Origin of the sequence: Paenibacillus mesophilus (genome assembly GCF_005938385.1) — a bacterium.
GTDB classification, from domain to species: Bacteria; Bacillota; Bacilli; order Paenibacillales; family NBRC-103111; genus Paenibacillus_AB; species Paenibacillus_AB mesophilus.
In genome coordinates, this window is record NZ_VCRA01000003.1 from 172,449 (window position 1) to 403,134 (window position 230,686).

General features: G+C 55.1%; 225 protein-coding genes, 2 riboswitches and 1 other annotated feature (2 of these 228 only partly in view). Of the genes, 62 read left to right on the top strand and 163 right to left on the bottom strand.

Annotated features, from left to right (window positions below):
- The 10 genes from ytfJ to ribD all read right to left on the bottom strand — a co-directional run.
- A protein-coding gene (ytfJ, locus tag FE783_RS06025; RefSeq protein WP_138878447.1) for a GerW family sporulation protein crosses the window boundary here: on the bottom strand, positions 1-431 show its 5' portion. The gene continues 115 nt to the left of window position 1, outside the view; the window shows 431 of its 546 coding nt (coding positions 1-431); the start codon lies at positions 429-431; its stop codon lies off the left edge, out of view.
- Between the two features lie 155 nt (positions 432-586).
- Positions 587-868: a hypothetical protein gene (locus tag FE783_RS06030; protein ID WP_138878448.1), complete on the bottom strand. Its 282-nt coding sequence runs from the start codon at positions 866-868 to the stop codon at positions 587-589.
- 114 nt (positions 869-982) lie between these two features.
- A complete protein-coding gene (locus FE783_RS06035; protein WP_158301643.1) occupies positions 983-1,651 on the bottom strand; it encodes a DUF2953 domain-containing protein in 669 nt (222 codons plus the stop codon).
- An 82-nt stretch (positions 1,652-1,733) separates the two neighbouring features.
- The gene (scpB, locus tag FE783_RS06040) at positions 1,734-2,351 is read right to left on the bottom strand and encodes an SMC-Scp complex subunit ScpB (RefSeq protein ID WP_138878450.1); all 618 of its coding nucleotides are present in this window, start codon (positions 2,349-2,351) and stop codon (positions 1,734-1,736) included.
- Positions 2,320-3,102 carry a segregation and condensation protein A gene (locus FE783_RS06045; protein WP_138878451.1) on the bottom strand — a complete coding sequence of 261 codons (783 nt, stop codon included), beginning with the start codon at positions 3,100-3,102 and terminating at the stop codon, positions 2,320-2,322. The genes scpB and FE783_RS06045 overlap by 32 nt, the downstream gene beginning before the upstream one ends.
- 14 nt (positions 3,103-3,116) lie before the next feature.
- Positions 3,117-3,764: a site-2 protease family protein gene (locus FE783_RS06050; protein WP_138878452.1), complete on the bottom strand. Its 648-nt coding sequence runs from the start codon at positions 3,762-3,764 to the stop codon at positions 3,117-3,119.
- A 7-nt stretch (positions 3,765-3,771) separates the two neighbouring features.
- Positions 3,772-4,245, bottom strand: a complete 474-nt coding sequence (gene ribH / locus FE783_RS06055) for a 6,7-dimethyl-8-ribityllumazine synthase (RefSeq protein ID WP_138878453.1) — start codon at positions 4,243-4,245, stop codon at positions 3,772-3,774.
- 51 nt (positions 4,246-4,296) lie between these two features.
- Complete coding sequence (locus tag FE783_RS06060; protein ID WP_138878454.1) at positions 4,297-5,529, bottom strand: bifunctional 3,4-dihydroxy-2-butanone-4-phosphate synthase/GTP cyclohydrolase II; 1,233 nt, start codon at positions 5,527-5,529, stop codon at positions 4,297-4,299.
- Positions 5,530-5,575: 46 nt separating this feature from the next.
- A complete protein-coding gene (gene ribE, locus FE783_RS06065; protein ID WP_138878455.1) occupies positions 5,576-6,244 on the bottom strand; it encodes a riboflavin synthase in 669 nt (222 codons plus the stop codon).
- On the bottom strand, positions 6,226-7,350 hold the full coding sequence (gene ribD, locus FE783_RS06070) for a bifunctional diaminohydroxyphosphoribosylaminopyrimidine deaminase/5-amino-6-(5-phosphoribosylamino)uracil reductase RibD (RefSeq protein ID WP_138878757.1): 1,125 nt from the start codon (positions 7,348-7,350) through the stop codon (positions 6,226-6,228). The genes ribE and ribD overlap by 19 nt, the downstream gene beginning before the upstream one ends.
- A 456-nt stretch (positions 7,351-7,806) precedes the next feature.
- Positions 7,807-7,988: riboswitch (FMN riboswitch) on the bottom strand.
- A 161-nt stretch (positions 7,989-8,149) separates the two neighbouring features.
- Here ribD and FE783_RS06075 point away from each other — a divergent pair.
- Positions 8,150-8,590, top strand: coding sequence for a peptidylprolyl isomerase (locus FE783_RS06075; RefSeq protein ID WP_138878456.1), 441 nt, complete (start codon positions 8,150-8,152; stop codon positions 8,588-8,590).
- 267 nt (positions 8,591-8,857) lie between these two features.
- Here the strand turns inward: FE783_RS06075 and FE783_RS06080 are convergent, their stop codons facing one another.
- The 19 genes from FE783_RS06080 to FE783_RS06170 form a co-directional block, all read right to left on the bottom strand.
- Positions 8,858-10,066, bottom strand: coding sequence for an MFS transporter (locus FE783_RS06080; protein ID WP_138878457.1), 1,209 nt, complete (start codon positions 10,064-10,066; stop codon positions 8,858-8,860).
- Between the two features lie 117 nt (positions 10,067-10,183).
- A complete protein-coding gene (lysA, locus tag FE783_RS06085; protein WP_138878458.1) occupies positions 10,184-11,518 on the bottom strand; it encodes a diaminopimelate decarboxylase in 1,335 nt (444 codons plus the stop codon).
- Between the two features lie 227 nt (positions 11,519-11,745).
- Positions 11,746-13,344 carry a spore germination protein gene (locus FE783_RS06090; RefSeq protein ID WP_138878459.1) on the bottom strand — a complete coding sequence of 533 codons (1,599 nt, stop codon included), beginning with the start codon at positions 13,342-13,344 and terminating at the stop codon, positions 11,746-11,748.
- Between the two features lie 32 nt (positions 13,345-13,376).
- Positions 13,377-13,802, bottom strand: coding sequence for a stage V sporulation protein AB (locus tag FE783_RS06095; RefSeq protein ID WP_138878460.1), 426 nt, complete (start codon positions 13,800-13,802; stop codon positions 13,377-13,379).
- Entirely contained in the window at positions 13,799-14,482 is a 684-nt protein-coding gene (locus FE783_RS06100) for a stage V sporulation protein AA (RefSeq protein ID WP_138878461.1), read from the bottom strand. Before FE783_RS06100 ends, FE783_RS06095 begins: the two co-directional genes overlap by 4 nt.
- Before the next feature lie 148 nt (positions 14,483-14,630).
- Positions 14,631-15,386, bottom strand: coding sequence for an RNA polymerase sporulation sigma factor SigF (gene sigF / locus FE783_RS06105; RefSeq protein ID WP_138878462.1), 756 nt, complete (start codon positions 15,384-15,386; stop codon positions 14,631-14,633).
- Between the two features lie 12 nt (positions 15,387-15,398).
- On the bottom strand, positions 15,399-15,845 hold the full coding sequence (spoIIAB, locus tag FE783_RS06110; protein ID WP_138878463.1) for an anti-sigma F factor: 447 nt from the start codon (positions 15,843-15,845) through the stop codon (positions 15,399-15,401).
- Positions 15,842-16,195: an anti-sigma F factor antagonist gene (gene spoIIAA / locus FE783_RS06115; protein WP_138878464.1), complete on the bottom strand. Its 354-nt coding sequence runs from the start codon at positions 16,193-16,195 to the stop codon at positions 15,842-15,844. The genes spoIIAB and spoIIAA overlap by 4 nt, the downstream gene beginning before the upstream one ends.
- A 216-nt stretch (positions 16,196-16,411) precedes the next feature.
- Entirely contained in the window at positions 16,412-17,605 is a 1,194-nt protein-coding gene (locus tag FE783_RS06120) for a D-alanyl-D-alanine carboxypeptidase family protein (RefSeq protein WP_138878465.1), read from the bottom strand.
- Positions 17,606-17,968: 363 nt separating this feature from the next.
- Positions 17,969-19,003, bottom strand: coding sequence for a type 2 isopentenyl-diphosphate Delta-isomerase (fni, locus tag FE783_RS06125; RefSeq protein ID WP_238402889.1), 1,035 nt, complete (start codon positions 19,001-19,003; stop codon positions 17,969-17,971).
- A gap of 172 nt (positions 19,004-19,175) precedes the next feature.
- On the bottom strand, positions 19,176-20,477 hold the full coding sequence (locus FE783_RS06130; RefSeq protein WP_138878467.1) for a pyrimidine-nucleoside phosphorylase: 1,302 nt from the start codon (positions 20,475-20,477) through the stop codon (positions 19,176-19,178).
- A gap of 42 nt (positions 20,478-20,519) precedes the next feature.
- Positions 20,520-21,371: a purine-nucleoside phosphorylase gene (locus FE783_RS06135; protein WP_138878468.1), complete on the bottom strand. Its 852-nt coding sequence runs from the start codon at positions 21,369-21,371 to the stop codon at positions 20,520-20,522.
- Positions 21,372-21,429: 58 nt separating this feature from the next.
- A complete protein-coding gene (locus tag FE783_RS06140; protein WP_138878469.1) occupies positions 21,430-22,257 on the bottom strand; it encodes a purine-nucleoside phosphorylase in 828 nt (275 codons plus the stop codon).
- Between the two features lie 16 nt (positions 22,258-22,273).
- A complete protein-coding gene (locus FE783_RS06145) occupies positions 22,274-23,449 on the bottom strand; it encodes a phosphopentomutase (protein WP_138878470.1) in 1,176 nt (391 codons plus the stop codon).
- A gap of 126 nt (positions 23,450-23,575) precedes the next feature.
- Positions 23,576-24,475: a site-specific tyrosine recombinase XerD gene (gene xerD / locus FE783_RS06150; RefSeq protein ID WP_138878471.1), complete on the bottom strand. Its 900-nt coding sequence runs from the start codon at positions 24,473-24,475 to the stop codon at positions 23,576-23,578.
- A 102-nt stretch (positions 24,476-24,577) separates the two neighbouring features.
- The gene (locus FE783_RS06155; protein WP_138878472.1) at positions 24,578-24,814 is read right to left on the bottom strand and encodes a DUF4227 family protein; all 237 of its coding nucleotides are present in this window, start codon (positions 24,812-24,814) and stop codon (positions 24,578-24,580) included.
- A gap of 42 nt (positions 24,815-24,856) precedes the next feature.
- Positions 24,857-26,014, bottom strand: coding sequence for an alanine dehydrogenase (gene ald / locus FE783_RS06160; RefSeq protein WP_138878473.1), 1,158 nt, complete (start codon positions 26,012-26,014; stop codon positions 24,857-24,859).
- Between the two features lie 157 nt (positions 26,015-26,171).
- Positions 26,172-26,633: a ferric iron uptake transcriptional regulator gene (gene fur, locus FE783_RS06165; protein WP_138878474.1), complete on the bottom strand. Its 462-nt coding sequence runs from the start codon at positions 26,631-26,633 to the stop codon at positions 26,172-26,174.
- Positions 26,634-26,830: 197 nt separating this feature from the next.
- Positions 26,831-28,171 (bottom strand): ABC transporter substrate-binding protein, encoded by a 1,341-nt coding sequence (locus tag FE783_RS06170; protein ID WP_138878475.1) that lies wholly within the window; start codon positions 28,169-28,171, stop codon positions 26,831-26,833.
- Positions 28,172-28,761: 590 nt separating this feature from the next.
- Between FE783_RS06170 and FE783_RS06175 the strand changes: the two genes are divergently transcribed.
- A complete protein-coding gene (locus FE783_RS06175; protein WP_138878476.1) occupies positions 28,762-29,751 on the top strand; it encodes a LacI family DNA-binding transcriptional regulator in 990 nt (329 codons plus the stop codon).
- 80 nt (positions 29,752-29,831) lie between these two features.
- Here FE783_RS06175 and spoIIM read toward each other — a convergent pair whose 3' ends face one another.
- The 3 genes from spoIIM to FE783_RS06190 form a co-directional block, all read right to left on the bottom strand.
- A complete protein-coding gene (gene spoIIM, locus FE783_RS06180) occupies positions 29,832-30,473 on the bottom strand; it encodes a stage II sporulation protein M (RefSeq protein ID WP_138878477.1) in 642 nt (213 codons plus the stop codon).
- 151 nt (positions 30,474-30,624) lie between these two features.
- Positions 30,625-31,806: an endonuclease Q family protein gene (locus FE783_RS06185; RefSeq protein WP_202916141.1), complete on the bottom strand. Its 1,182-nt coding sequence runs from the start codon at positions 31,804-31,806 to the stop codon at positions 30,625-30,627.
- Positions 31,803-32,360 carry an NUDIX hydrolase gene (locus FE783_RS06190; protein WP_138878479.1) on the bottom strand — a complete coding sequence of 186 codons (558 nt, stop codon included), beginning with the start codon at positions 32,358-32,360 and terminating at the stop codon, positions 31,803-31,805. Before FE783_RS06190 ends, FE783_RS06185 begins: the two co-directional genes overlap by 4 nt.
- Before the next feature lie 129 nt (positions 32,361-32,489).
- Here FE783_RS06190 and mciZ point away from each other — a divergent pair, with 129 nt between their 5' ends.
- The gene (gene mciZ / locus FE783_RS38910) at positions 32,490-32,720 is read left to right on the top strand and encodes a Z-ring formation inhibitor MciZ (RefSeq protein ID WP_138878480.1); all 231 of its coding nucleotides are present in this window, start codon (positions 32,490-32,492) and stop codon (positions 32,718-32,720) included.
- Here the strand turns inward: mciZ and FE783_RS06200 are convergent.
- The 9 genes from FE783_RS06200 to lpdA all read right to left on the bottom strand — a co-directional run bounded on the left by FE783_RS06200 (position 32,620) and on the right by lpdA (position 43,251).
- On the bottom strand, positions 32,620-33,747 hold the full coding sequence (locus FE783_RS06200) for a DUF3866 family protein (RefSeq protein WP_158301644.1): 1,128 nt from the start codon (positions 33,745-33,747) through the stop codon (positions 32,620-32,622). The genes mciZ and FE783_RS06200 overlap by 101 nt on opposite strands.
- Positions 33,748-33,895: 148 nt before the next feature.
- Positions 33,896-34,942 carry a phosphoribosylformylglycinamidine cyclo-ligase gene (purM, locus tag FE783_RS06205; protein ID WP_202916142.1) on the bottom strand — a complete coding sequence of 349 codons (1,047 nt, stop codon included), beginning with the start codon at positions 34,940-34,942 and terminating at the stop codon, positions 33,896-33,898.
- Complete coding sequence (locus FE783_RS37920) at positions 34,939-35,910, bottom strand: hypothetical protein (RefSeq protein WP_202916143.1); 972 nt, start codon at positions 35,908-35,910, stop codon at positions 34,939-34,941. The genes purM and FE783_RS37920 overlap by 4 nt, the downstream gene beginning before the upstream one ends.
- Complete coding sequence (locus tag FE783_RS06210) at positions 35,907-36,569, bottom strand: NUDIX hydrolase (protein ID WP_138878483.1); 663 nt, start codon at positions 36,567-36,569, stop codon at positions 35,907-35,909. Before FE783_RS06210 ends, FE783_RS37920 begins: the two co-directional genes overlap by 4 nt.
- A gap of 113 nt (positions 36,570-36,682) precedes the next feature.
- The gene (locus FE783_RS06215) at positions 36,683-37,822 is read right to left on the bottom strand and encodes a M20/M25/M40 family metallo-hydrolase (RefSeq protein ID WP_138878484.1); all 1,140 of its coding nucleotides are present in this window, start codon (positions 37,820-37,822) and stop codon (positions 36,683-36,685) included.
- 281 nt (positions 37,823-38,103) lie between these two features.
- Entirely contained in the window at positions 38,104-39,453 is a 1,350-nt protein-coding gene (locus FE783_RS06220) for a dihydrolipoamide acetyltransferase family protein (protein WP_138878485.1), read from the bottom strand.
- A gap of 117 nt (positions 39,454-39,570) precedes the next feature.
- On the bottom strand, positions 39,571-40,554 hold the full coding sequence (locus tag FE783_RS06225) for an alpha-ketoacid dehydrogenase subunit beta (protein ID WP_138878486.1): 984 nt from the start codon (positions 40,552-40,554) through the stop codon (positions 39,571-39,573).
- Positions 40,555-40,557: 3 nt separating this feature from the next.
- Entirely contained in the window at positions 40,558-41,568 is a 1,011-nt protein-coding gene (locus tag FE783_RS06230) for a thiamine pyrophosphate-dependent dehydrogenase E1 component subunit alpha (RefSeq protein ID WP_138878487.1), read from the bottom strand.
- Between the two features lie 261 nt (positions 41,569-41,829).
- Entirely contained in the window at positions 41,830-43,251 is a 1,422-nt protein-coding gene (gene lpdA, locus FE783_RS06235) for a dihydrolipoyl dehydrogenase (RefSeq protein ID WP_138878488.1), read from the bottom strand.
- 121 nt (positions 43,252-43,372) lie between these two features.
- On the opposite strand from lpdA, the gene FE783_RS06240 reads away from it, so the two are divergent.
- A complete protein-coding gene (locus tag FE783_RS06240) occupies positions 43,373-43,642 on the top strand; it encodes a DUF2627 domain-containing protein (RefSeq protein ID WP_138878489.1) in 270 nt (89 codons plus the stop codon).
- A gap of 80 nt (positions 43,643-43,722) precedes the next feature.
- Here the strand turns inward: FE783_RS06240 and FE783_RS06245 are convergent, their stop codons facing one another.
- The 4 genes from FE783_RS06245 to FE783_RS06260 all read right to left on the bottom strand — a co-directional run bounded on the left by FE783_RS06245 (position 43,723) and on the right by FE783_RS06260 (position 46,834).
- Positions 43,723-44,559 (bottom strand): hypothetical protein, encoded by an 837-nt coding sequence (locus tag FE783_RS06245; RefSeq protein WP_138878490.1) that lies wholly within the window; start codon positions 44,557-44,559, stop codon positions 43,723-43,725.
- Positions 44,556-45,254, bottom strand: a complete 699-nt coding sequence (locus tag FE783_RS06250) for a glycosyltransferase family 2 protein (RefSeq protein WP_138878491.1) — start codon at positions 45,252-45,254, stop codon at positions 44,556-44,558. The genes FE783_RS06245 and FE783_RS06250 overlap by 4 nt, the downstream gene beginning before the upstream one ends.
- 92 nt (positions 45,255-45,346) lie before the next feature.
- Positions 45,347-46,408, bottom strand: coding sequence for a putative cytokinetic ring protein SteA (gene steA / locus FE783_RS06255; protein WP_138878492.1), 1,062 nt, complete (start codon positions 46,406-46,408; stop codon positions 45,347-45,349).
- A 255-nt stretch (positions 46,409-46,663) separates the two neighbouring features.
- The gene (locus FE783_RS06260) at positions 46,664-46,834 is read right to left on the bottom strand and encodes an aspartyl-phosphate phosphatase Spo0E family protein (RefSeq protein WP_138878493.1); all 171 of its coding nucleotides are present in this window, start codon (positions 46,832-46,834) and stop codon (positions 46,664-46,666) included.
- A 340-nt stretch (positions 46,835-47,174) separates the two neighbouring features.
- On the opposite strand from FE783_RS06260, the gene FE783_RS06265 reads away from it, so the two are divergent.
- The gene (locus FE783_RS06265; protein ID WP_138878494.1) at positions 47,175-48,092 is read left to right on the top strand and encodes a foldase protein PrsA; all 918 of its coding nucleotides are present in this window, start codon (positions 47,175-47,177) and stop codon (positions 48,090-48,092) included.
- Between the two features lie 92 nt (positions 48,093-48,184).
- Here the strand turns inward: FE783_RS06265 and FE783_RS06270 are convergent, their stop codons facing one another.
- Together FE783_RS06270 and FE783_RS06275 are read right to left on the bottom strand one after the other, a co-directional pair.
- A complete protein-coding gene (locus tag FE783_RS06270) occupies positions 48,185-49,252 on the bottom strand; it encodes a Gfo/Idh/MocA family protein (protein ID WP_158301645.1) in 1,068 nt (355 codons plus the stop codon).
- Positions 49,253-49,277: 25 nt separating this feature from the next.
- Positions 49,278-50,294, bottom strand: coding sequence for a Gfo/Idh/MocA family protein (locus FE783_RS06275; protein WP_138878496.1), 1,017 nt, complete (start codon positions 50,292-50,294; stop codon positions 49,278-49,280).
- A gap of 209 nt (positions 50,295-50,503) precedes the next feature.
- Here FE783_RS06275 and FE783_RS06280 point away from each other — a divergent pair, with 209 nt between their 5' ends.
- Positions 50,504-53,443 (top strand): TIM-barrel domain-containing protein, encoded by a 2,940-nt coding sequence (locus FE783_RS06280; protein WP_138878497.1) that lies wholly within the window; start codon positions 50,504-50,506, stop codon positions 53,441-53,443.
- 19 nt (positions 53,444-53,462) lie between these two features.
- Here the strand turns inward: FE783_RS06280 and FE783_RS06285 are convergent, their stop codons facing one another.
- From FE783_RS06285 to FE783_RS06415, 27 genes are all read right to left on the bottom strand, one after another.
- Positions 53,463-53,846 (bottom strand): VOC family protein, encoded by a 384-nt coding sequence (locus FE783_RS06285; RefSeq protein WP_138878498.1) that lies wholly within the window; start codon positions 53,844-53,846, stop codon positions 53,463-53,465.
- Between the two features lie 168 nt (positions 53,847-54,014).
- Positions 54,015-54,809: a sporulation transcription factor Spo0A gene (gene spo0A / locus FE783_RS06290; protein WP_138878758.1), complete on the bottom strand. Its 795-nt coding sequence runs from the start codon at positions 54,807-54,809 to the stop codon at positions 54,015-54,017.
- Between the two features lie 189 nt (positions 54,810-54,998).
- Positions 54,999-56,327, bottom strand: coding sequence for a SpoIVB peptidase (spoIVB, locus tag FE783_RS06295; protein ID WP_420799714.1), 1,329 nt, complete (start codon positions 56,325-56,327; stop codon positions 54,999-55,001).
- A 123-nt stretch (positions 56,328-56,450) separates the two neighbouring features.
- On the bottom strand, positions 56,451-58,169 hold the full coding sequence (recN, locus tag FE783_RS06300) for a DNA repair protein RecN (protein WP_138878499.1): 1,719 nt from the start codon (positions 58,167-58,169) through the stop codon (positions 56,451-56,453).
- 29 nt (positions 58,170-58,198) lie between these two features.
- Positions 58,199-58,648, bottom strand: a complete 450-nt coding sequence (gene ahrC / locus FE783_RS06305) for a transcriptional regulator AhrC/ArgR (protein ID WP_138878500.1) — start codon at positions 58,646-58,648, stop codon at positions 58,199-58,201.
- Positions 58,649-58,661: 13 nt separating this feature from the next.
- Positions 58,662-59,117: a hypothetical protein gene (locus FE783_RS06310; RefSeq protein ID WP_138878501.1), complete on the bottom strand. Its 456-nt coding sequence runs from the start codon at positions 59,115-59,117 to the stop codon at positions 58,662-58,664.
- Positions 59,118-59,230: 113 nt separating this feature from the next.
- Entirely contained in the window at positions 59,231-60,055 is an 825-nt protein-coding gene (locus FE783_RS06315) for a TlyA family RNA methyltransferase (RefSeq protein ID WP_138878502.1), read from the bottom strand.
- A gap of 14 nt (positions 60,056-60,069) precedes the next feature.
- Positions 60,070-61,974, bottom strand: a complete 1,905-nt coding sequence (gene dxs, locus FE783_RS06320) for a 1-deoxy-D-xylulose-5-phosphate synthase (RefSeq protein ID WP_138878503.1) — start codon at positions 61,972-61,974, stop codon at positions 60,070-60,072.
- A 173-nt stretch (positions 61,975-62,147) separates the two neighbouring features.
- A complete protein-coding gene (locus FE783_RS06325; protein WP_138878504.1) occupies positions 62,148-63,050 on the bottom strand; it encodes a polyprenyl synthetase family protein in 903 nt (300 codons plus the stop codon).
- A gap of 15 nt (positions 63,051-63,065) precedes the next feature.
- Positions 63,066-63,311, bottom strand: a complete 246-nt coding sequence (gene xseB, locus FE783_RS06330; protein WP_138878505.1) for an exodeoxyribonuclease VII small subunit — start codon at positions 63,309-63,311, stop codon at positions 63,066-63,068.
- Positions 63,304-64,662 carry an exodeoxyribonuclease VII large subunit gene (xseA, locus tag FE783_RS06335; RefSeq protein ID WP_138878760.1) on the bottom strand — a complete coding sequence of 453 codons (1,359 nt, stop codon included), beginning with the start codon at positions 64,660-64,662 and terminating at the stop codon, positions 63,304-63,306. Before xseA ends, xseB begins: the two co-directional genes overlap by 8 nt.
- A gap of 27 nt (positions 64,663-64,689) precedes the next feature.
- Positions 64,690-65,541 carry a bifunctional methylenetetrahydrofolate dehydrogenase/methenyltetrahydrofolate cyclohydrolase FolD gene (gene folD, locus FE783_RS06340; RefSeq protein WP_138878506.1) on the bottom strand — a complete coding sequence of 284 codons (852 nt, stop codon included), beginning with the start codon at positions 65,539-65,541 and terminating at the stop codon, positions 64,690-64,692.
- Positions 65,542-65,573: 32 nt separating this feature from the next.
- Positions 65,574-66,035: a transcription antitermination factor NusB gene (nusB, locus tag FE783_RS06345; RefSeq protein WP_138878507.1), complete on the bottom strand. Its 462-nt coding sequence runs from the start codon at positions 66,033-66,035 to the stop codon at positions 65,574-65,576.
- 112 nt (positions 66,036-66,147) lie between these two features.
- Entirely contained in the window at positions 66,148-66,384 is a 237-nt protein-coding gene (locus tag FE783_RS06350; RefSeq protein WP_138878508.1) for a DUF2273 domain-containing protein, read from the bottom strand.
- Between the two features lie 14 nt (positions 66,385-66,398).
- Positions 66,399-66,956 carry an alkaline shock response membrane anchor protein AmaP gene (gene amaP, locus FE783_RS06355; protein ID WP_138878509.1) on the bottom strand — a complete coding sequence of 186 codons (558 nt, stop codon included), beginning with the start codon at positions 66,954-66,956 and terminating at the stop codon, positions 66,399-66,401.
- An 85-nt stretch (positions 66,957-67,041) separates the two neighbouring features.
- Complete coding sequence (locus FE783_RS06360; RefSeq protein ID WP_138878510.1) at positions 67,042-67,458, bottom strand: Asp23/Gls24 family envelope stress response protein; 417 nt, start codon at positions 67,456-67,458, stop codon at positions 67,042-67,044.
- A 94-nt stretch (positions 67,459-67,552) separates the two neighbouring features.
- Positions 67,553-68,911, bottom strand: coding sequence for an acetyl-CoA carboxylase biotin carboxylase subunit (gene accC, locus FE783_RS06365; protein WP_138878511.1), 1,359 nt, complete (start codon positions 68,909-68,911; stop codon positions 67,553-67,555).
- Positions 68,912-68,929: 18 nt separating this feature from the next.
- Positions 68,930-69,433, bottom strand: coding sequence for an acetyl-CoA carboxylase biotin carboxyl carrier protein (gene accB / locus FE783_RS06370; RefSeq protein WP_138878512.1), 504 nt, complete (start codon positions 69,431-69,433; stop codon positions 68,930-68,932).
- Between the two features lie 186 nt (positions 69,434-69,619).
- Positions 69,620-70,390: a SpoIIIAH-like family protein gene (locus FE783_RS06375; RefSeq protein ID WP_158301646.1), complete on the bottom strand. Its 771-nt coding sequence runs from the start codon at positions 70,388-70,390 to the stop codon at positions 69,620-69,622.
- 67 nt (positions 70,391-70,457) lie between these two features.
- A complete protein-coding gene (gene spoIIIAG, locus FE783_RS06380; RefSeq protein ID WP_138878761.1) occupies positions 70,458-71,090 on the bottom strand; it encodes a stage III sporulation protein AG in 633 nt (210 codons plus the stop codon).
- Between the two features lie 5 nt (positions 71,091-71,095).
- Complete coding sequence (gene spoIIIAF / locus FE783_RS06385) at positions 71,096-71,809, bottom strand: stage III sporulation protein AF (RefSeq protein ID WP_138878514.1); 714 nt, start codon at positions 71,807-71,809, stop codon at positions 71,096-71,098.
- 48 nt (positions 71,810-71,857) lie between these two features.
- Positions 71,858-73,045: a stage III sporulation protein AE gene (gene spoIIIAE / locus FE783_RS06390; RefSeq protein WP_138878515.1), complete on the bottom strand. Its 1,188-nt coding sequence runs from the start codon at positions 73,043-73,045 to the stop codon at positions 71,858-71,860.
- Positions 73,046-73,067: 22 nt separating this feature from the next.
- The gene (gene spoIIIAD / locus FE783_RS06395; protein WP_138878516.1) at positions 73,068-73,457 is read right to left on the bottom strand and encodes a stage III sporulation protein AD; all 390 of its coding nucleotides are present in this window, start codon (positions 73,455-73,457) and stop codon (positions 73,068-73,070) included.
- 15 nt (positions 73,458-73,472) lie between these two features.
- Complete coding sequence (gene spoIIIAC, locus FE783_RS06400; protein WP_110840056.1) at positions 73,473-73,676, bottom strand: stage III sporulation protein AC; 204 nt, start codon at positions 73,674-73,676, stop codon at positions 73,473-73,475.
- Between the two features lie 113 nt (positions 73,677-73,789).
- Positions 73,790-74,308, bottom strand: a complete 519-nt coding sequence (gene spoIIIAB / locus FE783_RS06405) for a stage III sporulation protein SpoIIIAB (protein WP_138878517.1) — start codon at positions 74,306-74,308, stop codon at positions 73,790-73,792.
- Positions 74,302-75,306, bottom strand: a complete 1,005-nt coding sequence (spoIIIAA, locus tag FE783_RS06410) for a stage III sporulation protein AA (protein WP_138878518.1) — start codon at positions 75,304-75,306, stop codon at positions 74,302-74,304. The genes spoIIIAB and spoIIIAA overlap by 7 nt, the downstream gene beginning before the upstream one ends.
- A gap of 65 nt (positions 75,307-75,371) precedes the next feature.
- Positions 75,372-75,638: a YqhV family protein gene (locus tag FE783_RS06415; RefSeq protein ID WP_138878519.1), complete on the bottom strand. Its 267-nt coding sequence runs from the start codon at positions 75,636-75,638 to the stop codon at positions 75,372-75,374.
- A 463-nt stretch (positions 75,639-76,101) separates the two neighbouring features.
- On the opposite strand from FE783_RS06415, the gene comA reads away from it, so the two are divergent.
- From comA to FE783_RS06435, 4 genes are all read left to right on the top strand, one after another.
- The gene (comA, locus tag FE783_RS06420) at positions 76,102-76,902 is read left to right on the top strand and encodes a phosphosulfolactate synthase (protein ID WP_138878520.1); all 801 of its coding nucleotides are present in this window, start codon (positions 76,102-76,104) and stop codon (positions 76,900-76,902) included.
- 104 nt (positions 76,903-77,006) lie between these two features.
- Positions 77,007-77,717: a 2-phosphosulfolactate phosphatase gene (locus tag FE783_RS06425; protein ID WP_138878521.1), complete on the top strand. Its 711-nt coding sequence runs from the start codon at positions 77,007-77,009 to the stop codon at positions 77,715-77,717.
- 198 nt (positions 77,718-77,915) lie between these two features.
- Entirely contained in the window at positions 77,916-78,380 is a 465-nt protein-coding gene (locus tag FE783_RS06430) for a DUF441 domain-containing protein (RefSeq protein WP_138878522.1), read from the top strand.
- Positions 78,381-78,456: 76 nt separating this feature from the next.
- Positions 78,457-79,818, top strand: coding sequence for an aspartate kinase (locus tag FE783_RS06435; protein ID WP_338015823.1), 1,362 nt, complete (start codon positions 78,457-78,459; stop codon positions 79,816-79,818).
- A gap of 271 nt (positions 79,819-80,089) precedes the next feature.
- Here the strand turns inward: FE783_RS06435 and FE783_RS06440 are convergent, their stop codons facing one another.
- From FE783_RS06440 to FE783_RS06460, 5 genes are all read right to left on the bottom strand, one after another.
- The gene (locus tag FE783_RS06440; RefSeq protein WP_138878523.1) at positions 80,090-80,755 is read right to left on the bottom strand and encodes a DNA-binding response regulator; all 666 of its coding nucleotides are present in this window, start codon (positions 80,753-80,755) and stop codon (positions 80,090-80,092) included.
- An 88-nt stretch (positions 80,756-80,843) separates the two neighbouring features.
- Entirely contained in the window at positions 80,844-81,401 is a 558-nt protein-coding gene (gene efp, locus FE783_RS06445; RefSeq protein WP_138878524.1) for an elongation factor P, read from the bottom strand.
- A 51-nt stretch (positions 81,402-81,452) separates the two neighbouring features.
- Positions 81,453-82,526 (bottom strand): M24 family metallopeptidase, encoded by a 1,074-nt coding sequence (locus FE783_RS06450; RefSeq protein ID WP_138878525.1) that lies wholly within the window; start codon positions 82,524-82,526, stop codon positions 81,453-81,455.
- On the bottom strand, positions 82,526-82,975 hold the full coding sequence (gene aroQ, locus FE783_RS06455) for a type II 3-dehydroquinate dehydratase (RefSeq protein ID WP_138878526.1): 450 nt from the start codon (positions 82,973-82,975) through the stop codon (positions 82,526-82,528). The genes FE783_RS06450 and aroQ overlap by 1 nt, the downstream gene beginning before the upstream one ends.
- A 93-nt stretch (positions 82,976-83,068) precedes the next feature.
- Entirely contained in the window at positions 83,069-83,557 is a 489-nt protein-coding gene (locus tag FE783_RS06460) for a YqhR family membrane protein (RefSeq protein ID WP_138878527.1), read from the bottom strand.
- A 203-nt stretch (positions 83,558-83,760) separates the two neighbouring features.
- Between FE783_RS06460 and FE783_RS06465 the strand changes: the two genes are divergently transcribed.
- Together FE783_RS06465 and FE783_RS06470 are read left to right on the top strand one after the other, a co-directional pair.
- Positions 83,761-84,690: a DUF1385 domain-containing protein gene (locus tag FE783_RS06465; RefSeq protein WP_138878763.1), complete on the top strand. Its 930-nt coding sequence runs from the start codon at positions 83,761-83,763 to the stop codon at positions 84,688-84,690.
- Between the two features lie 72 nt (positions 84,691-84,762).
- Positions 84,763-85,062, top strand: a complete 300-nt coding sequence (locus tag FE783_RS06470) for a hypothetical protein (RefSeq protein WP_138878528.1) — start codon at positions 84,763-84,765, stop codon at positions 85,060-85,062.
- Between the two features lie 46 nt (positions 85,063-85,108).
- Here the strand turns inward: FE783_RS06470 and FE783_RS06475 are convergent, their stop codons facing one another.
- The 3 genes from FE783_RS06475 to FE783_RS06485 all read right to left on the bottom strand — a co-directional run bounded on the left by FE783_RS06475 (position 85,109) and on the right by FE783_RS06485 (position 87,571).
- On the bottom strand, positions 85,109-86,101 hold the full coding sequence (locus tag FE783_RS06475; RefSeq protein WP_138878529.1) for a patatin-like phospholipase family protein: 993 nt from the start codon (positions 86,099-86,101) through the stop codon (positions 85,109-85,111).
- Between the two features lie 145 nt (positions 86,102-86,246).
- Complete coding sequence (mntR, locus tag FE783_RS06480; RefSeq protein WP_138878764.1) at positions 86,247-86,654, bottom strand: transcriptional regulator MntR; 408 nt, start codon at positions 86,652-86,654, stop codon at positions 86,247-86,249.
- 116 nt (positions 86,655-86,770) lie between these two features.
- Positions 86,771-87,571, bottom strand: a complete 801-nt coding sequence (locus tag FE783_RS06485; RefSeq protein WP_138878530.1) for a polysaccharide deacetylase family protein — start codon at positions 87,569-87,571, stop codon at positions 86,771-86,773.
- 177 nt (positions 87,572-87,748) lie between these two features.
- Here FE783_RS06485 and splB point away from each other — a divergent pair, with 177 nt between their 5' ends.
- Complete coding sequence (gene splB / locus FE783_RS06490; protein ID WP_138878531.1) at positions 87,749-88,816, top strand: spore photoproduct lyase; 1,068 nt, start codon at positions 87,749-87,751, stop codon at positions 88,814-88,816.
- 34 nt (positions 88,817-88,850) lie between these two features.
- Here splB and FE783_RS06495 read toward each other — a convergent pair whose 3' ends face one another.
- The 7 genes from FE783_RS06495 to FE783_RS06525 form a co-directional block, all read right to left on the bottom strand.
- The gene (locus FE783_RS06495; RefSeq protein ID WP_138878532.1) at positions 88,851-89,564 is read right to left on the bottom strand and encodes a cytochrome c biogenesis CcdA family protein; all 714 of its coding nucleotides are present in this window, start codon (positions 89,562-89,564) and stop codon (positions 88,851-88,853) included.
- A 27-nt stretch (positions 89,565-89,591) separates the two neighbouring features.
- The gene (locus tag FE783_RS06500) at positions 89,592-90,398 is read right to left on the bottom strand and encodes a metal ABC transporter permease (RefSeq protein WP_138878533.1); all 807 of its coding nucleotides are present in this window, start codon (positions 90,396-90,398) and stop codon (positions 89,592-89,594) included.
- Between the two features lie 14 nt (positions 90,399-90,412).
- Positions 90,413-91,216, bottom strand: coding sequence for a metal ABC transporter ATP-binding protein (locus FE783_RS06505; RefSeq protein ID WP_138878534.1), 804 nt, complete (start codon positions 91,214-91,216; stop codon positions 90,413-90,415).
- Positions 91,217-91,257: 41 nt separating this feature from the next.
- The gene (locus FE783_RS06510; RefSeq protein WP_138878535.1) at positions 91,258-92,250 is read right to left on the bottom strand and encodes a metal ABC transporter substrate-binding protein; all 993 of its coding nucleotides are present in this window, start codon (positions 92,248-92,250) and stop codon (positions 91,258-91,260) included.
- 174 nt (positions 92,251-92,424) lie between these two features.
- Complete coding sequence (gene metG, locus FE783_RS06515) at positions 92,425-94,431, bottom strand: methionine--tRNA ligase (RefSeq protein WP_138878536.1); 2,007 nt, start codon at positions 94,429-94,431, stop codon at positions 92,425-92,427.
- Between the two features lie 66 nt (positions 94,432-94,497).
- Positions 94,498-94,757 (bottom strand) — a binding site (T-box leader).
- Between the two features lie 41 nt (positions 94,758-94,798).
- Positions 94,799-95,047, bottom strand: a complete 249-nt coding sequence (yidD, locus tag FE783_RS06520) for a membrane protein insertion efficiency factor YidD (RefSeq protein ID WP_138878765.1) — start codon at positions 95,045-95,047, stop codon at positions 94,799-94,801.
- A gap of 148 nt (positions 95,048-95,195) precedes the next feature.
- Positions 95,196-96,173, bottom strand: a complete 978-nt coding sequence (locus tag FE783_RS06525) for an ABC transporter substrate-binding protein (RefSeq protein WP_138878537.1) — start codon at positions 96,171-96,173, stop codon at positions 95,196-95,198.
- A 244-nt stretch (positions 96,174-96,417) separates the two neighbouring features.
- Here FE783_RS06525 and FE783_RS06530 point away from each other — a divergent pair, with 244 nt between their 5' ends.
- From FE783_RS06530 to FE783_RS06540, 3 genes are read left to right on the top strand one after another with little or no spacing between them, the layout of a single operon-like run.
- Positions 96,418-97,428, top strand: coding sequence for a FecCD family ABC transporter permease (locus tag FE783_RS06530; protein ID WP_138878538.1), 1,011 nt, complete (start codon positions 96,418-96,420; stop codon positions 97,426-97,428).
- Entirely contained in the window at positions 97,425-98,462 is a 1,038-nt protein-coding gene (locus FE783_RS06535; protein WP_238402891.1) for a FecCD family ABC transporter permease, read from the top strand. The genes FE783_RS06530 and FE783_RS06535 overlap by 4 nt, the downstream gene beginning before the upstream one ends.
- Before the next feature lie 34 nt (positions 98,463-98,496).
- Positions 98,497-99,315, top strand: a complete 819-nt coding sequence (locus FE783_RS06540) for an ABC transporter ATP-binding protein (RefSeq protein ID WP_138878539.1) — start codon at positions 98,497-98,499, stop codon at positions 99,313-99,315.
- Positions 99,316-99,456: 141 nt separating this feature from the next.
- Here the strand turns inward: FE783_RS06540 and FE783_RS06545 are convergent, their stop codons facing one another.
- Together FE783_RS06545 and FE783_RS06550 are read right to left on the bottom strand one after the other, a co-directional pair.
- A complete protein-coding gene (locus FE783_RS06545; RefSeq protein WP_138878540.1) occupies positions 99,457-100,809 on the bottom strand; it encodes a sensor histidine kinase in 1,353 nt (450 codons plus the stop codon).
- Positions 100,806-101,492: a response regulator gene (locus FE783_RS06550; RefSeq protein WP_138878541.1), complete on the bottom strand. Its 687-nt coding sequence runs from the start codon at positions 101,490-101,492 to the stop codon at positions 100,806-100,808. The genes FE783_RS06545 and FE783_RS06550 overlap by 4 nt, the downstream gene beginning before the upstream one ends.
- 231 nt (positions 101,493-101,723) lie before the next feature.
- Between FE783_RS06550 and FE783_RS06555 the strand changes: the two genes are divergently transcribed.
- From FE783_RS06555 to FE783_RS06570, 4 genes are read left to right on the top strand one after another with little or no spacing between them, the layout of a single operon-like run.
- Positions 101,724-101,924 (top strand): DUF5957 family protein, encoded by a 201-nt coding sequence (locus tag FE783_RS06555; protein ID WP_138878542.1) that lies wholly within the window; start codon positions 101,724-101,726, stop codon positions 101,922-101,924.
- Positions 101,925-101,930: 6 nt separating this feature from the next.
- Entirely contained in the window at positions 101,931-102,341 is a 411-nt protein-coding gene (locus tag FE783_RS06560; protein WP_238402892.1) for a DUF6220 domain-containing protein, read from the top strand.
- Positions 102,338-103,786: a multicopper oxidase family protein gene (locus tag FE783_RS06565; RefSeq protein ID WP_138878543.1), complete on the top strand. Its 1,449-nt coding sequence runs from the start codon at positions 102,338-102,340 to the stop codon at positions 103,784-103,786. Before FE783_RS06560 ends, FE783_RS06565 begins: the two co-directional genes overlap by 4 nt.
- 36 nt (positions 103,787-103,822) lie before the next feature.
- The gene (locus tag FE783_RS06570) at positions 103,823-104,023 is read left to right on the top strand and encodes a DUF5957 family protein (protein ID WP_138878544.1); all 201 of its coding nucleotides are present in this window, start codon (positions 103,823-103,825) and stop codon (positions 104,021-104,023) included.
- A gap of 72 nt (positions 104,024-104,095) precedes the next feature.
- On the opposite strand, the gene FE783_RS06575 is transcribed toward FE783_RS06570, so the two are convergent.
- The 5 genes from FE783_RS06575 to FE783_RS06595 all read right to left on the bottom strand — a co-directional run bounded on the left by FE783_RS06575 (position 104,096) and on the right by FE783_RS06595 (position 109,810).
- Entirely contained in the window at positions 104,096-105,154 is a 1,059-nt protein-coding gene (locus FE783_RS06575) for a Gfo/Idh/MocA family protein (protein ID WP_138878545.1), read from the bottom strand.
- A gap of 82 nt (positions 105,155-105,236) precedes the next feature.
- Positions 105,237-106,040 carry a pyruvate, water dikinase regulatory protein gene (locus tag FE783_RS06580; protein WP_138878546.1) on the bottom strand — a complete coding sequence of 268 codons (804 nt, stop codon included), beginning with the start codon at positions 106,038-106,040 and terminating at the stop codon, positions 105,237-105,239.
- 17 nt (positions 106,041-106,057) lie between these two features.
- Positions 106,058-106,699 (bottom strand): helix-turn-helix transcriptional regulator, encoded by a 642-nt coding sequence (locus FE783_RS06585; protein WP_138878547.1) that lies wholly within the window; start codon positions 106,697-106,699, stop codon positions 106,058-106,060.
- A 176-nt stretch (positions 106,700-106,875) separates the two neighbouring features.
- Complete coding sequence (gene ppdK / locus FE783_RS06590) at positions 106,876-109,653, bottom strand: pyruvate, phosphate dikinase (RefSeq protein WP_138878548.1); 2,778 nt, start codon at positions 109,651-109,653, stop codon at positions 106,876-106,878.
- Entirely contained in the window at positions 109,646-109,810 is a 165-nt protein-coding gene (locus tag FE783_RS06595) for a GapA-binding peptide SR1P (protein WP_238402893.1), read from the bottom strand. Before FE783_RS06595 ends, ppdK begins: the two co-directional genes overlap by 8 nt.
- 460 nt (positions 109,811-110,270) lie before the next feature.
- Between FE783_RS06595 and FE783_RS06600 the strand changes: the two genes are divergently transcribed.
- A complete protein-coding gene (locus FE783_RS06600) occupies positions 110,271-110,768 on the top strand; it encodes a hypothetical protein (RefSeq protein WP_138878549.1) in 498 nt (165 codons plus the stop codon).
- Positions 110,769-110,771: 3 nt separating this feature from the next.
- On the opposite strand, the gene FE783_RS06605 is transcribed toward FE783_RS06600, so the two are convergent.
- The 10 genes from FE783_RS06605 to FE783_RS06650 form a co-directional block, all read right to left on the bottom strand.
- Positions 110,772-111,275 carry a DUF1572 family protein gene (locus FE783_RS06605; protein ID WP_138878550.1) on the bottom strand — a complete coding sequence of 168 codons (504 nt, stop codon included), beginning with the start codon at positions 111,273-111,275 and terminating at the stop codon, positions 110,772-110,774.
- A 105-nt stretch (positions 111,276-111,380) separates the two neighbouring features.
- Positions 111,381-112,211 (bottom strand): alpha/beta hydrolase family protein, encoded by an 831-nt coding sequence (locus FE783_RS06610; RefSeq protein ID WP_138878551.1) that lies wholly within the window; start codon positions 112,209-112,211, stop codon positions 111,381-111,383.
- A 93-nt stretch (positions 112,212-112,304) separates the two neighbouring features.
- Positions 112,305-113,297 (bottom strand): Gfo/Idh/MocA family protein, encoded by a 993-nt coding sequence (locus FE783_RS06615; RefSeq protein ID WP_138878552.1) that lies wholly within the window; start codon positions 113,295-113,297, stop codon positions 112,305-112,307.
- On the bottom strand, positions 113,294-114,319 hold the full coding sequence (locus FE783_RS06620) for a Gfo/Idh/MocA family protein (RefSeq protein ID WP_138878553.1): 1,026 nt from the start codon (positions 114,317-114,319) through the stop codon (positions 113,294-113,296). The genes FE783_RS06615 and FE783_RS06620 overlap by 4 nt, the downstream gene beginning before the upstream one ends.
- Positions 114,320-114,335: 16 nt before the next feature.
- The gene (locus FE783_RS06625; protein ID WP_138878554.1) at positions 114,336-115,622 is read right to left on the bottom strand and encodes a neutral/alkaline non-lysosomal ceramidase N-terminal domain-containing protein; all 1,287 of its coding nucleotides are present in this window, start codon (positions 115,620-115,622) and stop codon (positions 114,336-114,338) included.
- 244 nt (positions 115,623-115,866) lie between these two features.
- Positions 115,867-117,501, bottom strand: a complete 1,635-nt coding sequence (locus FE783_RS06630; protein ID WP_138878555.1) for a type 2 periplasmic-binding domain-containing protein — start codon at positions 117,499-117,501, stop codon at positions 115,867-115,869.
- A gap of 664 nt (positions 117,502-118,165) precedes the next feature.
- Positions 118,166-119,254 (bottom strand): GDSL-type esterase/lipase family protein, encoded by a 1,089-nt coding sequence (locus FE783_RS06635; protein ID WP_138878556.1) that lies wholly within the window; start codon positions 119,252-119,254, stop codon positions 118,166-118,168.
- Between the two features lie 100 nt (positions 119,255-119,354).
- Entirely contained in the window at positions 119,355-120,389 is a 1,035-nt protein-coding gene (gene gap / locus FE783_RS06640) for a type I glyceraldehyde-3-phosphate dehydrogenase (protein WP_138878557.1), read from the bottom strand.
- A gap of 861 nt (positions 120,390-121,250) precedes the next feature.
- Complete coding sequence (locus tag FE783_RS06645) at positions 121,251-121,592, bottom strand: metal-sensitive transcriptional regulator (RefSeq protein WP_138878558.1); 342 nt, start codon at positions 121,590-121,592, stop codon at positions 121,251-121,253.
- Positions 121,593-121,730: 138 nt separating this feature from the next.
- A complete protein-coding gene (locus FE783_RS06650; protein WP_138878559.1) occupies positions 121,731-122,156 on the bottom strand; it encodes a hypothetical protein in 426 nt (141 codons plus the stop codon).
- Between the two features lie 190 nt (positions 122,157-122,346).
- Positions 122,347-122,457, top strand: a riboswitch (TPP riboswitch).
- 98 nt (positions 122,458-122,555) lie between these two features.
- On the opposite strand from FE783_RS06650, the gene FE783_RS06655 reads away from it, so the two are divergent.
- The 6 genes from FE783_RS06655 to thiD are packed head-to-tail and all read left to right on the top strand — an operon-like array spanning position 122,556 to position 127,266.
- Positions 122,556-123,584, top strand: coding sequence for a ThiF family adenylyltransferase (locus tag FE783_RS06655; RefSeq protein ID WP_138878560.1), 1,029 nt, complete (start codon positions 122,556-122,558; stop codon positions 123,582-123,584).
- Positions 123,585-123,596: 12 nt separating this feature from the next.
- Positions 123,597-124,247 (top strand): thiamine phosphate synthase, encoded by a 651-nt coding sequence (thiE, locus tag FE783_RS06660; RefSeq protein ID WP_138878561.1) that lies wholly within the window; start codon positions 123,597-123,599, stop codon positions 124,245-124,247.
- Positions 124,248-124,270: 23 nt separating this feature from the next.
- Positions 124,271-124,468 carry a sulfur carrier protein ThiS gene (gene thiS / locus FE783_RS06665; RefSeq protein WP_138878562.1) on the top strand — a complete coding sequence of 66 codons (198 nt, stop codon included), beginning with the start codon at positions 124,271-124,273 and terminating at the stop codon, positions 124,466-124,468.
- Positions 124,469-124,475: 7 nt separating this feature from the next.
- Positions 124,476-125,270 (top strand): thiazole synthase, encoded by a 795-nt coding sequence (locus tag FE783_RS06670; RefSeq protein WP_138878563.1) that lies wholly within the window; start codon positions 124,476-124,478, stop codon positions 125,268-125,270.
- 16 nt (positions 125,271-125,286) lie between these two features.
- The gene (gene thiO / locus FE783_RS06675; protein ID WP_138878564.1) at positions 125,287-126,405 is read left to right on the top strand and encodes a glycine oxidase ThiO; all 1,119 of its coding nucleotides are present in this window, start codon (positions 125,287-125,289) and stop codon (positions 126,403-126,405) included.
- A gap of 39 nt (positions 126,406-126,444) precedes the next feature.
- Positions 126,445-127,266, top strand: coding sequence for a bifunctional hydroxymethylpyrimidine kinase/phosphomethylpyrimidine kinase (gene thiD, locus FE783_RS06680; RefSeq protein WP_138878565.1), 822 nt, complete (start codon positions 126,445-126,447; stop codon positions 127,264-127,266).
- 126 nt (positions 127,267-127,392) lie between these two features.
- On the opposite strand, the gene FE783_RS06685 is transcribed toward thiD, so the two are convergent.
- The 3 genes from FE783_RS06685 to msrA all read right to left on the bottom strand — a co-directional run bounded on the left by FE783_RS06685 (position 127,393) and on the right by msrA (position 132,663).
- Positions 127,393-128,988 (bottom strand): copper amine oxidase N-terminal domain-containing protein, encoded by a 1,596-nt coding sequence (locus tag FE783_RS06685; RefSeq protein WP_158301647.1) that lies wholly within the window; start codon positions 128,986-128,988, stop codon positions 127,393-127,395.
- Between the two features lie 204 nt (positions 128,989-129,192).
- Positions 129,193-131,439: a heavy metal translocating P-type ATPase gene (locus FE783_RS06690; RefSeq protein ID WP_138878567.1), complete on the bottom strand. Its 2,247-nt coding sequence runs from the start codon at positions 131,437-131,439 to the stop codon at positions 129,193-129,195.
- A gap of 255 nt (positions 131,440-131,694) precedes the next feature.
- On the bottom strand, positions 131,695-132,663 hold the full coding sequence (msrA, locus tag FE783_RS06695; RefSeq protein ID WP_138878568.1) for a peptide-methionine (S)-S-oxide reductase MsrA: 969 nt from the start codon (positions 132,661-132,663) through the stop codon (positions 131,695-131,697).
- Between the two features lie 195 nt (positions 132,664-132,858).
- Here msrA and FE783_RS06700 point away from each other — a divergent pair, with 195 nt between their 5' ends.
- Positions 132,859-133,536 carry a uracil-DNA glycosylase gene (locus FE783_RS06700; protein WP_138878569.1) on the top strand — a complete coding sequence of 226 codons (678 nt, stop codon included), beginning with the start codon at positions 132,859-132,861 and terminating at the stop codon, positions 133,534-133,536.
- Positions 133,537-133,679: 143 nt separating this feature from the next.
- Here the strand turns inward: FE783_RS06700 and FE783_RS06705 are convergent, their stop codons facing one another.
- Entirely contained in the window at positions 133,680-136,454 is a 2,775-nt protein-coding gene (locus FE783_RS06705) for an FIMAH domain-containing protein (protein WP_138878570.1), read from the bottom strand.
- Positions 136,455-136,709: 255 nt separating this feature from the next.
- Positions 136,710-138,083 (bottom strand): extracellular solute-binding protein, encoded by a 1,374-nt coding sequence (locus tag FE783_RS06710; RefSeq protein WP_138878571.1) that lies wholly within the window; start codon positions 138,081-138,083, stop codon positions 136,710-136,712.
- Positions 138,084-138,257: 174 nt separating this feature from the next.
- Here FE783_RS06710 and FE783_RS06715 point away from each other — a divergent pair, with 174 nt between their 5' ends.
- The 5 genes from FE783_RS06715 (at position 138,258) to FE783_RS06735 (ending at position 140,636) form a co-directional block, all read left to right on the top strand.
- Positions 138,258-139,271 (top strand): alpha/beta hydrolase family protein, encoded by a 1,014-nt coding sequence (locus FE783_RS06715; RefSeq protein WP_138878572.1) that lies wholly within the window; start codon positions 138,258-138,260, stop codon positions 139,269-139,271.
- A gap of 90 nt (positions 139,272-139,361) precedes the next feature.
- Entirely contained in the window at positions 139,362-139,727 is a 366-nt protein-coding gene (locus FE783_RS06720) for an aminoacyl-tRNA hydrolase (RefSeq protein ID WP_138878573.1), read from the top strand.
- Between the two features lie 13 nt (positions 139,728-139,740).
- On the top strand, positions 139,741-140,199 hold the full coding sequence (locus FE783_RS06725) for an NUDIX domain-containing protein (RefSeq protein ID WP_138878574.1): 459 nt from the start codon (positions 139,741-139,743) through the stop codon (positions 140,197-140,199).
- A 13-nt stretch (positions 140,200-140,212) separates the two neighbouring features.
- Positions 140,213-140,413 (top strand): tautomerase family protein, encoded by a 201-nt coding sequence (locus FE783_RS06730; protein ID WP_238402894.1) that lies wholly within the window; start codon positions 140,213-140,215, stop codon positions 140,411-140,413.
- Positions 140,391-140,636 carry a P-loop NTPase family protein gene (locus FE783_RS06735; protein WP_138878575.1) on the top strand — a complete coding sequence of 82 codons (246 nt, stop codon included), beginning with the start codon at positions 140,391-140,393 and terminating at the stop codon, positions 140,634-140,636. Before FE783_RS06730 ends, FE783_RS06735 begins: the two co-directional genes overlap by 23 nt.
- A 349-nt stretch (positions 140,637-140,985) precedes the next feature.
- Here FE783_RS06735 and FE783_RS06740 read toward each other — a convergent pair whose 3' ends face one another.
- The 4 genes from FE783_RS06740 to FE783_RS06755 all read right to left on the bottom strand — a co-directional run bounded on the left by FE783_RS06740 (position 140,986) and on the right by FE783_RS06755 (position 145,156).
- The gene (locus FE783_RS06740; RefSeq protein ID WP_138878576.1) at positions 140,986-142,062 is read right to left on the bottom strand and encodes a Gfo/Idh/MocA family protein; all 1,077 of its coding nucleotides are present in this window, start codon (positions 142,060-142,062) and stop codon (positions 140,986-140,988) included.
- Between the two features lie 147 nt (positions 142,063-142,209).
- A complete protein-coding gene (locus tag FE783_RS06745; protein ID WP_138878577.1) occupies positions 142,210-143,103 on the bottom strand; it encodes an AraC family transcriptional regulator in 894 nt (297 codons plus the stop codon).
- 241 nt (positions 143,104-143,344) lie between these two features.
- The gene (locus FE783_RS06750) at positions 143,345-143,770 is read right to left on the bottom strand and encodes an NUDIX hydrolase (RefSeq protein ID WP_138878578.1); all 426 of its coding nucleotides are present in this window, start codon (positions 143,768-143,770) and stop codon (positions 143,345-143,347) included.
- 15 nt (positions 143,771-143,785) lie between these two features.
- Positions 143,786-145,156 carry an aldehyde dehydrogenase gene (locus FE783_RS06755; RefSeq protein WP_138878579.1) on the bottom strand — a complete coding sequence of 457 codons (1,371 nt, stop codon included), beginning with the start codon at positions 145,154-145,156 and terminating at the stop codon, positions 143,786-143,788.
- A 92-nt stretch (positions 145,157-145,248) separates the two neighbouring features.
- Here FE783_RS06755 and FE783_RS06760 point away from each other — a divergent pair, with 92 nt between their 5' ends.
- Together FE783_RS06760 and FE783_RS06765 are read left to right on the top strand one after the other, a co-directional pair.
- A complete protein-coding gene (locus FE783_RS06760; protein ID WP_138878580.1) occupies positions 145,249-146,265 on the top strand; it encodes a LacI family DNA-binding transcriptional regulator in 1,017 nt (338 codons plus the stop codon).
- Positions 146,266-146,293: 28 nt separating this feature from the next.
- A complete protein-coding gene (locus tag FE783_RS06765) occupies positions 146,294-146,494 on the top strand; it encodes a hypothetical protein (RefSeq protein ID WP_138878581.1) in 201 nt (66 codons plus the stop codon).
- Between the two features lie 7 nt (positions 146,495-146,501).
- On the opposite strand, the gene FE783_RS06770 is transcribed toward FE783_RS06765, so the two are convergent.
- On the bottom strand, positions 146,502-150,983 hold the full coding sequence (locus tag FE783_RS06770) for a DEAD/DEAH box helicase (RefSeq protein WP_138878582.1): 4,482 nt from the start codon (positions 150,981-150,983) through the stop codon (positions 146,502-146,504).
- A gap of 306 nt (positions 150,984-151,289) precedes the next feature.
- On the opposite strand from FE783_RS06770, the gene FE783_RS06775 reads away from it, so the two are divergent.
- Together FE783_RS06775 and FE783_RS06780 are read left to right on the top strand one after the other, a co-directional pair.
- Positions 151,290-152,924: a hypothetical protein gene (locus tag FE783_RS06775; RefSeq protein ID WP_138878583.1), complete on the top strand. Its 1,635-nt coding sequence runs from the start codon at positions 151,290-151,292 to the stop codon at positions 152,922-152,924.
- Between the two features lie 296 nt (positions 152,925-153,220).
- A complete protein-coding gene (locus FE783_RS06780) occupies positions 153,221-154,279 on the top strand; it encodes a hypothetical protein (protein WP_138878584.1) in 1,059 nt (352 codons plus the stop codon).
- A 332-nt stretch (positions 154,280-154,611) separates the two neighbouring features.
- On the opposite strand, the gene FE783_RS06785 is transcribed toward FE783_RS06780, so the two are convergent.
- From FE783_RS06785 to FE783_RS06810, 6 genes are all read right to left on the bottom strand, one after another.
- On the bottom strand, positions 154,612-155,436 hold the full coding sequence (locus FE783_RS06785; protein WP_138878585.1) for an aminoglycoside adenylyltransferase domain-containing protein: 825 nt from the start codon (positions 155,434-155,436) through the stop codon (positions 154,612-154,614).
- A 237-nt stretch (positions 155,437-155,673) separates the two neighbouring features.
- Positions 155,674-157,101, bottom strand: coding sequence for an ABC transporter substrate-binding protein (locus FE783_RS06790; RefSeq protein ID WP_158301648.1), 1,428 nt, complete (start codon positions 157,099-157,101; stop codon positions 155,674-155,676).
- Positions 157,082-158,518 (bottom strand): ABC transporter permease, encoded by a 1,437-nt coding sequence (locus tag FE783_RS06795; RefSeq protein WP_138878587.1) that lies wholly within the window; start codon positions 158,516-158,518, stop codon positions 157,082-157,084. Before FE783_RS06795 ends, FE783_RS06790 begins: the two co-directional genes overlap by 20 nt.
- Positions 158,519-158,532: 14 nt before the next feature.
- Entirely contained in the window at positions 158,533-159,675 is a 1,143-nt protein-coding gene (locus FE783_RS06800; protein ID WP_158301649.1) for an efflux RND transporter periplasmic adaptor subunit, read from the bottom strand.
- 47 nt (positions 159,676-159,722) lie between these two features.
- Positions 159,723-160,646: a carbohydrate ABC transporter permease gene (locus FE783_RS06805; protein WP_138878770.1), complete on the bottom strand. Its 924-nt coding sequence runs from the start codon at positions 160,644-160,646 to the stop codon at positions 159,723-159,725.
- A gap of 34 nt (positions 160,647-160,680) precedes the next feature.
- A complete protein-coding gene (locus tag FE783_RS06810) occupies positions 160,681-161,643 on the bottom strand; it encodes a carbohydrate ABC transporter permease (protein ID WP_138878589.1) in 963 nt (320 codons plus the stop codon).
- Positions 161,644-161,766: 123 nt separating this feature from the next.
- Between FE783_RS06810 and FE783_RS06815 the strand changes: the two genes are divergently transcribed.
- Both FE783_RS06815 and FE783_RS06820 read left to right on the top strand, forming a co-directional pair.
- The gene (locus tag FE783_RS06815) at positions 161,767-162,447 is read left to right on the top strand and encodes a response regulator transcription factor (RefSeq protein ID WP_138878590.1); all 681 of its coding nucleotides are present in this window, start codon (positions 161,767-161,769) and stop codon (positions 162,445-162,447) included.
- Complete coding sequence (locus FE783_RS06820) at positions 162,444-164,060, top strand: sensor histidine kinase (RefSeq protein ID WP_138878591.1); 1,617 nt, start codon at positions 162,444-162,446, stop codon at positions 164,058-164,060. The genes FE783_RS06815 and FE783_RS06820 overlap by 4 nt, the downstream gene beginning before the upstream one ends.
- Positions 164,061-164,064: 4 nt before the next feature.
- On the opposite strand, the gene FE783_RS06825 is transcribed toward FE783_RS06820, so the two are convergent.
- The gene (locus FE783_RS06825) at positions 164,065-164,943 is read right to left on the bottom strand and encodes an aldo/keto reductase (RefSeq protein WP_138878592.1); all 879 of its coding nucleotides are present in this window, start codon (positions 164,941-164,943) and stop codon (positions 164,065-164,067) included.
- A gap of 182 nt (positions 164,944-165,125) precedes the next feature.
- Here FE783_RS06825 and FE783_RS06830 point away from each other — a divergent pair, with 182 nt between their 5' ends.
- On the top strand, positions 165,126-166,478 hold the full coding sequence (locus tag FE783_RS06830; RefSeq protein WP_158301650.1) for an extracellular solute-binding protein: 1,353 nt from the start codon (positions 165,126-165,128) through the stop codon (positions 166,476-166,478).
- Between the two features lie 116 nt (positions 166,479-166,594).
- Here the strand turns inward: FE783_RS06830 and FE783_RS06835 are convergent, their stop codons facing one another.
- The 7 genes from FE783_RS06835 to FE783_RS06865 form a co-directional block, all read right to left on the bottom strand.
- On the bottom strand, positions 166,595-167,476 hold the full coding sequence (locus tag FE783_RS06835) for an amidohydrolase family protein (protein ID WP_138878594.1): 882 nt from the start codon (positions 167,474-167,476) through the stop codon (positions 166,595-166,597).
- A complete protein-coding gene (locus tag FE783_RS06840) occupies positions 167,466-168,731 on the bottom strand; it encodes an aspartate aminotransferase family protein (RefSeq protein WP_158301651.1) in 1,266 nt (421 codons plus the stop codon). The genes FE783_RS06835 and FE783_RS06840 overlap by 11 nt, the downstream gene beginning before the upstream one ends.
- A gap of 119 nt (positions 168,732-168,850) precedes the next feature.
- On the bottom strand, positions 168,851-169,891 hold the full coding sequence (locus FE783_RS06845) for an alpha/beta fold hydrolase (protein WP_138878596.1): 1,041 nt from the start codon (positions 169,889-169,891) through the stop codon (positions 168,851-168,853).
- 17 nt (positions 169,892-169,908) lie between these two features.
- Positions 169,909-171,549 (bottom strand): glycosyl hydrolase family 28-related protein, encoded by a 1,641-nt coding sequence (locus FE783_RS38645; protein WP_274381433.1) that lies wholly within the window; start codon positions 171,547-171,549, stop codon positions 169,909-169,911.
- On the bottom strand, positions 171,546-172,439 hold the full coding sequence (locus FE783_RS06855; protein WP_138878597.1) for a carbon-nitrogen hydrolase family protein: 894 nt from the start codon (positions 172,437-172,439) through the stop codon (positions 171,546-171,548). The genes FE783_RS38645 and FE783_RS06855 overlap by 4 nt, the downstream gene beginning before the upstream one ends.
- Before the next feature lie 13 nt (positions 172,440-172,452).
- Positions 172,453-173,793 carry an ABC transporter substrate-binding protein gene (locus FE783_RS06860; RefSeq protein ID WP_138878598.1) on the bottom strand — a complete coding sequence of 447 codons (1,341 nt, stop codon included), beginning with the start codon at positions 173,791-173,793 and terminating at the stop codon, positions 172,453-172,455.
- Between the two features lie 24 nt (positions 173,794-173,817).
- Positions 173,818-174,591 carry an amidohydrolase family protein gene (locus FE783_RS06865; protein WP_238402919.1) on the bottom strand — a complete coding sequence of 258 codons (774 nt, stop codon included), beginning with the start codon at positions 174,589-174,591 and terminating at the stop codon, positions 173,818-173,820.
- 495 nt (positions 174,592-175,086) lie between these two features.
- On the opposite strand from FE783_RS06865, the gene FE783_RS06870 reads away from it, so the two are divergent.
- Positions 175,087-175,317 carry a hypothetical protein gene (locus FE783_RS06870; RefSeq protein ID WP_138878772.1) on the top strand — a complete coding sequence of 77 codons (231 nt, stop codon included), beginning with the start codon at positions 175,087-175,089 and terminating at the stop codon, positions 175,315-175,317.
- A 244-nt stretch (positions 175,318-175,561) separates the two neighbouring features.
- Positions 175,562-178,471 (top strand): carbohydrate binding domain-containing protein, encoded by a 2,910-nt coding sequence (locus tag FE783_RS06875; protein ID WP_138878600.1) that lies wholly within the window; start codon positions 175,562-175,564, stop codon positions 178,469-178,471.
- 277 nt (positions 178,472-178,748) lie between these two features.
- Here the strand turns inward: FE783_RS06875 and FE783_RS06880 are convergent, their stop codons facing one another.
- The 5 genes from FE783_RS06880 to FE783_RS06900 form a co-directional block, all read right to left on the bottom strand.
- The gene (locus FE783_RS06880) at positions 178,749-179,630 is read right to left on the bottom strand and encodes a carbohydrate ABC transporter permease (protein WP_138878601.1); all 882 of its coding nucleotides are present in this window, start codon (positions 179,628-179,630) and stop codon (positions 178,749-178,751) included.
- A gap of 26 nt (positions 179,631-179,656) precedes the next feature.
- A complete protein-coding gene (locus FE783_RS06885; protein ID WP_138878602.1) occupies positions 179,657-180,535 on the bottom strand; it encodes a carbohydrate ABC transporter permease in 879 nt (292 codons plus the stop codon).
- 291 nt (positions 180,536-180,826) lie between these two features.
- Positions 180,827-182,158: an extracellular solute-binding protein gene (locus FE783_RS06890; RefSeq protein WP_138878603.1), complete on the bottom strand. Its 1,332-nt coding sequence runs from the start codon at positions 182,156-182,158 to the stop codon at positions 180,827-180,829.
- Positions 182,159-182,258: 100 nt separating this feature from the next.
- Positions 182,259-183,827 (bottom strand): response regulator, encoded by a 1,569-nt coding sequence (locus FE783_RS06895; protein ID WP_238402921.1) that lies wholly within the window; start codon positions 183,825-183,827, stop codon positions 182,259-182,261.
- A 5-nt stretch (positions 183,828-183,832) separates the two neighbouring features.
- A complete protein-coding gene (locus tag FE783_RS06900; protein WP_138878605.1) occupies positions 183,833-185,605 on the bottom strand; it encodes a cache domain-containing sensor histidine kinase in 1,773 nt (590 codons plus the stop codon).
- 164 nt (positions 185,606-185,769) lie between these two features.
- Here FE783_RS06900 and FE783_RS06905 point away from each other — a divergent pair, with 164 nt between their 5' ends.
- Genes FE783_RS06905 through FE783_RS06920 form a run of 4 tightly spaced genes read left to right on the top strand, consistent with a single transcriptional unit; the run spans position 185,770 to position 189,685 of the window.
- Positions 185,770-186,429 (top strand): helix-turn-helix transcriptional regulator, encoded by a 660-nt coding sequence (locus tag FE783_RS06905; RefSeq protein WP_138878606.1) that lies wholly within the window; start codon positions 185,770-185,772, stop codon positions 186,427-186,429.
- Positions 186,426-187,526 carry an alanine racemase gene (locus FE783_RS06910; protein WP_138878607.1) on the top strand — a complete coding sequence of 367 codons (1,101 nt, stop codon included), beginning with the start codon at positions 186,426-186,428 and terminating at the stop codon, positions 187,524-187,526. The genes FE783_RS06905 and FE783_RS06910 overlap by 4 nt, the downstream gene beginning before the upstream one ends.
- Positions 187,527-187,563: 37 nt before the next feature.
- Positions 187,564-189,168 (top strand): N-acyl-D-amino-acid deacylase family protein, encoded by a 1,605-nt coding sequence (locus tag FE783_RS06915; RefSeq protein WP_138878608.1) that lies wholly within the window; start codon positions 187,564-187,566, stop codon positions 189,166-189,168.
- A 49-nt stretch (positions 189,169-189,217) separates the two neighbouring features.
- Positions 189,218-189,685 carry a RidA family protein gene (locus tag FE783_RS06920; protein WP_138878609.1) on the top strand — a complete coding sequence of 156 codons (468 nt, stop codon included), beginning with the start codon at positions 189,218-189,220 and terminating at the stop codon, positions 189,683-189,685.
- Between the two features lie 486 nt (positions 189,686-190,171).
- On the opposite strand, the gene FE783_RS06925 is transcribed toward FE783_RS06920, so the two are convergent.
- Together FE783_RS06925 and FE783_RS06930 are read right to left on the bottom strand one after the other, a co-directional pair.
- The gene (locus FE783_RS06925; protein WP_158301652.1) at positions 190,172-190,669 is read right to left on the bottom strand and encodes a GyrI-like domain-containing protein; all 498 of its coding nucleotides are present in this window, start codon (positions 190,667-190,669) and stop codon (positions 190,172-190,174) included.
- 90 nt (positions 190,670-190,759) lie between these two features.
- Positions 190,760-191,422: an aspartate/glutamate racemase family protein gene (locus FE783_RS06930; RefSeq protein WP_138878611.1), complete on the bottom strand. Its 663-nt coding sequence runs from the start codon at positions 191,420-191,422 to the stop codon at positions 190,760-190,762.
- Positions 191,423-191,686: 264 nt separating this feature from the next.
- On the opposite strand from FE783_RS06930, the gene FE783_RS06935 reads away from it, so the two are divergent.
- The gene (locus FE783_RS06935; RefSeq protein ID WP_138878612.1) at positions 191,687-192,592 is read left to right on the top strand and encodes a serine hydrolase domain-containing protein; all 906 of its coding nucleotides are present in this window, start codon (positions 191,687-191,689) and stop codon (positions 192,590-192,592) included.
- Between the two features lie 128 nt (positions 192,593-192,720).
- On the opposite strand, the gene FE783_RS06940 is transcribed toward FE783_RS06935, so the two are convergent.
- The 6 genes from FE783_RS06940 to FE783_RS06965 form a co-directional block, all read right to left on the bottom strand.
- Entirely contained in the window at positions 192,721-193,083 is a 363-nt protein-coding gene (locus tag FE783_RS06940; RefSeq protein WP_138878613.1) for an aminoglycoside phosphotransferase/kinase family protein, read from the bottom strand.
- 124 nt (positions 193,084-193,207) lie between these two features.
- A complete protein-coding gene (locus tag FE783_RS06945) occupies positions 193,208-193,789 on the bottom strand; it encodes a GNAT family N-acetyltransferase (RefSeq protein WP_138878614.1) in 582 nt (193 codons plus the stop codon).
- Positions 193,790-193,942: 153 nt separating this feature from the next.
- The gene (locus FE783_RS06950; protein WP_138878615.1) at positions 193,943-194,452 is read right to left on the bottom strand and encodes a DUF1854 domain-containing protein; all 510 of its coding nucleotides are present in this window, start codon (positions 194,450-194,452) and stop codon (positions 193,943-193,945) included.
- A 2-nt stretch (positions 194,453-194,454) separates the two neighbouring features.
- Positions 194,455-196,641, bottom strand: a complete 2,187-nt coding sequence (locus FE783_RS06955) for an ABC transporter ATP-binding protein (protein ID WP_138878616.1) — start codon at positions 196,639-196,641, stop codon at positions 194,455-194,457.
- A gap of 207 nt (positions 196,642-196,848) precedes the next feature.
- On the bottom strand, positions 196,849-197,601 hold the full coding sequence (locus tag FE783_RS06960) for an ankyrin repeat domain-containing protein (protein ID WP_238402896.1): 753 nt from the start codon (positions 197,599-197,601) through the stop codon (positions 196,849-196,851).
- Positions 197,602-197,887: 286 nt separating this feature from the next.
- Entirely contained in the window at positions 197,888-198,184 is a 297-nt protein-coding gene (locus tag FE783_RS06965) for a hypothetical protein (protein ID WP_138878617.1), read from the bottom strand.
- Between the two features lie 109 nt (positions 198,185-198,293).
- Here FE783_RS06965 and FE783_RS06970 point away from each other — a divergent pair, with 109 nt between their 5' ends.
- Both FE783_RS06970 and FE783_RS06975 read left to right on the top strand, forming a co-directional pair.
- The gene (locus FE783_RS06970; RefSeq protein WP_138878618.1) at positions 198,294-199,271 is read left to right on the top strand and encodes a helix-turn-helix transcriptional regulator; all 978 of its coding nucleotides are present in this window, start codon (positions 198,294-198,296) and stop codon (positions 199,269-199,271) included.
- A complete protein-coding gene (locus FE783_RS06975; RefSeq protein ID WP_138878619.1) occupies positions 199,268-199,516 on the top strand; it encodes a TfoX/Sxy family DNA transformation protein in 249 nt (82 codons plus the stop codon). Before FE783_RS06970 ends, FE783_RS06975 begins: the two co-directional genes overlap by 4 nt.
- Positions 199,517-199,802: 286 nt before the next feature.
- Here the strand turns inward: FE783_RS06975 and FE783_RS06980 are convergent, their stop codons facing one another.
- On the bottom strand, positions 199,803-200,891 hold the full coding sequence (locus tag FE783_RS06980; RefSeq protein WP_138878620.1) for an RNA-guided endonuclease InsQ/TnpB family protein: 1,089 nt from the start codon (positions 200,889-200,891) through the stop codon (positions 199,803-199,805).
- Between the two features lie 213 nt (positions 200,892-201,104).
- Between FE783_RS06980 and FE783_RS38915 the strand changes: the two genes are divergently transcribed.
- The gene (locus FE783_RS38915) at positions 201,105-201,467 is read left to right on the top strand and encodes an ATP-binding cassette domain-containing protein (RefSeq protein WP_138878774.1); all 363 of its coding nucleotides are present in this window, start codon (positions 201,105-201,107) and stop codon (positions 201,465-201,467) included.
- A gap of 11 nt (positions 201,468-201,478) precedes the next feature.
- Here FE783_RS38915 and FE783_RS06990 read toward each other — a convergent pair whose 3' ends face one another.
- Positions 201,479-203,053: an AAA family ATPase gene (locus FE783_RS06990; RefSeq protein ID WP_138878621.1), complete on the bottom strand. Its 1,575-nt coding sequence runs from the start codon at positions 203,051-203,053 to the stop codon at positions 201,479-201,481.
- Positions 203,054-203,203: 150 nt separating this feature from the next.
- Between FE783_RS06990 and FE783_RS06995 the strand changes: the two genes are divergently transcribed.
- Both FE783_RS06995 and FE783_RS07000 read left to right on the top strand, forming a co-directional pair.
- The gene (locus tag FE783_RS06995; protein WP_158301653.1) at positions 203,204-203,893 is read left to right on the top strand and encodes a C40 family peptidase; all 690 of its coding nucleotides are present in this window, start codon (positions 203,204-203,206) and stop codon (positions 203,891-203,893) included.
- 222 nt (positions 203,894-204,115) lie between these two features.
- Positions 204,116-204,835, top strand: a complete 720-nt coding sequence (locus FE783_RS07000; protein WP_138878623.1) for a FadR/GntR family transcriptional regulator — start codon at positions 204,116-204,118, stop codon at positions 204,833-204,835.
- Positions 204,836-204,851: 16 nt separating this feature from the next.
- Here FE783_RS07000 and FE783_RS07005 read toward each other — a convergent pair whose 3' ends face one another.
- From FE783_RS07005 to FE783_RS07025, 5 genes are all read right to left on the bottom strand, one after another.
- On the bottom strand, positions 204,852-205,685 hold the full coding sequence (locus tag FE783_RS07005) for a carbohydrate ABC transporter permease (protein ID WP_202916145.1): 834 nt from the start codon (positions 205,683-205,685) through the stop codon (positions 204,852-204,854).
- A 17-nt stretch (positions 205,686-205,702) separates the two neighbouring features.
- Entirely contained in the window at positions 205,703-206,464 is a 762-nt protein-coding gene (locus FE783_RS07010) for a carbohydrate ABC transporter permease (protein ID WP_238402897.1), read from the bottom strand.
- A 178-nt stretch (positions 206,465-206,642) separates the two neighbouring features.
- Positions 206,643-207,965, bottom strand: a complete 1,323-nt coding sequence (locus tag FE783_RS07015; RefSeq protein WP_138878625.1) for an extracellular solute-binding protein — start codon at positions 207,963-207,965, stop codon at positions 206,643-206,645.
- Between the two features lie 173 nt (positions 207,966-208,138).
- Complete coding sequence (locus FE783_RS07020) at positions 208,139-209,731, bottom strand: response regulator (protein ID WP_138878626.1); 1,593 nt, start codon at positions 209,729-209,731, stop codon at positions 208,139-208,141.
- Complete coding sequence (locus FE783_RS07025; RefSeq protein ID WP_238402898.1) at positions 209,721-211,517, bottom strand: sensor histidine kinase; 1,797 nt, start codon at positions 211,515-211,517, stop codon at positions 209,721-209,723. Before FE783_RS07025 ends, FE783_RS07020 begins: the two co-directional genes overlap by 11 nt.
- Before the next feature lie 547 nt (positions 211,518-212,064).
- Between FE783_RS07025 and FE783_RS07030 the strand changes: the two genes are divergently transcribed.
- From FE783_RS07030 to FE783_RS07040, 3 genes are read left to right on the top strand one after another with little or no spacing between them, the layout of a single operon-like run.
- Positions 212,065-212,796: a (Fe-S)-binding protein gene (locus FE783_RS07030; RefSeq protein WP_138878627.1), complete on the top strand. Its 732-nt coding sequence runs from the start codon at positions 212,065-212,067 to the stop codon at positions 212,794-212,796.
- Positions 212,793-214,286, top strand: a complete 1,494-nt coding sequence (locus FE783_RS07035) for a LutB/LldF family L-lactate oxidation iron-sulfur protein (RefSeq protein ID WP_138878628.1) — start codon at positions 212,793-212,795, stop codon at positions 214,284-214,286. The genes FE783_RS07030 and FE783_RS07035 overlap by 4 nt, the downstream gene beginning before the upstream one ends.
- A 53-nt stretch (positions 214,287-214,339) precedes the next feature.
- A complete protein-coding gene (locus FE783_RS07040) occupies positions 214,340-215,074 on the top strand; it encodes a LutC/YkgG family protein (RefSeq protein WP_238402923.1) in 735 nt (244 codons plus the stop codon).
- A 186-nt stretch (positions 215,075-215,260) separates the two neighbouring features.
- On the opposite strand, the gene FE783_RS07045 is transcribed toward FE783_RS07040, so the two are convergent.
- The 8 genes from FE783_RS07045 to FE783_RS07080 all read right to left on the bottom strand — a co-directional run bounded on the left by FE783_RS07045 (position 215,261) and on the right by FE783_RS07080 (position 220,467).
- Entirely contained in the window at positions 215,261-215,908 is a 648-nt protein-coding gene (locus FE783_RS07045) for an SGNH/GDSL hydrolase family protein (protein ID WP_420799715.1), read from the bottom strand.
- Positions 215,909-216,021: 113 nt separating this feature from the next.
- Positions 216,022-216,795, bottom strand: a complete 774-nt coding sequence (locus FE783_RS07050) for an SDR family NAD(P)-dependent oxidoreductase (RefSeq protein ID WP_138878630.1) — start codon at positions 216,793-216,795, stop codon at positions 216,022-216,024.
- Between the two features lie 34 nt (positions 216,796-216,829).
- Positions 216,830-217,216, bottom strand: a complete 387-nt coding sequence (gene rbsD / locus FE783_RS07055; protein WP_138878631.1) for a D-ribose pyranase — start codon at positions 217,214-217,216, stop codon at positions 216,830-216,832.
- Complete coding sequence (locus FE783_RS07060) at positions 217,213-217,428, bottom strand: hypothetical protein (protein ID WP_138878632.1); 216 nt, start codon at positions 217,426-217,428, stop codon at positions 217,213-217,215. The genes rbsD and FE783_RS07060 overlap by 4 nt, the downstream gene beginning before the upstream one ends.
- A gap of 2 nt (positions 217,429-217,430) precedes the next feature.
- The gene (locus FE783_RS07065; RefSeq protein WP_138878633.1) at positions 217,431-218,093 is read right to left on the bottom strand and encodes a cyclase family protein; all 663 of its coding nucleotides are present in this window, start codon (positions 218,091-218,093) and stop codon (positions 217,431-217,433) included.
- Positions 218,094-218,109: 16 nt separating this feature from the next.
- Positions 218,110-218,904, bottom strand: a complete 795-nt coding sequence (locus FE783_RS07070; RefSeq protein ID WP_138878634.1) for an SDR family NAD(P)-dependent oxidoreductase — start codon at positions 218,902-218,904, stop codon at positions 218,110-218,112.
- Positions 218,905-218,980: 76 nt separating this feature from the next.
- Positions 218,981-220,144, bottom strand: a complete 1,164-nt coding sequence (locus FE783_RS07075; RefSeq protein WP_138878635.1) for a UxaA family hydrolase — start codon at positions 220,142-220,144, stop codon at positions 218,981-218,983.
- Positions 220,141-220,467: a UxaA family hydrolase gene (locus tag FE783_RS07080; RefSeq protein ID WP_138878636.1), complete on the bottom strand. Its 327-nt coding sequence runs from the start codon at positions 220,465-220,467 to the stop codon at positions 220,141-220,143. Before FE783_RS07080 ends, FE783_RS07075 begins: the two co-directional genes overlap by 4 nt.
- Before the next feature lie 263 nt (positions 220,468-220,730).
- On the opposite strand from FE783_RS07080, the gene FE783_RS07085 reads away from it, so the two are divergent.
- A complete protein-coding gene (locus tag FE783_RS07085; protein ID WP_138878637.1) occupies positions 220,731-221,741 on the top strand; it encodes a LacI family DNA-binding transcriptional regulator in 1,011 nt (336 codons plus the stop codon).
- Positions 221,742-221,844: 103 nt separating this feature from the next.
- Here FE783_RS07085 and FE783_RS07090 read toward each other — a convergent pair whose 3' ends face one another.
- The 3 genes from FE783_RS07090 to FE783_RS07100 form a co-directional block, all read right to left on the bottom strand.
- Positions 221,845-222,423 carry a histidine phosphatase family protein gene (locus FE783_RS07090; protein WP_138878638.1) on the bottom strand — a complete coding sequence of 193 codons (579 nt, stop codon included), beginning with the start codon at positions 222,421-222,423 and terminating at the stop codon, positions 221,845-221,847.
- A 16-nt stretch (positions 222,424-222,439) separates the two neighbouring features.
- On the bottom strand, positions 222,440-223,306 hold the full coding sequence (locus FE783_RS07095) for a DUF695 domain-containing protein (protein WP_138878639.1): 867 nt from the start codon (positions 223,304-223,306) through the stop codon (positions 222,440-222,442).
- A 229-nt stretch (positions 223,307-223,535) separates the two neighbouring features.
- Positions 223,536-224,609 carry a Gfo/Idh/MocA family protein gene (locus FE783_RS07100; RefSeq protein ID WP_138878640.1) on the bottom strand — a complete coding sequence of 358 codons (1,074 nt, stop codon included), beginning with the start codon at positions 224,607-224,609 and terminating at the stop codon, positions 223,536-223,538.
- 276 nt (positions 224,610-224,885) lie between these two features.
- Here FE783_RS07100 and FE783_RS07105 point away from each other — a divergent pair, with 276 nt between their 5' ends.
- The 6 genes from FE783_RS07105 (at position 224,886) to FE783_RS07130 (ending at position 230,258) form a co-directional block, all read left to right on the top strand.
- The gene (locus tag FE783_RS07105; RefSeq protein ID WP_138878641.1) at positions 224,886-225,857 is read left to right on the top strand and encodes a YpdA family putative bacillithiol disulfide reductase; all 972 of its coding nucleotides are present in this window, start codon (positions 224,886-224,888) and stop codon (positions 225,855-225,857) included.
- A 94-nt stretch (positions 225,858-225,951) separates the two neighbouring features.
- Complete coding sequence (locus tag FE783_RS07110; protein ID WP_138878642.1) at positions 225,952-226,380, top strand: NUDIX hydrolase; 429 nt, start codon at positions 225,952-225,954, stop codon at positions 226,378-226,380.
- A gap of 144 nt (positions 226,381-226,524) precedes the next feature.
- Entirely contained in the window at positions 226,525-227,148 is a 624-nt protein-coding gene (locus FE783_RS07115) for a YhbD family protein (protein ID WP_138878643.1), read from the top strand.
- Positions 227,149-227,166: 18 nt separating this feature from the next.
- Positions 227,167-227,904: a hypothetical protein gene (locus FE783_RS07120; protein WP_138878644.1), complete on the top strand. Its 738-nt coding sequence runs from the start codon at positions 227,167-227,169 to the stop codon at positions 227,902-227,904.
- Positions 227,905-227,924: 20 nt separating this feature from the next.
- Positions 227,925-228,659 carry a bactofilin family protein gene (locus FE783_RS07125; RefSeq protein WP_138878645.1) on the top strand — a complete coding sequence of 245 codons (735 nt, stop codon included), beginning with the start codon at positions 227,925-227,927 and terminating at the stop codon, positions 228,657-228,659.
- Between the two features lie 42 nt (positions 228,660-228,701).
- Positions 228,702-230,258 (top strand): MDR family MFS transporter, encoded by a 1,557-nt coding sequence (locus FE783_RS07130; RefSeq protein ID WP_138878646.1) that lies wholly within the window; start codon positions 228,702-228,704, stop codon positions 230,256-230,258.
- 20 nt (positions 230,259-230,278) lie between these two features.
- On the opposite strand, the gene FE783_RS07135 is transcribed toward FE783_RS07130, so the two are convergent.
- A complete protein-coding gene (locus FE783_RS07135; RefSeq protein ID WP_338015829.1) occupies positions 230,279-230,545 on the bottom strand; it encodes a DUF7667 family protein in 267 nt (88 codons plus the stop codon).
- A gap of 138 nt (positions 230,546-230,683) precedes the next feature.
- A protein-coding gene (locus tag FE783_RS38180) for an eCIS core domain-containing protein (RefSeq protein WP_138878647.1) crosses the window boundary here: on the bottom strand, positions 230,684-230,686 show its 3' end. 954 nt of this gene lie beyond the right edge of the window; 3 of the gene's 957 nt are visible here — the last part of the coding sequence; the start codon falls outside the window, past its right edge; its stop codon occupies positions 230,684-230,686.

Consider the following 230,686-nt stretch of genomic DNA (forward strand, 5'->3'; position numbering starts at 1 on the left):
TTTTGGTTTCGGTTCGACCTCAGCATGTTTTGAATTTTGTCCACGACTTGCGGAGCTTGATCGATCAACCGTTCGTACAAATGGGTTTGGTTGTCGAGCGGAACGACCTTCACGCCCTGCTTGCCTACGACGAGGAATGCGATCGGCGTAATGGAAACTCCGCCGCCGCTACCGCCGCCGAAAGGAAGAGCTACATGGGCGTTATGGGCGTCCGTACGTCCTTGTCCCTGCCCTTGACCTTGGTCTCCGTCCGATTCGACGGAAAATTCGCTGCCGCCTGCGGCAAAACCGAATCCGACTTTGGAAATCGGCATAATGACGCTTCCGTCCGGAGTTTCCACCGGGTCGCCGACGATCGTATTGACGTCGACCATTTCCTTGATATTTTCCATGGCTGTTTTCATAAGACCTTGTATCGGATGGTCTGCCACTGTTGATTCCTCCTTTATTTTTGCACAATAAGGCATGCTTGCATGCTGATTTTTAGATTACATTCGTTAGGGTTGCCCGAAAAGCCGGAATGTATGTGATGAAAAAGAATCGCATCATCCGGGACGCAGACCCGAGCGATGCGATTCTTTTGTTCTTAATATTCCATCAATGACATTGCACTGCCGAGAATCAAAACAAAGAAGATCAGGTAAAGCACGATACCGATCGCCGCCCAGACGAGGGCTGCTTTGGCGTAGTTCGCCTTGCTCGGGTTCGCCCCGCCTCCGAATGCCCAAACAAACAGCATAATAATATTGACGATTGGAAGCGCCAATAAAAGAATCGTGATCATCCATTCCTTGAAGGAGATCACACCCGCAGCCTGCTGCTGCGTCCCGGTTTGGTACTGCTGTGTTTGATTTGTTTGAGTTTGCATCCGGCAACTCCCTTACCAAAGTTATCAATTCTATTCAACACAAATTCATTTTAGGTTAAAATTCCCATAATATCAACAATTTTTTGAACTTTTTGTCGAACAATTTTTATCAGGTCAGGAAGGCCGGAACAGCAGCTTCCGCCATGTTCTCAATCCGCCTCTGACGCGCAAGATCCGGTTCAGCAGCAAGAAAACCGCATACAGGGCATACCCGGCTTTGATTTTCATGACGCACACGCCTTCGGTGGAAAATAACATCCGGTTGAATTGAGGCTGAACGCTAAGCGCCGGCTTCGCTTCCAAGCGGATATACCGGAACAAATAGCCGAGCAGCGACGTTTTCAAGCCCCATACGACTCCCGTCGTAATCGCCGTATCGGCGGCATCCCCCAAGCCGATCCGCGTGACCCAGCTCAATTCCGTACAGATAGTGTGCGCCATCACGCCTTTCGTCCATTCGATCAGCCGAGCCGTATAAGAGAGCAGCAGCTTCGTCCGATGGAAAAAATCTTCCACTTTGTCCCGCGTGATCGTTAACTTCTCGTCTCCTTGAAGGCCTTTGCGGTTTACTTTCTCGGTCTTGACTTTCAACCCTTCTTCGCTCCAGTAAATGATCGGCACGGCATACCGGAAACGGAATAAGCCGTAAAATCCTCTTATGTCCACGGTCAAGTGGTCGTCCCCTTCTGTGTGAGAGAAGCGGATCTTCAGCCGAATATCGCTGAAAGCAAACAAGAGCACTCCCGCTACGAGAATGCCCGCGATCAACCATAACCATATCATCGCGCCTGATCCTCCGTCATCCATAAGCTTCGGCAACAGCATCCGCCTGTGTCAAAGTTTAGTATGACCTCCCCGTCAAACGCTATACGCTTTCGTCCGTTCCCTCCGCATCATCGATCGTCAGCTGATGTCCTTCCAGCTTCTCGAACAGCATCCGCGTCTCTTCCTCGAGATCGTCGGGATTTTGGAACAACGCCGCTTCCGGCAGCTCATGCAGTCCGGCCAACCCGAAATAGTCGAGAAAAGGCTTCGTCGTACCGTATAGAATCGGCCGGCCGATCGCTTCCGCCCGCCCGACTTCCAGTATCAAATTTTTCGCTACGAGCGTCTGCAAAGCCCGGTCCGCCTTCACTCCGCGAATTTGTTCGATATCGATCCGGGTGATCGGCTGCTTGTACGCAACGATCGCGAGCGTCTCCAGCGCGGCTTGGGACAAACTCGATCGCGTCGGAGACTGGGCCAGCTTCTCGAAATAAGGGGCATGTGCAGGAAGAGTCGTCAATTGAAACGCACCGGCGATTTCGACGATTTGGATGCCCCGTTCTTCCCGCCTGAAGTCTTCCGTCATTTCCTTCAGCAGCCCGGTAACGGAATGCGGCTGCAGTTCGAGAATGTCGGCGATTTGCTTCGCATCGAGCCCTTCGTCTCCGGCCGCGAACAGCAATCCCTCAATAATCGATTTCATCTGACGGTATTTCAACCTGATTTCCCCCCTCTTTTCGCTGGATTACGATATCGTCGAACAGCTTCTGCTGGAAGCAGACGATCTGTTTCGTTTTCATCAACTCAAGTATAGCCATAAACGTAACAACGATTTCTTCCCGGGTCATTTCATAATCGAACAGCCTCGAGAACAAAAGCTTGCCCCCGCGCTTGCCGAGCAAAGCTACGACCTCGCGCATCCGTTCCTTGACGGATATTTCGTCCCGGCGTATCTTCGCGACCGTATTGCGGGATTTCGCTTTGCGCAGCGCCCGCTGGAACGCGATGACGAGGTCCGCGACGTCCAGACCTTCGACCGGGTTCACCTCGACCTCGCGGACGTAGGGGGTCAAATCTTCCGGCTCGCGCGTATAGATCAGACTCCGGGCGAGCTCCTTATCCCTCAGCTCTTCCGCAATCGCCTTGTACTTCCGATACTCCAGCAGCTTCTGGACGAGTTCGGCGCGCGGATCGAAGTCCTCGTCGTCATAATAAGTATCCTCCAGCTCGAGCGGCGGAGGCTTCGGCAGCAGCAGCTGGCTTTTGATCGCAAGCAAAGTCGCGGCCATGACGAGGAATTCGCTCGTTACCTCCAGCTCAAGCTCCTGCATCGTCGACAGTACTTCCATGTATTGCTCCGTTATTTCACTGATCGGAATGTTGTAAATATCGATTTCCGCCTTGTCGATCAGATGAAGCAGCAGATCGAGAGGACCTTCGAACGTTTCCAATTTGTAATGCGGTTTCATTCCCGGGTCCACCTCTACACAAGCGAATACAAATTCATAATAATGCCCGTCAACGATTCATAACAGCGGTTCAGCAGCAGCTGGCCGATGGGAGTGACCACAATTCCGATCAATACGACGGTTCCGAGCTTCTCGTATTTCGCCACGGCCGGCTCCCATTGCTTCGGCATAAACAGCCGCAGCCCTTTCCATACATCCGTCGGGTATACCGGCACGAGATGCAAAATGAAAAACATCAAATTGAAAATATACGTCCATTTCACGATGCCTCGTATAAGCTCGGATGCCCACAAGGGAACCGTCTGATCCATCGTCTGAAAAGGCACTGTGAAAAACACCCACCATAGAGCGATTCCGAGCGCCAGGTTGACCAATAGTCCGCTGGCGTATACGACGAGGGCGGATAGTTTCGGGCTGCCCTTCAGCCGGTCGGGACTTACCGGTACGGGCTTCGACCAGCCGAACGGGCCGAACAGGCTTGCCAATACCCCGAGCGTGCTCATGTGCGGTACGGGAGAAAGCGTCAGCCGGCCCGCTTCCTTGGCCGTCCGGTCCCCGAGAAGCAGAGCGACCGACGCTTGGACCGCATCATGCAGCAATACCGCTATCAGCAGTGCGACGACGCGGTACAGCAGCGAATCGAGGTGTATCCATTCCGACAACAACCGCTCAAACCTCCAGCTGCTTCGTCAAGTTGGCCATCTCGATCGCGGTCACGGCCGCTTCCCAGCCTTTGTTGCCCGCCTTCGTGCCGGCGCGCTCGATCGCTTGCTCGATCGAATCCGTTGTCAATACGCCGAATACGGTCGGAACGCCCGTTTTCAGTCCGATCGCGGCAACTCCTTTGGCCGCTTCGTTGCAGACGTAGTCGAAGTGCGGGGTCGATCCGCGGATAACGGCGCCCAGCGTCACAACCGCGTCGTATTTGCCGCTGGCGGCCATCTTCTGGGCGATCAGCGGAATTTCAAACGCTCCCGGCACCCAAGCGATGTCGACCTCTTCTTCTTTGGCTCCGTGACGTTTGAAAGCGTCCAGCGCCCCGCCCAGCAGCTTGGACGTAATGAATTCGTTGAACCGTCCTACGACGATCCCGTATCTATATCCTTCTGAAATTAAATGTCCCTCGAAATGCTTATGTGCCATCGTTCTCTCTCCTCTAGTATGGTTTTGATCCGAAAATAGGCGGGATCGCGGTCAAATGCCGGCCCCGTCGCCTTGTTCGAAGTTAAGCAGATGACCGAGCTTTTGCTGCTTGGTCCGCAAATAAAACCGATTGTCTTCGTTCTCTTCCATTTGGATCGGAACCCGTCCGACGATTTCCATGCCGTATCCTTCGAGTCCGCGTATTTTTCTCGGATTGTTCGTCAACAACCGGATTTTGCGCACACCCAAATCTTTCAAAATTTGTGCGCCGATCCCGTAATCGCGCAAATCGGGTGCGAATCCTAATTTAATATTCGCGTCAACCGTGTCGAATCCCTGCTCCTGCAGCACATAAGCTTTCAATTTGTTGATCAGCCCGATGCCCCGCCCTTCCTGACGCAGGTAGACGAGCACGCCCGACCCTTCCGCATTGATCCGCTCGAGCGCCGCGGCCAGCTGGGGTCCGCAATCGCATCTATGCGAATGGAATACGTCACCGGTCAAGCATTCCGAATGCATCCGGACGAGAACCGGCTGATCGGGATCGATTTTTCCTTTGACAAGCGCGACATGCTCCTGGTTGTTGACTTCATTCGAATAGGCTATGGCGGCGAACATGCCGAAATCGGTCGGAAGCTTGATCTCCACCTCGCGCTTGACGAGCTTCTCCTTCTCGTTGCGGTAATGGATCAAATCTTTGATCGTGATGATCTTCAAATCGTGCTTGACGGCAATTTCCGCAAGATCCGGAACGCGAGCCATCGTCCCGTCTTCTTTGATTACCTCGCATATGACCGCTGCCGGATAAGAGCCGCACATCCGCGCGAGATCGACAGCCGCCTCCGTATGTCCTGCCCTGCGCAGCACGCCGCCTTTTTTCGCGATCAGCGGGAACATATGGCCCGGTCTGCGGAAATCGTCGGGACGCGTATTCGGATCGATCAAGGCTTGCACCGTGCGCGCCCGTTCGTATGCGGATATTCCCGTCGTCGTTCCGTTATGGTCTACCGAAACGGTGAAGGCCGTTCCGTGGTAATCCGTATTTTTGGCGACCATGGGAGGCAGATCGAGCTCCTCGGCGCGCTCTTCCGTAATCGGCACGCATACGAGACCGCGGCCTTCCTTGATCATGAAATTGATCACTTCGGGTGTCGCCTTATCGGCCAATGCGATAAAATCGCCCTCATTCTCGCGGTCTTCGTCATCGACCACGATGATCACTTTCCCAAGCATCAGGTCGTATATCGCCTCTTCGATCGTGTGCATCTTCACAGACTGCTGCATCGTTCTCACCTCTCCTGATAAGCTTCTCTCTATAGCTCCGCTTCGTTCACATGAATCCGTGCTTGGACAGAAATTCCATCGTCAACCGTTCTCCGGACTGTCCGGCAGGCGCCTCTTCCCGTCTCCCGAACGATAGCAGTCTGTCGATATATTTGCCGAGCAAATCAAATTCGATATTGACCCGGTCACCGGGCATCTTCCCGTTTAGAACCGTTTGCGCCAAAGTATGAGGGATGATCGATACGGTAAATGCGTTCTCCTCGACGTTGACGACCGTCAGACTGATGCCGTCAAGCGTAATGGAGCCGTGAGGGATCACGTACTTCATCCGGCTCGAATCGTCGGGCTCCACGCGGAACACAACCGCGTTTTGTTCCGTATGCCGGGATACGATCCGCCCCGGCGTGTCGACATGTCCCTGTACGATGTGTCCGCCGAATCTGCCGTTCGCGGGCATCGCTCTTTCCAGGTTAACCCGGGTACCCGGCTGTAAATGTTGGAGCGTCGTTTTGCGGAACGTCTCCGGCATGACGTCGACGGTGAAGGAAGAACCGTCAAACGCAACTACGGTCAAGCAGACGCCGTTTACGGAGATGCTGTCGCCAAGTCTTACGTCCTCCAATATTTTGGACGCCTCGACGGTCAATATCATCGCTTGCCCCTGCTTGCCGACTCGCCTCATTGTTCCCATCTCTTCTATGATTCCGGTGAACATGCCTCCTGCCTCCTCTCCGATCGAGGGTATCCCGTTATGCAGCAATCGTCGCCGATACGCTCTATCGTCACCCGTTCGAGCGCAATCGCGTCCGCCATGCGTTCGAAGCCTGCGAGTGCGAACGCTCCCGGAGCATCAGCCCCTCCGACGATTTTGGGGGCCAAATATAAGACGATTTTGTCGACCAATCCGGCTTCGAGCATCGCGCCGTTCAATCTGCCGCCGCCCTCTAGCAGGATCGAGCCGATTTCACGCTCCGTCATCGTCGCCATCGCTTTCCGCAAATCCACACGGGGACCGTCCCCGCATTTGATCACTTCAACCCCTAGAGCGTTCAAGCGCATGATCTGCTCAATCGAGGCCTGATTCGTCGTAAGAACGATCGTTTTCGCCGATTGGTCTTTGACGACCTTGGCATCGAGCGGAATACGCAGCTTCGAGTCGACAACAAGCCGGACCGGCTGGATGGCCGCAACCTCGAGCCTTGCCGTCAGCAGCGGATCGTCGGCGATTACCGTCTCGACGCCGACCATAATGGCCTGGTGCCGATGCCGGAGCATATGGACTTGGGCGCGCGAAGCGTCCCCGCTGATCCATTTGCTGTCTCCGCTTCTGGACGCGATTTTCCCGTCCAGCGTAGTCGCCGATTTCAGCGTGACGAAAGGCAGCCGGGTGACGATGAATTTGTTGAACATTTCATTGAGCTGCCTCGCCTCCTGCTCCAGTACTCCTACATCGACTCGGACTCCGTGGCTGCGCAATTTCTCGATGCCGGTTCCGGCAACCTTCGGATTCGGGTCGGTACACGCCACTACGACGCGGCTGATCTTCTCCGCCACGAGACGGTCCGCGCAAGGCGGCGTCCGCCCGTAGAAGCTGCACGGCTCGAGCGTCACGTAGGCGGTGCCGCCTTCCGCCTCCTTGCCCGCCATCAGAAGCGCGTTCACCTCCGCATGGTGGCTGCCCCGCTGCAGATGGGAGCCGAGTCCGACGATTCGGCCTTCCTTGACGATAACGCAGCCGACGACCGGATTGATCCCCGTCTGCCCAAGCGCTTTTTCCGCCAACTGCAGCGCGAGCCGCATGTAGTACTCATCGTTCAGCATTTCCAACTTTTCTCACCGCCTATACGGAAGGTAGACCTATCGGAGCCGCCGCGTTACCGGAACGCGTTATTGCAAAGCAGCCCTTAGGAACTTTAACGGAATTACCGCCCTGACTGACGACCGCCTCTGGGCTTTGTGGACCGGCAAGCCCCAGTTATCAGAGAGCAGGTATGCTATTCCGTCAAAGTTCTTTAACGACAAAAACCCCTTTACGCATCGTAAAGGGGCGGGAAAGTCAGGACATTGCGACACTCGCGCGTAATTCAAGCATGCGCAAACAGACGTCCTGATCGGGCTTGGACGTAGTCCCGCTGCGCTCGTGCGCTTACAGTGACACCGGTCATGCACCGCGGAATCGATCCGCGGCCATGGCCGAATTGGCCGCACCAAAGACGGCGGTACGTTCATGTGAAAAAAAGCACATGTTCGGCGCGAAGTTGATGTGGTCATTCTGCCCGATTCCTTCTCCCATCCAGACTATACTGTCGGTCCCGGACTTGCACCAGGTCCACCGGGCGGAACTTGCGTCCCGTCACGGGTCACGGACTAATTCGACGCCGCGAGGACCATACTGCCGTCCTCGGCATGGAGCCGAAATCACCGCCGGTTGGGAATTTCACCCTGCCCCGAAGGAAAATCGTTTCTTGCACTAGTATTGTACAGCATATTACCATAGGAAAACAATGAAGTGCAAGGAGTTTTTCTCCAGCCCGAAATTTATTGGCCGATCCGCTTTGAAATCGGTCCGGTTTTCCAGTACAATGAATAGAGCTTTGGACAAGCAAGGGAGGAATTCACAATGGCAAAAAAAGGAAGCATCGAGCTGGAAAACGGCGAGAAAGTATTGATCGATTTTTATCCCGAAGAAGCGCCTAACACGGTCGCCAACTTCGAGAAGCTGGCCAATTCCGGCTTCTACAACGGCTTGACGTTCCACCGCGTCATCAAAGGCTTCGTCGCTCAAGGCGGTTGTCCTCACGGAACCGGAACCGGCGGCCCCGGGTATTCGATCGATTGCGAAACGTCCACGAACGTAAGCAAGCACGAGCGCGGCACGCTCTCGATGGCCCATGCCGGAAGAAATACCGGCGGCAGCCAGTTTTTCATCTGCTACCAGCCTCAGCCTCATCTCGACGGCGTACATACCGTTTTCGGCAAAGTGGTCAAAGGGATGGAATACGTCGATGCGACCCGTGCAGGCGACAAAATGAAAGAAGTTAAAGTTTGGGACGAGGCGTAATATTCCCCCACAAAGTGGAGTATGACTTCGAAGCTTATTCCAAGTACTTTGCGGGAACCCGAAATTAGGGAAAATCACCCCACATAGTGGAGTTCTTGCCTCGAAGCTGATTCCAAGTACTTTGCGGGGACCCGAAATTAGGGAAAATCACCCCACATAGTGGAGTTCTTGCTTCGAAGCTTATTCCAAGTACTTGCGGCAACCTCGAAATGTAAGACAAAAAACACAGCGACAAAATCGTCGTTGTGTTTTTTTGTTGTGCATAGCCTAAACCGTCTCGCCCTTGCCTCTTGCCTTCGCCAGCCTCATCGTCTGCAGCTTTACCGTAGCCGAAGCAATGATCAGCAAAATGCCGTTCAGCACGAACACGACCGGAATCGAGATCCAGCCGCCCAATGCGCCTCCGGCAATCGGTCCCGCCATGTTGCCCAGCTGGTTTGCCGACTGATTGAGACTGAACGCTCTGCCGCGGAATTCCGGAGCCGTCGACTTGACGATGAGCGCGTTCAAGGAAGGATAGACGGCGGCGAAGAACAGTCCGTACATGAACCTCAATATGCCGAATCCGAAAATATTATGGAAAAATACTTGCAACATGTTGCCGATTCCGCCGCCGATCAATCCGATCATTAACGTGTTGCGATACCCGATCCGCTCCCCGATTTTCCCCCATTGCGGCGCGGCCAATATGGTGGCGATCCCTACCGCCGAGAAGATGATCCCCGAGCTGAGCGAAGCGTCGTTGTGCGAGACGCCCATCTTCAGCACATAGATCGTCAAGAGCGGTTCAAGCACCATAACGGAGCTGGTTACGATCAAAGCGATGATCAGTTGATTCATCAAGGGCGGGTTGGCCGCCGCCGACTTTAAATCGTCCAGCACGTGCGAACGGGGACGATTCCGGTTGAAATTGTGTTCCTTTACCCCCAGCCAAGCTACCAACGCGGAGATAAGCACGACAGCCCCGGACAGCAGGAACGCTTCCCGGTACCCTACGAATGTGCTCATCATTCCTCCGACCATCGGCCCTAAGACGCTGCCTGCCGCGGATGCCGTAGACATAATGCCGAGCGCGTAACCGACTTTTTTCTCGGGAGTGTTCGTCCCGACGAGCGCAATCGCGGAAGGCACGTACCCCGCCAGCAAACCGGACAATATTCGCACGGCAATCAACTCGTACGGGTTCCTAACGAATGCGGTCAAAACATAGACAAGACATAACGAAAGTCCTGAGCGGATCAGCATCGGCTTGCGTCCGTACTTGTCCGACAAAGATCCCCAGAACGGGGCGATAAGCGCTCCCGCCAAAAAAGTGATGCCGAATGCGAACCCGGACCATAGCTCCAGATGCGATTCGACTCCAAGCTCGCTGCTAATGTAGAGCGACAGGAAAGGCACTACCATCGAAAACGCCATTCCGCAGAAAAAAACACCTACCCACAGCACATACAAATTCCGTTTCCAGTATTTTTCCACGGTTGTTCGCCTCTTCTCCCCAAACGGAATGAAAAAGAACAACGCTCGAGCGCCCTCGAAGAAGAAGCGATCTTCTCCGGAGGGGCCGGCGCCGTTCGATATAAGTATTGAATTGGGTCAGCTTCTAGCGACCGGCTGCTTGCGCATCCGTTCGGGCAGCGTATCCTTGCCTGCCACGTCCTCGAACGTCTCCCGGCGTACGACGAGATCCGCTTCGCCGTCTCGGACGAACACGACAGCCGGTCGACGGAGCCTGTTATAGTTGCTCGCCATCGAGTAGTTGTAAGCCCCTGTGCACGATACGGCCAAAAGGTCTCCGGACTGCGTCTTCGGCAGCTCCAAATCCCAAATGAGCATATCGCCCGTCTCGCAGCATTTGCCCGCAATCGAGACAGTCTCCTCGTTCGGATCTTTGGCGCGGTTCGCGAGAATCGCTTCATACTTCGCGTCGTACAGTGCGGGACGCGGATTGTCGGTCATGCCGCCGTCAACGGATACGTATTTGCGGACGCCCGGTATATTTTTCGACGAACCGACCGTATACAGCGTCGTACCGGCATCGCCCACGATGCTTCGGCCCGGTTCGATCCAAATTTCGGGAAGCGGATAGTGGTGCTTGGCAAAAAGCGACTTGATCGAATCGGTAATCGCAGCCACGTATTGCGAGAGCGGAAGCGGGCTATCTCCCTCCACATAGCGGATGCCAAAGCCCCCGCCCAAATTGATGACGGCGAACGTAACGCCGAGCTCTTCACGTACCGTTTGGGCGAATTCCGCTACCCGCTCCGCAGCCATGCGGAAGCCGTCCACCTCGAAAATTTGCGACCCGATATGGGAATGAACACCGAGAATGTTCACGTTTTTGAGAGTCATCGCTTCGCGAATCGCTTGAAAAGCCGATCCGTTGCCGATATCGAAGCCGAATTTCGTGTCCGTCTGCCCGGTGGAAATGAATTCATGCGTGTGCGCTTCGACGCCGGGCGTCACCCGGAACAAAATGTTCATGACGGCGCCCTTTTGCTTTGCGACTTCGTTCAGCAAGTGAAGCTCCGTGAAGTTGTCGACGACGACGCAGCCGATCTTGGCGTCAAGCGCCATCTCGATCTCCTCCGGCGTTTTGTTGTTGCCGTGAAAATGGATGCGGCTCGCCGGAAAGCCCGCGCGCAGAGCCGTATACAGCTCCCCGTCGGAGACGACGTCGAGCGACAGTCCTTCCTCCTCCGCGATTCTACACATAGCCATCACGCAAAATGCTTTGCTTGCATAGGCGACCTGGAATTGCAGCCCCGTCGCGCGGAACGCTTCCACAAATTCCCGGCAGCGACGGCGAATGAGCTCCTCGTCGAATACATAAAGCGGCGTACCGAATTTGGCGGCAAGCTCCGAGGTATCGCATCCCCCGATTTCAAGCCGCCCGGCCGCGTTGATTTTACTAGTTCCGTGCAAATACATGTCCGGTTCCTCTTTCCCTGGTTCGATATGATAGTCCACCGCTTGTCGTAAGCTTTCTTCTACGTTACCACAGCGCCGCTTCCTTGACAATACAACACCTAATCCCCCGAAAGTGAAGCGACTCTCCGCAGCTTATTCCAATTACTTTCGGGGGAGCCCCCTAAAGTAACCCCCAAATAATCCCCCCCTTCCTTCATTACCCGAACACGGAACAAGCCCGTGACGGGTCACGAGCTTGGCTCCGGCGAATCGTTTTCCGGCATGCGCCTTGAATCAGTCGCCTTCGTAATGCTTGGCCTGTGCTTGGATGCGAGTATCGGCCTGCGGAACAGAATCGACAGCATCGCCTTCGCATTAAACGGAATGAAAGGCCACATGTAAGGAGTGTTATACGAACGTGATACTCCCAGCCAAATGAGCCATACCGTCACGCCGATCACGAGTCCCGGGATTTTGAATGCCGCCACCAAGACGAGAAGCGCCAGACGGACAAGACGATTGGCGAGACCCAGCTCATAGCTCGGCGTGGCGAACATCCCGACCGCCGCGACCGCCATGTACATGATCACCTCGTTAATGAACAAGCCGGTTTTGACCGCGATATCGCCCACCAGGATGGCCGCGACCAGCCCCATCGCCACCGTCAGCGGAGAAGGCGTATGCACTGCGGCAAGCCGCATCATGTCAACCCCGACCTCGACCATCAGAAACTGGACGAGCATCGGCAGCTTCCCTGTCTTCTGGGGGCCGAGAAATTCAAGTCCGGCCGGCTTCAGCTCGGGATTCATAACGAGCAAAAACCAGAGCGGCAGCAAAAACAACGATGCGAATATGCCTATAAACCGGACCCAGCGCAAATAGCTGCCTACGAAGGGGGTCTGCCTGTATTCTTCGACATGCTGCACGAGGTGGAAAAACGTCGTAGGCAGGATCATGACGCTCGGCGACGTATCCGCGAATATGATGACGTGACCTTCGAGCATATGCGAGCTGACGACGTCCGGACGCTCCGAATATCGCACGGACGGATAAGGATTCCATCCTTTGCCGATGACCGCTTCCTCCAGCTGCTTGTCTCCAAGCGGTATGCCGTCTATTTTCACCTTGCCGATCTTGTCGCGCAGCGACTCGACGAGCTTCGGATCGGCGATATCGCTTATATAGCCGATGCACACGTCGGTTTTGGTCCGTTCGCCGACCGACATCAGCTCCAGCTTCAGTCTCGGGTCGCGGATACGCCGCCGAACCAACGTAACGTTCGTCATCAGCGTCTCGACGAATCCGTCGCGCGCACCGCGAACGACCCGTTCGAGATCGGGTTCTTCGATCGAGCGGCCCGGATAGTTTTTGGCGTCGATGACGAGAGCGGTCGATTCATTATCTATAAAAAATACGGTTGAGCCGCTCAACGCGAAGCTAATCGCTTTGTCGAACTGTTCGACCGGCACAACCTGGATGTGCGATACGTATTTCCTCAAAAAACTCGTCAGCGTATCCGGCACGACCTGATCGCGCTGCAAATGAGACAGCCTCATGATTATATCCGTCAAGACGGCGTCCTTCGCGAAGCCGTTGGCAAAGAAAAAAGCGGTTCTTTTCGTCCCGAACTCCATGACCCGGAAGACGAGATCGAAGCTGACGTTCAGGCCTGTCTTCTCCTCCAGCGCCTTTTCGATCTCTTCGATACTGCCGGGAATTTCGTCTTGTTCCTTCAAGCCGAGCTCTTCGTCGGTCAACAGCTCGCGGGCGTCGATCTTTTTGTCCTCGGCTCGCCTCCGTCCTATTTTGATCGTACCGGAAGCTCGTTTCTTCGTATCAGTTCCCATTTAGCGGTACCTCCTGTCGATAACGTACTCGTTCAGATACGGAATACGATCCATTCGAATAGCGAGCCTGCCACTTTGCCGAGCACCATCGCCATAAGCAGCCAGACGATATATCCCCCCAAGCCCAGACGCTTCGCCATGATCGGCAGCACATTAAGCACTTCGGTAAGCGCTCCGGCGAGCATACCGATAAAGCAGCCGGCGAGCAGACCGAATATCGATGCAAGGATCGGCGCGCCCCGTATCCCCCAATCGAAAAAATCGGCGAACGTCCAGAACAGCACTCCCGCTACCATGGCTGCTTCAAAAACGTGTACGCGATCGAAAGTCCGCGTCATCTGCGCGAGCCGGGGCACGATATCGAGTACGATCAGGAAGGAAACCATTCCGCCTCCGACCGCCAGTCCCCCCGATAATCCGATCAAAATAGCCGCAATATTTCCCCATACCAAGCTCATGCCGAACCTCCGGCGTTCCGGTCCGGGCGATCCGGTTCGCCTGCCGGCGGCTCGGCCGGAGCGGAGTGAAGCATCTTCTTGTATTCCTCGGTAATGACGTAATGGTTTAGGCTTTCCTGATAAGAAAACATTTCGACCTCGAGCGGACTCGGCTCCTCGCTGAACCGTTTTTTGAACAATTGGTTGAAGAAAATGACCATCCCCGCGCCGAGCCCGATCGAATACGGGATTTGCAGCCAGTAAGGATGTTCCGACCGTCTTCCCGTTATCATTTCATAAATGCGCTGATGCACCTCCATCATGCTGACGTCTTCGTGAAAATTCATAATGGCGAGTCCGGAGCCGACGAACAGCAGCACCCAGACGACAGCCAGAGCAATCCGGTTCGGCGGCTTCGGCTTCGTCTGCACGTCGACGAGCACATGCGGCTCCCCGAAATAATCCACTTTTAGCTGCGGGTACACCCGCCGAATCGTTTTGACGATGTGCATCATATCGATCAAGACGATATTGCCGTCCATTTCCGACGGTTTGAATAACGGCAAATCAAGCAGCGTGCGCTCCATCTCCGGTTCGGCGAGCAGTTGGGCGACACAGCCCAGCGTTATCGATTGCCCCGGTGCGATAGAAGCCCGCTTGCGAAGTCGGATATACAATGTCGGAGTGAAAGTGCGTTCCATCGAATCACTCCCTTTCCTTCATCATCTTTCCTTTAGTATGCGGAGCGTGGAAACGCGATAAACGATCTATTTTTTGGCAGCGGACGCAACGGCAAAAAACCGCCTCCGGCCTCTTAAGGCTGAAAGCGGTTTTGCGTTATTTTCGAACTCACTGCGCGATCTGCTCACGGATCGACTGCAAAATTTTCTTCTCCAGCCGGGATACCTGCACCTGCGAGATGCCGAGCCGGCTGGCCACCTCGGACTGCGTCTGGTCCCGGAAATAGCGAAGGTAGACGATCAGCCGCTCCCTCTCCGACAGCGTACCGATCGCTTCGTTCAGCGCAAGCTTGTCGAACCATTTCTCCTGTCCTTCGTCGGCGATTTGATCCATCAGGGTTATCGGGTCCCCGTCGTTCTCGAATACGGTTTCGTGGATCGAGGATGGCGGCTTGTTCGCTTCCTGCGCGAATACGACGTCCTCCGGCGTGATGCCCAAATCATCGGCGACTTCCTTGATCGTAGGCATTCTGCCGAGTCTTTTGGACAGCTCATCCTTCTTCTTCCTCACCTTGTTAGCCAGCTCCTTGAGCGAACGGCTTACCTTTACCGTACCGTCATCCCGCAGAAACCGCTGGATTTCGCCGATAATCATCGGTACCGCGTAGGTGGAGAACTTCACATCGTAGGATAAATCGAACTTGTCGACCGATTTCAGCAGTCCGATGCATCCGATCTGAAACAAATCTTCCGGCTCGTAGCCGCGGTTCAAAAAACGCTGAACGACCGACCATACGAGGCGGATGTTGCAATTCACGAGCGTTTCCCGCGCGACCGTATCCCCGGACTGGCTCAGGGCGATGAGCCGTTTCACTTCCGTATCGTCCAGGTACGTATGAGAGGCATGTTTCAAATCGACATCCATATCGCAAAACCCCTAGTTATACAGCGCTTTTTTTGATTCGATTTGCTTGACCATGACGACCTTCGTCCCATGCCCCGGCTGGGAAACGATGTCCACTTCGTCCATGAAATTCTCGATAATCGTGAAGCCCATGCCGGATCGCTCCAATTCCGGCTTCGATGTATACAGCGGCTGGCGGGCCAGCTCCAAATCCTCGATGCCTTTGCCTTTGTCTTCGACGGTTAGCGTAAAACGGTCGCCTTCGATGATCGCGGTAATCTCGATTTCTTCGTCCGGCGAATTGTCGTATCCATGAATGATGGCGTTCGTTACCGCTTCGGATACGACGGTTTTGATATCGGTCAGCTCCTCCATCGTAGGATCGAGCTGAGAGACGAACGCGGCGACGGTAACACGGGCGAACGATTCGTTCTCGGACAAGCTGGCGAAGCGCAGCTGCATGCGATTGGTCCGGCTCATGACACCACCTCCAGGCTCGATAAGGCAAGTCTTTCGTTTTCTTGAATCGTCAAAATTTTGAACAATCCGGACATCTCGAACAACCGGTATACCGCCGGATTGACGTCGCAAACGACCAATTTGCCGCCTCTGGCCGTAATCAGCTTGTAACGGCCCAGAATGACCCCGAGTCCCGAACTGTCCATGAAACTCAAATCTTTCATGCTGAGCACGACGTGATTGACATCGCCTCTCAAAATCGCCTCTTCCATCTTCACCTTCACCGTCTCGGCGGTATGATGGTCGAGTTCTCCCTTCAATCGGACGATCAACGTTCTGCGATGATGCTCCAATTCGATGTGCAAACTCAAGGCAGGCTCACTTCCTTTCGCGTTGTGACTATGATTTCTACGAAATGGACGGATATTCCTGCAAGGCGACAAAACTAGAAGAAAACTGCTATAAATAGTACGCAGACGATATAATTCAACAACTTATGCCCGGATTCGCGAGAATTCGCCATTTGCCTCCTCGATAAGGGTATTCCCGGACTCCAGTACGGTGTCCGGGAACGATGGCGCCAATCATCAGTCGGCCATGAACAGCTTCAGCGAAGTCCGTTTCAACAATTTCCACCAGCCCGCCTTCTTCACCTCGACCGGCGATTCGACCGGGAATTCGGAGATGACCTGATCGCCTTTGTACACGACCAGCTTTCCGAGAGGCTGTCCGTAGGCGATCGGCGCCTTCAGCTCGGGCAGCAGCTGGAGCTCGTGGCGGATGTCCGCTCCGGCGTCGCCTTTTTTCATCAGAACGCTGTATTGGTGCTTGGCGGTCAGCTCGATTTTGGGCTGCTCTCCCTTCTCTACCCGGACCGTCCCGATCACGTCGCCCGTTTTGAAGATCGGATGGCTTGTATATTGGGAGAACGCATAGTCGAACATTTTCGTTACTTCGGCATTGCGGGTTTTCGTGTTCGGTTCGCCCAAGACGACGGCCACGACACGGAAATTGTCGCGTTTGGCGGTAGCCGACAGGCAGAACTTCGCTTCGCTCGTATAGCCCGTCTTCAAGCCGTCCGCACCGGAATAAAACCGTACCAGCTTGTTCGTATTGACGAGCCAAAACGGCTTCTCCGAGTCTTTGCGCAAATAGTCTTGGTACAATCCGGTATATTTCGTAATCTCCTCATGCTTCAACAGCTCGCGGGACATGAGGGCGATATCGTAAGAGGAAGTATAATGGTTGTCGGCCGGCAGCCCGTTGACGTTGACGAAATGGGTGTTCGCCATGCCCAGCTGCTTCGCCTTCGCGTTCATCATTCCTACGAACGCTTCTTCCGTTCCGCCGATTTTCTCGGCCATTGCTACGGACGCGTCGTTGCCGGAAGCCATCGCGATCCCTTTCAGCATTTCTTCGACCGTCATTTCTTCGCCGGGTTCCAGAAAAATTTGCGACCCGCCCATCGAAGCGGCATACTCGCTTGTCCGAACCTTTTCATCCAGCTTGATTTTGCCTTGATCGAGAGCTTCCATGATCAACACCATCGTCATAATTTTCGTGATGCTGGCGGGAGGCAGCTTCTGATCCCGGTTTTTCTCGAACAAGACCGTGCCGGTATCGGCATCCAGCAATACCGCGGAGCTGGCATTCGGAGCCAGATCGACTTGCGGAGCGGCTTCCTTCGCTTTCTCCGTTTTGTCGTCCGCATAGGCCGCGGGCATAACAAGCGCCATAGCCAGCATCGCACACGCGAACCGCGCAAATCCTCGTTTGAACATTAGATTGAACCCCTCCTGATCCGTCGTTGAAACGTGTTCCATTCGATTTCGCTGCAAAGATGGAATCGCTTCTAACCAGTGTTGGCATAAACGGGCCAAAATAAACCGAGGATAGCCCGGTTTTTTGGCACAATGGAGCAAATTAAACCGGGAATAGCCCGGTTTTTGGCACAATGGAGCAAATTAAACCGGGGATAGCCCGGTTTTTTGCTCCTCGGGCCAAATTAAACCGAGGATAGTCCGGTTTTTTGGGGGGAGTTTACTAGATTGTCACAGCCGGCGATACCGTCTTTATACTTCCCAATCTATTATTCCATTCAACGAAAAAAAGCTTGATCGCTCAAGCTTTTTTACTAGGGTCCCCTACATATATTCAGCCACCCGGACCAAACGCGGCGTTCCGCGCAGCTCGCCCAGATCGGCGGCGCCGATGCCGAACATGGCCGCTCGCAGCTCGAACTCGATCCGCTCGAGCGCCTGCGATGCCGCCTCGGCGCTGTCGACGGCGGCACCGAGCAGCGAGCGGCCGAAGCCGGCGATGTCCGCGCCGAGCGCTAGCGCCTTGGCCGCGTCCACGCCGCTCGACAGTCCGCCGCTCGCGATGAGCGGACAGTCCGGTGCGGCCGCTTTGGCCTCGACAACGCACTGCGCCGTCGGAATTCCCCAATCGGCGAACGCTTCGGCCGCCAGCCGCCGGATCGGATCCGTCGTGCGGAATTTCTCCACTTGACTCCACGAGGTGCCTCCCGCACCGGCTACATCAACAAACGAAACGCCCGCCTCCACGAGCAGTCTCGCCGTCTCGCCGTCAATTCCCCAGCCGACTTCCTTCACGCCGATCGGGATCGGCAGCGCCGAGCACAACTGTTCGATTCGCCGGAGCAAGCCTTTGAAGTTGGTGTCGCCCTCCGGCTGAAACAGCTCCTGCATCCCGTTCACATGAAGCACGAGCCCGTCGGCTTCCGCCAGCTCGACCGCACGGCGGCATTCGTCCGCTCCATAACCGTAATTCAGCTGCACCGCACCAATATTCGCGATAATCGGTATTGTCGGAGCAGCCTCTCTGACGCGGAACGTCTGCGCCAGCTCCGGGCGCTCCAACGCCGCGCGAACCGATCCGACTCCCATCGCCCAGCCCCGCCGTTCGGCCGCTTCGGCCAAATTGCGATTAATTCGATGCGCTTCTTCCGTTCCTCCGGTCATCGAGCTGATTAATAGCGGGACCCGCATCTCTCTGCCCAGCCAATGCTCGGACGTATCGATTTCGGCGAAATCGATTTCGGGCAGCGCCCGATGCCGGAACCGGTATTGCCCAAAGCCGGCCCCTCCCGTCCTGCTGCCGACTTCCTCCTCCAAACAGATCCGGATATGCTCGGTCTTACGTCGTTCCGTACTCATAATGGCTCCCCCTTGTATTTCCGAATCCCTTTGTCCTTCTCTCACATGTTCGACAATGCCCATCGTGCACTCCTGCCGCTCCGCCTTTGTTTGTGACAATATTCGCAGGATGCTCAAGCTCCGAAAAAAAGAGACCGTCCCTGCGGCTCCAGGAACAGTCTTTTATCGAATATTACTCGATAACGGCATGAACGACGGGAACCGGCTCGGGCTTGTCCGACCCGATCGTGTAGGCGCCGAGCAGCCGCTCGGCAATATCCCGGTTGTTTTCCAGGTTGCTGTGAATAACGGCGATGACGTCTCCGAACTTGACCGGATCGCCTACTTTTTTGCAAAGCGATATTCCGACCGAATAATCTATTGCATCTTCTTTTCTCGCCCGCCCCGCCCCGAGAAGCATGGCCGTCACGCCTACCGTCTCCGCATCGATCGATTGCACGAAGCCTTCCCGTTCGGCCCGGACACTGACATGTACCGCTGCTTGCGGAAGCAGCCCCGGGTCGTCGACGATCGCCGGATCGCCGCCCTGCGCCTCTACGAACTTGCGAAACGTCGCGACGGCACGGCCCGACCGGAGCAGTTCGTCCAGCCCGATACGGGCGTCGTCATATGTAGAATAAGCCCCGCCCGCGACCGTCATATAAGCGGCCAGCGTCAAGCATATTTCCTTCAGCCGCGCATCGCCGCCGCCGCGCAGCACTTGAATCGCTTCCGCGACCTCGTTCGCATTGCCCACTTCCGTGCCCAGCGGCTCGCTCATGTCGGACAGCAAGGCGATCGTCCGGCGCTTGAGGCTTTTGCCGATCGATACCATTGTGGAAGCGAGCGTCTTCGCGTCCTCCAGCGACTTCATGAACGCGCCGGAGCCGACCTTGACGTCCAGCACGATGGCGTCGGCGCCGGAAGCGATCTTTTTGCTCATGATCGAGGAAGCGATCAGCGGGATCGAATTGACCGTCGCCGTCACGTCGCGCAGCGCGTACAGCTTCTTGTCCGCCGGGGCCAGATTGCCGCTTTGCCCGACAAGCGCCATCTTGTTTTCGTTGACGTTGCGCACGAACTGTTCGTTAGGCAGCTCGATGCGAAACCCCCGGATCGATTCCAGCTTATCGACGGTTCCGCCCGTATGTCCGAGCCCGCGGCCCGACATTTTGGCGACCGGTACGCCGGCGGCAGCAACAAGCGGTACGACGATCAGACTTGTTTTGTCCCCGACTCCGCCGGTCGAATGCTTGTCGACCTTGATGCCCGCAATGCCGGTCAAGCTTACGACGTCTCCGGAGCCGGCCATCGCCATCGTCAAATCGGCGATCTCCTCTTCATCCATACCGCGGAAATAGACGGCCATCGCAAAAGCGGACATTTGGTAGTCCGGAATATCTCCCCGCGTGAAGCCTTGTACGGCGTAATAAAGCTGTTCCCGGGTCAACCGGCCTCCGTCGCGCTTATGCTGTATAATATCTACCATTCTCATGTCCGCTTCCTCCTTTACACGGCTGTCCCGTTCCCGGACCGCTTATTCGCTCACTTCGCGAACGAACGTTTTGACGAGCGCGGCGAACTTCGGCTTCGTCCGGTTCGCCACCTCCATCACCTGCTCGTGGGACAGCGGCTCAAGCTCCTCACCGATAGCCATATCGGTAATGCACGATATACCGAGTACCTTCAATCCGCAGTGGCGTGCGGCTATCACCTCGGCGACGGTCGACATCCCGACCGCGTCTCCGCCTAGTCTGGCGAGCATAGTAAGCTCGGACGGCGTCATGTACGACGGGCCGCTTATGCCGCAATATACCCCTTCCTGCAGCTCCAGCGCGTTGCCGTCATCGCCTCGGATTTGGCTTGATATCCGGTGGGCGAGCTCCCTGTACGACTTGTCGTACGCTTCGGACATGTCCGGAAAACGAGGACCGAGCTCCGCATCGTTTTTGCCGATTAGCGGGTGATCCCCGGTCATATTCAAATGGTCGCAGATCAGCATCAGATCGCCCGGACGGAAAGCACGGTTCATCCCTCCCGCGGCGTTCGTCACGACTACGGTTTCCACGCCGAGCTTGCGCATCACATAGATCGGCGCAACTACCGTGCGCATCGGATAACCCTCATAATAATGGAATCGTCCCTGCATGACGATGACCGGCTTCCCTTCGAGCTTGCCGATCACGAATCTTCCCGCATGACCTTCCACCGTTGAAACCGGGAAGTAGGGGATATGGCCGAAATCGATCCTAACCGCATCTTCTACTTCATCCGCCAAATCGCCGAGACCCGAGCCGAGCACGAGCCCGATTGTAGGAAGGGGGCCGCCGATCCGGGAGCGGATGAACCCGGCCGCTTGATTGATTTGTTCCACATACGACAATTCCATGAAGTATAACCTCCTGCGCCTATAATCTTTCAATGAACCTGCTTCGCGCTACATCCGCTTACAGCTTCGGGATAATGGCGGAAACTAAGCCGAGGAAGCTTTCTTTCACCCGGTCGGCGGTTTCCATGACCTCCGCATGGGATAGATGCGCATCCAGAATACCTGCGGCCATGTTCGTGATACACGAGATGCCGAGCACGTCGATGCCGGCATGCCGCGCGGCGATTACTTCGGGTACGGTCGACATGCCGACCGCGTCGGCGCCGATCGTGCGCAGCATGCGAATTTCCGCCGGCGTCTCATAGCTGGGTCCGAGCAATCCGGCATATACCCCTTCCTGCAGCTCCAAGCCGAGCTCGGCCGCAGCCTCGCGTGCCGTCGACCGCAGCTTGGCGCTGTAAGCCTCGGACATGTCGGGAAAGCGGACTCCGAGCGCATTCTCGTTGCGTCCGATTAACGGATTACGGAACATGAAATTGATATGATCGCGAATGAGCATCAGCTGCCCGGGAGCAAAGGAAGTGTTAATGCCGCCGGCGGCATTCGTAACGAGCAGCGATTTGACGCCGAGAGCTTTCATGACGCGCACCGGAAAAGAGACGGTCGCCACGTCGTAGCCTTCATACAAATGAAACCGCCCCTTCATCAGAACGGCTTTTTTTCCGTTGATCAATCCGACGAGCAATTCGCCCGCATGTCCTTCCACGGTGGACAGCGGAAAATGCGGAATTTCTTCGTAATGAATAACCGTTACGTCTTCCATCGCGTCAGCCAGCACGCCTAGCCCCGAACCGAGAATAAGTCCGACCTCGGGGGAGTACGGTATTTCGTCCTCGATAAACCGCACGGCTTCCGATATACGTTGTTCCATCGTTAATTCGCTCATGCAGCGCCTCCCGTATTCATACAAGTTTAGGCAAGAAGCTCGTGCCGTGATCGGGTGCGGGCACACCGAAATTGTCGGCGACGGTAGCCCCCAAATCGGCAAACGTCGCGCGAATGCCGAGCGAACCCGGCGTCCGGAAGCGCGGACTCCAGACGAGCAGCGGCACATACTCCCGCGTATGATCCGTTCCCGAATGGACCGGGTCGTTACCATGATCGGCCGTCAAAATGAGCAGATCGTCGCTGCCGATATTGGCCATCATATCCGGCAGCCTTGCGTCGAATTCCATCAGCGCCCGGGCATAACCGATCGGGTCCCGTCTATGGCCGTACAACGAATCGAAATCGACCAGATTCGTAAACGCCAGTCCCCGGAACGGCTGCTCCAGCGCACGAATCGTCTCTTCGATTCCATGGGCGTTGCTTTTCGTCGGCATAGCCGAGGTAACGCCTTCACCGGAGAAAATGTCGTTTATTTTGCCGATGGCGATGCAGTCGAACCCCGCTTCCTTCAGCCGGTTCATAACGGTCGGCTCGGGAGGCTTGACGGCGTAATCGTGCCGGTTCGGCGTCCGTTTAAACTCGCCGGGCTTCCTGCCTACATACGGGCGTGCGATCACCCGGCCGACGGCGTATTCGCCCATAGTCAGCCTGCGGGCGACCCGGCATGCCTCGTACAGCTCTTCCAGCGGGATGACTTCCTCGTTAGCGGCGATTTGGAAGACGCTGTCCGCCGACGTATATACGATCCACGAGCCGGTCCGCAATTGCTCCTCGCCGAGCTCTTCGATAATTTCCGTTCCCGATGCGGGCTTGTTCCCGATGACGCTCCGGCCCGTCTCCCGCTCGAACATGCGGATGAGCGGCTCCGGAAATCCTTCCGGATAAGTCTGGAACGGGATCGTCACCCGCAAGCCCATAAGCTCCCAATGGCCGGTCATCGTATCTTTGCCGACCGATACCTCGGTCATCTTCCCGTAATAGGCCGACGGGCGGACGGCGGCATCAACAAGCCGCAAAGGAGCTATATTTCCAAGCCCCATCTTCTCCATATTCGGTAAAGAAAAAGAAGGAACCCGTTCGGAGATATGACCGAGCGTATGGGCGCCTTCGTCGCCAAATGCGGGGGCGTCGGGCTGCTCGCCGATGCCTACGCTGTCCAGTACGATTACCGCGATTCGCTGAAAAGTCAAATGTAGTTCCCTCCGCTTTAACGAATAGTTTGCCGGCTGGTTGCGGTTTTCCAATATTATCTCATGACGCCGAATCGAATGCAAAAGAACCCTTGGCAAACAAAAAAACGGGCCCGTCGGCCCGCTTTAGGTCATGTTCGCTCTCGGATGCGTACGATCATATATTTCTTTCATCCGCGATTTGGTTACATGGGTGTACACTTGCGTCGTGGAAATATCGGCATGGCCGAGCATTTCCTGAACCGCCCGCAAATCCGCGCCGTTTTCCAGCAGGTGGGTGGCGAACGAATGCCTCAGCGTATGAGGCGTAATCTCTTTGTCGATACCCGCTTCCCGGGCGTATCGTTTAATAATTTTCCAAAACCCTTGCCGTGTCAAACGGGTGCCGAGATGGTTAATAAACAGCGCTTCCTCCTGCTTCTCTTGACGAAGCAGCTGAGGGCGGACCGAGTCGATGTATCGTCCGAGCCATACCGCGGCGATTCGGCCGAGCGGAATGATCCGTTCCTTCGAGCCTTTGCCCGTGCAATGAATGAAGCCCATCCCGGTATTAACATGGCCGACGTTCAGCGATATGAGCTCCGACACCCGGATTCCCGTCGCATACAACAACTCCAGCATCGCTTTATCCCGCATGCCAGAAGGCGCCGTCGTTTCCTGGGCGTCCAGCAGACGTTCGACCTCTTCCACGGACAACACCTTGGGCAGCCTTTTCTCCAGCTTCGGCGTCTCCATCTGGGCCGACGGATCTTGTACGATCAGCCCGTCCTTCACGAGAAACTGGTAAAAGGCGCGAATCGAAACGATATTGCGCGATAAGGTGGCCGGAGCGCGTCCAAGCCGCTTCAGCTCCTGCAAATATTGAACGATGTGGAATTTGCCCGTTTCCGTAACGGAACGCACGCCTTGGGTATCGATATATTCCAAGTACTGGATCAGATCGCGCTCGTACGATTCAAGCGTATTATGAGCCAGCCCCCGCTCCACGGTGAGGTAATGTATAAAATGATGCAAATGTCTCTTCATCGCAACAAGTCGTTCCCCCAGTATGTCGTTCCTCTTGTAACAATCTATTCAACGCAAAGGAACGATTTCCTGCTGAAAACGAACAAAAGTTTGCATGATCCATCATTCGCCGTACTTGTAAAAAAACAACAGCCGCTCCATCGCGGTTCTCGGCTCCATGACCTGCTCTTCGTGACCGAACACCTTCAGCGCCTTGCCCATCGGTTCCCGGTACCGTCCCGCGGGCTCGATCCACCCGCCGACAATGCGGAACAGCTCATACAGAACAAAGGTCAGGATGACGAAAACCGCTATATATTTCGTCCGCACCCACCACTTTCGGAATCGGAAAATGATCATGGCCTGTCCCTCCGCTTGCCGTCAACGTATATGCTCCCACGGTTAGGTTATGAGGGGAAGCGGCGATTTATGATAGTCGGCGATCGATACATAAGGCAATCCTACGGCTTCCGCAACCGCTTGGTAAGTAATATTTCCCTGATGCGTATTGACCCCGAGCCTCAGCATCGCATTATCGCGAATCGCGATCTCGAAGCCTTTATCGGCGAGCTCCATCACATAAGGAAGCGTCGCATTCGTCAGCGCCAGCGTGGATGTCCGGGGAACCGCTCCCGGCATATTGGCGACGGCGTAATGGATGACTCCGTGCTTCTCGTAAATCGGGTCGCTGTGCGTCGTTACCCGGTCGATCGTCTCGATCGATCCGCCCTGGTCGATGGCGACGTCGACGATGACCGCCCCTTTCTTCATCCGCTTGACCATCTCCTCCGATACGAGCTTCGGAGCGCGCGCTCCCGGTATAAGGACCGCACCGATCAGCAAATCCGCGGTCTGCACGGCGCCGGCAATGTTGTACGGGCTCGACATGAGCGTTTTGACTCGCCCGCCGAACACATCGTCGATATAGCGCACCCGGTCGCCGCTCCGTTCTACGATGACGACATTCGCGCCAAGGCCGAGCGCCATCTTCGCCGCATTCGTCCCGACGATGCCGCCCCCCAAAATGATCACGTCCGCAGGCGGAACGCCCGGGACGCCTCCGAGCAATATACCGCGCCCGCCGTAGAACCGCTCGAGGTAGTGGGCTCCGATCTGCACCGACATGCGCCCGGCCACTTCGCTCATCGGAGTAAGCAAAGGCAAGCCTCCTCCGGGCTGCTGAATCGTCTCGTATGCGATGCCGGTCACTTTTTTTTGCACGAGCGCATGGGCCAGATCGGCAGCCGCGGCCAGATGCAAATAGGTGAACACGATTTGATTTTCACGGAAATAGCCGTATTCCGAAGGGAGAGGCTCCTTTACTTTGAGAATGAGCTCCGCCCGTTCCCACACCTCGGAGGCGCTCGGCAAGACGCGGGCGCCCTCCATCCGGTATTCCTCGTCCGTAAAGCCGCTGCCGAGCCCCGCACCCGCCTCGATCAGCACCTCATGCCCGGAATCGCTCAACATGCGGGCTCCACCCGGCGTAAGCGCTATCCGGAATTCATTGTTTTTGATTTCTTTCGGTACCCCTACTATGTAACGGTTCGCTGCCACCATCTCGTCACCTCGTGATTCAGCTAATTTTGAACAGAAATCCATTCATAGCATGCGTTGGAAGTCGGCAAACTATCCTTCGCGCGGGGAATCGCCCGTCGACGTTATTACATGCAAAAATCCCCGGACAACGGGGTCGCCGCTGCCGGGGATTCTGTAATTACTCCGCTTCGGGAGGTAATGCTTTGTCTTTGCACCTGTGGCATATGCCCTGGAAGTCCAGCCGGTGGTCCAATACTTTAAATTGGTATTCCCGCTCCAGCCGTTCCTCGAGAGGGGTCAACCAATCCTCCATAATTTCGTCGACCGCTCCGCACTGAACGCAGATGAGATGGTGATGATGGTGATGGTTGCTGTCGCTCCGCAAATCGTAACGGGCCACTCCGTCGCCGAAATTCATCTTCTCGACGACATGAAGCTCGCTGAGCAGCTCGAGCGTTCGGTATACGGTAGCAAGCCCGATTTCAGGCGCTTTATCCTTGACGAGCATGAAGACGTCTTCCGCGCTCAAATGGTCCTCTTCGTTTTCCAATAATACACGTACGGTCGCTTCGCGCTGGGGTGTCAGCTTGTAGCCTTTGGACTGCAGTTGCTGCTTGATTTTTTCGATACGCGCTTCCATGTTCCTCCCCCTTATGAGCGCATTCGCGTGATGCCCGGATACTTCGGATTCCCGCATTCAGCGGTAATCGCCGCCATTTTCATTATAGGGGGAGCGGCAAAACAAGTCAAACCTTTTAGAATCATTTTAAAATAACCCCGCAAAGTAACGTTTTCCTTTGACTGCTTATTCCGAATGCTTTGAGGGGCCCGTAATCTTTACTTGTTTTTGCTCTTGTATTCCTGGACCTTCTTGACCGCTGCCTCATCCGCGGAGCGCAATGCCGTGTTAATATCCATTTTATCCAGGGCGATATTGTTGCCGGCCGTTACATACTGGTTGACCATTTCCGCATCGTAAGGCGCCTTCGCCGGAATCGGAGCGAACTTGTTGTAAAATACCGCGTTCCAGTTTCTGTCTTTATACGGCGAATCTTTACCCAGCTCTTTTTTCACCGCGTCACTGCTCAATACCGGCATGATGCCTTTGCGAGCCATCTCCGACTGGAATTCATCGGAAATCATATATTTCAGCACTTCCATCGTCGCTTCTTTATTGCGTACCATATTCGTCATTCCGAAATAGGACGGATACGACTGCGAGCCGATTCCCTTATCAACGGTCGGGAAGGAAACGATATCCCAGTTAAGCGATTTCAATTCTTGTTCCCAAACGTAGATCAAGCTGGACAAATAGCCGTACATGCCGACATTTTGATCTTTAACGAACATGTTGATGTCGGGAATTTTGTTTATTTTTTTCATCCCGTCGAGATAACCCGGCACACGCATCGGCTCGAGGTAATACGTCTGGAAATATTTTTTCCAGCGGTCGTCCTTGTTAATCGTTGGCGTTTCACTCGCCAAATCGACGTTCGGTATCGACAGCGGATTCATCCGCATCGTATGGGCCGGCGAGTGGGTAAATCCGAAATATTGCATGCCGCTCTCGAGACGGGTCAGCCTCTTCGATGTTTCAACCATCTCGGTCCACGTAATTCCGTCTTTGATATACGGGACGCCGAACTTGTCGAACAGCGTTTTATTGTAATAAGTAACCAAATTGCTCGTAAAGATCGGAAGGCCGTACAGCTTTCCGCCGGATGCCTGCTTGACCGCATCGACGACCGATTGATCGAGCCGGCTCAAATCGACCTTCTGCGATTTGATGAGCTCCGTCATATCGTATTGAATGCCGGCGGGAAACGCTTGCGCTTCAAAGTTGCCGATCGATTGGAAGAAAATATCGAATTTGGTGCCGTTGGCCAGCAGTTCATCCAAATTCGTGCCGGTTCCCGCCCTTTGGATATACTTGATCGTCCAGTTCGGAAACTTTTTGCGCAGCGAATTGCCGAACCGGTAATCGAAGCTTTCCACCGGATCTCCATTGTTAGAATAAAAGACGACTTCCGCAGGGTCTTTCGTAATGTCTTTTGCAGTCGTGCCTTTGTCGCCCGAAGGCTCCCCGGCCTTTCCGTCTCCCCCGCCATTCGAGCAGGCCGCCAGCGATCCGGCCGTGACCATGCAAGCAAGCAACAACATCATCCGTTTTTTAAACAAGAGATTTCCCCCTCTATTCGTCGTGATTAGAAATCGATTTCCAAAAGTCGACCTTTGTTTTGCTTTGTGATCCGGCTTTCCTATCACTTTCCGTAACCGCTTTCAATACGATGGAATGAACACGCTTACATTTACAGGTCCGAAGCCTGACCGATGCTCACCTCCTTACGGAAAAGTCCTTCTGCCGGATCCACGGCTAAAACATTATCGATTCCGCTTTGCGGTCGCAAGCCATCTGCTTCTTGCCGATGAACGGTCCATCCTTGAGTGCTTCCATGTTAAGACAATTTTCGGCAATCGATTACTGCCATTTATACACTGATTATAGCAACCGCTTCCATCGTAAGGCAATCATTATTTTCAGCTTGAATTTGCTTTATTTTTGCTAAAATTCCGACCTCCTCTATCCATTTCCGTCTCTCCTCCATCATAAATCCGTTGCAATAAAATGTAAAGTTGTATTTGATGTAATTTATTAAATAATTTTTGTAATCATTACATTTTACGCAACTATTTTTTATTTCCTTCTCATGTTATGATGGATAGGAACAGATAAGTCGATTCGCGACTAAAAGGAAAGGAAGAAAACCTTGATTACATTAAAAGACATTGCCAAAGCGGCAGGTGTAACCGCTGCCACCGTTTCCAGAGCTCTCAATGACGAACCGGGCGTCAAAGAATCGACAAGACACAAAATTTTGGCGCTCGCCAAAGAAATGAATTATACCTCGGGCTTGGCAGCGAAACGGTTAACGCAATCAAAATCGAACAGTATCGGGCTAATATGGACCCCTCCGTCCGGCCTGTTCTTCAACCACTTCTGCAACGCCATCCAGCGTCACGCCGCGCAGCGCGGTCACTACACGCTCGTATCGTTCGCCCAACCCGACGAAGCGATGAATCACCTGAACGAACATCTCGTCGAGAAAATCGTTTTCTGGTGCGGACCCGGCTGGAAGCCGAGTCTCGAGTTTTTGCAGGCCAAGCAGCGGTTTCAAGGCAGTATGCTGGTTATCGGCGGCGGGAGCCTGGAAGGCGCCCATAGGCTGTCGATCGACCGCAAAGACGCCGTCATGAAGGCGGTCAAGCATTTGGCGGAGCTCGGACATAAGCGAATCGCTTTCGTCGGCGTGGCGACCGACAAGCTGATGGGATACACCCTCGGGCTGCTGGAAAACCGGCTCGAGTACGACCCCGACTTTTTCATCAACGTCCATAATTGGCAGCTTAAGGAAGAGCATATCGCCAATCTTCTGATCCATAACGACAAAAGCTCCCGACCGACAGCCATTATCGTCGACAGCCACGGCTATTTGTTCCCTTTCGTACAAATCATCCGCAAGCTTCGGCTGCGGGTTCCCGAGGACTTCTCCCTCGTCGCTTACGAAATCATTCCCGAAATGGAGAAGCTGCTCGAAGTCCCGATCACGGCTGTCGGCCCGAGCTTCGACCTGTTGGCGGAACAGTCGGTCCGGCTTCTTGTCGACGGCGTCTCTGAGGATACAGAGGACGAATGGTATGACCAAACGATTCCTTCGGAGATGGTCGTACGTCAATCGACCGCCAAAGTAACGGAATGAACACGGGGTATGGCAAAGAGGCACCACCGACGGCCGGTTACGAGAACCGCCGCGATCGTGCCTTGATTATCCTTATTTCGTTATCCCGCCTGCACGGCAAGCATCGGAGTGACCCATTTGATCATCACCGGCGACAAATAAGCTTCGAGCAGCGCTACTCCGAATAACAGCGCAGCCATCCCGAACGCCATCGACGTATACCGGATGAACATCGGGTACAGCGCTCCGCGTTTCTGAATGAACCTGTTCTTTACGATATATATCGAAAAAGCGCACGCGCCCACGCTGCATATGACGAGGGCCGGGATGACGATCAGATTTTGCGGCGCTATCGAGACGAAGGCGAACAGCATACCCTTCCACGACATTTGCCCGACCAAATACCCGACCGAAAATCCGATCAAGACGCCTTTCAAAAAGTCGAGAACGAAAATGAGCGGCAGTCCGACGACCGACAAGCCGAGAATCCAAATAAGCGCAATCCACTTCAAATGAAGCGAGAACGACTCCCAGAAGGTAGCCTGTCCGCCAAACTCGCTGCCTTGATTGACAATTTGAATGAAGCTGTTCATATGTCTCGCCATTTCCTCTTTCTGGCCGGGCGACAGCGCGTTCACCATAAGCGCACCGAAGATGACGCCCATGACGAACAGCACCGAGACGAACAAATAGAGCGGCAAATGGTCCTTCATATATTGTCGCATGTGGTAGTTCCGATTCATATCGGCTTCCTCCCCTTGTCCAACTGATTCCAGCATATGAACAAGCGAAGGAAACTATGACTTTTGGTCCCTCAAAAGTGAAGCGAATCTTCGAAGCTTATTCCTATTACTTCCGGGGGAGCCCCCTAGCTTCGAAGCAAATCCACGATTTTTAGGATCGCTTCATACTCACTTTGCCGTATCGCCCTCCTCCGCCCGCTTCGAGAACGAGCGTGCCTTCCCGCGCCCGCATGATCGCCGACGCGATATCTTCCCCCGCCGCCTCGCGGATCTCGTCCCTGGAAGCCCGATGCAAAATGTTCATCTCCGTACCGAACCGGTCGAGCATCGCCTGAAGCTTCTTTTTGCCCAAGCCGGGAATGTATTCGAGGGGCACTTGAAAATGATAAGGCGGATGATGGTCGGCGATTTGCGCTTCCTGACGGTCCGACATCGCCCGGATGCGATCCAGCACGCCCCTGACGATTTTCACGCTGCCGCAGTACAAGCACCGATCTACCGCTATCGCGGTTTCATCCAGAACGGATTCGCACGAATCGCAATACGTCCGGTGGTACTTGCCGAGCCGCGGATTCAATCCGTAGTTGGCAGTTACCCTGCGGCCTTCCGCGCGTGCGAGGGCAAGCTTCAACTCGTTGAAGCTCGGCGCCGCCATCTCCATCCGATTATACTCCCTGCCGATTTTCCCGAGCGAGTGGGCGTCCGAGTTCGTCACGAACGTATACCGGTCCAGCTCCGACAAGCAGCTTGCCATCTCCGTATCCGCCGACAAGCCGAGCTCCACGGCCGCCACCTTGTCGGGATCGAGCATCTGGGCAAGCTTCGTCGCGCCGCTGCCGAACACGCTTTTGTACGGTGTAAAAATATGAGCCGGGACAAGCAAGCCGCCCCGTCCGACCACTTCTTCCTGCAAGCTGCGCGCCGGTACGTAAATACGCTGCGAGCTGAGACCGACGTTCTTCATATGCGGCCGCATCCACTCGGTAAAATCACGCATATCCGCAATCGTCGGCAAGTATGCGAGCAGGTGGGCCGGACCCAGGCCCGGGTCTCTGACTTCGATTTCGCTTCCGAGCAGCACCGTCGTCCGGTTATACCGGATTCCCCCGCCTTCCTGCTCCACCATTTCCCCGATATCGAGATAATGCATGATTTCTTCTTGTACGGCGGGAGACTGGCAGTCGATGATGCCGATCACTTCGATCCCTTTCCGTTCGGACGCTTCCTTGGCGATATTGTAGAACGTCAAATCGCGGCTCCCGCTTATTTTGACCGGCGCCCCTTTCTCGGTCCGCCCGATATGGACGTGCAGGTCGACAAAATAGCTGTTCATAACGTATACGAGCCGGTCAGGCGGTGCAGCTGCCATGCGTACACGGCGGCGATCGTCTTGGCGTCGCTGATCCGGCCTTCCGCAATATACTGCTTGGCGGTCTCCAGTGTAATCGCTTCGCAATCGAGGAATTCGTCCTCGTCCGGCTTCGCCACGCCCGCCGTCAGCCGGTCGGCCACGTACAAGTGGAGAATCTCGTCCGCAAATCCCGGTGACGTATAGAAGGAGCTGATCGGCCGGACCTCGCTGCAGCTGTATCCGGTCTCCTCCTCCAGCTCCCGGATCGCCGCCTCCGCCTTATCTTCTCCGGGCTCCAGCTTGCCGGCCGGTATTTCCACCTGACTGCGTCCGAGCGCCTTCCGAAATTGCTCGACTACGATCATTTTATCCTTATGTAACGCCAATACCGCGACCGCTCCCGGATGCTTCACAATTTCCCGGGTAGCCGTTTCGCCGTTGGGAAGGCGCACATGATCGATTTGCAGGGAAATGACTTTGCCCTGGAATACCGGTTCCGTCTTCAGGGTAACTTCCTCATATTTGTTTCCGCTCATCTATCGCTCTCTCCCTCGCTCCGATTATTTGTTCGTTACTGGTTGCAGCTGCAGTCATAGCTTGTCCATTCCGCGCATACGTTGATAGTATAACAGACTTTCACTCGGAAGATGAGGATGGGATGATCGATGAAAAGCTATGTCACGGAAAAACAGATCCGCATGGTAGGCAAAGGCTGGGAAATCCGCGAGCAGCTGCGCAAAATGTCCGGGGTGGCAGGAAGCGGCCCGTCGGAGCTGGCCGCCCTGCTGCCTACGCTCATTCATACCCCCGAACGCGCGAAACCGCAGTCTGCGCCGCAGCGCATACCGCCATATAGAACGAAGGATCGTCGCGTAATCCCCTTCCCATCGTCGTAATCGGCACCGGGTACGAAGCCAGCCGTATTTCCGTTTCGCTAAGACTCACGTCCGGGACCCGGACGATGTCGTGACGGGCGGCGCAGCCAGACGATGCGAGCTGCCGCCCAACCGTCTCTTTTTCCCGATCGAGCAGTTCATCCGGAAACGGAATTGCCGCCCGTACCAAAGCAAGCTTGCCTAAAGTGTGGAGCAAATGTGCGCTTACCCCAAAGTGCCGCGCTCTCGGGTCGGCAAAGCTTACTCTCGGGATTACGATCGGCGTCCCGCCCAATGCATGCACCGCGTGGATGAGCTCCGCCAATTCCGTCGCCGTATGTCCGTAGGGCGTTCCGGTCCCTGCTATTCCCGGACCCATGACCGCAATCGCAATATCCGCTCCCTGCACATGACGAGCCGCCAGAAGCGCCGTATATTTATTGACCGCTTCCAATTCCCCACCGTATGCATGGCCGTACGTGATCGTGCCGCAAAGCCAGCCGCCGTCCCGTAAAGTCGCGACATGCCTGCTGAACGAGATTGGCAGCGCCCCTCCTTCGGTCATCACATACGATACACGCGGCGCTCGCTGCATGCTGCCGCGAATCCAGACCGAGGCGATCGGCAGCATACTGTGCAATTCGCCGATCAATACGGGCATCCCGCCCAGCGTTCGCGGTTCGGCGAAAACGGCGTGATGCGGGCTCGCCTGCTCCTCCACCGATAAGACGGCCCGCTGAGACGGGGTATAGCGAAGCTTCATAATGTGACCCGGATGACGCCGGTTTTCTTCGGACGCCGGGTTATCGTCGGATACCCAGTTTTCCTCGCACACCTCATACACGAAATGGTAACCGCCGCTTCCGAGATGAAGCGCTTCGGCCGTTGCGTTCAACTTTACCCGGTCGCCCACTCGAAGGGGCCTCATTACATCCGTATAATGGATTGCCTTCATCGTCTCACCGTCTGTCCCCGCGATATCGACCTCCTGCACGCAACCCCGTTCCGAAGCGATACGGGTAACCGTTCCCGACTGCCATACAATCATGCTTCCTCCCCCTTTTCTCCCAAGCTCTGCGCACTGCTTACGATTCATCCTATGGACCGGGCGGCAATCCTATGAACGCAACCGAGACGCGCAATAGCCCGTCTCTCGAAAAAGAGGACGGGCTCCGCCGTGCTTTACAGATACACCTTTAGTTCCAATTCAAACGATTGCGGTAAACGACCTGCTTGTCCCCGTCTGTTATTTCACCGATGACGGTTCCGTGCATGCCGAAATGCTTCAAATGCTGTTGGATATGACCGACAATGCCGGCATCGACTACAAGTACCATGCCGACACCCAGGTTAAACGTCCGCTGCATATCCCGCTCGTCCACGTTGCCCGCTTCCCGGATCAGCTTGAATACGGGTAAAATATCGATTGCGGACAAATCCACCGACGCGTTCAAGCCCGCGGGAATAACACGGTTCAAATTGCCTTCGATGCCGCCGCCTGTTATGTGGGCCATGCCGTGAAGCCCGTCCAGACCGAACAGCCCTTTCAACGCCTGGTAGTAGCATAAGTGCGGCTTCATGATGGCGTCGAGAAAGCTTTCTCCTTCTACCTGCTCCTGAAGGATTTCCGGTTTCCGGTCGATAATGGCGCGAACGAGCGTATACCCGTTCGTATGCACGCCGTTCGAGGCGATTCCGAGCACGACGTCGCCTTTGCGGATAGACGATCCGTCAATGATCTTCGACTTGTCCACGATGCCGACGATGCTCGAAGTAAGAATGAACGATCCGGGCTCGAGTACGCCCGGCTGGATGGACGTCTCGCCGCCGGTCAGGACGCAGTCCTGTTCTTTGCAGGCGGCCGCCACCGCATCCACGATTTCGGCGATCGTCTCCTTCTCCACCGACCCGCAAATGATCGCATCCTGAACGGCGAGAGGCTTCGCCCCCATGACGATAATATCGTTGATCAGATGGTTGATCATATCGTAACAGACCGAGCGGATCCGGTTGTGCTGAACGGCCAGCTTTTGCTTCGATCCCGGCTCCTCGGTTTTCATGACCAGCACCGGATGCTCGTACTCCGGAAATTTGAAGTCGAACAACGAAGCGAAGGCACCAAGCGAATTCAGCACTCTACCGTCGTTCGTCTCCAAGCTTTTGGCCATCTTTTGCTTCACTTCATCCGTATCGTCGATGTTGATGCCCGCTTGGGCATACGTCAATTTTTCCTGATCGCTCATCTGTACCCTCCTGAGACTTCTGTATCGGATTGCTCGTCCGTGCGGTAAAACCGGTATGTTCCCGTCCACTCCAACGTATCGCCTTGCCCGAAGCGCGGGCTCGGTCCGTGAACCAAATTGAAATAAGATTTGCCGTATGCTTTCGAGAAAGCGATCGGCAAGCTGTCGGCCACCCATTCCGTCCGGCCCAGTCCGCTGCTCCGGTCCAAAATGGCTTCAACCGTATGGACCCGGTCCCGGGAGCGGATGCGAATACGGTCCGTTCTCCTTTGACCGAGTCCCTCTCCCGAATCACTGTCGCCGTTCACCGGATAAGCTTCGCCGTATAACCGTTCGGCGCTTCCGTATTGCACGGTACCGTTCCAAGCGCGGTTTACGGTCTGAAGTCCATAGTACCGATGCATAATAACGTCTTCCAGCATCTCGATCCGGTTATCGATTCGGACCGCACCGGCATGGAACGAATAGGTTACCGTTTCCCGCATGACGGCCCGGCCCGACCCATCTTCTTCTTTCGTATTGAAGCCTTGCACCTCGTTAACGGTTCGCAGTATTACCGTCTCGCAAAGAACTGCCGTTCGCTCGGGAATGCCGGTTCCATCCGCGAGTACATCGCAATGTACGGTTTTCGCCGTTGCCGTCCCGCCGGTATTCCCGTCAAAAGCGTGATTGCCTCCGGTAAAAGTTTTTCGGCAATCGTCAGGACCCGATGCGGCCTCTGCGATGTAGGGTCCGATCCAATCCGATCCTTCACCCTGCATGAGCAATGTCGGCCTGCCGAAATCCGGATTCGGCGCAGGCTCCGTGTTCGGAGCCAATCTCCATTCGAGAAAGCTGATCAATCGATTGGAGCCGTAATGATCCATCACGATCCACAGATCGTTCGCGGAATCGTATTTACGGGAAACGATTAGCCGGGATCCGTCTTTGTAGGCGAGCAGTCCGAACCCGCTGGACATACCGGTCATAGACGCTGCTCCTCCCACAACGGCACAACGACCCGGAGCGATTCGTTGTCGGGCAGCCAAAGACGAGTATGCCTCGGAATCTCGCAGTCCTCCAGCAATTCCGCTCCCGCCTCCAGCATGTTTCCAAGCGTTACCGTCTCCTCCGACAGTAGAAGCGGCCATCGCTCCAACGGAACGAACAAGATACCCGCCACATCGTCGTCCGGATTGATTTTGGCCTCGTCGGTTTCTCCGAGATACAAGCAGAAATAGACGTAATTTCCGGTCGGAAGGCCGGGTTTATACGGCTTGTCCGGATGTTTGCTCGTCTTTCTCTGGAGCAAGTACGGCGCTGTCGCATCCGTACACTTCACTTGTACAATTTCGTCCGTGTCCATGTCGTGAAAATACGTCGTACTCGAAGAAAGCAGCCGGACCCGGTCATTCCCGAGCTCCTCCTTCGCCTCGCGCACTGCGCATTCCAGGATCGTCTCGCCCGGCTCCTGGCCTCCTCCGACACCGCCGAGCCGTAATACCGCATCTCCCTGCTGTTCCGGGATGCCGTCGGGATTCAAGGTTACGGCAATTTTCCCGTCGCGGACCCATATGATTCCGGCGCAAAAGGGCTGGTTGGCCGTCAAGTTCTCCACGTTTAGCGTATGTAGTTGTTCATCCTTCATCCCAGGGTTCCTCCTACCCGCTTTCTTTCCATCATTTACTATACCATACACGAGGTCATGATGAAGTGAACAAAAAGAAAACGCCCGTTACCGGGCGCTTTGGAATGACTAATTTACTCGTTCGCAGCTTTTTTCACAATCGCGACGACAAGCTCGGCCACCGCAACGAGCTCCGAGATTGCAATCTGCTCCGAGGTCGTATGTATATGCTCATAGCCGACCGCGAGATTGACCGTAGGAATCCCCATCCCGTTAAACATGTTGGCGTCGCTGCCGCCGCCCGTATGGAACGTCTTCGGCTGGCGTCCGATCGATTCGATCGCCGACATCGCAAGCTTCACGACCGGCGCGGTCTCGTCGTACTTATAGGCCGGGTAAATGACTTCGCTAATAAATTCGGTTTGGGCACCCATTTCCTGCGCGGCCGATTCGCACGCCTGCTTCATCGACTCCAGCTGGCGCTCCAGCTTCGATTGCTCGCGGCTTCTAGCTTCCGCTGCGATATCGACGCGCTCGCATACGATGTTCGTCGCGCCTCCGCCCGCAAAGCTGCCGATATTGGCCGTCGTCTCGAAGTCGATCCGGCCGAGCGACATGCGGGAGATCGCCTTGCTCGCCACTTGAATCGCGCTTACGCCGTCCTCCGGATTGACGCCTGCGTGCGCCGACCGGCCTTTGAACGTAATCTGAATGCGCGCCTGCGTCGGCGCGGCCACCGCGATTTCACCGACATGGCCGTTCGAATCCAAAGCAAATCCGTACTTGGCTTGCAGCTCCTTCGGCGGATTTTTGGCCATCGCCCGTGACCCGAACAATCCGGATTCTTCCCCGGCGGTAATGACGAACAGCAGCTTCCCGTGCGACACGCCTTGTTCCTTCAACACGCGGATCGACTCGATCATGGCCGCGATGCCCGCCTTGTCGTCGCTTCCCAGAATCGTAGTGCCGTCGCTGCGGATATAGCCGTCATCGTCTATCCGCGGTTTGATCCCTTTGCCCGGCGTTACCGTATCCATATGGCAAGTGAACAGAAGAGCCGGAGCGTTCGCCATGTCCGGAGTCGCTTCCAGCGTACAGATCAGGTTCCCCGATCCGTGGCCGGTTACTGCCGCCGTATCGTCCTCATATACGCCGAGTCCCAACTCGCCGAACAGCTTCTTCAACGCCTGCGCGATTTCCTGCTCGTGCTTCGTCTCGCTGTCGATGCGAACAAGCTGCAAAAACTGCTCGACCAACCGATTTTGTTGGATCATGTTACTTTCCTCCCTGCCATGGATTAAGGTACAATACAAATATGTCCCGTCAAAAGCCTAAGAACTTTAACGGAATTACCTTCCTGACTACCGACGGGGCAAGCACCGGCAAATCCCGGTCGTCAGAGAGCAGAAACGTTATTCCGTTATAGTTCCCTAGTATAACCTATTTCGAGGAGTTGAAAGCTTTTGTTCAGCAAAACGTTCGTCAAAGTCATGGTGTATCTCATGTTGTTCGCGATGATTTCGTCGGTTGTCGTGTCGGCTGTCTTTATGCTTCTTTAATACAATTTCGTATCGAGCGAGAAGCTTTCCAAATTTTCCTTCACCCGCTGCAGAAATCTTCCGCATATGACTCCGTCCAAAATACGGTGGTCGAGCGACAAACAAATGTTGGCCATCGAACGGACCGCAATCATCTCATTAATGACGACAGGTCGTTTTACGATCGTTTCGAACGTAAGGTTGACCGCTTGCGGGTAATTGATAATCGGGTAAGACAAGATGGACCCGAACGATCCGGTATTGTTGACCGTAATCGTTCCTCCCTGCACATCGTCCAGCTTCAGCTTGCCCGAACGCGCTTTGCGCGACAATTCGTCGATCTCGCGCGCGAGACCGGCGATATTTTTTTGGTCGGCCTTTTTGATCACCGGGGTAATAACGGAATCTTCCGTCCCTACGGAAAGCGAAATGTTAATATCCCGCTTGACGATGATTTTATCGACCGCCCATACCGAGTTCACAATCGGGTAATCTTTGATCGCATTGACGACCGCCTTCAGGACGAATGGCAAAAACGTCAGGTTGATGCCTTCCTTCTTCATGAACTCTTCCTTGATCTTACTGCGGAGCACGACCAGGTTCGTGACATCCACCTCGATCATCGTCCAGGCGTGCGGTATTTCAGCGACGCTTTGGCGCATCCGGGTAGCAATCGTGTTGCGGATCGGCGTCACGTCAATAATATATTCTCCCCGGCCGTCGTCCTTCCGGCTTTCGACTTCGATTTTCGGAATCGGCGGCTCCTCGGACAGATGCAGTCCTGTCGAACGGACCGGGATTTTTGGAACTTCGAGCGCAACCGGAGCCGGGGTTACGGGTACGGCAGCCGGAGCGGCGGACGCAGACGTCCTGGCTTTCTCCGCCCCGCCTTCTTCCACATAGGTCAATACGTCTTTGCGCGTAATACGGCCGCCGAGTCCGGTGCCGTTAACGTTCCGCAAGTCGATCCCGTGCTGGCCGGCCAGTTGTTGTACAGCCGGAGAATACCGGTTCCGCATACTCGTATCCGTGGCGGAAGGGATGCTCGCCGATGAACGCACAGTTGCTGTGTCTACGGCTGCTCCTTCGTGCTGTTCCGCTTCGCCTGTATTGCCCGGTTCGGCGATCAAGGCAACGACACCTCCGACCGGCACCGTCTCGCCTTCCTCCGCCAATATCTCGAGCAGCGTACCTTCTACCGTGGAAGGAAGCTCCGCATTCACTTTTTCCGTAATCAGCTCGCAAATCGGTTCATACTGCTCCACGTAATCGCCCGGCTTCTTCAACCATTTGCTGATCGTCGCGGAGACGAGCGATTCCGCAAGCTGGGGTATAACGATTTCGGTGCCTTGCGCCTTTCCTTTCATTGCGCTTAACCTCCCGGGAAAATAGCTCCGGGCACGATGGGCTTCGAACTGCCTAACCCTCTAGCCGGAGCAAATGTTGTACGCATTGTCGATTTTGTCGTATTAATCGTTCCGGTATTAATACAAGGCCAGATTGTGCATAGCTTCCTTCACTTTGTCCTTGTTCAGCATATAGTGCTTCTCCAGCACGGGACTGATGGGCATCGCGGGCACATCGGGACTGCACAGCCTCATGATCGGCGCGTCCAGCTCGAACAGGAGCTCTTCGGCGACGATGGCCGATACTTCCGCTCCGACTCCCCCCGTCTTGTTGTCCTCGTGAATGATCAGCACTTTCCCGGTTTTGGCGGCACATTCCAAAATCGCATCCTTGTCGAGCGGCTGGATCGTGCGCAAATCGAGCACGAGCGCGCTGATGCCTTCCTTGGCCAACTCGCCGGCCGCTTCCAGTGCGAAATGGACGGGCAATCCGTAGGTGATGACGGTGATATCCGTACCGTCGCGCTTCACGTCGGCTTTCCCGATCGGCACGATGTAGTCTTCGTCGGGCACTTCGCCTTCGGCAAGCTGGTAGCACTTCTTGTGCTCGAAATACAGCACCGGGTCGGCGTCGCGTACAGCCGCCTTCAACAGCCCTTTCGCATCGTACGGAGTCGAAGGAAAGACGATTTTCAACCCCGGCGTACCGAAAAAGATCGATTCAGTGCATTGGGAATGGTACAGCCCTCCGAAAATGCCGCCGCCGATCGGAGCCCGGATGACGACAGGACAATCCCAGTCGTTATTGGAACGGTAGCGGATTTTGGCCGCTTCGCTAATAATTTGGTTCGTGGCGGGCAGCATGAAATCGGAGTACTGCATTTCCGCGATCGGACGCATTCCGTACATGGCCGCACCGATGGCGACTCCCGCTATGGCCGATTCCGCCAGAGGAGTGTCGAGCACGCGCTCCTCGCCGAACTGCTCGATCAGCCCTTTCGTCGCGGTAAAGACGCCTCCCTTGTAGCCGACATCTTCTCCCAGTACGAATACGTTGTCGTCCCGGGCCATCTCTTCCCGCATCGCTTCTCTAATCGCTGTCAAATAGTTTACGACCGGCATCGGTTACACTCCCTCTTCTTCGGCATACACATGTGTGTACAAGTCCTGCGGATCCGGGAAAGGAGCTTTATCGCCGAACTCGGTAGCTTCCTTCAGCTCTGCAGTCAACTGCCCGTTCAGCTTCGCGTCTTCCTCTTCGCTCCATATTCCGGACTCGATCAAGTAGGCTTTGTAGCGCGGGATCGCATCCTTGCCGCGGTGCAGATCAACCTCTTCCTTCGTCCGGTAAGCCAGATCGTTATCGGAAGTGGAATGGGGGGACAGCCTGTACGTGACGGCTTCGATCAACGTCGGCCCTTCGCCGCGCATCGCCCGCTCGCGCGCTTCCTTGACGACGCGGAACACTTCCAGCACGTCGTTGCCGTCCACCTTGACGCCGGGGAAGCCGTAGCCGATCGCACGGTCCGCGATGGAACCCGCCACTTGGCGATGAATCGGGACCGATATCGCATATTGGTTGTTTTCACACATAAAGATGACGGGCAGCTTATGAACGCCTGCGAAATTGCAGCCTTCGTGGAAATCGCCCTGATTGCTCGACCCGTCGCCGAACGTGACGAAGGAGACGAATGACTCGCCTTTCATTTTCGCGGCGAGCGCGATACCGACGGCATGCGGCACCTGCGTAGTCACGGGGGAGGAGCCGGTGACGATCCGAAGCTTCTTATGCGAGAAATGACCGGGCATTTGCCGTCCGCCGCTGTTGGGGTCACCCGCTTTGGCGAACAGCGAAAGCATCAGCTCCTTGGGCGTCATGCCGACGCTGAGTACGAATGCATAGTCGCGGTAGTAGGGCAGAAAATAATCGCGATTCCGGTCGAGCGCGAATGCCGCGCCGACTTGGGCCGCCTCCTGTCCGATGCCGGAAACGTGAAAGTTGATTTTGCCCGCACGTTGAAGCAGCAGGGCGCGTTCGTCATACTTTCGGGCGAGCAGCATGAACCTGTACATGTCGAGCGCTTGCGTGTCGGAAAGGCCAAGTTGCTTATGCTTCGTCAATTGACCGATGGACATGGGGCTTCAGCCTCCTGATCGGCCGAACGGATATGGCGTCTGGAGCGCCTTCGCTCGCCGGAATAGTAAATACAAAAAAATCTGCTTGATCATGATCGATAAGTATCGGGGTTCCCGTAAAACATCTGGATTAGCGTCGAAGCAAAGACTCCACTTGACGGAGTGATTTTAGTATCAGGTCTTAAGAGTTGACACTATAAGTATATTATAATCGCTTTTGGCCGTGAATACAATTTAACGGAATTTGTCCGCCTTGGCGGTTTATCCTCCGATCGACAGCCCGTCCACCGACAGCATGGCCTCGCCAAGCGCTTCGGACAATGTAGGGTGCGGATGGATGACGCTGCCTACTTCCCAAGGCGTTGCATCGAGCAGTTTGGCAAGGGCCGCTTCCGAGATCAGATCGGTCGCATTCGGCCCGATAATATGTACGCCGAGCAGATCATTCGTCTTCGCGTCGGCTACCACTTTTACGAACCCGTCGTTCTCGCCGTAAACGAGCGCTTTGCCGAGCGGCTTAAACGAGAACTTGGCCGTCTTCAGCTCATAGCCCAGTTCGGCCGCCTGACGTTCGGTCCAGCCGACGGAAGCCACCTCAGGGCGGGTATACACGCATCGCGGCACCAGATGCGAGGCATGCCTATGCGTCGTTTTGCCGGAGGCATGCTCGGCTGCGGCGATTCCTTCATGTCCGGCCGCGTGTGCGAGCTGCACCCCGCCGTTCACATCGCCGACGGCATAAATATGCGGTTCGGTCGTTTGCAGAAATTCGTTCACTTTAATAACGCCTTTCTCGATGCGTACATCCGTATTCTCCAGCCCGATTCCATCGGCGTTGGCGACTCGTCCGACCGACACGAGCATCGTTTCCGCAGTCAGCGTTTCCTCGCCTTTGGCCGTTTCCACCGTCATCCGGACGCCGTCCTCGCCGCTAGCAACGGAATCGACGAGCAGCTTCGTACCGGTCATGATCCGGATGCCCCGTTTCTTGAACAATCGCTCCAGCTCCCGCGACACGTCCTCGTCTTCGGTAGGAAGCAGCCGGCGCTCCGCCTCGACGATCGTCACCTCGACGCCGAACTCCCGCAGCATCGTGGCCCACTCCACGCCGATGACGCCTCCGCCGACGATGACGATCGATGTGGGCAAGCTCTCCATCTCGAGCGCATGGTCGCTTGTCATAATCCGTCGGCCGTCCGCCTCCAAGCCCGGCAGCATGCCCGGCCTGGACCCGGTCGCAATGATGAGCTGGGCGGGCACGAGCGTCTCCATATCTCCGTCCTCCAGCTCAACGGCGACCGAGCCGCTTCTCGGCGAGAAGATCGAAGGCCCGATGATGCGCCCGTTCCCGCGGATGATTTCGATTTTATGTTTGGTCATCAAATATTGCAGACCTTTGTGCAGTTGCTCTACGATTGCCGCTTTTCGTGCTTGGGCTTTCGAAAAATCGAACGATACCGTACCCGCCATCACGCCGAATTCGTCGGCCCGCTTCATCGTGGCATATACTTCGGCACTTCTCAGCAGCGCCTTGCTCGGGATGCAGCCCTTGTGCAGACAAGTGCCCCCGAGCTTGTCCCGCTCGACGATCGCAACCGACTTCCCCAGCTGTGCCGCGCGGATAGCCGCGGAATAACCGCCGATGCCGCCTCCGAGCACGACCAGGTCGAATGTTTTGGACATAAATGTTCCTCCCGTCTTTCGAAACGATGCCTTTATTGTACCAAAAGCGAATTAGACATCAAATAGGATTCGAGATAAGATAGAAGAATGACTACTATGAGCTGAAGAGAGGTCCCGCTTCATGAAAGAAAAATTTCAGCGGTTCGTCGCCATCCTGCTGCTCATTATCCCCGGAGCCGCCGCGACCTACGGCTTTCTTGCGATGAAAGACGCCTTCTTCGCGCAATTCGGACCGGAAGACGAGAATCCGCATATATTATGGGGCAAAATGGCGATCGGCTTCGTTTTATTCGTAGCCGGCGTCGCCTTCATCGGCGGCTGGATTTTTTTCCGCGACCGCAAGCGTAACTATGTCGCTCCCCGTTTCCGGGCAAAAAAAAAGCGGTCCTAGACCGGAATTGACGTTATCTTTCTGTCAACATTCCGGTCCCTAGACCGGAATTGGCAGCTGTCAACGCCAACATTCCGGTCCTAGACGCGCCCGAACCGGTCCAGCCACCGGACCCACCTATGCCGCTCGATCCATGCCGTGATCGAGCTTTTTTCCGCTGTCCGGTGCATCGCCGCCAGCACGGCAAGCGCCGGTCCTTGCAGCCATATGGGAGCCGCGACCGCCAGCGAGCAGCCGAGCGCGAACCCGAGCAGATTGGAACCGCAATCACCGAGCATATGCTTCCCCCGCAAATCACCCGGCATCAGTGCGATCCCCCCGGCGGCACTGGGCAGAAGCCAGATGATGCTTGCCCCTTCAGGTTTCGCGGCCAGTAGGATGGCCGCTCCGAGATAGAAGCTCTTCCACGCCCGTCCGGGTCTAACATCCAACAAATTAACGGCGTTTGCCGCCAGAACGATCGTCACCCAGTCGAGAAGTCCTTCCGCCCAATTACTGCTGTAGCGGGTGACGATCCAGAATGCCGCAATTCCGATCACTCCGGCTTTGATTGCCCCCGTCGAAGGCGTTCGTGTTTCCCGCCATTGCCTCCAATGTCCGCCGAAGCCTTTTACGGCCCGGTCTCCGATGGAATCGTCAATCCAGCCTGCAGCGAATACGAGCAAAAACGCCGCTGTATTCCCGCGAATAACGGCAGCCGTATCCATCCAAAGCCCGCTCGCGGCCGTCAGTTCGGCGATCGTGTGTAACAGAGCGAACAATAGTGCAAGCACGGCTCCCGATCCGACGGGGATGTTGTCCCCGGCATAGTTCGCCGCCGTCAATCCGTGCTGCCTAAGAAAACGAAGCGTCGCGGGAAGAACCGCACTTCCCGCGCAAGCAAGAACAACTATCCATATGATGTAAACGATAATCATGGGACAGGCCTCATCCACCGATACAGCATCGTTTTTCCGACCGCGATCAATTGATTGCCCCGATGCATAAAGCCTAGAAGCGTTTTCCCCGTTTCCCTGTGCCGGAGCGGCAAAGGGACTTCGCAAATGCGAAAACCGAGGCGTGCCGCGTCTATCGTCAATCCGACTTCTATGCCGAATCCTTCGGGCAATCGGCCGATTTGCCGCAGCAGCTGGCTTCGAACGGCGCGTTGACCGGACAAAGGAGCTTCAAACCGAAGTCCCGTCAGCTTATAAATGCCTCTGCCGGCAAACCGTTTTACGATCCCGAAGCCTCCGTTTGCAGGGGCAGCGGAGAAACGGGCGATCGCCATATCGGCATCCCCGTTCTGTACCGGCTGCAGCAGACCGGCCAGATGAACGGCCGAACACTCCAAATCGGCGTCGACGAACATGACGATATCGCCGCTCGCACGCGTCCAGCCGGTACGGAGTGCCGCGCCTTTGCCGAGCCTTCGCGCATGCTCGACCACGACTGTCGCCCAGCGGGCGGCTACGTCCGCCGTCCGGTCGCTGCTTCCGTCATCGACTACAATCAGTTCGGTCCACATCGGCTTGCCGGAATCGCCCCGTATTTGGTGAAGAGCCTCCAAGGTTGCCCCTATGGATCGTTCCTCGTTCCAAGCCGGTACGACGATCGATACCGTTGCGCTCATCCGCGCGCCTCCTTCCGCATTGTCAACGGTTAGTTAGGAACTTTAACGGAATAACCACATATCCCCGGTCGTCAGTCAGGGCGGTAATTCCGTTAAGGTTCTTTATTGGATATGTGCAAGTCCGGCACGACATGGAGCAGCGGCTTTTTCGGCTGCATCCACAAGCTCGCCCCTTTGGCATCGACCAGTTTATGGCCGACCATCATCCGGACGAGCAGCGTGCTGGACATCCCCGCCCTGCCCTTTTCCAGAAAATCTACGGGATGACTGTGAGAGCCGACGATGACAATCTTCGCGGCTTCTTGCTCGAACGCGATCCGCATCGCGACGTCTTCGCTTGTTCCCGGAGCCGCGACGGTATCGCAGCTAAGCCCCAGACGCCGTATCCGCTCGAGCCCCGGAGCCCGGCCATCCACGTAAGCGTGTACGAGCAGTTGAGCAGCGATATGAAGCGTCTCATCCGATACGCTGTCCATGTCGCCGATAATGAAATCCGGCCGATAGCCTTGAGCGGTCAAGGCGTCGGCTCCTCCGTCGACCCCTACCATTACGGGCTTCACTTCGTTTATGTAAAATCTCAGGGCGGCCAAGTCTTCCTTATAGCCTTTGCCCCGGGAAACGATAAGAACGTGATTCATTTTGATCTTCCTACCGAGCGGCGGAAGGTCCAGCGGCTTGAGCAGCATATCCAGCTCTTTATTCGCATAATGAAGCGTATTTTCGGCGAAGCCGATCACCGTGCGCCCAAAGCTCCACTCGGCCAAACGGTTTGCCTCGATCATCTCTTCCCAGCCGAACGACCGGCAAGGGATCGCAATTGGCCCGACTGCGAGCATTCCTTCGCTGAGCGTCACCATTGACCCGTCGCGGACGGCTTCGAAACACTCATCTTCGATCTCGAATACGGGAACACCCGAACGCAGCAAACATAAGGGGCCTTCGTGCGGGAACTTGCCGGTCATCGTCCTGGCCGCATTTACTACCGCTTTTACACCGGCCAGCAGCAGCCCTTCCGCAGCAGGTTCGTCCAGATCGGCATGCCGGATCAAGGCGATCTCGCCCTTCCGGATGGAACGGAGCAGCCGCTTCGTATTGTTATCGGAACGTATGGTGCCCTCGATATCGGATATCGGCCTCGCGCTTTTTACTCCCATCCCGGTCCCTCCGCCACTGATGCGTTTTCGATTATGAATAGTTTGGTCAAAATGGCCGGTCGTCATGCGCACGGAAAAAAACCCTCCGCTTTCGTTAAGCGGAGGGATGGGCCGGGCCGTTACCCGGTAACTTACCTGTATGTAACGAGCACTTAGGAACTGTCACGCAATTACCTACCCTGTAACCGATACCCCTGACCCATTCATGAGATGAAAAGGGCATCTCCGTGCAATACTTTATTACGTGACGGTTCCTTATTTGCACTCCTGCTGCAGTTTAATGAATTGTACCAAAAATTCGTCGAGCTGCTGGCTCATCTCCAGCACGGTGTCGTCTGCAAAGGTGCCTTTCTGCATGGCAAGCGCCACCAAGTCTCCGCGAAGCTGCTCTATCGTCTCAGCTTCTTCCAACAATACCGCGTTCATGTTTTTTCCTTCCTCTTTCGTATTTGATCTTTTGTTAACGTTTGTATTTAGAATTCATTATAATACGATTCATCCGTCGGTGTTTGTCACTTCTTGTCAAGCACTTTTCAAAATTTTGTGAACATCGGACACGATCGTCCAACTTTCCACGTAATACGGCTAATAACCCGGGCATCTTTCGAGTCATACCCTTTCATCCCGACACCATCCCCGCTTTTTTCCAGATATCCCCCAACTTTTTTATCTGAAATTAAGGTTCCGCCCGGGTGGATTTGTTATAGTTGGAAAAACGGACTTTCATCTATTCATTCTGATCCGTCAGAGAGGGGTTCATACAAGCATGAAATCAAGAAGATCAAAGGATACGGGCAAACTGTGGATAGGGGTTTCCGTCATTCTGTTCGTCATACTCGTCGGAGTATCCGTATACGCCTTTACTCGGGGCGGGGAGGAGAAAGACACCGCAGTCGCCACCGTGAACGGTGTCGATATCGGGAAGAAGCAATTGTTCGACGAATTGATGAAGAACGGCGGCTCGCAAGTATTGAACAATTTGATTCAAGAAGAGCTTGTGAAGCAGGAAGCGGACAAAGCGGGGATCCAGGTAACGGATGCCGACCTGAATAAAGAGCTTGACTCGTTCAAGAAAGGGCTCTCCATTTCGTCGGACGAAGAGTTCGAAATGATGCTCATGCAGTACGGCATGACGAAAGACGATCTAAAGAAGCAAATGCCGATGCAAGTCCGGCTGCGCAAAATGCTGGAACCGAAAACGAACGTAACCGAAGAAGAAATGAAGAAATATTATGACGAAAATAAAGAGACGCTGTCTACTCCCGAGCAAGTGAAGGCGTCACACATTTTGGTTAAGACCAAAGAGGAGTCGGAAGCGATATTGACCCAGTTGAATACGGGGGCCGACTTCGCCCAACTGGCCAAAGAAAAATCAACCGATCCGGGCTCGAAAGATAAAGGAGGAGACTTGGACTTTTTTGCCAAAGGGACAATGGTCAAGGAATTCGAGGACGCGGCCTTCACTCTCCCCGTAGGGCAGCTGAGCGGCGTCGTACAAACGGAGCACGGCTTCCATATTATCAAAGTAACCGACAAGAAAGCGGCGGTCATCCCGGCTTACGAAGAGAAGAAAAACGATATTCGCGAAACGCTCATTACGAATGAAGTTCAAGAGCTTGCCAGCTCTTGGATACAGGAAATATCGGGGAAAGCGAACATTACGAACCATTTGCAGGAAGGGTAAAATAATCCCCCGCCGAAAGGCTTCACCCTCCTATCTCAAACCTCAAGCAAAAAAGCCGTTCCTCCATATTGGGGGAACGGCTTTTCTAATCATTATTTTTTCAAAGGCAGAAAAACTTCTTTCCCCGTACGGGCCGACTCGTAAATGGCAAGCACGACTTCCACCGCGTCGCGTCCTTCTCTGCCGGTAATCATCGGCTGACGGTTGTACCGTACGGCATCGATCATATCCTGAATTTGCACGGATGTCGTATCGGCCGGAGGCGCGGCTTTCGCTTCGCCCGTACCTTTGCCGTCGCCGAATCTTTTCAGCATGTCCGCCTCTTCGGCCGCCATGTTATCCCCGCGTATTTTCCAATCTGTAATGAGGTTGTCCTTCATGGCGATTCCGCCGTCCGAGCCGAATATTTCCAGAGACGTGCCGAAGCCCGGATATACGGCCGTCGTGCCGACGATCGTACCGAATGCGCCGTTCGCGAACTTGACCAGCGCCACTCCCATATCTTCCGTCTCGATCCGGTGGGCGCTTACCTGCGTATGGCCGACTACGGATTGAACCGGACCCATCATCCATTGAAGCAGGTCGATCGTATGGACGGCCTGATTCATCAGCGATCCGCCTCCGTCCCATGCCCATGTCCCTCTCCAGCCGCCGTTCTGATCATAATATTCCTGCGTCCGGAACCATTTGACATGCGCATTGGCCAATACGAGCTTGCCTAGACGTCCGGCGTCGATGGCCTGCTTCATCTCGCGGATGGCCGGCATAAGCCGGATTTGGAATATGCATCCGAGCTGCAGGTCGCGTCTTGCGAACGCGTCGATCGCGCTATCGATCCGCTCCAGCGTAATGTCGAGCGGTTTCTCCGTGATGGCATGCTTACCCGCTGCGGCGATTTGGAGCAGCATTTCGGTATGCAGTCCGCTCGGGGTACAGACGTGAACGAGATCGATATCGTCCCGCTTCAGCAGCTCGCCCAAATCCGTATAGGCGTCCACGCCGTGTTGGGCGGCGAACGCTTCGGCCGCTTCTTTATTTTTGTCGCACACCGCGATCAGCTCCGCGCCTTCGGCGCGAAGGAGCGCATTCACATGCGCACGGCCGCGCCCGAGTCCGATGACGGCGGCTCCTACGTTCGATTTATCCTTTTTCTTGTTCATATGCTTTTGTCCCCTCCCTGTAGGTTTAAGCGAAACGGTTTCGAATGATTGCCTGCTCGTCCGCCTCGATTGTCGCCCGGCTCGCGGCAATAATGTCCCGGTGCTTAAACTGTCCCGGCTTGCCTTCCACCCGATCCAGGAAATCGCTGACGGCCGATGCGATCGCCGCATCCGGTTTCAAGAGAGTGCCGTACTGATCCGGCCCGTCTCCGCGCGTGATACGGACGTACGTCTTGTCTTTCCCTTCATCGGCGTCGTAGACGACTCCATATTCGGCATATCCTTCCGTTCCTGTAATAACGATACGGCTAAATCGCCCGTCCTTGTTGTTTGCCGGGGTATGCCAGTCCGCATACAGCTGCGCCGACGTACCGTCTTCCATCACAACCTGCACGGAAGCGGCATCGTAAAAATCCGGGTACTCGGGCAAAATGCTTTTGGACATAACGCTCTGAGTCATTGCGATTTCTTTGCCGGTCAGCCAGCGCAGCAGATCCATATCGTGTATGAGCAGATCGATCAGCACGCCGCCGTTCCGCTCTTTGGAGAAATGCCAAGCATCCCGCGAAGTCGGCACCAGCTTGTGGGGACTGCTTACATAAATATGTACGAGCCCGCCGATAGCACCCGCTTCGATTTCCCGTTTCAGCGCAGTCAGCAAGCCCCAAAACCGCTTGGGCAGCATCAGACCGATCTGAATTTTCCCCCGCTCTGCGACTGCTTCCAGACGCCGGAGACCCGACCGGTCCGTAACGGCCGGTTTATCTAGCAAAATATGCTGACCTCCCCGCTCGCACGCTTCGATCAGGTCGATCTTCTCGTTATTGACCGCCGACGATCCGACGATATGCACCGATGGCGTCAGCAGCTCTTCCATGCGCTCAACCAGCGGGATCTGAAATCGCTCCGCATATTGCCGGGCCAGCTTCCAATCCTCGGCATCGTATATTCCGGCGCAAGTATGCCCCTTGTCCAGCATGTCTTTGATAAAGCTCTGAATGTGCCCGTGCCGGCATCCGATAATCGCAAACCGATAGGACATGTGCCTTTGTCTCCTCTCGCTCCCGTCGAACGGATTGATGCTTTCGTACTACAGATTATCAAAAAGGGGCGGTGCCGTATACGTAACCGGGATGACATTTTCATTGCTATCGACAACCAATTATTAATCGTTTCATGATGATTCATAACCTATTAACTATATCCACCTTAGTACTGGCGTGATATGATGATGTAAACGGGGGTGGATCGATGAACCGGCAAATGAGCGGATTTCAGTTCGAATTGGAGCAAGGCGGCTGGATGTGCGTCAGCCCGGTCGCCCCTCACACGTTCCGGATCAGGCTTAACGAAACCGGATTGTTTCCGGAACCGGCACTGATCCGTTACGGGGTAGTGCGACATCCCGACAAGCGGTGTCCCTATACGACGGAACATGACGGGATAACGATTGCGGTCCGAACCGATACCGCGGAGCTTCTTATCGATCGGCAGAGCGGGCATTTCCGGTGGAATGCCCACAATGGAAGAGAGTGCGTTCGCACCGAGATGCCGCCGCGTTCCATGGGCGCAGACGGCTTCAGCATCGGCTTCGCCATGCTTTCCGGGGAAGCGATATACGGTTTGGGCGACGTTGCGCCCGATGGGATCGAACGGACAGGTCAGAAGGTGGATATGTGGGTATCCGGAACCAACTTTCATTCGCCGATTCCGTTCGTCATGAGCAGCCGCGGGTGGGCGGTTCTGATGAATACTTCGTGGAAACATTCCATCGACATCGGCAGCGGCGATAGCGGGCGGATTTGCATCGACGGACCGGAAGGCGAGCTGGATTTTTATCTGTTTCACGGAAACGGTTATGCCGAGCTGATGAACCGGTATACCGATATAGCCGGCAAACCGCGCCTGCTGCCGATCTGGGCCTACGGCCTGCACTATTTTTGCAGTGTAGAGGCCGGCGGGCGGCAAATCGTGGAGGACGCGCTGAAGTTTCGTCAAGAAGGCATTCCGTGCGATCTGATCGGTTTGTCCGACGGTTGGATGGCCGCGGATCACGACGATTCCGGAAACAGAACATGGGACTTCCGGCGCTTCGTCATATCGTCCAACCGTCATGAATCGTCCGCCTTCATCGATACGCTGCATCGCCACGGCTTCAAGCTCAGCCTTATGATTGCATGCGACTATGATCTGTCCGCCTATGAGGAACGGCTCGCAGGCAGTGAATTGCCCGCTGTCGGCGATGAAACGGAACGAGCGTGGTTCGACCAATTGCGTACGTTCGTGGACGAAGGTGTCGACGCTTTCAAAATCCCGAGTGCCGCTCAAACCGTTCCGCATCCGGACCGGAGCTGGGCGAACGGCATGTCGGATAACGAGCTTCATAATTTGTACCCCATATTGCTCGGCAAGCAAATGCAGGAAGGCTACCGCAAACAGACCGGAAAAAGGCCGATGATTCATACGGTTGTCGGTTATACGGGCATGCAGCAATTTACCGCTACCGAATGCGGAAAGTACGGCTTACGGTCGACGGCTGTCATTTCCGCGCTGAATTCGGGCTTATCCGGCCACGCGCATACGGCGATTCATATGCATGTAGACGAGCCGGAAGGGATCCATGCCGGGTTTCTCATGCCTTGGTCGCAAAATAACTCCGGGAGACATTTCCGTCACCCCTGTTTTCTCGAAGAAAAACAGCGCGGCTTATTCCGCATGTACGCCCGTCTGCGCTACCGGCTGCTGCCTTATTTGTATTCCGCCGCACATACGGCGGCGCTTACGGGTATGCCGATCGCCCGGGCTATGCCGCTCTCGTTTCCCGATGACGAACAGTGCAGGGCTTTGTGCGATCAATATATGCTTGGCGATTATTTGCTCGTGGCCGTCTTTACCGATCGTGTCTACCTGCCGGCGGGCTGCTGGATCGATTATTGGACGGGCGAACGTCATGAAGGACCTGCTACAATCGCCTACCGGATTCCGGAGCATGCGGGAGGGCCACTGTTCGTCAAAGCCGGAGCGATCATTCCAATGAGACCGGATATGGACTACATCGATCCGACCGGCGCGGAACGAATTACGCTCCACGTTTACCCGAATGAATCCAGCGAAACTGTAATGTATGAAGATGACGGCGTATCGTTCCGATACGAAGAAGGATTCACCGCCCAAACACGCATGCATTGCGATGAGGCCGAAGATCGGATCATGGTACGCATATGGCGGCGGAGAGGAACATACGAAGGAATGCCGGAGCATCGCAGCTACGAAGTGATCGTGCATCTCGGAAACAAACCGGCGGCCATCCGTCTCAATGGGCAGCGGTGCCCGGAACAAACGCCTTCCTCCGTTAGAAGAAATCCTCAAGCCGGTTGGAAATACGATCGCCTGGCAAATACGGTCCGGGTGTATGCCGAAGAACCGGCGTCGGAGCTCGAGCCGGTGTTGATCGAACTTTCCCTGCGCTCCATGGAGCAGGAACAACAGGATGCTCATAGTATAGAGAACCCTGGACTGCCGTCACGAGCAAAGTCAGCGGCGGAACAATCGCGGGACGACTTTACGCAATGGCTCCACATCGCACTCGACACTTGTGTCCTTGCCGAAGTCGAAGCTGCTTTGAACGTTTGGTGGAGCCGTAAATTGGAAGCAGCCTCCTCGTCCGTCGACAATTGGCGTGTCCACCTGCTGGACGGCTGCCTGCTTCTCGTCCGCCACGCTGAACGGCGCGGGTGGAGCTTGGGCGACGGATTCGGCGCGGATCTGGCCAACCCGCTTTCCTATGCGGATACGCAAACTGCGGAACAAGGACTGGCGCTCTTGAGAAAATTGGCCGGGGAAGTCATAGCAGCGGCGAAAAGGACGGTCGAGTCCGTCCGGCACCCGATCATTCGCGAGACCGTCGCCCACGTGCAGCGGGAGCTGCACAAGAAGCTGTCGCTGCAGGAGCTCGCAGACCGGTCCGGCATTCATCCCGTCTATTTGAGCCGCTTGTTCAAGAAGGAGATCGGCCTCCCTTTCTCCGATTATGTGCTTCAGCAGCGAATGGAACGGTCCAAAGCGCTGCTCGAATCCGGCATGAAAGTATATGAGGCCGCCTCCTTGAGTGGGTTTCAGGATGCGAGCCATTTCTCGCGCGTATACAGCCAATATTGGGGACGGGCTCCGGTTAGTTTCCGGAGGAAATGAAAGTGTCTTTTATAGCAATCTATGAATCGTATGCGACATCAAATTCGATTATATTTTTGTCCAAATCAAGAATGTAGATCTGGGCAAACCCCGCAACGCTATGCGGTCTCGCTTCATAAGATACACCTGCTTTTTCAAGCCATTCAATCGTGGTTTTATAGCTTTTAACCCAGATTGCAAAATGTCCGTCTACGGAATCTATCTCACCGTTACGTAAAGTTTCGCCATTCGGATGTTCCAATAAATGAAGTTGATGATTCCCGACCGCATACCAGATTCCTTTGGACTTAAATGGCGGCCGTTCGATTTCTTGAAAGCGGAGTACTTCCGAGTAGAATCTTCTTGCTCGTTCCAAGTCTCTGACCGCTATGCTTACATGATGGAGGCGTTCAAACTCGATCATTTTTCATCTCTCCTTATTAGATTAATCATTAAATTTAAATAACTGCAAACATAAAAGCCCAATAAATCAATAAGATTTATCGGGCGAGATGAGAACCGTTAGTCGGCTACGAAGCAAGATTGTCAGCTTGGATTACTGATGAGAACGTAATCCTTACTCCTTACCCTTTCACGACACTTTATGCTCAATCCGCAGCTTGTCCGCCACCATCGCGATAAACTCGCTATTTGTCGGCTTCGATTTGCTAATATTAATCGTATAGCCGAACAAGTGGCTGATGCTGTCGATGTTGCCGCGCGTCCAGGCGACTTCGATCGCGTGGCGGATAGCGCGCTCGACACGGCTCGGGGTCGTTTTGTATTTATCGGCAATGGCCGGATAGAGCGTTTTCGTAATGGCTCCGAGTATTTCGATGTTGTTGTACACCATCGTGATCGCTTCGCGCAAATACTGGTATCCTTTAATGTGCGCGGGAACCCCGATCTCATGAATGATGCTCGTAATGTTCGCGTCGAGATTGCGGCCCTTCGTGATCGGAACGACGTTCGGCTTCGACGAGACGTGAGACGTCATCGGGCTCGTATTCGTCACGAGCTGCCGGATCCGGTTCGTCAAAATTTCCATATCGAAAGGTTTTAATATGTAATAGGAGGCGCCCAATTGAACCGCTTTCTGGGTGATGTTCTCTTGACCGAATGCAGTAAGCATAATGATCTTGGGCTGCGGATTCAAATTCATCTCACGGAGCTTCTCCAGAACGCCGAGTCCGTCGAGATGCGGCATGATGATATCGAGAATGAGTACGTCCGGCGCTTTATTGTTGTGCTCGATATATGACAGCACTTCGTTACCGTTGTATGCGACGCCGGCCACCACCATATCGTCTTGCTCGGAGATAAATTCGGAAAGCAGGTTAGTAAATTCCCGGTTGTCATCGGCCAATAACACTTCGATCTTTTGCAACATCATATCCTCCTTCAATTGTTGTAAAATGTGATGGTTTAGTTCCACTATTAAAATATTTTCGACAAGGCCGATCATTTTCCTTCTGTCGAAAAAGTTTTTTCTTTTATTTTTTTAGAAAATCATCTATAATAAAATTTTCCCTTATTTTCTCGTAAGAATCGACAAAAAATGAAAATCTTAAGGCCCTTATCCGGCCTTAAGATTTTTTTGCGCATTCGGGTTAATGACGACGCCCGCGTCCTGAAGCATCCACTCGATAAAGCAGCCGTACCCGGATGTCGGATCGTTTACGAAGACGTGTGTTACCGCGCCGATCATTTTACCGTTCTGGATAATCGGGCTTCCGCTCATCCCTTGAACGATGCCTCCCGTCTTTTCAAGCAGGCGGGGATCGGTAATTTTGATGACCATTCCTTTCGTTGCCGGGAACTCCTGCTTGGACACATGGGTAACCTCGATATCGAATTTCTCCACTTTTTGCCCCGAAACGACGGTGTATATTTGCGCCGGACCTTCTTTGACTTCCTCGGCGAAGGCGACTGGAATAGCTTCCTTGCTTAGGCTATGTTCGGGTGAAGCGAACATTTTGCCGAAAATGCCGAATGCCGTGTTTTTCTCGATATTGCCGAGCACTTTGCTTTCGTTGAAAAAGTTGGCCCGCTTTTCTCCCGGTTCGCCGTTCTGGCTTTTCGCGATCGAGGTTACGTTGGAGTGGACGATTTGACCTTCCCCGACAGATATCGGCGTTTGAGTATCCATGTCCGTAATGACGTGACCTAATGCTCCATATACGCCTTGATCGGGCGCATAAAACGTCAGCGTTCCTACGCCGGCGGCGGAATCGCGGATGTAAAGGCCGAGTCGGTACGCTTTATCGAACGTGTCGTAGGCCGGCTTGATTTCCGCACGGATGTCTTGATCGTTGCGGCGTATTTTGAGCGCGAGCGATTTGGATTGCTCTCCCGCTTTCTTGACGATATCCGCCACCTTCGACACGTCGTTAATATACGTTCCGTCGATTTCCTTGATCAAATCCCCTACTTGCAGCTTGGCTTCTTCGCCGGGAGACACTTTCTTGTTGTCGGCTATGGTTACGAGGTGGTGACCCACGATCATGATGCCGTCCGACTTGATTTTGACGCCGATCGTTTGTCCGCCGGGAATCACTTTCAGATCGGGCATTACGTTCACTTTGACCGTCTTTAACGGAATTTTGCCGAACAGCCGAAGCTGCAGCTCCGTTTCGCCGCTTTGCGCCGATTCCAATGAGATCGGCTTGTTCAGATCGACTTGAAACGAATGCCGGGAATTGCCATTCACCTTGACGACGTTCGGATCGACCGTCACTTGCGCATGCACGGGCATCGACAAATGAAGCTCCTTGCCTTGACCCGTAAATAATCTTAACTCGTTAGGAAATGATGCGAAGCTTTGAAAAGGAGTGGAAATACAACCTAAACAAACGAAGAAGACGAGAATAAGACCCATCAATCTTTTTCTTTTGCCGGTGGTCAACTCGGGTCACGCTCCTTTACGCTTAGCTGCCTGACTGGGCGGTTTCGCCGTTCGCGTACCTATAAGGTAACCGTGCCCCAACTGTTTTATAACTGAAAATGATGCCACCGTTTGCGGTTATATTCATGCATTGGTGTTCATTTTCTTTTCATCCGCCAGTGCGATCATCTCCCGGGCGTGATTCATCGTCGTTTCCGTCACTTCTACTCCGCCAAGCATCCGGGCCAGCTCCCGTACCCGGTCGACATCGCGCACATCCTCAACCGAGGTGAACGTCCGATCCCCTTGAACCGTCTTCTGGATCAAATAATGCGAGTCGGCCATACAAGCGACCTGCGGCAAATGCGTGATCGAGAACACTTGGCAATAACGCGACAGCTCGGACATTTTCTCGGCGATCGCCTGTGCCGCACGACCGCTTACGCCCGTGTCGACTTCGTCGAAAACGAGCACCGGTATCCGATCCACGCGGGCAAAAATCGATTTCATCGCCAGCATAATACGCGACATTTCACCACCCGAGGCGATTTTCGCCAAAGGCCGCAGCGGTTCGCCCGGATTGGGCGAAATGAGAAATTCGGCTTCGTCCAATCCGTTTCGCGACAAATAGACCGAATCCCCGGCATCCAAGTCGTCGTACCTGCGAAAACTGACGTCGAAACGGGTCCGTTCCATATGTAGAGCCTTCAGCTCGGCCTCAATGCCGCCGGCCAATTGTTTGGCCGCATCTTGCCGCAGCTTCGACAGCTTCGATCCGACGGTAAGCAATATTTCCTTCTCGCGTTCGGTATCCCGCTCGATCCGCTTGATCGTTTCATCTTTATTCTCGATTAGCAGAAGCTCCTGCTGAATCCGCTCGGCGTAAGCGATCATTTCCCCTACATCATCGCCGTATTTGCGCCGAAGCGTTGCGATTAGACTAAGCCGGTCTTCGATTTCCTCGAGCCTTGCCGGATTGAACTCGATTCCGTCACGGTAATCGCGCAGCTGGAATGCCGCATCCTCCAATTGGTAATAAGCCGACTGCATCTGCTCGAGCAGAGGATTCAGCACCGCCGAATCGACACCCGCCACATCGCCGACTTTCTGAACCGCCTTCGCAATCGCCGTTAACCCTTTGGAGCCGTATAAAACGTCGTATGAGTCCGCCACGTTCTGAAACAGCTTCTCCGCATTAGATAGTTTGCGCTTTTCTTCCAATAACGATTCATCTTCCCCGATTTTTAACTTAGCCGCCCCGATTTCCTCGATTTGGAACCGGTACAAGTCCGCCATCTGCAGCGCTTGCTTGCTCGATTCCTCCAGATGACGCAGTTCTTTTCTAAGCGCAGAATACCGGTCATACGACTGCTCGTACTGCGAACGCACGGGAACAATCCGCTCCGAATCGAACAAATCGAGCCAATGCAGATGGGCTTCGGTTTTCATCAGCGACTGGTGCTCATGCTGACCGTGGATGTTGACGAGCCATTCGCCCACTTCGCGGAGCATCGTCATATTGACAAGCTGGCCGTTGATCCGGCTCGTGCTTTTCCCTTGTGCGGTCACTTCCCGGCGAATGATCAGATGCTCATCGGCAGCCGTATCGATGCCGATCTTGGCCAGCACCTCGTATACCGGATGCCCTTGCTGGATATCGAACTGCGCTTCGATCTCCGCCTTCTCGCAGCCGTAACGAACCAGCTCCGCCGATCCGCGCCCTCCGGCGATCAGACTGAGCGCGTCGATGATAATCGATTTCCCCGCACCCGTTTCCCCGGTCAATACCGAAAAACCGTTCCGGAACGAAACGGTTATATGCTCAATAACAGCCAAGTTGCGAATCGTTAACTCCGTAATCATGATTTACCCCTCCCGCCGGTATGCGTGCTTTATCCGAGCATCTCCAGAAATCGCTTGACGACATCGGCACTTTGCTTCTTCGTACGGCAAATGATCAAGATCGTATCATCGCCGCATATCGTCCCCATAATTTCACTCCATTCCAGACTGTCGATCAACGATCCGAGCGTATTCGCCGTACCGGGCATGCATTTCATGACAACCAGATTATCCGTGTAATCGATATGCACGAAATGATCGGCTAACGCCCTCTTGAGTCTTGGCAGCGGATTCAACTTCTGCTCCGCCGGCATCGAATATTTGTACCGGCCGTCTTCGAGCGGCACTTTTATCAGATGCATTTCTTTAATGTCGCGGGAAATCGTGGCTTGTGTTACATGAAACCCGGCTCCCCGCATTTCTTCCACGAGTACGTCCTGCGTTTCGATTTCTTTTGTCGTAATAATTTCCCTGATCTTAAAGTGACGCTGGGCTTTCATGCAGAACCTCCCTTTATTCCCGTTCGATATCGAATGTAATTTTGCGTATGGTGCGGATCGTCAAATCGACATAAAGCACTCCGGCCGCTTCCGGATACAGCAAGCTGTAGACGAGCAACCGTTCGCGGATTGCGCTTGCGCTCATTTCAAGCGGCTGCCGCTCCTTGGCCAGCTTCACGATAAATAGCTCGTTGTCCTTGAGCACAAAGGCGTCGACGAACAAACGGCTCTCCATCTCCTGCTCGTCCAATGTGACCGTAACGGGGAGCTTCGTCTTGCCGGCGACGATTTCGTACCCTTGCGCATTCAACAAAAGGACCGCCTCTTCGGACGGTACGAATATTTCATCCTGCCGCGGAATCGCAAACGATGGTCTCGGTTTATGGTACCACAGCCGCCCCCGTGCGTAAAACCATACCAATGCGACTACGATCAGCAGCAGTACGACAAACGTGTCACCGGAACGCATCGCCATCCCTCCATGTTGAAACATTCTAGAGGCAGACGGAAAATCCTTTCGCCAACAAGCAAAAAACTCATCGGTTTCGATGAGTTTCGGATGCATGCGGTTCTTATGATTAGCTAAAACGCGCCGGATGCGGCAGCCACCGTATCTTGGATAAGTTGATGGCGTGCAGGCTCCGACAAAGCACCGGGGTCGCTCGGGTTCATCGCGAGCAAAACAAGAAATTCGATGTTACCTTCCCCGCCCGTAATCGGGGAATACGTTAGTCCTTTGATGCCGAAGCCGGTCTCCAAGGCGAAGTTCAATATGGTACGGAGTACGTCCAGATGAACCTCCGGGTCCCGGACGACACCGGATTTGCCGACCTTTTCCCTGCCCGCTTCGAACTGCGGCTTGATCAGCGCCACGACTTGCCCTTCGGCGTCAAGCAGCGAGCGGAGAGGCGGCAAGATTAGCTTTAGCGATATAAACGAGACGTCGATCGAGGCGAAAGTCGGTACCGGGCCTTGCAGGTCGCCGGGCTGCGTGTACCGAAAATTCGTCCGCTCCATCACGCATACGCGCGGGTCGTTGCGCAGGCTCCAATCCAGCTGATTGTAGCCGACGTCTACCGCATAGACGAAAGATGCCCCGTTCTGAAGCGCACAGTCGGTAAATCCGCCGGTCGAAGCTCCGATGTCGATCATGACGGCTCCGTTCAAATCGATTCCAAAGGTGCGGATCGCTTTCTCCAGCTTCAAGCCGCCACGGCTCACGTACGGATGAACGGCACCTTTGACACTTATTCGTGATTCGCGGGAAACCTTCGTCCCCGCTTTGTCGATCCGCTCTTCGTCAACAAATACGAGTCCGGCCATAATGGCGGCCTTCGCCTTCTCCCTGCTGTCATAATACGCTTGCTCGACCAATAGGAGGTCAAGCCTCTCTTTATTCGAAGACATGTTGGTTGACGCTCCTACCTCGACTTTAAGCCGGCCGCTTGCCGCTTGCGGGGCAGCATCGCTTTCAATTCCGTCACGATCCGCTCCGGCGTCAAGCCTACTTCCTGGCGCTGTTCCTTCGGACTGCCGTGCTCGACGAAATAGTCCGGAATGCCGATTGGCTTAATCTTCATCCCGTAAATGCCGCGCTCGGCGTAAAATTCCAGCACCGCACTTCCGAAGCCGCCCAATGCGGCGCCTTCTTCGAGGGTCACAATATGGTACCCGTCTTCGTAAAGGCTGACCAGCATGTTCTCGTCCAGCGGCTTCAGGAAGCGGGCGTTGACTATGCGAGGATTGATTCCTTCGCTCTTGAGAAGCTCGGCGGCGCTTGCCGCAAGCTCCAGCATCGGAGCGCCGGTCGCGAGTATCGCGAACTTCTCGCCTTCTCGCACCGTTTCCCACGTACCGATCGGGATCGGCTGCAATTGATCGTCCATCTTCACGCCGACACCGTTCAATCTCGGGTAACGGACCGCAATCGGACCGTTGTTGTAGTCGATCGCCGTCTTCATCATATGCCGCAATTCATTCTCGTCCTTCGGCATCATCAGCACCATGTTCGGGATGCTGCGCATGAAGGCGATGTCGTAAACGCCTTGGTGCGTCTCCCCGTCGGCGCCGACGAAGCCTGCCCGGTCGATCGCGAAGACGACATTCGTATTTTGCCGGCAAATATCGTGAATGATCTGGTCATAAGCGCGCTGCATGAACGTCGAATAGACGGCGAATACGGGCTTCATTCCTTCGAGAGACAGCGCTGCGCACAAAGTAGCCGCATGCTGCTCGGCGATGCCTACGTCAATCATCCGCCCGGGGAATTTGTCGGCGAATTTCTCGAGCCCCGATCCTTTCGGCATCGCGGGTGTAATCGCCATAATCCGATCGTCCTGTTCCGCAAGCTCGATCAGCGTGTTGCCGAATACGTCGGTATACATCGGCGGGCCGACGACCTTGACGAACTGCCCCGATTCGATCTTGTAGGGACCGCCGCCGTGCCAAGCATGGGAATCCGCTTCCGCGGGCGAATATCCTTTCCCCTTCACCGTAATGACGTGAATAAGGACCGGACCGTTCACCTTCTCGGCTTGCTTGAACGTCTCGAACAGCTGGGTCAAGTTATGTCCGTCGACCGGACCGAAATATTTGAAGCCGAGCTCCTCGAACCATACGCCGGAGACGACCAAATATTTGAGGCTGTCCTTCAGCCGCTCCGCCGTTTTGGCGAGCGTACCGCCTATCGCCGGTATTTTTTTGAGCAAATGCTCGAATTCCTCTTTCACTTTGGTGTAATGCTTGTCGGTGCGGATTTTGTTCAAATAGTTGTGCAAGGCGCCGACATTCGGCGCGATCGACATTTCGTTGTCGTTCAGGATGACGGTCATATTTTTGCGCTCGTGACCGATATGGTTCATCGCTTCAAGCGCCATGCCTCCCGTCAAAGCTCCGTCTCCGATCACCGCCACGATCTTGTTTTTCTCGCCTTTCAAATCCCGGGCGATCGCCATCCCCATCGCGGCGGACAACGATGTGCTGCTATGTCCGGCTTCCCAAACGTCGTGCTCGCTCTCGGACATTTTCACGAAGCCGCACAATCCTTTGTATTTGCGAAGCGTGTCGAACCGGTCTTTGCGGCCTGTCAAAATTTTGTGAACGTAAGATTGGTGACCGACGTCGAAGATGAACTTGTCCTTCGGGCTGTCGAATAGGTAATGTAACGCCAGCGTCAGCTCGACCACCCCGAGATTGGGGGCGAGATGACCGCCGGTTTTCGATAGTTTTTCAATGAGAAAGCCCCGTATTTCTTCGGCCAGCGTCTCCAACTGGGAAACGCTCAGCTTTTTCAGGTCGGCCGGGCTATTAATTTGATTTAGAAGCACATTAGTGCCCTCGCTTTCCGTTCGACTTAGGCGCGCCATGCGTATGGAATTGTGATTTCATATCCAATAGTATACCATATCCGCGAATTAACGCTCAATGGAGTTGTCGAAACCCGGCGGACGAGAACGCAAAGCGGGCGGAAACGCCGATGCGCACCGCCATTTTACGCCTATTAATGGTCACGCTTCATCAAATAGTCGGCTAGCTGGAGCAGCCTTTCCGGCTTGGGCAGCTCGGCCCGTACGATAGCGTCCTTGCCAATAGCGGTCAACTCCTCCACCTTCCGACGCGAGGCGTCCAATCCGATGAAGTACGGATAGGTGACCTTCTGCATTTTCTCGTCGCTGCGTACGGCTTTGCCCAGCTTGCCGGCGTCGCCCACGACATCCAGAATATCGTCCTGGATTTGGAAGGCAAGCCCGATATTCGTACCGAACGTCTCGAGCGCCTGCAGCTGATACTCCGTTGCGCCCCCGATCCGGCCTCCGGCTTTCAGCGAGAATACGATCAGATCGCTCGTTTTGTGCAGATGAATATATTCCAGCTCTTCAAGCCGGGTCATTCCTTGCTCGCCCTGCATGTCGGCCACTTGACCGCCGACCATTCCCCGAGGACCCGCATAGACGGACAAATCCTCGATCACGGCGAGCACCCTGTCGGAAGGAATCCCGTATTGGCGGGCTGTCCGGGCCGCGGCAAAAAAAGCGTGCGTCAGAAGGGCGTCTCCAGCCAAGATGGCGGTCGCTTCGCCGTACACTTTATGGTTCGTAAGACGTCCCCGGCGGTAATCGTCATTGTCGAGCGCCGGCAAGTCGTCATGGATCAGCGAATAAGTATGTACCATCTCGACCGCGCACGCGATCGGAAGCGCGGCTTCGACCGAGCCGTTGCAAGCTTCCGCGGCGGCGATTACCATGATGGGCCTCATTCGCTTCCCTCCGGCCATGAGCGAGTAGGCCATCGATTCGCGCAGCACGGACGGTACCTGCCAGTCGGCGGGCAAGCTGCCGGTAAGCTCCCGCTCGATTCGTTCCGCATAACCCTTTATATAGTCCGTAAAGGACGGATCAGACATGAATGCATTCTCCCTTTATTCCGAAGCCGGTTGGAACGGCTTTTTCACGAAATTTCCGTTTTCCTCCAGCAGCGTTTCGATTTTCCGCTCGACCTGCTCGAGCTTTTGGCCGCACAGATGCGACAGCGCCATTCCTTCCTGGAACAGCTCGATCGCTTTCTCGAGCGGGACATCGCCGTGCTCGAGCTTGGATACGATCTGCTCCAGCTTGTCCATCGCTTCCTCGAAGCCGACCTCGTTTTCTTTCCCCGCGTTACTCATTGCCGCTCTCCTCCATTCCCCATACATGACAATCGAGCTTCCCGTCCGCGAGCCGGATCCGGATCATATCGCCTGGCTGAACTTGACTGATCGACTTGATGATCCGCTTCTGCTGCTCGTCGTATGCCAGACTATATCCCCGCTGCATGACCTTAAGCGGGCTGAGCGCGTCAAGCTGGCGCAGCTGCACCGTCCAGCGGTGACGCGATTCTTTACTTATCGATTGCATCGACTGGATCAACTGGTGCCTGGCGACCTCGACACGTTTCTTAGCAAAGTCGAGCTGCTGCTTCGGATTATGGGCCGACAGCTTGCGCTCCAGCTTCATGGCCGTTTCCTTGGAAGCGGCGACGCGCTGCCGCAGACGGTACAAGAGCTGTTCCCGCAGACGGTCGAGCCGCTGCGCCGGCTCCTGCAGCTGTCTTTGAGGCTGAGTCAGTACCGGAGATCTGCGCAAGCGGCTAAGTCGCTCCTTCTTGACGGAAACTTGGGCCGACAATCCTTTGACCAGCCGCTGAGACAAGTGAACGAGATGCTGCTTCAGCTCCAAATGATGCGGGACGGCCAGCTCCGCCGCAGCCGTAGGCGTAGCCGCACGAAGGTCGGCCACGAAATCGGCGATCGTAAAGTCCGTCTCGTGCCCGACAGCCGAAATGACCGGGATGGCCGAACGGAACATGCTCCGGGCGACCATCTCCTCGTTGAACGCCCACAGCTCCTCCAGCGATCCTCCGCCGCGCCCGACGATCAGCACGTCCGCCTCGCCGTGCCTATTCATCGCCTCTATAGCCCGCGCGATACTAGGCGCCGCTTGAGCGCCTTGCACCAGTACGGGGAACAGCAGGATGGCGGCGGTCGGATAACGGCGCTGCAGCGTCGTTACGATATCCCGGACCGCTGCACCTGTAGGAGAAGTGACGACGCCTACCGTCCGCGGAAATTTCGGAATCGGCCTTTTCCTCTCGGGTGAGAACAGTCCTTCCTCGCCAAGCTTCTTCTTTAATTGCTCGAACGCGAGGTACAGATTGCCGATCCCGTCCTGCTGCATATGAGTGACGTACATTTGATACTGTCCGTCCCTCTCGAAGACGGATATATTGCCTCTCGCGATTACTTTGGAGCCGTCGCGCGGAATAAAGCTTAGCCGCTGGTTGTTGGAGGCGAACATGATGCATTTGACCCGGCTGTCCGCATCTTTAAGCGTAAAATACATATGCCCGCTCGAATGATGCGTGAAATTGGATAGTTCCCCTCTTACCCATACATCCTGAAGCACCGGATCCCCTTCGAGCTTCATTTTGATATATCGCGTCAAATCTTTGACGGACAGCACCTTTTCCGGATTATGCATCGCCATTGTCGTCACATCCCGCTTCGCTTACTTGCGCAGCGCGCTGGCGGCCTGCACCGTATTTTGCAGCAGCATCGTAATCGTCATCGGTCCTACGACGCCCGGTACCGGAGTGATCGGCCCGGCAATATCGACGACATCGTCGAAATCGACGTCGCCTGCAAGCTTGCCGTCCTCCAGACGGTTGATGCCGACATCGATTACGACCGCTCCCGGCTTGACGAACTCTCTGGTCACGAACTTCGGCTTGCCGATCGCGACTACGAGAATATCCGCTTCGCGGCACAGCTCCTTCATATTTTCCGTACGCGAATGACAGATCGTCACGGTCGCGTTTTCACGCAGTAGCAGCATCGACACCGGTTTGCCCACAATGTTGCTGCGTCCGATGACAACCGCTTTTTTGCCGGATATAACCTTGCCCGTCCGTTTGATGATCTCGATTACACCGGCCGGCGTGCAAGGAAGCAGGCTCGGCTTGCCGATGGACAGATTGCCCACATTAATCGGATGGAAGCCGTCCACGTCCTTCTCGACGGCGATCGCATCGATGACCGCGTCCTCGGAAATATGGTTCGGCAGCGGAAGCTGCACGAGAATGCCGTGAATGTCGGTCGAACGGTTGAGCTTGTCCACCAGCTCGAGCAGCTCCGATTGCGATGTTTCCGCAGGCAGACGATGCACCTCGGAATAAATGCCGACCTGTTCGCACGCCTTCGCTTTATTGCGCACGTATACGGCGGATGCCGGATCTTCTCCTACCAGTATGACCGCGAGGCCGGGGCGAAAGCCTTCAGCCGCCAGTACGTCGACCTGTTCCTTGATTTGGCCGCGAATGTCGCTCACCAATTGTTTCCCGTTAATAATATGCTCGGACACGATCGTTCCCCCTCCTGGTTCCTGTTCTAAACTCAAGTCGTTTCATAGCCGATCTTGATCGCATCCAGTTCCTTGATCAGCTTGCCGAGCACGCCGTTGACGAACTTGCCCGACTCGTCGGATCCGAACCGTTTCGCCAGCTCGATCGCTTCGTTAACGACGACTTTCGGCGGAACTTCGGTGCCGAACAGCATTTCATAAGCCGCGAGCCGCAAAATTTGCCGGTCCACTTTGGACAGTCTGTCCACTTTCCAGCCGGTCAAATAAACACTAAGCGTCTCATCGATCCGCTCTTTATGCTTGGTAGTCCCTTTCACCAGGTCCGCCAAATAAGGCGTACCCGCGACCTCCCCGTCGCCGACGGCCAACTCGGCTTCATTGTCGCTGCGGGCTTCCTCAAGAACGGTCTCGATCGCCACCTCCGGCGATACGTCGTTCATCTCGATATGGTACAAACTTTGCAACGCGATTTCCCTGGCCAATCTACGCTTCATCGCGCGAATCATCCTCCTGCCTTCAGTCCGAACGTCTCTTCGTTCAATATACCACAATTACCCTCATACAAAACAGAAGAAGGCCGTTTCCTGGTGGAACCGCCTTCCGCCGTTATCGAAACCATTTCCAACGATCCGCAAGCCGGCTCAGCTTGCCGAGCCACTCGTCCGCGTCGAACCGCATCCCGTCCGTGTCGAACTTGCCGCCTATATACGTGCAAACCGATATGATAAATGCGACGATCAGCATGTCCCAAAATCCGAAGATCAAATATATGATACCCAAAAATAAGCCAGAAGCGACGCCGATCAGGCGGCCCTTATGCCGTTCCCACAGCTCGTTCCACATCACGGAAGCCACCTCTATTCGACTCTGCTTTTAAACGTCTGGGATTGCATGACGTTCGCTACGAATACGGAAACGCCCGCAACGGGAATGCCGGTAATTTCTTCGATATGGCCTTTCACCGACCGCTGCATTTCTTCCGACAAATCCGGTATCGAGCTTTCCCCGTCCACGACGGCCCGGATTACGATATCGAGTCCGGCATCGGTTACCGACACTTTCGCCTTCATATCTTTTACGCCTCTGACCCGCCCGGCCGACTTCAACGCCAAATTCTCGACCGTTTCGAGCGAGATGCGGATATCCCCGAAGTCGGTCCGTTGATCGATCGAAGGCACTTGTCCGCGCCCGCGGCGAACGGAAACGTAGAAGAAACGCAATGAAACCAGCAGCACGAACAGGCCGATCGCGATCGCCGGATAGGCAGTGGAGACTTCATAATATAAGTTGCGTACAAAGTTGCCGGACGTTTCGATCGGTACCCATCCAAACGATGCAGTCAAAAAAAAGACTACGCTGATTCCGATAATCAGCGTATACAAAAAAAGCAGCAACCGGTCCAATACTTTGATCACGCTGGTCCGTCCCCTTCCGCGTATGCAAGGAAGACGAGGTTGTCCGCCCGGACAACCCCGGTTCCCTTGGGCGAGAGCGAGCCCGTTACTTGACTCGCTGCACCGCCGTATCTTCTTCTTGTGGTACTTGCTTATCCGCTGTCTTGAACTGAACGTCATGGATATGTACGTTGACCTCGACGACCGACAAGCCGGTCATCGATTCGATGGCTTGCTTGACGTTGCGCTGAATGGCGCCGGCCACTTCCGGGATGCGGTTGCCGAATTCTACGATAATCGATACATCGACAGCGGCTTCGCGCTGCCCGACTTCCACCTTGACGCCTTTGGACAAGTTTTTCCGGCCGAGCAGCTCGGCGATTCCCCCGCCGAAGCCTCCGCTCATACCCGCAACGCCATGAACTTCCACAGTCGCGAGCCCGGCGATCACCTCGATCACTTCCGGAGCGATTTGAATCGTTCCTATATCCGTCTTCTCGTATTCCGTAGCCAAAGTACTCATGTTCTATAACACCTCCCAGACGTCTTGTCTATACTATTACTATACCATTTTGCCATTTTTATGACAAACGATACGGGACGCCGCACACCGTCCGTCAAGAATCCGGATCGTTCACGTCGTGTTCCTCGAGGAACTTGATATCGAACGTTCCCGCCTGAAACTTCTTATGGTCCATAAGCTTCAGGTGGAACCCGATCGTCGTATGGATGCCCTCTACGGCGAACTCGCCGAGCGCCCTGCGCATTCTGTCGATGGCCTCGTCGCGTGTAGGCGCCCAGACGATCAGTTTGGCAATCATGGAATCGTAATGAGGGGAAATCGTATAGCCTTGGTAAGCTCCGCTGTCTACACGCACTCCCGGACCGCCCGGCGGCAAATAAAATTGAATTTGTCCAGGCGAAGGCATGAAGTTGCGCTCCGGATCTTCCGCATTAATCCGGCATTCGATCGACCAGCCGTTGATGCGGACGTCTTCCTGTTTGAACGAAAGAGGCTCGCCTTGCGCGACAAGAATCATTTCTTTAATAATATCGACGTTCGTGATCATCTCGGTTACGGGATGCTCGACTTGAATGCGCGTATTCATCTCCATGAAATAAAACTGTCCGTCCGCTCCGAGCAGGAATTCCAGCGTTCCCGCGCCGGAATAATCGACAGCCTGGGCCGCCCGAACGGCTGCTTGTCCCATCGCCTCCCGGATTTCCGGAGTAAGAACCGGACAAGGCGCTTCTTCCACGAGCTTTTGTCGGCGCCGCTGCACCGAACAATCCCGCTCGCCCAAATGAACGACATTGCCGTGCTTGTCGGCCAATATTTGAATTTCGACGTGCTTCATGCCCGTCAAATATTTTTCCAAGTAAACGCCTGCATTGCCGAACGCTTTCTGGGCTTCCTGCTGGGCGGTCGTAATTTGCTGGACGAGCGACTCCTCGTCGTCGGCGATCCGGATTCCTTTGCCCCCGCCGCCGGCCGTCGCCTTGATGATGACCGGATAGCCGATCTCCCGCGCGATCCGCACGGCTTCGTCCAAATCTTCGATCAAGCCGTCCGAGCCGGGAATAACCGGCACGTTCGCTTCCTTCATCGTCTGCTTCGCTACCGACTTGTCCCCCATCTTGCTGATCGCCTGCGGGGACGGTCCGATAAACGTAATGTTGCATTGCTCGCATATTTCCGCGAAATCGGCGTTCTCCGCCAAAAAGCCGTAGCCCGGATGAACGGCGTCCGATTCGGTCAGCGTCGCCACGCTCATCAGGTTCGTAAAGTTCAAATAGCTGTCCTTCGACAGCGTCGGACCGATGCAGTACGCTTCGTCGGCCAATCGGACGTGAAGCGACTCCCGGTCCGCCTCCGAGTAGACGGCCACCGTGTAGATGCCCAGCTCCCGGCAGGCGCGAATGATGCGGACCGCGATTTCGCCGCGGTTCGCCACCAATATTTTATGAAACGTCATGTCCGCCTAATCCTCCAATTATTCCGGCTTCACCAGGAACAAGGTTTGTCCATACTCGACGAGCTGGCCGTTCTCGACCAGAATGTCGACGATCTCGCCCTTCACTTCCGCTTCGATCGGGTTCATCAGCTTCATCGCCTCGACGATGCAGACGGTCGTTTTCTCGCTGACGCGGTCGCCGATGCTGACGTAAGGCGCAGCGCCCGGAGCCGATGCCGCATAGAAGGTGCCGACCATAGGGGAAGTGATTTTGTGCAATCCGGCAGTCGGATCGGCAGCCGCCGGCGCGCTCGGAGCCGCATCCTGGACGGCTGCGGTATGGACTTGAACCGGCGCGGAGACGGCCGGCGCCGTTATGTACGTATTGGGTTGTACCGCCGGAGCGTGCGTCACGACGACTGATTCGGTTTTATTCGGTTTACGGATCAAAAGGCGCGAGCCTTCGTTCTCGATTTCCAGCTCTTGTACGGTGGTCGTATCGACCAGTTTGATCAATTCTTTGATTTCGCTAAGTTTAAACATCGATTTCACTCCTTCAACGATTGTGAAGCGCTTGCTTAAAGACGGGCAATGTTTGTATTATAGCACAACCGCCATTCGCACATAAACAAGTTTATACCGAGCCGTCCGCATAACGCAAAGACCCCTGGTTCCCCAGAGGCCTTCGCGCCGGTCGAACAGCTTTCCTCCGAAGCGCTGCACGTCTCTTTACTGCATATATTGAACGGTCACTTTATCCGGCGTTACGCCCAGTTCCTTCATGACGAGATCGACGATGCTGACGCCTTGACTTTTCTCCAGCTTGGCCGTTTGCACGACTACTTTCCATTTGCCGCTCTCCTGGAGGACGATCGCATTTTTGAACTGCTTGGCGAGCACGTCTTCCAGGTTCATCACCTTCTCGTCTTGATCCTGAAGCTTTTGCAGCTCGGCGAGCGCCTTTTCCACTTCATCCGTCGACTTTTTGGAATCCAGGCTGATCGCCATCCATTTTTCCGTTTGTTTCGCCAGCTCTTCGTTGCGCTTCATTTGGGTAGCCGCGAAGTAGTCGCTTCCCGAGGTCGCCTTCGCCGATACTTGCTTCAGCACTTCCTCGTCGGTCTTTCCTTTCGTCGTCGCACTCGTTGCCGCGGCCTTATCCGTCGTCGCCGCTTTGTCGGTAGTCGTCGCTTTATCCGTTGTTACCGCTTTATCCGTCGTTGCCGATTTGTCCGTAGTCGCCGCTTTGTCTGTTGTAGCTGCTTTGTCAGTTGTGGCCGCTTTGTCCGTAGTGGCTGCTTTATCCGTGACCGGGTCCGTTTTCGTCGTCGTCGATGCGGCACCCGTCGTGATCGTGTCGACTTTGATCTCGTTGCCCGTCGCCTGCTGCTTCGTCAGATCAAGATCGTTCACGTCTTCGGTGAACAAGTAATAGGCGGAGAGCACCACCATCAAGCTAAGCATCGATACGAGCCAAACCGTTTGTCTTTTCGTGTTCATCGTCCGTTTCCTCCTCATACTTATCGTTTTGGTTGTTCGCTGCCCTTGCAACCTAGATCAAAGTTCCCTATTGCTTCCGGGGCAACACGGAGATCCGATGCGCGGGAACGTCAAGTCCCCGGCCGACCGCTTCCGCTATCATTTGCTTGACCGTCAAATTTTCGGCTCCTTTGGCGACAACGACAACCCCCCTTATGCGCGGTTTTATTTTTTTTAACACGATCGGAGTTTGACCGCCGGAAGCTTCATATAATACGACTTCTCCGCTTCGTGATATTTCGGTGATGTGCCGGGTCGATCCGTTCTGGTCTTTCTCGTTCGTAATTTGCTGGGTTTCCTTCGTGTTGGAATGAACGATTGTCTCTTCCGTCGATTCGATCGTGACCAGCACTTCCACGTCCCCGATCCCGACGACTTTTTGCAAAATTTCTCTGATGGCTCCAGCGTAAGCATCCTCGTAGTCGCGAAACCCCGACTTGTCGCCTCCGACTTTGGCGAATGCTTGCTGGGCGGGCGGCGAGGGCGCTCCCCCCGGATCTTCCTTCTGCTCGACCGTCTTGACATTCAGAAAAGAGTTGAGAATCATGATGGCGACTCCCAGCAGGCCGAGCAGCAGCAGCCAGCGGAACGTGCCGACTCGTTTGGGTCCGCCCGGCCCTCCTCCTACCCGCTGTTCCAGCCATTGCAGCCATTTTGCCAATGAGTTCACCTCTCTTTCCCCAGCTCCGTCTCATACAGCACAGTAATTTGGTCCCGGTTCAACTGCCACTGCTTGTTCAGCAGCTCGAATATCCGCTGCTTCGTACTTACTTGCTCATTCGTCAGCTTGCTCTCATCGGGCTTGGCCTCTGCCGCTCCCACCCGAATGTCGATATGGACCGGCTCGACGGCTCCGATCGGCCTGCGGCCGGCTGCGCCGCCTTGCGGCTTGGCTGCGGCCGGAGCCGCTTCTATATGATCAAGGATCACCTGCATATGCTTCATGCTTGGCGTTCCGTTATTGTCATAGCTCATCTGCAGCTTTACTTGCTTGATCCGCACGTTCGCTTCGGTTCCGACGCTTTGCGCAAGCTCCGCGGCCAGCTGCCGCTCCATGATTCTTTGCGCCTCCGCGCGATCGTTTTGCCGGATCCGCTCCGCATCCTGCATAATCGCCTGAAGAGGCCTCATCGAGCCGAACGACGCTCCGATATCCGTGCGGCTGCTCACTTGCTCGACCGATGCGAGCATCTTCTGGGCGTCCCATTTTTGCTGAAACAGCGATAGGATCGGCGACAGCAGCGTTAGTAGAATAAACAGTCCGAGCACCGTTCTCACATACCGCTGAAAAGCATTGTTCGGCAAAAGCAGATCGACGAAGGCGGCCAGCAGGACGATCAGAACGATCTCTTTCAGCCATCCGCTCATCCAGTGGATCATCGGCGCGACTCCTTTCCGCGGGTAAGATCGGATGCGGCGATTCTGCGCTTATCGCATCATGACGGATACGTTCCCGACCGTAATAATGATCGTGACGGCGAGGAAAAACATGAAGCCTACCGCGGCGAGAGACGCGAATACATAGATAAGGCTTTTGCCGATCGTCTGCAGGCAGCTGATGATCGGATTCGATCCGAGCGGCTGCATGACCGCCGCGGATACGTTATAGATGAGCGCCAGCGCCATAATTTTCATGGCGGGGAAGGCGCACAGAAATACGATGATGGCGACGCCGGATATCCCGACCGCATTTTTGACGAGAAGCGAAGCTCCGATGACCGTTTCCGAAGCGTCCGAGAACAATCTCCCGACGACCGGAACGAAATTGCCGGTAATGTATTTCGCGGTGCGGATCGTCACCCCGTCGGTGACAGCCCCGGTTCCCCCTTGCACGGAGATGACGCCCAGGAACACGGTCACCATAATGCCGAGCAGTGCGACGCTTATTCTTCGGAGCAGATTGGCCAGCTGCGTTACTTTGTACTTGTCGCTGATCGAGCTCACGATATGAAGAACGGCCGAGAAGAACAGCAGCGGAAACACGACCGAATAGATCAAGGTGCCGACCGCATGGATCATGAATACGATAAGCGGGTGCAGTACGGCGACGGTAGTCACATTGCCCATCGCCCCGAGCATCGTCAGCATGAGCGGAATCATCGCGATCATGAACTGGATCATGTTGGTGATGGCCGTTTTCGCGTACCCGATAGCGACGCTGAAGCTGTTGACGGCGATGAGCAGAAGAACCATATACGAGATCGCGTAGGCGATTTTACTGACATTGTTTCGTTCGAATGCGCTTTGCAGCGATTCCAGAATCATGCTGAACACGGTCAAGATGACGATCGATGCAAGCAGTTTGCCGCCGACGAGAATTTCGTGGAAAAAATATTTTCCGATCGCGAGCCCGATCGACTTCAGGCCGAACCCTCCGCCGCCTACGATTAATTCCATGAAGCTCGGCGTCTTGTTGTCGGGAAAGTAGCCGCCGTATTCCTTCATCAACTGATTCCAGTAGCCTTCCACTTTATCCGTAGGAAGCCGCTCCGCCTGTTCCCGAACGATCGTCTCCGCCGGGGAGTCCGCATGGACGGCTGCGCCGGAAAGCATGATCCATATAAGGAGCATCGCGGCAGCCGTTCTGCGCAATCGGTGCAGGATCAAACGATTCATCTCCCGTCTTTCGTTTCGTCTATCAGGCGGGCAGCAGCTTGACCACCGTTTCGATAATGACGGTTATAATCGGAATGGCCATCACCATAATGAGCACTTTGCCGGCAAGCTCGATTTTCGAAGCGACCGATTCTAGCCCGGAGTCGCGTACGATTTGCGCTCCGAATTCGGCGATATAGGCGATTCCGATAATTTTGAGTATCGTCTTCAGAAACATGACGTTGATGTTCGTCTGGGCGGCCAGCTGTTCCAATACGTTGATTACGGCCGATATTTTGCCGAGCAGAAACAAGAAGATGTAAATGCCGGTTACCGCGATCAGCAGAAAAGCGAACAGAGGCTTATGTTCCTTCAGAACGAGCGTCAAAATCGCTACTATAAAACCGAGACCAACGATCTGAATCATTTCCATCCGGGTCCACCCGCCCTACTGGAACAAAAAGATCGTTTTGATTTCCTTGAACAGATCGTCGAGCAGGCTCACCACCATGAACAGGACGACGACGAAGCCGATGACCGTCACCCAATGCGCCATGTCCTCTTTGCCCATTTGCTTCAAGACGGTATGGATCATCGCGATGATGATGCCGATGCCGGCGATCTGAAAAATCGCGTTTACATCCACATTCATTTCCCGCACCCCTTCTAGTACAAAGTCAGAGTTGTGTACGACCGATCGGCTCGTGGTTGCATCCTAAGCGAGATTCCAACTCTGCAGGCTACCATGCAAGGTCCGACTTTGTACTAGTACATCAGAATGACGACAAAAGCGCCGGCAAGCACCCCGAGGCTCCTCCACATTTTCTCGTAGCGCCGCTGATCGTCCCAAGCGGATTGTTCCTCGGCCGCAAGCAGACTGACGGCCAGCCGCAAATGCTTCGCCTGATCGTCGCGGTCGCTGATGCCCAAGGTATAGCTCATCTGGCTTAACACTTCCCGTTCATTCGATGAAAGAGCGGTTTGTTTCCAGCACGCGTTCACGGCATCTCTCCAGCTTTCGCCGGCCGTTTTGCCGGTCGCCTCGAGCAGCGGCTCCGCTGCCATCCGGAACAAGGAGGACAGCTGCGGCTCCAGCTGGTCCGCGATGCGCAGAAGCGCTTCGGGCAGCGGCGTATAGCCGTATGACATTTCCGTTTCGAGCCTCTGCAGGGCATGAATCAGCTGACGTATTTGTCTCGGTCGGCGGGCGTAGGCCGACGCTTTGGTGAAGCCGAACATCGTGCATGCAGCCAAAATAAGGATCGCACCAAACAGCTTCAGCATGGCGTCCTCCCGCTCTCACCGAGCTCGGCGGCGGCCAGCTCGGCCACCTTGCGCCCGGAAGCGTCCCACACGTTGTAACGGGAACCGGTTCTCCGGTTTCTCGTAAGCTCTACGAGTCTCGCGAACATCCGCTCCTCGAGAATACGTCTCATTACGGGTCGGTCGCGGACGTCCCCTACGCTCCGGCCGTGCGCGGTGGCGATTACGCGCACGCCGGCGTGCAGCGCTTCCTGAAGAGCGGCCGCATCTTCCTGACGGCCGATTTCATCGACGATCAGCACGTCGGGCGACATCGAGCGGATCATCATCATCATTCCTTCGGCTTTCGGGCATCCGTCGAGAACGTCGGTACGCGGGCCTACGTCGAATGACGGAACGCCTTTGACGCAAGCGGCGATTTCCGATCGTTCGTCCACGATTCCTACCCGCTGCCCGGATTGGACGAAGGGAGTACCGGTTGTTTCGCCAGCGCTGATCAATCGGGCCAAATCCCGGATAAGCGTCGTTTTGCCTTGACGCGGCGGCGAGATGACCAGCGTCTGATGGATCGTTCCGGCCGACTCGTCCCATATCGCGGAAAGCAGCGGCTTGCCTAGTCCGGGAACGGCCCGGGCAATGCGGATATTGAAGCTGGCCACATCCCGGATGTGCTTCACCTCGCCGCGCTCGAGAACCGTTTTGCCGGCGAGCCCGACCCGATGACCTCCCGCGATCGTAATGTAGCCGCGCCGCAGTTCCTCTTCGAACGTGTACAACGAATGGTTCGTCAGCAGGTCAAGCAGCCTCAGCCCGTCCTCTTTGGAAGGTCGGTAGCCTTTGCCGGCATCGGTGGTCAGCGTTCCATCCGGCGTCACATACTTCGATTCTCCGTCGATCACAAGCTCAAGCGGTCTTGCTTCCCGAATACGAATCTCTTCGAGGCGAACGCCTGCCATGCCGGGCAGCCTTTCTATCATTCCGCGAATACGCGCCGGCAAAAAAGCTAGAATCGCATGCATTGGGGCACCTCCCCGGTTTGTCCGGGTTTACTCTCATCTATATGCCCGGACAGGCGGTTTATTCCCTATTTTTTTAAAATGCCAATGAAGATGCACGTTACGCCGAGCCCGACCCACAGCATCTTCGTGAATGAAAGCTTCTCGGCCAATCCTACCAATCCGATCGTCGTCGTAATTAGAAGAGTCAAAGGACCGACGATGGCGAGGCCCGAATTGACAAGCAGCGCCTTGTCCACCTGGTTGAGCCTGAGCATGAGGAGCGCCGCGATAATTTCGAGGCTGCCGGACATGAGCCGCAGGCTGGCCATGCCGAGCACGATTTTGTTGATCATTTGATTTTCTACCCTCCTCTTTCGGCGGTTCGGGTTTCAACTGTTTCCTGATTCGAAGAAAAAGCGGACACAACATGTGAAACCAGTCAAGATCCTTGAGGTTCAAAAGGGAAGCGAATTATACGGCGGAAAGTTTACGGCCCGCATTTGAAACCGGGTTACAACCTACCATTTATTCAAAGGAACCCGGTTTCAACGGTCGGGAGCTTTGCGGAGCAAAGCTGGCTTCGTAAGCTTGGGCGGAGCGTATAATCGTTCCCTGTCACGGACACTTCATCTTGACGTTATGATTCACATAATCCGGCCTTTTTCAAGAATAAGGAAACGCCTCGTCCGAAACGCCCTTTTCCCCATCTTATGCGAGCAAGTCCCATTTTAGGCATGCGGGCACCACCCTCCGGGCGAATGCATATATTGCTCCCAGATATCATACAAATCCTTAAACAGTGAGGAGACTTGTTTTATGGACGTAACTTCACGGCTGGAGTGGCACCCGCTGCTGAAAGACCCGACCGCATGCCGTTCCGTCAAACCGCGTACCAGCGGCAAGACGATGGTGATGGACAAAGGGATGGGGCTCCATGCTTTCGAAGATTTGCTTCAAACGTCGGCGCCATACATCGACCTCCTGAAGATCGGCTTCGGAACGACGCCGCTCTACCCGACCGGCTTGTTGAAACGAAAGCTGGAACTTGCGCGCCAAAACCAGATCGCCATTATGCCGGGAGGCACCTTCCTGGAGGTCGCCGTCGCCCAAGGCGCGGTCCCGGATTTTTTCGATACGATTCGGCTGCTCGGGTTTTCCGCTGTTGAAGTATCCGACGGTACGATCGAGCTGGAGCGGAATTTACGCAACGAGCTTATACACCGCGGCCGGGATTCCGGATTGACGGTATTTACGGAGTATGGCAAGAAGCTGTGGGGATCGACGATCGACGTGGAACAGCTGCTGGAAACCGTTCTGATCGATGTTCAGCAAGGAGCAACGCTTGTGACGATCGAAGCCCGCGAATCTGGAACAGGGGTTGGCATTTTCGACGCGAACGGGTTATGCCGCGATGAGGAGCTTCATTGTATAGTCAGTCAGCTGCCCGATCCCGGACGGATTTTGTGGGAAGCTCCTCAGAAACAGCAGCAAATCTATTTGTTGAAAGCGCTAGGATCTTCCGTCAATTTGGGCAATATCGCGCCGCACGACATTTATTCGTTGGAATCGCTGCGGAGAGGGCTTCGCTCGGACACATTTCAGTTCCCCCAAAAGTGAAGTAACCCTTCGAAGCTCTTTTCCAATTACTTTCGGGGGAGCCCCCTTTACCCTCCAAAAGTGAAGTCCATTGAAACCGTAACTAACAAAGCGAGGGATCAGACATGCACGTGGATGTCATCGCGAACATTAATGAAGCTAGATCGGATGACTTCATACAGAAGACCGTTATCGCGATCGACGTGCTGAGGGCCACGAGCACGATCGTCACGGCTCTCGCGCATGGCTGCTCCGCGATCATGCCCGTCGAAACGGTCAACCAGGCGATACAGCTGCAACAAGAGGGCGATCTGCTCGGCGGGGAACGTTTTTGCAAAAAAATAGCCGGTTTTCATTATGGCAATTCTCCGGCCGAATACACATCACCCGCAGTGACCGGTAAACGGATCATCCTCACTACGACGAACGGTACGAGAGCGATCCAGAAAGCTCAGCGGGCCTGCAGGCTGCTCGCGGGTTCTTTGCTGAACGCCAGAGCGTGCGCGAAAGCCGCATTTGCCCAGAAGCGGGACGTTGTCATCGTGTGTGCCGGCACCCAGGATGAGTTTTGTTTGGAGGACGGCTTGTGCGCGGGACTGTTGATCCGCTACTTGCAGGAAATGAGCGAAGAGAAAACGGAAGCGAATGACCTCGGCGTCGCCATGAAGCATGCCTTCGAAGCCGTCCGGGATCGGGTCGAGGAAACTTTGCTGTCCTGTGCGAGCGGCCGCAGACTAAGCAAAATCGGCAACCGGGATGACGTTCGGTTTTGCTCGCAACTGGACCTATTTGATCTAGTGCCTACGTGGAAAGACCAATCGATGATTTTGTTCTAAACCCCTTGTCCGTTCATAGACTAAGTACGAAAAGGAAGCCGAATTTTCTTTCATTTCGTACCAAGTACGAAAAAGGCTGAGATGCTTTATTTCGTACCAGGTACGAAATAAGGCCGAGATGCGATGCTTTATTTCGTACCAAGTCTGCTTATGTGCCTTACTAAGGCACTCACTCCAGAAGGACAAGGGGTAATTCGTATGAACGGCGAACTGCTGCTCTTGCTGTTGATCATTGTCGGAATGATTGGGCGTTCTCCGATCATTACGACGGCAGCTTGCGTCCTGCTCGTAGTCAAGCTCATTCATTTGGAACGCTATTTGCCTGCCATTGAACGAAGAGGCCTCGAGCTGGGCCTCTTATTTTTGACGATGGGGGTATTGGTTCCATTCGCCAGCGAACGAATCTCGACCAAAGACATTATCGCCGTATTCACGTCGTGGCCGGGCCTCATCGCCTTGATGGGCGGCGCGATCGCCACCTACATGAACGGGAAAGGACTCGACTTGCTCAAGGTCGATCCTCAGCTGATCGTCGGTCTCGTCATCGGTTCGATCTTCGGCATCATTTTCATGCGCGGCATTCCCGTCGGACCGCTCATGGCGGCGGGTATTACAGCGCTGCTGCTGAAAATCGCCACCTTTTTGTTCGGAAAAATTCCGTAGGTCCGCATGAATTCTCGTTGAATCCACAACTCTCTTGTGGTAGTGTATCAGAAGAGTCCGTTTAGGAGGAGACGTCATGGCTTTGAAAGTGTGCAAGTTCGGCGGCACATCGCTAGCATCCGCCGAGCAGTTTCGCAAAGTGGCCACCATTGCGCTGGCCGACGATGATAGAAAAATCGTAGTTGTATCCGCTCCCGGTAAACGAAACAAGCCGGACACGAAGGTGACCGATTTGCTTATCGCCTACGCCGAAGCGAAGTTGAGCAGCAATGGCGTGGAAGCCGTACAGCAATCGATTTTGGACCGTTTTGCCGACATTATCTCGGGATTGGAACTGCCTGAGCAAGAATTCGAAACGATCGCAACGCTGCTCCAAACCCGGGGTGAAGGAGACCGCAGCCACCGCGCACGGTATATCGATTCGATCAAAGCTTTGGGTGAAGAATTCAGTGCCCGTCTGCTTGCCGCCTTCTTGCGCAAGGAAGGGCATGATTTCATATATGTAGATCCGAAGGATGCCGGCCTCGTACTGAGCGACGAGCCTGGCAATGCACAGGTGCTCCCGGAATCGTACGATCTGCTGCGGCCGCTAAGAGATAGCGCTCACCGCATCATTTTTCCCGGCTTTTACGGCTACGCGAAGAATGGCAATCTCGTAGCATTCCCCCGCGGAGGCTCGGACATAACCGGAGCCATTCTTGCCGCAGCCGTGCAGGCTGATGTGTATGAGAACTTTACGGACGTGGACAACGTGTTCGCCGCAGACCCGCGTATCGTCGAGAAGCCGGCGGCTATCCATGAGATGACCTATGCGGAAATGCGCGAATTGTCGTATGCGGGCTTCTCCGTTCTGCATGACGAAGCGCTGCAGCCGGCGTTCAACGCCAAAATTCCGGTTCATATCCGGAATACGAACAACCCCGAATCGCGGGGAACGTTAATTTCGCTCGAACGGACGAACCACGAGCTGCCTGTAGTCGGCGTGGCCGGATCTTCCGACTTCTGTGCCATCTTCTTAAGCAAATATTTGATGAACCGGGAAAAAGGCTTCGGCCGCCGCCTGCTGCAAATCATCGAAGACGCCGATCTGTCCTACGAGCATACCCCTTCCGGGATTGACCATATTTCGGTCATTATCAAAGAGTCGACGTTTACTCCGGAAGTGGAGAGCCGGGTGCTGGAGCGTATCCGCAACGAACTCCAACCCGACAAGCTGATTGTCCAACGGGGAATCGCGTTGATCATGATCGTCGGCGACGGCATGAGCAAGCAGATCGGCGTTGCCAAGCGCGCCACCGGCGCTCTCGCGGACAACAGTGTGAATCTCGAGATGATCAACCAAGGCGCCTCCGAGAGCAGCATCATGTTCGGCATCCAGAACGACGATATGAACAAAGCGATCGTCGCCCTGCACGACGCATTTTTCAATCAATCTTAATAACGAGGTTCTGTCGGGGTATCCCGCAGAACCTTTTTTCGTGTTACTCCTCCCCAACTCGCCTGATCGTTGAAATAACGCTAAAATGTACCTTATTTGCTCAGCCACACCGCTTTTTCAGCCAATAGTGTTCATTTGTACCTTATCCACCCCACTCCCCCTCGTACCACCTCACCATCCCATCCATATCAGCGAAATAACGCTCATATGTACCTTATTTGCTCAGCCACGTCGCTCTTTCGACCGAATAGCGTTCATTTGTACCTTATACTCAAAACGGAAGCCGTCTCTCCCCATTCAATCGGTACGTACGAATCCGCAGCGAGCCGGTAGCCGGAATAAGCCACTTTTTCTCGAGCAAGTTCTCTATTAACTGCATCCCTTTTCTTCGGCCCAAGCCCAGATGCCGGAATAGCTCCCCTGGAGTTATGACACCATTTTGCCGGAATACCAATCGAACCGCTTCTTTCTCCATCACGGTTAAGTCCGTCCCAGTCTTCCCCTGCATTCCGGCGAGCCTGCCCATTAATTGAAGCAGCAGTTGCTGACAATGACGAGGTTTTTCCTTCACGTCATCATACGAAAAACGGATGACGATCCAGCCGTCGATCACCAAATGATTTTGCCGGGTCAGCTCGTCGGAAAATTGTCTCCGGTCGATATCCCTTCTATGCGGACCGAATCCGTCAATTTCAATGCAAATCCTCGCTACGCCCTGTATATAGGCGAAGTCCAAAAATCTCGAGCCGTCTTTGAAGTCGAACACCTCATATTCCGGATGCAGCGAGTCAAAGTTTCCGAACGCCGGCCACCACACCGTCTCGGCAAACAGCTTCTCCGCATGCCCATGCCCTTCGTTCAATCGACGCAACCTCTCACCGCTGCGCTGACTTTGATGGTTGCCAATCCATACTGCATACGCCTTATCTCTAGCCATAAATGTTTCCCCCCGTCAATTTACAATGCAAAAAAGCACCCTTCCAATTGAAAGGATGCTTTCCTTGCCGTACGCTTGTACGAAACGCTTAGGCGCGCGAAATGTATTTGCCGTCGCTCGTGCCGATCAGAAGCACGTCGTTCTCGTTAATGAAGAGCGGAACTTGTACGTTCAGGCCGGTTTCGACCTTCGCGTTCTTCGTTGCGCCGGTCGCCGTATTGCCTTTGATGCCCGGCTCGGTTTCAACAACTTTCAGCTCGACGCTGTTCGGCAGGTTGATGCCGAGAATTTCCCCATGGTAGCTGACGATGTTGATCGTCATGTTTTCTTTCAAGAAGTTCAGCTCCCATTCGAGCTGGGAAGCGGGAAGCGTAATTTGATCGTAAGTCTCGTTATCCATGAACGTGTGCTCTTGACCGCTTGCATACAAATATTGCATCGCGCGGTTTTCCACGTGGGCACGGCCGACGTCTTCACCGGCGCGGAATGTTCTTTCCACGGTATTGCCGTTGCGCAAGTTTTTCAGCTTCGAACGGACGAAGGCCGCGCCTTTCCCGGGCTTTACGTGCTGGAAGTCAAGAACGGTAAAAATATCATTGTCCACCTCGATGGTCAAGCCAGTGCGAAAATCGTTGACAGAAATCACGGGTCGTTTCCTCCTAAATGTTCTGAATCGGTCCTATCTAAAAAAAGTTTCCTAATCGATGATAATAAAGTCTTTTGTCGATTGTGTCAATCTTTGGACTCCCGTATTCGTGACGACGACGTCGTCTTCGATCCTTACGCCGCCGAAGCCGGGCAAATAAATACCGGGTTCGACCGTGACGGTCATGCCCGGGACGAGCACCGTTTCGCTAAGCACTGATAAACGCGGCGCTTCATGCACTTCCATCCCGAGACCATGGCCGGTACTATGGCCGAAATAATCGCCGAAGCCGTACCGCTTAATAACGTCGCGCGTCAACGCGTCCGCTTCCTTGCCGGTCATGCCGGGCTTCATATGCTCGAGCGCGTTCAGCTGCGCTTCCAGCACGATATCGTAAATTTGACGATGCTTGTCGGTCGGTTTGCCCAATACGACGGTACGTGTAATATCGGAGCAATATCCTTTATAATAAGCGCCAAAATCGAATTTGACAAATTCGCCCGACTGCAGCACCCGATCGCTTGCCTTGCCGTGCGGCAGAGCCGAACGTTCTCCCGAAGCGACGATCGTTTCAAACGAAACCGAAGCCGCGCCGTTCTGGCGCATAAAAAATTCGATCGTCAAGGCGACGTCATTCTCCGTTATGCCCGGCTTGAGTGTCGTCAGCAAATGGGCGAACGTACGGTCGGCCAGCTCGGCCGCTTCCCGCATGACCGCGATCTCCGACTCGTCCTTCACCATGCGGAGCTGCTCCACCACGGCATCGGTTGGCACAAGCTTGATGTCAGCCAAATCGGCCGCATAGGACACATAAGAAGCATACGAAACATGCTGCTGCTCGAACCCGAGCTCCTTGATTCCCGACTGCTCCAGCAGCTCCTTGAGTGTAGCCGTTACTTTCGGCTGATGCTCGACGACTTCGAAATGCTTCGCCTGTGCGGGCGCCTGCGACATATACCGGAAGTCGGTCAGCAAGAAAGCTTTCTGTGCGGTAATCAGCAAATAGCCGGACGACCCGGTAAAGCCGGACAAATATTGCCGGTTATGCGCGCCGGTGACGAACAGCGCTTCAAGGTTCTTCTCGCGCATAAGCGCCCGCAAGCGGGACAGTCTGGCTTGTTCCATCAAGAGGCCCCCTTTTCTTCAAGGTGACGATGCAGCGCCATCAATCCGAGTTCATAGCTGGTCGCTCCGAATCCGGCGATTTGTCCGACGGCAACCGGCGCGATGACCGAAACGTGGCGAAACGGCTCTCTTTTATGAATATTCGACAAGTGAACTTCCACGACAGGCAGCATAACGGTCGAGATCGCATCGCGGATCGCGTAGCTGTAATGGGTGAAAGCGCCGGGATTGATCAAGATCCCGTCCTTCTTCCCGAGCGCATCGTGAATCCGGTCAATCAATACGCCTTCATGATTGGACTGGTGAAACTCCAATTGGACTCCGATCGTTCCGGCCAATGCGGCAAGCCGTTCCTCGATAGCGGCCAGCGTAACCGTCCCGTAAATGCCGGGTTCCCGAATACCGAGCATATTCAAATTGGGCCCGTGCAAAACCAAGATATTGTACAAAACAACCACCACCCGAACCGCAAGAATCGAACCGAAGCCATTTTACCATAAGTTTCCCCGCTTTGAGAACTTTTTTTTGGACGACGGGTTCGGCTAATTCGTGATGGAGGGCTCTCTTTCCCGTTCATCGGTAAATTCGAACGAGATCGAATACCCGATAAACAATCCCCATAGCAGAAACAAACATATGTCGGTCCATATCGTATTCCAATCATACCGGTATATCCATTTCACCATGCCGGTCGACGGTCCGACGAGCAAGTAAATCAAAGCCCACCATACCGCTCCGTAAGCAAGCCCCGCCCAATGCCCTACAACTTTGCGAAACAGAGCCGCATAAAGCAAAGCGGCGATAATCGAGAACACGATGAACATCAGCCAGCCCATCCAAAATCCGGCCGTCGTATTGATGAACGCCGGCGCCAAAAACGGCTTGGCCATAAAGCTGGCCGGTATTTTCGTGAATTTGAAATACATTTCCCCCGCCTTGACCGCTCCCCATATGAGTCCCGCGAAAAACCCGATTTGCAGCGCGAAAGACCACACGCCCGTCGGTTCGGAGACGTTCCTCCGTTCATCCATGGCTGTTCGTCCTTTCATCCCCAAAGTTACGCATAGTATGTGCAAATCGGGACGAACTAAACGAGTGGCGTTCCGGGCGATAATTCGTTACAATAGAAGAAAAACGACTACCGCAACTATTTCTTCCGAAATCCATTCTCACAAGAAGGAGGGTGACCTCATTGTCGCAGCATCCGCAAGCCGTATACGGCGGCCAAGCCGTCATGGAAGGCGTCATGATGGCCGGCAAAACCGTTAACGTAACGGCCGTACGGCGTAAAAACAAATCAATCGAATTTTTCGAGGTACCCCGCAAAGACATAGCCTGGGTAACGAATCTCAAAAAAATCCCGCTGCTTCGCGGTATAGTAGCCATTGTCGAGTCGAGCGCCAAGGGCGCCCAGCATCTGAACTTCTCGGCGGAGAAATACGCCGAGGACGAGGGAGGCGAAGAAGAAGCGCAATCGTCTTCCAAGAAAGGAGGCTTCGGCAATCTTTCGATGATTTTGGGCGTTGCCGTAGTCGGCGTATTATCGTTTCTGTTCGGCAAATTCGTATTCACGCTCGTACCGGCCTTTATCGAGCAGCTGTTGTTCCAGAACGTGTTCGACAACCAAATTTTGCACAACTTGCTGGAAGGCGTTATCAAAATCATTTTATTGCTCGGGTACATTTACTTCATCTCGCTGACCCCCCTCATCAAACGGCTGTTCCAATATCACGGAGCGGAGCATAAGGTGATCAGCGCCTACGAGGCGGGCAAAGAGCTGACCGTCTCCAACGTCCAGAAATTCAACACACTTCATTACCGGTGCGGCAGCAGCTTTATCGTATTTACCGTCATCGTCGGAGTGATCGTATATTCTTTCTTTGAATACGATAACTTATGGGAGCGTTTGTTGCTGCGGATTATATTGCTGCCGGTCGTAATCGGCTTGTCGTATGAGGTTCTCCGGCTGACGAACTCCGTAAGGGAAACGCCGGTGCTCCGTTATCTCGGTTATCCCGGATTGTGGCTGCAGAAGCTGACTACGAAGGAGCCGGACGATTCGCAGGTCGAGGTGTCGATCGCTTCGTTCCAGCGCATGCTGGAAATCGAGGCGGAGCTGCTGCAAAGCAGGGGTACGGCCAAGTCGGGACAGGCGGTTTCTTAATCCGGATATCGCCCGCTGACAGCTGAATGAGCAGGATAAAGGGATCATCACGACGAAAGGAGGAAGCTGCCTATGAAACGGCGTATTCATCCGGTGTTCATCGTCATATTGGTACTGATGGCTATCGGCATCGTGGTCAGAATGATGGCGAATCCGTTCGAGCTAATCGTGGCGATCGTCATCTTCGGAGGCATCTTCATTTTGTGGAAATACCCTCCCGCCCGATGGCGGAAAACAAAAATGCGCAAACCGACGCCCCCTTCCTCCGGTAAACGAGCGAAAGAAAGACGGAAAAACATCCCGTTCCGCGTCATTCAAGGAAATAAGCGGGATGACGATGAACCGCCGGAGAAGCCGTACACGTATCATTGATTGCAAACAACCCGGGACGATGGTCCCGGGTTTATTTTTTGCCCGCTTAGGCAGGACGATTGGTGTTGCCGCCGCCGTTCCGGATATGCTGATTAAACGATTGGATATATTTTTGATGCGACCATTTCTGGAAGTACGACTTGGCGGCGGCGTATCCGGCATTGAATAGCTCGAGACTTTTCTCCGGCTTGATATCGAAATCGGTCAGCCTTACGCCGAGCGTCGGGATTTTGATCGTACGAAACCGGTTTTTCTCTTCGATATACCGCTCGTCGTGTGCTTCCATCATCGTCGCGAACAGCGCCTGGAACATGGACAAAGGCCCTATAATGCGACGGGGTGCGTTCGATTGTTTGCCGACAAGGTGGAAGCCGAGCGTCGGGATTTGATCTTTCTCCGGTATTTTGCTGTTCTCCTCGTCATAGATCCATAGCGGAAAATTGCTGAGCAGTCCGCCATCGACGATATAGATGAACTGATCGGCGAACGAGTCGCCTTTTTTGCGCTGCTTCGCCGTTTTCCTCAAAACGACGGGGTCGAAAAAATAAGGAATGCTGGTGCTCATCCGGACCGCCTTGGCAACCAGGAGCTGCTTCGGATCGATCCCGTACTGGGCGATGTCGTCCGGAAGGACGAGCAGCTTGCCTTGCGAAATGTCCGAAGCGATAATTTTCAGCTTTCCCTTGGGCAGATCGGCGAAGGTGCGGACTCCTTTCGCCGCAAGCTTGTCGGCCATCCACTGCTCCAGCCGCTGTCCGGAATAAAGTCCTTTCTTGATAAGAATGCGGGCGGCCGGACCGATGACCGGCAGCTGATGCAGCCACGATTGTACCAAAAAATCCGAAAACGGCGTCTCCATAATAATTTTCTTCAGCTCATCCGCCGTATACCCGGCCGCCAGTAACGAGGCGACAATCGCTCCGGAAGAAGTGCCCGCCACTTGGCGGAACTTGACTCCGTGCTCCTCCGCCGCCTTGATCGCTCCTGCGAGCGCTATCGCTTTAACGCCCCCTCCTTCAAACACTCCGTTCACGTACATGTCCGTCACCCTTCCGGCCGTCTTTAGGGAACTGTACCTAAAGCACTGTATGCGGAAACGGTTTGTTCGTATGTCTATGCAAGATTCCGGCTTGCTCTGAAATGCGAAAACGCTTCGGCCATCCGACTGCGGACGACCAAAGCGTTTATTCCGATTCCAGCTCGTTGCGAATATTCATCAATTCCGTTACGCGTTCCGGGTTGCGCTGGAAAAACTCCACCAGCACTTCAATGCAAGTGATCGAATCCCAGCTCAAATGATGCTCGATACCTTCGACATCCTTATAAATGTTCTCTTCCTGGACGCCGATCAGGTGAAGGAAGCTTTCCAGCAAATGATGCCGGTCGACAAGCCGTTTCCCCATCTTCTTCCCTTTGGAAGTAAGGACAAGTCCACGATACCGTTCATAGATCAGGTAGTTATCTTTATCCAGCTTCTGAATCATCTTCGTAACGGACGAGGGATGAACTTCTAGCCCTTCGGCAATATCAGACACTCTGGCATAGCCTTTTTCGTCGATCAGCTTGTAAATCTTCTCCAGATAGTCCTCCATGCTCGGTGTCGCTGCCAAAAAGACCCCTCCTCTGATCCGGATTGCCAAACCTTATTAATGATACACCTATTACCCGGACAAAGCAAGTTTGCCCAGGCAAGCGGGAGTTAGACCCTTTAACTCAATTGGACCTGGCTTCCTCCTCCGATCTCCACGATTTTGCCGTTCGCTTGAATCCATACTGGACTTGCCGACGGATTGTACACGAAGGAGCGCGATGCGGAGAACTGAAGCCGGTGGAACGATTTGATATAATCCACAATTTCAATGTTGGTCGCGTACCATATATCGTCCCTGCCGCCCGCACGGGCACAAAACGTCTCGATCAGCGCCCAACTGTTATCGTTGTCGAACTCGTAGCTATGACCCCATACATACATCATATACAAATTTTGGCTTTTATTTATGTTCAGGAAGTTTTCCGTTAAGTTCAGAAGATTTCGGTTATGGTGGCAGGTAGGCTTCCACTCGTGCCAATCGTCGGGCATTCCGAATCCGCCTGTACTTTCCGTTACTCTCGAGTATTCGATCCCTAGCATAGGGAGCATTTCTTTGATCGCTTTGTTGAAGGAGCCGTTCGGATAAGACATCCCTCTTACCGTATATCCGGCTATGCTTTCGAGCTCCTTCCTGTCTTCCATAATCTCCTGAACGATCTGCTCCTTCGGGCATCTGGCAATAGTCGGATGGTTTACGGTATGTGCGGAAATCTCATGCCCGCGGAACAGCTCGGCGATGTCCTCCCTGGGCACTCGATCGTGAGCACCGAGCAAGCCGGAATTCAAGTGAAACGTTCCTTTGATCCCGTAGCGGTTCATTACCTCCACCAATCTCCGATCGGCATTTCTGCCGTCATCGTAGCTCAGTGTCAGCACTTTGAATTTACCCTGCGGAAAAGTCATTAGCACCTTCGTCATATCCAAAACTCCTCTATTCGAATATCCGCGCTTCGACCGCGATGTACAACGCTATCATTTTATCATAGCCGTCAACCATATTGTTACAATTTTCGAACCGGATCCCACAGATTCAAAGCTTGATTCGGGGGAAGCCTACTGAAGAAGCCGAACCCTTTCTGTAAAGGAGATGAATCTTTGGCAACCGATCTTCTCGCTCCTCCCGGCAAATCGAAGAACACGCTGCAATTCGTCCCCGAGCTCGTTTATTTCGAACCGGATTCGCTGAATTACCCAAAAGGCGAGCGTATACACGAATGGGCTACAGCGCAAGGCTTGCCGATTAAAATGACAAGCTCGCACAACCGGATAACCGGATTTCCCGGAGACTCCGAGCTGGAAAAGTATAAAATCGCCAAACGTACGCTCGTAGTGGGCGTCCGCAAAACACTCAAATTCGATACGTCCAAGCCTTCGGCGGAATATGCCATTCCGATCGCCACTGGTTGTATGGGTCATTGCCACTATTGTTACTTGCAAACGACGCTTGGGGCAAAACCGTACATCCGCGTTTACGTCAATATGGACGATATTTTGAACGCGGCTCGCCAATATATTGATGAGCGGGAGCCGGACATAACGCGTTTCGAGGCGGCTTGCACGTCAGACCCGGTCGGGCTGGAGCACATTACCGGATCGCTTAAGGAAGTGATCGAATTTATGGGACGGCAGCCGCTCGGCCGGCTCAGGTTCGTCACGAAATTCCATCATGTCGACTCTCTGCTGGATGCGAAGCATAACGGCAACACCCGCTTCCGCTTCAGCGTGAACGCCGATTACGTGATCCGCCATTTCGAGCCGGGAACGTCGACGTTCGCCGAACGGATCGAAGCAGCCGGCAAAGTGGCGAAAGCGGGTTACCCGCTCGGCTTTATTATTGCACCTATCATTTGGCACGACGGTTGGGAGCAAGGTTACGCCGGTCTTCTCGAGAAGCTTCGCGCAGCGGTTCCGGAGGAAGCGTCGGACGGGCTGACCTTTGAGCTGATCCAGCACCGCTTTACGAAGACGGCCAAGACGGTTATTCGGCAAAGATATCCGAAGACGAAGCTGGAGATGGACGAAGCGAAGCGGAAATACAAGTGGGGACGCTGGGGACAAGGCAAATACGTGTACCCCGACGAGCAGGCGCAGGCGCTGCGTGAGTTTATTACGGAGCGTATTTTTGAACAGTTTCCGAAGGCGAAAATCGAATATTTTACGTAAAAAGGAAAAACCGCTCGAAATCGAGCGGTTCCCTTTAAAATTTAAGCCAATCGGGCGTCCGTTCCTGAAGCCAGATCGTAATGAGAATCATTTTATCGAAATAGAGCAGCGCTGCCATGACGATCATCAATCCGCCGCCGACCTTCATCAGCACCGACGAATAACGTACGATCCATTTCGTCGAGCCGATAAAGAAGGCGAGGATAAAGAAAGGAATGGCGAATCCGACCGAATAAGCGGTAGTAAGCTGGAACCAGGTTCCCGGCTCCGTAGCCGCGAGCAGCAGGATCGACGACAAAATCGGACCGACGCAAGGCGACCACCCGGCTGCGAAGCCCATACCGACCACCAATGAACCGAGAAAGCCAGCCGGCTTCGACTTCACCTGCATCTTCCGCTCCCGCATCAGCCATTGCGGCTGAAACACGCCGAGCAGAAACAAGCCCATAACGAAAATAAGGATAGCCGATAGCTGGCGGATAATGTCGCGGTAATCGTTGAACCAATCGGCGACAAGCCCTACTCCGAACCCGAGCGAATAAAAGATGATCGAAAACCCGAGAATGAAAAACAGCGTGTGTACGGTTGTCGCAATACGCACTTCCTTCTTCGACCGGTCTTCCTTCAGCCGTTGAACCGATATGCCGGTTATGTAGGACAAATAAGAAGGATACAACGGCAGGCAGCAAGGTGAAATAAACGAAGCGAAACCGGCCCACAGCGCGATCCAAATGTTGACTTGAGACAAGCCGTTCCCTCCTCTCGAAGATGCAGGTTATCCTTTGGCGATACGTCCCCGTACGGCCAGCGTTATGATCAGCAGAGCGATCAGCATCAGAACGACGGTTGCGCCCGGCGCCCAGTTCCATACGCCGGCCGAGACCAGACCGCCCACAACGGCGATCTCCGAATACAATAAGGCGATCCAGACCGAGTGCCGGAAGCTTTTGGCTACGGCCAAGCTGCAGGCGACCGGTACGGTCAACAAAGCCGATACGAGCAGCGCGCCGACGATTTTGATCGCAACGCCGATGACGAGCGCTGTCAACACGGTCGTAAGCAGGTTCAAGGCGCGAAGCGGAATCCCGCTTACGGCTGCAGCGTCCTCATCGAACATGATCAGAAACATTTCCTTGAAAAACACGAACAGCATGCACAGCACGACTAGCGTAACGCCGAGCACGAGCCACAGGTCGGTCCAGCTGAGCGTGTAGATGCTTCCGAACAAATAGCTGGTCACGTCCATGTTGAAGCCTTTGCCGAGCGTAAATAAAAACGTTGCGAGCGCCACTCCCCCGGACATGATGATCGCGATCGACAGCTCCGCATACGTCTTGTACGCTCTGCGAAGCCGTTCGATCGCAAACGATGCGAGAATGGAGAAGCACAGTCCTACGGCGAGCGGATATACCCCGATCAGGAAACCTAACGCCACACCCGCAATCGAGACGTGGGCCAGCGTATCCCCGATCATCGACAACCGCCTGAGAACCAGAAAAACGCCCAGAAGCGGCGCCATTCCCCCGATCAGAATACCTCCAATCAATGCCCGTTGAAAAAAGTATTCCGAAAAAATATCCAATAGTTTATACTCCCTTATCGCAAGGTTACCGGTTCGGGCTCGTCGGCCAGCCGAAGGTCGCGGAGACTATGCGCCAAGTTCGTTTCCGCGCAATTGTCCAGCTCGTGCGAATGCTTGACGTAAAATTTCAGCTTGCCGCTCGTGTGGGCCGGTTCATAGCCGAGATAAGCATGCATCATATCGATGTCGTGCGATACCATCAGAAACGTGATGTTATGGCGCTGATGCATGTGGCGGATCATATGGAAGAAGTTCTCCTGCGTCTCCGAGTCGATGCCGACCGTCGGCTCGTCGAGTATGAGCAGCTCCGGGTTGTTGACGAGCGCCCGGGCGAGAAATACGCGCTGCTGCTGCCCGCCGGACAGACGGCCGATGCGGCGGTCCGCCAACTCTTCGATGCGCAGCGCGTGAAGCGCGTCCTCGCACTTCTTCCAATCTTCGCGGTTCATCCTACGGAACAGCTTCTTGCGCCCGTACAAGCCGGACAGCACGACTTCCCTGACCGTCGCCGGAAAAAGCGGATTGAACGCGTTCTTCTGCGGGACGTAGCCGATTCGCTCCCAATCGCGGAATTGCGATTGCGGAGTCCCGAACAAGCGGACCTCTCCCTGATCGGGCCTCAGCAGTCCTACGATCATGCGGAGCAGCGTCGTTTTGCCCGCGCCGTTCGACCCGATCAAGCCGACGAAATCTCGCTGTAAAATTTGAAAATTCAACCGCTCGATGACGCTGCGCTGCTCGTATTGAAACGAAACGTTGTCCATAGAAACGACCGGCAGGTGACAATGTTCTCCCGCCGGTCGGGTCGATTGCTGCATGGATGGCTCTCCATTCGCCCTTGAAATGGTCATATACACCTTTATTGTAATGCTTTCAATAAATTTTGCAAATTGTTCTCCATAACCGTCACGTAATTGTCACCGGCTTTCACCTGCTCCTGGGTGAGCCCTTCGAGCGGATTCAGCACGAGCGTTTCGACACCCGCATCTTTCGCAAGCGTCTTGACCATTTTGTCCGATACGAGCTCTTCGAAGAAAATGTATTTGACTTGATTGTCTCTTACAAACTTGTTGATTTCTTTCAAGTCCTGCGCCGTAGGCTCCGAATCGGGAGACAGTCCCATAATCGGCTTCTGGGTCAAACCGTAGTCGCGGCACAAATATCCGAACGATTGATGGGATACGACGATTTGTTTTTGGGTCGTTTTCGAGAGCGACTGCGTAAACTTGGCGTCCAAATCGGATAGTTGTTTCTTAAGCGTCTCGTAATTCGACTCGTAGTACGATTTGTTCGCCGGATCGGCTTGAACGATTCCGTTCTTGATGTTCTCGGCCATCTTGAGCGCAGATTTCGGGCTTACCCATACGTGCGGATCGACATCCGAATCTTCATCCCCGTGCCCGTGTTTGTCATTGTCTTTCGTTTTTTTGTCGTCGTGCCCATGGTCATCCTCGTGAGCTTCGCTATGGATCAATTCGATCCCATTGCTTGCTTCGATGACCGATAAGCCGGAATCTTTGTTCAGGCTGTCGAGAAAATCGTGAACCCAGCCTTCAAAGCCTGCGCCGTTATAGACGAACAGCTGCGCCTTGCTCATATTGGTCAAATCCCGGCTTTTCGGGGACCAGTCGTGCGGCTCGACCCCGGCCGGAACGAGATTGATCACGTTCACCTTATCGCCGCCGATGCGGCCGGCAAAATCGTACAGCGCGTAAAACGTAGTAACGACATTGACTTTTCCTTCGGATAGCGTTACATTCGATTTGCTGCCGCAGCCTGTCATAACGGCGGCCAGCACGAGCATAACTATCAGTAAAACCGTAAAGCGACTCTTGCTTCGGACTCTATTCATCTTCTGGTTACTCCCTCCATGCAATCCGGTCAATCGAGCAAATTTGTAAATCGTAAGTATTTCTATTTACAAGACAGATTATAAAATTCCGTTCAACGGATTGTCAACCAAAATCTTTTAAGTAATGAAGAAACGCCTCCGTCAACCTGTATCGGGTGCGGAGGCGTTCTTGAATTATTTGACGATGGAGCCGACCGGGATGTCTTCGGCTACGGAAGCCAGCGTCAGCTTGTCGCCTTCCGATGCGGCCAAAATCATCCCTTGCGACAGCTCGCCGCGCAGCTTGACCGGCTTCAGATTGGCGACCAAAATGACTTTGCGGCCGACAAGCGACTCGGGCGAGTAATATTTGGCGATGCCGGACACGACCTGACGTTTCTCGTAGCCGAGATCGACCTGCAGCTTCAGCAGCTTATCGGCTCCTTTGACCGGCTCTGCCGCGAGCACTTGCGCGACCCGAAGCTCGACCTTCATAAAGTCGTCGATGCCGATTTCCTCCGAAGCGGGCGGATTCGGCGCCTTCGGCGATTCCGGCTCCTTCCGGTCCGTTGCGGCGGCGGCACTATCGTTCGCCTCCGAAGCCGCGGCAGGACGTCCTCCCCCCATCGATTGGACCAAATACTCGACTTCCGGGGCTATTTCCAGACGCGGGAACAATGTTTCGCCTTTATTCACCTTCGTCCCGGCTGGCAATAGGCCGAACGTGCGGACGCTCTCCCATTCCGTCAGGCGGCCGTCGCCGGTTATGCCAAGCTGATCCCATATTTTCCGCGGCGTACGGGTCAAGAACGGCTGCAGCAGGACGGAAGTGATGCGGAGCGACTCGGCCAGATGGTACAGGACGGAGCCTAGCTTCGGACGCGACGCTTCGTCCTTCGCAAGCGCCCACGGCTGCGTTTCGTCGATATATTTATTCGTCCGTCCGATCAATTGCCAGATGGCCGCCAGCGCCGCGGAGAACTCCAGCTTCTCCATCGCCTCTTCCATTTTGACGACCGCCTGCCGGACCGTTTCCTGCAAGGAAGCGTCATATTCGGTGGCGGACGGGAGCAGCGGCTGAATGTCGCCGGCAAAATATTTGTCGATCATGACGACGGTCCGGTTGAGCAAGTTGCCCAAATCGTTGGCCAAGTCGAAATTGATCCGCTCGACAAACCCTTCCGGCGTAAAGAGTCCGTCCGATCCGAGAGGAACGTCCCGCAGCAGGAAATACCGCAGCGCATCCAGTCCGTAACGGTCGATTAGCGTATTGGGATCGATCACGTTGCCTTTCGACTTGGCCATTCTTCCATCCTTCATCAGAATCCACCCATGCGCGAACACCTGCTTCGGCAAAGGCAGATCAAGCGCCATCAGCATGATCGGCCAATAAATCGTATGGAAGCGGACAATATCTTTCCCTACCAGGTGCACGTCGGCCGGCCAGTGCGAGCGGAACTTGGCGTCGTCATCCGTTCTGTAGCCGAGGGCCGTAATGTAATTGGACAACGCATCGATCCAGACATAGATCACATGCTCCGGGCGGCCGGGAACTTTAATCCCCCAATCGAACGTATTGCGGGATACGGCCAAATCGTCCAGACCTTGTTTTATGAAGCTGATCATCTCGTTGCGCCGCGTATCCGGCTGAATAAAATCCGGATGCTCCTCGTAATGTTGAAGCAGCCGGTCGGCGTATTTGCTCAGACGCAAAAAGTAATTTTGCTCCTTCACTTTCTCGACCGGCCGTCCGCAGTCCGGACAGTTGCCGTCGACCAGTTGGCGCTCCAGTACGTAAGATTCGCAAGGCGTACAATACCAGCCTTCATATTCGCCGAGATAGATGTCCCCCTGATCCAGCAGCTGTTGAAAAATTTGCTGAACGACCGTCTTGTGCCGGTCTTCCGTCGTCCGGATGAAATCGTCGTAAGATATTTCGAGCCTGCTCCAAAGCGATTTGATACCGGCGACAATCCCGTCGACGAACTGCTGGGGCGATACGCCTTTCTCGGCCGCCTTGCGCTCGATTTTCTGCCCGTGCTCGTCCGTCCCGGTCAAATAGATTACATCGTAGCCGCGCAGTCTCTTGTAGCGGGCCATCGCGTCCCCGGCCACTGTCGTGTAGGCGTGCCCGATATGCAGCTTGTCGCTCGGATAGTAGATCGGGGTCGTCAAGTAATACGTTTTTCTGCTGTCGTTCATTCGGAATGCCCTCCTTATAGATGGTTATTCTCAAACAATTCCAAAAAAACACAAAGACCCCCGTCCACATGGGACGAGAGTCGAAAGCTCACGCGGTACCACCCAAATTCCCCCGCCGTCCAAAGACGGGCAAGGCTTTAGTCAAGTCCTGTTCCGGACTTGCCCCGTAACGCTGGCATGCGTCGCGGTCTTACCAGCCTGTCGTCAGGCGGCTCGACGGCGATTCCTCCCGGACCATGTTCGGAAGCGTCCCTATACCGGCTTTCACCTGCCCCGGCTCTCTAAGATAGGAACGGACTTCTTACTCATCCGTTCAATGGAAACGTTATGAAGTTATCCCCATTCTACGCAAACGCCCCATGCCGTGTCAAGTCGGCTGCTGTCCGTCCTTTTCCGCCGCTTCGCGGGGTGGAACCGGATCGAAACCGCCGGGATGAAACGGATGGCATTTGCCTATGCGCTTTGCCGCCATCCAGCTCCCTTTGGCCGGCCCGTATACCTCGATCGCTTCCAGCGCATAAGCCGAGCAGCTCGGATAAAACCGGCAAGTAGGCGGCTTGAGCGGAGAGATCCATTTCCGGTAAAAACGGATCGGCAGCTGCAGGACGATGCGCATCCCTCGCCCAGAGGTCCGGGGTGTATGTTCCGCACACAATCGAAATACCCTCCATCCGTAGTATCAGCCTAATGACCCTATCATACCACTAAACAAAAAATCGGGCGACTGCCCGAACCGGGAGCCGCCCAATCGCTTTCTTTTATGTTTACTTCTTGACCTCGTAAACTTTGTACAGCTCGTCGAGCAGCAGGTTCGCCGCTTTGACGCCGCCTGCCGTGTTCCAGATCGCATCGTTTACTTTCACGGCCTTTTTGTTCTTGACTACGTTCAAGTTGTTCCAGAGCGGGTCCTTCACCCATTCCTCTTCCATCTTGGAAGCTTTGCCGTCGCCGGTTTCATAAGTGAAGTAGAACAGCAGGTCGCCTTCCATATCCGGAATCCGTTCCTTCGTCACATCGTCTGCGAACGTCTCTTTGTTCTGCTTGTCCGGACGGGCGATCCCGATTTGCTTGAAGATGACGCCCGCAAACGTATCGTTGTAATAAATCCGTGCCGTGGCGGGCATGAAGCGGACGAGCGACACTTTTTGCTTCAGCTTGTCTCCCGCTTTCGTCTTCAAATCGTCGATCCGTTTATCGAATTCCGCCAGCACTTTGTCGCCTTCCGCTTTTTTGCCCACCGCTTCGGCATACAGCTTGAAGTTGATTTTCCAGTCGCCGCGCAGCTCGGTGGAATAGACGGTCGGAGCGATTTTCGACAGCTGATCGTATACTTTCTCGATGCGCATTTTGTTGCCGATAATCAAGTCCGGCTTCAGCGCGGCGATTTCTTCGATATTCGGCTGACTTTCGGTGCCGACGTTTTTGGCGCCTTGCATGTCAGCTTTAATATGATCGTACCACGGATCGCCCGTCCACGATTTGACGGCTCCGACCGGCTTGACGCCGAGCGCGAGCAGCGCCTCGGTTCCTTCGTTCGTCAGGACGACGACCTTCGTTGGCGCCTTCGGGATCGTCGTTTCGCCCATTGCGTGTTTGACCGTATAAGCTTGGCTTGCGCCGCCCGATTCATTATTTTGAGCCGGCTCAGCCGCTTTCTTGTCCGAACATCCCGCAAGCACAACCGTCGCGCCGACTACAGCCGTAAGCACAGTCGTACCAAGCCGGTTCCATTTCCAGTTCATCGTGTATGTCCCCCTCGTATCCTATGTAATCATTCGCAGTCATCGTGAGAATGATTATCATTCACGAGAACAAATAATACACCTTGTTGTTTGCGATGTCAATGAAAAATTATTTACAAATTGCGAATTTCCGCGCCGGCAATAGCTGAGAATGAGTCTCAAATTCATTGACAACTTAGCCCCATTCCCCTACACTGTTCAATGTAGACATCTTGCCGCTCTCTATATAGGAAAGAGGAATTTTATGCCATCGGTTTTGCGAAGCACATCCGGCAAAATGCTCGGTATTGTGGCTGCATTACTTCTGCTTGCAGCAGCTCTCTATGCTAGCATCGTCTACGGCGTCATCGTAACAAGCTGGAAAACCGCCGTCGACGCTTTTTTTCATTACAACGGCTCGAATGAACATATCGCCATAAAGGAACTGCGCGTGCCGCGCGCGCTGATCGCCGCTGCGGTCGGTGCGAGCCTTGGTATTGCGGGTACGATTCTGCAGGCGCTGACTAAAAACCCGCTGGCCGATCTCGGCCTGATGGGCATCAACTCGGGAGCGGGGCTTGCCATCGTATGCGCCGTCACCTTCTTCTCTGTCAGCTCGCTCGGCGATTATACGTGGATCGCTTTCGCGGGAGCTATCCTAAGCGGAATCGTCGTCTACATACTCGGCTCCGTCGGCAAGGAAGGCTTATCCCCGCTGAAGGTGACGCTCGCCGGGGCCGCCGTTACGGCGCTGGCTTCTTCCATGATTCATGCGCTGCTGCTGGTCGACAAGAAAAATATGGAGGAAGTGTTGTATTGGCTGGCCGGATCCGTACAAGGCCGAAAGCTTGAGCTGCTGTGGGACGTTCTCCCGTATATGGCTGCCGCATGGATCGGCTCGCTAATCATATCCGGTCCGATGAATACGCTGCTTCTTGGAGACGACGTCGCCAAAGGACTTGGACAGCGCACGCTGGTCGTTAAAGCGCTGGCGGGCGTCATCGTCATGACGCTGTGCGCCACCTCGGTCGCGATTGCCGGACCGATCGCTTTCGTCGGACTCGTCACCCCCCATATATGCAGGTATCTGGTAGGCAACGATATTCGTTGGATGACACCCTACGCCGCATTCGTCGGCGCTATTTTGCTGATCACGGCCGATATCGCCGGAAGGTTTGTCGCCATGCCGGGTGAGATGCCGATCGGCGTTATGACCGCTCTGATCGGGACGCCGTTTTTCATTTTCGCGGCGCGCAAGGGGTGGTCCAAATCGTGAGCAAATATATTCCGTTTCGCAATAAGGCGCTGCAGGCTTCGGGACTGATGGACAAACGGACGTTGACTGTCATCGGCATTCTCGCCGCCGTCGCTGTCGCCGTGGCCATTACTAGTTCGGCTATCGGATCGCTGCGGATCAGTCCGTGGTCGGTCGTGCAAATATTTCTGGGAATGGGCGACGAAGCCGAAGCGACGGTCGTGCTGCAGTTTCGTTTGCCGAGAATTATCGTCGCCTTCCTGATCGGCATGCTGCTTGCCGCTTCCGGGGCGGTTCTGCAAGGCATGATCCGCAACCCGCTGGCGTCTCCCGACATTATGGGCATTACCGGCGGTGCTTCTGCGGCGGCGGTCGTCTTCATTACGCTGCTCCCTACGGCAAGCGTCCGGTATTTGCCTTTCGCCGCCATACTTGGGGCGGTTGCGGCAACCGCGATCATTTACGTTCTGGCATGGAAAAAAGGCGTGTCCGCCATGCGCCTTGTCCTGATCGGGATCGGCATCGAAGCGAGCATGAAAGCCGTAACGACGCTGCTGATCGTCAGAAGCCAGTTCTACGCTTCAAGCAAGGCGCTTACTTGGCTGACCGGGACGGTATACGGCTCCAACTGGAGCAACGTGTGGGCATTGCTGCCCTGGACGATCGTGCTACTCCCTGCCGCCTTCTTCATGGGGCGGACGCTCAACGTGCTGCAGCTCGGCGACGATACCGCGGCCGGAGCCGGCAGCAAGGTGGATCGGGACCGGCTTCTTATGCTGATCCTGTGCGTCGGCTTGGCCGGAGCGGCCGTTGCCGTCGGAGGCGCAATCGGATTCATCGCCCTGCTGGCTCCCCATGCGGCACGCCGGCTCGTCGGTCCGTCGTTTGGCGGCCTGCTTCCGGTATCCGCTTTGCTAGGAGGCATTATCGTTGCCGCGTCCGATTTGATCGCGAGAACGGCTTTCGCTCCGCTCGACTTGCCCGTCGGCATCTTTACTTCGCTGATCGGGGCGCCGTTTTTCCTTTACTTGCTGTACAAAAACCGCAACGCCTGATGAATGTCCACATCCAACCGGGGAGGAACTATAGATGAATGCTCTTGAAACGAACCGTCTGACGCTGTCGTACGGCGAACAACCGATCATCGAAAATTTGGATTTGTCGATACCGAAAGGGAAAATTACCGTTCTGATCGGTGGCAACGGTTCGGGCAAATCGACGCTGCTCCGCTCGATGGCCCGTCTGCTCAAGCCCGACGAGGGCTCGGTATTGCTGGACGGAGCCCCTATCGCCAAAATGTCCACGAAGGATGTGGCGAAGCGGATGGCGATATTGCCGCAAGGGCCGACCGCCCCGGAAGGATTGACCGTCCTTCAGCTCGTCAAGCAAGGCCGGTATCCGTACCAAAGCTGGCTGAAGCAGTGGTCCGAGGAAGACGAGCGGATGGTGCACCGCGCCTTGAAGGCGACCGGGATGAGCGAGCTGGCGGAGCGCACCGTCGATTCGTTGTCCGGGGGCCAGCGGCAGCGGGCTTGGATCGCCATGACGCTCGCCCAAGGGACTCCGACCATTTTGCTCGACGAGCCGACGACTTATTTGGATTTGACGCACCAGATCGAAGTGCTGGACCTGCTCTTCGAGCTGAACGAATTCGAGAACCGTACGATCGTCATGGTGCTTCACGATATCAATTTGGCTTGCCGGTACGCCCACCATATCGTCGCGGTCAAAGACAAAACGGTTTATGCGAGCGGTTGTCCGGAGGATATCGTGAACGAGCAGCTGATCCGCCACGTATTCGATATGGAATGTCGGGTCGTGCCGGACCCGATATTCGGGACGCCGACATGCATTCCGCTCGGGAGAGGACGGAGCGTCGCTTCCGGAGCGCACAGCGTATCCGCCTAGATCATACTGCGACAAGATTTTTCGACGTAATCCAGCATCGCTTCATCCTGTAAGCGCGCCCGGTTAAAACACGGGGAGCCTTCCGCATTGGAAGGCTCCCTTTTTTGTTGCAGTTTACATGGAGTAGGAATCGGCCCCGCCTCATGCGCGCGGCAGCGTGACGGTGAATGTCGTCCCCCGCCCCGGAGCGCTTGCCGCCTCGATCGAGCCGCCGTGGGCCGTTACGAACTCTTTCGCGATCGCCAGCCCGAGCCCCATGCCGCCCCCATGGCGAGTTCGAGCCTCTTCCGTCCGGTAAAACCGGTCGAACAAGAACGGCAAATGCTTGCTCTCGATGCCGATCCCGCTATCGGCGATCGCGATTTTCATTTGACCGCCCTCCCCGTTCCGGCCGGGTTGTTCCTCGATGACGATTGCAACTTTCCCGTCTTCCGGCGTATAGCGAACCGCGTTGACGAGCAAGTTCAGAAACACTTGGGTCATCCGGTTCGGATCCGCGTCGGCCGTCGGTTTATCGCCGGAGCTGTCGATCGTTACTTCGATCCGCTTCGCTTCCGCGTCGGGGGTGATTCGCTCCGCGATTCGTTCCAGCAATTCGCGCATATTCGTAGGCTTCCGTTCGAGCGGCAGCTTTCGCGCTTCGGCCAGCGACAATTGATGAAGCTCGTCGACCATCCGCGTCAAGCGGATCAAGTCGTCCTGCAGCGGGAGCAAGCTTTCCGGCTCGACCGGCTCGCCGCGCTGCTGAACGAGATCCAGCTTGCCGCGAATGATCGTCAGCGGCGTCCGCAGCTCGTGCGCGACGTCGGCAACCAAATTTCGCCGCGCCTGCTCGGCGCGCTGCAGTTGGCCGGACATGGCGTTGAACGACTCGGCGATCCTTCCGAATTCGTCCTTCGTCGTCACCGGCGCCTGGACGCCGAGTTCTCCTTTCCCAAGCCGATCGAGTACGGGAATCAATTGGCGCAGCGGCGCGGTTAGCCGTTTGGATAACAAAAATGCGACGAGCAGCGAGACACCGGCGAAGACGATCGCGCCGGCAAGCAGCAAAAACGTAACCGAACTGCTGATGCCGATCCGCATAATAGATACGGAGGCCGCTTCCGGATCGTAATAATAAAGCTTGCCGACCGTTTCCCCGCCTGCGTGCACGTCGGCCTGTATACCCAAACGGTAGACGGCTTCGGCATGGGCGTTTCCCGCCTCGAACAGCGTCTTGCGATCGGGCGACAATAGCAGCAAACTGACGATCGGATTGCGCTGGGCCATCTCGTTTATCGTCACGGAATTTCTTACGCCGTTCCACGATCCGCCGTTTTGTTCGTAATAGCCGGCGAAAAGCTCCGACCATTCGCGGGTTTCTTCGCTGCGGTCGATAATTTGCACATGCTCGAGCGTTGCCCGCACGACGAACAGCGTCACGAGTACGAATAAGACGCTCATCGCGACGATGATCGAAGCCATCGCCGCAAACAGCTTCCTTCTGACGCTCATGCGCGGTCACCGAAACGATAACCGAACCCGTAAACGGTTTGGATATAGGCGGGATTCGCCGGATCGTCTTCCACTTTTTTGCGAATCCGGCTAATATGGGCGTCTACTGTCCTTTCGTCGTTCAGCAAGTCGTCCTCGAGAGCCGACTGAAGGAGTTGAAGCCTGCTGTACACGATTCCCGGCTTGGCGGCCAGCGTCAGCAGCATTTTGAATTCCGTCGGCGTCAGTTGAATTTCATTCCCCCTTTTCCACACACGGCACTGCGCCTCGGAAATCGATAGTTCCCCGCGCTCCATCGTCTGCACCGTCGTATCATTGCCGTCCATGCGCCGCAATACGGAACGAATCCGTGCCGCGAGTTCCCTTAGCGAGAACGGCTTGGTCAAATAATCGTCGGCCCCGACTTCCAGCCCGATAATTTTGTCGCTTTCCTCGGCGCGAGCGGTAACCATAATGATGCCGACGCGGCTTAGTTTGCGCAGCTCCCGGCAGACGTCGATCCCGTTCATCTCCGGCAGCATCCAGTCGAGCACCACGATGGATGGCTTGTTTTCTTTCGCCTTTCGCAGCGCTTCTTTTCCCGTGCTCGCCGTAATCGTCTGAAACCCTTCCTGCCGCAAAAAAGGCTCCATAAATTCCAGCACCTTTTTCTCGTCGTCCACGAGCAGCAGCGTATGACTCACGTTCGTTCCCCTCTTTCCAACAACCTTGTTTCCATTCATTATACATAGTCTTCATCGGCTGTTGGGAAAATTCACGGGAAACGCAAACGATCGCAATAGGTTCACAACATTTGGGAATAAAGTTCAACAAAACCGCAACGGTTCGTCAAAAGTTCACAACATCGTTTTGCTACAATGCCGATATACAGCGACGATCTTGATATCGCCGCGGACGAAAGGAGGATGTCCGAGTTGAAAAAAGCAGCGATCGCTACGCTTGCCGTGATCGGCGGCTTTATCGGAGGTTTCGTAGTGTCAGAAGTTATCATCATGATCGGCTTTACGATGTTCGGCAGCGTGAGAGGGATCGGGTTTCTCTCGACCTTACTGCCTTTCGCCGGAGCAGGCGCCGCATGGATGATCGTCATGAAAGTTCAAAAGGAGAGGAGCTGATCGATCGTGGATTCCAATCGTATCAAAAGCGGGCGCGTACCTGTCTCACGCTATATATACCTAGGCTTGTCCTGGGGACTCGTCGCCTGCATCGTCATTCAAGTTTTCATCGCCGGGCTAGCCGTATTCGGCGAACCGTCACACTGGCACAGCCACGTCCTGTTCGTGCATCTGTTCGAGTATTTACCGCTGCTCATGCTTCTATTCGCTTTCATCGGAAAGCTACCGGCCGCGCCGAAATGGCAAAGTTTCGGACTGTTTCTGCTCGTTTTTTCGCAATACTTGACGGCCAATCTGCCCGGCACGGGTGCGCTTCATCCCGTCATCGCGGTCGCGCTGTTCTGGTTTTCATTATCGGTGGCGAGACGCGCCGGCGGCTATATCGCGAAATCCGTGGAAACGAGTGCAAGCAGATGAAAATCGGAGCGACGTTTTTACTCAACCGAATCTGCATCCCGATCTTATGCATCGTCGTATGCTTGGCCGCTTCAGCCTGCGGCAACCGGAACCTCAAATTTCCGGAAGAAATCGATATGGGGCATACGGGTATGAGCGGACACGAAGGCCACGCAGGCAGCACAATATCGACGGGAAGCGAACGGTCATGCGAGAAATTGGTGGAGGCAAAGTCCGACGGTCCCACGCGTACGTTCGAGCTGACAGCGGCGAAGACGAGCGCAAACGTACCGGGCGGAAAAACGACGAAAGCTTGGACGTTTAACGGCTCTACGCCGGGCCCAGAGCTGCGCGTCCGGGAAGGCGACCGGGTCGTCGTCAAGCTGTCCAACCAGGACATCGGGAAAGGCGTGACGATCCATTGGCACGGCGTCGTTCTTCCGTGCTCGCAGGACGGAGTGGCCGGCGTCACGCAGGATGCGGTAATGCCGGGCGAGCAGTTTACGTACGAATTCGTCGCCAAGCATCCGGGCACGTACTGGTATCATTCCCATCAGCAAAGCTCGGAACAGGCGACCATGGGACTCATCGGACGGCTGATCGTCGAGCCGAAGTCGACGACTTTCCGGTATGATCGCGATTATGCCGTTACGCTGCAAAAGCTGAACGACAAGCAATATTTGACGAACGGCCGGGCTGATGGATTAGCGCTGGAGGCGAAGCCGGGCGAAACGGTCCGTTTGCGTCTCATCAACGCCTACAACGAAGTGCAATGGATGGGCGTAGCCGGAGCCGATTTCCGGGTCATATCGATGGATGGCCAGGATTTGAACGGTCCGAGAGCGTTAAACGGCGAATGGATCCCGATCGGCGGGGGGCAGCGCTACGATCTGCTGATCACGATGCCCGAGAATGGTCAGGTCCAAGTGTACAGCAAGGAACGTAAAGAATGGAACATCGCGCTCGGTCAAGGACGGGCGCCGGAGAAACTGGACAAAGACGCGAAGGAATTCGATTTCACGTCGTACGGCACGCCGAAAGAAGACGGCATTACGCCGCAAATGAAATTCGATCGCTCTTATAATCTGGAGCTCGGCCTTCTCGATATCAACGGCCGGCAATTTCACGAAATTCCGCCGCTTGTCGTAAAAGAAGGCGATTGGGTCAAAGTGCGATTCGAACATAAATTCGGCGGCCCCCATCCGATGCATTTGCACGGGCACATATTCAAGGTGCTGACGAAAAACGGAAAAGCGTTGTCGGGAAGCCCGATTTACGCGGACAGCATTTTACTGCTCCGGGGAGACGTATATGAAATCGCGTTCCGGGCCGACAATCCGGGTCTGTGGATGGAGCACTGCCATAATTTGGGCCATGCGGCGAACGGCATGACGATGATGGTCAATTACGAAGGGGTGACGACGCCGTTTCGGGTCGGAACGAAATCTGGGAATTTGCCGGATTGACCGGCAAACGATTCATCGCAGGCGGAGGGGATTGCCATGAAGACGCTAATCGTCGTTTTATTCGGCTTGATCGGCGGCTACGTATTCGGAATCGTGTTGGCGGAAATCGTCGGAATCGTCAGCTTTCTGTTGTTCGACCGTCCGGTCGGCGTCAAATTTCTCCCGATTTTGTTCGCCGTGCTTTGCGCCGTCGTCGGATCCGTTTCGGTACGGCGCAAGGCGGGATCGGCCAAATGACCGGGAGCGAATATGAGCGAAAAAAAAGCCCCGGTCCCGGATGGGATGGAGCGCATTCGGTTAAGAACAGGGTCAGAAGTAAATTTCTTTGCCTTGCTCGGCGGATTCGTATATACCGCATAGCATTTTCATAATTTCGACGCCGTCCTCGACAGGGCTGATCGGCGTTTTGCCGGTCAGGCAGCAGTCGACGAAATGGTTGATCTGGTTTTGGAACGCTTCGTTTACGTTCAAGCCGAGCGAGTTTACTTGCGGAGTCACGTTCAGGATCGTATCGTACTTCTCCGTAATGATAGCGAGCTCGGGCTCGATTTCGCAGCCGCCTTTATCGCCGTACAGCTTGGCCGATATTTCGTTCTGCTTGGCGTGCAGCGTAAAGCTGACGTCCACCATGAGCGAGGCGCCGTTCTCGAAACGGATTACCGCGTTCGCCAAATCTTCGACCGTATTTTTGGAAGCGTCGTAATCGGCTGCCTTATAGAAATTCAAATGCTTGACGTTCGACCGGTTGCCAAGCTTGTAATACGTGTTGCCGCTGATCGATTTCACTTTGGGCCGGCCCATCAAATACCAGCAGACGTCGATCATATGCACGCCCAAATCGATGAGAGGGCCGCCCCCGGAACGGGACTTGTCCGCGAACCAGCCGCCCGGATTGCCGAGACGCCGCAAGCAGGACGCTTTCGCATAATAGATTTCGCCGAAGTCGCCGTTGTCGATAAATTGCTTCAGCATTTGCGTGTTCGAGCCGTACCGGCGGACGAATCCGACCTGCACCATCTTGCCCGTGCGGCGAACCGCTTCTTCCACGCGCAGAGCCTCCTCCACGGTAGTACTGAGCGGCTTCTCCACCAGAACGTGTTTGCCCGAATTAAGCGCGGCAATCGCCAGATCGGCGTGCGTATTGTTCCAGGTGCAGACGCTGACCGCCTCCAGCTCCGTGTCGGCCATCATGTCGGCTATATTTGTATACACTTTGGAAAAGCCGTATTTCTCGGCCAACTTTTTCGCACGCTGCTCGTTCAAATCGCAAACGGCGTACATGTCGACGTTCGGATTGTTTTTGTACGAGCCCATATGCAGCTCGGAAATCGAGCCGGCTCCGATAACGCCTACCTTCAGCTTGCTCATGATCGTCTCCCTTTCTTCTCCTTGAAGTAAGAACCTACTATAGAATAACGGAGAAGGGTTGGCGAGACAACCATTATATTCGCTATAAATAACCCAGTATGATTCCAGCCGTTTCTTCGATCGCTTTATCCGTGACGTCGATAACCGGACAGCCTATCCGCTTCATAATATCGTGCGCGTATTCCAGCTCCTCGGATATGCGCTGCAGCGTGGCATATTTGGCGCCGTAAGGCAGCCCTACGGCGCGAAGCCGCTCCGTACGGATTTTGAGCAGCTGCTCGGCATCCATCGACAAGCCGACGACTCGGCTGCCGGGAAGCTGCATCAGCTGCTGCGGCGGCTTCACCTCCGGCACGAGCGGAAAATTGCCGACTTTGTACCCTTTATGCGCCAAGAAAATGCTGAGCGGCGTCTTCGATGTCCGCGATACCCCGATCAGCACGATGTTCGCCTGCAGCAGCAAGTTCGAATCGCGTCCGTCGTCGCATTTAACGGCGAATTCGATCGCCTCGACTCTGCGGAAATAGGCGTCGTCCATTTCGTGCAGCAAGCCGGGCTTGCGCTTCGGCGAATCGTTGAACGTATCGATAAACGCCTGCATCATCGGACCCATGATGTCCACGGCGCGCACGCCGAGCCGGATCGATTCTTCCTTCATCATCTCGCGCAGCTCGGGCTGGACGAGCGTAAACGCCACGAATCCGCCGCTTTTGGCCGCTTCCTCCGCCACCGCGCGGACTTCATCCTCGTTTTTGATATGACTGACCCGCTTAATTTTCACTTGATGCGCATCGAACTGGCGAATCGTCGCCCGCACGACCGCTTCCGCCGTCTCGCCGACCGCGTCCGAGCAAATGTATATGATTTGCTGCCGTTCCTCGTTCATTTCCGTCCTCCCATCGATTACAAGTCCACGGCGCCGGTCAATCCGACCAACAGCTTCGTCATCGTCGTTTTCGTAATACGGCCGACCACTTCCCATTTGGCGGGATCGTCCGGATGCGGTACGACGACCGGAAGGCTGTCCACCTGATGATGAATCATTTTGCGTCCGGCTTCAAGCACCGTTTCGTCGGGCGTCGCGACAAACACGTTCGGATGACGCGTCATGACGAGACTGACCGGCATCGTCGAAGAGCCCGGATTGCCGAGCGTCACCTTCAACAAATCTTTGCGCGAGATGACGCCGACCAGGGCGCTTGATTCGTCGGCGACAATCAGGCTTCCGACGTTCTCCATGAACAGCGTGACGACCGCATCGTGCACCGTTGCCGACTCGCGTATGATAACCGGCAGCGACTGTACCGATTTTACTTTCAGCTGGGCGGCTTCGGTTGTTCCTTTCTCCTCCGGCGCGGCCGTCTGTCCCGGAAAATAGCCGACCTTCGGCTTGGCGTCCACGTGGCCGAGCATGACGAGCAGCGCTAGATCGGAACGGATGGTCGGGCGACTGAGACCGAGCATTTCCGCGATCTGTTCGCCCGTAATCGGCGCGTTCTGACGAACGAGCCGAACGATTTCCAACTGGCGTGGCGATAACTGCATGGCGCCCCCCCTCCTCGAACGGAAGCCGAAAGCTATACGCTTTCGGCTCATTCATTCCATAAGGCGCGATCAAAAAAATCAGAACAGCTATTTTGTTGATCGCGCCCAATCCTTATCCTCTATGTTAGCTCGGAAACGGAAAAGCTGCAAGCGGACCGTTGGAACCGGACTTTACCCTATACTTCCACAGCCGCCGCAACGGCTTCGCGCTCCGAAGCAGCCGCTCCGCCGACAGGTCCGAGGACGATACGGGCTTGCGCCGCCGCGATGCGGGCAAGCGGAATGCGGTATGGCGAGCAGCTCACGTAGTCGAGCCCTGCGGCATGGCAGAAGAAGATCGATTGCGGATCGCCGCCGTGTTCGCCGCACACGCCCGTCTTCAGATCGCGGCGGACCGCCTTGCCTTTGTTGAGCGCCCATTCGATCAGCTGTCCGACACCGTCGCGGTCCAGCGTCTGGAACGGATTGTCCGGCAGCAGCTTGTGATCGACGTAATGGCTCAGAAACTTCCCTTCCGCATCGTCCCGGCTGCAGCCGAACGTCATCTGCGTCAAATCGTTCGTCCCAAACGAGAAGAAGTCGGCGCATTCGGCGATTTGGCCTGCTGTAAGCGCGGCGCGCGGCACTTCGATCATCGTGCCGACTTTGTACTTGCAAAGGCCGGCCTGATCGCCCAAAATACGCTCCGCCGTCCGCTCGACCCGCTCCCTCAGGAAGCGAAGCTCATTGACATGCCCGACGAGCGGCACCATAATCTCCGGAATGACCTTCACGCCATCCTTGATGCAGATTAGCGCGGCACGGAATACCGCTTCCGTCTGCATATCGTATATTTCCGGGAACAGCACGCCGAGCCGGCAGCCTCTCTGGCCGAGCATCGGATTCGCTTCGTGAAGCGAACGTACTTTGCGCAGCATGACTTCCAATTCCGTGAGCTGTACGCGACGTTCGCCGGTTGCATCACCGTCCGCTCCGATTTCGGCGGTCAGCTCGGCCACGCGCTGACGAAGCTCGTCGGCATTCGGCAAAAATTCGTGCAGCGGCGGATCAAGCAAGCGAATCGTCACGGGCAAACCGTCCATGGCCCGGAACATGCCTTCAAAGTCTTCCTGCTGCATCGGCAGCAGCTTGGCTAGCGCCTTTTCTCGTTCCGGCTTCGTCTCGGCCATAATCATTTCGCGTACGGCCGGGAGCCGTTCCGGTGCCAGGAACATATGCTCCGTACGGCACAAGCCGATTCCTTCCGCGCCGAATTCGCGCGCTTTCGCGGCGTCGACAGGGTTGTCCGCATTCGCGGCTACACGCAAAGTGCGGATGTCGTCGGCCCAGCTCAGCAGCTTCAGCAGCTCCTCGGACATCTCCGCCGCCCTGAGCGGTACTTCTCCGCGGATGACTCGTCCGGTCGAACCGTCAATCGATACCGCATCCCCTTCGCGGATGACGATCTCGCCCACCCGAAGCTCCCGCGCCTCGATGTCGATACGCGCTTCCTCGCAGCCGCAAACGCACGGCTTGCCCATGCCGCGGGCAACGACGGCCGCATGACTCGTCATCCCGCCGCGACTCGTCAATACGCCTTCGGCGGCCAGCACGCCGTGAATGTCTTCCGGCGTCGTTTCCGCGCGGATCAGAATGACCCGCCGTCCCGCACGAGCCCGCTCTTCGGCTATATCGGCGTCGAATACGGCTTCGCCGGTAGCCGCACCGGGCGAGGCAGGCAAGCCGGTCGCCACGACGTCTAGATTCGCATCCGCCGGAATCGCCGGATGCAGCAGCTGGTCGAGATGCCCGATCTCGATCCGTGCGATCGCTTCCTCCCTCGTCAGCAACCCTTCGCTTACAAGGTCGGCGCTAATCTTCATCGCCGCCTGCGCCGAGCGCTTGCCTCCGCGCGTCTGAAGCAAGTACAGCTTCCCGTGCTCCACCGTGAATTCGATGTCCTGCATATCGCGGTAATGCCGTTCCAGCCGCTCCGCCGTTTGCTTCAAGCTGGCGTATACGTCCGGCATATCCTTCTCGAGCTCCGCGATCGGCAGCGGCGTACGTACGCCCGCCACGACGTCTTCGCCTTGGGCGTTCGTCAAATATTCGCCGAACAGCACATTCTCGCCTGTGGACGGGTTGCGCGTAAATACGACTCCCGTACCGCAATCGTCGCCTTTATTGCCGAATACCATCGCTTGTATGTTGACGGCCGTTCCTTGCTCGTCGGGAATGCGATTCACCTTCCGGTATACTTTCGCCCGGGCGTTGTTCCACGAGCGGAACACCGCATCGATCGCGAGCCACAGCTGCTCGTCGACGGATTGCGGGAACGGTTTACCGCATGTTTTTACGATCAGCTCTTTATACTGCCCGATGAGCTCGATCCAGCTGTCGGCCTGCACGTCTCTGTCATGCTCCGCGCCGACCTTGTGCTTCATTTCGTGGAGCAGCTTCTCGAACCGGATCGGCTCGATGTTGAAGACGACGTTGCCGAACATTTGAATGAGTCTCCGGTAGCAGTCGTATGCGAAACGGCCGTTGCCCGAGGCGGCGGCAATTCCTTTCACCGTCTCGTCGTTCAGGCCGACGTTGAGAATCGTATCCATCATGCCCGGCATCGAGGTGACGGAACCGGAGCGGACCGATACTAACAGCGGCCGCCCGGCATCGCCGAACTTCTTCTGCTGCTTCCGTTCCAGCTCGCGAAGCGCGGCTTCGACTTCGTTCGTCAGGCCGTCCGGCATTTTCTCGCCGGAAGCGTAGTAAGCCCGGCATGCATGCGTCGTTACTGTGAAACCGGGAGGGACGGGCAGCCCGGCGTTGGTCATTTCCGCCAAATTGGCCCCTTTCCCGCCCAAATCCGCTTTCATTCCCGCGTTGCCTTGCTCGAACGATTTCACCCAGCTGCTGCCGTGATTGTTGAAGCTATGAGTGCTTTGATCGCTACCTGTACCGTTACCGTTATTCATCGTTCGCTTCCCCCTGTCGTATCCCGTTCCGGCAAGATTCCTCCCGGCAGCAGCCATATAGGACTGTCACCTTCTCGGTTTCTACTTCATCAATCCAACGGCCGCAATGCTGACAAACGATAAGACCCAACTTGACGCTTTGACCGATCGGTTTCATGCCGGATCGCCTCCATTTAATTAAGTTGTTTCATTGCCAAATCACTAACCATAATTCCTTATATAATACATACCATACAATTATTTATGACGCAATATATATTTATCTATTTTCCTTTCAAGTTTATTCCGCACCGCCGCAATTATTCGCGCCCAAACCCGGACAAGCGTTGAATAATATCGTTTTCTCGCCCGGTGCGGATATCCCGTATAAAGACATACAAAAAACCGAAAGCAATCGCATTCCGGTTCAATCTAGTGCATATTTATGACGTCACATTGTTTTCAATTCATCCGCGTTCAGCTTCAGCCGATTCTCCGCAAACTCCCAAACCGTCCTGCCTGCCAAAACAAGAGCAATGCGATAGCCGGCTGCAGCATGGGCGGATTGGCCCCGCCATGAACGCGGAAGGGCGGCTGTACATACACATAGGATATAACCTAATCGGGAGAGATGATGCATGATGGAATATAACAATTGGGGGCAGCCGCCGTCCGGAAACGACAAGCAAAGCTTCGACTGGGTCGAGTTCGAGCGGATCATGGACGCTTTGCTTCCGAACGTCGTACCGGGGCTGAAGGGGGACCCGATATCGCGGATCGGGAATTTCATGCGCAATGTCTTTAACGCGGAGCAGCCCGGCCAGAGGCAAGCGGCTTCAAAGGATGAGGCGGGGAGCGAAACGGCGCTGTTTCGGGCGGAAGTGACCGAGACGGAACGGTACGTCAAAGTCAGGATCCTTATTCCGGCCTATGTCGATCCCCGCAAACTGCAGCTGTTCGTTAACGGTCAGACGTTGAAAATCGAAGGTCCTCTCGGCAACAAGCAGACCGTGTATCTCCCCGCCCCGGTCGGATTGAAGGCCGGTCAAGCGGTGTTCCGGCAAGACTCGATCAACATCCGTCTCCGAAAGAGGAGCGACCCCGGCTACAAGGAAGTCTATATCCGGTATCCTTGACGGTTACACCGGATCCGTCCGCTTGACGCGAGGTACCGATGTCGTCACATAGTCGTCCTTCAATTGGAGTTTGGCCAAGTACAGAATTTGCCCGAGATGCTCGGAAAAGTGGCTGGCGCATTGGTTCAGCACGTCGAAAACGGTCGTGTCCCGACCGCGGACCTGCATCGTCCGCAGCCACTCCTCCGGCGCAAGCTTGTTCAGCGCCTCGCTCAACAAATCGAATGTCCGGCCGATCGAGCCGAGCAGCTCCGTTTTGGTTCGATATACCATGTCGAACTCCGCTTCGCGGTCCCGGATGTCGGTCTCGCCGAATATGCCTGCCGAGATGCGCTGAAGGGCATTCCCTTCGATATGGACAATCAGATTGGCAATGCTGTTGTCCCCTTCGCCCGGCCGCCAATTCAGCTGCGATTCGGACAGCTGCATCACAGCCGCGGTCATACGGTTCCGGATCTCCTCGTACTTATGTTCCAAATAAGCTTTGGACAAGCTGTAAAATTCCATCCCGGCCAACTCCTCTCTATAAATGCCATTCTCTACCTAACATGTTACCCGCTGCAGGTCAAAAATGAAACAGAGAGGCCGGAATTTTCTCCGGCCCCCTGCTCGCTATATTTCCCAATTATGCCACTCCCGCTTGCGCTTCTCGTTATAGCTCAGCCAATTGAGCGTCTTGTCGTACAGCTCCCGCTTGCTCTCTCCCGTAGAATACGTATGATCCGCCTGGAAAATAAGCTCCATGTCGCACTGTCCGAACGAGCGCATCCAGAACAGCTTCTGATAAAGGGAGCAATAATCGGCCGGGATCACCCGGTCCGAAGTGCCGTGAGCGAGAAAGACGTCGCCGGAAAACTTGCGCAGCTGCGCGAACGGCTGGTGAGCCGACAGCGACTCGAAAAAGGCCGGACGAAACGTATAGCCCATATAATCCGCCGTTCCATAGCGTACCGAGTCGTCGTACGTATTTTGTCCCACGATGCGGAGAATATCGTTGAACGGATGGGCTACGGCCGACCAGAGCAGCAGCGTCTTCACCCGCCGGTCTTGAGCCGCAGTCAATATGGCTACCGCACCTCCGAGACTATGACCGAGCAGTGTCACCCGATTGACATCCACATAATCGATATCGAGCGCATAGTCCAGCACAACCCGGGTCTGCTCGATCATCGAATCCAAACCGTTCTCCCCGTATTCACCGGTGCTCTCGCCGCATCCGGCGTAGTCGAAGCGCAGTACCATATACCCGGCGGCTGCAAACTTCCGCGAGGCATTGACGAACAGCCGGTCTACGCCGATCCGGCTTCCGATGAAACCGTGGCAAATTACGATGAGCGGACAATGTCCCCCCTGGTTCCCAGTTTGCTCACCCGCCGTAGCCGGGTAATGCAAAGTAGCTTTCAGTTCGATCGAACCGTGTTGAATCGTAATCGCCCGTTCCATCGTGTCGTCTCCTCCGATAATTCCTATATGTTTAGTGTGATTTAAATGTATCATGAGCCCGTATGAATGTCAATCCATATTGCGGCACAATGATTACAGCTTTACCCGGACGGAGGCTCCGCATTCGACCGACTCGTAAGCGGCTATAGCGACAGCCGCGGAGCGCAGCCCATCATCGCCCGTAATCGGAACATTCGTGCCCTTCCGGACCGCTTCTACGAAATCGTGTACCATATATCCCCCCATGCCGTCCCCCCAGTATGACCATTGCATTTTACCGAGCTCGTCGCTGTACAGCTCATTGACTTGCCCGAGCGCATTGACGTCGATCACGCCCTTCGTCCCGATTAGCCGCATCGTGACATCCCCGCCCGTCGGAAACGACTTGGCTCTGGACCAGCTCGGGTCGATTACCGCCGCTACGCCGTTCGCGAACTTGACGTGAACGATGCCGGCATCGTCGATGCCAAGGCCTTCGTGAAACAGCGTACCGGCTTCGGCATATACTTCCTCCGGATCCGACCCCGTAAACCAATTCATCAAGTCCATCACATGAACCGTATGATCCAGAACCGCACCGCCCCCGGACAGCTCCTTCCGTATGAACCAGCGCCCCGGCATTCGTCCGCGGTTCGTTGCTTTAATGGCCATAATATCCCCGATTTCGCCGCGATCCACCGCTGCCTTCGCCTTTATGACGGCAGGTAAATACCGGCAAGGGAATGCGGTCATCAGCTGGACGCCTTGCCGCTTGCACGACTCGATCATCCGTTTCATTTCGTCTACCTTTATGCCGAGCGGCTTCTCGCATAGCACATGCTTTCCGGCCGCTGCCGCATCCAACGTATATTTGGCGTGATACGAGTTCTCGGAACATATGACGACCGCATCGATATCCGTCTCCAGAAGACGCTTATGATCCTCATAGTAGGGAATGCCGCGGCTCTCTATAATCTTGTCTACCCGCTCCCGCTGGTCGTCGAATATACCCGCAATCTCCACCCCGAGAATCGCCGACAGTTCGTTCAAAATGCCGTTCGCATGGGAATGGGCGAAGCTGATCATCCCGATCTTAACCGTCTTCATGCAACTCCGCCCTCCTTCGAGCCGTTCGGGTCGGCAATGGTCAATTTCACCGGCTGTCCGGTATTCGCCGATTCCAGAGCGGCGCAAGCGATCTCTACGGCTCTCCGCGCGTCGCCGACCGTCACGATCGGGTTCGTGCCCGTACGGATGCATCCGATGAAATGCTCGAGCTCCAACCTGTACGGATCCTTGTACATCGGACTTTGTGGAATTTCCACGCCTTCGGTTCCGGTTGTCTCGGTCAAGGCGCGATGGACGGTAATCGATCTGGAGCTGGCGTTATCCGCACGCAAAATGCCGTTCTGCCCGGCGAACTCCACGGAAGTCGCGAAAGGGCCCGGGTATCCCCACATCGCTTCCAGGTTGGCGATCGCCCCGCTGTCGAACCTAAGCGTCGCGGTCGCATATTGCACACCAGGCGCCTTGCGCACGGATGCGAATACCGTATGCACCTCGCCGAGTACCGAACGCATGAAGTCGATATCGTGTATCATCAGATCGAACACGACTCCGCCGCTTTTCGATTCGTCCGCAAACCAGCTTCCCGAGGGCGGATGAAGGCTGAAGCGCTTCGCGTGCGCCACCCCGATCTTCCCGATCGCCCCTGCTTGGGCGTGCTTGAGCAGGTTGGCATATTCGGGGAAAAACCGCAGAACGTGTCCTGCGTATAAATGGACGCCGCTTTGCTCGCACGCTTCCGCCATCCGGTCCGCTTCCGCCGTCGATAAGGCTACGGGCTTCTCGCAGATGACGTGAATCCCTTTCCTGGCAGCCATAACGGCGTACGGTTCATGCAGATGGGTCGGCAGCGCGAGCACGACCGCATCCAGCCGGCCGCATCGCTCAAGCAGCAGCTCGCCGTTTGCGAACCATCGGGCGCCAAGCTTCTCAGCCTCCGCTTCGGCAGCAGGCGACGTACTGGATACGGCCGTCAGCCGAACCCCCTCCATGGCGGACAAATGACGGGCAAACAGCTTGCCCATCGTTCCGAAGCCGATGACGGCAACCTGCATCGGTTCCATATGGTTTCCCCCCTAATTATCGGATCATCTCCGCCAGCTTGGCGCGAAGCGTCCCGTCTATACTTTCATCGAATCTTCCCGGCATATGGAAATAGTACGTGGACAACACCGGCTCATAGCCGCCGTATGCAATTTGCTCCTTCGTCGGCACGTATCCGATCATTCCGTTCGTATAAGGAACCGGCAGTACCGCTCCCCCGGATAGTTCCTTGATCAGCAGCCCGTATTCGACTACGACTTCCGCGTTCATCGTCAGCAAAGACAGCCCTTCGGCGATGTCGATCCGGTTCATTTCCAAAGTCAGGCTGGTCGGCCGCTCGTCCGGCTTGCCGAGCATTTCATGCGCCCATTCGTCATAGGGGGCTTCCCCCTTAGCCGCAATGCTTTCCAGCTGCTCCCGCGTCTCCAGCGGCTTCAAAGGCAGCGGCAGGCTGCATGCCTTTCCGTGAAGCATGACCGGCCTTATACGTTCCATCTTCGCGTTCAGGACACCGGTTACCGTGCCTGCAAGCTGTTCCCCGAAATAATCGATGATGTCATAATCGTCGGTCAACTCGGCAGGGGCGCTCGATGTAAAAATATTGATGTCTCCGCAAGCGCCCTGAAGGAACATGCATACCGTCTCTCCGCCCAACTGCTGCTCCAGCGTCTCCATCGCCTTCCCGGAAAACTCGGACGAGACGTAATTTTGGCTCGTCGTCACGGGATGGCAAGCGTAGTGGACAACGACCGCTTTCGTGGAGCCCGATCCGCTTTGGAAACGGACAACCGAAACTTCAGGGTCCATCGGCCCTTCCGTATTCGGCCCGCCATAGATGCGGCCATTTGCATATTTGCGTCGCTGCACCCCGATATACGATAATGCCGCGCCCCGCTCAACGGTAACAGGCTCCGCATTCGCTTCGGCCGCAGCGATCGCTTCGACCAGCTTGCTCTCCAGGAAGTCGACGTATTCGGCGTCCGCTTTGCCGAGCAACCGATGAAACCGGAAGCTGGTCTGCGGACCGGAATGGCTGTGCGTGCCGTTCAGCACGATCGACTCCGGCTCGAGCCCCCACTTCTCGCGCAGCTTAGTCCGGATATGTGGCATCCGGTCCGAACCCCACCATAGCAAATCGGCGGACACGATGACCGCATTGCGTACGCCCCCGTCGTCCTGCCGCTGGCGCAAGTAAAGCGCCCTCAAGTAAATGCGGCTGCGAATCCCTTCATAGGGCATATTTTGCCTGACCGCAAAGCCTGCCAGCGGCACCGCTTTCTCGGGCGTAATATCGACTTTGGCGCATCCGAGCTCCAAATTCATGTTGTACTCCCTCCTCTTGACTTTCGTTCCCGTGATCTATGTTACCGGACGTACTTGCCGGATACATGCCATTTCGATAAGGAGACTGGACATTTTATGATTGATTGAAATAACCCCAGAAGTGGAGCCTCTCTTCGAAGCTTATTCCAATTCCTTTGCGGGGAACCCGAAATTTATAAACTCTATATAGGTAAAAAACGGCCGCAGGATCACTCCCGCAGCCGTTCTATGCCTCGGACTTGCATCAGTCCGATTTAAACGTAATTTTTCTGCCCAGTGCGGTCGTCGTCTGCTCCGCGTACGCATCGAAGATCGCTTTCGCCTTATACTTGTTTAGCAGCTCATCCAAATATTTCGGCCAGTTCGAGGAATCTTTCTCGTCGAACAGCACTTTGATTTGCAGCGCACGCATTTCTTTACGGTAAGCCCCGATGTCGAGCCCTGTCGGAGGCGCCACGTTCGTGCCCAGCTCGTAGAACTTCAGCTTCTTGAATGCTTCGAGAATGGCGCGGTCATGATCCGTCTCGCGCGGATCGACGATTTGCAGGCCGATGGCCGCAGGATCTTTGGCGTTATACGAGAAGACGCTGCCCCAAACTTCCGTAAAGTTTCCGTTCGAGACGATATCTTTCTGGATCGCCTCGGGAATAAGCGTAATTTTGTTGCCTTCTTTCTTGTAGTGGACGCCTTCCTTCCCGAAGTTCGCCAGCAGGTAGCCTTCCGGGCTCGCCAGCCACTCGAGAATTTCGATCGTGCGCTTCGCCTTCGCTTCCGATGTCTTGGCGTTAATCAGGAACGGCACTCCCGGAAGCGGGGAATACGTGACCGGCACGTCGCCCGCAATGTGGAACGCTTCAAACGTCGCATTGGTATTGCCCGTAACTTCGCGCGTCTTCTTCTGGACGCTGTTGTTCGAATTCTCGAAGGCGATATCGCGGGTGCCGCCGAAGAAAATGCCGACTTTGCCCTGCTGGACTTTATTGATGTTCTCGCCCGCCTTGTTCAGGAACCAATCCGGGTCGATGATTTTCATCTCCAGCGTTTTGCGGATGTCGTCGATCACCTTCGCGGTGCGCAAGTTCGTGCCGCTGTCGATCAGGTTGTTGTTTTTATCGATATAGAAGCCCGGAGTCAAGCCGTTTTTGAACCATTCGGGCATATCGTTCGGAATCGTCGTCCCGGAGCCCGTCGTCGTATAGCCGTACGTATCGTTTTTGCCGTTGCCGTCCGGATCGTTGAACGTGAACGCTTTCATGACGGCGATCATTTCGTCATAGTTGGTCGGAACTTTCAGCTTCAGGCTCGGGTCCTTTTTGTTAAGCGCATCGATCCAGTCTTTCCGGACGTAATAGGTGCCGTAATAGTTTTTCGGAAACGGAACGGGAGCCCTCTTGAATACGCCCTGCACCTGGTAACGCTTCAGTTCTTCGGGAGTGACCCATTTGAAATAGTTCGGCATATTTTGCGGAGTTACATATTTGCTTAGATCGGCAACTACGTTGTCCATAATGTAGCCGTTGGATTTGGCTCCGTCCGCGTGGAACATGTCCGGGGCGTTGCCGGCTGCAAGGAGCAGGTTCAGCTTGTTCGAGAACTCCTCGCCCATCGCCATGTAATCGAGCTTCAGTTCGACGTTGAATTTTTCCTCGATCGTCTTCTTGATAAAGTCTTTGTCTCCGCTCGGCAAGTTCGAGCTGTTCGTTGGAACCGCTGTCATCCAATACAGCGAAAGCTTCTCTTTTTTCTGCTCCCCGGATTTCGACGGGTCTGTGGAGCTGCCGGAGTCGGAGGATGGCTTTTGTTCGGCTTTGCCGCAGGCGCTTAGTACGAGAGCCGCAGCGACGGTTAGGACTGCCAATTGTTTAAATTGCTTTTTCAATACGTTGACCTCCCAGGTGTCTGAAGTGGATAATACGAACGCGTAAACCCTCTTTCATGAACCGCTTACAAATGAGTCGCAAATTCACCTCCGGGCCGTAGTAAGTCCTACATGCGTGCGTAATATCTGTATAAGACATGTATACAACCTAGCAAGGCTACCTCTATAATATAAAGATTTATGCGGCATTCGTCCATCTACAATAATTTGCAATGCAAGCCGAATCGCACGAGAGGTTCAAACTAAGCTGTATTATACATGTATATATTACAATTGTTTGCCCGATTTGAAAAGAGAAATTTTACGCGATCCGGCAAAATGAACCGTACATTCAAGCATGCCGCCGTCTGCATCACTTTGAAGAACCACTGTGCCGGCTTATGAACGAACTGGCTCGAATTGTCGTTACCATACGTTCGGGGCTGGATAAATCCGTTGCCAATCGATCTTGCAACCGATCATCTCCGGCCGCTTGTCCAAAGTGGTGGTGTAAGAAAGAGAGAGACTGTCGATATGCCAGCGAGCGAAGCCCGCAATGAAGTCTTGTAACCGACAGTCTCCATCGTGGAGTGAATAATAACCTGTATGATAGTTGTTTTATATTTTAACTATACCAAATGACGGATTGTTCGTGCAATAGGCCAAATGTTTACATGGCCTGGAATCAGAAGGCGAAACGGCTTCCCATACACGCACGGACGGTGGAAAAGCCCGAATGCGGCGCTTTATTATATGCCTCGTTTATACGGAGCTCGACAACGATCCGATCCCCGTCCAATTTGATCGGCACATAGACGGACGGTTCGTCGGCAAGCTTAGTCTCCATATGTAAAGGTGCTTCCGCTCCCCCATCCGAACCTCCATATTCGATAAAATCCAAGGAGACTTGTTCCGCCCTGCCGAATCCGGCAAGCGGAGCATCATAATCGATTATGGCTTCCAGAACAAGACCGCGAAAAACGAGCGGCAGACCGTGCCACTGGGCAGCGTAATGATAAGCGAGCGATTGAAAGCCCGAACGGGACGGATGTACATCATCCGCGAACAACGCCGGATTGACTCCATATCCGCGGCTGCGATCAATGGACCACTCGTAATAGTCGACTACGGTCGCCCCGTAGCTCGGCAGCTTGTCATGCATCCAACGGTTCATCCGGATAATCTGATCGCGAAATTCCGGCGTAGCCGCATTATGTTCGCCCATATCGGAAAATATACAAATAATGCCGCGCTTTGCCGCGTCTTCCGCCATCTTCAGCAAATGCTCTTGAATAAAAGCATCCTGCTTGCCTTGAAACACGTCGTTGATTCCGGCGACGATAAACACGGCATACGCTTGTCCCGGTAAAGTCCTGTCGCCTCTGGCATCCGCGGGGTCGAACGTCTCGCCCAGAACGTCGCGTTTCCACCTCGCCCAAATCTGGTCCGTCCGTTGGCCGCCGACACCGTGGTTGTACCAGTGCATGCCGGTAATGGTGCCGAACTCGTAGGAAAGCTGTCCGGGCTTATTCCGATGATTCGCATCGAAGCCGGGGGCGCCCTCTTTCCTTAGACGGCCGTGCGTTTGCGGGACGCCTTCACTGATACTGTCGCCGATCACAACGCCGAACGGCAGAGTGAAACGGATTGCCTCACGGCCACCGTCGCTTCCCGCTGCGGGTGTAACCGGTACTGTAAAGCCGTTCATCCGGGCCGAATGTTCGCTGATCAGCCCGGTGCGGTGAGTGGACGGCAATGTAACGATTCGATTCAAAACGGTCTTCTCCCTTCCTATAGTGCGTATTCTTACTCATCGTAGCCGATAAACGCGCGGAAGGGTAGACCGTGATTTATTATGGCCGGACGATCCTTGACTAAATTGCGGCTTGAACGACCGGATGCGACCGCGAACAACGCTCCGTCATAAGCGCGGCGTCGATAACCCGGCACGCATAGCCCCATTCGTTGTCGTACCACGCGAGAAGCTTCATTTGATTTCCGGCCGCAGCGAGCGACAGCCCGTCGATTGTCGCGGATTTGTCGCACCCGATATAATCGGCCGAAACGAGCGGTTCTTCACTCCAGTCGACGTAAGGAGCGAACGGGCGGCTTGCCGCCGCCGCCTTCAGAGCCGCCGCCGCCGCTTCCCGGCTCACCGAATCTCCGAGCTCGACCGTAATGTCGGCCAGCGATACGTTCGGTACGGGAACGCGCAGCGATACCCCCTCGACTACCGGGGCAAGATGCGGCAGAACGCCGGACAGCGCTTTGCCTATGCCGGTCGTCGTCGGTACGATCGATTGCCCGCACGCTCTGGCGCGGCGCAAATCTTTATGCGGATTGTCCAGATGATTCTGATCGTTCGTGTACGCGTGTACGGTCGTAACCCATGCCCTTATTACCCCGAACTGCTCGTCAAGCATGCGCAGCACCGGAGCGACGCAGTTTGTCGTGCAGGAAGCGGCGGAAATGATCCGGTGATGGTCCGGGTCGTACAAATGATCGTTCGCCCCCATCACGACGGTCAAGTCCATATTTTTGCCGGGGGCGGTAATGACTACCCGTTCGGCTCCGCCCTTCAAATGTTTAGCGGCGCCTTCGCGGTCGGTAAATTTGCCGGTAGCGTCCATGACGAGGTCTACCCCCAACTCTTTCCAAGGGATCGAGCCCGGGTCCCGCTCCGCGATCACTTTTATCGTCTTCCCATTGATAATCAAGTTCCCGTTATCCGTCGCTATGTCGGCATTCCAACGTCCATGAACAGTATCATATTTCAGCAAATGTGCAATGGATTCTACCGGGTGGGACGCATTCACGACTCTAATATCCAAATTCCCCTCGTCGATAGCGCGGCGGATCAGCAATCGTCCGATTCTTCCAAGTCCGTTTATGCCAGCTCCCATTGTCATATAAAATCCTCCCTCGGCATGATTTGAAGTTTATATTACGTACTATAACACAATTTATTGTGTTTTAAATAGGTTTTTTGTGTATTTATTATGTACTAAATGAATTAATACGTCATATTAATGAAGAAGCTGCGCGTTTCCTAGGCAAGCATGCAGGGATAGTGGCAAAATGTCCTTATGGCGAGGAAATGATATTTATGGTAACAGCACGCCCTTTTTACGTACTACCTTCCACTTTATACCTCTTCAATCGGTCTCTTTGCGGTTCAGCCCCCTATACTCGAACGGCCCGGACCCACTAAATGGAATACCTACAGTATATGTAACAAAAAAGAGCAAATAACGAGCCATAACGGGGAAACCTACAGCTAATTTCGCCATTATCGGCCCAAATAAGGAAATTTGATAAAAAATACTGTAGGTTTTCCAGTTAACTACCCGAGGAAGCAAAGAAATCGAAATAATAACGGCATATTTGAGACTGTCGATTAACTTGTGAGTATAGGAGTGGAAAGTGAAAAGGATACCTTCTGGCGAGTTTTGGATTTAAATTCCAACCACTGAATCCTTGTCAATCAAGGAGTTTAAAACAAGCTGTCTGAGCAGAAGAAGGTATCTTTTCACTTGGAACGGCGGTATTCGCTTCGCTGAGCAGTTAATCGACAGTCTCTATTTTCCAGTTACAGGAGCGGGAACTGTTTCAAATGAGCCGGCTCACGGCTCGGTACATGTATACAAGGCGTCCTTTACGCTTTAGCAAAGTAAAGATTTAAACATTCTATTTTCTGAACCAATGAAAAACCCGCCTCCTTATCGGATAGCGGGTTTGACCGGCAACGGGAAATGGATATCCCGGAATGATTATTTCATTAACTTGTTAACGGTAACGAGCAGCTCTTCGATTATATCCTGATCGCCTTCCCGGATCCGGTCCACTACGCACGATTTCAGATGACCCTCGAGCAGCAGCTTGCCTACGCCGTTTAACGCAGCTTGGATCGCCGCAATCTGGTTCAGCACATCGTCGCAATATGTGTCTTTTTCGATAAGCCCCTTCACGCCGCGAATTTGGCCCTCGATCCGGTTAAGCCGGCTGGTCAAATTGCTCTTAAGCTTGTCGGAATGATGGCTCTTCCGGCCATCCGCCCCGTCCGTATGGCAGCACGCGTCGTCCGCCGGTTGTATCGTCGATTTCTCGTTCATGGAATTCGACCTCCTTCTACTCGTATGATACCCTCCCCCCGTACCTTCGTCAAGTGGGGGCCTTTAGGACAAGCTTATGCCGCTGAATTAGGATAGTTTCACTGGACTTGGTCGCTCATAGAAGCAATGAATGGAAAGCTAAAATTGCCTGTTCGTCTCCTTCCCTACCAGCTTCTCATTTATGAATTCCAACCGGATTTTGGGTCGGTCTACAAGGTATATGGGTTTAAGCTTGAACTTTCCGACATATTTATAAATCTCGTACTTCTTGGGCCCGAGAAGCTCACCTAATCTCTCCTTATATTTCTTTGTTGCCTCTTCTCCCATAATTGCTTGATATTGCTTTAATCCTTCAGTGTAGTCGTCTCTAACGCTCTCATGCGTCAGTCTGCCCTCCTTCCCTACGATCTGTATGACTTCCTCTAATGTCATACCGATTTCGATCGCGTCATATTGCTCTTCCGTCATTGGAGGATATTCAATGAATTCCAGTTGCATCGCGCCGATAATGAAGATCGCAAAAAGGAATAAAGTCAAAATGCAATAGCCAATAAATCTAATCATACTATGTCCCTTCATTGTTGGAATATGCTGGAACACTTATACGGGACATAATCGGAAAAGTTGCAATAGAAAGGGAAACCCGCTTGCAGATGACGCAAACCGGCACTGCCGGATCGAGCCCTCAGGCAACGTGCCTCGAATCATTGACAAACAACCGGGATCATTGTAATGTGAAGAATGAACGAAATCGAACGATCACTGGGGGTGCCCGTTACGCGGGCTGAGATGAAGGAAGCGACCTTCGGACCCTTCGAACCTGATCTGGAGCTATGCCAGCGTAGGGAAGTGGTGCAGCAATCCGATACTTGACCTTATTCGATCGAGCGTCGAACGTGCACCGCCCTTACGGGGCGGTTTTTTCATTTTTTATCCGAATGTAAGGGAGGTTGATGCGCCGTTATGCATGCGGACGAAACGTCAAGCCGGTATTCCCGGCAAATGCTGTTCAAGCCGATCGGACCGGACGGTCAGCGGAAGCTGGCCGAGCGGGCCGTGCTGATCGTCGGCATGGGGGCGCTCGGCACCGTCCTCGCCAACCATATGGTGCGCGCCGGTGTCGGCACGGTCCGGTTCGTCGACCGCGATTACGTCGAGGCCAGCAATTTGCAGCGGCAAATGCTGTACGACGAAGAAGATGCGGCCCAGTCGATCCCGAAAGCGGTGGCGGCCCGCCGGCGGCTTGCCAAAATCAACTCCGGCGTCAAGCTGGAAGAAATCGTGGCCGATGTGACTCCGGACAACGTCGACCAGTTGCTGGAAGGCATCGATCTCGTCCTCGACGGGACGGACAACTTTCAAACCCGCTATTTAATGAACGACGCCTGCTTCAAGCACGGCATTCCATTCGTCTATGGAGGTGCGGTCGCTTCGCGGGGAATGAGCGCCATCTTCGTACCGCGAGAGACGGCGTGCCTGCGCTGTCTTATCCAACCGGCGGAAGGCACCGGGGAAACGTGCGATACGATCGGCGTCATCGCCCCTATCGTCGACATCGTAGCGTCTTATCAAGCGGTGGAGGCGCTGAAATACTTGGTCGGCGATACCGCGGCACGAAGGAAAAGTCTCGTCACGCTCGACGTATGGCACAATCATTATTATGAGATGAAGCTTCCCCCCTCCCGCCCGGATTGTCCCGTATGCAGCGGCAGCCATTATCCGGCGCTGGAACGGAATGGGCCGCTCGACGATTTCACTTCGCTGTGCGGGCGGGAAACGATCCAGATCCGTGCCCGCGCTTCGTTCGATCTGGCCTATTGGCGCGAGAAGCTCGAAGCGGTCGCTACGGTCCAAGCGAATCCGTTTCTGCTGAAAGCGGCGCTACCCGAAGGAGAACGCCTCGTCCTGTTCCCCGACGGAAGGGCGCTCATTCAAGGCACCGAAGACCCTGTCCGGGCCAAAACGCTTTACGCCCGGTATATCGGACTATAGGAGGATGAACCGATGAAAGATTTCAAGCTGTATGCGATAACGGGCGAACAGTTTCACCCCGGCCGGCCGATGCTCGAGGTGATGGAGGAAGCGATTCGCGGCGGCTGTGACATCATCCAGCTGCGCGACAAGAAAAGCGCCAAGCGCGATGTGCTGGAGAAGGCCAAAGCGCTCCGTGAGCTGACCAGGCGGTACGGCGTGACATTTATCGTCAACGACCATATCGATATCGCATTGGCCGTAGATGCCGACGGTATTCACCTCGGACAAGACGATCTTCCGCTCGCCGACGCCCGCAAAATCGTCGGGAATAAAATAATCGGAATTTCCACTCACGCCATCGAAGAAGCGCGCCAAGCCGAGATCGACGGAGCGGACTATATCGGCGTCGGTCCCGTATTTCCGACGAAAAGCAAGGAAGATGTCGTAGCACCGGTTACTACCGCCTACGTCCGCCAGGTAGCGCAGGAGATCCGCATCCCGTTCGTGGCGATCGGGGGCATCAAGCTGCATAACGTCGATCAAGTGCTCGAAGCGGGAGCGACGCGCATATGCGCCATCAGCGAAATTATCGGAAGCTCCGACATTCAAGCAACATGCCGATCGTTCCTGGCCAAAATCCAAGCAGCCTCCGAACAGTCGGGTTCCCGGCCGTCGAGGTAACGCATATCCGGAGGCAATCGCTCATGAATATTATCGTCAACGGACAACCCCGCACGTTCGAGTCCGGCTCGGTGTACGATTTGCTTTGTTCCTACGGATTGGAGCAAAAAATGGTCGTCGTCGAAATCGAAGGCGCGATCGTACCGAAAGAAGCATGGGAATCTACGGAGCTGCGGGACGGACTAAACATAGAGCTCGTCCATTTTGTCGGAGGAGGCTGAACAAGCTATGCAACACGATCAACTCGTTATCGGCGGTACGTCGCTCACTTCCCGGTTTTTCCTCGGAACGGGCCGGTACCCGAATCCTTTCGTGCAAAACGCGGCGATCGAAGCGTCGGGCGCTCAAGTGCTGACGTTCGCCATTCGGCGCATTAATCTGGAAGCGCCGGAGGAAGACGCGATTTTGCAGCATTTCGAAGGCAAATCGTTCACGTATTTGCCGAATACGTCCGGCGCCCGCACGGCCGACGAAGCGATTCGGATCGCGAGACTCGCGCGAGCTTCGGGCATCGGCAATTGGATCAAGGTGGAGATTAGCGCCAACGAGAAGACGCTCTTGCCCGACCCGATCGAAACGTTGAAGGCGACGGAAAAGCTCGCCTCCGAAGGATTTGTCGTATTGCCTTATACGTCCGACGATCCCATCTTGTGCAAACGGCTTGAAGAGGCCGGTGCGGCTGCGGTCATGCCGGGAGGAGCCCCGATCGGAACCGGGCTGGGCATCTTGAACCCGTACAATATCGGATTGATTGTCGAAGAGGCTTCCGTTCCGATTATCGTCGATGCGGGACTCGGCTCGGCGCAAGATGTCGTGCAAGCAATGGAGCTGGGCGTCGACGGAATTCTGATGAATACGCCGGTTGCGAAAGCGAAAGATCCGGTACGCATGGCACTCGCGATGAAGCTAGCCATCGAGGCAGGCCGCCTCTCCTACTTGGCCGGCCGCATACCGAAGAAGCGGTACGCCTCCGCCAGCAGCGGGCTGGAGCAGTTTATTTCGAATCCTCAAACTCAATCATAAGAAAGCTGGTCTTATCATGACACAACGCGTACTGGTGCTTGGCGGCGGCGTCATCGGCTTGTCCTGCGCATTCGAGCTTAAGAACCGCGGGTTCGCCGTCACGGTGCTGGAACAGGGCAAGTGCGGCGGGCAAGCTTCGGGTGCAGCGGCCGGGATGCTTGCCCCATACTCCGAAAACGTGGAAGAGCCGGATCCTTTTTTCCGGCTTTGCTTGCAAAGTTTACGCTTGTATCCCGAATGGCAGCTTGCCGTCAAGGAAGCTTCGGGCCTCGACTTCGAATATTCGGCAACCGGTAGCTTGTATGTCATGTACCATGAGGCCGACGTTCTCGCGATGAAGTCGCGCAAGCTATGGCAGGACGAGTACGGCGCCGCAAGCGAGCTGCTGGACGCGGCCGAGCTGCGGAAGCTGGAGCCGCTCGTGGCGTCCGAAGCGATCGGAGCGCTGCGCTATCCCGGCGAGTCGCACGTTTACGCGCCGGGGTATGTCAAAGCGCTCGAAGAGGCTTGCAGACGAATGGGCGTCGACATCCGCGAAGGGCTCGGCGGGATCGACATCGTCAGGTGGCATGACGGAGCAGAGGTACGGTCCGCATCGACCGCGCAAACGTACCGCGGCGACACCCTCGTCGTGGCAAACGGCGCATGGGCAGGGCTCATGGAATCCATATTCGGCATGACGATCCCCGTTTACCCGATACGCGGCCAAATCTGTGCCTACGAAACGCCGGACATGCCGGTTCGCCACATGGTATTTTGCAGCCAAGGCTATGTGGTTGGCAAACGGAACGGGACGCTCGTCTGCGGCGCATCCGAAGATATTGCCGGCTTCGATACAACTGTGACCAGGCGAGGGATCGCCCGGCTGGAAAACTGGAACGGCAAGCTGTTTCCGTTCCTCGGCGGCATGCGCCCGTTTCACGAATGGGCCGGACTTCGTCCCGCCACCCAGGACGGCTTCCCTCTGCTCGGTGCACTCGCCCGCTCTAATTCCGTTATGTTCGCAGCCGGCCATTACCGCAACGGCATCCTGCTCAGCCCGGTCACCGCGCACGTCATTGCCGACCTGCTGGAAGGACGCAGTACGAGCGGACTGCCGCTCGACCTGTTCAATCCCGAACGATTCAGCCAATAACCAGCCGTCGCATCGATATTTCGGTAAGGAGGAAACCGCATGACCTCATTCAAAGCGATCACGATCGCCGGATCGGATTCCGGCGGCGGAGCGGGCATTCAAGCCGACCTGAAGACGTTTCAAGAGCTCGGCGTATTCGGAACGAGTGCCATTACCGCCATCACGGCCCAAAATACATTAGGCGTTCAAGGAGTATATCCTCTTCCGCTGGAAGCGATCGCTCAGCAAATCGATTCCGTGCTTTCCGATATCGGGACGGATGCGGTGAAAACCGGGATGTTGTTCTCGGCGGAAATCATTACGCTGGTAGCCGAGAAGCTGAACCGATACGGTCCGTACCCGTTAGTCGTCGACCCCGTCATGATCGCCAAAGGCGGTGCCGCGCTGCTGCAGGCGGAGGCGGTGGAAGCTTTGCGCCGCCATCTGCTGCCGATCGCCACCGTCGTCACCCCCAATGTACCGGAAGCTTGCGCGATACTCGGCACCGGGGATATTCACAATGTGGAGCAAATGATCGAAGCGGCCCGCCAGCTTCATGCACTGGGTCCGCGTTACGTGTTCTTGAAGGGCGGCCACCTGGACGGAGACGAAGCCGTCGACGTACTGTTCGACGGAACGGAGGCAGCCTTGTACCGATCGCCGCGAATCCGGACGAAGCATACGCATGGAACCGGCTGTACGACCGCTTCCGCCATTGCCGCCGGGCTGGCGAAAGGACTTCCGATGGCCGAGGCGGTTGCCGAAGCGAAACGGTTTATTACCGCCGCCATCAGCTCTTCCTTGGCGATCGGTCAAGGTATCGGCCCGACCAACCATGCCGCCCTGCGGCTGCAGGCGCAAAGAGCGGACTTTTTGTCGTAATCGGGAGTGACTCCACCATTCGGACGACTACATGCAAAAGTGCATGTAGATTTACGCCACACAAAAAACCTCCATCGCCACTTCACAGTGGATTTGGAGGTTTTTGTCGTTCATCTTATGGAGCCATCAATAATCAAGCGAGATGCCGATCACGTTCTCCTCTTCGTCGTACCAGGCATAGGCGCCGAGCCATTCGGCTACGGACAGGCAAGGGACATACACAACATCGTTATGGACGCGGACGGTGCCTTCCATCTCGAACAGCTCCCCGTCCACATCGGCTTCCTTGCTGCCGACCGTGAGCTTGATAACCGTCCCCCACTCATCCGTCAAGGTAACTTTATCCCCGTCCTGCTGGACGTCGGCATACAGATAATCGGCGAGCAGCCAGAGCGGCGCATAGGGGGTCTCGTCTTCGAGATAAGCGCCGGTCAGGTCCTTCGCATCCTTATTCTCGACCGGTATGTAGAATACGTCCTCTTCCTCCGGTTGACTAAGCTGCGTTCCCAGCAATTGCCCGAGCAAGGAGGCCGGGTCCACGATTTCAGCGAGCTCGTATCGCGTACTGTCTTTCCCGAAAATTAACGATTTCGGTCCCGTCTTCAGTTCGTCGGCGGCGACAGCTTTGTTCCGATCCCAATTCTCGCTCTGCAATTTCAATTGCACGGCCGCAATGCCTCCATTATCTGCCACTTGCGGACTGATCGTCACGTCCACATCCGATTTCCGCAGGTTGAAGGAACGATCGAAATACAGCTTCGTGTTGACATACGTTTTATCGTTAAGTATTGCCTTCATCGAGCTATCTTCCGCTTTACCCAGACTGTCAATGCCGATTATGCCGATAAATAGCAGCTCCTTGAGCGTCGTATGGATGATGTCGATAGCCAGTTCCCGGTCCTCGGCCGCATCGATGATGCTTTCCAAGAAACCGTTCGGTGCCCTCGATAAATAGGGCGCTCCGTCCGTCAAACCTTCATTTTTGAGATGAGGCTTGACGATCGGCCACAGCACATCGTACAGCTGACCGATCAATTGCTTGAAGCTCGCGTCGTCTTTCGTCATATTGCGCAAAAACGATTTGAGCAGTGGAATCATTTCCGTACCGTTCAAGCTTGTTTCGAGCTTAAACACTGGAAGCTGCTCGCCATGAATCGTTTCGTTCGTCGACGACACTTGAATATTTTTTGGATTCGGCAAATTGTTGACGATAAAAGATGCAATCGATTTATCGATGCCCTTCTCCTTGTATTTCTTCAGAAATTGCTCGCGCACATCGTTAATCGCAAGATCCGCTTCTTCTGAGCCGGCCATGCCGTTCAAGCCGTACGGCAGCACGATCGTTTGGGAGGCACCTTCGATCTGCATTACGATTTGATCCGGCTTCGCGAACAGGTGGAACGGAATACTTCCTTTCGAGAGCGTCAGTTTCCCATTGACGGACATTCGCTCCAAGCTCTCCATCTTGATTTGCTGGAGCTCCAGCTTTGCGTCGTTCAACAGCTCGATCATCGCTTTCGTGCGTTCGTCAGGCTGCTTATTCGGATCCAGCTTGAAATGGAGCGATATGCTGGTGCTCTCCTGCAAGGAAGTCGTATCCAGCCCGTTCAGCAGAGCCCGATTCAAATCGAGTCCTCCGAGCGACTGACAGCCGACGACGACAAGCAGAACTACGAGTATAAGCCACTTCCCATACGTTCCGAACTTTTGTTTCTTAATCATGTTCATCTCCCGACATCAAATTTTGGGGGTGAGTGCTTCTATCCGCAGGACGACGATTATCGATCTAGGCCGTCTATCCTGCATATCGATACATTCTCTGACAAATCGACTTTTCCTGCTGGAGCCTCCCTTTTTACCGCAAATTTTTCATATATTTGTCATTTCTGAAAAACAAAAAAAGGACCAGCCTCTAAAGGCCGGCCCTCATATCGCCCGGTGCAGACGAAGTGCGTTACAGACGACGGAAATCGAGCTTAACGTCATCGCCGTCCCGGCCATCCACGGCTCGAGTACTCCCGTCGCCGCGAACGGTATCGCCAACACGTTATAAATAAGAGCGAACAGCAAATTTTGCCTTATATTCGCGATCGTCTTGCGGCCGATCCGGACCGACTCCGCCACGCCGGTCAAATTGCGCTTGAGCAGCGTAACATCGGCCGCTTCGATCGCCATATCCGTACCCGAACCGACGGCGATCCCGATATCGGCGGCACCGAGAGCGGCCGCATCGTTCAAGCCGTCGCCGACCATGGCGACCTTGCGGCCGCTCTGCTGAAGCTTGCGCACGATCGCCACTTTTCCTTCCGGCAGCACGTTGGCGTACACTTGCCGGATCCCCATCTCGGCTGCGATCGCTTTCGCCGTCCGTTCATTGTCGCCGGTCATCATGATAACGTCGAGGCCGAGGCGGCCGAGCCGTTTGACCGCTTCCTTCGAAGTTTGCGGAATACTGTCCTGCAGGGCGAGAAATCCGGCATACCGGCCGTCTATCGCGGCGAACAGGACGGACATCCGCTTCGCCTCCAGCTTCCCGATTCTCTCCGGATCTTCGAGTGCGGCGATGCCCTGCTGCTGCAGCAGCTGTCTCGTACCGACGTATATTTCGCGGCCATCCGCCAACGCTTTGACACCGTACCCGGGAATCGCTTCAAAAAGCGTCGCCTGCGGAACGTCCAACCCTTCTCGAACGGCGGCCGCTACGATAGCCTGGGAGAGCGGATGCTCGGAGCTCCACTCGGCCGCCGCGGCCATTCGAAGCAGGTCCTCCCGCGTTCCGGATCCGGTGCTCAGCTCGATCAGTTTCGGCTTCCCGTCCGTAATCGTGCCGGTTTTATCGAGAATGACGGTATCGATCCGGTGCATCTGCTCCAAATGCCGGCCTTCCTTGAACAGGATGCCTTGCTGAGCCGCTCTGCCCGTTCCGACCAGCACGGAAGTCGGCGTAGCAAGACCGATCGCGCATGGACATGCGATGACGAGCACGGAAATGGCACGCAGGAGGGCCATCGACTCGTCGGCGGATTCGGCCAAATACCACCAGTAGGCGAACGTTGCGGCAGCGAGCGCGACGATGACCGGGACGAACACGGAGGCGATACGGTCGGCCACCCTTTGGATCGACGGCTTGGAGCTTTGGGCTTCTTCCAGCAGACGAACCATCTTTGCGACCGTCGATTGGTCACCGACCGCCATCGCATAGACGCGAAGCGCTCCCGTCTTGTTGATCGTCCCGGCTATGACCAGATCCCCCGCCCGCTTGTCGGCCGGAGCCGTCTCCCCGGTAACGGCAGCTTCGTCAATTATGGAGCTTCCGGCAATTACTCTGCCGTCCACGGGTATTTTCTCCCCCGGCCGGATCAGGACCGTATCTCCCGCCTTCACCTGTTCGAGCGGCACTTGATTTTCTCCGGAGGCGGTTTGCAGCGTTACCGTCTTCGCCTGAAGCTCGTGCAGACGGCGGATCGCCGTCAATGTCCGCTTCTTCGCGAGCGCCTCCAGCCATTTGCCCAAATGCACGATGGTAATGATCATGGCGCTGGTCTCGTAATATAGCGGAACGTGCCCTTCGTGACCGGTCGTCCCATGCATCGCTCCATGTCCCGAGGCGGTCGTAACGGTCAAATAATGGCTGTAGAAAAAAGCGACAGACGTGCTTAGCGCGATGAGTACGTCCATATTCGCGGTTCGGCCGCGCAGCGCGCGATAGGCGCCGACATAAAACTGCATGCCTAACCAAAACTGGACCGGAGCGGCCATCGCGAACTGAAACCACGGGTCCATAAACAGCTCCGGCATCCATACGCCGGACGTGAACGACCAATGGCCGAACATCGTCCATAACAGCGGCAGCGTGAAGAGCGCGGACAGCAGAAACCGGTTCCGCAGCCGGTTCCGCTCCTCGTCCCCGTCCCGTCCGTTGCCGCCTTCCTCTTTCCCTATCGGCTGCATGCCGTATCCGAGCTGGCGCACCTTCTCGCCGATTTGCGGTATGCCGACCTTTTGCCGGTCGAACGCTACGGACATGCGCTCCATGGCCAAATTGACCGCTACGCCGTCAATTCCATCCATGCGGCCCAGCGACTTCTCGATCCGTGCGGCGCAGGCTGCGCAAGTCATGCCGGTCACCTTGAACGTGGAACGTTCCAATGATAGCGGTGGGGTGCCGCTCATCGTCATCACCTCGATCTTGACAAGCGTTACACCTCATGTATATGGATTTCATACCCGTTTCATGCTGGCTCGATCGGGCCGATTTCGAAGCGTTCGCGACGGATTAGCATATGGCAGGGGGTGAATGCGGGTGGGATCGGGGTTCGTGTCCGAGGTTCGGGGTTCGGATCGGTGGTTCATTACGAAATAACAACTGTTGCTTTCAACCAAAATAAGAGGCGGGAAAGATTCTTATGTTCTCCCCCGCCCCTATATTTACTTATCGAACAAGGAGCGGAACCGGCCTAAGCCCTCCTCCTCCAGCTTATCCTTCGGAACGAACCGGAGCGCTGCCGAGTTGATGCAGTACCGCAGACCGGTAGGCTGCGGGCCATCCTCGAATACGTGTCCGAGATGCGAATCGGCATCCTTGCTCCGCACTTCCGTCCGGATCATGTTATGGCTGACGTCCACGTGCTCGGTAACTTGTTCGCCTTCGAGCGGCTTCGTGAACGACGGCCAGCCGCAACCCGAATCGAATTTGTCCAGCGAGCTGAAGAGCGGTTCGCCCGATACGATATCGACGTAAACGCCCTCTTCCTTATGGTCCCAGAACGGGTTGCGAAACGGAGGCTCGGTTCCGTTGTTTTGCGTTACTTCGAACTGGATCGGCGTCAGGCGGCTTCTCAGCTGCTCCTCGCGCGAGCTGTCCTTCCAATGCCTTTTCAGAAAATCAGCACGCCCGGAGCCGACATAATACGCCTGGTATCGGACCGGGTTCGTTTTGTAATAGCCTTGATGGTAATCTTCGGCCGGGTAGAAAGGCTTGGCGTCCAAGATCGGAGTGACGATCGGTTTGCGGAATACGCCGCTTTCGCCCAAACGTCGCTTCGATTGCTCGGCAATTCGCCGCTGCTCTTCGCTATGAACGAAAATTGCCGTCGTATACGAATGGCCCCGGTCCGCGAACTGACCTCCCGCGTCCGTCGGATCGATTTGCTGCCAATACAGATCGACCAGCTTCTCGTAAGAAAAAACTTCAGGATCGAACGTAATCTGCACCGCTTCTATATGTCCCGTCGTATCCGAGCACACTTGCTCGTAGGTCGGGTTCGCCACGTGGCCTCCGGTATAACCCGACTCGACCTTCACGATTCCCGGCTGTTTATCGAACGGCTTCACCATGCACCAGAAACAGCCGCCGGCAAAAGTAGCCCGCTCGTATCGTTCATTTTGCGCGCTCATCGGATCACTCCTTTTCTAATGTTTTCATGCGGTACTGCGGTTGAATCCCATTATACCATTTCGGCGCCCGAAAGAAAGCAAAGCGGATGGAGCAAGAGGCCCTGCTGCAATCCGAGAACCGATATGCTGTCATGCTGCCGCGATTCTATGATAAAATACTAGAAAACATACATACACGGGAGAGAACGAACCCTCATGGCCGTCCAATTGCAAAACGACTGGGCTCCGCTGCTGGAGCCGGAATTCGCCAAACCTTACTATTCGGAGCTGCGCGGCTTTCTTGCTAACGAATACCGCAGCCGTCACGTCTACCCTGATATGCACGACATTTATTCGGCGCTGCACTTGACCGGATACGATCAGACGAAGGTCGTCATCCTCGGTCAAGACCCGTATCACGGTCCGGGACAAGCGCACGGGCTCAGCTTCTCCGTCAAACCGGGCGTTCCCGCTCCGCCGTCTTTGCAAAACATTTTCAAAGAGCTGCACGACGATTTGGGCTGCTATATCCCGAACAACGGCCATCTCGTCAAATGGGCCGAGCAGGGCGTGCTGCTGCTCAACACCGTACTGACAGTCCAGGCGCATAACGCCAACTCGCATCGCGGCAAAGGCTGGGAGTCGTTCACCGACCGCGTCATCGCGCTGTTGAACGAGCGGGAGAAGCCGGTCGTATTCATCCTGTGGGGCAGTCCGGCCCAGCAAAAAATGCAGCATATCGATACGAAGCGGCACTTCATTATCCGTTCCGTACACCCGAGCCCCTTGTCGTCATACCGGGGATTTTTCGGCAGCCGCCCGTTCTCGAAAGCAAACGGCTTTCTGCGGGAACGCGGTCTAGGCGAGATCGATTGGCAAATTCCGAATTTGTAAATCCCACAAAGTGGAGCCTTTCTTCGACGCTTATTCCAATTACTTAGCGGGGAGCCCGGAATTTATAAACTCACAAATGAACTAAAAACCCGTCACGGCATCGAACCGATGCATGACGGGTTTTGGTTTTGCAGGTCAAATCGTCAATTCCGCTCCCACTTCGCCATCAACGTTCTGATCTGCTGATCCAGAGGCCACTTGACTGTCGCCGGGATGGACGAATCGAAAGCCTTGTTATGAAGATGCTTCAAAAAGTCTTGCAAATGCTTCATCGCTTGGTCCCGATGTCCAGTATCATGCTGGTGCACCGCCTGGCGCAGCGAATTCGTCAGCTGCGAGCGTACCGGAACCGATAATTGTTCGTTTTGGCCGGCCCGCTCCAGGAAACCCGCGATCGTCTGCTCATCCGCCGGCAGCGTATATTTCCATAAAGTCGCATCGTTTGCCATGTAGAGGTTGCCGTACAAATCTTGCGTCAAATAATTGCCCGCTCCGCTTTTGATCGTCACGAACTCCATCGTTTCCGGCTTGATCATGAAAAACGTCTTTTGCCGGTTCGTTCCATATACGTTGCCGTCCGTTCCCAGCTCCAGGAAAGCGTCTACCCAAACCGTAAACGAGCCGTAGCGTCCCAATTTGGCCGCTTTATAGACGATTTGCCGGGTATTCGGATCGAATTTGAAAATATGGTCCTCGGCAACTCCCCAAATCATGCCGTCCGGTCCGGCCAGCAATCCGCTGACGACTTTGCGTCCGGGGACCGGGGTCATTTCGAACACTTTCGTATTCGTCGCCGTATCGAATACAAACAGCTTGCCTTCCGATTCCGTCGGTCCGCTCGTGCCGAGCCCACCGAAAATCGTCGTCCCGCCGTAGACATAGCCGTCCTTGTAAACGAGTGATACGACACCTTGATTATGCACGATATCTTTAAACACTTGAGTTTTCCGCGCTGCGACGTCATGGACGGTCAATGCCCCGCTGTGGGAACCGTAATCGGGCACCGATCCGATGTACAGCTTGCCGAGCGTTTCCGCGCTGACGATCGCGAACGGACGATCTTGCCCATCCTTGACCATCTCGGCTATTCTTCTCGGATTCGCGGCCGACCAAGGAACTGCCGGATCGTATTCATATACTCTTGCGTTACCGTATGTTCCGATGTACAGCTTGTTATTCAAGCTCGCTACCGATTCGACCTGGCCGAATTCCTGAATGTCCGTGAACGTTCCGTCCTGAGGCCGGTACGAATTAAACCCGCTTGCCCCCAAGTAACCTCCGATGTAAATGTTCCCGTCAAATCCGGTATGCAAGCTTTGGATGATGATGGGAGCTCCGTAATTATCGACCTTCGAAGTAGACAACGTTCCGGACTGCATGTTGTAATACATAATTTGCCCTTTTTCTCCGGAAGCGATCAACGTATAGCCCGGCCGCTGCGGATCGTCCAATTGAACGAACTTGGCATCCTGGAAATTGAACGCTCTTGCCGAAGCGTTCGCGAATACGTCGGTAAACGTGCGAGTGGAAACATTGTACGATCGAAGAATTTGTCCGCCGAAATATACGTTGTTCGAGTCGCCCGGCAGTAACGCCACGCTTTTCGAGCCAAGCCCCAAATTTGCGGCCGGATCGTAATATTCGACGGTTTCCGAAGCAGTATCGATAATGAGCAAATGATCGGGCTTGCTCAGCCGAATAAACAGCTTGCCGAGGCCGTACCCCATGTTGAAAACCGAATCGTAGGCGGTATAGTTGTTCGGCAGCAGCCGCTCCAGCAGCTCCGTCTTGTTCCCAGTGTCGAGATCGATTCGGACAAGTCTAGGCGTCTCTCTTCCCAGCCCGGCATAAAGCGCATTCCGGACGGGATCATACGCCAAGGAATCCACATAATTTTGATCGGAATGAGCCTTTCCGAGGTCGTTGACCCGGTTTGCGACGGGATCGTATTCATACACGTGGGCGTTCGGATACGTCCCCATATACATTTTGCCGTCCACACCGGCCGCCATCGAGAAAATATGCGTCTCCTGGCCCAAACGGCCGAGGTCGGTCAGAGCGGCGCTGCCGGGAATATACTTGTACAGGCGACCGTTGGAATTCGTGCCTATGTAGATCGTTCCGTCGCTTGCCGCCTTTAACGCCCATGCTCCGGTCGCGCCCGGCACCGGAATCGTTTTGATCACCTTGGCGGTCGACATGTCGGTGACTGCAAATACAGTAGTGCCGCCCGCCCCCATAACTACCGAGTAGGCCACGTCCTTGCCTTGCTCTTTGCCGATCGCGCTACCTTGATTAATGAAATTGACGATAGGCTGCCCCAAGTTGTCGAAAGTGCCGATCGGATTCACCTCCACTTTCACATCGTCGATGTAACCGGCTCCCAAATCCGCCGACGAGGAGTATAGCAATACGGATGCGGTTACAGCCTCCGCCGGGGCAATTCCGGATACGCTTCCCCTGGTCCAACCGCCGCCCGTCGGATCTATGGCTGCAAGCGTATTCGATATGCGGGTACCGGCTTGATTGAAAAATTGCAAATAGATAGCCAGCTTGCCCCGTTCCACCATAAACATGGCTGAAGCCGAATAGCCGGTTCCGCCTGTGACGGGAAATTTGTCGCTATCCACCCCGAGTGCGGCAGTCGCGGAATTGTCATTTAAATAAAGGCTGTAGTCTCCGCTATATTTCGCCGTATTTGAAATTCCGTACGTGACCGCCGCCACCCCGACTCCGTACGTTTGTTTCCAGCCCGGAATGACCCCGCCGGCCGCAGGCTGTTCGAATCCGGGATTGGCGATCGCAAGTACCGTCGGATTCGTGCTTTCCGCGCCGGTTTCCCCGGCCACAACGACGAGACCGAGCAAAAAGACAAGGGAGCCTATTAAAAAGCTTTTTGTTTTCTTAAATGAAATCATATTGCCACACCTTTCTTCCGTTTTCTCGCTTCATTGACGTTTAAGCGCTTTCATAACATGCGTTTCGGAACCCTCCTTTTCAAAATGCCGCTTCGAAATTGCCAATTCCAACAAGAGCCGCCTTTCCTACTTTTATTTCACATCTAACTCATATTAATAATATTTATGAACTAATAATGTGTCAATATGAATTTGTCTGTAATTACAAAAAAAATCGGGACGCCGGCCAGCGGCCATCATCCCGATTGCGAAAATTTACAGCACCGTTTCGATACGATCGCACAACGCCGGTTCGTCGACGATATCCGACCAATACAATTTCAGCTCCCGATGAAGCTTGTCCAGCTCATCCGCCGACAGTCCCAGATCGGCAAGCATTCGGAAGGTCGGGATGATTTCCCGGTACATATTGAACCGGGACGGACGGTAAACGTTCTCCTCCCCGATCCATTCCGCCGCTTTCTTCAAGCCGGGAATGGACAGCGTATGCTTGCGCATATGCAGCTGCGCCTCCTCCGACGTCAGGAAGCGGACGAGCGCCTTGGCCGCCTCTTTTTTCTTCGAACGCCGATTTACCGCGAGCCCGATCGCGAGCATGATCGTTCTTTGCTCGTCAAGATGGGGGACCGGAGCAATTTCAAAAGGAAAGCCGGCTTTGCGCAAATGATTCAATTTGAAGTAGGTGGTCATGACGACGGACACTTTCTCCTCGAGGAACAACGTCTCCGTCCCGAGATCGTGCTCTTCCATGTACAGAGGAAAAAGTCCCCGGTTGGCGACGACCGATTTGCATTCGCGGATCGCCTCCAGCAGCTTCGTTCCGCCCAGCTTCAGCTTCCCGTCGGCACCCCGTTCGAATTTCGCCCCGCTTTGCAGCAAAAACACCGGCCAACGGTGCTCGGACAAATGGTTGAAGTAAAGTCCGTACCGGCCGGGAAGCTCGGTCAATTGCGAGGCGGCGTTAACGAGATCGCTCCAGCTCCAGCCGCTATCCGGCTCGGGCAGTCCCTTGCCCACGAAATGATCCCGGTTATAGCACAAAATAACCGGTGAAAAAGCAAAGGGGCTGGCATAAAGAACGCCTTCCCGCGAAAACGGGTTCATCAGGAACGGGTATGTTCCCGGATACGCAGCCGCCGGCTCCAATAGATCAAGCTGTCCCCGCTCCGCATAGAGCTGTATTTCGGTCTCCCGGATCGTAGCCACGTCGAGCATGCCGTTGTTCATGTAATCTTTTACAATATCGTTATAGTTCAAATTGGACAGCCTCACCGGAACCACTTTGATATGAGGATGCTTGGCTTCAAACATACGCAGCAATTGGCTCAAGTCGGCGATTCGCTCCATGCTGAGATGGCAGCCGAACGTAATCGTTACGCATTCCGACGGCGGCAGCCCTGCTACCATATTGCCTATCTTCGGTTTCTTGACGAGGATTCCTTCCTCAACAAGCTCCTCCAACCCTTTTCTCACCGAATTGATGCTTAACGAAAACGTTTCGACCAGCTGCGCTTCCGCCGGAATATATTCTCCGACCTTATATTTGCCGGAGGCGATTTCATGTCTCAGCGACTTGACCATATGGTCCAATCGATCCTTGAATGTCGTACGGCTCTGCTTCTGTTTCATATCGCGCCACTTCCACTTTCCATATGAGTTAACAAGTTCGATCGTACAATATGATAGCACATCGAGCGGAAAATAAATATGGAGGCCGGCAATCCGGAGATGACCCTAACTATTTTTTCCGTGGTCAATCGCGTCGCGTTGTGCTATGTTTTCTTCTATTAAGGAGATGATGGAATGAAGGCAGGACGTATCATTCGCGAGCTGCGGGATCGATCGAGGCCTGAGCCGTTCGGGACCGAATCCGAGCGCAGTATCGTGATAAGTATTTATTATCCGATCGAAGCCGAGCCCGTGTCCGAGTCCGCTCGAACGATCGGCTATGCCGACTTATTCGCTCCGGCAGCGGACAAAGCGCTTCGGACTTTATCCGGAATGGGAGTCGATCCCGACCATCTGAAACAAATGGAGTCGGGAATCATTCCGGATGCTTCTCCGAAGCGAACATTGGCACGTTTACCGGTTATGCTGTATAGCCCTGCGTATGGCGTCGTGAAAGATATGTACAACTATAACATATTGCAGCTTGTAAACGACGGGTTTATCGTTGTGGCGGTCGGATCGACACATGAATCGATATTTACCGTATTCCCGGACGGAAGGTTCTTACCGCAAGCAAATGAAGTATCTTCCATTCGCAATGACGATTTCGCCAAATGGAACGAATTGCTGAATGCCCGTACGGCTGACTTGCGCTTCGTCCTTAACGAGCTGGAGCGGTTGAACCGGATCGAAGAATCCGCTTGCAGCTGCGAATTGCAAAGCTTATTCGACATGTCCCGGATCGGCGTCGTCGGCCATTCTCTCGGTGGCGCCGCTGCCGTCGCCGTACTTCGGAATGATCCGCGCATTCGCTGCGCCGTATTGATGGACCCGAGCTTCCATCTGATCCCCGAACTTGATGGCGGACCGATCACGAAGCCGGTGCTTCTTATGCGTCAGCAGCTTATTTCGCGGGACGAGCTTCAGGGCCGGATGTCCGCCGAGCTGCTCGAGCCCTTTATAACCGGATACGAAAAGCTCGCTTCCTCGCTGTCCGGCCTCCGCTCTATCGTAAGCATCCCCGGTACCGGCCATATGTCTTTTTGCGACGTACCGCTTCATTTCAATGAAGCCGATGCCGAAACGAATCATGCTGCCATCAATCGGACGATGTCCGTCTTTATGTCGGCTTTGTACGGCCAAGATTGACGGGAAGCAGACTTGACAAAATTACACAGGCTCCATAATATGGTATAAATTACGGTGTGTGTACGATTGGAATGGAAAGGAGACAACGCCGTGACCGAGGAAATCGTTCAATATTATGTCGTGAACCGCGAGCTGTCCATGTCCCCCGGTAAAATGGCGGCACAAGCCGCCCATGCCGCAACGGTGGCTGCGATCGATTTATTGAGAGGGGACGATTCCCGCTTCCCTTCCCCCGAGTTTTTGCAATGGTTCGCGGAATGGTACCGCGGCGGGATGAAGAAAATTGTATTGAAAGGTACGACCGGAAATTTGGAAAAGCTGACCGAACACGGCTTCTACCCGATTCATGACGGAGGGCTTACGGAAATCCCGTCGGGCTCGCTCACCGTCGTCTGCCTCCCGCCGATGCCCAAATCCAAGGCGCAAGCTTATGTGAAAGGCTTAAGTTTATGTTGAAGGAGCTCATCTCATGAAACCGATTCGAAATTCCGCTAAAGCGGTCATTGTACGCGACGGCATGGTATTGCTGACGAAAAACAAAGATCGGGACGGTTATTTTTACTTGTTTCCCGGGGGCGGTCAGGAAGCCGGAGAAAGCTTGAATGCGGCGGTCGTCCGCGAGTGTCTGGAAGAAATCGGGCAGCAAGTGGAAGTGGGCGAACTGCTTCATGTGAGGGAGTATATCGGGAAACATCACGAGTTTGCACAATGGGATGCCGACATTCATCAAGTGGAATTTTACTTTCGGTGCGAACTCGTTTCGACGAACATCTCGGGATTTAACGGCAGCAACCCCGATCCCGACCAAGTCGGCGCGGAATGGATCGACATAGCCCGGCTGCATAAAATCCGGGTATACCCTCAGACGCTGAGCGGCATGATGGAGGCCGGAACGAACGGACCTTGTTACATTGGCGATGTGAACTGAATGGAGGCTATGGATGATGCCGTATATTAATCTGCAAATTACTAAAGGGGCTACCCGGGAGCAGAAGAAGCAAATCGTAGAACAATTTACCGCTACGCTGGTAAACGTGCTGGGGAAGAAACCCGAGCATACGCACATCGTCATCCTAGAAATCGAGGACGAGAACTGGGGATTTGCCGGTATACTGACGGATGACTTTCGCAAACAAAAATGAATGCGGACAACTTTCACACTCTACGCAGGGTGATCGTCATCGGCTGCGCCGGATCCGGGAAATCGACCTTGCCTTCCTCAAATGGATTTGGCATTTCCGGAAGCGCAACCGGCCGAAGCTGCTGGACAAGCTGGAGCGAATCCGGCATAGTCAGGACGTAGTCGTGTTCCGGACTCCGCGCGAGGTTCGTGCTTATTTGAAGGCTGTTGATGCTTCTCCATGAAGAATTAGACCAAAGTACAGAATTCCGGCGTAATCGCCTCGGTTTACACTAGCGAATCGGACTAGCGAACTGCATTTTACTATTTGTGAACTTCAATTCGCTAATTCAGGCCTAAATAGCGATTGGCGATAAATAATGAACCAAATTTTATTATTAGCAAACATAAGTTCAGTAATAGTAACATCAGGTTCAGTATTGGCGGCAACCGGTACTAAATGGGCCTAACAGCGCAATGAAGTTCACTGTTAACGAACTTAGGTACATATTAACGGAAAGTCCGGCGGCATCGCGCAGCATCCGAATGAAGAAGAAGCCTCCGCCCGGTTCCGGGACGAAGGCTTCTTGTACATTAACCGTTCGCGTAAATATGCGGGTTTTGACGACGGCATTCTTCCATGACCGCCATTTGCTGACGTACTTGCTGCGGCGTGATTTCGAGAGGCGCTCCGGTCGTAAGCGTTTTGTGCAGCATGTTGTAAACCGATGCCGTGTTCTGGTCGAACATCGTGAGCCCTTCCGTCGCTTCGAACTGCCACGAATCTTCGTACCAGGTCAGCTTCTCGCTGCAATAAGCGGGTTCGCCGTTGGCGTTGAACAGAGGCGTCCGGATCAGCTCTTGAACCGGCGCTTCTTCCGGCTTGAAATATTTCCATTGCAGCTTGCTCGTGTTGCCCGTCAAGCCGCCGTTCGTTCCTTGTACCGTGAACTGGGGTCTCGAGTAGGCGGAGCAGGACGAAATTTCCAAGTCGATCGTCGGACGGCCTTGTCCGCGCATAATGATTTTGACATAGTCTTCGGCGTCGCCGAACGTATTGGCACGGTCCATAATACAAGTGATTTGCGGCATAATGTCCGTTCCGAACAATTGCAGCGCTTGGTCGACCGGATGCGGGCCCGTATTCAGCAGGTTGCCCCCGTTGTTCGATTGCAGCGTCTGCCAGTCCCAGCGGCGGGCAAAGCCGTTGTTCGTGAAGTCAACCTGTACGACCCGGCCGAGTACGCCGGATTCGATAATTTCGCGAATTTTCACAAATGCCGGCATATAGCGGGATTGTTGGAAAACGGCGAGCACTTTGCCGTTTTTCTCCGCGGCCGCGATCAGTTGATCCACTTCGTCCGGCGATTTGGCCAGCGGCTTCTCGCACAATACGTTGACGCCTTTATTCAACAGGTCCAGCGAGATCGGGAAGTGCAAATCGCTAGGGGACGCGTTTACGACAAGATCAAGCTGTTCGTTTGCAACCATTTCTTCGTAAGTCGCGTATGCTTTGCAGCCATATTCGCTCTCAGCGCGGGTGCGGCGTTCTTCCAAGCCGTCGGCGATCGCCGTAATTTTGTACTTGTCTCCCAAACGGACCAACAAATTGCCGTGAATGTTCCGGCCGCTTCGGCCTTGACCGATAATACCCACCTTTAAGATGCTCATTCGTTTCGACTCCTTTAGTATCCTTGTAGTTGCTGTTGTAGGTTCTGATTTTCTCGGAAAACGTGAACAAACCGCTACACACGTCTAAATATACCGTGTAACGGTTGTTGTCGCTTGCACTATTTTTATGATTCCGTTGATTTATTTTTAGTTATTGAGCGTCGACTTTTTGTAGTCCGTAGGCGTCATGCCCGTCCGCTTCTTGAACGTCCGGATAAAATGGCTCAGATGGCGGAAGCCGACCTGAAAACAAATTTGCGTCATCGTATGGGCGCCGATCCGGATCAGCTCCTTGGCCCGTTCGATGCGGACCTCGTGCATATATTCGACGAACGTCTGGCCTGTCGCTTTCTTGAACAGATGACTGAAGTAGGCCGGCGTCATATTGGCGATGACCGCGCCCTGCTCGAGCGGAATATCCTGCCCGTAATTTTCGTGAATATAGCGGACCACGTCTTGGAACTGATGCTGCTGGGAGCGCTGTCCGGCGGCCATCTGACGCTGCCGTTCCGTTTTGCGGAATTCCCTGTCGATCAGAATGAGCAGCTTGACGACGTTAATCTGCACCGAGAATTCGTAGCCTTCTTCCCTGTCCTCGACTTCCTCCTGAATATCCTCCAGCAGCTGCTCGACCAGAAGCTGCTTGTCTTGGGAAATGTGCAGCCATGGCTGAAGCCATTCGGAGGCGGTGCCCGTCTTCTCGTATTCGACGACGTGCTGGAACAACGACCTTGAAAACGGCTTCAAATGGTCCCCGAGAAAAGCCGGCATGAAATCAAGCAGCACGAACTCGAATTCTTTGTCATCGATCGTATTGAGGCAATGCGCCCGCCACGGCGGAATGATGAATAGATCGCCTTTGCCGACGGTAAGCGTTTTATCGCAAAAATGATGCATGCCTACTCCCCGGACGACATAGGCAATTTGAATGTAATCGTGCATATGGAGCTTTTGAATCATCTTGCTTCCCTTATGCCGAATGAACTTGAACTGGAAATCGTCCGACAGTTGATCCTTGAAACGCAGCACATGCGCGCTCATGACGTTCCTCCCGTGATACGGCAGTTAGTAAGGAACTTTAACGGAATTTCGCCCTGACTGACGAACGGCGCTTTGTGGACCGGCAAGTCCCGGTCGTCAGAGAGCAGGTACGTTATTCCGTTAAAGTTCCTAAGTCGCGTAAAGCATGCCGCATCTCATTTATAGTCTATTACAAATCGGGTGGGCAGACAACCGAAGGCACGGACGGAGCGTGTCCATAAATAGTCTTTAATTAAAACGTTTACTTCAAATATTCAAGAACTTTGGCGATGAGCGGCGGATAAATCGACGGATACGTCAGCCTGGACGGTATCTCTTCGACCCATTCGACCTCGGCGATCTCGTAAGGCGGCAGCGGGCCGATTTCTTCGATCTCCGCGTAATACAGCATCCCGAAGCTTTCCGGGCGGTCATCGTGAATGACCGAGTAAACCGATAAGGGCGTCAGCTTGCAGCGCAGCGTTCCGGTTTCTTCGAACAGCTCCCGGTGCGCCGCTTCCTCCGGTGTCTCCCCCGATTCGATGCGTCCTCCGGCAAACTCCCACGTATCCCGCTCGGCGTGACGCGAAACGAGCCATTTCCCGTCTTTTCTTGGAAAGATGGAGACGTATTCGAGCTCACCTTCCCACTTTTGTCCCGGTTCGTAAATTTTCCCCTTCATGCTCATCTTCCTTTCCCCTCCTTACTTCATAAATCTGCGCATGAAGCGATAGCCGATCTTGGACGTTGGATAGCGGAACGGGATATCGAAGGCGGTCGTCTGCTTCAGTACGCTCTTGTAATGGGAAAAAGCACGGAAGCCGAATTCCCCGTGATAGCTGCCCGTCCCGCTATCGCCGACGCCGCCGAACGGCAAATATGGGTTAGCCAGATGGAGCAGCGTATCGTTGATGCAGCCTCCCCCGAACGAAACCCGCGACAATACGCGCTGCTGGACGGTGCGGTCCTCGGCGAACAAATACAACGCCAGCGGCTTCGGCTTGTCCAGCACGAACCGGATCGCTTCGTCGAGATCGCCATATTCGAGTACCGGCAATATCGGTCCGAATATTTCCTCGCGCATGACCCGGGCTTCCGGCTGCACATTCTCCATGACCGTCGGCGCGATTCGCATCAGCAGCGGGTCCGTTTCGCCCCCGATTACGATCGTCCCTTCCTGCATATATCGTTTCAACCGGACGAAATGCCGCTCGTTCACGATTTTCGTTATATTCGGATTGCGGACAGGGGTTTTGCCGAAGAACCGTTCGATTTCGTGCCGCATCCGGTCGAGCAGCTCCTGCTTCACATCCCGGTGTACGAGCAAATAATCGGGGGCGACGCACGTTTGTCCGCCGTTCGTAAATTTTCCGTAGACGATTCTTCTCGCGGCCAGCTTCAGGTCGGCATCGCGGTGTACGATGCACGGGCTTTTGCCGCCCAGCTCCAGCGTCACGGGAATGAGCTTCTTCGCCGCAGCTTCGGCCACGATCTGACCGACGTGCGTACTTCCCGTGAAGAACATGCAGTCGAACGGCTGTTCCAGCAGCTCTGCGTTGACGTCCGGACCTCCCTCCACGACCGCGATGTACCGGGGTTCGAAGTTATCCCGCACCAATGCGGCTATAAGAGCCGATACGGTCGGCGTTAACTCGGAAGGCTTCAGTACAGCCGTATTTCCCGCCGCCATAGCCGCAATCAGCGGAGCGAATGTGAGATTGACGGGATAGTTCCAAGGCGAGATGATCAGCGCCGTGCCGTACGGCTCCGGCATAATGAAGCTTTTGCCGCCTACCGCGAACCCCGGCTTCACCTTCTTAGGCTTGGCCCATCGATTCGCATGCTTCAGGGCGAACCCGATCTCGTGCAATACAATGCCGATTTCCGTGCCGTACGATTCCGCTTTCGGTTTGTTCAGATCGGCATGGAGCGCTTCGTATATACGATCTTCGGCCCCTCGTATCGTTTCCCGCAGCTTCTGCAGCATATCGAGACGGAAGCGGACGTCTTTCGTAATCCCGCTGTCGAAGTATTGTTTTTGGCGCTCTACGAGCTCGCCGGCGGACATGTCCATGCGTGCCGCTCCTTTCCGGGTACAAGGAAGTCTTGCCCCTGCTTCTATAATTCACTACAATATGTAGAGACAAACAAACGAAGGACGGTCCTATGATTACGATTTACGATATCGCGAAGCGGGCGAACGTGTCGGCGATGACGGTGTCCCGGGTCATCAACAACTCCGGCCGGATCAGCGCGGGTACCCGGGAAAAAGTGAAACGGATTATGGAAGAGCTGAACTATATTCCGAATTCGACGGCTCGCAGCCTGGTGAAGCAGGAAACGAAAATGCTGTCTCTGCTTATTACCGACATCACCAACCCGTTCTTCACTACGCTCGCCAGAGGCGCGGAGGATGCCGCCCATCAGTTCGGCTACAAGCTGTTGTTCGGCAACAGCGACGAGAAGCTGTCCAAGGAAAAAGAATACGTGGACATGGTGCTGTCCACCCGCGTCGACGGGCTGCTGTTCGCCCCGGCTTCGGACGCTTCCGCCGAGCACCTCGCGATGCTGAATGTGCACCGGATTCCTTTCGTCCTCGTGGACCGTGAAGTTCCTGGCGTGGAAGCGGACATGGTTCTCGGAGAAAACCGCGCGGGCGCAGCCTCGCTTACGGAATACCTCGTCTCGCTCGGCCATACGCGAATCGCGCTCGTGAACGGCCTCGGCACCGTATCCACCGCCAGGGAACGCCATGCCGGTTATCGCGAAGCGCTGGAACGTCACCGAATTCCGTACGATGAATCGATCATACTGGAATATGGCTACAACCGTTTCGACGACCTGGATCAACTGGACCGGATCCTTCGTATGCCCGATCCGCCCACCGCCATATTCGCCGCCAATAATATGCTGGCCGTCAGCATTATCGGCTACTTGCGGGACAAAGGGATCGGCGTTCCCGAGCATATGTCCGTCGTCTGCTTCGAGGACGTGGGCATGGCTTCGAAGCTGGACCCGTTCCTGACGGTCGCGGTACAGCCGGCTTATGAGTTCGGCTATCGGGGCATTCGGCTCCTGATCGAACGAATTCGCAGTAAAGATGAAATGGAACGGCGGGTCATCCGGCTACCTTCGGATATGATTGTCCGCAAGTCGGCCGGGGCTCCGCCGGATCGATTATAAATCATTCGCACAAGAAAGGATGTCGACCGTGGGTACCGTCAACGTTTCCGGGCTTGAACCCGGCTTCTTCATTACCGTCGCCATATTCATCTTATTTATTTTGTCCATGCTCGGGATGGGAGTACTTAGCCTGTTCCAGCAAAAGGTTCGTCCCGGCATCGCGTACTTTGCAGCCGGCGTCGCGGGAATTATTGTTTTTGCCGTCGTGATCAACGTAATGTACGTCTGACCTTGGCTCATACGCTTCTCAAGCTGCTCGGCCACAATACGAACGAATCGCGGTCGGACTCCGCACCGATGCGCCTGAACAGGTCGGCTGCTTCGGTATTCGGGGCGGCCGCGCCGTTCCAGCTGGCCACAACGATTTTACGCAAGCCGGATTGCCGCATCATGACGCGGATCGCCTCCAGTACGACCTCGGCTTCCTCCCCTTCTTTCGCACACGGTCCGGAATCGACCGTCACGAACCGTTTCCCGTTATTCTCGATCCACAACACCCAGCGGCCCCGCCGAAAAACGAGATAATTGCCGGGCTTGCGCGCGAACGACGCCGTCGTCTGCTCCGGCCACTTCAGCATTGCCCCGTAAGGGTTGGCGGGATCGACGGAAGACAGGACGACCGTCTCCTCCTTGATAGAAGCCGGAGGTTGTCTCAGCCGCTCCACCGTCTCCATGGTCGATACTTGCATATGCGTAATGCCGTCGATCCAGAATCCTTTGGCGAGCATTCCCCAATCTTCCAGCTTGCGCATCGTGTCCTGCAAGTTGGCCGCTTCCGATGGAAGATGCCGCACAAGGATGTCCCGCGTGATGACCCCATAGCTTTGCAGCAGATGATGAATCCACGCGACGACCGTCTTCTCCTGCGAGCCCGCCGACACGGCATCCGATGCGGCGCCGCTCTCCGCCGGCGCAATCGCATACCACCTTCCCAAACCCGATTGGAACCCTTTTCTTGCGGACGTGCGTGCTCCCGCGCCCTGGCCGTGCATACGGATCGGAGCAAACTGATCGTTGGACACGCGCCCTTCCCAGACGAGACGCAGCAGCTTCTCCATCAGCTCGGAAGGAGCCAGTCCCGTATCCCGGCTGAGACCGGTCAAGAAGCTCGCTCCTTTGCTGCGGAGCAGCGCAAGTAGCTCCGGTTCGGCCGATGCTCCGTCCGTATGCGCGAATGGGGCGTAAAGCTCCTTCGAGTCGGCCAGAAAAAAGGCGATCCGCCCTTCCTTCTCCCCTTCATCCTTCCGGCCGAGCCATATCGCCTCGCCGCCGGCGCACAGCAGATCGAGCATATCCTTCTTATAATCGGCTACCCGCAAAGGAAAGACGAACGATTCCCAGTGCGATACCGGCAAAAAGTGGCCCTGCAGACCGGCAATCGCCTGACGCAGCCCGTCGATCCCGGACAAACGGCTGTCCGGCGATACGTGCTGTAGTCCGAGCAGCAGCTCGCAATACCGGTCCGGCCGTACCGGTTCGGCTCTCCGGCGCATTTGTCCAATCGAGAACCGCAGCAGCCTGGATGCGGCGCTCCGGCTCGTCCAGATCGGCTCCTCGGTCGATTCGGCGAACGGAGAACGTTCAATCGTACCGTCTTCCTCCCATTTGCGGATCCACTCGTCGGCCCGTTCCTTCGCTATATCGTATCGCTCGGCGAGCTGATCCGACGTAAAGGCGATTTGCCTCTCGACATACCGTCTCAAAATAAAGGAGGCCGAAACCGGGTCACCGGGAAAAGCGGCATACGTTTCCGTTTCGTCCGAGCAGATCCACCTGCGCTCGCCGCGTATCGTCACTTCCGTTATGCGCCTTGTTTCCCGCAGCTGTTCCAGCGGCTGTTCGGCCGGAGTATCCGAACCGAGCCGGTTGCGAACCTCGCCCAAAGTCAAATCGCCCTGCCGCTTCAATAATCGGTACAGCCGATCGACCGGATCGGGCGGCCGGACCGTAATCGTCCGTTCGGCGCTATCCTCCCCAGGCTGCCCGGACTCGTCGTAATGCTGCTGCGGCCGGGCTGCGGGATTGTATTCGAAGCCGCCGTCTATCCAAGCTTGAGCTTCCTCCGAGTCCATTATCCCTTGAAACGCCGACGGCTCGAAAAACTGCCCGGCCAGCTGCTTGCTGACCGTAAGGAGCCGGTACTGGATATCCTGCGGGACGGCATCGGACTCATAAATCGCCGTATTGACGAACTCCCATACGAACTGGGAGGCGAACGGCGACGGATAGCCGGTATGGCGCGTCTCGAACTTGACCTCGCCGCTGTGAAGCCCTCTCAGCAGCTCCTTGACCTGTTGCGGATCGAGCGAGTCATACATGCAGATCCTCATCGTTTCGCGGATGAGCGGGAATTTGTCGGCATAGGGCAGCGATTCCTCCAGCAGCCGTTCGCTTCTCATCCGCTGCTTCCACAGCGGAATTCGGGAGAAGCCGCGCGCAAGCAGCAGCGATGTTTGCGCCAGATGGCGGAACGTAATGCCGAACAGCGGAGACGAAGGAATCGCCTCGGCCAGCAGCTCTTCCAAATTATCCTCGGTTACGTTCAGCCATAAATCGGCATAAGCCGGCTTCCAATCCGAGAAAATGAACTCGATTCCGTTATCGCGCACATAGGCGTACAGCTTCGATTCCGCCCTCGCTTCGTACAGACGCTGAAGCGCAAGCAGCCACGTACGGTTCGTTCTGCGCCCGAACATCGTATGAAGGACGAGATGATGCCGCTTCACGTCGTCCTCGTAGTGCTCGACTACGATTTTGCGGTGATGCGGCACGATGCATGCGGACTTCTGCGCTTCGACAAGCCCCGCGAGCGAAGCGGCGGCATGCTCGTCCATCCTGTATTCCGCCATCAGCCATGCAGTCGTTGTCGCCTCGGCCTCCGACCCGGCTCTCTGCTCCAAATGCTCCAGCAGCTCCCCGACTTTGCGGGACAGCTTGTACGATCTGCCGACGCCGTCTCCCCGCCAAAAAGGAATTTCGCTGAACGCGTTGGCCGCTACTTCGGAAGCGTATATGCGATCGCCTTTGATCGAAACGATCCGGTAAGAGGACGTCCCCAATTGAAACACGTCTCCGACCCGGCTCTCGTGTACGTACTCTTCGTCCAATTCGCCCAAATGGACCCGCGCATCGGCATGATATACCGGATAGGCGGAGCTTTGCGGGATCGTTCCGGCTCCGGTGAGCACGGCCGCGGACGTTTGGCGAATCCCCCGCAGCAGCCCGCTTTCGCGATCCCATTCCAGCAGCGGCCGGCAATGCGGGTAATACCCGGCCAGAATGCGCAGCGCTTCCGTCAACCGGTCCGTCGACACATTCCGGAAGCTGTCGCTGCGGCTCACCAGAGCGAGCAAATCGCCGACCGGCCATTCCCCTGCCGCCACCATCGCCGCCGCCTGCTGGCAAAAAACGTCGATCGTTCCTTCGGGAATACGGATTTCCTCGATTCTCCTCGCCGCAATTTCTTTGGCAAGAACGGCGCATTCGGCCAATTGGCCGCGATGGCGGGCCACGATAATTCCGCGGCTTACGTCTCCGACCGAATGTCCGGCCCGGCCGATTCGTTGGATGCCCGACGCGGCGGATTGCGGCGAATCGATCTGGATGACCAGATCGACATGCCCTACATCGATGCCGAGCTCCAAGGACGATGTCGCAACGAGACAGCGAAGCGTACCGTCCTTGAGCGCCTTCTCCGTCTCCAGCCTCCGCTCGCGGGACACGCTGCCGTGATGGGAGCGCGCCATTTCGACGCCGGCATGGTCGTTCAGATGGAGCGTCACCCGCTCGCACAGCCTGCGGTTGTTTACGAAAATAAGTACGGAGCGGCTGCCTTCCATCAGCTCCATCAGCCGGCCGGCGATAACGGTCCATATTTCCGACCGTTTCCCTCTCGCCGATATCACTTCAGGCATCGTGACGGTCACGTCGAACGTCTTCGCCATCGCGCTTTCCACGATCGTAACCGGACGCTCCCGGAGTTCCGGACGTCCGTTGCCCGCTCCGGCCTCTGGCACGTCCGTCCATCCGCCGAGATAGCGCGCTACCCGCTCCATCGGATTGATCGTCGCGGATATGCCGATGCGCTGCAGCGGCCGGCCGCACAAATGCTCAAGACGCTCCAACGTAACGGACAGATGCATGCCGCGCTTGTCCTCCGCCAAGTCGTGGATTTCGTCCACGATCACTTGCTCCACCGTGCGGAGCGTTTGCCTCGCCTTCTCGGAGGCAAGCAAAATATAGAGCGATTCCGGCGTCGTCACAAGCACGTCGGGAGGATTCCGCAGCATCGAGGCTCTCGTGCTCTGGGTCGTATCCCCGGTCCGGACTCCAGCGCTAATGCGAGTCCAAGGCGTGCCGGAATGTTCCTCGTATCGCCGGCCGTACTGCTCCAGCTCCTTAACGAAGCCGAGCATATGGTCATGGATATCGTTGTTCAGCGCCTTTAACGGGGTTACATACAGCAGGCGGACGCCGGCAGCGCCGTGCTCGCTCCTCCCGAGTGCGATCCGGTTCATGCAAGGGAGCAGTGCGGCCAAAGTTTTACCCGAACCGGTAGGCGCAGCCAGCAGCACATTGTGACCGGACGTTACAGGCTCCCACGTTCTTCGCTGAATATCAGTAGGCTGGCCGAATTTGTCCCGAAACCATGCCGCAATTACGGGATGACAGCCTCGTCCCGGCCCCTCGGCCGTCTCCCATCCTATTATGTCGCTCATCTATTACCCGCCTTTCCGTATCCGAACGAATGTATGTTCCGATTATATCACGGATTTCCTGAATATTGAAAAAATTCGTCACCCTTGGCGGTTCCATGTTGAAGTGCAAATATTCCGAATAAAAGGATAAAGAATTCGGCTTGCGGCCCGGTTATGATTACAGTAAGAAAAACGTCTATCGACGTACTTCAAGGATGAGCGACCGCGTTTAAGAGGAAGTTTCTCTTGGTAAAGAATGTCGTATTTCGCTTTTCACTTTAGCGAATTTTAAACATACGTTAACGAAAAAAAAGGAGCGATGCACAATTGGACCAACAAACAGGAACGAATCGACCCGAAAGCGCGGGTAAGTATGAAGCGGGCCGCGGGAAGCGGCTGACCCGGAGAAAGCTGCTCGCTTCGATGGGCATGGCGGGGGCCGCTCTCGCTTGCGGAACCGCGATCCGGCAAACGATGGGCGACGCCGGCCCCGTCGGCTCGATGACTACGGTATCGGCTGCGACTTATTCCACACCTCAGCCCGCCCCGGCTTACCCGGAGGTCGATTTCGTCAAGCTTCTCCGCGATCATAACGAAACGGCTCCCGCCCTGTACGCGCAAGTGACCGGCAACCGCAGCGTGGATGTGTTGATCCCGTTCAAAGGAAAACGCAGCGCCCACTACTCTTTTGCCAAAGATCCGAACGATGATTTTATCAAGCTGATGGGAGGCTCGGTGTCCAGCATCGAAACGGACTATATATCGACCGGAGCGGTAGATTACGCCTCCAAAACCGGAACATGGGTAACGGGCTTTCCGCCGAACGATTATACGATCCAGGTCGGAGCGACGTTCACGCTGACGTTCGTCGGCACCGGGTTCGACTTCCAGCATTATACCGATAACCGGGGCGGCGTCTGGGAGTTCAGCGTAGACGGCGCAGCGGCCGCGACTATCAGCACGCATGTTGATGCGGTATCCCCCGCCAGAATCGTATCGAACGTAGCTCTGCAGCCGGTCGTCCGGGGCTTGGCTAACGGCAGCCATACTGTCGTCGCGACATTCAAGGGCGACGATCCGGCTCATGCTCCATCTAGCGGAACGGGAACTTCGAGAGGCTGGGTGCGCAATGCGGCGAACTATGCGAACAAAGACGACAAATACCGGACGGCGATCGTTTACGGACCGACCCAGTCGACTAGGCCGATCAAGCTGTTCGAGGCGCTGCATGCGTGGAGCAACAAGGAATTCGCATTAAACGTCACGCCGACCGGCTCCGGCTACCCTGCCCAGTGGCTGCCCGAGCACGTGAATGTCGCAACCGTGTTCGCCGTCTCCCAGCACGTTTATTTCGACGATACGGAAATCACGAATTGGACCCCCGAAGCGACCATTCGCCCTGTCCAATCGGTCAAAATCGTGCAGCAGCTGATCGGGAGGCACCCGAACGATCCGGCGAACCCGGTCGCCGAAATTTATTGCGTTCACACCGTCAACGCTGGCGGCGTGTCGGTCAAAGCCAAAATCAAATGGTTGAGAGCGGTTACAATTTCGGCCGGCTACGGCATGATGTTCCCGGTTGCGGGATCGTTTGCCAGCAAGTTCGTAACAAGCTTAGGCGGTACTTACGATGCGACGGCGACAAATGGAAGCGCTACAGATTTGACAGAGAACGACCGGTCTGCAAGCTACGCATACGTCCATGGCCATACGGGAACGAACGGCGAACCGGATACCGTAGTCGCCATGACGGTTCACGATATCGCGAAGACGTTCCGGTACGGGCTTCCCGGGCGCAGAAGCACGGGCTCGATCGTCTGGCTGCAGCACCGGGACGCCACTATGCAGAAGGTGTATCCGCATGTATTCGATCGTCACGACGCCGCTGCCGGGGACACGTACGAATGCGGCGGGACGTACTTTATCGGCGAGCTTCCGCTGGCCAGCCGTTTTTATGGGTGAACCGGTACACCATAGACAAAGGAGATCGATCATCAACAGCGACAAGACTGCCGACGAGGAGCGGCAGCCTGTTATCGCAAATTGGCAAGCTAACTCCATAAGGAACGGGTCTCTTTGTGATAAAGAGGCTCGTTTATGGGTCAGTGGCGGCGGATTCGCTTCAGCCATAACGACTACCGCCGCTTGCTGTCAATTCAGTTAACGAGTAAAAAATAAATATAGTGAATAGGTCTGAATTCGCTATGGAAACATTTTCCGAGGGAGGTTATGATAGACCCATAAGGAGTGATGTTAACGTGAACAATCAGACGATTCCGTATGACGCGAACGGTGCTCGTGCCTCCGAATCCGCTGCGCAAGAGCAAACGGATTACGTTCAACTATTAAAAGATCATAACGAAATTCCCGACACGCTATATGCCAAAGTGACGGGAGACCGCATCGCCGAAGTGCTCGTACCATTTAAAGGAAACCGGTGCGCCCATTACGGCTTCGGCAAAAACCGCAACGACGACTTCATCTTGTTCCGGAACGGGGCCGTCTCCGACCTGGAGCCGGTCGCGTTATCCACTGGCGGACAAGGGTTCGCCGCCGTCAAACGTTTCGACGTGTTGATGCCATGGAGCAACAAGGAATACGCCATTTGCGTCTCCCCGGCGGAATCCGGATACAAGCATCAATGGCTGCCCGAGCATAATCAAGTCGGAACGGTATTCGCCGGAACGCAGCGCCTCTATTTCGACGATACGGAAATAGCGGAGTGGGCGCCGGATGAAGCGTTCCGCCCCGTACAATCCATACGGATCGAACAGCGCATGTTGGGCATTCATCCCGATGACCCGTCGGCTCCCGTCGCCGAAATCGATTGCTCGCATACCGTCGACCGCAATGGGGTACATGTCCGCTCCGCCATCCGTTGGCTCCGGCCCGTTTCGATCGCGGCAGGGTACGGCATGATGTTTCCTGTCGTCGGTTCGTTCGTCGACAAGCTCGCTACCGGCCACGGTAATCTATACGAAGCGACCGCGACGGACCGGAGCAAGACGAATCTGATCGAAGACGACCGTTCGGAGAGCTACGCTTTCATCCATACGCCGGAAGGCCCCGACGGCCAGCATGAAACGATAGCCGCCATGAACGTTCACGACATCGCCGCAACGTTTCGATACGGTCAGGAAGGACGGCGCCGGAACAACTCCGTCGTATGGATCGAGCACCGGAACGAAGCGATCCAGAAGCTGTACCCGCAAGTATACGACAACCATACGGTACTTCCGGGGGAAACATACGAAGCGTCGGGCACTTACTTTATCGGCGAGCTTCCGATCGCGAAGCAATGGTGGAGACAACAGTAGCAAGATGAAATGATGGAGATGAGTGACACGGTCCCCCTCTCCGAAGTGGAAAACATGCATCTATTTTCGGCGATAACAACTATAACAGGCGCATCAACTGGAAAACATGCATGTAATCTGCGCCATTCGTGCAAATCCGGCTACTTGGGCCGCAAATAACTGGAGGTTCTCCCTTATACACCAGCACATTCACAAAAAACGTTGAAAGAACTGTACCTTTTCCATTTCGTGCAGACTGAACTTATTTTGCACCTAATCAAAACCCCCAGCCCATATGGACCGGGGGTTCGCGCTATTGTCCACGTTTTGAAGTGTACCGTGGCCTTTTCGCGCTATAAGCCGCGATTGCATTCCGCATGTATGTGTCGCAGTAATGCCACAAGGTCGTGCAGACGCTCCTCTTGGGATTGGGACGAATAGTGCCGTTCCGGCTCCCTCCGCTTGACTGCGACCGCTTCACGGATTATAGGATGCCACCGTTCGGGCATGACGCGAAGTCCGTATTCGCCCGCGCCCGTCTTGCTCGTCACATCCCGCTCCCGGATCGTGTACAGCTGCCGCAGCATGCCGAGCGTGCACCATTCGACCGCCTGATCGATCTTATCGGCTGAAACGTTACTCCCCGCGTTACCAGGCGCTTCAAGCAAAACAGCCAGACGGTTCACCCACCCTAACCAATAGCTGTTCATGTTCTCCCTCACATAGCCGATCAACGGCTCCACCGGCGTCTCGTAATCAAACGGAATGAATCGGCCGTATACACATATTCCATGATGCTTTAGAATCCACCAGGTGACCGGATTCAAGTCCGCCCCCTTCCCATCGGTATGCAGCCGCTTGCCAAAGTACGTCGGCACCGGACCGATCTGCTCCGCAGTTTGACCAAGCTGCTCCCGGGTCAAATACGCACCCATAATATCCGTCCCCGGAATCGCCTGCTCCACTTCCTCGTGAGCTTCCGCTATAGCCTGTATGCATTCCTGGCCCGGCGGATGACGGACAATCGCGATGAAATCGATATCGCTCGCCCCTTCCACATAAGCCCCGAGCGCGGTTGAACCGTAAACGTAGAAGGACTCGATATAAGTTTCCGGCAATCTGTTCCGAAGCGCACTGCAAAGTCGGCTCATCGTCTTTTTCACGGTAGTCGGCAGCATGGAAATCCCCCTTGCTCATTTGACAGCATGATCCCATTGTAGTTCAGACTGCGGGCAATAGGAATGGGCGAATCGTGATAATTCCATCACGACTCCATGACAAATCCCCCAAAAGTGAAGCTGGCCTCCGAAGCCGATTCCTATTACTTTTGGGGGAGCCCCCGTATCGACTGAAATTGGCTCCGCATAATTTCCATACTATGACAAAAACCCGTGGTCTCCCACGGGTCCGCCGCCTCATTCCTGCAAATACGTGTTTACTTTGTTCTGAACCGTCTTGGCTGCTTCCTCGGCCGACTTCTGCCCGGAGAAATAAGGCGCGGCTTCCTGCTCGATTATGGCTTTTATTGTCGGATCGGTTTCCGCGTAAGTACGGACGCCCGCGAGCGCCTGCTCGATCCGGTCGATATCTTTTTGCTCCGGCGGCTTCGGCGAAAATTCTTTGCCGTCCTTCCCGATCATCTTCAGCTGCATTTTTCCGTTGCTCGCGCCGATTTCTTTGAGCTGCTCCTGACGCGCAAGGCTTGCCTTCTTGTGGACGGCGAAGCCCTGCAATTCGCGGGTTTTCTGCATGTCCTCGGATAGCAGGAACTTGACGAACTCCCACGCCTCCTTCTTCTGCTTCGACTTGGCATTGATCGACAGAAGCGTGTCGGAGGTAAACGATAATCCCTTCGTATCGTTATAGGATGGAACGTTATACAAAGCCCCGTTGCCGGCGAACTGCATCTGCAGGATCATGATCATATCCTCGTATTGGATCGGCGAGAACGTTTGGAACAGTACGTTCGCCCGGTCGAGCTTCTCCTTCGTGATCAGCTTGGCATCCGACATCGCCTTGCTCAGCTTCAGCATATCCGTGAACGACTGGCTGTCGAATTTTTTGGCGGACCAATCGACCAGCTTGCCGTAGCTGGAATCGACCATCAAGGAGAACAGCCCGGCCGCATCCGTGTTGACCAGCGCGAAGCCGTCCTGTACCCCGTCCTTGTTCGCATCCTGGGCGAAAGGCTCGACGACATCTTTGAAATCTTTCCATGTCCATTTGGAATCGGCGATCTTGGCGCCTCCGAGCGCGGACTGATCACCCACGAGCCAATTGAACGAAAGCTTGGCCGGCAGCGCGTAGATCGCGTTTTTGTATACCATCGCGTCGAAAACATTCGTGTAATAGTCCTCACGTTTGAATGACGAGTCGTTTTTCATCAAGTCGCCGATATTCTCGAGCAGCTTCTTGTCGGCATATTTCTTATACGGGAAGCTGCCGTCGGTGACGATGATGTCCGACGCTTTCCCGCTCATCAGCTCCGTGTTGACGGTGGTGACGAACTTCTCCGTATCTTTCGGGTCCGGCTTATCCCCGTTGCGAACGACCGTTTTGCCGTCGGTTTTCGGAGCGGCGATCGTTTCCTTGATTTCAATTTTGATGCCCGGATGACTTTCTTCGAACTTCTGCTTCGCCAAATCGAGAAAACGGTTGGACGACTTGACCGACAGCGTAACGGTAACCGGTCCTGACGCTTCAGCCGGCTTCGCCTTGTCGGCCGACGCTCCGGCATCCGCGCTTCCGGTTGGCGAGCCTCCTTTTCCTCCGCAAGCGGCGAGCGTCGTCATCGATAAGATGACCCCGCCGGCGATAATCGTTTTATAGATGTTGTTCCGCATCGTTGCTTCCACCCTTTCGAATAGTTTCATTCCGCCCGGGCGATTTCGAATTCTGCTTCGACTTCGCCATCAGTGCGGCCAATCCAAACAAACCGCCGAGCACGAACAGCTCCCGTCCCCGGATCACGTAATCGGCTCCGGCCCACCAGGCCGCTACCGCACAGACGAGTACCGCGCCGCCGAAAAATAACGCCAGCCGTACGAGCCGGCCTTCCGGCGCCATAGAAGTCATCGCCCACTCGCGCACGCCGATCCAGAACAGCGGCAGGCCGATCCAAATGCCGGCTGCCGTCAGCCGGGTGACCAGCATATTCACCCGTTCATGGAGAAGCTCGCCAGGAGACGATACGTATCCCCTTGCCGCCGTCAACGACTGCCACCATTCCAGCCATTTGTCGCGGTAAAACGTCCAATCGATCAGCACGTCGGGAACGAGCTCGGCCGGAACGTAAAACCTGTGCCGTATCGCGGCATAAAGGGCGGCGGCGCAAGCCGCCAAAACAAGCAGGGACCCTGCATCGAACGCAAGCTGCTTGCGGAAGCGTCTAACCGCATCCTGCCAATCCAGGGTGGCGGTTCCTTGTCGCATGAGCCCGACCGAACGCTTCAACCGGCCGGCCGCAAGCCGCAAGCCGAGCAGAATGGCCGCCGCTCCCGCCGCCGCGAGCAGCAGCTTCGGCTTTTGACCGACCCAATGCTGCTCCGTGACATAGGTGACGATTTTGTAACGGGACGGCTGCTTGCCGATACCGGCAAGCGCGTTCTTCGCATCGGCGACGCCCGTCACGACGGCCGTCGGTCCCGCCTCCAGTTCGATCGTGGCGACTTTGACCGCGCTGTCCAAATCGACCATCGTCGTAATCGGCACAAGCACATCCGGTCTGCCGTCGTCGGTCATCCGATCAAGAAGCGTGTCGGGCTGCTCGTATACGCCCACGATCGTAAAAGTCGAACCCATCAGCCGCAGCTTCATGCCGACGACATCCCGGTTCATAAACAGCTTTTCCGCCAAACGGGCGCTCACGAGCGCAACCCGCGAATGCTCCTCGATCGACTTCGCGGTGAGGAGACTTCCGCGATACAACCGTATGTGGGCGAAGCTGTCGTATCGTCCGCCCACTCCGATAACATCCGCCGATACGCTGTTGTCTTCCGTGGAAACCGCGGCCGCCGTCCGTGCAGAGTAGGCGGCCGCCCTTCCCCATTTCTCGGCAAGCTTGTCGGCTTCCGCAATCGTGAGTCCCGCCGAGCCGGTCGGGCCTGCAGCCAGATCGACGTTGACTACCAGCTTGTCGAGTCCCTTCGAACCGTTCGACTGATGCCACTCGGCCAATATCGATTCTGATAAACCGATGCCGGCGACCAGCAGCAGCATTCCGACGAAGACGATCCAGGACGTCAGACGTACACGTTTCATGCCTCCTCTCCCCCTTACTGCGCCATCATGACGCGGTCCCCGTCCCGAATCGGCTTGCTGCCCGACACGATGATTTGATCGATCGGGCTAACCCCGCTCTCGACGGACGCTTTGCCATCGTCCGCATCTCCGATCGTCACCGCTGCCCGCACGGCATAAAACTCATTGCCGAGCGGTCCTTTCTTCTCCTTCAGGACGTAGACGTATTTCCCGTTCTCGTCTTCGCGGACGGCTGCGTTCGATACGAGAAACCTGGACTGCGCCATCCGTTTGGAAACGAACAGTTCCCCCGTCTCTCCGCCTTTGAGCCTGCCATCCGTCAACTCGACGACCAACTGCTTACGGTCGCCCGAGGCGGCGGAGCCGGCTGCGCTTCCCGTGACGGGATCGTCCACTTCGATCAATTTTCCTTTCACTCTCGCATTGTTAAGCGAGGAGACGATAATTTCGACCTCGTCCCCCACGTTCACGTATTTCACCTTGGAGGAATCGATCGTCGTTTTGAACTGATACCCTTTCGACAAATCGGTCACCCGGGCGATCGCCTTCCCGCTTGGCGGGACGAGCCCTGCCGAGGCATTCAATTCCACGACTTTGCCGGCGACGGTCGATACGAGCTTCGCCCCTTGCGCGAGACGTTCCCGGAGCTGCTTGATTTTACGCTCCTGGATTTGCATATCCAGCGCGGCGCTGGCCAATTCCCGCTCGAGCGACCGGCTCTGCAGCTCGTTGCCGCTCTTCTTCGCTTCAATCAAATTATCCTGCAGCTTCCCGATACTCAGCTTCTTCTGCTCGAATCTCGCTTCCTCGTCCAGCAGCGTGTCGCGGGCTTCCTCCGTCTTGAAGGTGACGAGCGTCTGCCCCGCAGCTACGATGTCTCCTACCTTGACGAGCACCTGATCGACCGTGAGGCGAGTATCCAGATTCATATCCGCAATCTCGGCCACCTCGACCGTTCCCGTACCGGATACTTCGTGCGACAAAAATCCGGCCGCCGGCTTTTCGACCGTCACTTGAGGCAGCGTGAAGTTGAGCAGCGTATTGGAAAATAAAGTGAGTATAATCATCAAGAGAGCAAACGCGGCGATGACGTTGCCGACGGTCCGTTTTCTCCCGGACGATGCGATTGACTGAGGCGTTATGTCCACCGACTCCATGACCGATCGTTCTCCTCCGTTCATCTATGATTTGGACCGCGCCGGCGCTAGCCTTTGATGCCCGACAGTTGGATCCCTTCGATAAAATAGTGCTCGGCGTATAGCATGATGAGCAGCATCGGCGCCATATAGATGGCGCAGGCGGCAAACGCGATTCCCCGCTCTCCCTCGCCGATTACGGACAAATACACGGACAGCGGCTGCTTGATCGCATCTTGCAGGAAAACAAGCGGCTGCTCCACCATATTCCAGTTGTCGACGAAGGCGAGGATCGCGAGCGCGGCCAAACCCGGCTTGCACATCGGCAGAACGATGCCGAGGAAAATGCGCAGATGTCCGGCCCCGTCAGCGCGCGCCGCTTCGATATAGCTGTACGGCACAACCATCATGAACTGCCGGATCAGAAACACCCCGAACGCTCCGAAAATGCCCGGGAGCACGATCGCCCAGTGGGAATTCAGCAAGCCGAGCTTGTCTGCGACGATGAAGTTCGGCACAAGCGTAACCTGGAACGGCATAAGCATCGTGACGATGTAAGCGAAAAACAGCGGCTCCCTCAACCTGAACCGGAGCTGAGAGAACGCATATCCCGCCAAAGCCGCCACCACAATCTGTCCGGCGATAATCGGCACCGTGATGCGGATCGAATTCCAGAACATGATCAAGAACTGCTGCTTCTTGACAAGGACGTCGTAATATTGGGCGAGCGTCACTTTGTCGGGAATCCATTTCAAATTGACGTATGTACCGGCGATGCGCGGATCGTCCGCATTCGATTTGTTTTTCGATATGGCATGGAAATTTATGGATATTTCGCTTTCGGCCATTAGCGAGTTCGTGAATGTCAGTACGATCGGAAATATGAATAACGCCGCCAGGCCGAGCAGAATTACGGTCAACCCCGCCTTCCGCACTTCCGCTCCGATCCGCCTCTTCGTTCCCCGTACCCGGGCAGCGGAAGCCGTCTCCATATCCGGTGGCATAGTCCCCCTCCTTCCCCGGGCTTTACCCGAGCGACTTGGCGATTCGTCTCTCGACCCGGAACAGAACGAACACGAGAGCGACGATGACGACGGCCATCAGAAACGCGGCGCTGGTCAGCTTCTGGTAATCGAGCGATTTGAACATGTTGTTCATATAGTGCTGCAGCATGTAAATGCGCTCCTGAGGATATTCGCCCGCGATCATGTAAGTTTCGCGGAACACCTTGAACGAATTGATGATCGACATGATAAAGACGAAAAACGATGTCGGCGTCAAGCATACGAGCGTAATGGAACGCCACTGGCGGAAACGGCCCGCGCCGTCGATCGAGGCGGCTTCATAGTATTCCGCCGGAATGTTTTGCAGCCCGGCCAGAAACAGCACCATGTTGTAACCGACATTTTTCCATAAATAGACGATGACGACGACCCAGAACGCCATCCCGCTTTCCATCCAGTCCTGCGGTTTATAGCCCATGCCGGCAAGCCAGCCGTTCAAGCTGCCGTTCAAGTCGAACACCACCTGCCAGACGAGTACGACGGAGGCGACCGGGATGACGAGCGGCGCCAGAAAGCCGATACGGAACCAGTTGCGCAAGTAGACGCTTCGGTTCAGCAGCATCGCGAGCAGCAAGGACAGCAGCATGTTCAGCGGGACGCTGATCGAAGTAAACAGCAGCGTATTGAGGGCCGCCCGCCGAAACACTTCGCTCCCGATCAGCTGGGCGTAATTATCCAAGCCGACAAACGTGCCGTCGATCGGCGCATCCAGCAGCGAATAGGTGAACCCGACGCAGAACGGGATGAGAAAAAAGACGGCGAATCCGATCAGACTCGGAGCCAAAAAGAGACCGGCCACCCACCCTTCGCCAAGCCGGAAAAGGCGTCTGCCTTTGCCCGCAGCGGGCTTAACGGCGAAACCCGTCTGCCGGTCGGGTCGTCTCGTACGGATACGCAAATGCAGCCGTCTCCATAGGTTGTTCATGTCGTTGTTGCACCCCCGCCTTTCGTAAGCTTGATTTGCAAAATGGCTGCGAGAGTATCGTAATCCGTCAATGTGACAACCGTGTGAACTGGTGCTACAATGGGGGCGGGAGCGTGGAAGAGTATGGGGAAAACAATTTTGATCGTCGAAGACGAGCTCAAAATGCGCCGACTGCTCGTCGATTATTTGAGCCATGAAGGGTATGAAACCATTGAGGCGGCCAACGGACAGGAAGCGATGGAGAGGTTCGATCCGGAGCGGATCGATCTGGTCATCTTGGACATCATGATGCCGTACATGGACGGATTCGCCGTCTGCAAATCGATTCGCGAGAAGTCCGGCGTGCTGATCGTGCTTCTGACCGCGAAATCGGAAGAATACGACAAGCTGCAAGGATACGGCTTGGGCGCGGACGATTACGTCACGAAGCCGTTCAGCCCGAAAGTGCTCATCGCCAAAATCAAGGCGCTGTTCAAACGGCTGGACGGCGATACCAACGAAGCCAAAGGAACGATCCGGCTCGACGGGCTCGAGCTGAATCCGGAAGGGCACGAAGTCCGCGTCGACGGACGCCCGATTCCTTTTACGCGCAAAGAATACGAGCTGCTCGTTTACTTGCACCGTAACCGGAACATAGCGCTGTCCCGCGAACAAATATTGGATCAAGTATGGGGCTTCGACTACGAAGGCGACATCCGCACGGTGGATACCCATATCAAGCGGCTGCGGCAAAAGCTGGAGCGCAAAGCCGAGCTGATCGCCACGGTCAAAGGATTCGGGTACAAATTCGAGGTGAAACGATGATACGGCGCTTCCGCAAAATTTCCACGAAGCTGTTCGTGCTCACTTCGTTGTTCCTGACCGTCTTCCTGACGCTGCTTATGATCGTGCAGTCGAGCTTCTTCGAATCGTATTATGAACGCAAAAAAATCAATGAGCTGCGGAGCGCTCTGGAATCGTTCAAGTCCAGCTACTACAAAGAGCAGGACGAAGTGAACAAATTGACGGAGCAGTTCCCGGAATTCGAGAAGCGCTACTCCGCCACGATGGCGCTCGGACAAGTAAAGGACGGGTTAATCCTGCTCGGAGCCCAGCCTCGTACGACGTTCATCCAAACGGTGGACCAGACGGGCAATGTCCTCCGCATTCAGACGCAGCAATCGGCGATCGGGCTGTCGCCGGACAACGGGCTGAAAACGATCATCTCGGCGATGAACCGTTGGCGCGAGAATTCGGGGCTTGTCCGGCAAGTGCTGGACTTGGGAGATACGGTTACATTCACGAGTAAAATCGCCGAGGGCGGGGCCGGGGCCAGCTCGATCGCCGTCGTTACCCCGTTAAAGAACGCGATGACGACCGATCATGTGCTGCTGGCCGTCTCGTCGCTGCAGCCTGTCGGCGAGGCGGCGAACATCGTGCGGGATTTCTACGTCTATTTCCTGCTGCTTGCAATTGCGCTGATCGTACTGCTTACTTACGTGTTCTCGCGGATGATATCGCGTCCTCTCGTCAAGCTGAACGTAGCGGCCGGGCGGATGGCCAACCTGGACTTTTCCGCCAAATGCGATGTCGAAACCCGAGACGAGATCGGCAGCCTCGGCGGAACGCTCAACTTTCTATCGCAAAATTTGAACGATACGCTCGGACAGCTTCATTCGGCCAACGAGAAGCTGAAGGCCGACATCGAGAACGAGAAGCGGCTGGAGCGGCTGCGCCGGGAGTTCGTCGCGAGCGTCTCCCATGAGCTGAAGACGCCTATCAGCCTGATCGGCGGATATGCGGAAGGACTGCGGGACGACATCGTGCAGGGGGAAAGGCGCGAGGAATATTTGGACGTCATCGTCGAAGAAACGGAGAGGATGGCCAGCATCGTCAAAGATATGCTCGATTTGTCGCAGCTCGAGGCGGGCAAATACAATTTGCGCCAGGAGCCGTTCCGGATCGGCGCGCTGGCCGGATCGCTGACGGATAAAATGTTCGTTGAGCTGAAGAAGCGGGTCGTCTGCGCGGTCGAGCTGGAAAGCGCGGACGCCATCGTTTACGGGGATGAATTCCGCATCGGCCAAGTGCTGACCAATTTGCTCGGCAATGCGATCAAGCATACTCCCGAAGGCGGCAAAATCCGCATCAGCACAGAGGAAGGGCCCGGCAGCGGAGTACCGGGCGCGAACGGATGCGTGCGCATCGAAGTGTACAACGACGGCGATCCGATTCCCGAAGCGGACTTGCCGTATATTTGGGATACGTTCTACACCGTCGACAAGTCGGGAAGCCGGGAAATCGGCGGCGGCTCCGGCATCGGACTCGCCATCGTCAAAAACATATTGACGCTGCACGGCAGCGAATTCGGCGTCCGCAACGTGAGCGGCGGCGTGCTGTTTTACTTTACGCTGCCTCTGATAGACGAGGAGCCTTAATCGGTCAAGCGATGGAAGTCGGAGCGTCGAACGGACTGCCGTACTCCGGAATTGCCGCGAGCAGGGCGCGCACCTCCATGTCGTCCAATGTACCGAACTTCTCGACGGCGGCGACGATTTTCGGGAATAGATGGATATCGCCGGCGCTTGCGAAGCCGTGGATGCCTTCATGGGATAGGGCGTAATGTACGCAAGCGTCGATCGTCCTCTGATCGTCGAACGGTTCGTACCAGGTCGCATGATTGCGCGTCTGGCCGACTGCCCACGGTCCTTTGGCCACGGCCTTGATGACGCGCAGCGGCACATCCCTGTGCTTCGTCTCTTCAACAAGCGCATCGAACGATCGGCGGTATTCCGGCAATCCATACAAATAATAATTGAACGGTGTGAGCACCGTCTCGAAGGCGAAGCGGCGGAGCGCCTCCAGATGGACCGCGGGTGCGGAATGCCCGTGTCCGGTTATGCCGATATGGCGCACGAGCCCTTCCTCCTTCGCTTCGAGCGCCGCTTCCAAAGCGCCTCCCGCCGAGGTGCATTTGTCCAGCTCCTCGATCGTGCCTACCGCATGAAGCTGCAGCAGATCGATCGTGTCGGTGCGGAGCCGCTCAAGCGAACGGTGTATTTCCTCTTTCGCTTCCTTTCGGCCGCGATGCGCCGTTTTCGTCGCCAGAAATACGTCTTTGCGTATTTCCGGCATCCATTTGCCGAGCCGCACCTCCGAATCTCCATAGCTGGCCGCCGTATCGATATGGTTGACTCCGTGCTCCAGCGCGAACGCGATCGAGCGGTCCGCCTCATCCTGCGTTACGCTGCCCAGCTTCGCCCCGCCGAACAGCAGCACCGAGCTGTCGAAACCGATCGTTCCCATCTTTCGTTTCAGCATATGTACACGCCTCCTTTGCTACCTACTATACGCTCTGAATCGGGGGATGAAAAGCCCCTCCGAGCGTCGCGGGCATTATGGCCATTCGCATATAAAATTCCGGGAGAATCATGTATAATCAAGGTACATGTACCTATCCAATGCCTTTATTCTCACGCCGGAAGGAGACTCATCCCAGAAGTATGCGCAGAGCGAGCGATTTTCTGTACGTCCGATTATATAAAACGTTGAAAGAGCAAATTTTGACCGGATTGATCAAGCCCGGAGACTATCTTCTTCCGGAAAACGAATTGTGTAAATATTACGGGTTAAGCCGGAATTCGGTCCGAAAAGCGTTGGATGAGCTGCATAAGGAGGGACTTGTCGTCAAGCGGGTCGGGTTAGGCACGATGGTGCCTGCCGACGTGTCGTTTCAGCAAGGCGACCGGAAAACGCTGCGCATCGTCGCCCCTTTTCCGGCCTATTTCGTCGATAACGGACTGCATGTCATCTGCGAAGCGTTCCGGCACAAATACCCGCATGTTGACGTCCATGTCCTCAGCTTTCCCTCAGATACGTTCATCGAATCGATACGCCAAAGCGACCGGATGGGCTTCTGTCCGGATATTGTGCTGATCGGGGAAAGTCAGCTTGCCATTGCGGAAGAACAAGACGTCTTTGTCGATCTGGGACCTGTAGTCGGCGGCTCGCTGAAAGGGGTATATCCGAAGCTTCGCGACGCGTTTTGCCCGAAGGAGGCGGTTAAGGCAGTACCGATTACGTTCTCGCCGACCTGTCTCGCCTATAATCCGGATTTGTTTGCCGCCGCGGGAATCCATTTGCCGGGTCCCCATTGGACCGTCGACGATTTCACGGAGGCTGCCGAACGCGTCACATCGGCAACCGACGGCCGGATCGACCGCTTCGGCTTCAGCCTGTTCACGTCGCTCAGCCGCTGGCTCGTATTCGCCTTGCAGAACGGGATGCGGCCCGATTCCGGGGACAACCGGCCCAAGATCGCCATGGCGCTCGACAGGCTGCAGGATTGGCTTCACCGTAAAAGGATCGCCACCGTCTACACGGAAAGCAAAAACTTGATCAACCCGTTTATTTACGGAAAATCGGCCATGACCTTGACAACGCTGTTCGAGATGTCGACTTGGGCGGAGCGCGGAATCGACTTCAAGCCGGAAATCGCGCCGCTGCCGTTCGGCGAGACGAAATCGACTCTGATGCAGGCCAACCTGCTGCTCGTGCCGAGTCAGTGCGCCGACCCCGGCTTGTCGTCGGAGTTCGTAAACATGGCGCTGCAGGCCGATGTGCAGCAGACGATGTGCGAAAGTACGATTTTTTTGTCCGTCCTCGAAACGGTGAACGAGGCGGCAAGATCGGAAGCCTTCATGCACGCCATCAACATCGGCGGCGGCTTGATCGATAATAACTATTTTTTGCATGAGCTGCTGGATCATCAGATGGACCAGACCGATCTTATGGCCGAGATGAGCTTGTTCTGGCTTGGTCTGGAAGACGCCCGCACGATCGCCGAGCATTTCTGACCGCCGGCCGAGCCGTTGGCTTGAGGGCGCCGGATCGGTCACGCGCGACATCGTAATTCCAAACAAAACCCCTGGCCGCACGCGGTCAGGGGCTCTTTGCCTAATCGGTTTAATACTTATTCGATCCCGAGCAATGCGGCGGCATGCCCCCGGCACAAGGCGGCGCGTTTGTCCACCCCGATATCCGCTGCGGCGAGCTGCAGGGCGGTCGCCTCCGGCACTTGGATCGGGAAGCACGAGCCGTAGGCGAGCCGGTTCGCCAAGCTGCCGCGGCTAAGCGAAGCGATGGCGGCTATTGGCCCGTTCGTAAACCACAAGTCGAGCATCACCTTATCCGTCTTATGCCCCGCATTCAGATGTTCGCTCACGCTGTCCCATTCCCGGGCGCGCAATCCGCTGAGAATGACCGGCATATCTTCTCCGGCCAAACGCAGCATTTCCGCGATCTCGTGAAACGGCACCGGAACTACCGGAAATCTCGGATGAGTGAGCCTCTCATCCTCCAGCCTCGTGCATATATGAAGCGGCAGCCCCCGCCCTCTGAGCCGTGCGATCAGCTCCGCCGCCTGCGGCGACGTCAAACTGTATCCGTGATAGCCGGGAACTAGCCGGATCCCCTTCGCGCCTTCCTTGACGGCCCATTCGAGCTCCGGCTCCCAACCGGGCTCCGCCGGATTGAGGATGGCGAACGGCAGCAGCCGCTCATCGCGAGCCGCTTCCCGGAACAGCTCTTCGTTGCCGGACCTCGTATCGAAGCCGAAGATCGAAGCGATATGGCTGACGCACATCGCACTTAACCCGAGCCGGTCCGCCATGGCGGTCAAATCCTCGGCCGTTGCGCGAATTTGCAGCCGTGTCGGCCACTGGCCCATGAATGCCGTCAAGTCGATCGCCCGCTCTTTCTGAAAGGGCTCGAGCAGCAGCATAGCCGGATGAACCGATTCCTCGCTAACTGCCGTTTGAACTTTCCCGACTGTTGATTCCGCGTTACTTGCCATCTTCCGAACCTCCGGTCAACTTCAAATATTCATCGCAGGCGCGTTCGAGCCGTGCGAGCGCTTCGGCGACATCTTCATCCCGATGGCTGAAATTGACATACGAGACGTTGTACAGCGATACTCCATGCTTGTAGGCGAGCCGGAAAAACAGCGGCAGCACCGCACTGCCGGTTTTGCCGTCCGTTGCGCCGAAAGTCGGACATGGCCAAAAACCGCGAATCGCAGCAGGGATGCCTTTGCGTTCAAACATCCGGTTCAGCGCGCCCCATACCGCCTCCCCCTGCTTCCACAAAAATCCGCTCACATCATGGCTGCGGTATGTGTCCATACACGCTTTCGCGGCTGCAAGCGACAACGTCTCGCCCCCAAATGTGGAAGAAATGACGACTTTGCCCGGCGCGCAGCACGACATCACTTCTTTGCGTCCGGCATACACGGACAGCGGCATCCCGTTCGCAATTCCTTTACTGAAAACGGCGAGATCGGGCGTTACGCCGAAATATTGCTGTGCCCCGCCGATAGCGATGCGGAAGCCCGTAACGATCTCATCGAAAATAAGCAGCGAGCCGTGCTTGTCGGCAAGCGCCCGGACGGCCGGATAGAACGCATGGCCGGCTTCCATCGAGCCGTAATCCGCCGCGATGACGATCGCGGCAATCTGTCCGCTGAACTCGTCGAGCAACCGCTCCAAGGCGGCGATATCGTTCCAACGGCAAGCATGATGGAGGCTGCTTACTGCAAGCGGCACGCCCGGCAGCACTTGCGCCGTCCTTTCGGGCAGCGCCGCTCCTCCGACCGCATTGCTGTTCAGCCACCCGTTGTAGCCGATCTGCACAATATGGTCGCGGCCCGTATAAGCGCGCGCCAGCTTGATGCATGCGGCGATCGCTTCCCCGCCCGTCTTCAGAAACCGCGCCTGTTCCGCGCATGGAATGAGCTCGGATACCATCTCCGCCACCTCGCATTCGAGCGTGTGCGGATGACCGTAGATGATCCCGTTGTCGAGCTGGCGGCGAATCGCCTCATCGACGGCCGGGTAGCCATAGCCGAGCGTTACCGGACCGAGTCCGTTGCGGAAATCGATATAGTCTCTGCCGTCGGCGTCCCACACCCGGCAGCCTTTGCCTCGCACGATAACCCCCGGCTCCTCCGGCGCGTACAGCGGCGCTTTCGATCCTGTGCTCGTACCGCAAGGGATCGCCTTGTTCAATCTTTCCGTCCATTGTTCGGAAACGGTAGCTTGTATGTCCTGCATCGTATGTTTCCCTCCAATTGGGAACTTTAGCGGAATTACCGCCTTACTGACGACCGGGGTTTTGTTGACCGGCATGTCCCGGACGTCAGAGAGCAGGTACGTTCTTCCGTTAATGTTCCTTATTCCGCCTTCAGCTGATCATCCATCCACCGGTAAGCCACTTCTCTGACGGGGCGCGGAAACTCGTGCTTGCCTCCGCCCATATAAGCGGCAAACCGGCTTCCCTTCCCCATATCCGCGTAAAAGTCGCCGACCGTCTTAACGCCCTTTCCGATAGGCTCCCAATGGGGAAAAATAGTATCGTTCTGCGTGTACCAAACGAAAACCGACCGCGGAAACGTCAGCGCCAAAATTTCATTGAATTCGAACGGAATACGCCCCCGTCGCAAAAATTCATTCAATTTCGGAAAATGAGTGAACCACTCCTTGCGCTTCCCCCAACGCTCCGGTCTCGCATCTCCGGCGAACGTGCTGAAGCCGCAACTTACTACGGCCGCCTTAATTCTTTCATCGAAGGCGGACAACAGAAAAGCATTGTAACCGCCGAGAGAATGACCGATCGCCGCAATCTTGCCGCCGTCCACAAAATCCAGTCCGCACAGCAGCTCGACGCCTTGGCGGTGATCGTACAGCATCTTGCCGATCATCGACCATTCCGGGTACCGCTCCTCGAATGGAGCGGTCTGGAACGGATGCGCTCCGGCATAGACCCGCTCACCCGCGGTTAGCACGTCGGGAGCGAGTACGACATACCCCCGGGCGGCCAATTCGATGCCGTAAGCCAGTTCCGGATCGCCGGCAATGCCCGCCACTTCGTCTTTCGCGGCAGCGAACGTTTGATGCATGGCCACCACCGCAGGAAGTCGCCCCGCGCTCCCGGTATTCGGAGGAAGCAGCAAATACGCGCTCACGTGATCGTTGTCGTATGTCGAATACCGAATTTTGCGCAATTCGATGCCGTCCCTCACCGTCGTGCTGCCGAGCGTCGTGAAGCTGACCGGCTCCGGCTCGGGTATGCCCCCGCACAAGGACAGCAGCCGGCTCGCAATGTCGCCTCTCCGTTCGTCCCACAGAGCCGAAGTTGTATGCCCCGAATCCGTTTCGATTGAGAAATGCGGCAATAAATCGGGTATACTTCCGCTCAAGGCATAGTCCATCATCGCAGCTCATCCCCATTTCAAACCGATACACCCGCCGCGTCCACCCATAACGCGCCGTTCCACCATATCGGCTTCCCGTTTGCATGCAGCGTTGTATCCAAATAAGCATAACCGGCATCGTTTGCCGACAGCGCCGGCCTGCCGCCGGTACTCCCTATGCGGTGCCCGATCGTCCCGGTCCCGCTGTCCTGTATGCCTCCGCCTCCCGCTTGCAGCAGCTGGTGGAATCTGTTTCCGCTGCCGGCTTCGATGAACAGGTTCTTGCCGACCGCATTCACGCTGACACAGTCCACGATATAATTGCGGTTTCCGTTCAAATGGTAAGCGTTCGTAGTACAGTTGACGGAAATCGAATCTCTTACGATATTGTCGTTGCCGACGAACTTGATCGTACCGGCTCCCCGGCTGATGATGTTGCTGGCCGTATTGTTGTCTCCGCGAACTATAAAAGCGCCCGAGTTTAACGAAATATGATCGAACTCGCAATCGGAGCAAGTCGCACCTTGCAGCAAGTCAAAGCGGATGTCGCTTATAAAATTGGTGAACGTACAGTGCGTCACGATTCCATTCGTAGTAATGACCGCTCTGCCCGCAGAGGTTTCGCTCAAATCGAAATGATCGAACACGCAGCGGGTGACGCCGTTGGCCGCGAGAACTAGCGGGTTGGAGAATTTCCCTCGCGCCTTGACATGATTCACTTGAAAAGTAGCATTCGTGACCTGCGGATTTACGATATAATCGTTGCTGGTTACGACAAGCCCCAAGTACCCGCTATTGCTATATTCGCTTTCCAGCAGCATATTTGCGTACATGCTATGGTCGGTTGCATTAACGACACAGCAAGCCTCGGTTCCATTGACGGCATGAATATTCGTAGCCATTACGTTTGCGGCCGTTTCAAATTTTATCGCGGCGCTTGTAAGAGTCGAAGATACGTTGATATGCGAATACAGGTCATCGATGAAAATATGTTTCTGCGGATTTTTCGGGTAAATCACGAACCCGATTCCGATCGTAGCCCCTTGTGCAATAGAGCCGTGTTGTTTGATCGAGATATGACGGAATATGGCGTTCGACACGCTACCCGCGTTAATCCCGTATTGGGCGAACCTTTCGCATGTAATGTCCGAACAAATAAATCCGTCGACGGCGTCTGTCAGCTTGTTCGGCGCCACGGAAATTCCGCCGTTCGCAATTGCCGAGTTATCCCCGATAAGGACGCCGTTCATGATGCCGACATTTTTTTGCGTCAGCGATCCGCTGAAGCTGAACGCATACCCGTTGCCCGTCTTTTTCTCGACCGTAGATCCGCCCAAGTCTATAAATACATTCGAACCGCTGATGGTAACGCCGTTGCAGATGTACTTGGCAGCCGTCAACGGGAAACAGACAACTCCTCCTCCCGCCGTCTGCGCCGCGTTGATCGCGGCTTGAATCGCAGCCGTATCGTCCGTTACTCCGTCACCCGCGGCCCCATAGTCGGTTACGCAGAAGCAAGAGCAGGCGGCGGCCGTTGATCCCAATCGCTCCGACAGCATCTCGGCCGACGCTTTCGGTCCGCAGCCCGCAGCCAGTGCGGCTCCCGTCATGCCGATGGCCGCGAGCATCGCTCTTCGGCTGACCGTTTTATTGAAATGATCGTTTCGGCTCTCCGTCACTGGCCTTCACCCTCCCCTTGACGTTTGCTTATCATTCCGTAAGCTTCCGGCTTCCGGTTATCGAGCATCGCTTTCTTGTAATCGACGATATCGTTGTAGCAGAACGAATGGGCTCTCCGCTTGTCGTCCAGATCGACGTCTGCGGTTGCAATCGCTTCCTCGCGGCCGGCGTCGGCAAGAATGATGCCGTCGTCGTTCACGATATTGGACCGGCCCAGGAACCTTCCGGGAGCCCAATGTTTCCGCTCCGACTTGTCGCTGTAAGAGGACGATACGAACAGGCAGCCGTTGTCGATCGCCCGCGATTTCAGCTGCACCTCCCACATCACTTCTCCCCAACCGCTCTGGAAGTGAGGCCAGAAAATAATCTCGGCCCCCATCAACGCCGTACACCGCGCGCTCTCGACAAAGCTATTGTCATGGCAAATAATCGCCCCGACGGTGCCGATATCGAGCGTAAACACGCGGAATTCGGTTCCCGCCCGCACGCCGTAAGCCATCTCGGGAATCGTCGGATGGACTTTATGGTATACCCCGGCAATATCGCCTGCCCGATCGAGAAAGACGGAGCTGTTGTACACGGAACCGTGTTCTTTCAAATGCACGGAAGCGACCGCATGCATGTTGTATTTGGCGCACACTCCGGACAGCTCGCGAAACATCTCATTGTCCAGCGTCTCGGCGTGCTGTTCCAGTTTGGCCGCATCCAGCGGAATACCGGCATGCGTAAACGTCTCGGGAAGCAGCGCGATATCGGAGCCCCGTTCGCCCGCCTGCCGCATGAGCGCGACCATCCGCTCGATATTTTCCCGCCTGCCTGCTTCAGCCGGTTTATCCCGGTATACGGTCAATTTCGGTTGTATGGTACTGATTCGGACTTTCCTGCTCATTCCGTTCACCGCCTTATTTGCTGAGCTGGGCCGCGATATCTTTGTCGTGGGCTTCGGCGGCGTCCCTCAGAGCCGTATTGATATCTTTTTTGCCTGTTACGATATCGGCGAACAATTGCTGCTCATACTTCAGATCGATCGACTGGTATTTCGTCACTTCCGTCGGGGCTGCCAGCTTGGGCCACATGATGTCTTTGTTTTTGCCGGTCAGCTCTGGAACGTCCGCGCCGAACTGCTTCAGCAGATTGGCATTGTCTTTCAGGATCGGAAGGTAGCCTTGCTTCGTGTAATAAGTCTGGAACTCCTCGGATGCGAGCGAAGCGATCACTTGGAAGGCGGTGTCCTTGTTCGCGCTCATGTTCGTCACATACATATAGTTCGGATACGTCTGAGGTCCCGTCCCTGGAGCTTCCTTGCGCTCGGGAAGCCGGATCATGTCCCAGTTCAGCTCTTTCGGGAATTTATACAGCTGCCACGTGTTGTCGAGACCTACGTACATGGCGGACGTGCCCTTCACGAACGAATCCACCATTTGCGCTATGCTCGGATTTGTCGTCCAATCGTTGCCCGGTATTTTGAACAATCCGGTTATAAATTCCATTTCTTTCTTATAGGCATCGTTCGTATAAAGCGCCTTGTACGTCTTCGCATCCTGCCCCGGAACCGACCGCTGATTCAATAAGAACATATGCCAGTATGTGGCGGTAAATCCGCGGTACGCCACTCCCGCCTCCGTGCGCGACAGCTTCTTGATCGCTTCGCTCAAATCGTCCCATGTCGAGCTGCTTGTCGGAAGAGGGACGCCGAATTTGCTGAACAAATCTTTATTGTAGAACAGGACCAGCGTGTTCGTCGTAAAAGGGATCCCATAGACGCCGCCGTTCGCGAACTTTCTCTGGATCTCCAGGGCGGACGGTTCGATCCGGTTCAGATCGAAATTGTATTTTTTCACGTACGGTGTCAAATCGATCTGCAGTCCGTTCTCCAATACCGAACCTGGAGTCGACCCGCTCGGTGCGTTCAACAGATCGAACTTTTGTCCTGCGGCCAAGTACGTCGTCGTATTTCTGGGCGCTCCTTCCACAACCATCGTCGGTAAAAATTTCAGCTTGACGTTCGGAAACTTTTTCTCGATATACGTTCCGAAATGCGCCTTCATGAAATCTTCGGTAAAACCGCTCATCGTGCCGTGAAGCGTCAATTCCACCGGCTCTTGCGAAGGCTCGGCCGGTTTGCTTTTCCCGGCATCGTTCTGTCCCTTATCCGCTCCCGCGCCGCTCCCCCCGGAGCACCCTGCCGCCATGGCCGCAACCAGAACTGTCAAAGCTGCGGGCGATACTTTCCCCATTCTCATTCGACGTTCCTCCCGATCGTTTATTTACTGAACGATTCCGCGAGTCTGAGATGTTCCGTGCGATACGCCCCCGAGCAGCCTTTCCATATTGCCGCCCATGACTAGGTCAAGCTGTTCCCGTGACAAACCCGCTCCCAGTACTTTGCCGATGTTGCTGGCCAAGCAGGCGCCGTACAAATCCGAGCCGAATAGGACCCGTTCCGCGCCCAGCCGGTTTACGGCGATACTGACCTCGGCCCCGCCGATCGGAGAGCCGGAAGTATCCGTGTACACATTCGGGTAAGGCTCTATCAAATTGATTGCGCTTTCAACCTTGCCCGCCATATGGGCCATAATGATACGCGCCTCCGGGTAGCGGCGGGCCAAGTTCGCCACGTGCTCCGCCGTCGACTCATAAGGCAGCTGCCCTACCGTTTTGCGCCAGGCATGGATCAGGATCGGCGCATTATACGTTATGGCCTGCTCGATGAACGGAAAGACTAGCGGATCGTCGCACAGCGTCGCGACCCACAGCTTCAAGCCGATCATCCGCTGATCCTCGATGCGTCGGCGAAAATCTTCCAGCGCAGCCTTGCCGTGACGCGGATTGACATAGCAATAACCGGCTACCCTCTCCGGATGGCGGCGCATCACCGCGTACAGATCGTCGTTGGACTTGCTCACCGCCTCGAATTTGGGATAATACCCCATGCCTACCACCGTGCAGCATACGAACAGCTTCACCCCGAGACGGTCGCCTTCCGCCAGCGTCCCCGGCGCCAAATCCGCGCCTTGCAAATGCACGTGCGCATCAATCATGTTCAATGCCAAACTCCCCCTTTGTTTTGCATATTGTAAATAAGTAAAACGTCAATCGACGTACTCCAAGGATGAGCGACCGCTATTCTCACCCCAAAAAGTGACGCAATCCTTCGAAGATTACGCCGGGTACTTTTCGGGGACCCCGAACATCGGAGGTTTTCCTTGGTTCTGAAACTCGCACTTCGCTTTAACGCTTTAGCGAAGTTAAACTTTCTGAATCGATAACGATAAGTACCGTACGTATACCATAATTGACGGAAATGTGCCGAAAAATGAGGAAATGTGTCATGAAAATAGTATATGTACCGTTCCTATACCATTATTTACGTTCAGTATATCCCCATTCCTCCTATATTTCAATACCATTTTAAGCGTTTTTTTAGCAGGCCCGGATATATGCCCAGCGATATTAGGCACGCGCCGCATATACTGTCGTATGCTCCATTCTATCCGATCAGAGGGGGAGGAACGCTCTTGTACAGACATTTCCCGATGCCGCAGCCTCCGCTGCAGCAAAAGGCGAGAAGCCTGCTCGGCCAGCCGGTCGGCATTTCGCTGAAAAACGGCCAAGGCGTTGCCGGCGTCCTGTGCCAAGTACAGGCGAACGAACTGTTTGTGCTTCAATATTTGTACCAGGCTCAATTCGCCACCTTCCACTATCCATTCAGCGATATACAAGATATTCATCCGTTTCCGCGGTGCAGGCCCGGTCCGCTGTACTAACGAAGGCGCCGAAGAAACGAGTCGCCGGCAGCAGCCGGGCGGCTCGTTTTTGTGCTTTTATCCTGCTGCAAGCATAATCGTATGGATGTTATTGACAACGCTTACATGAACATATACGATGAAGGTGACCATTAGGAACCAGATGTACACCACGGTCAAAGGAGGTACGTAAACACATAGGATATGCCGTTCGTCCATCGTTGTGGTTTATTGAAGCTGTGAAACCATTTTGAAGGGAGATCGTATGATGATCGTTCGAAAGCATCATCCAATCGTACCGTGGATCGTTATCCTTCTGCTGCTCGTATGTACCGTAATACCGCTTGGTCCTTCCATGCGCGTCGAAGCCGACGGTATTCCGCTGGCACTCCTGAACCCGTCGTTCGAGGACGCCCTCACCGGCAGTACGATTCCGGGCTGGTTCCAACCGTTCGGAACTACCGGAATCAGCGTATCCACCGCTCAATCGTATAACGGCTCCAAAAGTCTCCTGCTCTCGGATACGTCGACAACCGCATCGATCGGCGCGGAAAGCGTCAAAATATCGGGCATTGTTCCGGGCGAATCTTATGCCGCTTCCGTCAAAGCATACGTAACGAGCGGCTCCGGAGCCGTCTACGTGCGTTTCTTCGATTCAGCCGGCACGCTTCTGACGAGCGAAGCGAAGTGGGTATCCTCCCCCGCCAACCAATGGACGCCCGTATCCGTGACCGCAGTCGCACCGGCCAATGCGGCGCAAGCTTCCGTTCTCCTTTACAGTTCTTTATCGGGCACGACTACTACATACTTTGATACGGTTACCCTGGAACGTTCGCTCCGCAATCCCGGCTTCGAGGAAGGCGCGGTCGGAACCGTCATTCCGGGCTGGATGCAAACGTTCGGCTCCTCCGGCGTTTCCGTCACGACCGAGCAGGCCGATGAAGGAACGAAAAGCCTGAAGCTCGTCGACGGCAGCACGACCGGCTCCATCGGCGCCGAAAGCGACAAGCTGACCGTCTCCGCAGGACAGTACATCGGCGTTACCGCAAAAGCATACGTCACAAGCGGGACCGTCAGCTTGAATATCCGGTTTTGGGATGCCGGCAACACGCTGCTGCAAACGGCTACACAATCGTTAAGCAGCCCACAGTCGCAGTGGACTCCGATGAGCGTCTCGGCCACGGCGCCGGCCGGCACAGTCAAAATGAGCGTGCTGCTATACAGCTCGGTCGCTTCAACCGCCACCGCTTATTTCGACGATATCACCCTCTCCGTGCCCGCAGTAACGAATCTGGGCGTGCAGATTACGAACGCCTCCGCCTCTTACGCCGCATTCGGTCAAGATTCGAGCGGCAATGACCTGCTCTACATCGGCTCGAGCGGAAATCCGTCCAAGCTGGCCGTATATAACGCAAAGACCGGGGCTACGCTCCAATCGTTCGACCTGCCCGGTGCGACGGCCGTCTGGGGGATGGCGGTTGCAACGGACGGCACGCTTTATTTGGGCACCGCTTCGGGCAAACTGTTTCAATATGTCCCCGGCGCCGCGTCCGTCACCGATCTGGGTGTCGCCATTTCCGGAGAGACTACGATCTGGGAGCTGACGACGGGTACGAGCGGCAAAATTTACGGCGGAACGTATCCGGGCGGCAAAGCGTTTAAGTACGAGCCAGGTGTCGGCGTAACGGCTTTCGGCGGCCAGATCGAGCCCGGCGAGCAATATGTCCGGTCGATCGCCTATGACGAAAGCGCTCATCAGCTGTACATGGGCATCGGCTCCCACGCGCATCTGATCCGGTACGACAACAACACCGGCGCCATGACGAACATTCTCCCGGCCGCTTATTCCACGGAAGAATTCGCCTATTATACGAATTACGTCAACGGAAAAATATTCGCGAAGATGAGCCCGACCAACGTTACGCTCGTCATCGATAAAGCAACGCTGCAGGTGGAGAGCACGCTTACCGGCATCGGCTCGATCGGAGTATCCAAGCTGTCCCCGGTCGCCGACAAAGTATACTACACAAAGAACGGCAATCTGTATTCGTACGACTTGACGGGCAAAACCGAAACGCAACTCGCGAACGTAGGCGCCAACGTGATCGGCTCCACTTTCCTGACGTTGAACGAGACCGGTTATCCGGGTTATTCGTACGTGGCCGCCCTAAAATCGGGACATATTTTAAAGTACAATTTGTCGACGGGCACTTGGGCCAAAACCGCCTTCGCGGTGCCGGAGTCCCCCACCTCGATTCAGTCCATCAAGCGGGGGCCGGACGGAAAAATATACAGCGTCGGCTATCTCGTCGGCGGCATGGGCACGTACGACCCGGCGACAGGGGTTCAGACGAAATACAAAGGCGTCGGTCAGGCGGAGAACATTGCGGAGGCGGGGAACTCTCTGTACTTCGGCATTTATCCGGGTGCGATCATTCAGAAATATGACGTTACGCAAGCCTGGACTCCGGGAGGCAATCCCGCGAATCCGAAAACGCTGTTCAACCTGGGCGCATGGGAGCAAGACCGCCCGTTCGGGATGCTGGCCGTCGCCTCGATGAATAAGCTGTTTGTCGGTACCGTGCCCGATTACGGGAAGCTCGGAGGAGCGTTTGCCGTCTATGACTTGAACACGGCTTCGCTGAACGTGACCCGCAACGTGATTACCGATCAGAGTGTTGTCGCTCTGGCTAACAAAAACAACGAAGTGTTCGGCGGCACGTCCGTCTGGGGCGGGCTCGGCATTTCACCGACGGCAACGGAAGCGAAACTGTTCGTCTGGGATACGACCACGAATCAGAAAGTGTTCGAAACCGTCCCGGTCGCGGGGAAACGCGCCATTACGTCGCTCCTGCTCGGTCCTGACGGCAACATATGGGGAGTGGCCGAAGGAACTTTGTTCGTCTTCAACCCGGCTACCCGGACCGTCGTCTACAGTGCCGACAAGTTCCCGGTCAGCTATTCCGGCTCGGGCCACGTATGGCGGGACGCCAAGATGGAGCTAAACCCCGACGGCTACGTCTACGTGACGATCGGAGGGAAGATGTACCGGATCGATCCGGCGACGAAAAATACGGAAACGCTCATCGCAAGCGGCGCTTCTCTCTTGGCCACGGACAACGATGGAGACTTGTATTACGTGTCGGGCGTCAATTTGTTCAAGTACGATAAATAAGGAAGTTTGGAAAATAACGGAACTGTGGTGCGTTATCGTCGGCGAAACTATGTATTCTGTTCAATTAAAGGAACTAGAATCCGTTATTCAGCTATTTTGCGAGCGGAGAAGCACAAAAAGATTGTTTTTACGTACCACAGTTCCGCTATTTACAAGAAATGCCGCGAAAATAGCCGTTTAGCGGAATACAGTTCCGCTACAGCAAAACAAACCGTCAGGGGTAACTTCAAACCCCTTGACGGTTCTTTTGTGTAAGCTCATGCTCCGGCGCTGCACCTTATCCTTTTACAGCTCCGGCGACCATGCCCTTCATAATTTGCTCCTGGAAGATCAAGTAGATAATAATGGTCGGGATAACGGCAATCGTCATCGCCGCCATCGTCAGACTGTAGTCCGTCCCGAACCCGTCCGAGAAAATCGACAAGCTGAGAGGAAGCGTCTTGAGCGCCTGCTTGTTAATGAACACAAGGGCAAAGGCGAAATCGTTCCAGAAGCGCAAGAAGGCGAGAATGGCGACCGTCGCCATAGCCGGAACCGACAACGGGAAGATGATCCGAAAAAAAATGCCCCAATAGCCGTTGCCGTCGATCATCGCGGCTTCCTCCACCTCTTTCGGCACCGAGGTCAAGTAAGCGGCGACGACGAAGATCGCGACAGGCAGCTCGAACGCGGTATAAGGCAAAATAAGCGCCCAATGCGTATCGAGAATCATCATTTTCTTCATCATAATGAACAGCGGCACAAGCGTGCTGTGAATCGGAATGAGCATCCCAAGCACGAACAGCGCCATGATCGGCCCTTTCAGCTTGAACTGAAGGCGGGACAAGACGTAGGCGGCCAGCGTTCCGAGGAACAGCGTAAGCGCCATCGAAGTTAACGTGACGATCGCCGAATTTGTGAGCGCCGTGCCGATACCGGCTATTTTCCAAGCTTTCGCATAGTTTTCGAATTGCCATACCGACGGCAAGGCGAACGGTTTGCCGTAAAAGTCCTGGTTCGATTTGAAGGAGCTGATGAACAGCCAAATGAGCGGATATATCGTAAGGAGCGCGTAGATGGCCAGCAGCAGTTTGCCCGACCGGCTCTTGACCGTCTGCAGCGTCTTCGCCAGTGGACTTTGACCCGTGTGAGCCATCGTTTTGTTTACCGCGGTTTCCATAGCGGTCTGCCTCCTTTATTTGCGTTTTAATGCTTGCTTTTACGTTTCATCAATAGCTGGCTGCCCGCCACCATAAACATGCTGACGATCATGATCATCGTAGATACGGCAGAACCGTATCCGTAGCGGAAAATATTGAACGTATTGTTGTACATGTAGGTGGCCAGCAGCTCGGTTGCTTGAGCCGGACCGCCGCCTGTCATGACATAAATCAGATCGAACGACTTCATGCTGCCGGATATGCACAATACGATGGCAACCTTGATCGTATCCCAGATCATGGGCACGACAATGAGATACAGCCGGCGAAAGCCTATGGCGCCGTCGATTTTCGCGGCATCCTCGACTTCCGACGAAATATTTTGAATCGCGGCGATGAATAAGATGAGATATGGACCGATGTTCGCCCAAATGATCGGGACGCTGACGGAATACATGTTGATCTTCGGATCGCCGAGCCAGTCGCGTATCCACGAGCTTAAGCCAAGCTGTTCCAGAATGTAATTCAGTATGCCGATTTGCGGGTTATAAATATAGCCCCATATAATACCGATTACGACCGAAGCGAGCACCATCGGCATAAAGATCGCCGAACGGACGAAACGGTGAAAAAACGAGCTTTTCCACAAAACGAGCGCCAGTACGAGCGCTATCGGCACTTGGCCGAATATCGATGCCGCCACGATAATCAAATTGTTTTTGAACGCCCGCCAAAAAATAGGATCTTTCACGACCTCGATGTAGTTGTCGAAGCCGATGAATTTCATCGCGCCGATCCCTTTCCAGTCGAAGAAGCCGTAGAAGGCCGACCAGAAAATCGGGACGATGACGAACAGCAAATAAAGAGACAAGGCGGGTAGCAGGCCAATGAAAATAAACGTTCGAATCCGGTTTGCGGCAGCCATAGCCAACCTCCCCTTTCGCATTACTGGTTATTACGTGCCGACGGAAGTCCGCTGAGTAACTCCACTGCGGGTCTGAAATAGGCTTCCGATCGCCGTTGTTTCCAGATTTCCTTATCCAGTAAGCCCATAATCGGTGGAAATCCGGAAACAAATGCGAACGCTGACGCTTCTCCAGCATCATTTCAGACCCTCCGTTCAGTTTTTCAGCGGGTCTCCGGGGGCGGAAGACGAATCGGCTTCTTCGAGGAAAAGCCGATCCGCGTTCTCTGCTCCGCCTACCGCCGTCGGGTATTACTTGCCGAGCGATCGCGCCTGGGCGTCCTGCAGCTTCTTCGCGATATCTTCCGGCTTGCCGCCCATGAGCAGCTCCTGCAGCCCGTTGTTGATCGCTTCCGCACCCTGCGAGCTCAAGTAAGCGTCGTATACCGGCGTATACGTCACGGTTTTGGTCAAATTGTAAGCTTTGTAGAACAAAGAGGTTACCTTCGATTGGTCGACGTCCACTTTGTAGTTGACGATCGTGTTGCTCTCGGCTACCGCCTTCATCCCCTCCGGGCCGCTGACGGTGTAGATCAGGTCGAATGCCGCATCCAGCTTCTTGCCGGTAAGCTTCTTGTTGACGGCAAAACCACCGCCCGCGCCGCCCGAGAGCGTATTCGGGTCGCCTTTTCCGCCTGGTACGGATGGAAGCACGGATACTTCGACTTGATCAAGCTGCTCCTTCGTGCCGGTTGCGGCCATATTGGTAAGAGCCCATGCGCCGTCGATCATCATCGCCGCTTTGCCGGAGATGAAATATTGCTCCATCTGGGTATTGTCCAGACTGTTGAAGCCTTGTTGGAACGCTCCTGTATCTGCAAGCCCTTTCATAAGCGATAGCGCCTTAACGAATTCCGGATCGGTAAATTTCGCGCCTTCCTGCTTCGCCGCTTTCATGAACCAGTCGCTTCCCGTCACGCGATCGGCCAGCGAGCTCAAGATGCTCGATTGGGCGAGCCAAGCCGCTTTATTGCCGAGAGAGATGGGGGTAATTCCTTTGTCCTTGAACGCTTTGATCGCCGCATGCAGCTCGTCCCATGTTTTCGGTACGGCAACGCCGTGCTTGTCGAACAGCGATTTGTTGTAGTAGAACAAAGACGTGACGGAGGCGTTGATCGGCACCGCGTACACTTCGTTATTGAACGAGAGCGGATCGAACGCGCCCGGCGTAAAGTTCGATTTCCATTGCGAGTTTTTATTCAGCAGCGGCGTAATCGGTTGAATGAGTCCGCCGTCGTAAAATTCTTTGATGCCCGAACCGGAGTGGGCGAAGAAGACGTCCGGCATTTCGTTGGCCGCCGCGACCGTTTTTAACCGCTGACGGTATCCGTCCGGCGGAATCGCCTGAGCGTCCAGCTCGACTTCCGGATGGGCGGCTTTGAACTTGTCGATTTGGGCGCGGACGGCCTTGGCGCGAAGATCGTCGCCGGAGAAATTGTGCCACACGGTCAGCTTCACTTTCTCGGCCGGAGCTTCGCTTTTGCCTCCCCCCTCCGCTCCGGAATCGGATGCCTGGCCGCACGCCGCCAGCATCGATAATGCCAATACGGATGCTATACTTGCCGATGCCGCTTTCTTGTTCATCTTCCTGCTCCCCCTCATTCATGAGTATAGCCTTAGTATAGAGCGACCTTTTCATTCGCAGTAGGGGAGAACTTTCAGCGGATAGGTAGACAAATTCCGGTTAAACGGTTTCGTCGGTCATCTCGGACGGCGATTGTCTGAACTCCGAGGGCGTCCGGCCGAAATGCTTTTTAAACTGCTGGCTGAAATATTTGATGTCTTCGTAGCCGACGGCCCCCGCCACTTCGCTTATTTTCATCTGCGTGCTTTGGAGCACGTCCGCCGCTTTGCGCATGCGTTCCCGCGTGACGAACTCGATATAGGTTTGCCCGGTTTCCTTCTTGAACGCTTCGCTGAAATGATTCGGCGTCAAGTGGACGAAACGGGCGACGTCCTGCAGCGACAAATTCAAGTCCAAATGATCGCGAATATAAGCGATTGCCCGCTGCGTATAGGAATAGCGGGTATCGCTTATCGATTCATGGAACGTCGCCATCAGCGAGGCCAATGTTTTGAACAGCTCCGCTTCGGGGCGCGGGTCGGTATCAAACGGATATACGGCTGCCGCGGCATGGACGGTTTGTCCGCCTCTGCCTCCTTTCGCCCGCTCCAGCCAGCGGTGGCCGGCGATCACGACCGATTGCAGATAAGCTTGCAGCGAATGCGGAGTAACCGTGCGATCCTCCATCTGGGCGCGAACGATCCGGTTGACCCATTGGCGCAGTCGGCCCGGATTGTTGCTCACCAGGATATGGCCGAGCTCCCGCTCCTCCTCTTGCGGCAGCACTGTTCTTCCGCCGCTCCGATGCGCGATATCGCTTAGCCCGTATACGCCCTGCTCGCCGAGCAGCAGCCGGTATGCATAAACCGCCTCGGCTTCGCGATACGAACGGTGCAGCTCCTCAAGCTGCCCGACACTTGCGCCGACGGCTGCAAAGACGGAGCATTTCAATGTCTCGCCGACCCGCCGGATCGCCCGCTCCAGTCCGCCGAGCCCGGCGAAGCCCGTTTCTCCGCGCGCAACGAGTACGATCCGGTCGCCCATAAGCAGCGATACGGCAGGCAGCAGCTCGGTCAGCATATTGTCAGCCGCACCGAGCAGCAGCGCGGCCAGCCGGACTTCGCCCCAGCCGGAAGCGTTTATGATCAGCACGCTCATCGGCAATTTCACGGCCGGGTCGTCACCCTGCACCCGCTTCCCGTTCAGCCAATCCTGCATAAGCGATTGCTCCGCACCGCCGATCGTCCTCCCGGCCAAGAGCCGCTCGAGCAGCTGGCGGCGAAGCGCTTCCGTCTGCGCCTGCTCTTTGCGGCTCAATTCCCACTTGGCCGCAATGTTCTGCTTCGCCTTCATAGCCGCCTTTATAATTTCTTCCGGACCGCTCGTCTTCAGCAAGTAATCCGTCACGCCTTGGCGAAGCGCCTGCTGGGCATAGGCGAAATCGTCGTAGCCGGTTAAAATGACGATTTCCGCGTCGGGCAGCAGCTTCTTGATTTCTTTCGCGAGCGCGATGCCGTCCATGCCGGGCATCCGGATATCGGTCAGCACGATATGCGGCTTCTCGACCGGTATGCGCTCCAGCGCCTCCTCGGCCGATTCCGCCGGCTCCAGGAGCGTCAGTCCGAGCTCCTTCCAGTCGATCACGGTACACAATCCCGTACGGATGATCGCTTCGTCGTCAATGATCATCAATCTCACGAATTTCCCTCCCTGATCGGGATCGTAAACGAGCAGCGCGTCCCGATTCCTTCCTCGCTCTCTATGCGCAGACCCGTGTCGCCGCCATAATGGAGCTGCAGCCGCTGGTGTACGTTCCGCAAGCCGAAGCCGGAGCGTCCGGGCTCGAGACTGCTTGTCCCGGAAGCGGCGTTCAAATTATTGCGCAGCTGCTGCAGCTTCTCCTCCCCGATGCCGATACCGGTATCTTCCACGACAAAAGTCATCGACTCCCCGTGGCGTTCGCCGTAAACGAACAACTGTCCTTGCCCTTTCTTCTTCTGCAGGCCGTGCATAATGCTGTTCTCTATCAACGGCTGCAGCAGCAGCTTCAGCATCGGCTTATCGTTCAGCTCGGGATCGATATAAAATTCCGACTTGAATTTGTCCTGGAACCGGATGGACATAATCGTGACATAGTTTTGCGCGTGGGCGACTTCCTGCTGCACCGGACAAAACTCCTCGCCTTTGTTCAGACTGAACCGCAAAAAATCGCTCAGCGCTCCGACCATTCCGGCAATCCGTTCATCCTTGTTCATCAGGGCGATCCAGTGTATCGACGACAAAGTGTTGTACAGAAAATGCGGATTGATTTGCGCCTGCAGCGCCATGATGTCCGCTTCCTTCTTCTTCGCCTCGTTCAGCTGCACCTGTTCCTTCAACCTTCCGATCCGATCGCTCAGCTTGTTGTAGCTGTGCAGCAGAAGTCCGACCTCGTCCGTGCTCTTCACCTCGAAGGTCGGAATCGGTTCGTCCGGATTAATATCTTTGAGCGTGCCTGCAAGTCCTCTTAGAGGCTGCGTGACCCAGCGGATGAACCACAGTACGAGCGCAACGGACAGCAGTAGAGCTATGCCGATCGCAATGGCGGTTAATGCGAGCACGTACCTGTTCTGCGACGTATAAATTTCGGTCGGAATAACGCCGACCAGCTTCCAGTCCGGCATCGACAGACGATGATAAAGCACCGTATTCGTTTCCGCGCCGTTGACGGTGTAGGTAAATATCCCCTCGGCGCCAGTCAAAGGGCCTATATCGGGGAGCCGCTCGTACAACGAGCGATTCAGCCACTCAGGAGAATCGCCGGACAAAATTTGCCCGTCCTGATCGATAAGCATGACGAAGCCTTGCTTCTCCCAGCCGGCGCCGAGCATCACCTTGCGCATCTCGGCTTCGTCCAGACTGATCGACAAGGAGCCGAGCGGCTGAAATTTATCCAGGCTGCGGATCGGACGAACTAGCGAGACGACCCGTTTCAGCCCGTCGGCCGACGTTTGATTTTCGTACAGCGAAGTCCACCATTTGTTTTTCCCCACCATCTGCTCCTGCTTCCGTTCGAGCTCCTTCTCGAGCCCCGAATGGACGATCGTCGTGTTGGACAAAGCGGGGAAATCGCTCGACGGCATGATCGTAATATTGGATATATAGGGCTTGGAGAAAACCAGATTCGTTAAAAACCCGATGTTTTGCGAATACAACGAGATGTCGGCACGCTCATTGCTTAAATATTGCTGTACATCCTTCCCCCCGATAATAAAGACCGACATATTCTCCACGTCGCGCACCATAAATTCGAGCCTGTCGGCCACTTGGCGGAGCGTATTCATCCCGGATTGCTTCTCCTTCTCCTCCGTAAGCGTCGACGCGATCCGGTAGGAAACGACTCCGGTAGCGAGCAGCGGCAGTACGACGGCGACGAGAAGCAGCAGCGACATTTTGCGCTGCAGCGAATTGGCCAGCCAGCGTCTCATCAAGCGTCCCTCCTCGCAGCTACAATATCATACATTTATTTATGCCGCCAAACTTTTTGTTTGATTTTTTGCAAGCGAATATGATACCATTTTTCCCGCAACCATTACGTGATCATTCATAGCCGTCTGCGGCGGAGACCGTAGAGATGGAGGTGTTTCGGCGGATGGAATCCGTACGGGACGAGCTTGTCTTTTTGACGGAATTGACCAGAGGCATCGCTGCGCAGTTCGGCGAATCGTGCGAGGTCGTGCTGCATGATTTGTCGCGGCCGTACGAGAGCACGATCGTAGCGATCGAGAACGGGCACATTACCGGGCGCAAAGTCGGCGACCCCGGCACGAATTTGGGTCTCGAGCTACTGCGGGGCAATCAGGTGAACGGCAACAAATTCAATTATGTGACGCAAACGAAGGACGGCAGGCTGCTCCGCTCGACGTCGATCTATATGAACAATGCCGAAGGCAAGCCGGTCGGCGCGATCTGCATCAACTTCGACATTACGGCGCTGATGATGGCCGAGAAGACGCTCCACGGCATGACGATGACAAGTCTGCAGCCGGAAGTGAGGGAGTCGTTTGTCACGAACGTAAGCGAGCTGCTGGACGCGCTCATTCAGGAGGCGCAGGAGCAGGTCGGCAAGCCGGTCGCGCACATGACGAAGGAAGACAAAATCAAAATGATCGCACTGCTCGACCGCAAAGGCGCCTTTCTGATCAAGAAGGGCGGCGAGAAAATTTCCGCTTATTTGAACATCTCCAAGTACTCGTTATACAGCTACATGGAGGAAGGCAAGAACGGAAACGAAGGGAGCGAGGAAGGATGAGTGTTTATCCACAGACGCCATGCGTCGTCATCGATACGGCCGTCATGGAGCGGAATATTGAGACCATGGGCGCATCGGCGCGTAAAGCCGGAGTTAAGCTGCGGCCGCATGCGAAGACGCATAAAATGCCGACGGTCGCCCTGAAGCAGCTCGCGGCCGGGGCCGCCGGAATTACGGTAGCCAAAGTATCCGAAGCCGAGGTGATGGCCGAGCACGGCATTACCGACATTTTCATCGCTTACCCGCTAGTAACTATGGACAAAATCAGGCGCGCACTCGCGCTCGCGAAGCGAATCCGTCTCATCGTCGGCGTCGACAGCCGCGAAGGCGCGCTGCGGCTTGCGGAAGCGGCGGCGAGCGCCGGGATGACGCTGGAGGTGCGCCTCGAGATCGACACCGGTCTAAGACGGACCGGCGTCCCTTACGAGGACGCCGTCGAGCTTGCCGCAACGGTTCATGAAATGGCAGGCCTTCGTCTAAGCGGCATCTATACGTTCCGTGGCGCTATTATGGGAGGCAAAGCTACGCTCGACCTTCGCGCCGCAGGGGAAGAAGAAGGACGGATCATGGCCGAGCTTGCGAGCCGCATGAGGGCATCCGGTATCGCGATCGAGGACGTCAGCGTCGGCTCCACCCCGACTTCCGCTTTTGCGATGACGGTACCGGGGGTAACGGAAGTTCGTCCGGGCACCTACGTGTTCATGGACCGGATGCAAGCCCGTTTTGGCGTATGCCGGCTCGAGGATTGCGCCGGAGCGGTACGCGTCACCGTAGTCAGCAGGCCTGCGCCCGATCTGGCCGTGATCGACGGTGGCAGCAAGACTTTCGCGACCGACGTGCAGCCCAATACCGAACCGCTGCAGTTGCAAGGCTTTGGCCATATCGTGGAGCTGGAAGACGCCGTGCTGGAGCGGCTGTCCGAGGAGCACGGCATGCTGCGGCTCGGCCCGGCTTCGCAAGGCGCTGCCGTCGGGGACGTTATTCATATCGTGCCGAACCATATATGCAGCACCGTCAATTTGCATAATCAGGTTTACTTCCGGCATGACGGCAACTACGAACCGCAAACGGTCGCCGGCCGCGGGAAGCTGGAGTAAAACACATCAGCTTAACGTCATAAGGAGGGCTTAGCCAATGTTGGATCTCATTATTCGCGGCGGCCGCATTGCCGATGGGACGGGGAATCCGTGGTTTTACGGCGACGTGGGCGTCAAGGACGGCCGCATCGCCGCCGTCGGCAAGCTGGATCAGGAAGCGGCGCGGACGGTGAACGCGAACGGCAGCGTTATCGCGCCGGGTTTTATCGACGGACATTGCCATTCCGACCTGATGATCTTCGATTATCCGCACAGCGAAATCAAGCTGCGCCAAGGCGTCACGACCGAGGTCGTCGGCAACTGCGGCCTCGCCCCCGCTCCCTATGTGAAGGAACGGGCCGAAATGCTCAAAAGCTATGTACAGCCGGTACTCGGCAAAACCGAATGGGAATGGCCGTGGGAAACGGTAGGACAATACATGGACCATTTGGCGTCAAGCCGCCCTTCCGAGCATTTGGCCACCTATGTAGCCCACGGAGCGCTTCGCATCTCGGTCATGGGCTTCGACAACCGCCCCGCAACCCGCGAGGAGCTGGAGCGGATGAAGCGGATATTGGAGGAAGGCATGCAGGCGGGTGCGATCGGCTTATCCATCGGCTTGCTGTACGCGCCCGGCAGCTATACGTCCCGCGAAGAGCTCGCCGAGCTGTGCTCCGTGCTGCCGAAGTACGACGGTCTGTTGGCTACGCACATTCGCGGCGAAGGGAACAACCTGATCCGGTCCGTTCAGGAAGTGATTTGGATCGCCGAGCGCGCCGGCGTGCCGCTGCACATCAGCCATCTGAAGGCCGCCGGCAAAGCGAACTGGGGCAAAGTGTTGGATGCGATCGGCTTGATCGAGGACGCCCGGGCGCGCGGCATGGACGTTACTTGCGATGTGTACCCTTATCACGCGGGCTCGACGACGCTGACAACGGTACTGCCTCCCTGGGTACTCGAGAAGGGCATCGAAGGCACGCTTGAAGCTTTCCGCGATGCGTCGCTGCGGAAGCGTATCCGCGAGGAACTGGGTCAGGAACAGACGACATGGGACAACCTTGTCTGCTCCACCGGCTGGCAAAGCGTCATCATTTCGGCGATGCATACCGAGAAGAACAGGAACCTGGAAGGTCTCTCGATCGCGGAAATCGCCGAGCGGCGCGGGCAGCATCCGGCCGACTGCATGATGGATCTGCTGCTTGAGGAGGAAGGCCGCATTTCGATCGTATATTTCCATATGTCCGAGGATGACGTTAAGCAAGTGATCGGGTACGAGAAGGCGCTGATCGCCTCTGACAGCTTGACCTGCGAGACGGGCAAGCCTCACCCGCGCCTGTACGGCACATTCCCGCGCGTATTCGCCAAGTACGTGCGCGATCTGCGAGTGCTGTCGCTGGAGCAGGCGGTGCGCAAATTGACGTCGTTCCCGGTGCAGCGCTTCAAGTTGGGCAAACGCGGACTGATCGTTCCGGGCTACATCGCCGATATCGTCATGTTCGATCCGGATGCGATTCAGGACAAGGCCACATTCGAGGAGCCCCGCCAATATCCGGACGGCATATCGCACGTATGGGTCGGAGGCAAGGAAACGCTGAGCGACAACCGGCATACGCACGCCCGCGACGGCGGACTGATTCGTGCGGCGAAGTGCTGTCATCACTGACTTTACTTGGACTTTTAACCAAACTATATAATTCGGAGGTATTTCCATTATGGCGCAAATCGAACAACGTTTGGAACAGTTAGGCATCGTGCTTCCCCCTCCCCCGCAGCCCCGCTTTACGTACATTCCGGCCAACCGGACGGGCAACCTGCTGTATTTGTCCGGTCAAGACGCACGCGACGCGAACGGCGTCCTGATCTTCGAGGGCAAAGTAGGCAGCGATTTGACGATCGAGCAAGGTCAGCAATGCGCCCGCCAAGTGATCATCAACTGCTTGGCCGTCATGAAGGGTTACCTCGGCGACCTTGACCGTGTCGTCAAAATCGTGAAAATGCTCGGCTTCGTCAACAGCGCGCCGGGCTTCGGCGACCAGCCTTACGTCATGAACGGCGCTTCCGACCTGCTCGTGGACGTATTCGGCGAGAACGGACGCCATGCTCGCTCTGCGATCGGCACGAGCGATCTGCCGTTCCATACGCCTGTCGAGATCGAGCTGATCGTCGAGATTCGCGACTGAATGGAATCGATCGTATGAGGAAGGGCTGCCGCACGGCAGCCCTTTTGTTTTGCAACAATCTCCCCCTCGGCTCCGTCACCGAAACGGCGAATAAATGTATCGAGTCGTGCTCATTTGAACCGTTTCCACTCCCGGAACTGGAAAACATGCCGTTATTTCATCGATTTTTCGCTTCTTCGAATAGTTAACTGGAAAGCCTGCAGTATATTTTATCGAATTTGCTTTATCGGCCCGATTATGACGAATTTTGCTGGAGGTTTTCCAGTTATTGCTCCCTTATTGCTCTATTCTTGTAACATTTACTGTATGTTTTCCATTTAAATACTCGGGCCGCCTATGAATCCGTGTTTTTACCGCCTAGCTAATCAAGACAACACAACTGTGGACAGCAGCTGAAGCCCAGTACCCAATCCCTTCAACGCGCTAACATATGGGTTTGCACATCAGGGACCGTTCTGGCGTTTTGATATGCTCCTCTCGCTCCCCTCACCGCAACGGCGAATAAATGTGAATCGTTTGAAAATCCCCGTCATCATTCCAGTTATACTTATCATTCGGGTATCGTTCGAAGCTTATCGCGTCATAGACGCAATCGTAGCCCATTTTCCGCAGATTGTCCCCTAAATTTCGGTAAAACTTGTCGCACTCGCTCAAATACCCGGCAAACTCCGTCCGAGCGTAGGTTTGCTTCGGGATGTCCGTAAACGCCCACCCGTCCGAGACCGCGTTTGTCGAGCCGGCACGCACGCCTACGAACAGCTTGAATCCCGGTTTATCCGCCGTGATCGTTTGCGGAGGTACGACGCAATAAATGTCCGGTGAGTCCCAATCCGCATCCGACATGCGCTCCCGAATCCATCTGACACACTCTCTCACTTTACGTCCCAAGTCCGGCGTCTCGATTTCCAGCCCGATTACGCGAAAAGACTCCAACTCCACTCGTTGCACATTCAGAAGGCCGACAGCTTCTTTCAAGTTATCCATCGTTATTCGCCCACCTCTCCTACTAAGATTGATCTTTCCTATCATTTGATGATTTTCGCGCCGCAAATCTGACCTCTCTTTGAAAAAAAGTTAGCGAAGTTTTGATTGCATATATGCCGCCAACGGTTTCAGCGGATTTCCGATTTGCACGTTCAGCTCGCGCTCAACGGCCACGGCACTTTCCACCATCGACAATTGAGCGACGGAGACGGATTCGGCATTGCCGGACAGGAGCAAGTTCCTTATGTAACTCGAAACTTCGTCCGCGTACCGATCTTTATGGCCTTGCATAATGAGATCGAAAGTATTGTCGATGACTCGGGGCTCCCAATCGCTAATTGGATTGTTATGCCTTCTCGCGTATTCATGAAGCCTCTTCATCGTTCCATCGACGGTAGCCGGATTCGTAAACAGCAGGATTTGCCGACCGGTATTGCGACAGACGTCATGGAAGAACGGCTCGTCGATTTTGATCAAAGGAATTGTTAGTTGAAGCCGGTCTTCTTCCAGAAGAGTGATGTAATTCGTGCATGTAACGAGAATACCGTCCACTTTCGCTTCGGATATCCATCGAATCTGTTCAGCGACTTTGTTACGGGCTCTTGCCGCATCAAAGTCCGGATCCGCCGTAATTCTGCTCATCAGCCCGGGGTCGACAAAGTGGATCAATTCCAACTCGTCCGAGGCAAGAGCTTTTTGAATATACTCGATATTGGAGTAGTGGGCGTGCAAACACCCTATTTTTCTTTTCATCCGATAACCACCTTAGGAAAAGATTCACTAATAGTACCAGTTCACTGTGCGAATATCCAGAAAAATGATATTCGACGAAACGAAAAGAAAATGAAAGATTAAGAGAGCCCCCGCTTTCTGAAAATCCCTGTACAAGGCATTCTGATGAGAATATACGTTCCGCTGCATAAAGACGAACATACGTTTTTACTGTTTGCCGGAAAAAGGTTCGTCCTTTACTATGATGTTGCCAGCTGCCAATTATCGTATTGAGGAGGACTTCCTGTGAACCTGCCATTCCACGATAGGAGAGAACAATTCGAACCTTTGCTCCAGCATATCGAACAAACCAGATGTGCCATTAACGCAACTGCGGCCGCCGTTGTCGTGATCCAAGACGATCAAGTAGTCACGGAGTGGTATTCCGGCTTCCACCATGCCAAATCCGGCGCCCGACCGGTGACGGCCGGTTCGCAATTTAACATTTATTCGATCCGAAAATCCCACATCGCCCTAGCTTTAGCGTACGCCGTCATCGATGCGGGACTTGATCTCGATGCGCCCGTTCATCCGTTTATCGATGGCATTCCGATGGATGAGCTGGAGAAGGTAACGGTAAGAGACGTGCTGACGAAAACTAAACCTAAGTTTTTCGGGCCGGGGAAAGTGGAAGGGGAAGGGCTGGCCGCCGCCATCGTCAGGAAAGTAACAGGAAAGACAATCGCGCAGCTCCTTACAGAGAACGTACTCGAGCAGCTGCATATGAATCAAACGGAATGGGCAGCCGTGCCGAAAGAAAGCTTCGTCTGCGATTTTACTGCCGGTGACGGGTATGCCTCCGTACGAATCGAGTCGGACGAAGGACATGAACGCAATTTGTATATGAGCGCCAAGGATCTGGCTTCCTGGGGCTATCTGTATTTGAACAATGGAGTGGTTGGAGGGCGGCGCATCATCCCGCAAGACGTGTTTGATCTTGCCGACAAGCTTCGGGCGGCTCCCGGTTATGCCGATAAGCGGGTAATGGGCTGGTATTACGGCAATGATGGGGCGTTTCAAGCTTTCGGAGCGACAGGCTGTCATATTGCGGTCCTCCCGAAGCATAACTGCGTTGCGGTCCGCATGTACAACCGGTACGCGAGGGAGCATACGGAAACTCTTCTAAAATGTTTGCAGCGAGGTGTGCATTGATTCTGTAATCCTTCTCTTCGGAAACAAGGCTGCCGGTTAATGATCATCGGCAGCCTTCGGCAAAAACTAAGTAAACCGAATATCGAGAAAAGGCAAATCATTCATGAGATTCGATGTCGTTGTCTCCATCATTTCTTTAGACCATGGATGCAGGTTGTTAAACTTCGAAAGGCGCCCGAATATACCAATATTTCGCGCAGTCTAAGAAACAAAGGGATTTTTGCAGCCAATAAGTCGATAGCGAATGCTCTTGAAAAGTATCCTTCCATGAAATAATCGTAAAATCGTTGGGCGGCGCGGTTTCGCAACTCGATGCCATTGCTCTTAAGCGGCGTTGCATAAAACAACGGGTTCGCTATATCGGCCGCAAACCAGTTGTATTCGCACTCATCGAAGTCAAAGAGCGTCAATTCCTCTCTTCGAAATCCGAAAGTGCCGGCACACTTCTGCAATATATCATCGTTTAGCAGAGACCTTATTTCTTGCTCCATATGTGGATTCCTCCCATAAATTCTTATTATGAACTTATGATAGAAATCGTCTTTTCTTCTGACATTCTAAGCAATAGCAACCAACGCTTATTATGGCTCATGCATTTCCTCCAAGTCTACTAATTTATGCCAAAAAATCGTTCAGCCTGCTTTGTACCGTCGGCCACTCCTCATCCACGATGCTGTAAACTACCGTATCCCGTATGTATCCGTCATATAAAATCCGGTCTTTGCGCAGCACGCCTTCTTCCGTAGCGCCGATCCTCAAGACGGCTTCGTTCGAACGCTTATTCCGGCTATCTACTCTGAACTGGACGCGAATCGTTCTCAAAACCTCGAAGCAATGCGTCAGCAGCAAATATTTGCATTCCGTATTGACCCGCGTACGCCAAACCTTGGACGAATACCACGTCCACCCTATTTCCAGACTTCGGTTTTCTTCCGATATGTTTAACAATCTGGTCATGCCGACAACTCGTCCGGTTTGTTTATCGAACACTACAAAGGGCAATTCGGTGCCTTGCTCCTTATCCCGCAATGCTTCCTCCACGTGATCGGTCATATGATCGAACTTCTCCATCCGACTTGGCAAAAACGCCCAAACTTCCGGGCTATCCACAGCTTGAAACAACTCTTCCGCATGGCTGAGCTGGAGGGGAAGCAGAATGACTCTTTTTCCTTCCAACGTAACCGTATCTATCGTCATGGCGATCCTCCTCGCTTCGTTAATGTCTCATTTGTTTGTAACATTATTCAATCCATTGTCTTGGCGGCAATGTTTCGGCCACATCTGCAATGTAGATAAAAGCTGCCGTTGTTGCGGCAGCTTGAGCGGATAATGTTAACTATGTATAACTAACTACAGCACCCTCGACAATTGCTTCCTGCTATGCGGATCGAGCGCTTCCATGTCCGCAATTTCGCATCGGTTGCCGTCCATGTCGGACAGCAGCAGCCGATTGTCGCCGACGGTCTGAATATGCTCGTGCAAATTGCGCATGGACATTTTGGTCGGACCGAGCGTCGTCTGAAGCTCCCACACCCACATGCCCGGGAACTGCTTGATTTTGTCGATCCGGGTGACGCGCGGCACGAGATATCGCAGCCGGAGTTCCTTCCGCGCCTCCTCCAGACTGCCCGGCGCAAGATCGGTTAGGCGCTCGATAATTCCGATTTCTTCGCCTTTCCCGTTGCGTACCGAAACGTACTCCTCCTGCCGGGATAACGGATAGGTCTGAAACAGCAGCACCTCGGGACTGAGCTCGCCATCGTATTCCATCTCCAATACGCCTCCCGCGCTCCGGGATAAGCGTACATTCGCCGGGTCGAGCAGCCGGATTTCATATTTTGAGTCCGTAGCCTGTTCCATAGTCAGCTCTGCACCCCTTTGATTTTGGAGATTTCTTTCTGTGCCTCGACGAGCTTGAAGTAGGCGCCCTTCTTCTCCAGCAGCTCCTCATGCGTCCCCGTCTCGGCGATACCGCCTTTATCCAGCACGACGAGCCGATCGGCCTCGCGGAGCGTGGACAGCCGATGCGCGATGGCGAACGTCGTGCGTCCCTTTACGAGCCGGGAAATCGCTTCTTGGATTTGCCGTTCCGTTTCGGTATCGACCGATGCGGTCGCTTCATCCAGAATCAGAATGCGCGGGTCGTGCACAATGGCCCGGGCGATCGCTATACGCTGCTTCTCCCCGCCGGATAGACGATGTCCCCGTTCGCCGACTTTCGTGTCGTAGCCGTCCGGCATCCGGACGATGAAGTCATGGGCGTTGGCGATTTTCGCGGCGCGCATAATGTCGAGCGGCGAGGCGTCCGGCTTCGAATAGGCGATGTTCTCCGCGACCGTACCGTCGAACAGAAACGTCTCCTGCAGCACGACCCCGATCTGTCTCCGCAAGTCCTCCTGATCGATTTTGCGCAGATCGATGCCGTCAACCGTTATGGAGCCTTGGTCCGGATCGTAGAACCGGCAAATCATGTTGATCATCGTGGACTTTCCCGCACCGGAATGGCCGACGAGTCCGATCATTTCGCCGGGTTCGACCTTCAGACTGATGTTCTTCAGAACCGGATGGTGCTTCTCATAGCCGTAAGTGACGTTGCTCAGCTCGACTTTCCCGACTACGCGGGGGATCGAGACGGCGTCCTTCGAAGTAGGTACCTCGGATTGGGTGTCCATAATCTCGAAGACGCGGTCCGAGGCGGCAAGCGCCCGGCTGGTCCAGTTCAGAGCCTGGCTGAACCATTGAAGTGGCCCGAAAAACATGCCGAGGTAAGCGATAAACGCCATCAGCGTACCGAGCGACACTTCGTCTTGGATGACGTCCCAACCGCCGAAATACCAGACGAGAAGCGCGCCGGAAGTCGTAATAAGCGAGAAAAGCGGGAATATGCCTTGCCATACGCCTTCCATGCGGATCGTCTGACTAACGAGCGTCGTGTTGGCGTCACCGTACCGGTCTTTCTCCGCATACTCCTGCCCGAACGCCTTGACGACCCGAATCCCTTGCAGCGCATCGCCTACCAGCATGTTGATCCGGTTGACCGCGCGCCATTGCCGGTACCACAGATGGCGCATCGTCGGCCATATCGTCAGCGAAGCGATCAGAATGAGCGGTGTCGGCAGCAACGCCAGCAGCGTCAGCTTCCAGCTCAAGCTTGCCATCGTCGTAATAATGGCGACAAGCATGAGCACTTGTCCGGATATCCAAATAACCCCGTCGGTCAAAAATTGCCGCATCGCTTCCGAGTCGCTGTTCACCCGGCCGATAAACTGCGACGTCTGTCTTCTATCGAAAAAGCTTAACGATAAGCTCATCAACGATTGATAAATGTCCCTTCGTATATCCCCCATCAGCTTGCTGCCGACCCATACGCCAATATAGCCGCGGAGCGTCTGCATCAGCGAAAGCATGATCCGGGCGGCGGCCAGCCCTATGACGAGAAAGAGGAGCGCATGTCCGACCGACTTCGGCTGGATCACGTCATCGACGATAATTTTCGTCAAATAAGGCGGCACGAGCTCCATCAGCGTAGCGACCATGAGCAGCAGCGCCGCCGTGATCATGCTCTTCTTGTAAGGCTTGGCGTAGGCGAGCAGCCGCATGATCACTTTTCCTTTGTCCATGCAAGTCGGGCATACTTTCGTCCCTTCGGGGAGACGGCTTTGGCAAGTTGGGCATACTTTGGGCTCGTCTTTCGCCGAAGGGACGGGGAGCTCTTCGCCTTTCATAATCGCCTGGATCGTCTTGACGGCGAATCCCATCTTCCCGTTATGCACGGACGTATAACGGGCAAGCGCCACGGCCCCTTCCTCGGTGTCGGCGATCAGAACACCGCCCCCGACGGACGAAACGATTCTCGCCTCCTTGACGGAAGCGAAATCGATTGCTTTCACGCTGCGCCCGTCTTCGCTCGCCTCGATCCGTTTCTTGTAAACGCTTAAGCTTCCATCGACCGGCTTCCCGTCTTCGCCGATGTCATATCGGACGGACAAGACCGGTTCGGCATGTCCGTCGGCATTCGCCTTGGACAGCTCCTTCTCGATCACACTCATGGCGCCACTCCTCTCTTCAGGACGAATACATAGAACAATTGTTCGCCATTCACCATTATAATGGATATTTACAAATTCAGGTAGTAGAAAAAAATTATAAAAATGATTTCTTTCGCGACCAAACATAAACGAGCCGCCCGGAATACCGAACGACTCGTTAATTTTATGCGTGCGGAAGCGACAGCGGCTCTCTGCTCGCATGCTAACTTATCCCAGCTCCTCGGCCGACTTCGCACCCTGGCTGCGGAGCCAGTGAACCAGTTCATTGCTGTCGCTACGGCGGGCCGCATCGAGAGGACTAAGCTTCTCCCAATCGGGGATCCAGTTCAGGTCGGCGCCCCGGTCAAGGAGAAACATCGCGCATGCGAGCCTCGAGCCGTGGCAAGCCCCCCAGAATGCGCGGCTGACGTCCACATTCGAAGGGGGCGGGTCAGCGGTGAAGAAGCTCTCGACGCGATCCATCAGTCCCAGCGTTGCCGCGTCGTTAAGGGTAACTCGTGCCCCGCGCTCGACCAGCCGGTACGCAGCCCTCCACTGCTTGAATGCTCTTGCGTCCGCGAGCGGAGTTCCGCCGCCGATCACTCCGCCTGTCGCCTCGATGTCGGCACCGGCGTCGAGCAGCGCATCGAGCACCTCGACGTCGTCGCTGCTTGCGGCCCAGTGCAGCGGCGTCTCGCTGTGTGAGCCGACAAACGTCGCGTTGACATCGGCTCCGGCATCGACCAGCACGGCGACGGTCAAGGCTCCATTCGGAAAATGGCCCGGCCAGTCCGTCACTACGTGCAGCAGCGATCTTGCAATCCGCTCCTCGCCGGCATTATCGGCTATCCATGCGGCAGCCAAACCGGGATTGCCGCGAAGCAGACGCTTCAGCGTCTCCAGGTCGCCGCTGTGGATTGCATCCACGACTGCGACCGCCACAGGATCGTTCGGGTTCATCGTTAGACGGGTTGTCACCACGAATCAACCTCCTTGCTGTTCCTGTTTCACGAACCTATCGTTTTACGGATGGACGGCGGCGCCAGTTTGATTTCCGAAAGAGCGACAAATAGTTTTGGGTTATCATTCAGTTTTCCTCCGTTTCGTATACTGGACCGGCGACCGCTTCCGCGATATTTCTCGAATAGGTTCCGTATGCACCCGTTTCATTTTTACCAATCTTCCGGCTTTGTAAGATGTTCCCTATTATAGCACGCTGCACGGAAGAAGATTTCTTCCCGATTGCTGTATGAAGCAGCCGATCCGTTTAGATTGCCTGTTTCACTACATGCATTTGAATGGTCGATTGATCGATGAGCCCCATCGCCTCCCGCATAAAAGACAATTGCATGATCGCGGCTTCCGCTTGCTTGGCCGCTTCCGGGCTTTCCCACTCCACGATTTCTACCCAACTCCTGCTATCCCCGCTGCAGAAAACTTCCCTTTTCTTAAATCCTTGTACTCCGTTAAGCGTCTCTTGCAGCTTGTTCGCATACTCCATAAACTGGACTGCATCCGCTTCCGGCTTCAGGCGGTAAGATACGACTTCGAGACACGATTTCATTTCATTCATCTCCTATTGTGCATATTGGGTTCGTACAAGTTCACTTTATCATCGAATATGGACAATTCTTGTCACCTTTCTATGCTATGATAAAAAATAGGTGAAGCCGATGAACAAGACGCAAAGACTCGTTGAAATACTGCTGACCGTGAATATTAGACAGAAATTTACGCTGAAAGAGCTGGCCGTTCGATTTGGCGTCTCGAAAAGGACGGTTCTCCGCGATCTAAACGAACTAAGCGCGCTCGGAGTGCCTCTGTATGCGGAGGCCGGTGTCCACGGCGGGTACCGGGTATTGAGGGAACGGACACTTCCCCCCATTACGTTTACGGAAAAAGAAGCGGTCGCTCTCTTCTTCGCCAGCCAGTCCCTGAAATATTATCGGGCTTTGCCATTAGAGTCCGATTGGCAGTCGGCGCTCGCGAAGTTTTATCAAGTGCTGCCTGAAGACGTTAAAAACCGGATCGATACGCTTCAGCACCGATTATTGTTTTGGATTCCTGCACAGACATGGGAAACGCCCCATTTGCCCGCCTTGCTGGAAGGAGCCCTTGAACAAAAGGTACTCGTGATTGACTATGAATCCGAGCACGGACGTAAAGAAAGAGAAGTACAGCTGGTTGGACTTTATTCCATGAACGGAAAATGGTACTGCCCGGCTTACGATTACCATAGCCATGCATACCGCTCGTTTCGTGCCGACCGGGTCTTATCCGTTTCCGTCAGCGAGGATCAATCCAAGCAGCAAGATCAGAGCAAGCTGCCGATTACCGCTTGGTTCAGGAAAGAACAAGAGCTGGAGGAGCATAAGGAGGAATACGACTTAAAGGTTCGGCTAACGAGGCGGGGCGTACTTTTAACCGGAAACGATGCTTGGCTTGCAAGCGGCTTGAACGTTATGGAAGATGGAACCGGATATATAGACAGAAAAATGTCCTACGGCTATATGTCTTGGGCGGCTTCCTACTTCATCGGATGCGGCATGGACACGATTGTCGAAGGACCGCCGGAGCTTCGGAAGCTGATCCGCGACCGGCTGAGCGCACTACAGTCGGCATATGGCGAGGAGTGTTCATCGAACGAATGAAGAAGACTATGAACCTTAAAAATATCGGGGCGAAAACCGAGCCCTGGCTGCGGGAAATCGGCGTCCACGGGCTCGAAGATCTCAACCGGATCGGCTCGGTAGAAGCTTACAAGAGGTTGAAGTCGCGGTATCCCGATAAAATAAATCTTAACGCTCTTTACGCTTTGGAAGCCGCACTTTGGAATATCCATTGGCTAGAGCTGGCACCCGAATTCAAAGAACAGTTGAGACGCGACTCCGAGTGAAGATGCTAGCGACCGACTGACCCGAAATCAGCGCACTTATTCCGCAAAAATCCTACTTCTACATGCGCCCATGCGCCCCGACGCATCCAGGGCAATAGAAAAACCCGTACATCCATGTGCGGGTTAGTTGTTTTTGACATAAGTAAACACAAGCAGGCTATCCTCGACATCCATATTTTTAGTGTGACAACTCCACACGGCTAAAGCCGTGGGCTTCTCGAATCATCGGGACTCGTAACCTCGTCCCTCCTCGAAGGCTCCGTCCGAGCCTGAATTTTTGGTGCGGTTACGAGACTTGCCGCATCGCCCGCGAAAGGATGTTGATCGCCGCATTCACATCGCGATCTAATGTTGTTCCGCAGTGTGGACAACGATGGATACGCTCCGCAAGCGGCTTTTTTACGATTTCGTTGCAAGTCGAGCAGAGCTGTGAGGTATGGCTTGGATCCACCCGTACCACCTGACGACCGGCTCTCTCAGCCTTGTACATCACGAATTGAACGAGCCCGTTCCACCCTGCATCCGCAATGCTCTTGGCAAGCTGATGGTTTTTCACCATACCCTGCACATTCAAATCTTCAAAAGCGATGAGGTCGTAGCTATTAACCAGCGTTCTGCTGACTTTGTGTGCGTAATCTTTGCGTCTATTAGCCACTCGCTCATGCTGCCGTGCAAGCGCCATAATCGCTTTGCGTCTGCGGCCTGAGCCGCGCCGTTTTCTGGATACCGCCCTTTGTTGCCGCTTGATCTTCGCTTCGCTTGTTCGCAGATGATTAGGTGCTTCAAATATTTGTCCGTCCGAGGTTGCCGCCAGCTGCTTGATGCCAAGATCCACACCGACTTGACGGTTTGTTTTGGCTAATGGCTCCGCTTCGACTTCGCAAGAAAGACAAGCATAGTAACGTCCGTTTTTGACCGTGATCGTGCAGGTCTTCATCGTACCTTGAGGCTGCCTGTGCAACTTTATCCGCACACCGCCGATCTTGGACAGTTCGAGGCGCGTCTCCCGCAAGAAGAACCCGCTTTGCGGATAGGTAAACGAATCGTAACGGCTTTGTGACTTAAAGCGCGGGAACCCGGCCTTCTCGCCGTTTTTTACACGACGAAAGAAAGATTGGTACGTCTTGTCGAGCCGTCTGGCGACGTCTTGCAGCACTTGGGAATGTACTTCCTTCAACGCAGGGATATAGAGCTTGCGCTCGCTGAACGTGTTCGCTTGTTGTCCATATGTCAGCGTCCTGCCTTCCGTTTTGTAAGCTTGGATTCGTTCTTCCAGCAAACGATTGTACAGCAAACGGCAGCGTTCGAGTGTGAATTGAATCTTTTCTTGTTGCTCTGTTGTAGGATAAAAACGATACTTGTACGTTCGTAACATGGGCGTTCACCTCCTGCGTCTAGGATACCACAGAAAAGAGAACAAGTGTTTGCTTTAAATTTATAAACGACCGAAAAAATATATATTTTCCCCATTTTTCCATTATTTTTTTGAAGGAATCCGCAATATCCCGAAATGCAGTGTCGGTCACGTTTGACAACGTTAAGTTCGGTAATGGGGAAACGAACCCGGTTATCCGCAATGTAATGCACAATTCCGGCCAACCGCTCGATCGGCATTATCGGCAAATGCGGCAGCGGCAAATCGACCGTCGCCAAGCGGCTGTTCCGGTCGTGCGAAGCGCAGCACGGGACGGTTGCGATCAACGGTTGCGACGTCCGGCACATGGATCCGGTCAGCTTGCGAACGAATATCGCATACATTCCCAATACCGTCGAACTTTTCGAGGGAACGCTGCGCGACAACGTCTCCATGTTCGACAGAGCGGTACCGATGACCGGATATGGGAAGCGTTACACATGCTGCGTAAGAGCTAATGGGTGCTGCGGTTTCCTGAGCGGTTGGATAAATTCATTGACAGAGACAGCAGCAACGACTCGCTGGCTGCTCGCATAAGGCGGTTCCTCTCAGCTTGACAGGCCGGCCGCCTTCTCGGCGGATTTGCCTGCTCCTATCGCGGGGATCGCTCTGACGGCCGCCCATTCGCGCAGCGCGGCGATCTGCTCGGATTGCGTGACGGATAGTGGCACGGTCGCCCGGATAGCCGCCATAAAATCGTACAAATAGACTGGACGCCTATGGGCGAACGCTTCGAAAAATCCGGACAAAACCGCCTGCTCCAGCTCCGCGCCGGAGAAACCTTCGGTTCTGTCGGCCATCGTCCGGATGTCCTCATCCGTCATCTTGAAATGCTGGCTGACATAAGGATCGGTCAGCCTCTTCTTCAGATGCAGCCGCAGTATCTGGGCCCTCTCTTCCCGATTAGGCAAATCGACAAAAAAGATTTCGTCGAATCTGCCTTTCCTCATCAATTCCGGCGGTAGTCCGCTTATGTCGTTCGCGGTAGCGATCACGAAGACCATCTTTGTCTTCTCCTGCATCCAGGTAAGGAACGTGCCGAACACCCGGCTTGCCGTACCGCTGTCGCCGCTCGAGCCGACTCCCCGGAATCCTTTCTCGATTTCATCGATCCATAGCACGCAAGGCGCGATCGCCTCGGCCATCTGAATCGCACTGCGCATATTGCTCTCGTACGTTCCGATCCACATCCCGAACAGCTTGCCGACATCGAGACGAAGCAGTGGAAGCTTCCATAGCGAGCTGACCGCTTTGGCGATCAAGCTTTTGCCGCAGCCGGGCACGCCGGTGAGCAGCACGCCTTTCGGGGCGGATATCCCGTAGGCGTGCGCCTGCTCCGTCCACGAATTGCTCCTTTTGGACAGCCACAGCTTCAAGTTGTCCAGTCCGCCCACTTCGTCCAGCTTCAGCCCGCCTCCGATATACTCCAGCAAATTCGATCGCTTAATCATTTGCTTCTTTTCTTCCAGAATGAGGTCCACGCCATCGTTGCCGAGTCCATCCCGCACCATCGCCAGGGCAAACGCGTTCTCCGCTTCATCCAGGGTGAGTCCGAGCGCCGCTTGGACCAGGCGGTCTTTATCCTCCGCCGCGAGGAAAGTCTCCGTCCCGGTCCGCTCATCGTTCGCCCGAATCGTACGCTCCAGCAGCTGTCCGATTTCATTCGCTGCAGGCAGTTGAAAGTCGATGAAGCTGATGTCCTTCTCCAATTCCCGGGGGAACGTGACGGTCGAGGACAGGAAGATAATATTGATCGGTTCCTTCGCCCGCTTAAGCTTCAGCTGCGCTTCCTTCAAGCGGCGTATGACCTCGTAATCGACTTTGTTCGAGTTGAAGAAAGCTTGAATGTCGTAGATGACGAACACGGCCGGCCATTGGAAATCTTTGATATAGTTCAAATAGTTGAGCAAATCTTTCGAACAGTCGCCGGCGCATCTCTCGTAATCGCCGCTGGCTGCAAGCAGGCTCCATTCGTACACATACCGCTCCGTCCCTACAAGCAAACGGTCCCGCGCTATTCGGACGATCGTATCGAAGGCACGCTTTTCTTCCCAAGTCGAAATGCATATGAAAGGGAAATTCGCTCTCATTCGGTTTGCCAGAGATTGCTTGAACGTATCCATCGTATGCCTCCATACCCAAAATTATCCTGCCTATCCTTATAGCAACCATTTCCTTTTCATGAAAATGTGGGGCGCCTTCCCTTACATGTCAATATTTTGCCAATGAAATCTCTTCCTAGTAAGGATACAATTACTTTTGGGAGGGATGACATGAAGAAAAAGATTGTGAGTATCGTTTCTATCGCCGCCTTGTCGCTGACCATTTCCACGAGTGCCTTCGCCTCGCCGGGAACGGTGGAACGAAGCGTAAACTTCCGTTCGGCGCCATCTACCAGCAGTTCGGTCTATCAACTGATCAAAGCCGGACAACCTGTCGATATCGTAAGCAAAGTCAACTCTTATTGGTACAAAATCTCTTATAACGGCAAAACCGGTTACGTCTCGACCGATTATGTCCGCGCATCCGGCGGCACGCCAAGCGGTTCTACCGGAGGATCGTCGGGCGCCCCGACGAACGCGTCCGCGAAAGCCGATCGGATTATCGCCCACGCCCAAGCGCTGAAAGGCGTCGTACGTTACGATTACGGCGTGAACAAGCCGACCTCGGTGATGGATTGCTCGGCCTTTACGAAATACGTATTCGGACTGGAAGGCGTTTCATTAAGATGGGGAACGCGTTATCAGAAAGACGCCGGAAGCGCCGTATCGAAGAGCAATTTGCAGAAGGGCGATCTCGTCTTCTTCTGGACCCGCACATCGGGAACGATCAATCATGTCGGCATCTACATCGGGAACGGGCAGTTTATACATAACAGTCCATCCTTCGACGGAGTAGGAGTTTCCTCGCTTACGTCAGGGTATTGGTCCAATCACTATATTTCGGCGCGCCGCGTACTGTAACGGCCCGAAATCTTCCATCATGGACGTCCGCTGCGCATGAAAGCGCTTCGGGCGTCTTTCTTGCTGTAGAGTCTATCAATTCGGGGGTCCCCGTAAAGTAGTTGGAATAAGCTCCGAAGAAAGGCTCCACTTTGTGGGGTTATCTTGCGATTATCCACGGCTTTCCTTTCCTCCCGCCGACTATGCTACAATAGAGGCGACAAGCCGGATGGAGGAACAGGAATGGAAGTAACGAGAATCGCCCAGCGCAAAATCTATGAACAAATCGCCGATCAGATTAAAGATCAGATCGTAAGCGGCAAGCTTCCGCCCGGGCATAAGCTTCCATCGACGCGGGAGCTTACCGAACGGTACCAGGTCGGCCGCTCGACGATGCGCGAAGCGCTCAGCATGCTGAAGGCGATGGGTTTGATCGAAATCCGTCAAGGGGAAGGCTGCTTCGTCCGCAGCATGGACGATCCCGAAGTGGAAGTTCCCCGTTTCGAGCATTTGTTTACGAGCATGGAGGCGGTAGTCGAGCTGCTGGAAGCGCGTATTTCACTGGAAGTTGCCAACGCGGGGCTGGCTGCCACGAAGCGGACGGATGTCGATGTTGCCGCGCTGGAAGCGGTCTTGTCGGATATGGATAGCGAACGGGGAACGGAAACGGTCGGGGAGAAGCAGGATATGCGGTTTCACCTCACTTTGGCGCAGGCGACGCATAACTCCATTATGGTGAAGCTGTTGGAAACGATCTCCGCTCAAGTCGAGCTGACGATCCGCGAGACTCGCCGGGTCCGGCTGTACGGCAACAAGGCGATCGCCGGCCAGCTGTGGCTGGAGCACAAAGCGATCGCCGATGCGGTTGCCGCCCGCGACCCCGAGCGAGCCCAGGCGGCCATGCGGCGCCACCTGATTCACGTCGAGGAAGAAATCATGAAATCGATCCGTCGCAAAGGGTAACGGCCGTACCGGTCAGTTACCCTTTTACCCCGCCCAGCGTGATCCCTTTCACGAAATATTTCTGGAATCCGAGGAATACGGCTAGAATCGGGATAAAGCCGATCGTAGCGGCGGCCATCAAATAGCCGTAATCCCCGCCGTACTCGCTGATAAGCGATCCGATACCGACGTTTACCGTATATTTCGAGCTGTCGCTCAGCATAATCAGCTGCCATAAATAATCGTTCCAGGCGGTGGCGAATACGAAAATAGCCAAAGCCCCGACTCCCGGCTTCACGATCGGAAGGAAAATGTTCGCGAACAGTCCGATTTCCGAGCATCCGTCGATTTTACCGGCTTCCAGCAGCTCCTTCGGCACCGTCTGACTGAACTGCTTCATCAGGAATACCCCGAACGGAAGCGCAATGATCGGCAAAATAGCGCTCGAGAGCGTATTGACCATGTTCCATTCCTTCATCATCGTAAACAGAGGAACAAGTCCGAGTTGCTTCGGGATCAGCATCGTTACGATGACCGCTCCGAAGATCAGATTGCAGCCGACAAATTGTTTCTTCGTCAAGGCATACCCGGCCATCGTCGCGACGATGCAAGCCGCCGCCGTTGCGATAACCGAGACGATGACGCTGTTCCCCAACCATTGGAAGATGACGCCTTCCCGGAACAGCTTCGCATAGTTGATCAGCTCCAGACGGGTCGGAACCAAGTCCGGCGGTATTTTCACGGCGGACGCCTGATTTTTGAACGAACCGGTCACCATCCAGTACAGCGGAAACAAGAAGAAGGCGGCCATGGCGTAAAGTACGACATCCAGAACGATCTTGACAACTTTGCCCGATACCGATAATTTCATCGCAATACCCCCTTCCGTCAATACTCGATGTCCGTTTTGAAAAATTTGAACTGAATGAATGCGATAACCGATATGATGATCGCCAAAATGACGCCCATGGCGGATGCCAAGCCGAGCTTGCCGAATTTGAAGGCGGTTTCGTAGAGCAGATACATGATCGTGGACGTCGCGTAATTCGGACCTCCCCCTGTCAATATTTGCACGACGACGAACGTCTGGAACGCCCCTATCGTCGATGTGACGATGACATACAGCGTAGTAGGCTTCAGCATCGGCAGCGTAATGCTCCGAAACTGGCGCCATGTCCCCGCTCCGTCGATCGACGCCGCCTCATAATAAGTGACCGGGATGTTGCCTAGCGCGGCCAAATACAAAATGATCGGCTGGCCGACACACCAGGTGACGACTACGACGATCAACGACGGAAGGGCGACTCTCGAATCCGACAGCCACATGACGGGCGATGCGCCCGCGAGCGACAGCGCATAATTGGCGATTCCGTTGACGGGGTGGTAAATCCACGCCCATGTAGCGGAAAGAATAATTTGCGACGTCACGATCGGCAAGTAAAAGGAAGCGCGGAAAAACGAAGCGGTCTTGGCCGATTTGTGAATGACGATGGCCGACACGAACAGCGACACGATAATCGTCAAAGGGACGACGCCGGCGACGAAGCCGAACGTGTTGCCCAGGGAACGGACGAATACGTCGTCTTGAAACAGTTGAATGTAATTGTCCAGCCCGACCCAGTCTTTCTTGCCGATTCCATAATCGAACAAGCTGATATATATAGCATCCAGGAATGGATATATTTCCAATAATAGAAATATAAGTAAAAATGGCGCGATAAAAAAAAGGCCCCAAAAGTTTCGTCGCAGTTTCATCATCATGGTTGTGACTTCCTTTCGATCAGCGCCGCACACCTCGGAAGCCTCAATGTGCGGCGCGCATTCGTCATTATTTGGACGCGTTCGCTATTATCTCGTTCGCTTTCTTCACATAATCGTCAAGCGCCTGCTGAGCCGTCTTCTTCTTCGTATACGCGGCCTGAAGCTCGGGATAGAACGCGTTGCGCGTCTCCGAATAGCCCGGAACGCCCAATCCGATATTGCCGGCATATTGGAACAGCTGTGTCGTCTTCTTCTGAAGACTTCCATCCGGATAGTCGCTCGCGAGCGACTTTCTGGTCGTTACGACCGATTCGGCTTTTGCCATTTTGGCCATATTGTTCTTGCTGTTGACGAACTGGACGAATTTCTTGGACCATTCCATCTTCTTCGCGTTTTTCGTATTCCATATCCACGTACCGTATCCGAACAACACCGTATTCGACTTCTTCCCGTCCTTCGACGGATACGGGATCAGGTCGATCTCGAACTTCTTGCCCGCCCCGCCGTCGAACGCCTTCGTTACGGCCGGGACGTTGCCGATACTCCCTACCATCATGCCGACCTTCCCCTGGGCGAACAAATTCATATCCGGAGTCAAGCCCGCGGCTCCCGGCAGCACGAGTCCTTCGTCGATGAGACTGATTTCGAACTGCAAGCCTTCGACGCCTTCCGGCGAGTTGAGCAGCGACTTCTTGCCGTCATCGGACCAGCTCTTCGCCCCGAATCCCCACAGCAAAGCGTGGTGCATCTGATCGCCTGCCGTATTGCCGGCAAACAGCATGAAGCCGTACGTTTGCTTGGCCGGATCGGTAACCGCCTTCGCCGCCTTTTTGAATTGCTCCGTCGTCCAAGGCCCCATATTTTTCGGAAGCAGATCGACCGCACCTTTTTCCTTGAACATGTCTTTATTGACCAGCAGCCCGATCGCCGCCGTACTGTTCGGATAAATGTACGTTTTCCCGTTCACTTGGACGCTCTTCAGCGCGCTGTCATCGAAATCGGCTTTATCGATCAGATCGTCGACCGGAGCAAGCAGATCTTTCTGCGCATAAGTGAGCGGCCAGAACACCGAGCCTTGCTGCACATCCGGCATTTGATTCGTATTGACGGCAATGCTGATTCGCTCATTGATTTTGTCATCCGACGTTTTGACCATATTGATTTTCACGTTCGGATTTTTGTTCTCGAACTCCGCCTTGATCTCTTGATACGTCTGCTGCACATCCTCGCGGGCGTCGACCCACCACGTCAATTCGACGTTCTCTGCGGCCGTCTTGCCGCTCTTGTCCGTCTGCGCAACGCCTGCTTGCCCGTCGCCCGCGCCGCCGCAGCCGGCCGCTATTCCGATCGTAAGCACGATCGGGAGCATCGCTTTCCATGTCTTCTTCACGGCTTGAACCCTCCCTTGTAATGTAAAAACGCTTACAAACCCATTATAAAGAGAAGGCGTCCCTCTCTACAGGAACCATGCCCCGTACTTTGTTCACATTTTTTTGAAGGTCGGCGCCTGTTCACAATTTCTTGCAAACGCATTCACTTTTTTTGGCTGCGCCGTGCGAGCCGTTATCTTTGATATTGCGATCTGTACTGCTGCGGGCTGACCCCCTTCAGCTTCTTGAACACGCGTCCGAAGTAGTTGATGTTCTCGTATCCGACCTTCTCGGCGATCAAATAGCCGGGCATGTTCGTCCCTCTTAAATATTCGGCGGCCTTGTCCACCCGAATCTGGTTCAAAAATTCCGTAAAGCCGGTCTTCGTTTCTTTTTTGAACAAATAGCTCAAGTAGGTTTCGTTCATGCTGACCATCTCGGCCGCTTTCTTCAAGGAAATTGGCTCCGCATAGTTTGTTTTGACATAACGGATCAATTTCTGGATTTCTTCCGGATACGTCTGAAGCGCCGATTTTCTGCCCTTTTCCGCCAAGCGCCCGATCCAATGGATAAACCACCGCCTCGCTTCTCCCAGCTCCTCGAATCCGAGTATTTGCACATACAGCGGTTCGTTCGCATCGATTTCCAAGGTCGAATCGTTCGCCGTCCTTTGAATCTCCTTCCGGATAAAATGCATCAGATCCAGACACGATTGAATGCATTGCTCGATCGATCCTCTTGTACATTGCATCCGGTCAAATACCGCTTCGACAGCGCGGATCATGCCGTTCTCGTCCTGCAGCGATATCGCCCGCTTGAGCTCCTCTTCGGAAAAAGTGACGGGAACCAGCTCGGTTAAGGCGGCCGCTTCATCATCATATACATACACGCTCCCCTTGCCGTCATAGAAGCAGCGCTGGAGCGACGATTTAGCCTGCATATATGCATCGCGAAACCGGCGCCAATCCGAAAACGGACCGCTTATCCCGATGCTCGCCGAAATATCGGCGAACCGTCTCGCCGCACTGACAAGATCGCGGCCTATGCTTTTCGAATATTCGGCCAAGTCCTCCCGAACATGATCGAAGCCGGCAACGATGACCAGTTCGTCGTCGGCGTAAGGAAATACGCGGCCGTCCGCCCATTTGCCAAGTTCCAGCTCTGCCAGATTCAGTATTGTGCGTACGGCCGATTGTTTGTCCGTCTCACGTCGGTGAATGCGCATCAGCATCACGAAGTAATGTTCCGGTTCGCGATCGAATCCGAAGTCGCTTGCGGCTGCTTGACCGCTCTTCGCTTCTCCTTCGGCTTGCCCGTCCAGCAGCTCCCGCAATTTCTCCGCAGCCTTCGGCCGCCGTTCCCGATCGGAGCCCGCCTGCAATTGCCGGTTCAGTTCCTTCCGGCTCTCCTCCGCTTTATCCGCGGTTTCCCGCAGCATGCCGAGCAGCTCGTCCGGTTTCATCGACGCCTTCAATAAATAATCGTCGACTCCGAGCTTCATCGCTTTGCGAACGTATTCATACTCGTTGTGGCTGCTGAGTACGATAATCCGCGTATGCGGATACCGTTTCTTGACCGCCTCGATCAGCTCCAGTCCGTCCATATGCGGCATTACGATATCCGTGAGCACAATGTCCGCCGGATCGCGTTCCATGAGCGCGAGCGCCTGCCGGCCGTCTGGTGCGTCCCCGACGTATTCGTAGCCATGGCTTTCCCAGTCGATCAGCGATTTGATGCCGAGCCTGACCAATATTTCATCGTCAACGAGCATCACTTTAATCGGCATAATCGTTCTCCTCTCCTGCCACAATGGGCAATGTGACGCTCACACGGGTTCCTTCATTCCAGACGCTATCGATCTGCAGGCCGTACCGCTCTCCGTGCTGCAGCCGAATCCGGTCGTGTACGTTTTTGATCCCGATGCGGTGCGGCGGCCCTTCTTCGGGCGACGGCCGCTCCAGCCATTGCCGGACCTGCTCCAGCCGGTCCTTGCGTATTCCGATGCCATTATCGGTCACGCTCACGTGTAAAGCGGCATTCTCCGACCATGCCCGTATAGCGATCTCCCCTTGCCGGCCGACCGGATCGATCCCGTGAATGATGCTGTTCTCTACGATGGGCTGGAGCATAAATTTCAATACCCGGCAGCCAAGCAGCTCCTCCGGGACGTCATAGACGATCGACAGCTTCTCGTTATATTTCAACTTCATCAGCGCAATATAGTGCTCAATATAATTTATTTCTTGCTTCAACGGGATGAATATTCCGTCTCGGCCTATGCTCGCTTCCATGATGCTGCCGAGACTCGACAGCATCTCTCCGACTTCGCGGTCATGGCGAATGTACGCCATCCATTTGATGTTGTTGATCGTGTTCAAGAGGAAGTGCGGGTTGATTTGCGCCTGCAGCGCGCGGAAGCGCATATGCTCCTTTTGCTCGTACTCGTCCTTCAGCCGTTGAAGCAGCTCGCGGATTTGCTTCAGCATTTTATTATAGGTCCCAAGGAGCGTGGAAATCTCTTGCGGGCCCGATACCGACAAGGAGCTACGGAACCCGTTGTCCTCGACCTCCTGCATCCGCTTGTTCAGCAGCTTGAGCGGCCTGGATATGCTGTACGAAATCGAAAGCGTAATGAACATGAACACCAGGAAAATGACCGAAACGATCATTATATTTACTTTCCGGATGTCGAATATTTCCCGGAATACGGTATCGTACCGGATTAGCTGGACGATTTTCCAGCCGGCTTGGCCGACCGTGTCATAATTGACGATCCATTTCTCCCCGCCGCGCACGGTCGTAATTTGTCCTCTCGAATTGCGCATGACCTCCTCCATGTGCGGTTCCTCGCGCACGTTGAATCCGATCAGCCGCGCGGCCGGACTCGACACGACGGTTCCGGCCTCGTCCGCCATGTACACCTCTCCGTCCAGCTTGGCCAAATATTTGCGGACATCCTGCTCCGCTACGCTGAACAAGATCATCCCGATATTTTGCTTCGTTTGCAGGTCGGTAACGGTTTTGGTCAAGGTGATCAAGGAATCGTCGGCGTACGGATACGTCTTGATATGGACCGACCATCTCGTCTGGAAAGGACGTTTCAGCATCTCCGCATACCATTCGCTGCCGGTATATTCCCGGTACAGGCTTTGATCCATGTAGAAGGAGCTCAGCCAGTTGCCGTGAAGATCGGTCAAAGCGATATAGGGCTCGGTATTGAAATAGGAGCTGAACAATTTGTTGAAAACGTTGTCTTTAATGCGCAGCTTCTCGTATTCGTCGAATTGACCGGGGTTTTTCAGCAGTGCATTCACGCTGGAATTCATTGAAAGGTCCACGGCCGATCGCAGCATATCCTCGAGAAACAGCTCCACGTTGAAATTCACTTGCGACAGCGCCTCCCGGGCGGCATCGCCGATCTTCCGCTCGATCGCATTCTCCAAAGGCTTGTCGATATAATAAAAGGTCAATAGAAACGGAATGATTAAAAACAGCAAAATCGAGAAAAAAATGCGGCTCCGGATCGAGCCCCGCCAGGTTCGCTCCATCCGCCCCCGAAACAAACGTTTCACCCGATCGTCCCCCCTCCCCCGCCCCGGAAATGAAGAGCGGCTTCGAAAAACAAAGAAAGCCGACCGTTATAAGCGGCCAGCGTGCACCTGGTGCGAGCAAAATCATTCTCTCCATATTTGGAGAGCAGAAAGTACGATAACATTTTGACGTTTTACGACGACACTTCGGCAAATTCGACGATCAGCTCGTACGACCGGTTTTCCCACAATTTGGTTTCTCCCACATGCCTTCGAATTTGTTCGGATCGAATGCGGCCATATGTCGTTAACGCCCCCTCGTGGTAATGCGGATTTACGCTTATACCCCCATTATATCATTACGCATCCGGATGAATAGAAACAAAAATTCGTTGTTTGTTCACTATTTTTGACTGTACGATGAAGAATTTTGCGCGATTGCGGAATAAATGTCTTTCATTTTCGGCAGTTGTCTGATAACCTGATAATGAGATCATTAAGCGTAAACATCGCGGGAATGCGAAACGCCCGAAATAAAAGGCACAAAAGACTTCTGTCCCCACACTTGAATCAGAAAAGAGGGTGCCCCGTGAAAGTATCGCTCTTCATCACTTGCTTGGCCGACATGATGTATCCCGAAGTCGGCGAAAGCGTCGTCCGCCTGCTCCACCGGTACGGGTGCGAGGTCGATTTCCCCGAGCTGCAGACGTGCTGCGGCCAGCCGGCGTTCAACAGCGGCTACCAGGACGAAGCTCGCGTCGTGGCGCGGCAATGGATTCGCGCGTTCGAGCACAGCGATTATATCGTCTCCCCTTCCGGCTCCTGTACTGGCATGATTCACCATTACTACCCCGACCTGTTCCGCGACGAGCCGGAGTGGCGGGCTAAGGCGGAAGCGCTGATCGCGAAAACATACGAATTCTCGCAATTTCTCGTACAGGTGCTCGGCGTAACCGATGTTGGCGCGACGTTCCCGGGCAAAGTGACTTACCATCCGTCATGCCACGCGATGCGTCTGCTCGGGGTTCGCTCGGAGCCCGCCGAGCTGATGGGCAACGTACGGGGAATGGAACTCGTCGATCTGCCCCATCGGGAAGATTGCTGCGGCTTCGGCGGCACGTTCGCCGTGAAGATGGCCGATATGTCCGAAGCGATGGTATGCGAGAAAGCGAAGCACGTGCTGGAAACGGGCGCGGAAGTGCTCGTCGGTACCGACATGGGCTGTCTGATGAACATCGAGGGCCGGTTGAACAAGGAAGGCAAGCCGGTGCGCGTCATGCATTTGGCCCAATTGCTGGAGCAGGGAGGTACAGCGCGATGAGCGGAACGACGCATCACGATTCGGATGCACATACGGAAGAGCTCGCCAAGATCGGCAGCGGACTGAAGAAGAGGACCGAAATCGCGCTAGGCGACGAGTTTCTGCGCAAGGCGGTCGCCTTCACGACCGATAAGCTGAAAACCGGCAAGCTGAAGGCGATGGACGACTTCGGCAACTGGGAAATGTGGCGCGAACGCGGCCGCGCGATCCGCGAGCACGTCGTCTCCCACCTCGATTACTACTTGACGCAGTTTTCCGACAACGTCGTCAAAGCCGGCGGCCACGTCCATTTCTGCCAAACCGGAGAAGATGCGGTCAAGACGTTTCTCGATATTGCCCGCAAAGCCGAGGCGAAGCTCGTCGCCAAAGGCAAATCGATGGTTTCCGAAGAAATTCATTTGAATCACAGGCTGGAAGAAATCGGGGTCGAAGCGGTCGAAACCGACCTCGGCGAATATATTCTTCAGCTGGCGAAGGAAACGCCTTCCCATCTGATCATTCCGGCCATTCACAAAAACAAGCAGCAAATCGCCGACTTGTTCTCGGACCATTCGGGCGAGACGTTTCCGGCGGAGACGAGGCCTCTTGCCGACTATGCGCGCCATAAGCTGCGCAACGTCTTCCTGGAGGCGGACATCGGCCTGACCGGCTGCAACTTCGGCATCGCCGAATCGGGCACGGTGACGCTCGTTTCCAATGAGGGCAATGCGCGCATGGTTTCGACGATTCCGAAAATTCACGTCGTCGTCATGGGCATGGAACGGCTTGTCCCGACGTTCGCCGACGTCGAGGTCATGCTGAACTTGCTGGCGAGAAGCGCTACGGGGCAAAAGCTGACCACGTATACGTCGTTCGTTACCGGACCGCGCCGCGAGGGAGATCTGGACGGACCGGAGGAGCTTCACGTGCTCATTCTGGATAACGGCCGTTCCTCGCAGCTCGGCGACCCGCAGTTCCAGGAAGTGCTGCACTGTATCCGCTGCGCGGCCTGTTTGAACGTATGCCCGGTGTACCGGCAAGTCGGCGGCCATACGTACGGCTCCGTCTACAGCGGTCCGATCGGGGCGGTGCTCACTCCGCTGCTTCAGCAAGATTACAAGGAGGCCGGGCAGCTCTCGTACGCTTCCAGCTTGTGCGGCGCCTGCTACGAGGCTTGTCCGGTGAAAATCCCGCTGCACGACATGCTCGTTCAGCTGCGTCACCGCAAAGTGAAGCTGAAAATGACACCGGCTGCAGAGCGCGTCGCATTCAAGACGTACGCAACCGCCTTCGGCAATGTGACCTTGTACAAGATGGCAAGCAAAGCCGTTTACTGGCTGCAGAAGCCGCTGCTGCGCAAAGGCGCGATCCGGCGGGCTCCCGCCCCGCTCTCCGGCTGGACGCAATCGCGCTTCCTGCCTATGAAGCCGAAGCAGTCGTTCCGGGACCGGTGGGAGAAGCTCCAACAGGAGCTTGGTGAAGACAAGAACGGAAAGGAGCGTCGTCCATGAGCGCGACTCACAATCAAGCCACACGCGGCACTATCGAGGGACGCGACGAATTCATGCTCCGCATCGCGAAGCGGCTGGGCCGGCAGGCGCCGCTCGCGGTGCCTCCGGCACGCCCCGTCATCGGCGTGCCGGAGGAGTACGCCGCGGTGCGCACGACGGTGCAGGAGCGCATCGACCAGTTCGGGGCGAACTGGTCGGCGCTCACCGGCACCGTCTGGACCGCTCGCGCGGCCGACGCCGCCGACGCCGTGCCCGCGTTCGCGCGGCGCATCTGCGCGGAGCGCGGCATCGATCGGGTGACCCGCTGGGATCACCCCGATCTCGCCGCGCTGCCGCTGGATGCCGCGCTTGCCGCTGATGGCGTCGCCGTCGTGCCTTGGCGCGGGGACGGAGCTGCGGACGCACCCGCCTCCGGCGCAGGCGCCGACTCGGCGTGGAGCCGCCGCAGCCCGCTGCTTCGCGCAGCAGAGCGCAGCCGGCTCGGCATCGTCTGGGCCGACTACGCTATCGCCAACACCGGCACGCTCGTGCTGCTCGCCCGGGGCGGACACGGACGCTCCGTCAGCCTGCTGCCGGACACGCTGTTCGCCGTCATCCGCGCCGACCGGCTCGTCACGCGTATGGGCGAAGCGTTCGAAGCGATCCGAGCAGACCACCCGGAGGCGGCATCCTTGCCCTCGTCGATCAACCTCATAACCGGACCGAGTCGGAGCGCCGATATCGAGAACGACCTGACGATCGGCATTCACGGTCCCGGCAAAGTATACGCCCTTATTCTGGAGTCCTAAAAGCGCTCTGAACGAAGTCGAAAGCCCGGACCTTCACGGTCCGGGCTTTTACTTTTTTATGACTTCTTCCTATTACGAAACGAGTGGGTAAAAGTCACATACGAGCAAATGACCGCGGGCGGATCGAATCCGTCACTCCCACTGCTTGGAAATCTGACCAAGCGCTAGGCTGCTTTTTACCCGATATTAGGATTGCACAGCTCTTGCGGCCCCGACTGTCTTCAACCAGTTTTTGGCGATCAGCGCATGCCCGGCCGGCGACGGATGAACGCCGTCCGGCGCCCAATAAGCCGAAGGCGCAAGCATCGATGCTTGGGCGAATAGCCCGTCCAGCGGAACAAGCAGCGCGCCGAATTCTCTCGCCAGCTCCCGGACCACCGTAATTTTCGGGTCCAGGTCTTCCCGCCACTTCTTGCGGTCTTCCGGTACGGGAAGGACGAACGGTTCGATCATGACGATGCCCGCTCCGAGCCGTTCCTTCGTCCGGACGAGCAGCTCCCGGTATTCCTTCTCGAATTGCTCGGCGGAAGTAGGGTCGTTCCGGTCGTACCTTCTCCACGTGTCGTTAATGCCTATGTAGATCGACACCCAGTTCGGACGAAGCTCCAGACAGTCCGCATCCCAGCGGTTCAGCAAATCTTTGGCCCGGTTGCCGCTTATGCCGCGGTTCAGAAATTTGACCTGCAGCTCGGGATAAGCCGAATTGAACAAGGCTGTTGTCAAATGGGCATACCCTCTGCCGAGATCGCCCGGTTGCTCCTTGTTTCTGCCCGCGTCCGTAATACTGTCGCCCTGAAAAAGCACGACATCCCCTTGCTTGAATAGCAGCTCCACTGCCAACCCCTCCGATCAACATATTCGCGCGATGTGCGCCTATCATTCCAACAACTGCCAAACCCCATTTTATGCCATTCGGGATACGGTGTAAACGTTTTATTTATACGGTTTCAGGCGTTTTTGCCGAATACGACGCCGCCGTCGATATAGAGCGGAGAACCCATCATAAATTTCGATTCGTCCGATGCCAGGAACAGCGCGGCATTCGCGACGTCGTCCGGTCTGCCGAGATCGCCGCTAAGCTGCCGTTTTTTGAGCGATTGCACAGCCGCCTCCGGGTCGTCGTAAGAATTTTTTAAATAATTTTCAACAAACGGCGTCATAATCGTACCCGGCAGCAAGGCATTGACCCGGATGTTGTAGGGGGCGTAATCGACCTGCATCGATTTGGTCAGCGCCAGCACCGCGCCTTTCGTCGCCGCGTACGATGCGCGCAGGGCGAGTCCGATTTCGGCGATGCACGAAGACATGTTGATGATCGACCCGGCTTTGCGTTCCATCATATACGGCAGGGCATACTTGGAAGGCAAATATACCCCCCTGATGTTGACGTTCATGACGCGATCCCAAGCGTCCGGCTCGATTTCATGAAGCATGCCGACTCCGCTAATACCCGCATTGTTGAACAAGACGTCGATTTTCCCGTACTGCCTGACCGTTTCGTCGATCATCGCTTTAGCCGACTCGGGGCTTGTCACATCGGCATAAATATACGATGCTCTGCCTCCCGCGCTGGCGATGTGTCGGACCGTCTCCTCGCCTTTCTCCCGATCGATGTCCGCTACGACGACAATCGCCTGCTCGCGTCCGAACAGAATGGCCGAGCTCTGGCCGATACCGGAGCCCGCACCGGTAATGATGCATACTTTATCCTGCAATCTCACGTCGCTTTCCCTCCCCAATATGTAGTTTGGTGATCTACCCCGATACAATAATAATATTCGCGTAAGGCGCGCTGTCTCCTGTTCGTATGACAGCACGGGATTCAGGACATATTTCTTTGAATCGTATGTGGGGCAGCGACGCGAACGCGATGTGAGGATACAGCGCTTGCAGCCTTTCGTATCGTTCCGGGCTCGCTTCCTTCATTTCGTCCGCCACGATGATCCGGTCGATCACGAATTCTTTGTCGATCGCGCCCAGCACGTCGAGCACCGTCGGCAAATCGTCGACAAGCGCCAAATCGAGCCGTTCCGGACCGGACGGTACGGGAAATCCCCGATCGCATACGGTCAGCATGTCCGTATGTCCCGTCTCCGCCAATATGCGGTTCAATGCGGGATGCAGAATGCCGCTCTTCTTCATTCTCCCGTTCCTCCCCCCGAAGCGGATAGCACTTGCTTGCGCTGGTCCAGCGTAATCTGCTCGCGCAAAGAAGGGAGCGGACGTTTCAAGTAGAACCGCTCCTTCCCTTCCACGGCCGTTACGCCGACAAGCTCCCAGCCTTCGGAGCCGAGCGTATTCAACTCTTCGGACCGTTCGGCAGTCCAATATTCCCATCGAGTCGTGGCCGACACGCTTATCCCTCCGTCCGGAATGCGACGACGCGTGCAGGAGCGCCGCTCGAATCCCTAATTTTGACCGGCATCGCCATGACGTGCCAGTCTCCTTCCAGAAGCGCTGGCTCGTTCAACTGCAGCCCTTCCGCAACCCATACCGGCGCACCCAGCAGGATCCGGTGCGTTTCCTCGTTCTCTTCCCCGGTGCCGCCGATGCTGAAATGGTCGATGCCGACACCCCGGATACCTCTAGACACAAGAAGCCGCGCCGCATCGTTGGACAAGTAAGGGGAGCCGTACACCCATTCCTTCGACCAGCCGCGCTTCTCGCCCCAGCCGGTGTACAGCAGCACGACCGTTTCGTCATCCATCCGGTCCGTATAAGGCTGCAAATCGTCCGCTGCGATCGGCTCGCCCTGCCTTTTATGCGATAGCGGTATATACAGCGCTTTGCCCTGAAACCGCTCTACCGGTATTCGGTCGAGCGTCAGCGCGAAATCCCCGAGATGCGCCGGAGCATCCATATGCGTTCCCGAATGCAGGTTCATCGTAATCCGCTCCAGCGTCCAGCCGTCCCGCGCCCCGACGAGCAAATAGTCCAGCTTCGGCGGCTCGAAATCCGGCAGCACCGGACAGTTGTGATACAGCTCCTGCGACAAATCGACCATTTGAACGATCCGCATCGAAACTCCCGCCTCCTTACCGTTCCATATGATCGTCCGGCTGCGCCGCTTTCACGGTCAATCCGCCGTCTACCATGAGCAGGTGGCCGTTCACCTGCATCGCTTCATCCGAAGCGAGGAACACGACGGCATCGCCGATCTGCCGGGCCGTGCCGAGGCGTTTCATCGGATTCGCCTCCACTTCTTTCCGGCGCAGCTCCGGATCGGCCAAAAAGTCGGTGCACATATCGGTGTCGACAGTGCTCGGACCGACGGCGTTCACATTGATGTTGTATTTGCCGAGCTCGATCGCCATCCCTTTGGTCAGCATATGGGCGGCCGCCTTCGATGATTGGTAATGCGGTATAACGGGGCTCGTCACCATTAGGCTTGCCGTCGACAGCACGTTGACGATTTTGCCGTAACGCCGCTCGGTCATGCCGGCCGCAGCGCGCTGCGAGCACAGAAAGATCGATTTCACGTTCGTATTGTACGTACGGTCCCACGTTTCTTCTTTTATTTTCAGAAAAGGCTCGAACGGGGCAATTCCCGCGTTATTGACCAATATGTCCACCGGTCCGAGCTCCTGCTCCACCTGCTCGAACATCGCTTCCACCTGCGCCTTGCTGCCGACGTCCGCACGGACGACGACCGCTTTCACGCCAAGCGCCTCGGCTTGCTCCTTCACTTTGTCCGCAAGCTCCCGCGACTTCTCCGACGTGTAATTGATCGCGACGTTCGCGCCTTCCTCCGCGAGACGAATGACGATCGCTTCCCCGATCCCCCGGCTTCCTCCCGTAACGAGAGCTACCCGGTTTGACAACCGTGCCATTTCTCTTCCTCCCTTTATTTATCCGGTGAATAACCCTGCTCCGGGTGTGAAATCGGCTTCCGGCACCATTCCGCCGTTACAAGCTCGGTCCGATCCGGTTGATGCTGAATTCCGTGTGTCCCAATATTTCCGCCTTCGTCAGCTTGCCGTCGCTTACCTCGCGGATTTCTTGCCATATAATCTCGCTTGCATCTTCCAAGGAGAGCGTACCGGACAGCATATCGCTTACGTCGACGTCCATATTGTCCGTCATGCGTTCGAACATTTTTTTGTTGCCCGTTATTTTGATGACCGGAATAACTGCCGATCCCGTCGGTGTTCCCCGGCCGGTCGTGAAGCAGACGAGGTGCGCTCCGCCCGCCGCCATGCCGGATACGCATTCGATGTCGTTGCCGGGGGAATCCATGAAGTAGAGTCCTGTCGCCGGTATCGTCTCCGCATATTCGATAATCCCTTCGATCGGGGCGGTCCCGCATTTGGATATGCAGCCGAGCGATTTCTCCTCGATCGTGGACAAGCCTCCCGCGATATTGCCGGGACTCGGGTTGCCGCCGCGCATATCCGCTCCCATGCGTTCGACTTCCTTCTCGAACCGGTCGACGATATGATATAACTGCTCGGATATTTCCGGCGTACGGCACCGGCCGGCCAGTACGTGCTCCGCGCCGATAATCTCGGTCGTTTCGCCGATGACTACCGTCCCGCCGGCTCGAATGAGACTGTCCGCGGCCGCGCCGAGCGCAGGATTGGAAGCAAGACCCGACGTAGCGTCGGAGCCTCCGCACTTCACGCCTATTTTCAGTTCGCTGAAAGGAATTGCCGTCTTCTCCATCCCATCCAGCTGCGCCCGCATGCGTCTGGCCAATTCCGTTCCGTGCTGGATCGCTTTCACGGAACCGCCGATGGATTGAATATCGAACACTTCGATGAGTTTACCGGTAACCTTTATCGCTTCTGCAAGCGCTTCCGGATCAATCACCTCGCAGCCGAGGCTGATGATGATGACGCCCCCGACGTTCGGATTTTTGCCCGTGCCGGCCAGCACGTCGAACGTCCTCTGCTTGTCGGCGCCGATCTGGCTGCAGCCGTGCTGATGCGGGATCGCCACCGTGTCCGGGACGAGCTGGGTAATCCGGCTGCATACCTGGTTCGCGCATATGACGGTCGGAATAATCAACAAATGATTGCGGATGCCGATATCCCCGTTCGGTCGGCGGTATCCGAGAAATGTGCCGCTCATGACGCATTCGCTCCCTTCGCTTTGTCTCCGCGTCCGCGGATTCCTTCGATATTGTGCACGTGCACGTGGTGTCCTGTTGCTATGGCGACAGTCGACTGTCCGATGACTTCCCCGTATTTGCGGACATGCTCGCCTTCGGGAATGTCGATAATGGCGATTTTATGACCGAACGGGATCGGCTCGGCCGCCGTCACCGTCTCCCGTTTCCCTTGCACGACGTACTGAATCGTTTCCCCTGCCGCGATATCGCGAATCGCGGTAGCTACATGGTCCGCGGCGTCCATAACGAGAACGTCCGCTCCCGCTTCGATTTTACCAGCCATACTCCCACTCCTTTTTCCTGTAAAAGGATTAAGTTTACCGATAACCCTAACATAACAAGCTTTTTTGTTGCTGTCAATCGTTTTGTTCCTGTACAATAGGCTATATCCAATATTCCCCCACAAAGTGAAGATATGCTCGGCGGAAGACGCTGATACCTTTGTGTATCCATTACTATCGTTAAGAAAAACGTCTAATCGAAGCCTTTTCGTCCCCAAGGTCCGAAAATTTATAAATTCTATAACGTTAAGAAAGAAGGCCTACGTTGGTTACCATTTACGATATAGCGAAGCAAGCGAACGTATCCGCCATGACCGTCTCGAAGGTCATTAACAATACGGGGAAAATAAGCGAGAAGACGCGCCTGCGCGTCAAAAAAATTATGGAAGAAATGAACTACGTGCCGAATTCGATGGCGCGCAGTCTCGTTCTGCAGGAAACGAAGATGCTCTCGCTGCTCATACCGGACATCACGAATCCGTTCTTTACGACCGTAGCGCGCGGAGCGGAGGATGCGGCGATGCGTCTCGGCTACAAGCTGCTGTTCGGCAACAGCGACGAAAGCTTGGCGAAGGAAAAAGAATACGTCGACATGGTGCTGTCGACACGGGTGGACGGGGTGCTGTTCTCGGCCGCCTCCGATTTGTCCGGGCCTCATCTGCAGACGCTGCGCAAGCATCGCATTCCATTCGTGCTGCTGGACCGTTCTGTTCCCGGCATCGAAAGCGACATCGTCAGCGGGGACAGCAAGGAGGGCGCCAAGAAGCTCGTCGAGCATTTGATCCGGCAAGGCCACCGCCGGATCGCCGTCGTGAACGGTTCGCTGACCGTCTCGACCGCCCGCGAAAGGCTTGCCGGATACCGGGAAGCGCTGAAGCTGAACGATATCCCCGAGGACGAAGCGCTCATACTGGAGATGAACTACAAGCAGTTTGCGGACGAGGAGGCGCTGCGTCGTCTGCTCGACTTGCCCGAGCCGCCTACGGCGGTGTTTGCGGGCAACAACTTTATTGCCGTCGGCATTATCCGCAAGCTGCTCGACTGGGGGATCCGGGTGCCGGGACAAATATCCGTCGTCTGCTTCGACGATCTCGGCGCGTCGGTAATCGACCCGTTCTTTACGGTCGTATCGCAGCCCGCCTACCAGTTCGGCGCGATGGGCATCCAGCTGCTGATCGACCGGATCAAGGGAGTGACGACTCCCGAATGGAAACGGGTCGTGCTTCCATCGGAGCTGATCGTGCGAAGTTCTTCGGCTGCGCCGAGACAGGCGTAGGAACTTTAACGGAATAACGTACTCAGTCAGGCCGGTAATTCCGTTAAAGTTCCTTAGTCGTTAAAGGCCGATCGGTTCGCGCGGTCAGCCCCCGGACTCCGTATTAGTCCTGCAAATGCTTCGTACAGTTGAACAATTCGCACTCCCACCGGCCTTCTTCCGTTCTTCGCAGAAGGGTTACCGACGTATTGCCGATAAACCCGGTCGTTTCGAACTGCGGGACGAGCCGTTTGAAGGCAAGCCCGATCAATCCGCCATGGCTCACGATCAGAACGCGCTTGCCCGGATGGCGGTCGGCGATTTCATGAATCGCCTGCACCCCGCGATCGGCGACGGCTTCCCGCGGCTCTCCGCCCAGATCGAGGTCGCGCCAGTTGTCTCCCCACCGGGTTACCCGTTCCGCTTCGGTCGTTCCTTCGATTTCTCCGAGAAACACTTCCCTCAGCCGGGTGTCTGTCACTATTTCCAATCCTCGGCTTTCGGCGGCATTCCGGGCCGTCTCCATCGCGCGGCCCAGGTCGCTGCTGTATACAAAATCCCACGCCTCGGCGCTCGTGCGTACGCCGAGCCGCTCCGCCTGCCGTCTTCCTTCTTCATTCAAAGGGATATCCGTATGCCCTTGGGCTCTCATCTGCTCGTTCCAATCCGTAACCCCGTGTCTAATCAAACCGATTACCGTCAACGCATTTCCACCGCTTTCAAATGTATTTGGCCATAAGGAGCGGAACGGCGATCAGTACCGCCGCAAGCAGCAGCAGACCGGCGAGGGCTATCCGCCTTCCGCTCATTCCGTTTCTCAGCTTGCGCCACAGCTTCTGACGAAGGTCCGTCCCCCAGCCTTCATATTTGCCTGCGAACGTATTGGTCAGATCGTACAGCTCTTTGACGGAATCGTTCATCGCGTCAACGCCGAGCGAATGTTTTTTGCTGATGATTAAAGTATGCTGGTACGTCGGCTTATCCGCATCCAGGTCGGAATTGACTACGCTGTATCCGAGACGCTTCGCAGAGTCGGCCGCATTGCGCATATTTTCGCTGCTGCCGAACCTGAGCCAGTGGAATACGTCGCGGGCGATGTCCAGCCGGTCTCCCTTTTGCGAGAGCGACTGGAGCAAGATGTTGTTTTTCGCATACAGCTTCTCGATTTCGTTCGGTCTCAAATAGGCGTAGAACGTCCAATCCGCATCGTCTCGTTCCGACGCAATCCATCTGTATGTCGGATAGGCTTCCAAGACGCTTTCCGCCAGCCGCCGGTGCGGCTCGCCTCCCGGCTTGGCATAATAGTAAAACTCCAATCGCGTTTCCGTATTGATCCGGCCGATGTATACCGCTTGCAGACGTTCGGAAAAAAGGGCGTCCAGACGCCGCTCCAACAAGCCCAGCCTCGATTGGGCGTTTTCCCGTTCCTTTTTGTCCGAGGCGATCGCGTACAAGTTGACGACGACGGAAAGAAGGCGTGAGAAGCCCGGGAGCGGCGCTGTGCCGGAATAGGAAGCATCGACGAGTACGCTCATATGCTCCTGCCGTTCGGTCGTACGATGAAAGTAATCCCACTGCTTCCCCATTCGTTCATCCCCTGCCAGCGTCCGGAAACCGAAACATTCCGATAAAATAACGACTATCGTCGAGAACTCGCACTTCACTTTAACACTTTAGCGAAGCCAAGCTTGTCGAATCCATAAAATAATTTTACGCCGGGCCGCTCTTCCCTGTAAATAGCCAAAAAAAATGCAACCCCCGAGGTCCGGGAATTGCAAGCGGTAAACGTTACCGGTTAATCATGTGCGGATCTGCCTATTCTACCCGGACCGCGTCACGCTGGGCGATCAGACAAAGCTCCGCCGCTTTGAAGGCATGCGCTTGCGTCATCGCGATCTCGGTTCTATTCATGCAATCGAGGATGAGCTCGCCGAAGAACGGGTATCCGATTTGGCCGTGCACGGCGAAATGCTTCTCGCCCTCATGGTTGACGAGATACAGATGATCGCCTTCCTTCGTGCGGGCGATGTCGATATATTTGCGCAGCTCGATATACCCGTCCGTGCCCAGAATGATCGTCCGTCCGTCGCCCCATGTGCCGAGTCCGTCCGGAGTCAGCCAGTCTACGCGGAAATAGTTCGTCGCGCCGTTGTTGCCGATCAGCGTAGCGTCACCGTAATCTTCCAGCTCGGGGTATTGTTTGTTTTTATAGTTGGCGACTTTGCTGTGTACGACTTTGGCATCCGTGCACCCGGAGAAATATAAAAATTGCTCGATCTGATGGCTGCCGATATCGCACAAAATGCCGCCGTAATTGTCCTTGCGGAAAAACCAGTCCGGCCGCGACGGCGCGTTCAACCGGTGCGGCCCGGTGCCGATCACCTGCACGACCCGTCCGATCGCGCCTTCCTTGATCAGCCGGCCGGCATAGACGGCGCTCTCCACATGAAGCCGCTCGCTGTAATAAACCATATACTTCAGCCCCGTACGGCTCGTCATCTCACGGGCCGCGGCCAGCTGCTCCAAGCTTGTGAACGGAGTTTTATCGGTGAAGTAATCTTTGCCGTTCTCCATGGCGCGCAGTCCAAGGGCGCAGCGCTCCGACGGAACGGCCGCCGCCGCGATCAACCGGACCTCCGGGTCCTCCAGTACTTGCCTCTCCGATTCGGCTACCTGCACTTGCGGAAATTTGGCCCGAAACGCCTCCACCTTGGCCGGATCCCGGTCGTATACCCATTTCAGCGTCGCCCCGGCTCTCGTCAAGCCGTTGCACATTCCGTAAATATGACCGTGGTCGAGCGCGATCGCTGCGAACGTAAATTGACCCGGCTCGCACACCGGCTGCGGTTTTCCTTCCGGCGCATAATTCATGCCGTCGCTTTTTTGCATGGGGCTCTCCTCCTAAAAGTTTTGCGCAGCAAAACTAACTTCGTAAGCATTGACTACTGGCTTTCATTGCGAAAGCTCTTGGCGTCTACATGTCATTTCCCATGCTACCACGATTCGGAAGGAATGTCTTTATCGTGATTGAACAAACCGTCCGACGCATTTAACTGTGGTTGGTGTAAGCAGGTCGTCCTCCGCCGCGGCGAAAATCGTTTCCATCCGGCGGTTGTGGTACAATAGAGGGAAAATTAACGTCAATCGGCGGGAGGCCACACTACCATGGAACAGGTCATCATCGTCGGCGCAGGCCCGTGCGGCTTGTCCGCCGCGCTCGAGCTGCAAAACGTCGGCATCGATCCGCTCGTCATCGAGAAGCAATCGATCGTGCATTCGATTTACTTATACCCCACGTACATGCAATTTTTCAGCACGCCGGAGCTGCTCGAGATCGGCGGCTATCCGTTTACGACACCGAATGAAAAGCCGACTCGCGCGGAGGCGCTCCATTATTACCGGACAGTTGCGATGCGGCGCGGCATCCGGATTCGCTCCTATGAACAGGTGACGTCCATCGATAAGGGCGAAGATGCATTCCGCGTAACGAGCCAAAACCGTACGGGACAGATCGGACATTATGAAGCTAAAAATGTCATACTGGCGACGGGATATTTCGATCATCCGAACATGATCGGCATCCCCGGCGAACATCTGTCCAAAGTGAGCCACTTTTTCCGCGAGGCCCATCCGTATACCGGAATGAAGGTCGCCATCATCGGAGGCAACAATTCCGCCGTAGATGCGGCTATGGAGCTTGTCCGCGTCGGCGCGGAAGTGACCGTCGTATACCGGGGCGATGCGATGTCGCCGAGCGTGAAGCCGTGGGTTCGTCCCCTCTTCGATAGCCTCGTCAACAAAGGACGGGTACGGATGCTTTTCCGTTCGCGGGTTGTCGGTATCGGGGAGACGCACATCACGATCGAAAGCGACAATGGCACGGAAACGGTGGACAATGATTTCGTGCTCGCGCTGACCGGCTTCCGGCCGGACCGGGAGTTTCTGAAGTCGGCGGGAGTGAGGATGGAAGGCGAAGCGGAGAAACCGTATTTCGATCCCGCCACAATGGAAACGGACGTGAAGGGTCTGTTTTTGGCCGGGGTAATCGCGGCCGGTGCCGAGGCGAACGAAATCTTTATCGAAACCGGGCGTCACCACGGAGCCTTGATCGCGCAGCGGATAGCGGCCGAGATCTAGTCGACGGCACTTCGTCGGCAGACCGGCTGTTATTTTGAGCTTGGGCAATGACCGTTCGCAATAATCCGTATACGTTGGAGGAGCATGTATCGCTATGAAACGAGTAGACGTGGCCTGCACGCTAATTTTTGATCCGTCCAAACAAAACATCGTCATGGTACATAACCGGAAAGGCGGCTCGAGCTATTGGTCGCTTCCCGGCGGAGCGGTGGAAGCCGGCGAGACGCTGGAGCAAGCCGCGATCCGCGAGACGAAGGAAGAATCGGGCTTGGACGTGAAGATAGGCGGAATTCATTCGGTTCAGGAAATATTTTTCGCGGATGCCGGTCATCACGCCCTCCTTTTTACGTTTTATGCTTCCGCTATCGGCGGTCAATTTGAAATAGCGGACCCCGACGGGGACATTACCGATGTACGCTGGATGAGTGTCCAAGAAGCCAGCGCCTTGATCCCGAATTTACCCGGTGATATTACAGCCGACGATAACCGAGCCGCTCCTTATTACTTTCAAGGAAGGCGATAAAACGATCGGGCCTACAGCATTTGCCGAAACGACTTTTTGTTTTGGCGGATGCTTTTTTTTCGCAGGCTCGGAGGTTTGTTACGCGGCTCTATTTACAAACGTAACAATGTTATGTTACACTCGTTTTCGTTAGGAGGTGCAGAAGTGGAACAAGAACTTATATCCAAGAAAGAACTGCTGGAGCTGACGGGAATATCGTACGGACAATTGTACAGATGGAAACGGAAGCAGCTGATCCCCGAGGATTGGTTCGTCCGCAAATCGACATTTACCGGCCAGGAAACGTTTTTCCCCAAGCAAAGCATATTGGCCCGGATCGACAAAATTAAAAATATGAAGGACGATTTGTCACTGGACGAACTGGCCGACGTCTTCTCCCCCTTTGCAGACGGGCTGTCGATGACGAAGCACGAGCTGTTGGAACGCAACATTGTTTCGAAGACCTCGCTCGAGCTGCACGGACAACTGTTCCCGGACGGTCCCATCCTTCCTTTCGGACGGATCTTGTACGCGTATATGCTCGACAAGCTGCTTCAAGCGGGTGAAATCAGCCTCGACGAAGGCAAAATGATGCTGCAGACGATCAAAGATAATGAAGCGAAGTTCGAGAACAAAAACTGGAGCATCGTCTTCCTCCGCAAGATGGGGGTTTCCTCGTGTCTGATGATCGTGGCGGCCGACGACTACGCTTTCGATGCAGGAACGAAATTAGTTGCGCGGATGAGCATTGCGGCCGGCAGCGAGGAATTAAAGCTGAAAATGAGTTGAAGAAAGGAGAAGGACAGGATGACGGAAGCTCGGCAAAATTTAACCGTCACGGGCTCTGGCGGGTCCGGCGGCGGACTGTATAAAAACGTGAAGGTGAACGGAGAAGCCCAGTTCAACGGTGATATCGACTGCTTGGGATTCCGCTGCAACGGTACCGCCAAAGTGTACGGCTCGCTCAAGGGGACATCGTGCACGATTAACGGGACGCTGGACGTTGCAGGCGATCTCGATACGGGCATGACCAAGGTGCACGGCAAAATGGATGTCGATGGCAATATGAAAGCGCGGGAAATCAAATCGTTCGGCGAGACGAACGTGCGCGGCAATGTCGCCGGCGAAGAAGTCGGACTGGAAGGATATTTCAACATCAACGGACATTGCGAGGCGGAGCAGCTGCGGATTAAAGGCATATTCCGGATCGGCGGCCTGGTCAATGCCGGCTCGGTCGATTTCGCCCTGCACAGCCGCTGCGAGGTGAAGGAAATCGGCGGAGAACGGATCCAAATACGCCGCGCCGAAGGAAACGTGCTGAAGAAGCTGTTCGGCTCGCTGTTCCTTCCAGCCGATTTCTACGAAGGCACGCTGTCGGCCGACACGATCGAAGGCGACGAAATCTATGTCGAGCATACGAATGCGCACGTAATCCGCGGTGCAAGCGTAGTCGTCGGACCGGGCTGCCGGATCGGGCGAATCGAATATACGGACCGTTTCGAGAACGATGCGGGCTCGACGGTCGAGCATTACGAACGAGTATAACTATTCGGGAGCGATTGACTATGAACACGAATATACGCAGAGATTTGAACATATCCGGAGTGCTCGGCGGCTGTGCGGGAGGAATGTTCAAAAACATTTCGATTAACGGGCACGGCACCGTTAACGGAGATTTGGACTGTATCGGCTTCGTCTGCAACGGGAAAGCGACCGTCCGCGGCAAGGTCAAGGCCGAAAGCGTCGAGGTGAACGGTTCCGCCTCGTTCGGAGGCGAGATGAACAGCGGCAAAGTAAGGGTCAACGGCAAATCCGAAATCGAGGGTCCGCTGGCCGCCAAACATTTCCGTATCGACGGCCATACGAAGATCGGCGGCAATATGACGGGTGAAGAGGTCGAAATCAACGGCTCCTTTACGGTAAAAGGCAACTGCGACGCCGAACAGTTCCGCTCCCGGGGCAGCTTCCGGATCGACGGCTTGCTGAACGCCGGCACGATCGAAATCGATCTGTACGCCGAATGCCGCGCCAAAGAAATCGGCGGCGAATCGATCACGGTACGGAAATCCGGCTTCGACAGCCCGATCGAGAAACTGATGAAAGCTATCATTTTTCCGAAGGATGAATTGCTTGCGGATACGATCGAGGGCGATGAGGTGCGGCTGGAGTACACGACCGCCAAAATCGTACGAGGCACGAACGTCACAATCGGTCCGGGGTGTCATATCGGGTTAGTCGAATACACGGGCGTTTACAAAAGGGACAAAGACGCGGTCGTTTCGGAAAGTCGGCACATCTAACGCGGCGCAAGCGAAAGCTAATAATCGAAGGAGGAGCTTCTTATGTCCACAACGGGCAACAAAAGCAATTTGGCGATTGTCGTAGCCGGGCTGTTGATCGGAATACTCGTCTCGGCAATGGACAATACGATCGTGGCGACCGCGATGGGTTCGATCGTCGGGGAACTGGGCGGGTTGGACAAATTTATTTGGGTCACTTCCGCCTATATGGTCGCCGAAATGGCCGGTATGCCGATATTCGGCAAACTGTCCGACATGTACGGCCGGAAACGGTTTTTCATCTTCGGCCTTGTCGTATTTTTATTAGGCTCTATCTTGTGCGGCACGGCGCAAAATATCGTGCAGCTGAGCATTTATAGGGCCATTCAAGGAATCGGCGGAGGCGCGCTCGTTCCGATCGCCTTCACGATTATGTTCGACGTTATTCCGCCCGAGAAACGAGGAGGAATGGGCGGACTGTTCGGAGCGGTATTCGGCTTGTCCAGCATATTCGGGCCGCTGCTCGGCGCCTATGTGACGGATTATATCGACTGGCGCTGGGTGTTCTACATCAATTTGCCTTTGGGTATACTGGCTTTCATCTTCGTGGCGTTTTTCTACAAAGAATCGGTTCGGCATGCCAAGCAGCAGGTGGACTGGGCCGGAGCGGCTACGCTTGTCGGCGCGATCATATGCCTGATGTTCGCCCTGGAGCTCGGCGGCCAGAAGTTCGCCTGGAATTCGGCAATGATTATAGGCTTGTTCGCCGCATTCGCCGTCCTGTTCGTTTCGTTCCTGCTCATCGAGAAAAAAGCTTCCGAACCGATCATTTCGTACGAAATGTTCAAAATAAGGCTGTATGCGTCCAGCTGTCTGATCGGCGTCTTCTCCGGAGCTTCCTTTATCGTCGCCACCGTGTACATTCCCATCTTCATTCAAGGCGTGCAAGGCGGTACGGCCACCAACTCCGGTCTGCTTCTGCTGCCGATGATGCTCGGCACTGTAGTAGCGAGCCAAATCGGAGCCATGTCCGCCATGAAAACGGCTTACCGCAACGTTATGTTCGTCTCCGGAATCGTCCTTGTTGCCGGAATCGGCCTTTTGACCACACTGTCGATGGATACTTCCAGATTTACAGTCACGATGTTCATGATCGTTGCCGGCCTCGGCGTCGGCGCTTCCTTCTCGGTACTCGGCATGTCCGCCATCCACCATTTCGATGAGACGAAGCGCGGCGCGGCCAACTCGACAATCGCCTTCCTCCGCTCGCTGGGCATGACGATCGGGATTACGATATTCGGCATCATTCAACGGAACCAATTTACAGATTCGCTCTCTTCGTTGTTCGGCACGAATGGCGGCGGTTCGAATGCCCATGTGCCAATGCCTTCCGCCGAAATGCTGAAAGATCCGCGGGCGATTTTGTCCCCGGAGGCGCGTGCGGCCATCCCTGCCGATATTTTGCATCAAATAACGGATGCGCTGTCCTCTTCGATCGCCGCAACGTTCGTTTGGACGCTCATTCCCGCGGTGTTGTCTCTTCTGTTTGTATTTTACATGAGCAAGGAGCGTCTGATCGTTCCGGCTCGTGGTGCGAAGCGGGCACAATCGGACGCCTAAAGCTTACATGCCGCAGTTTTTTAGACCGGACCCTGGTGGTCGGGTCTTTTGGCTTGCCACGGAAATCCATCGATCAGACGGCATATTTCGTGCTGCCATTCCGTGTCGCGCGTCATCGAAGCGAGCAAGGAAGCATTCTCGAGCCCGGCCATCTCCCAGCACAGCTTCGCGTTGACTTGAAGGCACTGGTCCAGCTCCGTCTGCTCCTCCTGTGTCAATTTGCGTTTCCGGGATATCGTCCACAGCTCGGCCATTCGCCGGTGCGCGGGATGTATCGTCATCGTCATATTCGTCCCCCCAACTTACTAGGCATTGTTTCCAAAATCGGGACGATTCAAAGCCCGGTCGGCGCAAATTTCAGCATTTCTCGAAGGAACGACAAAAAACCCCGCCATATCGGCGAGGATTCGGTCAAGCAGCTCGTATTA

Coding starts and splice junctions, on each gene's coding strand:
- FE783_RS06030 (WP_138878448.1), bottom strand. CDS start 868: ATGCAAACTCAAACAAATCAAACACAGCAGTACCAAACCGGGACGCAG.
- FE783_RS06035 (WP_158301643.1), bottom strand. CDS start 1,651: ATGATATGGTTATGGTTGATCGCGGGCATTCTCGTAGCGGGAGTGCTC.
- FE783_RS06045 (WP_138878451.1), bottom strand. CDS start 3,102: ATGAAACCGCATTACAAATTGGAAACGTTCGAAGGTCCTCTCGATCTG.
- ribH (WP_138878453.1), bottom strand. CDS start 4,245: ATGGCACATAAGCATTTCGAGGGACATTTAATTTCAGAAGGATATAGA.
- FE783_RS06060 (WP_138878454.1), bottom strand. CDS start 5,529: ATGCAGCAGTCTGTGAAGATGCACACGATCGAAGAGGCGATATACGAC.
- ribE (WP_138878455.1), bottom strand. CDS start 6,244: ATGTTCACCGGAATCATAGAAGAGATGGGAACAATGAGGCGAGTCGGC.
- ribD (WP_138878757.1), bottom strand. CDS start 7,350: ATGCTGAACGATGAGTACTACATGCGGCTCGCGCTGCAGTTGGCGGAA.
- FE783_RS06075 (WP_138878456.1), top strand. CDS start 8,150: ATGGCAAAAAAAGGAAGCATCGAGCTGGAAAACGGCGAGAAAGTATTG.
- lysA (WP_138878458.1), bottom strand. CDS start 11,518: ATGTATTTGCACGGAACTAGTAAAATCAACGCGGCCGGGCGGCTTGAA.
- FE783_RS06090 (WP_138878459.1), bottom strand. CDS start 13,344: ATGGGAACTGATACGAAGAAACGAGCTTCCGGTACGATCAAAATAGGA.
- FE783_RS06095 (WP_138878460.1), bottom strand. CDS start 13,802: ATGAGCTTGGTATGGGGAAATATTGCGGCTATTTTGATCGGATTATCG.
- FE783_RS06100 (WP_138878461.1), bottom strand. CDS start 14,482: ATGGAACGCACTTTCACTCCGACATTGTATATCCGACTTCGCAAGCGG.
- sigF (WP_138878462.1), bottom strand. CDS start 15,386: ATGGATGTCGATTTGAAACATGCCTCTCATACGTACCTGGACGATACG.
- spoIIAB (WP_138878463.1), bottom strand. CDS start 15,845: ATGAGCCGGACCAATCGCATGCAGCTGCGCTTCGCCAGCTTGTCCGAG.
- FE783_RS06120 (WP_138878465.1), bottom strand. CDS start 17,605: ATGTTCAAACGAGGATTTGCGCGGTTCGCGTGTGCGATGCTGGCTATG.
- fni (WP_238402889.1), bottom strand. CDS start 19,003: ATGAGTACGGAACGACGTAAGACCGAGCATATCCGGATCTGTTTGGAG.
- FE783_RS06130 (WP_138878467.1), bottom strand. CDS start 20,477: ATGAGAATGGTAGATATTATACAGCATAAGCGCGACGGAGGCCGGTTG.
- FE783_RS06135 (WP_138878468.1), bottom strand. CDS start 21,371: ATGGAATTGTCGTATGTGGAACAAATCAATCAAGCGGCCGGGTTCATC.
- FE783_RS06140 (WP_138878469.1), bottom strand. CDS start 22,257: ATGAGCGAATTAACGATGGAACAACGTATATCGGAAGCCGTGCGGTTT.
- xerD (WP_138878471.1), bottom strand. CDS start 24,475: ATGAAGAGACATTTGCATCATTTTATACATTACCTCACCGTGGAGCGG.
- FE783_RS06155 (WP_138878472.1), bottom strand. CDS start 24,814: ATGATCATTTTCCGATTCCGAAAGTGGTGGGTGCGGACGAAATATATA.
- ald (WP_138878473.1), bottom strand. CDS start 26,014: ATGGTGGCAGCGAACCGTTACATAGTAGGGGTACCGAAAGAAATCAAA.
- fur (WP_138878474.1), bottom strand. CDS start 26,633: ATGGAAGCGCGTATCGAAAAAATCAAGCAGCAACTGCAGTCCAAAGGC.
- spoIIM (WP_138878477.1), bottom strand. CDS start 30,473: ATGAATCGGAACTACCACATGCGACAATATATGAAGGACCATTTGCCG.
- FE783_RS06185 (WP_202916141.1), bottom strand. CDS start 31,806: ATGAACAGCTATTTTGTCGACCTGCACGTCCATATCGGGCGGACCGAG.
- FE783_RS06190 (WP_138878479.1), bottom strand. CDS start 32,360: ATGAGCGGAAACAAATATGAGGAAGTTACCCTGAAGACGGAACCGGTA.
- mciZ (WP_138878480.1), top strand. CDS start 32,490: ATGAAAAGCTATGTCACGGAAAAACAGATCCGCATGGTAGGCAAAGGC.
- FE783_RS06200 (WP_158301644.1), bottom strand. CDS start 33,747: ATGATTGTATGGCAGTCGGGAACGGTTACCCGTATCGCTTCGGAACGG.
- purM (WP_202916142.1), bottom strand. CDS start 34,942: ATGAGCGATCAGGAAAAATTGACGTATGCCCAAGCGGGCATCAACATC.
- FE783_RS37920 (WP_202916143.1), bottom strand. CDS start 35,910: ATGACCGGTATGTCCAGCGGGTTCGGACTGCTCGCCTACAAAGACGGA.
- FE783_RS06210 (WP_138878483.1), bottom strand. CDS start 36,569: ATGAAGGATGAACAACTACATACGCTAAACGTGGAGAACTTGACGGCC.
- FE783_RS06215 (WP_138878484.1), bottom strand. CDS start 37,822: ATGATCCAACAAAATCGGTTGGTCGAGCAGTTTTTGCAGCTTGTTCGC.
- FE783_RS06220 (WP_138878485.1), bottom strand. CDS start 39,453: ATGAAAGGAAAGGCGCAAGGCACCGAAATCGTTATACCCCAGCTTGCG.
- FE783_RS06225 (WP_138878486.1), bottom strand. CDS start 40,554: ATGCCGGTCGTAAACTATTTGACAGCGATTAGAGAAGCGATGCGGGAA.
- FE783_RS06230 (WP_138878487.1), bottom strand. CDS start 41,568: ATGTCCATCGGTCAATTGACGAAGCATAAGCAACTTGGCCTTTCCGAC.
- lpdA (WP_138878488.1), bottom strand. CDS start 43,251: ATGTCCAAAACATTCGACCTGGTCGTGCTCGGAGGCGGCATCGGCGGT.
- FE783_RS06240 (WP_138878489.1), top strand. CDS start 43,373: ATGAAAGAAAAATTTCAGCGGTTCGTCGCCATCCTGCTGCTCATTATC.
- FE783_RS06245 (WP_138878490.1), bottom strand. CDS start 44,559: ATGATTATCGTTTACATCATATGGATAGTTGTTCTTGCTTGCGCGGGA.
- FE783_RS06250 (WP_138878491.1), bottom strand. CDS start 45,254: ATGAGCGCAACGGTATCGATCGTCGTACCGGCTTGGAACGAGGAACGA.
- steA (WP_138878492.1), bottom strand. CDS start 46,408: ATGGGAGTAAAAAGCGCGAGGCCGATATCCGATATCGAGGGCACCATA.
- FE783_RS06260 (WP_138878493.1), bottom strand. CDS start 46,834: ATGAACGCGGTATTGTTGGAAGAAGCTGAGACGATAGAGCAGCTTCGC.
- FE783_RS06265 (WP_138878494.1), top strand. CDS start 47,175: ATGAAATCAAGAAGATCAAAGGATACGGGCAAACTGTGGATAGGGGTT.
- FE783_RS06270 (WP_158301645.1), bottom strand. CDS start 49,252: ATGAACAAGAAAAAGGATAAATCGAACGTAGGAGCCGCCGTCATCGGA.
- FE783_RS06275 (WP_138878496.1), bottom strand. CDS start 50,294: ATGTCCTATCGGTTTGCGATTATCGGATGCCGGCACGGGCACATTCAG.
- FE783_RS06280 (WP_138878497.1), top strand. CDS start 50,504: ATGAACCGGCAAATGAGCGGATTTCAGTTCGAATTGGAGCAAGGCGGC.
- FE783_RS06285 (WP_138878498.1), bottom strand. CDS start 53,846: ATGATCGAGTTTGAACGCCTCCATCATGTAAGCATAGCGGTCAGAGAC.
- recN (WP_138878499.1), bottom strand. CDS start 58,169: ATGATTACGGAGTTAACGATTCGCAACTTGGCTGTTATTGAGCATATA.
- ahrC (WP_138878500.1), bottom strand. CDS start 58,648: ATGAAAGCCCAGCGTCACTTTAAGATCAGGGAAATTATTACGACAAAA.
- FE783_RS06310 (WP_138878501.1), bottom strand. CDS start 59,117: ATGCGTTCCGGTGACACGTTTGTCGTACTGCTGCTGATCGTAGTCGCA.
- FE783_RS06315 (WP_138878502.1), bottom strand. CDS start 60,055: ATGTCTTCGAATAAAGAGAGGCTTGACCTCCTATTGGTCGAGCAAGCG.
- FE783_RS06325 (WP_138878504.1), bottom strand. CDS start 63,050: ATGTCTGATCCGTCCTTTACGGACTATATAAAGGGTTATGCGGAACGA.
- xseB (WP_138878505.1), bottom strand. CDS start 63,311: ATGAGTAACGCGGGGAAAGAAAACGAGGTCGGCTTCGAGGAAGCGATG.
- xseA (WP_138878760.1), bottom strand. CDS start 64,662: ATGCATAATCCGGAAAAGGTGCTGTCCGTCAAAGATTTGACGCGATAT.
- nusB (WP_138878507.1), bottom strand. CDS start 66,035: ATGAAGCGTAGATTGGCCAGGGAAATCGCGTTGCAAAGTTTGTACCAT.
- FE783_RS06350 (WP_138878508.1), bottom strand. CDS start 66,384: ATGTGGAACGAGCTGTGGGAACGGCATAAGGGCCGCCTGATCGGCGTC.
- FE783_RS06360 (WP_138878510.1), bottom strand. CDS start 67,458: ATGAGTACTTTGGCTACGGAATACGAGAAGACGGATATAGGAACGATT.
- accC (WP_138878511.1), bottom strand. CDS start 68,911: ATGACGTTTCATAAAATATTGGTGGCGAACCGCGGCGAAATCGCGGTC.
- accB (WP_138878512.1), bottom strand. CDS start 69,433: ATGTTTAAACTTAGCGAAATCAAAGAATTGATCAAACTGGTCGATACG.
- FE783_RS06375 (WP_158301646.1), bottom strand. CDS start 70,390: ATGAACACGAAAAGACAAACGGTTTGGCTCGTATCGATGCTTAGCTTG.
- spoIIIAF (WP_138878514.1), bottom strand. CDS start 71,809: ATGATCCACTGGATGAGCGGATGGCTGAAAGAGATCGTTCTGATCGTC.
- spoIIIAE (WP_138878515.1), bottom strand. CDS start 73,045: ATGAATCGTTTGATCCTGCACCGATTGCGCAGAACGGCTGCCGCGATG.
- spoIIIAD (WP_138878516.1), bottom strand. CDS start 73,457: ATGGAAATGATTCAGATCGTTGGTCTCGGTTTTATAGTAGCGATTTTG.
- spoIIIAC (WP_110840056.1), bottom strand. CDS start 73,676: ATGAATGTGGATGTAAACGCGATTTTTCAGATCGCCGGCATCGGCATC.
- spoIIIAB (WP_138878517.1), bottom strand. CDS start 74,308: ATGCTGAAGCTGTTTGGTGCGATCCTTATTTTGGCTGCATGCACGATG.
- spoIIIAA (WP_138878518.1), bottom strand. CDS start 75,306: ATGCATGCGATTCTAGCTTTTTTGCCGGCGCGTATTCGCGGAATGATA.
- FE783_RS06415 (WP_138878519.1), bottom strand. CDS start 75,638: ATGATCAACAAAATCGTGCTCGGCATGGCCAGCCTGCGGCTCATGTCC.
- comA (WP_138878520.1), top strand. CDS start 76,102: ATGGACGTAACTTCACGGCTGGAGTGGCACCCGCTGCTGAAAGACCCG.
- FE783_RS06425 (WP_138878521.1), top strand. CDS start 77,007: ATGCACGTGGATGTCATCGCGAACATTAATGAAGCTAGATCGGATGAC.
- FE783_RS06430 (WP_138878522.1), top strand. CDS start 77,916: ATGAACGGCGAACTGCTGCTCTTGCTGTTGATCATTGTCGGAATGATT.
- FE783_RS06435 (WP_338015823.1), top strand. CDS start 78,457: ATGGCTTTGAAAGTGTGCAAGTTCGGCGGCACATCGCTAGCATCCGCC.
- FE783_RS06440 (WP_138878523.1), bottom strand. CDS start 80,755: ATGGCTAGAGATAAGGCGTATGCAGTATGGATTGGCAACCATCAAAGT.
- FE783_RS06450 (WP_138878525.1), bottom strand. CDS start 82,526: ATGGAACAAGCCAGACTGTCCCGCTTGCGGGCGCTTATGCGCGAGAAG.
- FE783_RS06460 (WP_138878527.1), bottom strand. CDS start 83,557: ATGGATGAACGGAGGAACGTCTCCGAACCGACGGGCGTGTGGTCTTTC.
- FE783_RS06465 (WP_138878763.1), top strand. CDS start 83,761: ATGGAAGGCGTCATGATGGCCGGCAAAACCGTTAACGTAACGGCCGTA.
- FE783_RS06470 (WP_138878528.1), top strand. CDS start 84,763: ATGAAACGGCGTATTCATCCGGTGTTCATCGTCATATTGGTACTGATG.
- FE783_RS06475 (WP_138878529.1), bottom strand. CDS start 86,101: ATGTACGTGAACGGAGTGTTTGAAGGAGGGGGCGTTAAAGCGATAGCG.
- mntR (WP_138878764.1), bottom strand. CDS start 86,654: ATGGAGGACTATCTGGAGAAGATTTACAAGCTGATCGACGAAAAAGGC.
- FE783_RS06485 (WP_138878530.1), bottom strand. CDS start 87,571: ATGACGAAGGTGCTAATGACTTTTCCGCAGGGTAAATTCAAAGTGCTG.
- FE783_RS06505 (WP_138878534.1), bottom strand. CDS start 91,216: ATGCAGCAATCGACCCGACCGGCGGGAGAACATTGTCACCTGCCGGTC.
- FE783_RS06510 (WP_138878535.1), bottom strand. CDS start 92,250: ATGAATAGAGTCCGAAGCAAGAGTCGCTTTACGGTTTTACTGATAGTT.
- metG (WP_138878536.1), bottom strand. CDS start 94,431: ATGAACGACAGCAGAAAAACGTATTACTTGACGACCCCGATCTACTAT.
- yidD (WP_138878765.1), bottom strand. CDS start 95,047: ATGCGCATCGTCCTGCAGCTGCCGATCCGTTTTTACCGGAAATGGATC.
- FE783_RS06525 (WP_138878537.1), bottom strand. CDS start 96,173: ATGAACTGGAAATGGAACCGGCTTGGTACGACTGTGCTTACGGCTGTA.
- FE783_RS06530 (WP_138878538.1), top strand. CDS start 96,418: ATGCCATCGGTTTTGCGAAGCACATCCGGCAAAATGCTCGGTATTGTG.
- FE783_RS06540 (WP_138878539.1), top strand. CDS start 98,497: ATGAATGCTCTTGAAACGAACCGTCTGACGCTGTCGTACGGCGAACAA.
- FE783_RS06545 (WP_138878540.1), bottom strand. CDS start 100,809: ATGAGCGTCAGAAGGAAGCTGTTTGCGGCGATGGCTTCGATCATCGTC.
- FE783_RS06565 (WP_138878543.1), top strand. CDS start 102,338: ATGAAAATCGGAGCGACGTTTTTACTCAACCGAATCTGCATCCCGATC.
- FE783_RS06570 (WP_138878544.1), top strand. CDS start 103,823: ATGAAGACGCTAATCGTCGTTTTATTCGGCTTGATCGGCGGCTACGTA.
- FE783_RS06575 (WP_138878545.1), bottom strand. CDS start 105,154: ATGAGCAAGCTGAAGGTAGGCGTTATCGGAGCCGGCTCGATTTCCGAG.
- FE783_RS06580 (WP_138878546.1), bottom strand. CDS start 106,040: ATGAACGAGGAACGGCAGCAAATCATATACATTTGCTCGGACGCGGTC.
- FE783_RS06585 (WP_138878547.1), bottom strand. CDS start 106,699: ATGCAGTTATCGCCACGCCAGTTGGAAATCGTTCGGCTCGTTCGTCAG.
- ppdK (WP_138878548.1), bottom strand. CDS start 109,653: ATGAATAACGGTAACGGTACAGGTAGCGATCAAAGCACTCATAGCTTC.
- FE783_RS06595 (WP_238402893.1), bottom strand. CDS start 109,810: ATGAAACCGATCGGTCAAAGCGTCAAGTTGGGTCTTATCGTTTGTCAG.
- FE783_RS06600 (WP_138878549.1), top strand. CDS start 110,271: ATGATGGAATATAACAATTGGGGGCAGCCGCCGTCCGGAAACGACAAG.
- FE783_RS06605 (WP_138878550.1), bottom strand. CDS start 111,275: ATGGAATTTTACAGCTTGTCCAAAGCTTATTTGGAACATAAGTACGAG.
- FE783_RS06610 (WP_138878551.1), bottom strand. CDS start 112,211: ATGGAACGGGCGATTACGATTCAACACGGTTCGATCGAACTGAAAGCT.
- FE783_RS06615 (WP_138878552.1), bottom strand. CDS start 113,297: ATGAAGACGGTTAAGATCGGGATGATCAGCTTCGCCCATTCCCATGCG.
- FE783_RS06620 (WP_138878553.1), bottom strand. CDS start 114,319: ATGGAACCGATGCAGGTTGCCGTCATCGGCTTCGGAACGATGGGCAAG.
- FE783_RS06625 (WP_138878554.1), bottom strand. CDS start 115,622: ATGAATTTGGAGCTCGGATGCGCCAAAGTCGATATTACGCCCGAGAAA.
- gap (WP_138878557.1), bottom strand. CDS start 120,389: ATGACAATGGGAGCTGGCATAAACGGACTTGGAAGAATCGGACGATTG.
- FE783_RS06645 (WP_138878558.1), bottom strand. CDS start 121,592: ATGAACGAGAAATCGACGATACAACCGGCGGACGACGCGTGCTGCCAT.
- FE783_RS06650 (WP_138878559.1), bottom strand. CDS start 122,156: ATGATTAGATTTATTGGCTATTGCATTTTGACTTTATTCCTTTTTGCG.
- FE783_RS06655 (WP_138878560.1), top strand. CDS start 122,556: ATGCATGCGGACGAAACGTCAAGCCGGTATTCCCGGCAAATGCTGTTC.
- thiE (WP_138878561.1), top strand. CDS start 123,597: ATGAAAGATTTCAAGCTGTATGCGATAACGGGCGAACAGTTTCACCCC.
- thiS (WP_138878562.1), top strand. CDS start 124,271: ATGAATATTATCGTCAACGGACAACCCCGCACGTTCGAGTCCGGCTCG.
- FE783_RS06670 (WP_138878563.1), top strand. CDS start 124,476: ATGCAACACGATCAACTCGTTATCGGCGGTACGTCGCTCACTTCCCGG.
- thiO (WP_138878564.1), top strand. CDS start 125,287: ATGACACAACGCGTACTGGTGCTTGGCGGCGGCGTCATCGGCTTGTCC.
- thiD (WP_138878565.1), top strand. CDS start 126,445: ATGACCTCATTCAAAGCGATCACGATCGCCGGATCGGATTCCGGCGGC.
- FE783_RS06685 (WP_158301647.1), bottom strand. CDS start 128,988: ATGATTAAGAAACAAAAGTTCGGAACGTATGGGAAGTGGCTTATACTC.
- FE783_RS06690 (WP_138878567.1), bottom strand. CDS start 131,439: ATGAGCGGCACCCCACCGCTATCATTGGAACGTTCCACGTTCAAGGTG.
- msrA (WP_138878568.1), bottom strand. CDS start 132,663: ATGAGCGCGCAAAATGAACGATACGAGCGGGCTACTTTTGCCGGCGGC.
- FE783_RS06700 (WP_138878569.1), top strand. CDS start 132,859: ATGGCCGTCCAATTGCAAAACGACTGGGCTCCGCTGCTGGAGCCGGAA.
- FE783_RS06705 (WP_138878570.1), bottom strand. CDS start 136,454: ATGATTTCATTTAAGAAAACAAAAAGCTTTTTAATAGGCTCCCTTGTC.
- FE783_RS06710 (WP_138878571.1), bottom strand. CDS start 138,083: ATGAAACAGAAGCAGAGCCGTACGACATTCAAGGATCGATTGGACCAT.
- FE783_RS06715 (WP_138878572.1), top strand. CDS start 138,258: ATGAAGGCAGGACGTATCATTCGCGAGCTGCGGGATCGATCGAGGCCT.
- FE783_RS06725 (WP_138878574.1), top strand. CDS start 139,741: ATGAAACCGATTCGAAATTCCGCTAAAGCGGTCATTGTACGCGACGGC.
- FE783_RS06730 (WP_238402894.1), top strand. CDS start 140,213: ATGATGCCGTATATTAATCTGCAAATTACTAAAGGGGCTACCCGGGAG.
- FE783_RS06735 (WP_138878575.1), top strand. CDS start 140,391: ATGACTTTCGCAAACAAAAATGAATGCGGACAACTTTCACACTCTACG.
- FE783_RS06740 (WP_138878576.1), bottom strand. CDS start 142,062: ATGAGCATCTTAAAGGTGGGTATTATCGGTCAAGGCCGAAGCGGCCGG.
- FE783_RS06745 (WP_138878577.1), bottom strand. CDS start 143,103: ATGAGCGCGCATGTGCTGCGTTTCAAGGATCAACTGTCGGACGATTTC.
- FE783_RS06750 (WP_138878578.1), bottom strand. CDS start 143,770: ATGAGCATGAAGGGGAAAATTTACGAACCGGGACAAAAGTGGGAAGGT.
- FE783_RS06755 (WP_138878579.1), bottom strand. CDS start 145,156: ATGGACATGTCCGCCGGCGAGCTCGTAGAGCGCCAAAAACAATACTTC.
- FE783_RS06760 (WP_138878580.1), top strand. CDS start 145,249: ATGATTACGATTTACGATATCGCGAAGCGGGCGAACGTGTCGGCGATG.
- FE783_RS06770 (WP_138878582.1), bottom strand. CDS start 150,983: ATGAGCGACATAATAGGATGGGAGACGGCCGAGGGGCCGGGACGAGGC.
- FE783_RS06785 (WP_138878585.1), bottom strand. CDS start 155,436: ATGCTGCCGACTACCGTGAAAAAGACGATGAGCCGACTTTGCAGTGCG.
- FE783_RS06790 (WP_158301648.1), bottom strand. CDS start 157,101: ATGCGGAACAACATCTATAAAACGATTATCGCCGGCGGGGTCATCTTA.
- FE783_RS06795 (WP_138878587.1), bottom strand. CDS start 158,518: ATGAAACGTGTACGTCTGACGTCCTGGATCGTCTTCGTCGGAATGCTG.
- FE783_RS06800 (WP_158301649.1), bottom strand. CDS start 159,675: ATGGAGTCGGTGGACATAACGCCTCAGTCAATCGCATCGTCCGGGAGA.
- FE783_RS06805 (WP_138878770.1), bottom strand. CDS start 160,646: ATGGAGACGGCTTCCGCTGCCCGGGTACGGGGAACGAAGAGGCGGATC.
- FE783_RS06810 (WP_138878589.1), bottom strand. CDS start 161,643: ATGAACAACCTATGGAGACGGCTGCATTTGCGTATCCGTACGAGACGA.
- FE783_RS06815 (WP_138878590.1), top strand. CDS start 161,767: ATGGGGAAAACAATTTTGATCGTCGAAGACGAGCTCAAAATGCGCCGA.
- FE783_RS06820 (WP_138878591.1), top strand. CDS start 162,444: ATGATACGGCGCTTCCGCAAAATTTCCACGAAGCTGTTCGTGCTCACT.
- FE783_RS06825 (WP_138878592.1), bottom strand. CDS start 164,943: ATGCTGAAACGAAAGATGGGAACGATCGGTTTCGACAGCTCGGTGCTG.
- FE783_RS06830 (WP_158301650.1), top strand. CDS start 165,126: ATGCGCAGAGCGAGCGATTTTCTGTACGTCCGATTATATAAAACGTTG.
- FE783_RS06835 (WP_138878594.1), bottom strand. CDS start 167,476: ATGGCAAGTAACGCGGAATCAACAGTCGGGAAAGTTCAAACGGCAGTT.
- FE783_RS06840 (WP_158301651.1), bottom strand. CDS start 168,731: ATGCAGGACATACAAGCTACCGTTTCCGAACAATGGACGGAAAGATTG.
- FE783_RS06845 (WP_138878596.1), bottom strand. CDS start 169,891: ATGATGGACTATGCCTTGAGCGGAAGTATACCCGATTTATTGCCGCAT.
- FE783_RS06855 (WP_138878597.1), bottom strand. CDS start 172,439: ATGAGCAGGAAAGTCCGAATCAGTACCATACAACCGAAATTGACCGTA.
- FE783_RS06860 (WP_138878598.1), bottom strand. CDS start 173,793: ATGAGAATGGGGAAAGTATCGCCCGCAGCTTTGACAGTTCTGGTTGCG.
- FE783_RS06865 (WP_238402919.1), bottom strand. CDS start 174,591: ATGATTGATGCGCACGTGCATTTGCAAGGCGCGGATTTGGCGCCGGGG.
- FE783_RS06870 (WP_138878772.1), top strand. CDS start 175,087: ATGCCGCAGCCTCCGCTGCAGCAAAAGGCGAGAAGCCTGCTCGGCCAG.
- FE783_RS06875 (WP_138878600.1), top strand. CDS start 175,562: ATGATGATCGTTCGAAAGCATCATCCAATCGTACCGTGGATCGTTATC.
- FE783_RS06880 (WP_138878601.1), bottom strand. CDS start 179,630: ATGGAAACCGCGGTAAACAAAACGATGGCTCACACGGGTCAAAGTCCA.
- FE783_RS06885 (WP_138878602.1), bottom strand. CDS start 180,535: ATGGCTGCCGCAAACCGGATTCGAACGTTTATTTTCATTGGCCTGCTA.
- FE783_RS06890 (WP_138878603.1), bottom strand. CDS start 182,158: ATGAACAAGAAAGCGGCATCGGCAAGTATAGCATCCGTATTGGCATTA.
- FE783_RS06895 (WP_238402921.1), bottom strand. CDS start 183,827: ATGATCATTGACGACGAAGCGATCATCCGTACGGGATTGTGTACCGTG.
- FE783_RS06900 (WP_138878605.1), bottom strand. CDS start 185,605: ATGAGACGCTGGCTGGCCAATTCGCTGCAGCGCAAAATGTCGCTGCTG.
- FE783_RS06905 (WP_138878606.1), top strand. CDS start 185,770: ATGGAATCCGTACGGGACGAGCTTGTCTTTTTGACGGAATTGACCAGA.
- FE783_RS06910 (WP_138878607.1), top strand. CDS start 186,426: ATGAGTGTTTATCCACAGACGCCATGCGTCGTCATCGATACGGCCGTC.
- FE783_RS06915 (WP_138878608.1), top strand. CDS start 187,564: ATGTTGGATCTCATTATTCGCGGCGGCCGCATTGCCGATGGGACGGGG.
- FE783_RS06920 (WP_138878609.1), top strand. CDS start 189,218: ATGGCGCAAATCGAACAACGTTTGGAACAGTTAGGCATCGTGCTTCCC.
- FE783_RS06925 (WP_158301652.1), bottom strand. CDS start 190,669: ATGGATAACTTGAAAGAAGCTGTCGGCCTTCTGAATGTGCAACGAGTG.
- FE783_RS06930 (WP_138878611.1), bottom strand. CDS start 191,422: ATGAAAAGAAAAATAGGGTGTTTGCACGCCCACTACTCCAATATCGAG.
- FE783_RS06940 (WP_138878613.1), bottom strand. CDS start 193,083: ATGGAGCAAGAAATAAGGTCTCTGCTAAACGATGATATATTGCAGAAG.
- FE783_RS06945 (WP_138878614.1), bottom strand. CDS start 193,789: ATGACGATAGATACGGTTACGTTGGAAGGAAAAAGAGTCATTCTGCTT.
- FE783_RS06950 (WP_138878615.1), bottom strand. CDS start 194,452: ATGGAACAGGCTACGGACTCAAAATATGAAATCCGGCTGCTCGACCCG.
- FE783_RS06955 (WP_138878616.1), bottom strand. CDS start 196,641: ATGAGTGTGATCGAGAAGGAGCTGTCCAAGGCGAATGCCGACGGACAT.
- FE783_RS06965 (WP_138878617.1), bottom strand. CDS start 198,184: ATGAAATCGTGTCTCGAAGTCGTATCTTACCGCCTGAAGCCGGAAGCG.
- FE783_RS06970 (WP_138878618.1), top strand. CDS start 198,294: ATGAACAAGACGCAAAGACTCGTTGAAATACTGCTGACCGTGAATATT.
- FE783_RS06975 (WP_138878619.1), top strand. CDS start 199,268: ATGAAGAAGACTATGAACCTTAAAAATATCGGGGCGAAAACCGAGCCC.
- FE783_RS06980 (WP_138878620.1), bottom strand. CDS start 200,891: ATGTTACGAACGTACAAGTATCGTTTTTATCCTACAACAGAGCAACAA.
- FE783_RS06990 (WP_138878621.1), bottom strand. CDS start 203,053: ATGGATACGTTCAAGCAATCTCTGGCAAACCGAATGAGAGCGAATTTC.
- FE783_RS06995 (WP_158301653.1), top strand. CDS start 203,204: ATGAAGAAAAAGATTGTGAGTATCGTTTCTATCGCCGCCTTGTCGCTG.
- FE783_RS07000 (WP_138878623.1), top strand. CDS start 204,116: ATGGAAGTAACGAGAATCGCCCAGCGCAAAATCTATGAACAAATCGCC.
- FE783_RS07005 (WP_202916145.1), bottom strand. CDS start 205,685: ATGAAATTATCGGTATCGGGCAAAGTTGTCAAGATCGTTCTGGATGTC.
- FE783_RS07020 (WP_138878626.1), bottom strand. CDS start 209,731: ATGCCGATTAAAGTGATGCTCGTTGACGATGAAATATTGGTCAGGCTC.
- FE783_RS07035 (WP_138878628.1), top strand. CDS start 212,793: ATGAGCGGAACGACGCATCACGATTCGGATGCACATACGGAAGAGCTC.
- FE783_RS07040 (WP_238402923.1), top strand. CDS start 214,340: ATGCTCCGCATCGCGAAGCGGCTGGGCCGGCAGGCGCCGCTCGCGGTG.
- rbsD (WP_138878631.1), bottom strand. CDS start 217,216: ATGAAGAAGAGCGGCATTCTGCATCCCGCATTGAACCGCATATTGGCG.
- FE783_RS07065 (WP_138878633.1), bottom strand. CDS start 218,093: ATGCGGATCGTTCAAATGGTCGATTTGTCGCAGGAGCTGTATCACAAC.
- FE783_RS07070 (WP_138878634.1), bottom strand. CDS start 218,904: ATGGCACGGTTGTCAAACCGGGTAGCTCTCGTTACGGGAGGAAGCCGG.
- FE783_RS07075 (WP_138878635.1), bottom strand. CDS start 220,144: ATGAGCGGCACATTTCTCGGATACCGCCGACCGAACGGGGATATCGGC.
- FE783_RS07080 (WP_138878636.1), bottom strand. CDS start 220,467: ATGGCTGGTAAAATCGAAGCGGGAGCGGACGTTCTCGTTATGGACGCC.
- FE783_RS07095 (WP_138878639.1), bottom strand. CDS start 223,306: ATGGGGAAGCAGTGGGATTACTTTCATCGTACGACCGAACGGCAGGAG.
- FE783_RS07100 (WP_138878640.1), bottom strand. CDS start 224,609: ATGCAAAAAAGCGACGGCATGAATTATGCGCCGGAAGGAAAACCGCAG.
- FE783_RS07105 (WP_138878641.1), top strand. CDS start 224,886: ATGGAACAGGTCATCATCGTCGGCGCAGGCCCGTGCGGCTTGTCCGCC.
- FE783_RS07110 (WP_138878642.1), top strand. CDS start 225,952: ATGAAACGAGTAGACGTGGCCTGCACGCTAATTTTTGATCCGTCCAAA.
- FE783_RS07120 (WP_138878644.1), top strand. CDS start 227,167: ATGACGGAAGCTCGGCAAAATTTAACCGTCACGGGCTCTGGCGGGTCC.
- FE783_RS07125 (WP_138878645.1), top strand. CDS start 227,925: ATGAACACGAATATACGCAGAGATTTGAACATATCCGGAGTGCTCGGC.
- FE783_RS07130 (WP_138878646.1), top strand. CDS start 228,702: ATGTCCACAACGGGCAACAAAAGCAATTTGGCGATTGTCGTAGCCGGG.
- FE783_RS07135 (WP_338015829.1), bottom strand. CDS start 230,545: ATGACGATGACGATACATCCCGCGCACCGGCGAATGGCCGAGCTGTGG.